General features: G+C 71.2%; 205 protein-coding genes and 10 pseudogenes (1 of these 215 running past the window's edge). 106 read left to right on the forward strand and 109 right to left on the reverse strand.

Annotation, left to right across the window (positions count from 1 at the left end; translation table 11 throughout):
* Positions 1-1103 (reverse strand): DUF4139 domain-containing protein (locus ACGFMM_RS23765; protein WP_393648429.1); only part of this gene is annotated, 1103 nt, incomplete at its 3' end.
* Positions 1104-1202: 99 nt separating this feature from the next.
* Between ACGFMM_RS23765 and ACGFMM_RS23770 the strand changes: the two genes are divergently transcribed.
* The 5 genes from ACGFMM_RS23770 to ACGFMM_RS23790 all read left to right on the forward strand — a co-directional run bounded on the left by ACGFMM_RS23770 (position 1203) and on the right by ACGFMM_RS23790 (position 10065).
* A complete protein-coding gene (locus ACGFMM_RS23770) occupies positions 1203-1568 on the forward strand; it encodes an MmcQ/YjbR family DNA-binding protein (protein ID WP_393648430.1) in 366 nt (121 codons plus the stop codon).
* A gap of 124 nt (positions 1569-1692) precedes the next feature.
* A complete protein-coding gene (locus ACGFMM_RS23775) occupies positions 1693-4719 on the forward strand; it encodes a type 2 lanthipeptide synthetase LanM family protein (RefSeq protein ID WP_393648431.1) in 3027 nt (1008 codons plus the stop codon).
* A 69-nt stretch (positions 4720-4788) separates the two neighbouring features.
* Positions 4789-4986 carry a hypothetical protein gene (locus tag ACGFMM_RS23780; RefSeq protein WP_393648432.1) on the forward strand — a complete coding sequence of 66 codons (198 nt, stop codon included), beginning with the start codon at positions 4789-4791 and terminating at the stop codon, positions 4984-4986.
* 118 nt (positions 4987-5104) lie between these two features.
* On the forward strand, positions 5105-8113 hold the full coding sequence (locus tag ACGFMM_RS23785) for a helix-turn-helix transcriptional regulator (RefSeq protein ID WP_393648433.1): 3009 nt from the start codon (positions 5105-5107) through the stop codon (positions 8111-8113).
* Between the two features lie 215 nt (positions 8114-8328).
* Complete coding sequence (locus ACGFMM_RS23790; protein WP_393648434.1) at positions 8329-10065, forward strand: BTAD domain-containing putative transcriptional regulator; 1737 nt, start codon at positions 8329-8331, stop codon at positions 10063-10065.
* Here the strand turns inward: ACGFMM_RS23790 and ACGFMM_RS23795 are convergent.
* The 8 genes from ACGFMM_RS23795 to ACGFMM_RS23830 form a co-directional block, all read right to left on the reverse strand.
* The gene (locus ACGFMM_RS23795) at positions 10052-12193 is read right to left on the reverse strand and encodes a prolyl oligopeptidase family protein (RefSeq protein ID WP_393648435.1); all 2142 of its coding nucleotides are present in this window, start codon (positions 12191-12193) and stop codon (positions 10052-10054) included. The two genes, ACGFMM_RS23790 and ACGFMM_RS23795, sit on opposite strands and share 14 nt — an antisense overlap.
* A gap of 123 nt (positions 12194-12316) precedes the next feature.
* A complete protein-coding gene (locus ACGFMM_RS23800; protein WP_393648436.1) occupies positions 12317-12439 on the reverse strand; it encodes a hypothetical protein in 123 nt (40 codons plus the stop codon).
* Positions 12440-12543: 104 nt separating this feature from the next.
* Positions 12544-13881, reverse strand: a complete 1338-nt coding sequence (locus ACGFMM_RS23805; RefSeq protein ID WP_393648437.1) for an MFS transporter — start codon at positions 13879-13881, stop codon at positions 12544-12546.
* Positions 13878-14801, reverse strand: coding sequence for a DUF6895 family protein (locus ACGFMM_RS23810; RefSeq protein WP_393648438.1), 924 nt, complete (start codon positions 14799-14801; stop codon positions 13878-13880). Before ACGFMM_RS23810 ends, ACGFMM_RS23805 begins: the two co-directional genes overlap by 4 nt.
* Positions 14802-14803: 2 nt before the next feature.
* A complete protein-coding gene (locus ACGFMM_RS23815) occupies positions 14804-16009 on the reverse strand; it encodes a radical SAM protein (RefSeq protein ID WP_393648439.1) in 1206 nt (401 codons plus the stop codon).
* Entirely contained in the window at positions 16006-16983 is a 978-nt protein-coding gene (locus tag ACGFMM_RS23820; RefSeq protein ID WP_393648440.1) for a DUF6895 family protein, read from the reverse strand. Before ACGFMM_RS23820 ends, ACGFMM_RS23815 begins: the two co-directional genes overlap by 4 nt.
* Positions 16952-18292, reverse strand: coding sequence for a glycosyltransferase (locus ACGFMM_RS23825; protein WP_393648441.1), 1341 nt, complete (start codon positions 18290-18292; stop codon positions 16952-16954). Before ACGFMM_RS23825 ends, ACGFMM_RS23820 begins: the two co-directional genes overlap by 32 nt.
* Positions 18293-18517: 225 nt before the next feature.
* The gene (locus ACGFMM_RS23830) at positions 18518-18640 is read right to left on the reverse strand and encodes a hypothetical protein (RefSeq protein WP_393648442.1); all 123 of its coding nucleotides are present in this window, start codon (positions 18638-18640) and stop codon (positions 18518-18520) included.
* 292 nt (positions 18641-18932) lie between these two features.
* Here ACGFMM_RS23830 and ACGFMM_RS23835 point away from each other — a divergent pair, with 292 nt between their 5' ends.
* From ACGFMM_RS23835 to ACGFMM_RS23860, 6 genes are all read left to right on the forward strand, one after another.
* Positions 18933-20045, forward strand: a complete 1113-nt coding sequence (locus ACGFMM_RS23835; protein WP_393648443.1) for a radical SAM protein — start codon at positions 18933-18935, stop codon at positions 20043-20045.
* Positions 20042-20710, forward strand: coding sequence for an iron-containing redox enzyme family protein (locus ACGFMM_RS23840; RefSeq protein ID WP_393648444.1), 669 nt, complete (start codon positions 20042-20044; stop codon positions 20708-20710). Before ACGFMM_RS23835 ends, ACGFMM_RS23840 begins: the two co-directional genes overlap by 4 nt.
* Complete coding sequence (locus ACGFMM_RS23845; RefSeq protein WP_393648445.1) at positions 20707-20925, forward strand: aroma-sacti cluster domain-containing protein; 219 nt, start codon at positions 20707-20709, stop codon at positions 20923-20925. The genes ACGFMM_RS23840 and ACGFMM_RS23845 overlap by 4 nt, the downstream gene beginning before the upstream one ends.
* A 75-nt stretch (positions 20926-21000) precedes the next feature.
* The gene (locus ACGFMM_RS23850; RefSeq protein ID WP_393648446.1) at positions 21001-24243 is read left to right on the forward strand and encodes an adenylate/guanylate cyclase domain-containing protein; all 3243 of its coding nucleotides are present in this window, start codon (positions 21001-21003) and stop codon (positions 24241-24243) included.
* Entirely contained in the window at positions 24240-25079 is an 840-nt protein-coding gene (locus tag ACGFMM_RS23855; protein WP_393648447.1) for a S8 family serine peptidase, read from the forward strand. Before ACGFMM_RS23850 ends, ACGFMM_RS23855 begins: the two co-directional genes overlap by 4 nt.
* A gap of 29 nt (positions 25080-25108) precedes the next feature.
* The gene (locus ACGFMM_RS23860) at positions 25109-25672 is read left to right on the forward strand and encodes a GAF domain-containing protein (RefSeq protein ID WP_393648448.1); all 564 of its coding nucleotides are present in this window, start codon (positions 25109-25111) and stop codon (positions 25670-25672) included.
* 75 nt (positions 25673-25747) lie between these two features.
* Here ACGFMM_RS23860 and ACGFMM_RS23865 read toward each other — a convergent pair whose 3' ends face one another.
* The 3 genes from ACGFMM_RS23865 to rox form a co-directional block, all read right to left on the reverse strand.
* Positions 25748-26995 (reverse strand): MFS transporter, encoded by a 1248-nt coding sequence (locus tag ACGFMM_RS23865; protein ID WP_393648449.1) that lies wholly within the window; start codon positions 26993-26995, stop codon positions 25748-25750.
* Positions 26992-28329, reverse strand: a complete 1338-nt coding sequence (locus tag ACGFMM_RS23870; RefSeq protein ID WP_393648699.1) for a GH1 family beta-glucosidase — start codon at positions 28327-28329, stop codon at positions 26992-26994. Before ACGFMM_RS23870 ends, ACGFMM_RS23865 begins: the two co-directional genes overlap by 4 nt.
* A gap of 116 nt (positions 28330-28445) precedes the next feature.
* Complete coding sequence (gene rox, locus ACGFMM_RS23875) at positions 28446-29888, reverse strand: rifampin monooxygenase (RefSeq protein ID WP_393648450.1); 1443 nt, start codon at positions 29886-29888, stop codon at positions 28446-28448.
* Positions 29889-30131: 243 nt separating this feature from the next.
* Between rox and ACGFMM_RS23880 the strand changes: the two genes are divergently transcribed.
* Positions 30132-30764, forward strand: coding sequence for a glyoxalase (locus ACGFMM_RS23880; RefSeq protein WP_393648451.1), 633 nt, complete (start codon positions 30132-30134; stop codon positions 30762-30764).
* A gap of 236 nt (positions 30765-31000) precedes the next feature.
* On the opposite strand, the gene ACGFMM_RS23885 is transcribed toward ACGFMM_RS23880, so the two are convergent.
* Complete coding sequence (locus ACGFMM_RS23885) at positions 31001-31531, reverse strand: hypothetical protein (protein WP_393648452.1); 531 nt, start codon at positions 31529-31531, stop codon at positions 31001-31003.
* A gap of 195 nt (positions 31532-31726) precedes the next feature.
* Positions 31727-32549: pseudogene (locus tag ACGFMM_RS23890) on the reverse strand (IS5 family transposase).
* Between the two features lie 88 nt (positions 32550-32637).
* On the opposite strand from ACGFMM_RS23890, the gene ACGFMM_RS23895 reads away from it, so the two are divergent.
* From ACGFMM_RS23895 to ACGFMM_RS23910, 4 genes are all read left to right on the forward strand, one after another.
* On the forward strand, positions 32638-33282 hold the full coding sequence (locus tag ACGFMM_RS23895) for a TetR/AcrR family transcriptional regulator (RefSeq protein ID WP_393648453.1): 645 nt from the start codon (positions 32638-32640) through the stop codon (positions 33280-33282).
* 103 nt (positions 33283-33385) lie between these two features.
* Positions 33386-34594 (forward strand): aromatic ring-hydroxylating dioxygenase subunit alpha, encoded by a 1209-nt coding sequence (locus ACGFMM_RS23900; protein ID WP_393648454.1) that lies wholly within the window; start codon positions 33386-33388, stop codon positions 34592-34594.
* Positions 34591-35022 (forward strand): PaaI family thioesterase, encoded by a 432-nt coding sequence (locus ACGFMM_RS23905; RefSeq protein ID WP_393648455.1) that lies wholly within the window; start codon positions 34591-34593, stop codon positions 35020-35022. Before ACGFMM_RS23900 ends, ACGFMM_RS23905 begins: the two co-directional genes overlap by 4 nt.
* A gap of 73 nt (positions 35023-35095) precedes the next feature.
* Positions 35096-36532: a serine/threonine-protein kinase gene (locus ACGFMM_RS23910; protein WP_393648456.1), complete on the forward strand. Its 1437-nt coding sequence runs from the start codon at positions 35096-35098 to the stop codon at positions 36530-36532.
* A 63-nt stretch (positions 36533-36595) separates the two neighbouring features.
* Here ACGFMM_RS23910 and ACGFMM_RS23915 read toward each other — a convergent pair whose 3' ends face one another.
* On the reverse strand, positions 36596-37195 hold the full coding sequence (locus ACGFMM_RS23915; RefSeq protein WP_393648457.1) for a dihydrofolate reductase family protein: 600 nt from the start codon (positions 37193-37195) through the stop codon (positions 36596-36598).
* A gap of 93 nt (positions 37196-37288) precedes the next feature.
* On the opposite strand from ACGFMM_RS23915, the gene ACGFMM_RS23920 reads away from it, so the two are divergent.
* The gene (locus ACGFMM_RS23920) at positions 37289-37840 is read left to right on the forward strand and encodes a GNAT family N-acetyltransferase (RefSeq protein WP_393648458.1); all 552 of its coding nucleotides are present in this window, start codon (positions 37289-37291) and stop codon (positions 37838-37840) included.
* Entirely contained in the window at positions 37837-38229 is a 393-nt protein-coding gene (locus ACGFMM_RS23925; protein ID WP_393648459.1) for a hypothetical protein, read from the forward strand. Before ACGFMM_RS23920 ends, ACGFMM_RS23925 begins: the two co-directional genes overlap by 4 nt.
* On the opposite strand, the pseudogene ACGFMM_RS23930 reads toward ACGFMM_RS23925, so the two are convergent.
* The 4 genes and pseudogenes from ACGFMM_RS23930 to ACGFMM_RS23945 all read right to left on the reverse strand — a co-directional run.
* Positions 38223-38429: pseudogene (locus ACGFMM_RS23930) on the reverse strand (hypothetical protein); the annotation flags it as partial. The gene ACGFMM_RS23925 and the pseudogene ACGFMM_RS23930 sit on opposite strands and share 7 nt — an antisense overlap.
* Positions 38360-38923, reverse strand: coding sequence for a hypothetical protein (locus tag ACGFMM_RS23935; RefSeq protein WP_393648460.1), 564 nt, complete (start codon positions 38921-38923; stop codon positions 38360-38362). The gene ACGFMM_RS23935 and the pseudogene ACGFMM_RS23930, both read right to left, overlap by 70 nt.
* 200 nt (positions 38924-39123) lie before the next feature.
* Entirely contained in the window at positions 39124-39270 is a 147-nt protein-coding gene (locus ACGFMM_RS23940; RefSeq protein WP_393648461.1) for a hypothetical protein, read from the reverse strand.
* A gap of 100 nt (positions 39271-39370) precedes the next feature.
* Positions 39371-39499 (reverse strand): hypothetical protein, encoded by a 129-nt coding sequence (locus tag ACGFMM_RS23945; RefSeq protein WP_393648462.1) that lies wholly within the window; start codon positions 39497-39499, stop codon positions 39371-39373.
* Between the two features lie 153 nt (positions 39500-39652).
* Between ACGFMM_RS23945 and ACGFMM_RS23950 the strand changes: the two genes are divergently transcribed.
* Both ACGFMM_RS23950 and ACGFMM_RS23955 read left to right on the forward strand, forming a co-directional pair.
* The gene (locus ACGFMM_RS23950) at positions 39653-39940 is read left to right on the forward strand and encodes a hypothetical protein (protein WP_393648463.1); all 288 of its coding nucleotides are present in this window, start codon (positions 39653-39655) and stop codon (positions 39938-39940) included.
* Between the two features lie 419 nt (positions 39941-40359).
* On the forward strand, positions 40360-41124 hold the full coding sequence (locus ACGFMM_RS23955; RefSeq protein ID WP_393648464.1) for a maleylpyruvate isomerase family mycothiol-dependent enzyme: 765 nt from the start codon (positions 40360-40362) through the stop codon (positions 41122-41124).
* On the opposite strand, the pseudogene ACGFMM_RS23960 reads toward ACGFMM_RS23955, so the two are convergent.
* A pseudogene (locus ACGFMM_RS23960) lies at positions 41124-41292 on the reverse strand (IS630 family transposase); the annotation flags it as partial. The gene ACGFMM_RS23955 and the pseudogene ACGFMM_RS23960 sit on opposite strands and share 1 nt — an antisense overlap.
* Before the next feature lie 180 nt (positions 41293-41472).
* Positions 41473-42210 carry a transporter substrate-binding domain-containing protein gene (locus ACGFMM_RS23965; RefSeq protein ID WP_393648465.1) on the reverse strand — a complete coding sequence of 246 codons (738 nt, stop codon included), beginning with the start codon at positions 42208-42210 and terminating at the stop codon, positions 41473-41475.
* Between the two features lie 239 nt (positions 42211-42449).
* On the opposite strand from ACGFMM_RS23965, the gene ACGFMM_RS23970 reads away from it, so the two are divergent.
* Both ACGFMM_RS23970 and ACGFMM_RS23975 read left to right on the forward strand, forming a co-directional pair.
* The gene (locus ACGFMM_RS23970) at positions 42450-42875 is read left to right on the forward strand and encodes a hypothetical protein (RefSeq protein ID WP_393648466.1); all 426 of its coding nucleotides are present in this window, start codon (positions 42450-42452) and stop codon (positions 42873-42875) included.
* A 35-nt stretch (positions 42876-42910) separates the two neighbouring features.
* Positions 42911-43249, forward strand: a complete 339-nt coding sequence (locus ACGFMM_RS23975; RefSeq protein WP_393648467.1) for a hypothetical protein — start codon at positions 42911-42913, stop codon at positions 43247-43249.
* Here the strand turns inward: ACGFMM_RS23975 and ACGFMM_RS23980 are convergent.
* Positions 43231-44025, reverse strand: a complete 795-nt coding sequence (locus tag ACGFMM_RS23980) for a hypothetical protein (RefSeq protein ID WP_393648468.1) — start codon at positions 44023-44025, stop codon at positions 43231-43233. The genes ACGFMM_RS23975 and ACGFMM_RS23980 overlap by 19 nt on opposite strands.
* Before the next feature lie 135 nt (positions 44026-44160).
* On the opposite strand from ACGFMM_RS23980, the gene ACGFMM_RS23985 reads away from it, so the two are divergent.
* The 5 genes from ACGFMM_RS23985 to ACGFMM_RS24005 all read left to right on the forward strand — a co-directional run bounded on the left by ACGFMM_RS23985 (position 44161) and on the right by ACGFMM_RS24005 (position 48172).
* On the forward strand, positions 44161-44772 hold the full coding sequence (locus tag ACGFMM_RS23985) for a TetR/AcrR family transcriptional regulator (protein WP_393648469.1): 612 nt from the start codon (positions 44161-44163) through the stop codon (positions 44770-44772).
* Positions 44769-45179 carry a DUF6069 family protein gene (locus tag ACGFMM_RS23990; RefSeq protein WP_393648470.1) on the forward strand — a complete coding sequence of 137 codons (411 nt, stop codon included), beginning with the start codon at positions 44769-44771 and terminating at the stop codon, positions 45177-45179. Before ACGFMM_RS23985 ends, ACGFMM_RS23990 begins: the two co-directional genes overlap by 4 nt.
* Before the next feature lie 61 nt (positions 45180-45240).
* Entirely contained in the window at positions 45241-45651 is a 411-nt protein-coding gene (locus ACGFMM_RS23995) for a PPOX class F420-dependent oxidoreductase (RefSeq protein WP_393648471.1), read from the forward strand.
* 138 nt (positions 45652-45789) lie between these two features.
* Positions 45790-46467, forward strand: coding sequence for a macro domain-containing protein (locus tag ACGFMM_RS24000; protein WP_393648472.1), 678 nt, complete (start codon positions 45790-45792; stop codon positions 46465-46467).
* Between the two features lie 73 nt (positions 46468-46540).
* Positions 46541-48172, forward strand: coding sequence for an ADP-ribosyltransferase domain-containing protein (locus tag ACGFMM_RS24005; RefSeq protein ID WP_393648473.1), 1632 nt, complete (start codon positions 46541-46543; stop codon positions 48170-48172).
* A gap of 34 nt (positions 48173-48206) precedes the next feature.
* On the opposite strand, the gene ACGFMM_RS24010 is transcribed toward ACGFMM_RS24005, so the two are convergent.
* The 3 genes from ACGFMM_RS24010 to ACGFMM_RS24020 are packed head-to-tail and all read right to left on the reverse strand — an operon-like array spanning position 48207 to position 51789.
* Positions 48207-49247, reverse strand: coding sequence for a ComEC/Rec2 family competence protein (locus tag ACGFMM_RS24010; protein WP_393648474.1), 1041 nt, complete (start codon positions 49245-49247; stop codon positions 48207-48209).
* Positions 49247-50578, reverse strand: a complete 1332-nt coding sequence (locus ACGFMM_RS24015) for a hypothetical protein (RefSeq protein ID WP_393648475.1) — start codon at positions 50576-50578, stop codon at positions 49247-49249. The genes ACGFMM_RS24010 and ACGFMM_RS24015 overlap by 1 nt, the downstream gene beginning before the upstream one ends.
* Positions 50575-51789, reverse strand: coding sequence for a caspase family protein (locus ACGFMM_RS24020; protein WP_393648476.1), 1215 nt, complete (start codon positions 51787-51789; stop codon positions 50575-50577). Before ACGFMM_RS24020 ends, ACGFMM_RS24015 begins: the two co-directional genes overlap by 4 nt.
* Positions 51790-51942: 153 nt before the next feature.
* Between ACGFMM_RS24020 and ACGFMM_RS24025 the strand changes: the two genes are divergently transcribed.
* Positions 51943-53010 (forward strand): DUF2235 domain-containing protein, encoded by a 1068-nt coding sequence (locus ACGFMM_RS24025; RefSeq protein ID WP_393648477.1) that lies wholly within the window; start codon positions 51943-51945, stop codon positions 53008-53010.
* 2 nt (positions 53011-53012) lie between these two features.
* Here the strand turns inward: ACGFMM_RS24025 and ACGFMM_RS24030 are convergent, their stop codons facing one another.
* The 3 genes from ACGFMM_RS24030 to ACGFMM_RS24040 form a co-directional block, all read right to left on the reverse strand.
* Positions 53013-53696, reverse strand: coding sequence for a carbonic anhydrase (locus ACGFMM_RS24030; RefSeq protein ID WP_393648700.1), 684 nt, complete (start codon positions 53694-53696; stop codon positions 53013-53015).
* A 273-nt stretch (positions 53697-53969) separates the two neighbouring features.
* Positions 53970-54497, reverse strand: coding sequence for an NUDIX hydrolase family protein (locus tag ACGFMM_RS24035; RefSeq protein ID WP_393648701.1), 528 nt, complete (start codon positions 54495-54497; stop codon positions 53970-53972).
* Between the two features lie 81 nt (positions 54498-54578).
* Positions 54579-55508 carry an NAD(P)H-binding protein gene (locus ACGFMM_RS24040; RefSeq protein WP_393648478.1) on the reverse strand — a complete coding sequence of 310 codons (930 nt, stop codon included), beginning with the start codon at positions 55506-55508 and terminating at the stop codon, positions 54579-54581.
* Between the two features lie 115 nt (positions 55509-55623).
* Between ACGFMM_RS24040 and ACGFMM_RS24045 the strand changes: the two genes are divergently transcribed.
* From ACGFMM_RS24045 to merB, 3 genes are all read left to right on the forward strand, one after another.
* Positions 55624-56184: a TetR/AcrR family transcriptional regulator gene (locus ACGFMM_RS24045; protein ID WP_393648479.1), complete on the forward strand. Its 561-nt coding sequence runs from the start codon at positions 55624-55626 to the stop codon at positions 56182-56184.
* 122 nt (positions 56185-56306) lie between these two features.
* Positions 56307-56813, forward strand: a complete 507-nt coding sequence (locus ACGFMM_RS24050) for a hypothetical protein (protein WP_393648480.1) — start codon at positions 56307-56309, stop codon at positions 56811-56813.
* Between the two features lie 74 nt (positions 56814-56887).
* A complete protein-coding gene (gene merB, locus ACGFMM_RS24055; RefSeq protein ID WP_393648481.1) occupies positions 56888-57454 on the forward strand; it encodes an organomercurial lyase in 567 nt (188 codons plus the stop codon).
* Between the two features lie 63 nt (positions 57455-57517).
* On the opposite strand, the gene tnpA (ACGFMM_RS24060) is transcribed toward merB, so the two are convergent.
* Positions 57518-57934 carry an IS200/IS605 family transposase gene (gene tnpA / locus ACGFMM_RS24060; RefSeq protein ID WP_393648482.1) on the reverse strand — a complete coding sequence of 139 codons (417 nt, stop codon included), beginning with the start codon at positions 57932-57934 and terminating at the stop codon, positions 57518-57520.
* Between the two features lie 26 nt (positions 57935-57960).
* Between tnpA (ACGFMM_RS24060) and ACGFMM_RS24065 the strand changes: the two genes are divergently transcribed.
* From ACGFMM_RS24065 to ACGFMM_RS24075, 3 genes are all read left to right on the forward strand, one after another.
* Positions 57961-59187, forward strand: coding sequence for an RNA-guided endonuclease InsQ/TnpB family protein (locus ACGFMM_RS24065; RefSeq protein ID WP_393648483.1), 1227 nt, complete (start codon positions 57961-57963; stop codon positions 59185-59187).
* 324 nt (positions 59188-59511) lie between these two features.
* Positions 59512-59700 (forward strand): hypothetical protein, encoded by a 189-nt coding sequence (locus ACGFMM_RS24070; protein WP_393648484.1) that lies wholly within the window; start codon positions 59512-59514, stop codon positions 59698-59700.
* Between the two features lie 137 nt (positions 59701-59837).
* The gene (locus ACGFMM_RS24075) at positions 59838-60251 is read left to right on the forward strand and encodes a hypothetical protein (RefSeq protein ID WP_393648485.1); all 414 of its coding nucleotides are present in this window, start codon (positions 59838-59840) and stop codon (positions 60249-60251) included.
* Between the two features lie 47 nt (positions 60252-60298).
* Here the strand turns inward: ACGFMM_RS24075 and ACGFMM_RS24080 are convergent, their stop codons facing one another.
* The 5 genes and pseudogenes from ACGFMM_RS24080 to ACGFMM_RS24100 form a co-directional block, all read right to left on the reverse strand.
* Positions 60299-60658 carry a zinc ribbon domain-containing protein YjdM gene (locus ACGFMM_RS24080; protein WP_393648486.1) on the reverse strand — a complete coding sequence of 120 codons (360 nt, stop codon included), beginning with the start codon at positions 60656-60658 and terminating at the stop codon, positions 60299-60301.
* Positions 60659-60733: 75 nt separating this feature from the next.
* Positions 60734-61501 (reverse strand): class I SAM-dependent DNA methyltransferase, encoded by a 768-nt coding sequence (locus ACGFMM_RS24085; protein ID WP_393648487.1) that lies wholly within the window; start codon positions 61499-61501, stop codon positions 60734-60736.
* 763 nt (positions 61502-62264) lie between these two features.
* Positions 62265-62723 (reverse strand): isochorismatase family protein, encoded by a 459-nt coding sequence (locus ACGFMM_RS24090; RefSeq protein WP_393648702.1) that lies wholly within the window; start codon positions 62721-62723, stop codon positions 62265-62267.
* 106 nt (positions 62724-62829) lie between these two features.
* Entirely contained in the window at positions 62830-64050 is a 1221-nt protein-coding gene (locus ACGFMM_RS24095) for an RNA-guided endonuclease InsQ/TnpB family protein (RefSeq protein WP_393648488.1), read from the reverse strand.
* Between the two features lie 48 nt (positions 64051-64098).
* Positions 64099-64248: pseudogene (locus ACGFMM_RS24100) on the reverse strand (IS5/IS1182 family transposase); the annotation flags it as partial.
* Positions 64249-64382: 134 nt separating this feature from the next.
* On the opposite strand from ACGFMM_RS24100, the gene ACGFMM_RS24105 reads away from it, so the two are divergent.
* The 3 genes from ACGFMM_RS24105 to tnpA (ACGFMM_RS24115) all read left to right on the forward strand — a co-directional run bounded on the left by ACGFMM_RS24105 (position 64383) and on the right by tnpA (ACGFMM_RS24115) (position 66672).
* Entirely contained in the window at positions 64383-65261 is an 879-nt protein-coding gene (locus tag ACGFMM_RS24105; protein ID WP_393648489.1) for a hypothetical protein, read from the forward strand.
* Positions 65262-65506: 245 nt separating this feature from the next.
* Complete coding sequence (locus tag ACGFMM_RS24110) at positions 65507-66256, forward strand: transposase family protein (protein WP_393648490.1); 750 nt, start codon at positions 65507-65509, stop codon at positions 66254-66256.
* Positions 66253-66672 (forward strand): IS200/IS605 family transposase, encoded by a 420-nt coding sequence (gene tnpA, locus ACGFMM_RS24115; protein WP_393648703.1) that lies wholly within the window; start codon positions 66253-66255, stop codon positions 66670-66672. The genes ACGFMM_RS24110 and tnpA (ACGFMM_RS24115) overlap by 4 nt, the downstream gene beginning before the upstream one ends.
* A gap of 8 nt (positions 66673-66680) precedes the next feature.
* Here tnpA (ACGFMM_RS24115) and ACGFMM_RS24120 read toward each other — a convergent pair whose 3' ends face one another.
* On the reverse strand, positions 66681-66995 hold the full coding sequence (locus ACGFMM_RS24120) for a hypothetical protein (RefSeq protein WP_393648491.1): 315 nt from the start codon (positions 66993-66995) through the stop codon (positions 66681-66683).
* A 736-nt stretch (positions 66996-67731) separates the two neighbouring features.
* Between ACGFMM_RS24120 and ACGFMM_RS24125 the strand changes: the two genes are divergently transcribed.
* The 6 genes from ACGFMM_RS24125 (at position 67732) to ACGFMM_RS24150 (ending at position 72517) form a co-directional block, all read left to right on the forward strand.
* Positions 67732-68649 carry a S1 family peptidase gene (locus ACGFMM_RS24125; protein ID WP_393648492.1) on the forward strand — a complete coding sequence of 306 codons (918 nt, stop codon included), beginning with the start codon at positions 67732-67734 and terminating at the stop codon, positions 68647-68649.
* Between the two features lie 166 nt (positions 68650-68815).
* Positions 68816-69436: an L-threonylcarbamoyladenylate synthase gene (locus ACGFMM_RS24130; protein ID WP_393648493.1), complete on the forward strand. Its 621-nt coding sequence runs from the start codon at positions 68816-68818 to the stop codon at positions 69434-69436.
* A gap of 146 nt (positions 69437-69582) precedes the next feature.
* Positions 69583-70152, forward strand: a complete 570-nt coding sequence (locus ACGFMM_RS24135; RefSeq protein ID WP_393648494.1) for a GNAT family N-acetyltransferase — start codon at positions 69583-69585, stop codon at positions 70150-70152.
* Positions 70153-70173: 21 nt separating this feature from the next.
* Positions 70174-70479: a transposase family protein gene (locus tag ACGFMM_RS24140; protein ID WP_393648495.1), complete on the forward strand. Its 306-nt coding sequence runs from the start codon at positions 70174-70176 to the stop codon at positions 70477-70479.
* A gap of 33 nt (positions 70480-70512) precedes the next feature.
* Positions 70513-71163 carry a transposase family protein gene (locus ACGFMM_RS24145; RefSeq protein ID WP_393648496.1) on the forward strand — a complete coding sequence of 217 codons (651 nt, stop codon included), beginning with the start codon at positions 70513-70515 and terminating at the stop codon, positions 71161-71163.
* Between the two features lie 232 nt (positions 71164-71395).
* Positions 71396-72517 carry a serine hydrolase domain-containing protein gene (locus ACGFMM_RS24150; RefSeq protein WP_393648497.1) on the forward strand — a complete coding sequence of 374 codons (1122 nt, stop codon included), beginning with the start codon at positions 71396-71398 and terminating at the stop codon, positions 72515-72517.
* Between the two features lie 27 nt (positions 72518-72544).
* Here the strand turns inward: ACGFMM_RS24150 and ACGFMM_RS24155 are convergent, their stop codons facing one another.
* A complete protein-coding gene (locus tag ACGFMM_RS24155) occupies positions 72545-73486 on the reverse strand; it encodes an oxidoreductase (RefSeq protein WP_393648498.1) in 942 nt (313 codons plus the stop codon).
* A 189-nt stretch (positions 73487-73675) separates the two neighbouring features.
* Here ACGFMM_RS24155 and ACGFMM_RS24160 point away from each other — a divergent pair, with 189 nt between their 5' ends.
* Positions 73676-74290 carry a TetR/AcrR family transcriptional regulator gene (locus ACGFMM_RS24160; protein WP_393648499.1) on the forward strand — a complete coding sequence of 205 codons (615 nt, stop codon included), beginning with the start codon at positions 73676-73678 and terminating at the stop codon, positions 74288-74290.
* Positions 74291-74417: 127 nt separating this feature from the next.
* Here ACGFMM_RS24160 and ACGFMM_RS24165 read toward each other — a convergent pair whose 3' ends face one another.
* From ACGFMM_RS24165 to ACGFMM_RS24205, 9 genes are all read right to left on the reverse strand, one after another.
* Positions 74418-75767, reverse strand: coding sequence for a hypothetical protein (locus tag ACGFMM_RS24165; protein ID WP_393648500.1), 1350 nt, complete (start codon positions 75765-75767; stop codon positions 74418-74420).
* Positions 75764-77974 (reverse strand): hypothetical protein, encoded by a 2211-nt coding sequence (locus ACGFMM_RS24170; protein WP_393648501.1) that lies wholly within the window; start codon positions 77972-77974, stop codon positions 75764-75766. The genes ACGFMM_RS24165 and ACGFMM_RS24170 overlap by 4 nt, the downstream gene beginning before the upstream one ends.
* 227 nt (positions 77975-78201) lie before the next feature.
* Positions 78202-78876, reverse strand: coding sequence for a hypothetical protein (locus ACGFMM_RS24175; protein ID WP_393648502.1), 675 nt, complete (start codon positions 78874-78876; stop codon positions 78202-78204).
* Positions 78869-79396 carry a SigE family RNA polymerase sigma factor gene (locus tag ACGFMM_RS24180; protein WP_393648503.1) on the reverse strand — a complete coding sequence of 176 codons (528 nt, stop codon included), beginning with the start codon at positions 79394-79396 and terminating at the stop codon, positions 78869-78871. Before ACGFMM_RS24180 ends, ACGFMM_RS24175 begins: the two co-directional genes overlap by 8 nt.
* Positions 79397-79557: 161 nt before the next feature.
* Positions 79558-80517, reverse strand: coding sequence for a DUF4331 family protein (locus ACGFMM_RS24185; RefSeq protein ID WP_393648504.1), 960 nt, complete (start codon positions 80515-80517; stop codon positions 79558-79560).
* Between the two features lie 157 nt (positions 80518-80674).
* The gene (locus ACGFMM_RS24190) at positions 80675-81175 is read right to left on the reverse strand and encodes a DUF1269 domain-containing protein (RefSeq protein ID WP_393648505.1); all 501 of its coding nucleotides are present in this window, start codon (positions 81173-81175) and stop codon (positions 80675-80677) included.
* Between the two features lie 41 nt (positions 81176-81216).
* Complete coding sequence (locus ACGFMM_RS24195) at positions 81217-81864, reverse strand: FxLYD domain-containing protein (protein ID WP_393648506.1); 648 nt, start codon at positions 81862-81864, stop codon at positions 81217-81219.
* Positions 81865-81966: 102 nt separating this feature from the next.
* Complete coding sequence (locus ACGFMM_RS24200) at positions 81967-82458, reverse strand: DUF1269 domain-containing protein (RefSeq protein WP_393648507.1); 492 nt, start codon at positions 82456-82458, stop codon at positions 81967-81969.
* 280 nt (positions 82459-82738) lie between these two features.
* A complete protein-coding gene (locus ACGFMM_RS24205; protein ID WP_393648508.1) occupies positions 82739-85120 on the reverse strand; it encodes a hypothetical protein in 2382 nt (793 codons plus the stop codon).
* A 192-nt stretch (positions 85121-85312) separates the two neighbouring features.
* On the opposite strand from ACGFMM_RS24205, the gene ACGFMM_RS24210 reads away from it, so the two are divergent.
* The gene (locus ACGFMM_RS24210) at positions 85313-85864 is read left to right on the forward strand and encodes a hypothetical protein (RefSeq protein WP_393648509.1); all 552 of its coding nucleotides are present in this window, start codon (positions 85313-85315) and stop codon (positions 85862-85864) included.
* A 106-nt stretch (positions 85865-85970) separates the two neighbouring features.
* Here the strand turns inward: ACGFMM_RS24210 and ACGFMM_RS24215 are convergent, their stop codons facing one another.
* The 3 genes from ACGFMM_RS24215 to ACGFMM_RS24225 all read right to left on the reverse strand — a co-directional run bounded on the left by ACGFMM_RS24215 (position 85971) and on the right by ACGFMM_RS24225 (position 88542).
* Positions 85971-87011: a vWA domain-containing protein gene (locus ACGFMM_RS24215; RefSeq protein WP_393648510.1), complete on the reverse strand. Its 1041-nt coding sequence runs from the start codon at positions 87009-87011 to the stop codon at positions 85971-85973.
* 143 nt (positions 87012-87154) lie between these two features.
* Positions 87155-87937 carry a hypothetical protein gene (locus ACGFMM_RS24220; protein ID WP_393648511.1) on the reverse strand — a complete coding sequence of 261 codons (783 nt, stop codon included), beginning with the start codon at positions 87935-87937 and terminating at the stop codon, positions 87155-87157.
* A 35-nt stretch (positions 87938-87972) separates the two neighbouring features.
* Entirely contained in the window at positions 87973-88542 is a 570-nt protein-coding gene (locus ACGFMM_RS24225) for a hypothetical protein (protein WP_393648512.1), read from the reverse strand.
* Between the two features lie 166 nt (positions 88543-88708).
* Between ACGFMM_RS24225 and ACGFMM_RS24230 the strand changes: the two genes are divergently transcribed.
* Positions 88709-89080, forward strand: a complete 372-nt coding sequence (locus ACGFMM_RS24230) for a CU044_2847 family protein (RefSeq protein WP_393648513.1) — start codon at positions 88709-88711, stop codon at positions 89078-89080.
* Between the two features lie 55 nt (positions 89081-89135).
* Complete coding sequence (locus ACGFMM_RS24235; protein WP_393648514.1) at positions 89136-93398, forward strand: trypsin-like peptidase domain-containing protein; 4263 nt, start codon at positions 89136-89138, stop codon at positions 93396-93398.
* A 38-nt stretch (positions 93399-93436) separates the two neighbouring features.
* On the opposite strand, the gene ACGFMM_RS24240 is transcribed toward ACGFMM_RS24235, so the two are convergent.
* Positions 93437-94015: a GNAT family N-acetyltransferase gene (locus ACGFMM_RS24240; RefSeq protein WP_393648515.1), complete on the reverse strand. Its 579-nt coding sequence runs from the start codon at positions 94013-94015 to the stop codon at positions 93437-93439.
* Between the two features lie 125 nt (positions 94016-94140).
* Between ACGFMM_RS24240 and ACGFMM_RS24245 the strand changes: the two genes are divergently transcribed.
* The 5 genes from ACGFMM_RS24245 (at position 94141) to ACGFMM_RS24265 (ending at position 99271) form a co-directional block, all read left to right on the forward strand.
* On the forward strand, positions 94141-94629 hold the full coding sequence (locus tag ACGFMM_RS24245; protein ID WP_393648516.1) for a GNAT family N-acetyltransferase: 489 nt from the start codon (positions 94141-94143) through the stop codon (positions 94627-94629).
* A gap of 219 nt (positions 94630-94848) precedes the next feature.
* Positions 94849-96141 carry a PQQ-binding-like beta-propeller repeat protein gene (locus ACGFMM_RS24250; RefSeq protein ID WP_393648517.1) on the forward strand — a complete coding sequence of 431 codons (1293 nt, stop codon included), beginning with the start codon at positions 94849-94851 and terminating at the stop codon, positions 96139-96141.
* A 57-nt stretch (positions 96142-96198) separates the two neighbouring features.
* On the forward strand, positions 96199-97464 hold the full coding sequence (locus ACGFMM_RS24255) for a hypothetical protein (RefSeq protein ID WP_393648518.1): 1266 nt from the start codon (positions 96199-96201) through the stop codon (positions 97462-97464).
* A gap of 124 nt (positions 97465-97588) precedes the next feature.
* Positions 97589-97855, forward strand: a complete 267-nt coding sequence (locus ACGFMM_RS24260) for a hypothetical protein (RefSeq protein WP_393648519.1) — start codon at positions 97589-97591, stop codon at positions 97853-97855.
* Positions 97856-98584: 729 nt separating this feature from the next.
* Complete coding sequence (locus ACGFMM_RS24265) at positions 98585-99271, forward strand: hypothetical protein (RefSeq protein ID WP_393648520.1); 687 nt, start codon at positions 98585-98587, stop codon at positions 99269-99271.
* Here ACGFMM_RS24265 and ACGFMM_RS24270 read toward each other — a convergent pair.
* Positions 99205-99837 (reverse strand): TetR/AcrR family transcriptional regulator, encoded by a 633-nt coding sequence (locus ACGFMM_RS24270; protein WP_393648521.1) that lies wholly within the window; start codon positions 99835-99837, stop codon positions 99205-99207. The genes ACGFMM_RS24265 and ACGFMM_RS24270 overlap by 67 nt on opposite strands.
* A 119-nt stretch (positions 99838-99956) precedes the next feature.
* On the opposite strand from ACGFMM_RS24270, the gene ACGFMM_RS24275 reads away from it, so the two are divergent.
* The 3 genes from ACGFMM_RS24275 to ACGFMM_RS24285 all read left to right on the forward strand — a co-directional run bounded on the left by ACGFMM_RS24275 (position 99957) and on the right by ACGFMM_RS24285 (position 102707).
* Positions 99957-100385 carry a VOC family protein gene (locus tag ACGFMM_RS24275; protein ID WP_393648704.1) on the forward strand — a complete coding sequence of 143 codons (429 nt, stop codon included), beginning with the start codon at positions 99957-99959 and terminating at the stop codon, positions 100383-100385.
* 134 nt (positions 100386-100519) lie between these two features.
* Positions 100520-101743: an NAD(P)/FAD-dependent oxidoreductase gene (locus ACGFMM_RS24280; RefSeq protein WP_393648522.1), complete on the forward strand. Its 1224-nt coding sequence runs from the start codon at positions 100520-100522 to the stop codon at positions 101741-101743.
* Positions 101744-101753: 10 nt separating this feature from the next.
* A complete protein-coding gene (locus ACGFMM_RS24285; RefSeq protein WP_393648523.1) occupies positions 101754-102707 on the forward strand; it encodes a sigma-70 family RNA polymerase sigma factor in 954 nt (317 codons plus the stop codon).
* Positions 102708-102728: 21 nt separating this feature from the next.
* Here the strand turns inward: ACGFMM_RS24285 and ACGFMM_RS24290 are convergent, their stop codons facing one another.
* From ACGFMM_RS24290 to ACGFMM_RS24300, 3 genes are all read right to left on the reverse strand, one after another.
* On the reverse strand, positions 102729-103019 hold the full coding sequence (locus tag ACGFMM_RS24290; protein ID WP_393648524.1) for a hypothetical protein: 291 nt from the start codon (positions 103017-103019) through the stop codon (positions 102729-102731).
* A gap of 56 nt (positions 103020-103075) precedes the next feature.
* Positions 103076-103558 carry a DedA family protein gene (locus tag ACGFMM_RS24295; RefSeq protein ID WP_393648525.1) on the reverse strand — a complete coding sequence of 161 codons (483 nt, stop codon included), beginning with the start codon at positions 103556-103558 and terminating at the stop codon, positions 103076-103078.
* Between the two features lie 327 nt (positions 103559-103885).
* Positions 103886-105718 (reverse strand): HEAT repeat domain-containing protein, encoded by a 1833-nt coding sequence (locus ACGFMM_RS24300; protein WP_393648526.1) that lies wholly within the window; start codon positions 105716-105718, stop codon positions 103886-103888.
* A 270-nt stretch (positions 105719-105988) separates the two neighbouring features.
* Here ACGFMM_RS24300 and ACGFMM_RS24305 point away from each other — a divergent pair, with 270 nt between their 5' ends.
* Entirely contained in the window at positions 105989-107245 is a 1257-nt protein-coding gene (locus ACGFMM_RS24305) for a serine hydrolase domain-containing protein (RefSeq protein WP_393648527.1), read from the forward strand.
* Between the two features lie 192 nt (positions 107246-107437).
* Complete coding sequence (locus tag ACGFMM_RS24310) at positions 107438-107662, forward strand: hypothetical protein (protein ID WP_393648528.1); 225 nt, start codon at positions 107438-107440, stop codon at positions 107660-107662.
* A gap of 136 nt (positions 107663-107798) precedes the next feature.
* Here ACGFMM_RS24310 and ACGFMM_RS24315 read toward each other — a convergent pair whose 3' ends face one another.
* The 4 genes from ACGFMM_RS24315 to ACGFMM_RS24330 all read right to left on the reverse strand — a co-directional run bounded on the left by ACGFMM_RS24315 (position 107799) and on the right by ACGFMM_RS24330 (position 110444).
* Positions 107799-108266 (reverse strand): hypothetical protein, encoded by a 468-nt coding sequence (locus tag ACGFMM_RS24315; RefSeq protein WP_393648529.1) that lies wholly within the window; start codon positions 108264-108266, stop codon positions 107799-107801.
* Between the two features lie 170 nt (positions 108267-108436).
* Entirely contained in the window at positions 108437-109309 is an 873-nt protein-coding gene (locus ACGFMM_RS24320) for a hypothetical protein (protein ID WP_393648530.1), read from the reverse strand.
* Positions 109306-110217, reverse strand: a complete 912-nt coding sequence (locus ACGFMM_RS24325; RefSeq protein WP_393648531.1) for a sigma-70 family RNA polymerase sigma factor — start codon at positions 110215-110217, stop codon at positions 109306-109308. The genes ACGFMM_RS24320 and ACGFMM_RS24325 overlap by 4 nt, the downstream gene beginning before the upstream one ends.
* Positions 110214-110444 carry a hypothetical protein gene (locus tag ACGFMM_RS24330; protein ID WP_393648532.1) on the reverse strand — a complete coding sequence of 77 codons (231 nt, stop codon included), beginning with the start codon at positions 110442-110444 and terminating at the stop codon, positions 110214-110216. The genes ACGFMM_RS24325 and ACGFMM_RS24330 overlap by 4 nt, the downstream gene beginning before the upstream one ends.
* 911 nt (positions 110445-111355) lie before the next feature.
* On the opposite strand from ACGFMM_RS24330, the gene ACGFMM_RS24335 reads away from it, so the two are divergent.
* Genes ACGFMM_RS24335 through ACGFMM_RS24365 form a run of 7 tightly spaced genes read left to right on the forward strand, consistent with a single transcriptional unit; the run spans position 111356 to position 131309 of the window.
* Complete coding sequence (locus ACGFMM_RS24335) at positions 111356-113494, forward strand: hypothetical protein (protein ID WP_393648533.1); 2139 nt, start codon at positions 111356-111358, stop codon at positions 113492-113494.
* Positions 113495-113496: 2 nt separating this feature from the next.
* A complete protein-coding gene (locus ACGFMM_RS24340) occupies positions 113497-115221 on the forward strand; it encodes a hypothetical protein (protein ID WP_393648534.1) in 1725 nt (574 codons plus the stop codon).
* Positions 115218-119813: a DUF6603 domain-containing protein gene (locus ACGFMM_RS24345; protein ID WP_393648535.1), complete on the forward strand. Its 4596-nt coding sequence runs from the start codon at positions 115218-115220 to the stop codon at positions 119811-119813. Before ACGFMM_RS24340 ends, ACGFMM_RS24345 begins: the two co-directional genes overlap by 4 nt.
* Before the next feature lie 28 nt (positions 119814-119841).
* Positions 119842-121017 (forward strand): Kelch repeat-containing protein, encoded by a 1176-nt coding sequence (locus ACGFMM_RS24350; RefSeq protein ID WP_393648536.1) that lies wholly within the window; start codon positions 119842-119844, stop codon positions 121015-121017.
* On the forward strand, positions 121014-124217 hold the full coding sequence (locus ACGFMM_RS24355; RefSeq protein WP_393648537.1) for a hypothetical protein: 3204 nt from the start codon (positions 121014-121016) through the stop codon (positions 124215-124217). The genes ACGFMM_RS24350 and ACGFMM_RS24355 overlap by 4 nt, the downstream gene beginning before the upstream one ends.
* The gene (locus tag ACGFMM_RS24360) at positions 124214-129466 is read left to right on the forward strand and encodes a hypothetical protein (RefSeq protein WP_393648538.1); all 5253 of its coding nucleotides are present in this window, start codon (positions 124214-124216) and stop codon (positions 129464-129466) included. The genes ACGFMM_RS24355 and ACGFMM_RS24360 overlap by 4 nt, the downstream gene beginning before the upstream one ends.
* Entirely contained in the window at positions 129459-131309 is a 1851-nt protein-coding gene (locus tag ACGFMM_RS24365) for a hypothetical protein (protein WP_393648539.1), read from the forward strand. The genes ACGFMM_RS24360 and ACGFMM_RS24365 overlap by 8 nt, the downstream gene beginning before the upstream one ends.
* A gap of 20 nt (positions 131310-131329) precedes the next feature.
* Here ACGFMM_RS24365 and ACGFMM_RS24370 read toward each other — a convergent pair whose 3' ends face one another.
* Together ACGFMM_RS24370 and ACGFMM_RS24375 are read right to left on the reverse strand one after the other, a co-directional pair.
* A complete protein-coding gene (locus ACGFMM_RS24370) occupies positions 131330-132163 on the reverse strand; it encodes a class I SAM-dependent methyltransferase (RefSeq protein WP_393648540.1) in 834 nt (277 codons plus the stop codon).
* Between the two features lie 159 nt (positions 132164-132322).
* Positions 132323-133585, reverse strand: coding sequence for a nucleotide sugar dehydrogenase (locus ACGFMM_RS24375; protein WP_393648541.1), 1263 nt, complete (start codon positions 133583-133585; stop codon positions 132323-132325).
* A gap of 180 nt (positions 133586-133765) precedes the next feature.
* On the opposite strand from ACGFMM_RS24375, the gene ACGFMM_RS24380 reads away from it, so the two are divergent.
* The 8 genes and pseudogenes from ACGFMM_RS24380 to ACGFMM_RS24415 form a co-directional block, all read left to right on the forward strand.
* Complete coding sequence (locus ACGFMM_RS24380) at positions 133766-134884, forward strand: NAD-dependent epimerase/dehydratase family protein (protein ID WP_393648542.1); 1119 nt, start codon at positions 133766-133768, stop codon at positions 134882-134884.
* Positions 134885-134907: 23 nt separating this feature from the next.
* On the forward strand, positions 134908-135942 hold the full coding sequence (locus ACGFMM_RS24385; protein ID WP_393648543.1) for an MraY family glycosyltransferase: 1035 nt from the start codon (positions 134908-134910) through the stop codon (positions 135940-135942).
* Between the two features lie 2 nt (positions 135943-135944).
* Positions 135945-136712: a WecB/TagA/CpsF family glycosyltransferase gene (locus tag ACGFMM_RS24390; RefSeq protein ID WP_393648544.1), complete on the forward strand. Its 768-nt coding sequence runs from the start codon at positions 135945-135947 to the stop codon at positions 136710-136712.
* The gene (locus ACGFMM_RS24395) at positions 136709-137854 is read left to right on the forward strand and encodes a glycosyltransferase family 4 protein (RefSeq protein ID WP_393648545.1); all 1146 of its coding nucleotides are present in this window, start codon (positions 136709-136711) and stop codon (positions 137852-137854) included. The genes ACGFMM_RS24390 and ACGFMM_RS24395 overlap by 4 nt, the downstream gene beginning before the upstream one ends.
* Positions 137851-139005 carry a glycosyltransferase family 4 protein gene (locus ACGFMM_RS24400; RefSeq protein WP_393648546.1) on the forward strand — a complete coding sequence of 385 codons (1155 nt, stop codon included), beginning with the start codon at positions 137851-137853 and terminating at the stop codon, positions 139003-139005. The genes ACGFMM_RS24395 and ACGFMM_RS24400 overlap by 4 nt, the downstream gene beginning before the upstream one ends.
* Before the next feature lie 97 nt (positions 139006-139102).
* Positions 139103-140032 carry an LCP family protein gene (locus tag ACGFMM_RS24405; protein ID WP_393648547.1) on the forward strand — a complete coding sequence of 310 codons (930 nt, stop codon included), beginning with the start codon at positions 139103-139105 and terminating at the stop codon, positions 140030-140032.
* A 135-nt stretch (positions 140033-140167) separates the two neighbouring features.
* Positions 140168-140716: an RICIN domain-containing protein gene (locus ACGFMM_RS24410; protein ID WP_393648548.1), complete on the forward strand. Its 549-nt coding sequence runs from the start codon at positions 140168-140170 to the stop codon at positions 140714-140716.
* Between the two features lie 355 nt (positions 140717-141071).
* Positions 141072-141380 (forward strand): annotated as a pseudogene (locus ACGFMM_RS24415) (transposase family protein); the annotation flags it as partial.
* Between the two features lie 66 nt (positions 141381-141446).
* Here the strand turns inward: ACGFMM_RS24415 and ACGFMM_RS24420 are convergent.
* From ACGFMM_RS24420 to ACGFMM_RS24465, 10 genes and pseudogenes are all read right to left on the reverse strand, one after another.
* Positions 141447-142016, reverse strand: a complete 570-nt coding sequence (locus ACGFMM_RS24420; RefSeq protein WP_393648549.1) for an SMI1/KNR4 family protein — start codon at positions 142014-142016, stop codon at positions 141447-141449.
* 174 nt (positions 142017-142190) lie between these two features.
* Positions 142191-143060: a hypothetical protein gene (locus tag ACGFMM_RS24425; RefSeq protein WP_393648550.1), complete on the reverse strand. Its 870-nt coding sequence runs from the start codon at positions 143058-143060 to the stop codon at positions 142191-142193.
* Positions 143061-143428: 368 nt separating this feature from the next.
* Positions 143429-143572, reverse strand: coding sequence for a hypothetical protein (locus tag ACGFMM_RS24430; protein WP_393648551.1), 144 nt, complete (start codon positions 143570-143572; stop codon positions 143429-143431).
* Positions 143573-144371: 799 nt separating this feature from the next.
* Positions 144372-144635, reverse strand: a pseudogene (locus ACGFMM_RS24435) (transposase); the annotation flags it as partial.
* Positions 144636-144703: 68 nt separating this feature from the next.
* Positions 144704-145324 carry a hypothetical protein gene (locus tag ACGFMM_RS24440; protein WP_393648552.1) on the reverse strand — a complete coding sequence of 207 codons (621 nt, stop codon included), beginning with the start codon at positions 145322-145324 and terminating at the stop codon, positions 144704-144706.
* 100 nt (positions 145325-145424) lie between these two features.
* Positions 145425-146474 (reverse strand): hypothetical protein, encoded by a 1050-nt coding sequence (locus ACGFMM_RS24445; RefSeq protein ID WP_393648553.1) that lies wholly within the window; start codon positions 146472-146474, stop codon positions 145425-145427.
* The gene (locus ACGFMM_RS24450) at positions 146437-147966 is read right to left on the reverse strand and encodes an oligosaccharide flippase family protein (RefSeq protein ID WP_393648554.1); all 1530 of its coding nucleotides are present in this window, start codon (positions 147964-147966) and stop codon (positions 146437-146439) included. The genes ACGFMM_RS24445 and ACGFMM_RS24450 overlap by 38 nt, the downstream gene beginning before the upstream one ends.
* A 31-nt stretch (positions 147967-147997) precedes the next feature.
* On the reverse strand, positions 147998-149026 hold the full coding sequence (gene gmd / locus ACGFMM_RS24455; protein WP_393648705.1) for a GDP-mannose 4,6-dehydratase: 1029 nt from the start codon (positions 149024-149026) through the stop codon (positions 147998-148000).
* Between the two features lie 12 nt (positions 149027-149038).
* Entirely contained in the window at positions 149039-150370 is a 1332-nt protein-coding gene (locus ACGFMM_RS24460; RefSeq protein ID WP_393648555.1) for an O-antigen ligase family protein, read from the reverse strand.
* Entirely contained in the window at positions 150367-151200 is an 834-nt protein-coding gene (locus ACGFMM_RS24465; RefSeq protein ID WP_393648556.1) for a glycosyltransferase family 2 protein, read from the reverse strand. Before ACGFMM_RS24465 ends, ACGFMM_RS24460 begins: the two co-directional genes overlap by 4 nt.
* A gap of 291 nt (positions 151201-151491) precedes the next feature.
* On the opposite strand from ACGFMM_RS24465, the gene ACGFMM_RS24470 reads away from it, so the two are divergent.
* The gene (locus ACGFMM_RS24470) at positions 151492-152919 is read left to right on the forward strand and encodes a polysaccharide biosynthesis tyrosine autokinase (protein ID WP_393648557.1); all 1428 of its coding nucleotides are present in this window, start codon (positions 151492-151494) and stop codon (positions 152917-152919) included.
* Positions 152916-153578, forward strand: coding sequence for a low molecular weight phosphatase family protein (locus tag ACGFMM_RS24475; protein WP_393648558.1), 663 nt, complete (start codon positions 152916-152918; stop codon positions 153576-153578). Before ACGFMM_RS24470 ends, ACGFMM_RS24475 begins: the two co-directional genes overlap by 4 nt.
* On the opposite strand, the gene ACGFMM_RS24480 is transcribed toward ACGFMM_RS24475, so the two are convergent.
* From ACGFMM_RS24480 to ACGFMM_RS24490, 3 genes are all read right to left on the reverse strand, one after another.
* On the reverse strand, positions 153544-154542 hold the full coding sequence (locus tag ACGFMM_RS24480; RefSeq protein ID WP_393648559.1) for a polysaccharide deacetylase family protein: 999 nt from the start codon (positions 154540-154542) through the stop codon (positions 153544-153546). The genes ACGFMM_RS24475 and ACGFMM_RS24480 overlap by 35 nt on opposite strands.
* Entirely contained in the window at positions 154539-155417 is an 879-nt protein-coding gene (locus tag ACGFMM_RS24485; protein WP_393648560.1) for a class I SAM-dependent methyltransferase, read from the reverse strand. The genes ACGFMM_RS24480 and ACGFMM_RS24485 overlap by 4 nt, the downstream gene beginning before the upstream one ends.
* A 123-nt stretch (positions 155418-155540) precedes the next feature.
* On the reverse strand, positions 155541-156638 hold the full coding sequence (locus ACGFMM_RS24490; RefSeq protein ID WP_393648561.1) for a MerR family DNA-binding transcriptional regulator: 1098 nt from the start codon (positions 156636-156638) through the stop codon (positions 155541-155543).
* 286 nt (positions 156639-156924) lie between these two features.
* On the opposite strand from ACGFMM_RS24490, the gene ACGFMM_RS24495 reads away from it, so the two are divergent.
* Positions 156925-157182, forward strand: coding sequence for a hypothetical protein (locus ACGFMM_RS24495; protein WP_393648562.1), 258 nt, complete (start codon positions 156925-156927; stop codon positions 157180-157182).
* Positions 157183-157281: 99 nt separating this feature from the next.
* Here ACGFMM_RS24495 and ACGFMM_RS24500 read toward each other — a convergent pair whose 3' ends face one another.
* A complete protein-coding gene (locus ACGFMM_RS24500) occupies positions 157282-158193 on the reverse strand; it encodes an alpha/beta hydrolase family esterase (RefSeq protein ID WP_393648563.1) in 912 nt (303 codons plus the stop codon).
* 104 nt (positions 158194-158297) lie between these two features.
* Positions 158298-159293, reverse strand: coding sequence for a DUF5937 family protein (locus ACGFMM_RS24505; protein WP_393648564.1), 996 nt, complete (start codon positions 159291-159293; stop codon positions 158298-158300).
* 154 nt (positions 159294-159447) lie between these two features.
* On the opposite strand from ACGFMM_RS24505, the gene ACGFMM_RS24510 reads away from it, so the two are divergent.
* Both ACGFMM_RS24510 and ACGFMM_RS24515 read left to right on the forward strand, forming a co-directional pair.
* Positions 159448-159924: a DUF2690 domain-containing protein gene (locus tag ACGFMM_RS24510; protein WP_393648565.1), complete on the forward strand. Its 477-nt coding sequence runs from the start codon at positions 159448-159450 to the stop codon at positions 159922-159924.
* Between the two features lie 180 nt (positions 159925-160104).
* Positions 160105-160929, forward strand: coding sequence for a dienelactone hydrolase family protein (locus ACGFMM_RS24515; protein ID WP_393648566.1), 825 nt, complete (start codon positions 160105-160107; stop codon positions 160927-160929).
* Positions 160930-160965: 36 nt separating this feature from the next.
* On the opposite strand, the gene ACGFMM_RS24520 is transcribed toward ACGFMM_RS24515, so the two are convergent.
* From ACGFMM_RS24520 to ACGFMM_RS24530, 3 genes are read right to left on the reverse strand one after another with little or no spacing between them, the layout of a single operon-like run.
* A complete protein-coding gene (locus ACGFMM_RS24520; protein ID WP_393648567.1) occupies positions 160966-162069 on the reverse strand; it encodes a hypothetical protein in 1104 nt (367 codons plus the stop codon).
* Between the two features lie 32 nt (positions 162070-162101).
* A complete protein-coding gene (locus tag ACGFMM_RS24525) occupies positions 162102-162683 on the reverse strand; it encodes a hypothetical protein (RefSeq protein ID WP_393648568.1) in 582 nt (193 codons plus the stop codon).
* Positions 162683-168313, reverse strand: coding sequence for an RHS repeat-associated core domain-containing protein (locus ACGFMM_RS24530; protein WP_393648569.1), 5631 nt, complete (start codon positions 168311-168313; stop codon positions 162683-162685). The genes ACGFMM_RS24525 and ACGFMM_RS24530 overlap by 1 nt, the downstream gene beginning before the upstream one ends.
* A 397-nt stretch (positions 168314-168710) precedes the next feature.
* Between ACGFMM_RS24530 and ACGFMM_RS24535 the strand changes: the two genes are divergently transcribed.
* The 3 genes from ACGFMM_RS24535 to ACGFMM_RS24545 all read left to right on the forward strand — a co-directional run bounded on the left by ACGFMM_RS24535 (position 168711) and on the right by ACGFMM_RS24545 (position 171264).
* Complete coding sequence (locus tag ACGFMM_RS24535; RefSeq protein ID WP_393648570.1) at positions 168711-169223, forward strand: hypothetical protein; 513 nt, start codon at positions 168711-168713, stop codon at positions 169221-169223.
* Positions 169224-169318: 95 nt separating this feature from the next.
* Positions 169319-170032: a class F sortase gene (locus ACGFMM_RS24540; protein WP_393648571.1), complete on the forward strand. Its 714-nt coding sequence runs from the start codon at positions 169319-169321 to the stop codon at positions 170030-170032.
* Positions 170033-170556: 524 nt separating this feature from the next.
* Complete coding sequence (locus ACGFMM_RS24545; protein WP_393648572.1) at positions 170557-171264, forward strand: SMI1/KNR4 family protein; 708 nt, start codon at positions 170557-170559, stop codon at positions 171262-171264.
* A gap of 1303 nt (positions 171265-172567) precedes the next feature.
* On the opposite strand, the gene ACGFMM_RS24550 is transcribed toward ACGFMM_RS24545, so the two are convergent.
* Positions 172568-173062: a hypothetical protein gene (locus ACGFMM_RS24550; RefSeq protein WP_393648573.1), complete on the reverse strand. Its 495-nt coding sequence runs from the start codon at positions 173060-173062 to the stop codon at positions 172568-172570.
* A gap of 194 nt (positions 173063-173256) precedes the next feature.
* Positions 173257-173991 (reverse strand): MarR family transcriptional regulator, encoded by a 735-nt coding sequence (locus ACGFMM_RS24555; protein WP_393648574.1) that lies wholly within the window; start codon positions 173989-173991, stop codon positions 173257-173259.
* Between the two features lie 279 nt (positions 173992-174270).
* On the opposite strand from ACGFMM_RS24555, the gene ACGFMM_RS24560 reads away from it, so the two are divergent.
* Both ACGFMM_RS24560 and ACGFMM_RS24565 read left to right on the forward strand, forming a co-directional pair.
* Positions 174271-175263, forward strand: coding sequence for a hypothetical protein (locus ACGFMM_RS24560; RefSeq protein ID WP_393648575.1), 993 nt, complete (start codon positions 174271-174273; stop codon positions 175261-175263).
* Positions 175264-175405: 142 nt separating this feature from the next.
* A pseudogene (locus tag ACGFMM_RS24565) lies at positions 175406-176268 on the forward strand (IS5 family transposase).
* A gap of 14 nt (positions 176269-176282) precedes the next feature.
* Here the strand turns inward: ACGFMM_RS24565 and ACGFMM_RS24570 are convergent.
* Both ACGFMM_RS24570 and aac(3) read right to left on the reverse strand, forming a co-directional pair.
* Positions 176283-176840 carry a hypothetical protein gene (locus tag ACGFMM_RS24570; RefSeq protein ID WP_393648576.1) on the reverse strand — a complete coding sequence of 186 codons (558 nt, stop codon included), beginning with the start codon at positions 176838-176840 and terminating at the stop codon, positions 176283-176285.
* A 91-nt stretch (positions 176841-176931) separates the two neighbouring features.
* Positions 176932-177777 (reverse strand): aminoglycoside 3-N-acetyltransferase, encoded by an 846-nt coding sequence (gene aac(3), locus ACGFMM_RS24575; RefSeq protein ID WP_393648577.1) that lies wholly within the window; start codon positions 177775-177777, stop codon positions 176932-176934.
* Between the two features lie 303 nt (positions 177778-178080).
* Between aac(3) and ACGFMM_RS24580 the strand changes: the two genes are divergently transcribed.
* Positions 178081-178362: a hypothetical protein gene (locus ACGFMM_RS24580; RefSeq protein ID WP_393648578.1), complete on the forward strand. Its 282-nt coding sequence runs from the start codon at positions 178081-178083 to the stop codon at positions 178360-178362.
* Between the two features lie 234 nt (positions 178363-178596).
* Here ACGFMM_RS24580 and ACGFMM_RS24585 read toward each other — a convergent pair whose 3' ends face one another.
* Entirely contained in the window at positions 178597-178815 is a 219-nt protein-coding gene (locus ACGFMM_RS24585) for a hypothetical protein (RefSeq protein ID WP_393648579.1), read from the reverse strand.
* Between the two features lie 149 nt (positions 178816-178964).
* Here ACGFMM_RS24585 and ACGFMM_RS24590 point away from each other — a divergent pair.
* Positions 178965-179184: pseudogene (locus tag ACGFMM_RS24590) on the forward strand (site-specific integrase); the annotation flags it as partial.
* Between the two features lie 370 nt (positions 179185-179554).
* Positions 179555-181279, forward strand: coding sequence for a lamin tail domain-containing protein (locus ACGFMM_RS24595; protein ID WP_393648580.1), 1725 nt, complete (start codon positions 179555-179557; stop codon positions 181277-181279).
* A gap of 437 nt (positions 181280-181716) precedes the next feature.
* Here the strand turns inward: ACGFMM_RS24595 and ACGFMM_RS24600 are convergent, their stop codons facing one another.
* Together ACGFMM_RS24600 and ACGFMM_RS24605 are read right to left on the reverse strand one after the other, a co-directional pair.
* On the reverse strand, positions 181717-182133 hold the full coding sequence (locus ACGFMM_RS24600) for an RNHCP domain-containing protein (RefSeq protein ID WP_393648581.1): 417 nt from the start codon (positions 182131-182133) through the stop codon (positions 181717-181719).
* Positions 182134-182159: 26 nt separating this feature from the next.
* Positions 182160-182537 carry an RNHCP domain-containing protein gene (locus ACGFMM_RS24605; RefSeq protein WP_393648582.1) on the reverse strand — a complete coding sequence of 126 codons (378 nt, stop codon included), beginning with the start codon at positions 182535-182537 and terminating at the stop codon, positions 182160-182162.
* 792 nt (positions 182538-183329) lie between these two features.
* On the opposite strand from ACGFMM_RS24605, the gene ACGFMM_RS24610 reads away from it, so the two are divergent.
* From ACGFMM_RS24610 to ACGFMM_RS24625, 4 genes are all read left to right on the forward strand, one after another.
* Positions 183330-183851 carry a hypothetical protein gene (locus ACGFMM_RS24610; protein ID WP_393648583.1) on the forward strand — a complete coding sequence of 174 codons (522 nt, stop codon included), beginning with the start codon at positions 183330-183332 and terminating at the stop codon, positions 183849-183851.
* Positions 183782-184312 (forward strand): transposase, encoded by a 531-nt coding sequence (locus tag ACGFMM_RS24615; RefSeq protein ID WP_393648584.1) that lies wholly within the window; start codon positions 183782-183784, stop codon positions 184310-184312. Before ACGFMM_RS24610 ends, ACGFMM_RS24615 begins: the two co-directional genes overlap by 70 nt.
* Entirely contained in the window at positions 184309-184923 is a 615-nt protein-coding gene (locus ACGFMM_RS24620) for an AAA family ATPase (RefSeq protein ID WP_393648585.1), read from the forward strand. The genes ACGFMM_RS24615 and ACGFMM_RS24620 overlap by 4 nt, the downstream gene beginning before the upstream one ends.
* Positions 184924-185203: 280 nt before the next feature.
* A complete protein-coding gene (locus ACGFMM_RS24625; protein ID WP_393648586.1) occupies positions 185204-186394 on the forward strand; it encodes an MFS transporter in 1191 nt (396 codons plus the stop codon).
* 266 nt (positions 186395-186660) lie between these two features.
* Here ACGFMM_RS24625 and ACGFMM_RS24630 read toward each other — a convergent pair whose 3' ends face one another.
* Both ACGFMM_RS24630 and ACGFMM_RS24635 read right to left on the reverse strand, forming a co-directional pair.
* Positions 186661-186885, reverse strand: coding sequence for a helix-turn-helix domain-containing protein (locus ACGFMM_RS24630; RefSeq protein WP_393648587.1), 225 nt, complete (start codon positions 186883-186885; stop codon positions 186661-186663).
* A 23-nt stretch (positions 186886-186908) separates the two neighbouring features.
* Positions 186909-187343, reverse strand: coding sequence for a DUF2975 domain-containing protein (locus ACGFMM_RS24635; RefSeq protein ID WP_393648588.1), 435 nt, complete (start codon positions 187341-187343; stop codon positions 186909-186911).
* 24 nt (positions 187344-187367) lie between these two features.
* Here ACGFMM_RS24635 and ACGFMM_RS24640 point away from each other — a divergent pair, with 24 nt between their 5' ends.
* Entirely contained in the window at positions 187368-188300 is a 933-nt protein-coding gene (locus ACGFMM_RS24640; protein WP_393648589.1) for a hypothetical protein, read from the forward strand.
* Positions 188301-188320: 20 nt separating this feature from the next.
* Positions 188321-188458 carry a hypothetical protein gene (locus ACGFMM_RS24645; protein ID WP_393648590.1) on the forward strand — a complete coding sequence of 46 codons (138 nt, stop codon included), beginning with the start codon at positions 188321-188323 and terminating at the stop codon, positions 188456-188458.
* Between the two features lie 216 nt (positions 188459-188674).
* Here the strand turns inward: ACGFMM_RS24645 and ACGFMM_RS24650 are convergent, their stop codons facing one another.
* The gene (locus tag ACGFMM_RS24650) at positions 188675-189256 is read right to left on the reverse strand and encodes a dihydrofolate reductase family protein (RefSeq protein ID WP_393648706.1); all 582 of its coding nucleotides are present in this window, start codon (positions 189254-189256) and stop codon (positions 188675-188677) included.
* A gap of 434 nt (positions 189257-189690) precedes the next feature.
* Here ACGFMM_RS24650 and ACGFMM_RS24655 point away from each other — a divergent pair, with 434 nt between their 5' ends.
* Positions 189691-189876 carry a hypothetical protein gene (locus ACGFMM_RS24655; protein WP_393648591.1) on the forward strand — a complete coding sequence of 62 codons (186 nt, stop codon included), beginning with the start codon at positions 189691-189693 and terminating at the stop codon, positions 189874-189876.
* 240 nt (positions 189877-190116) lie between these two features.
* On the opposite strand, the gene ACGFMM_RS24660 is transcribed toward ACGFMM_RS24655, so the two are convergent.
* Together ACGFMM_RS24660 and ACGFMM_RS24665 are read right to left on the reverse strand one after the other, a co-directional pair.
* Complete coding sequence (locus tag ACGFMM_RS24660) at positions 190117-190422, reverse strand: hypothetical protein (RefSeq protein WP_393648592.1); 306 nt, start codon at positions 190420-190422, stop codon at positions 190117-190119.
* Positions 190423-190467: 45 nt separating this feature from the next.
* A complete protein-coding gene (locus ACGFMM_RS24665; RefSeq protein WP_393648593.1) occupies positions 190468-190644 on the reverse strand; it encodes a hypothetical protein in 177 nt (58 codons plus the stop codon).
* A gap of 558 nt (positions 190645-191202) precedes the next feature.
* On the opposite strand from ACGFMM_RS24665, the gene ACGFMM_RS24670 reads away from it, so the two are divergent.
* Positions 191203-191823: a molecular chaperone gene (locus ACGFMM_RS24670; RefSeq protein ID WP_393648594.1), complete on the forward strand. Its 621-nt coding sequence runs from the start codon at positions 191203-191205 to the stop codon at positions 191821-191823.
* 5 nt (positions 191824-191828) lie between these two features.
* Here ACGFMM_RS24670 and ACGFMM_RS24675 read toward each other — a convergent pair whose 3' ends face one another.
* The 4 genes from ACGFMM_RS24675 to ACGFMM_RS24690 all read right to left on the reverse strand — a co-directional run bounded on the left by ACGFMM_RS24675 (position 191829) and on the right by ACGFMM_RS24690 (position 195385).
* On the reverse strand, positions 191829-192047 hold the full coding sequence (locus ACGFMM_RS24675; RefSeq protein ID WP_393648595.1) for a hypothetical protein: 219 nt from the start codon (positions 192045-192047) through the stop codon (positions 191829-191831).
* The gene (locus ACGFMM_RS24680; protein WP_393648596.1) at positions 192047-192817 is read right to left on the reverse strand and encodes a glycosyltransferase family 2 protein; all 771 of its coding nucleotides are present in this window, start codon (positions 192815-192817) and stop codon (positions 192047-192049) included. Before ACGFMM_RS24680 ends, ACGFMM_RS24675 begins: the two co-directional genes overlap by 1 nt.
* Positions 192818-193333: 516 nt before the next feature.
* The gene (locus ACGFMM_RS24685) at positions 193334-194116 is read right to left on the reverse strand and encodes a class I SAM-dependent methyltransferase (protein ID WP_393648597.1); all 783 of its coding nucleotides are present in this window, start codon (positions 194114-194116) and stop codon (positions 193334-193336) included.
* Between the two features lie 93 nt (positions 194117-194209).
* Positions 194210-195385, reverse strand: coding sequence for a hypothetical protein (locus ACGFMM_RS24690; RefSeq protein ID WP_393648598.1), 1176 nt, complete (start codon positions 195383-195385; stop codon positions 194210-194212).
* A 353-nt stretch (positions 195386-195738) separates the two neighbouring features.
* On the opposite strand from ACGFMM_RS24690, the gene ACGFMM_RS24695 reads away from it, so the two are divergent.
* Both ACGFMM_RS24695 and ACGFMM_RS24700 read left to right on the forward strand, forming a co-directional pair.
* Positions 195739-196617 (forward strand): UbiA family prenyltransferase, encoded by an 879-nt coding sequence (locus ACGFMM_RS24695; protein ID WP_393648599.1) that lies wholly within the window; start codon positions 195739-195741, stop codon positions 196615-196617.
* 30 nt (positions 196618-196647) lie between these two features.
* A pseudogene (locus ACGFMM_RS24700) lies at positions 196648-197385 on the forward strand (transposase); the annotation flags it as partial.
* A 39-nt stretch (positions 197386-197424) separates the two neighbouring features.
* On the opposite strand, the gene ACGFMM_RS24705 reads toward ACGFMM_RS24700, so the two are convergent.
* Both ACGFMM_RS24705 and ACGFMM_RS24710 read right to left on the reverse strand, forming a co-directional pair.
* Positions 197425-197976: a hypothetical protein gene (locus ACGFMM_RS24705; protein ID WP_393648600.1), complete on the reverse strand. Its 552-nt coding sequence runs from the start codon at positions 197974-197976 to the stop codon at positions 197425-197427.
* 377 nt (positions 197977-198353) lie between these two features.
* The gene (locus tag ACGFMM_RS24710) at positions 198354-198845 is read right to left on the reverse strand and encodes a MarR family winged helix-turn-helix transcriptional regulator (RefSeq protein ID WP_393648601.1); all 492 of its coding nucleotides are present in this window, start codon (positions 198843-198845) and stop codon (positions 198354-198356) included.
* 142 nt (positions 198846-198987) lie between these two features.
* On the opposite strand from ACGFMM_RS24710, the gene ACGFMM_RS24715 reads away from it, so the two are divergent.
* Positions 198988-200241 carry an NAD(P)/FAD-dependent oxidoreductase gene (locus tag ACGFMM_RS24715; protein ID WP_393648602.1) on the forward strand — a complete coding sequence of 418 codons (1254 nt, stop codon included), beginning with the start codon at positions 198988-198990 and terminating at the stop codon, positions 200239-200241.
* 187 nt (positions 200242-200428) lie between these two features.
* Here the strand turns inward: ACGFMM_RS24715 and ACGFMM_RS24720 are convergent, their stop codons facing one another.
* A complete protein-coding gene (locus ACGFMM_RS24720; RefSeq protein ID WP_393648603.1) occupies positions 200429-200839 on the reverse strand; it encodes a UBP-type zinc finger domain-containing protein in 411 nt (136 codons plus the stop codon).
* Between the two features lie 220 nt (positions 200840-201059).
* Here ACGFMM_RS24720 and ACGFMM_RS24725 point away from each other — a divergent pair, with 220 nt between their 5' ends.
* Entirely contained in the window at positions 201060-203132 is a 2073-nt protein-coding gene (locus ACGFMM_RS24725; protein ID WP_393648604.1) for an MMPL family transporter, read from the forward strand.
* Positions 203133-203938: 806 nt separating this feature from the next.
* Here ACGFMM_RS24725 and ACGFMM_RS24730 read toward each other — a convergent pair.
* The 6 genes from ACGFMM_RS24730 to ACGFMM_RS24755 form a co-directional block, all read right to left on the reverse strand.
* A complete protein-coding gene (locus ACGFMM_RS24730; protein ID WP_393648605.1) occupies positions 203939-205588 on the reverse strand; it encodes an FG-GAP-like repeat-containing protein in 1650 nt (549 codons plus the stop codon).
* Positions 205589-205721: 133 nt separating this feature from the next.
* Positions 205722-206879 carry a transglycosylase family protein gene (locus tag ACGFMM_RS24735; protein WP_393648606.1) on the reverse strand — a complete coding sequence of 386 codons (1158 nt, stop codon included), beginning with the start codon at positions 206877-206879 and terminating at the stop codon, positions 205722-205724.
* 113 nt (positions 206880-206992) lie between these two features.
* The gene (locus ACGFMM_RS24740) at positions 206993-208327 is read right to left on the reverse strand and encodes an FG-GAP repeat domain-containing protein (RefSeq protein ID WP_393648607.1); all 1335 of its coding nucleotides are present in this window, start codon (positions 208325-208327) and stop codon (positions 206993-206995) included.
* A 175-nt stretch (positions 208328-208502) separates the two neighbouring features.
* Positions 208503-208733 carry a hypothetical protein gene (locus ACGFMM_RS24745; protein WP_393648608.1) on the reverse strand — a complete coding sequence of 77 codons (231 nt, stop codon included), beginning with the start codon at positions 208731-208733 and terminating at the stop codon, positions 208503-208505.
* A 77-nt stretch (positions 208734-208810) separates the two neighbouring features.
* Positions 208811-209080 carry a hypothetical protein gene (locus ACGFMM_RS24750; protein WP_393648609.1) on the reverse strand — a complete coding sequence of 90 codons (270 nt, stop codon included), beginning with the start codon at positions 209078-209080 and terminating at the stop codon, positions 208811-208813.
* Between the two features lie 215 nt (positions 209081-209295).
* Positions 209296-210288 carry a GlxA family transcriptional regulator gene (locus ACGFMM_RS24755; RefSeq protein ID WP_393648610.1) on the reverse strand — a complete coding sequence of 331 codons (993 nt, stop codon included), beginning with the start codon at positions 210286-210288 and terminating at the stop codon, positions 209296-209298.
* Positions 210289-210537: 249 nt separating this feature from the next.
* Here ACGFMM_RS24755 and ACGFMM_RS24760 point away from each other — a divergent pair, with 249 nt between their 5' ends.
* On the forward strand, positions 210538-211542 hold the full coding sequence (locus ACGFMM_RS24760) for a helix-turn-helix domain-containing protein (RefSeq protein WP_393648611.1): 1005 nt from the start codon (positions 210538-210540) through the stop codon (positions 211540-211542).
* Between the two features lie 438 nt (positions 211543-211980).
* On the opposite strand, the gene ACGFMM_RS24765 is transcribed toward ACGFMM_RS24760, so the two are convergent.
* Both ACGFMM_RS24765 and ACGFMM_RS24770 read right to left on the reverse strand, forming a co-directional pair.
* Positions 211981-212370 (reverse strand): ricin-type beta-trefoil lectin domain protein, encoded by a 390-nt coding sequence (locus ACGFMM_RS24765; RefSeq protein WP_393648612.1) that lies wholly within the window; start codon positions 212368-212370, stop codon positions 211981-211983.
* Positions 212371-212532: 162 nt separating this feature from the next.
* Positions 212533-212667: a hypothetical protein gene (locus ACGFMM_RS24770; protein ID WP_393648613.1), complete on the reverse strand. Its 135-nt coding sequence runs from the start codon at positions 212665-212667 to the stop codon at positions 212533-212535.
* A 236-nt stretch (positions 212668-212903) separates the two neighbouring features.
* Between ACGFMM_RS24770 and ACGFMM_RS24775 the strand changes: the two genes are divergently transcribed.
* Positions 212904-213773 (forward strand): DUF4394 domain-containing protein, encoded by an 870-nt coding sequence (locus ACGFMM_RS24775; RefSeq protein ID WP_393648614.1) that lies wholly within the window; start codon positions 212904-212906, stop codon positions 213771-213773.
* A gap of 158 nt (positions 213774-213931) precedes the next feature.
* Here the strand turns inward: ACGFMM_RS24775 and ACGFMM_RS24780 are convergent, their stop codons facing one another.
* From ACGFMM_RS24780 to ACGFMM_RS24790, 3 genes are all read right to left on the reverse strand, one after another.
* Entirely contained in the window at positions 213932-214582 is a 651-nt protein-coding gene (locus ACGFMM_RS24780) for a fasciclin domain-containing protein (RefSeq protein ID WP_393648615.1), read from the reverse strand.
* An 88-nt stretch (positions 214583-214670) separates the two neighbouring features.
* Complete coding sequence (locus ACGFMM_RS24785; RefSeq protein WP_393648616.1) at positions 214671-216257, reverse strand: molybdopterin-dependent oxidoreductase; 1587 nt, start codon at positions 216255-216257, stop codon at positions 214671-214673.
* Positions 216258-216541: 284 nt separating this feature from the next.
* Entirely contained in the window at positions 216542-216748 is a 207-nt protein-coding gene (locus tag ACGFMM_RS24790; protein WP_393648707.1) for a chaplin, read from the reverse strand.
* A gap of 402 nt (positions 216749-217150) precedes the next feature.
* On the opposite strand from ACGFMM_RS24790, the gene sigK reads away from it, so the two are divergent.
* The 5 genes from sigK (at position 217151) to ACGFMM_RS24815 (ending at position 220150) form a co-directional block, all read left to right on the forward strand.
* The gene (gene sigK / locus ACGFMM_RS24795; RefSeq protein WP_393648617.1) at positions 217151-217738 is read left to right on the forward strand and encodes an ECF RNA polymerase sigma factor SigK; all 588 of its coding nucleotides are present in this window, start codon (positions 217151-217153) and stop codon (positions 217736-217738) included.
* Complete coding sequence (locus ACGFMM_RS24800) at positions 217735-218484, forward strand: anti-sigma factor (RefSeq protein ID WP_393648618.1); 750 nt, start codon at positions 217735-217737, stop codon at positions 218482-218484. Before sigK ends, ACGFMM_RS24800 begins: the two co-directional genes overlap by 4 nt.
* Before the next feature lie 140 nt (positions 218485-218624).
* Positions 218625-218879: a hypothetical protein gene (locus ACGFMM_RS24805; protein WP_393648619.1), complete on the forward strand. Its 255-nt coding sequence runs from the start codon at positions 218625-218627 to the stop codon at positions 218877-218879.
* 153 nt (positions 218880-219032) lie between these two features.
* Positions 219033-220025 carry a hypothetical protein gene (locus ACGFMM_RS24810; protein WP_393648620.1) on the forward strand — a complete coding sequence of 331 codons (993 nt, stop codon included), beginning with the start codon at positions 219033-219035 and terminating at the stop codon, positions 220023-220025.
* Positions 220022-220150 (forward strand): hypothetical protein, encoded by a 129-nt coding sequence (locus ACGFMM_RS24815; protein ID WP_393648621.1) that lies wholly within the window; start codon positions 220022-220024, stop codon positions 220148-220150. Before ACGFMM_RS24810 ends, ACGFMM_RS24815 begins: the two co-directional genes overlap by 4 nt.
* Before the next feature lie 191 nt (positions 220151-220341).
* On the opposite strand, the gene ACGFMM_RS24820 is transcribed toward ACGFMM_RS24815, so the two are convergent.
* On the reverse strand, positions 220342-220782 hold the full coding sequence (locus tag ACGFMM_RS24820; protein ID WP_393648622.1) for a hypothetical protein: 441 nt from the start codon (positions 220780-220782) through the stop codon (positions 220342-220344).
* A 292-nt stretch (positions 220783-221074) separates the two neighbouring features.
* On the opposite strand from ACGFMM_RS24820, the gene ACGFMM_RS24825 reads away from it, so the two are divergent.
* The gene (locus ACGFMM_RS24825) at positions 221075-222085 is read left to right on the forward strand and encodes an ArsR/SmtB family transcription factor (protein ID WP_393648623.1); all 1011 of its coding nucleotides are present in this window, start codon (positions 221075-221077) and stop codon (positions 222083-222085) included.
* 395 nt (positions 222086-222480) lie between these two features.
* A pseudogene (locus ACGFMM_RS24830) lies at positions 222481-223320 on the forward strand (transposase family protein).
* Between the two features lie 128 nt (positions 223321-223448).
* Here the strand turns inward: ACGFMM_RS24830 and ACGFMM_RS24835 are convergent.
* A protein-coding gene (locus ACGFMM_RS24835; RefSeq protein ID WP_393648624.1) for a GNAT family N-acetyltransferase crosses the window boundary here: on the reverse strand, positions 223449-224357 show its 3' portion. It continues 24 nt past the right edge of the window; only the last 909 of its 933 coding nucleotides appear in the window; its start codon lies off the right edge, out of view — the gene reads right to left on this strand; its stop codon occupies positions 223449-223451.

Here is a 224357-nt window from a genome sequence, read left to right on the forward strand (position 1 = left end):
CTGCGGGGGGCGGGGGCCCGGGGCGGCGCCGCCGGGCCGCGCCCGGGGGGGGGGGGGGGGGCCGGGGGGGGGGGGGGGGGGGGGGGGGGCGGCGGAGCGGAGCCTTCCGCGGCATCGGCCGTGAACTCCGCAGTGGCCGCGGCCACCGCCCAGCCCCCGACCCGGCCGGGCCCCGCGGGCCGGGGGCCCGCCGCCTCGTACCCGGAGAACAGACCCGTGAGCCCCGCGGGCGGCTCCCGCCACCCGGACGGCGCGGGCGCCGGCTGACGCCGCCCGATGCGGACCGAGCGCAGCCGCGGCAGATCGGTGCGGCGGCGCAGATCGGCGGTGGCCAGGGCCAGTTGCACGCCCGTCCAGTCCTCACCGGTCCGCTGGGCGACCGAGGCGCGCAGCACCAGCCGCCCTGCACCGTCGCCCTGACGGTACGTGAGGCGGTACGCCGGGACCCAGACCGCGCCCGGCACCCCGTACTCCAGCTCGAGCCCGACCTCCGCGCCGGCCGGGCCGTCGAGGGACACGACCGCGCACACCGTGGTCGCCACGTGCGCGGACGGCGCGTCGGTGGACGCCCGTGCGTGACGGTCCCCGACGACCTCCAGCGCGTGCTCCAGCTCGCCCAGCTCCGACTCCAGTTCGGCGAGCCGGGCGTGCAGAACGGTCAACCGCTCGTCGACGAAGTCGGCCAGCTCCAGCCAGGCCTCGACCGGAGTGACCCGGGGTGGATCATCGCGCTTGCGGCCCGGCGGCACCGGCTGCAGCGCGGCGACCTCCTTGATCAGGGCCAGCTGCCGGTCCCGGCGGGCCTCCGCCGCCGCACGCTCGTCGAGCAGCCGCTTCGCCTCGCGCCGCAGCTCGTCGGCGTCCTCGGCGCCGAGCGGCTCCGCCTCGACCTCCACCCGCGCCTCGGTGACGCGTACTCCGGCGCCGTCCAGGACCCGGGCGCGCAGCGAACCGGCGTCCAGTGAACGGGGCAGCCCGGCCACCCGGATCCGGCCGTCCTGCGGCACGGCGCCCCGCGCCACGCGGCGGCAGACCGCGCCCTGCGCGTACACCACCACCGCGTCGAGAGTCGATTCCCACCTGTGCACTGCCCCAGCAACCATGCGCTCCCGCCCCCTTGTCCGTGCTGCGCGAAGCCTAGCCGCGGCGGCTTCCGGCCCGCCATCGAGCCCGCTGTCGGTGCGGCGGCGTACGGTCGGATCATGAGCACTTCCGACGAAGTCCGCGCACTCGCCCTCTCCCTGCCGGGGACGACGGAGAAGGAGGCATGGTCCATGCCCACCTTCCGGGTCGCCGGGAAGATGTTCCTGACCCTGCCCGAGAACGAGACGTCGATGGCCGTGCGCTGCCCGAAGCTTGAGCGCGACGAACTGGTCCTCGCCGAGCCCGGGAAGTTCTGGATCGCCGACCACGAGGCCGCGTTCGCCTGGGTTCGGGTGCGCCTGGCCGCCCTCGACGACGCGGACGAGCTGCGCGCCATCGTCGTCGACTCGTGGAGACAGGCGGCCCCGCCCAAGCTCCTCGGCGCGCACCCCGAACTGGCCGCCCCCGCCGACGGACCGCAATAGCGGCGGCCGGGCCGAACATCGGGCAGAACATGGGGGGATCTTCCCCATGTACGGCGGCGGCCGGCGTACCAGGATGGGCGTCGCGGCCGAGGGGCGGTCGCCGCGAGGCCGTGGGGGTGGGGCGATGGCGGAAGCGACGCGGTACGCCGGCGCCCCGCTGGAGCGCGGCCCGGCGGCCACGGAGGGGAAGCCGTGGCTGCCCGCGCGCTGGTGGGAGCCGGGGCTCCTGGGCGCGCGGAGCGGGGACGAACCGTGCCCGGACTGGGCGCAGTTCGCGGAGCGGGCGGTGCTCGCCGCACCGGAGGACGCCGCGGCGCCGGACGGGGAGCACCCCGGTCTGACGGGTTTCGAGCGGGTGCTCGCGCCGTTCACGGGCGGCGCGGGGGACCGCCTGGAACGGTCCCTGCCGGAGCGCGTCCGCGCGCTCGTCGACCTCGCCGCCGTCCGGGCGGGCCTGGAGCGCTGCCTCAGCGGCAGACTCGCCCGGACGGCCGCCCGCACCCTCGTCCTCGAACTGCACGAAGCCCGGACCGCCGGCCTGCTCGAAGGCGACGATCCGCAGGCCCGGTTCAACGACTTCCTGCGGCGCACCGCCTCCCGGCGCGGCCTCGCGGCCCTGCTCACCGAACGCCCGGTGCTGGCGCGGCTCCTGGGCCGCGCGGCGCTCGACGCGGCCGACGCCGTCGCCGAGGCGCTGCACCGGCTGGCCGACGACCACGCCCTGCTGACGAGCGGCCTGTTCGGGGCCCGGGACGGAGGCCCGGGGCTCCTCGTGGAGCTGCAGCCCGGCGCGGGGGACGCGCACGACGGCGGCCGGAGCGTGATGCTGCTGCGCTTCGCCGACGACACCCGCCTGGTCTACAAGCCCCGCCCGCCGGCCGCGCACCGCCACTTCAACGACTTCGTCGCCTGGCACAACGCCCTGCCCGGCACCGTCGCCCTGCGCACCCTGCGGCTGTTCGACCGGGGAGCGTACGGCTGGGTGGAGTTCGTGGAGCCCGGGCCCTGCGCCACGTCCGCCGAGGTCGGCACGTTCTACCGCCGCCAGGGCGCCCTGCTCGCGCTGCTCCACGTGCTCGACGGCACCGACCTGCACCACGAGAACCTGATCGCCGTCGGCGCCGATCCCGTACTGGTCGACGTGGAGACGCTGTTCCACCCTCCGCTGCCGGGCACCGAGGACGATCCGGCGGCCCGCGCCCTGCACGACTCGGTGTACCGCGTCGGACTTCTGCCCCAACTGCTCGTCGGCGACGACAGCGCCCTGGACGTGTCGGCCGTCGGCGGCGGGCGCGAGGCCGTCTCACCCGTGGAACGCGCGGACTGGGCCGACGCCGGCACGGACCGGATGCGCCTGGTGCGCGCGCCGGGCCGGTTCGCCGAGGCCGCGAACCGGCCGCGCCTCGCGGGCGGCGAACCCGTCGAGCCGGCCGCCCATGTCGACGCGCTGTGCGCCGGGTTCCGCGCCGCGTACACGGCGATCAGCGCGGCACGGAGGGAACTGTGCGGCGCCGGCGGCCTGTTGAGCGCCTTCGCCGACGACGAGGTACGCGTCGTCGCCCGCCCCACCTGGGTGTACAGCACGCTTCTGGACGAGTCGACGCACCCCGACCTGCTGAAGGACGCCGCCGAACGCCAGCGCGTCCTGGACGCCCTGGGCGCCGGCCTGCTCGGAACCCCCGCCGTCGCCGGGCTCGAGGACGAGGAGCTGGCCCAGCTCTGGGCCGGCGACGTGCCGCTGTTCACCGCCCGCCCCGGGCGTACGGAGGTGTGGGGCGCGGCGGTCCGGCCGCCGGCCGCACGGACCGACCGGCCCGGGCTCGCCCGCGTCACCGCGAAGCTCGCCGGACTGGACACCGTGGACCGGCAGGACCAGGAATGGATCGTCCGCGCCGCCCTCGCGACCTCCGCCCGCACCCCCGCGCACCGCCCCACCCGAGGCACGCGCACCCGTACGGCGGACCGGGCACCCGAACCGGAGCGGCTGCTGTCGGCGGCCCGTTCGGTCGGCGACCAGCTGCTCTCGCTCGGATACCGCGGCGGCGGACGCACCAACTGGATCGGCCTGGAACTCCTCGACGACCGCTACTGGCGGCTCGGCCCCATGGCCGCCGACCTGGCAGGCGGGTACACCGGACCGGCCCTGTTCCTGGCCCAGCTGGCCGTGCTCACCGGCGCCGGGCACTACGCGGACGCCGCCCGCACGGCCCTCGCGCCGCTGCCCGCCCTGCTCGACGCCCTGGCCGAACGCCCCGACGACCTGGGGGCGGTGGGCTCGGGGGCGTACGCCGGGTTCGGCGGCATCGCGTACGCGTCGGCCGAGGCGGCGCGGCTGCTGGACGACCCCGTGCTCGGCGGCCGGGTGGAGCCCGCGCTGCGCCTGGCGGGTGCCGCGGCCCGTGTGGAGCGCGAGCACGGCCTCGGCGCCGGGACCGCAGGAGGGCTCGCCGCGCTGCTCGCGGCGCACGAGTCAGGACGGGGCGGACCGGAGGCCTGGCGGGACGCGCGGCGCTGCGCGGACCGGCTGCTGACCGCGGATCCCCTGGCCGGCGGCCGGGGCTTCGCGAACGGAGCGGCCGGCATCGGCTGGGCCCTGCTGCGGTACGCGGCGGCCGGCGGCGGCGCCGAGCACCGGACCGCGGGCCTCGCGGCGCTGCGCGCGGCCGTGGCGGAGCCGCCGGCCGGGGGCCACGGGGGAGCCCCCGACGGCGGCACCGGCCGGGAACCCGCCGCACGGGCCTCGGCCTGGTGCCGCGGCCGCGCGGGCATCGCGCTGGCCGTCCTCGACGGCCCCGGCGCCCTGGACGACCCGGACCTCGCGGCCTGGGCGCGCGGCACCGCCGAGCAGCTGGGCCGAGGCGGTCCGCCCGCCGACGACAGCCTCTGCCACGGAGAGGCGGGACTCCTGGAACTCCTCGGCCACGGCGCCGTCCCGGAAGCCCGCCCGCACCGGATCCGCCGGACCGGCGCCCTCCTCGCCGCCGTCGAGGACTCCTCGGCGCGCTGCGGCGCCCCCGACGGCGCACCGCACCCCGGCATGCTCACCGGACTGGCGGGGATCGGCCACGGACTGCTCCGGGCCGGGTTCCCCGACCGCGTACCGCCGCTGCTCCTCATGCGGCCCCCCGCACGGCAGGGCGCGGCCCCGTAGGGCGCACCCCGCACGACCCACACCGGCACCACCGACCACATCTGCGATGCGAAGGGCGAGGCGAGGACCATGCAGATCAGTGACTCGATGACGCACGTCGACGGCGGCTCCGCGGAAGCGGCCGCCACGGAGCACCCGGTGGGCGAGGTGAGACTCGGGGGCGGCGGGGCGCTCGGACTGCGCAGCCGGCTCCTGCGGAGCTCGGACCACGACGCCGGCTACTCCTACGACGCGCCCTGGCCCACCGGAACGATCACGCTCGGATAGCGCCCCCGGCCGCTCGACGGCAAGGCGATATCCAGGCGTTGACAAGGCGAACGGCAGAGGGCCGGGGTGTCTCCCGGCCCTCTGCCGTGCGGGAAAAGGATCAAGTAGCCTGCCGCCCATGCGAGCGACGTCGTCGGTCATCGTGGGGCGGGACACCGAGGTCGGGCTGCTGGGCGACGCCCTGGAGGGCGTCGCGAAAGGCGCCGGACGCGCGGTCTTCCTCGTAGGGGAAGCGGGCATCGGCAAGACCCGCCTCGCGGGCGAGTGCGCCTACCGCGCCTACGCCAAGGACATGCCCGTGCTGCGCGGCCGCGCGACCTCCACCGGTCTCGTCGTGCCACTGCGGCCGCTGGCCGAGGCCCTGTCCTCGCGGTTCCGCGCCGCGGGCGCGCCGGACGACCCCGAGCTGGCGCCCTACCGGCCCGCCCTCGCCGGCCTCGTACCGGAGTGGCGCGCCGCCGCGTCCGCCCCCGCCTACCCCAACTCCCTGGTGGAGCTGGCCGAGGCGCTGCTCCGCCTGCTCGCGGTGCTCGGCCGGGAACGCGGCTGCGTGATCCTCCTGGAGGACCTGCACGACGCCGACATCGAGACGATCGCGGTCGTCGAGTACGTGGTCGACAACGTGGCCGACCTGCCGGTCCTTCTCGTGGGCACGCTCCGCCCGGACCCCGGCCCGGCCCTCGACCTGGCGCTCGCCGCCGAGCTGCGCAACACCGCCGCCGTGCGGGAGCTGCGCCCGCTGGGGGAGGACGCCGTACGCGCCATGGTGGACGCCTGTCTGGACGCCGGCCCGGGCGAGGTCCCCCCGGCCGCGCACCGCAGGCTCTCGGAGCGGGCGGGCGGGAACCCGTACCTCGTCGAGGTGCTGCTGGCGGATCTGCTCGACTCCGGCCGGCTGCGCCGCTCCCCGGAGGGCTGGGAACTGGCCGAACACAGTGACGCCGCCGTGCCGACGGGGGCCGTGCGCAGCTGGGCCCGCCGGCTCGACCGGCTCGACGAGCCGGTACGGGAACTGCTCCTCGTCGCCGCCACGCTCGGCGGCCAGTTCTCGGTCACCGCGCTGAAGGCGGTGACCGGATTCGACGACCGGGCACTCTTCGCGCACCTCAGATCGGCCTCCGAGGCGGGGATCATCGCCCCGGACGGCGCCGCCCCCGACCGGTACACGTTCTGCCACGTCCTGACGGCGGACGCCCTCAGGGCCTCGCTGCCGCCCGCCGAACAGGCCGCACTGGCGCGCCGCGCGGCCGAGGCAGTCGAAGCCGTCGCCGAGGCAGGCGGGGAACTCTCGGGCGAACAACGTCAGTTGGTTGCTGCGCTCCGTGTGGCGGCGGGCGACGGGGCGGCCGCCGCCCGCCAGTACGCCCTGGCCGGACGGCAGTTGCTGGCGTCCGGCGCCGCGGGCTCGGCGGCCGTCCTGCTGCAGAAGGCCCGGGAGCTGGCGGCGGACGAGGAACGGGACGCGGTCACCGCCGAACTGGCCGTCGCCCGGGCCGAGTCCGGGCGGCTGGACGAGGCGACCGCCCTGCTCGACGAGCTGCCGCCGGTACCCGCCGGGACCCGTACGGCCGAGGAGCGGGCCGAGGCGCACACCCAGGTCGCCTGGGTGGCGACCATGGCGGAACAGGGCGAACCGGCCCGGCGGTTGATCCGGGCGGCCCGCGCCCTGGTGGGCTCGGCGCCCCGCCCCGAGCAGGAGGCGGCGCTCGCCGTCGTGGAGGGCCATCTGACGCTGCTCCCCGACGAGACGCGCGGGGTGGACGGGACGGGCGAGGCGGGCCGGTCGGGCCGGGCGGACGGGACAGGCCGCCGGGCGGACGACGCAGGACGGGACGGCCGCGAACGGCTGCTGGAGGCGGAACGTTCCGCCAGACGGGCCGCGCTCACCGCCGAGGAGCGGGGAAGACCCGAAGTCGCCTGCCGTGCCTGGCAGCTGCTGGCCCTGCTGGCCAGGGGCCGAGGCTTCGACGAGGCCGACGCCTGCCTGGAACGCATGCTCGCCGTCGCCGAGCGGCACCGGCTCGCCGTGTGCCGCGCGGACGCCCTGGTCCGCCTCGGCACCAACGCGTTCATGCGCACCGGCGAGGCCACCCGCCTCGAGACCGCCCGCACCGCCGCCCACGAACTCGGCTCGCTCGCCCTGCTGCAGACCGTCGACGGACTCCTCGCCATGCACGCCGTCCTCGGCGGCGACTGGGACCGGGCACGGGAACGCGTAGACGCCACCCTGGAAGCCAGCGCCCGCCTCCAGAATCTCTCCGCCCACCGCTATCTGCTCCTCGTCGACGCCACGCTCGCCGCCCACCGGGGCCGCCCCCGCGAGCGGGAGCGGGCCCTCGTCCGGTTCCGCCGGGCCGGCGGCGAGGAGTCGATGCTCGTCCCCCTGCAGCGGGGCCTGTGCCGGGCCGTGGGCGCGCTTATGGAGGAGGACCGCGCGCGGGCCCTGGCCGAGCTCGACGCGGCGCTCGCCTGGGAGCGCGAGCACCCCAGCTTCTTCTACCTGAGCGGCCGGTACGGCCTGCGCCCCCTGCTGCGCGTCCTGAACGGCGACGACGGCCGGGAGTCGTACCAGGAGGCGCTGGCCTCGCCGGGCGCCCAACTGGCCTGGAACCGGATGTTCCTCGGCCTGGCCGACGCCGTGCTGCGCGGCCGGTCCGGCGACCCGGAGGGCGCCCTGCGCGCCGTACGCGCCGCCGGCCGCGCCGCCGGGCTGTTCCCACAGGGCTGGCACCTGGCACTACGGCTGACCGCCGAGGCCGCCCTCGCCGACGGCTGGGGCGAGCCGGTGACCTGGCTGCGCACCGCCGAGGAGTACTTCCACGGGGCCGGCGTCCAGCCGGTCGCCGGCGCCTGCCGCGCCGCCCTGCGCCGGGCGGGGGCCAGCGTCCCGCAGCGCCGCGGCGGGCGCGAACGCATCCCTGCGGCGCTGCGCACGGCGGGCGTCACCCCGCGCGAGTTCGAGGTGTTCGTCCTGCTCGCCGAACGCCCCGGCAACCAGCAGATCGCCCAACGCCTGTGCATCTCGCCCCGCACGGTCGAGAAGCACCTGGCCAGCCTCCTCGCCAAGACCGGCTGCACGGACCGCACCGCCCTGTGCACCCTGTCCGCGGAGCAGGCCCAGGACTGAGTGCCCGGCCGGACGGACGGTCGGGACCGCCGCGGCGACATGGGGGCTCGGCGCCGCCGGCGGTGGGGCGGCGCGCACGGGTATGGGGGACCGGCCCCGCTACGTGGGGGTTCGGCGGACGACTCTGCGGGCGCGGCCCCGATGCGGGACGGGGCACGGGCGACGGAGCATCGACGGTGCGACCGACTCCACCACCCCACACGGAGGTTCGCCCCATGCCGAGTCCCTCAGCACCGCCGTCGGGAGCGCTCCGGTTCTCCCTGCTCGGACCGCTCGCGGTCCACCGGGGCGACCGGGCGGTGCCCCTCGGCCCGCTCAAGCAGCGGATCGTGCTGGCGACCCTGCTCGGCTCACCCGGCCGGCCGGTCACCGTCGACGCGCTCACGGACGCGGTCTGGCCCGACGAGCCCCCGCGCACGGCCCGCAAGAACCTCCAGGTGTACGTCAGCGCCCTGCGCACCCTGCTGGCCGAGGACGGCGGCAGACCGCGGATCGGCCACAGCTGCGGCGGCTACGTGCTCCGCGTCGCCGAGGACGAGCTGGACGTCCTGCGTTTCCGGGCCCTGGTGCGCGCCGCCGAGGGGCAGCCGCCCCGTGAGGCCGCCCGGCTGCTGCGCGAGGCGCTCGACCTGTGGCAGGGCCCGCCGTTCGGCGACCTGCGGCAGTCGCCGCGCCTCGCCGACGAGGCCGAACGGCTCGAGCTGCGCCGCCTGACGGCGTACGAGAACTGGGCGGAGGCCGCGCTGGAGCTCGGCGGCGCACCGGCCGTCGTCGAGGAACTGCGCGACCTGGTGGAGGAGCACCCGCTGCGCGAACGCCTCAGGTCCTGCTGGATGCAGGCGCTGAGCCGGTCCGGCCGGCTGGCCGAGGCGCTGGCCGAGTACGACGACTACCGGCAGCTCCTGGCCCGCGAACTGGGCCTGGAACCCGGCGGGGCCATGACCGCCCGCTACCGGTCGATCCTCACCGGCACGGAGCCCCCCGCGCGCGGGCTGCCGGCACCGGCCGGGGCTCCGGGGCCCGCGCCGCTGCCCTCCGGCGTCGTCGACTTCGCCGGACGCTGCGAGGAACTGCGGGAGCTGCTCGACCTGTTGGAGGACGAGACCGCCGCCGGAGTCATCCTGCTGTCCGGCCCCGCCGGGGAGGGAAAGACCGCCCTCGCGGTGCGGGCCGCCCACCTGCTGGCCGACCGGTTCCCCGACGGCCGGTACTTCCTCTCCCTGCGCCGGGCGGCGCCCTCCGCTCCCGAGGCGTGGCGGCAGTGGCTGGCCGGACACCGCGCGCTGGTCGTCCTGGACGACGTGCCCGACGAGAGCGCCGTCCGCCCCCTGTTGCCCGGCACCGGCCGCAGCCGCGTCCTGCTCACCGCACGCGGTCAGCTCGGGGGCCTCGCGCCCGTGCACCGCATCGCCGTCCCGCCGCTCGGCGGCCGGGAGGCCCTGGAGCTGCTCGGCGGGCTCATCGGGCACGGCCGCGTCCGGGCCGACCAGGAGGCCGCGCGGCGGATCGTCCGGGCCTGCGGCGGCTCGCCGCTGGCCGTCCGGGTGAGCGGGATGCGGCTCGCGGTGCTGCGGCACGTGCCGCTGCGGGAGTTCGCGGACCGGCTCGCCGACCCCGCCGGAGCGCTGGACGAACTCACCGCCGGCGACGTCTCCGTACGGCGCCGGCTGGCCCGCGGCTGGGCGGCGCTGCCCGCGTCCTGCGGCCGGGACGCGGCCCTGCTGGCCGCGGGCACCGGGGACGGCCCGTTCGGACTGTCCGAGGCGGCCCTGGCGCTCGGCTGCGACGAGCGGCACGCCGTACGGGTCGTGGAGAGCCTCATCGGCGCGGGCGTGGTCGTCCTGCCCGGCGGCGAGGTCACCGCGCACGCCGCACAGTACGAACTCCCGCCCCTGGTCCGCCTGTACGCGCGCGAGGCGAGCCGCACCGAACCCGTGCTCATCCCCGGCTGACCGGGCCGCTCCCCGGCGCGGCGAGCCCCACATGACCCGCGAGAAACGCCAGGCACTCCGCCTGCAGCGCCACCGCCCGCGAGACGGCCCGGTCCCCGTGCCCCACGCCGCGCTCCAGCCTCAGCAGCACCGGAGCCGAGCCGGCGGACGCGTGCTGGAGCGCGGCGCACATCTTCCGCGCGTGCAGCGGATCGGTCCGGGTGTCGCCGTCCGCCGCGGTCAGCAGCACCGGCGGGTACACGACGCCCGGCGTGACGCGGTGGTACGGCGAGTAGCCGAACAGGACACGCAGCCCCTGCGGATCCTGCGCGCTCCCGTACTCGGGCGTCCAGCTCGGGCCGAGCCCGGACAGCTCGTACCGGACCATGTCGAGCAGCGGCGACATGCAGACCACCGCGGCGTACCGCCCGGGCCGCTGCGTGAGGGCCGCGCCCACCAGCAGACCGCCGTTGGAGCCGCCCATCACCGCGATCCGGCCCTCACGAGCCCAGCCGTCCGCGACCAGACGGTCGGCGGCGGCCGCGAAGTCGTCGAAGGTGTTCTGCTTGCACGCCCCGCTGCCGGCCCGGTGCCACTCCTCGCCCTCCTCGCCGCCGCCGCGCAGCCCCGCCCACGCGAACACCCCGCCCGCCCGCACCCAGGCCAGCACCTGGGCCCGGTAGCGGGGCGACATGGTCCGGCCGAAGCCGCCGTACCCGGTGAGCAGCGCCGGACGCGGCACGTCCGGTCGGCCGGCGGGGGAGAGGACGAACATCCGCACCGTCGTCCCGTCCGCGGACGCGAACGCCACCTGCCGGGTCACCGCGCCGCCCGCTGCCACGGCCTCCCGGGCGTCGCGCTCCCACCGCGCCAGGCCCAGCGTCCGCGCGTCGAAGCGGAGCACCCGCGGCGGCGTGCCGAAGTCGGTGTACGTGAACCAGGCCTCGCCGCTTCCGTGCGGCCCCGCCGAGAACTCGCCGACCGCGCCGGTCCCGGGCAGCGGCAGCAGCGCCAGCTCCCGGCCGTCGAGCAGGTCGTGCAAGGTCACCTCGGCGACCGTGTTCCGCGTCCACGCGGCCAGCCCCAGAGGGCGCGCCCGCTCGGGGCAGGACACCACGACGAGGTGCGTCAGCACCGCTCCGGGACGCTCGGGAACCACCTCCCGCCACGCCTGTGGACCGCGCTCCAGCTCCGCCGGGCGGCAGGCGACGACACGGCCGCGCGGCGCGCCGTGGTCGGTGCGCAGCCACACCAGGTCCTCCGCCCCCGCGGCCGGTACGGCGTGAAGCCGGGTGACCGCGCCCCGGCCCTCCTGGACCGGCCGCAGCACCGGGCGGTCGAGCGGGCCCTCGGCCAGATCGGCCAGGTACACATCGGTGCCCCGGCCGGCGCCGAGCGTCGCCGTCACACCGAGCCGGCGGCCGTCCTCGGTCACGGACACGCTGTAGAACTGCGTCTTGTCACGCCCCTCGCCGAACACCACCGCGTCCGCGTCCGCTCCGGTCCCCACCCGGTGCAGACAGACCCGCCGGTGGTACCGCTCCTCGCCGGGATGCAGCCGCGGATCCAGCTGCCGCACGTAGTAGAACGCCGCCCCGCCCGGAAGCCAGCCGACCGACGACCGGCGCACCCGGTCCACCGGCCCGTCGACCACCTTCCCGGTGGCCACGTCGACGACCCACAGCAGCGAGTCCTCCGTACCGCCCCGCGACACCTGATAAGCCATCAGCTCACCCTCCACGGAGGGTTCCCAGGCGTCGAGCACGGTACGGCCCGACGGATCGAGCACGGCCGGGTCGACCAGCACCCGCTCCCGCTCGCCGTCCGCCGTCATCAGCACCGGATGGTCCCGGCCGGCCTCCTGGCGCAGCCAGAACACCCGGCCGCCGCGGACCTTGGGCGGCATCACGCGGTCCACCGCCGTCAGCGCCGCGACCTCCGCCCGCCAGCGCTCGAGATCCGGCCAGGAGGCCCGCTCCGCCTCGTACAGGCTCTCCTGCCCGGCGGTCCAGCGTCGCGTCTGCGGGGACTCGCCGTCCTCCAGCCAGCGGTACGGGTCGGGAACGCGCAGCCCGTGGAGTTCGTCCACGAGGTCCTGGCGGACCGCTTCGGGGTATCGGCGCCCGGCAGGGCGGTCGGTGGAGGTCACGGTGCGCTCCCTGGTCGCGGGGCGGATGGGTCGGTCGGCGACGGGCCGCCCGGCCCCGCGCGGAGGCGCGGAGAGCCGGACGGCCCGGTGGTGCTCAGGAGGTGCGTGTCGCGGCGGGCGGAGTCAGAGGATGTCGCCGCCGGTCACGGTGCAGACGATCCGCTCCTCCTCGTCGAGGCCGTGGGCGACGACCTCGATCTCCTCGGCGTCGACATCGGCCGGCTCCGGGGTCCTGTCCTGGGGCATGCTGTCCTCCTCGTTGCGCGGCGCGGGCTGCGCCGCCTGCGGCGAACGTAGGGTCCGGGGGTATGGCCGCGGTCGGCCGCCGGTTCGGCACCGGTATGCGCCCGTCACACGCGTACGCCCGCCATCTCGGGAGCATCGGCGGACTCCGGGGCGGGCAGGGCGAGCCAGGCGTACACGCCGGACAGCACCACGAACAGTCCGGAGACGGCGAGGATCGTGTCGACCGGGCCCAGCCGCAGGGGGCCGAGCGGCACGTCGAGGCCGCGCAGCACGGTGCCGGCGAGCCAGCCGGCCAGGACGGCCGCGAGCATCGACGCGAGCTGCGTCACCGGGTAGAACACCGCGACCACCCGCCCCCGGTACGCGGCCGGGGCCGCGGCGACCAGCAACGGCGCCATCGCCGTGTTCAGGACGGTCAGCGGGATCGCGAAGGCGAAGAGGAAGGCGACACCGCCGAGGAAGCCCGTCTGCCGCGAGTACAGGACCAGCAGCGCCCCGCTCACCAGCAACCCGATCCAGGTGGCCCGCCGCGCCCCGATCCACTGCACCACCCGGCCCGCGCACAGCGCGCCGACGATCCCGCCGACGCCCATCGCCATGCCCAGATAGCCGAACAGACGGGCGGAGGCATGGAGGTTGTCGGTGGTGAAGAAGACGTTCAGGGTGTTCAGCGCGCCGACCCCGAACTGCCCGATCACCGCGAGCACCAGCAGCGCGACCAGGAACCGGCTGCGCGCGAAGAACCGCAGACCGGCGACGAACTCCCCGAACAGGCCGCCGGACGCGGGCTGCTGTCCCTCGCTCCCCCCGGCCGGACCACCGCCGGACGCCGGTACCCGGACCGAGCGCACGGCCACGAACGACACCGCGTACGACAGCGCGTTGAACAGCAACGCCCACTGCAGCCCCACCGTGAACAGCAGCGGCGCCGCGAGCGGCGGCCCGACGATCCAGGCCGTCTGACTGGTCGCCTGCGCCAGCCCGGCCGCCCGCGCCCGGTCCGCCTCCCCGGTCACCAGATCCGCGACCAGCGCGAAACGCGCCGGCGTGAAGAAGCGCGCGGCGGCGTTGAGCGCGAACACCGTCACGTACACCAGCGCCAGCCACACCTCCACCGCCAGCGCGCTCGTCGGCAGACAGGCGACGGCCGTCAGCAGCGCCACCATGACACCACGCAGCACCTCCGTGCGGAGCATGGTGGCGCGCTTGTCCCAGCGGTCGACGAACACCCCGGCGACCGGCCCGACCAGGAGCACGGCCGCACCCGTCGCCAGCAGCACGCCGCTGACCGCGACCGGCGCCCAGGGCCGTCCCTCCACCAGGATCGTGGCCACCCACAGCACGAGCGTGGTGCTGAAGACGGCGTCCCCGACGGACGAGACCGCCTGCCCGAACCACAGCCGGGTGTACTCCGGGCTGATCAGCGTCGGCCGCAGTCTCACGACGGCCTCGCCGACGACACGATCAGCGCCATGAGCGCCGTCACCAGGGTCGTGTGGTACGCCTTCCGGAAGTACTCCGCGGGCGGGTCACCGTCCTGCGCCCGGAGCGCGGCCGACCGCCCCGGCACCGAACCGTCCGCTTCCTGGGCCCGCAGCAGGCAGTCCACGGCCGCCGCGCCCGAGCGGCAGCGCAGCGGCTCGACGCCCAGGATGTACTGGGTCAGCACCAGCTCCGCCACCAGGTCCCACCAGTACCGCTCCACGCAGTGGTCCAGCATCCGCGCGACCAGGTCCCGTGCCCCCGGCAGCCGGCCGGGGCCGAGCACCGGGGCCGTGCGCCCGAAGTCGCCGAGGTAGAAGGCGGCGTGCGTCACCGCGTACGCCTCCGCGGCGGACAGCGGCGCCCCGTCGTCCCGGGCCGCGCGGGCCCCGGCGGGCAGCACGGCGAGCGGGCTGAGCGGGCCGAGTTCGGCGTACGGCTCCATGCCGTGCGCGACGCCCGCCCGGTCCGCGTAGTAGCGGATCTCCAGCCGCTGGTACGGCGTCTTCCCGCCGGGCTGGAGGAAACCGGGCGCGAGCCCGGCGACGGCCGCGCGCCGCGGCGCGTCGTCGATCCCGGGCGGCGCGAGCGCCGCGTAGATCAGCGCGTACGGCGACGCCCACTCCGCGTCGGCCGCGAACAGGCCCGGGAACTCAGGGTCCTGCCACAGCGTCCGGACCAGTGCCTCCGCCTCGCCCAGCCGGCCCCGGACGGAGTCCGGACGCGCCGCGCAGGCGCACAGCACCGCCAGTTCCAGCGCCGCCTTCGCCCGCCCCTGCGGCGCGGGCCCGGCGCCCGCCGCGAACGGATCGAAGTGCTCCAGGTTCTTGCCCAGCCAGTCCAGGGCGCCGGCGGACAGGGCGTCGAGTGCCGCGGGCATGGCTACAGGCGTCCCGTCTCGCTCAGTCCGTCGAGCAGCGCGGCGTCCACGGTGTCCCGGAACCCGGCGAGCGCCCGCGCGTCCTCGTCGTAGCGGTACAGGTCCTCGCAGGCGATCCACCGGTCCCGGTTCGCGACGGCCGGCCGGTACCCGTCGGTGACCGTGCCGACCTCCCAGTCGGGCTTGCCTGCGGTCTCCCAGCAGCTGGACAGTGTCCCGTCCGCGCTGACCACCGCCCCGTACCGGCCGTTGACATGACCGCAGGTGGCGCAGGGGCGGTGCGGACCCGGCCGGGGCACCGAGAAGCCGAGGTCGAGCGCCTGGCGGTGCCAGCGGGCGAACGCCGTGGCCAGCTCGCCCGTCTGCAGCCCGTTGGCGTAGCCGATGCCCACGTCGCCGACCCGGGCGTAGTACAGCGTGCAGCGGGACGGGTCGAGTTCGGCCGCCAGCCGGCCGGCCAGCGCGTCGATCCGGCGGACGTTCTCCTCCGACACGTTCACCCGCAGCGTCCAGCGCAGCGGGGACGCCTCGGAGGCCCGGACCAGGTTGCGGACGATCGTGTCGAAGGTCCCGCCGCCGTCCGCCCGGCCGACACGGATCCGGTCGTGGTCGTCCCGGTCGCCGTCGAAGGTGACCTGGACCGAGCCCAGCTTCAGCTCGGAGAGCTGCCGGGCGAGCCGGGGGGTGAGCAGGGTGGCGTTGGAGATCATCCAGGCGGACACGAGACCGAAGTCCGCGGCCCGTTCGAGGAGTTCCAGACAGCCGCGCGGGTTAAGGAGCGGCTCGCCGCCGAACAGCAGAATCCTCAGCCGGTCCAGCTCCACGGCGGCCATCTGCCGCTGGGTGAACGACAGGACCGAGTCGATCACCGGCGAGGTGAGCCGCGTGCGGGCGATCCGGGGCGGGCGGCTGCCGCGGTCCGGATCCTGGGCGGTGTTCTGGAAGCAGTAGCCGCAGCCCAGGTTGCAGTGGGTGCTGGTGAGCACGGTCAACGCGTACGACCGGGGCGTCGTCGTCGTGAACATCCCCTGCTCGCGCAGCCGGAGCTCCGCCTCGGGGCGCAGCCCGCCGTCGTCCGCCACGTGCCGGTCGCCGAGCCGGGCCACCCCGCCGGGACCGAGGAACCACCAGGTCCGCTCGCCCCGGAGCAGGCGCGCCCCGTCGGGGAGCGCCGCCCGCGCCGGCCGTACCGCCTGATCCTGGCTCATCGTGCATCCTCCGTGCTGTTCGGGGCTCCCGCCGCCGCCATCGCGCCCGGCCGGCCGGCCGAGACGATCAGGGTGGTCAGGGCCGTGACGACGGTCGACTGGTAGGAGATGCGGAAGGACTCCACGGGCGTGGCGTCCGGCGCCGCCCGGTCGGCGGCCGACCGGCCGGGGATCGCGCCGTCGGGGGACTGGACCCCGGCGAGCAGCCGGACGGCGGACGCTCCGGACGCGGTGCGCAGCGGATCCGCGCCCAGGCAGTGCTGGGCGAGCACGAGCTTCGCCGTGAGGTCCCACTCGCCGCGCCGCACACAGTGCTCGGTGAGCCGCCCCACCACACGCAGGGCGCTGCGCCGCTGCGGCTCGGTCAGACCGGGGTCCCGCAGGCCGAAGTCGCAGAGGTAGAAGACGGTGTGCGTGACGTTGCAGACGTCGAGTTCCGCGACCGGAAGCCGCTCCGCCCCGGCCAGCGCGCCGGCCGCGTACAGCTCCGGGTACGGCGCCAACCGGTGCGGGAAACGCGCGAGTTCGGCGTAGAAGCGGGTCTCCAGGTGCAGGTACGGCGACTTCCGCCGCGAGGTGAGGAAGCCGTCGGCCGTCAGCCGGTCGAGCGCGGCCAGACGCTCCTCTGCCGCGGTACCGGCCGGCGCGAGCGCCGCGTGCATGAGCAGGAACTGGGGGGCGTAGCGCGGGTCGAGGGTGAGCAGCCGCGGGAATCCGGGGCGCTCCCAGGCGGTGTGCACCACGGCGGTCGCGGCGGTCGGCAGGAAGCCCTCCGGTTCGGTGCGCGCCGCGTAGTGGCAGAGCAGCGCGAGCTGCAGCAGGGCCTTCACCCGCGGGGTCACCGGCAGTTCGGCGCGGCCGGCAGGGGAGTCCAGGTACCCGGCGTGGACGCCGAGCCAGCGCAGCGTGCCCGCGGACAGCCTCGCCACGGCCTCGTCGAGGTCAGGGCCGGGGCCGGCCGATCGCGAATCCATGGTCCTCCTCCTTGGGAAGAGCGGAAGCCGGCGGCCGGGGGTCCGGCCGACGGGTGGGGGCTTGCGAGTCCGGCCGAGGGGCGAGGACTTGAGGGTCGAGCCGGCGGGCGGGGGCTTGAACGTTTGGCCGACGGGTGGCGACGTGTGCGTCGGGCCGGCCCGTGCGGGCGACCTGCTCCACGACGTCGGCCGCGCGGGCCGCGCTGTCCGAGGCGGTCAGCCGGCGGCCCAGCACGCGGGCACGCGCCCGAAGCCCCTCGTCCCGCCACGCTGCTTCGAGGAGCCGCTGCGGATCCTCCGACCCGGAGTTGGGTACGTGCAGCGCCACGCCGGCCCGCAGACACGCCCCGGCCAGCAGCGGCTGCTCCGCCCCGTTGGGCGAGACGACCAGCGGCCGGTCGTGCAGCAGCGCTTTGAGCACCGGCGCGGAGGTGCCGTTGGTCAGCACCACATCGGCCCGGTCCACGAACGGCCCCATCCAGGGCCGGCGCACCAGCACGATGTCCGCGCCCGCCGCGGGCCGCGGCTCCGTCGACCGCCCCTGCTCGACCACGGCCTGGAACCGGCCTCCCGTGAAGGCCCTGTTGAGCAGCGGCCACAGGCTGGCACCGCCGAAGAACCGCCCCAGATGCACGTACACGACGGGCTTGCCGCACCGCGCGAGCCGCTCCCTGACCGCCTCGACGTCGCCGCGGTCGGGCGTCGGCTCCCACGCCAGCGGGCCCACATGGCGTACGCGGTCCGGCAGTTCGGCGCCCAGGTACTCCAGCGCCGGATCGCCGCGCAGCAGCAGCGCGTCGCCGAGCAGCGGGCCGTCCGCCCAACGGGCCGCCCGCGCGCCGAGACCGGCCTGCTCCCGCACGTCCGCGTACAGGGCCAGGGACTCCCGGGTCCGGTTCTCCCGGCTCCGGCCCAGCTGCGGCTCGCCGGCGCCGCCCGCCGCGTAGTCCCACAGGTGCACCGAGAGCCCGACCACCACGACGGGGAGGTCCAGGGCCTCGGCCGCGAGCAGGGCGCCGTTGCAGAGCACCGACGTGACCAGCAGCTCGGCCCGCGCCTCGCGCGCCGCGCGCCGGACCGCCCGGAACTGCGCGGCGCCGCCCGGGCCCCAGCGGGCGACGGAGAAGGCGCCCCGTCCGCCGAAGTCCTCGGCCGCCGCGAACGGCATCCCGGCCTCGGCCGCGAAGGGCGCGGCGGCGGCCCGGCCCAGCACGTCGACATGATGGCCGCGGCGCCGCAGCTCCCGTCCGGCCGCGAGGGTCGGGTAGAGGTAGCCGCCGTCGCTGAGCGGACAGAGCAGGATCCTCATGACGCCGCCCTCCGGTGGCCGGGGCCGGGTGGGCGAGGGGGCCGGGGCGGTACGGCTCGGGCGGTGGAGGTCACTCGGCGCTCCCTGACGGCGTGGCGTGCTGTGGCGGGTGGCGTGACGTGCGTCGTCGGTCGGTTCGGGAGGGCGGCGCGGGCCGCCCTGCTCTCGGCGCTGCATGCCGAGGGCCGGGCGGCCCGTTCCGTGCTCAGGACGCGGTCGGAGGCGTCAGAGCTGGCTGGTGCCGTTGATGATGCAGCCGGCCTCCAGCTCCTCGTCCTCGCTGTGCGCGACGACCTCGATGTCCTCGGACTCGGTCTCGGCCGGCTCGGGGTTCGTGATCTCGGACATGTGTCCTCCTCGTTTGACGGCGTCCGTTGCGCCGACTGACGAGGAACGTACGGATCTTCGGTATGGGAAGGCCTGACCGCCGGTTCGACCCCGGTATGCGACCGGCCGCACCCCCGCCGACCAGCGCGGACACGGCACCACGCAGCCCCGCATGGTCCCGCGGCGCCTCGCGCACCCGCTCCGACCAGGTCCTTAACCGATCCGAAGGCGTTCGTGAACCGGAAATGCGGCGCGGGTCCGCAGACTTCGGCCCGATGCCGCGCGCGCGGCACGCGAGCGCGGAGGAGGACAGGTGGAGCTGGCGGAGCTGATCGGCCTGCGACCGGTGCCGTGCGGCGGCCTGATGGTGACCCTCACCCGCCGCTGCCCCCTGAGCTGCGCGCACTGCTCCACGAACTCCTCGATGCAGGCGGCGGAATGCCCCGACCCGGAGCAACTACGGCGCTTCGTCGCCTCGTTCGATGCGCGGAACCGCCCCGAGGTCGTCCTGCTCACCGGCGGAGAACCCCTGCTGCTGCCCGAACTGGCCGCCCGGCTCGCCGCCGAGGCCCGTACGGCCGGGACCCGGACGGCTCTCCTCAGCGGCATGTTCTTCGCCCGCGACGGCCGGGTGCCGGCGAGGATCTTGCGCGCGATCACGGCACTCGACCACTTCTCGGCCAGCCTGGACGTCCACCACGAGCGCGAGGTCCCGCGCGCGGCGGTGCTGCGGGCCCTGCGGACCGTGCTCGACACGGGGATCCCCGTCAGCGTCCACCTCACGGGCGCCGGCCCGGACGACCCGTATCTGGCGTCCGCCGTCACGGACATCCGCCGCACGTTCGCCGACCGCGTGCCCATGCTGGTCAACGAACTCCGCCCGCTGGGCCGCGGAGCGGGCCTGATGCGGCAGAAGCCCGTCTCCGCGGCCGCCGGCGCCGCCTCCGGTGCCGTCTCCTCCTCCGACTCCGCCGCCGCACCGTGCGCCCTCGCGGCATGGCCGGTCGTCGCCTTCGACGGCACAGTGGTCGCCTGCTGCAACCAGGCGACCGTGGACCGCCGCCCCGTCCCGGCGCACCTGAGGCTCGGCCACATCGCCGACGACGACTGGCCGACCGTCCGCGCCCGCTCCCTCGCCTCACCGGTACTCCGCCTGGTCCGCGCCGCCGGCCCCCAACGCCTCCGCGCCCGCCACACCCCGGCCGCCGCGCCCACGGGCTACTGCACCGACTGCCGCGCCCTCGCCGACAGCCCGGAGGTCCTCACGGCCGCGGCCCGGGAGGCGGGCGGCCCGGTCGGCGCCCTCCTGGACGGGCTCGCGGCGCAGCAGCAGCGCGCCGAGGGACCGGTCGCCCTGGTCCGTCGCCTCGGCTGTGCCCGGTACGCGGAACTCGTCGCGCTGGAAGCGCCGGGGAGCGGGCGATGAGCGCCGCGCTCTCCGCGTCCGACACGCTGGGCATCAAGCTCGCGCTGGCCGCGCCCGCGCTCGACGCCGCCACGGCCGCGCTCTGGCGGCCCACCGGACTGAGACGGCGCTACGTGCGCTACCTGGTGGCTATGCACGCCCTGGTGCGGGCTTCGGTGCCGCTGCTCGAACGTGCCGCCGCGCGGTGTGCCGCGCTCGACGAACCGGCCGCGCCGCGGCTCGCCACGTACTGCCTGAGACACGCCGAGGAGGAGCGCGGCCACGACGCCTGGCTGCTCGACGACCTCGCGGCCGCGGGCGCGGGTCCGGCGGCGGTACCGCCCGCCGAGGTCGTCGAACTCGCCGGCTCGCAGTACTACCGGATCGAGCACGAGCACCCGGTCGCCCTGCTCGGCTACATGGCCGTCCTGGAGGGCCACGCCCCGTCCCCCACGCTCGCCGGCCGCCTCGCCGCGGCCACCGGACTCCCGGACGCCGCGTTCCGCACGGTCCGGGAGCACGCCGAGCTCGACGGCGGCCACGCCGACGAGATCCACCGCGTACTCGACGAACTGCCGCTGTCTTCCGGCGAGCGGACCGTCGTGTGCGTCAGCGCGCTGCACACGGCGGACCTGCTCGCCCGCCTCTTCCTCTCCCTCGCCGCCGAACCCGGAGGACACCCGTGAACGACCACGACGACGCCGGGGCCGCTGCGTCCCCGCTGGACGCGCTCTCCGCCGCAGGGTTCAGCGTCGAGGCGCTGAGCGACGAGCAGTTGGAGGTGCTGCGCGCACTGACCCCCGAGGAGCTGGCCCTGCTCGTCGACATCCGCGGCCGGCTGGACGAGGCGGCCCCGGAGGTGCAGGCGCACGCCGACGTGGCCGGCGGGGCGCTGTTCTGACGGCGGCCGAGCCGCCGCCTCGCCCCGGCCGCCACCGCGCCCCAGCCCGCGTTTCCGCGCCCACCGGAGGAACCCATGCCCTGCGCTTCGTGCCGGTGCGAACTGCCGCCCGCCGCACGGTTCTGCCCGTCCTGCGGCGCACCGTGCACGGCCGCGCCGGTCGCCGGCAAGGCGACCGGACGGAAGGTCGTCACCGTCCTCTTCTGCGACCTCGTCGGTTCCACCGCGCTCTCCGGAGCCCTCGACGCGGAGACGCTGCGCTCGGTGACCCTCCGCTGGTTCGACCTCATGCGACGGCAGATCGAGGAACAGGGCGGCACGGTCGAGAAGTTCATCGGCGACGCCGTCATGGCGGTCTTCGGGGTGCCGGCCGTCCAGGAGGACGACGCCCGCCGGGCCGTCGCCGCGGCCCTGGCCATGCGGGACGCGCTCGCCGGGCTCAACGCCCGCCTGGAGGAGGCCGTCGGCGTCCGACTCGACATGCGCATCGGCATCAACACCGGTCAGGTGGTGACGGGTTCGGCGACGGTCCGGCAGGCGATGGTGTCCGGGGAAGTGGTCAACGTCGCCGCGCGCCTGGAGCAGCACGCCGCCGCCGGCGAGATCCTGATCGGCCCGGACACCTTCCACGCCGCAGGCCCCGGCGTCAGGACGTCGCGGACCGGACCGCTGCTGCTGAAGGGGAAGAGCGACCGCGTCGTCGCCCACCGCCTCCTCGGCCTGGACGAGTCGGACGGCCCGGCGGCCCTGCGCCGCTTCGACCTCGCCTTCGTCGGCCGCGACCACGAACTGGCCCTGCTGAACGAGACGTTGCGGCAGGTGACCCTGACCCGCCGGCCCGCCCGACTGCTCGTCGCGGGGGAAGCGGGCCAGGGCAAGAGCAGGCTGCTGCACGAGTGGCTGACCGGGGCGGCGGCCCGCGGCCTGCGCCACGGGACGGGCCGCCACCGCTCCCGGGGCGAGCAGTCCAGCCTGGGCCCCCTGGCCGACGCCGTCTCCGCGCTCCTGGCCGCAGGCACCGCAACCCCGCCGTCGCCCGAACGGGAGCTGCTCGACCGGGGTCTCCTGCGGAACGGGACCCCGCACCCGTCGGTCGCCGACACCTGCGCCGCGCTCGCCAAGGTCCTCACGGACCTTTCCGCGACGGGGCCCGTCGTGCTCATGATCGACGACTGCCACCGGGCGGCCCAGCCGCTGTTCGACGCCCTGGACCGTACTCTCCGGGCCCTCGACGACGCCGCGGTGCTCACTGTCCTGCTCACTCGCCCCCAACTCCTCGGCACCCGCCCCGAACTGGCCCCCGGGGCCCTCCTGCTCGGCGGCCTCGCCGACGACGAGGCGCGACTCCTCGCGGCCGAGCTGACCGGGACGGCTCCGAACGGCGTCCCCGCGCCCGTACTGCGACGCGCCGGCGGAAACCCCCTGCACCTGGAGCAGTTGCTGCTGACCGGCGACGCGACCGGCCCGGACGGCGTCCCGCTCCCGCTGCAGGCCCTCATCGGCGCACGGATCGACGCGCTCGACCTGCCGGAGCAGCACGTGCTGGGCCTGGCGTCGGTCCTGGGCGGCGACTTCACCCCGCACGAACTGACGGCGCTCGCCGCCGTCCCGGCCGACGACCAGGAGCTCACGACGACGCTCCACCGACTCGTACGGCACCGGCTGATCCGGTCGGACGGCGAGGCGTTCCATTTCGCCGGGGGGCTGATCCAGGAGGTCGTCTACGCCTGCCAGTCCAAGCAGGACCGCGCCGACCTGCACGAACGCGCGGCCCGGCTCGATTCGGTCGGTGACCGGGGGAGCGCCGTGGTCGGCGGTCACTTGGAACGCGCCCACCGCTACCGCGTCGAACTGGGCGCGCAGGACGCCCACACCGACGGCCTGCGCCGCCGCGCCGCCGACGCGCTGGCCGAGGCCGGCCGCCTGGCCCTGGCGCAGGCGGACCCCGTCTGGGCCGCGGACCTGCTCGCCCGGGCGGCGCACGCGTACCGGCCCGGCGAGCCCGACGAGCGCACGACCCGCCGCCGGCTCGGCCAGACCCTCCTCGACCTGGGGCGCGCGGCGGAAGGCGTGGCCCTTCTCGAAGCCGTGCTGGCCGAGGGCGGGAACGCCGGAGAATCGGACACGGCGGATCCCGCGCCCGCTGCGGTCGCGACCCGCGCTGCCAAATCTGCGGTGCCCGCTGCGTCCGCGTCCCACGCCGCCGAAACCCCGCCGCTGGCCGCGGCCGCGTCCCACGCCGCCGAAACCGCGCACGCCCGCCTCGCCCTCGCCTCCGCCGGCGGATCCGGGCGCCGGACGGAAGCGCCCGCCGAGGCCGCCCGCGCCACCCTCCCCGTCTTCGCCGCCGTCGGCGACGACCTGGGCCAGGCCAGGGCCTGCCTGCGTCTCGCGCAGGAACACCAGGAAGAGGGACGGCACCGGGCGGCGGAGCGGCTGCTCGCCCGCGCGCTCGCGCATGCCGCCCGCAGCGGCGCCGAGCCCGAGCGGGCCGCCGCGCTCGGCGCGACCGGCGTATCGCTCTGGCGAGGGCCCCGCCCCGTCGAGGAGGCCGTCGCCCACTGCCGTGCGCTGCTCGCCGGACAGGGCGCGGGCGGCCGCGCCGTACGCCTCACGCTCAACTGCCCGCTCGCCGTCCTGCTCGCACTGCACGACGACCACGACGGGGCCCAGCAGTGCCTTGCGGAGGCCGAACAGCTGGCGCGACGGCTCGGGTACGCGGAGGCCGACGCCTTCCTGCCGATCTTCACCGCGACCGTGGCCGACCTCGCCGGCCGCCCGGACGCCGCGCTGGCCGACCTGGAGCGCTCGGCCGCCGCGTCCCGCGCCCAGGGCGCCACGCCGCTCCTGCGCAGCGCGCTCCTCGACGCCGCCCGCATCCGCCTCGACCACGGCGACCCGTCCGCCGCCGAGCGCACCCTCGCCGACCTCGCCGCCACCCGCCCGCCGGCCGAACCCGCCGCGGACCGCTTCCGCGCGGACGACGCGGACCTCGACGGCCTGCACGCCCGCATCGCGGCGGCCCGGGGTGACCACGAGACCGCCGCCCGCCTCGCCGCCCGCGCCCTCGCGGCCGCCGCCCGCACCGACTCGCCGATCGTCCAGGGCGTCGCGGCCCTCGACTTCGCGCGCACCGCCGACGCCCTCGGCCGGCCGGCCGACGCCGCGGACGCCGCCGCACAGGCGCGGCGGCGCTTCGCGGCGAAGGGGCACCTCCCGGCCGTCCGCCAGGCCGACGCCCTGGCCGCCCGCTGCCGCAGCGGCCCGCCGCCCCAGGCACCGTCCACCCCCGCGCCCGAGAGCGAGACCGCACGATGACCGCGCCCCCCGGACCCGCACCCGCCCTCACCTGGGGCCTGCGCGGCCGCGGCCCCGACGACGTCCCCGTGGACGCCGACGGGGCGCCGGACGTCCCCCCGCTCGGCCTCGTCGGCGGCACCGGCCGCGGCGTCCGCGTCTGCGTCGTCGACTCGGGCGTCGAACGCGACCACCCCATGGTCGGCCCGCTGGCCCACGCCTGGCGGGTGTCCAAGGAGGACGGCGAGATCGTCGTGGCGGAGACCGACGAGGGCGATTCCTGCGGCCACGGCACCGCCTGCGCGGGGATCATCCGGCGCACCGCGCCCGACTGCGAACTGTCCAGCGTCCGGGTGCTCGGCGAACGCTTCTCCGGCAGCGGGGACGTCCTGCTCGCGGGCATCCGGTGGGCCGTGCGCCAGCGGTTCGACGTGGTCAACCTGAGCCTGTCCACCACCCGCGACCGCTTCGCCGAGGAGCTGCGCAAGCTGGCTGACGAGGCGTACTTCCAGCGCACTGTGATCGTCGCCTCGGCGCACAACACGCAGGTGGAGAGCTTCCCCTGGAGGTTCTCCTCGGTGATCTCGGTCGGCAGCCACCAAGAGGACGACCCCGACCTCCACCTCTACAACCCCGAGCCGCCGGTGGAGTTCTTCGCACCTGGGCAGAAGGTCCGGGTGGCGTGGCTCGGCGGCGACTCGATCCTCAGCTCCGGCAACAGCTTCGCCACCCCGTTCGTCGCGGGCCTGTGCGCCCGCATCCTGTCGAGCAGACCCCGCCTCACGCCGTTCCAGGTGAAGAACGCCCTGTACCTGTCCGCAGCCAACGTCCGCGTCCGCGACGGCGGACGCCGGTGACGACCCGCCCGGAGCCGGAAGGGAACCCCATGGCCCACACGATCGATCCCGCCGTGTCCACGCCCGCCCGGCCGGACCCGGCCCTGGCGGAACTCCTGCAGTCCGTGGTGGACACCGCCCGCGCCATCTTCGGCGCGCAGGCGAGCTCCATCCTGCTCCTCGACGACGCGGCGGACGAACTGCGGTTCGAGGCCGTGTCCGGGCAGGGCCAGGAGTTCCTGGTCGGCCGCCGCTTCCCGGCCGCACGGGGCATAGCGGGCTGGGTGGCCGCCTCCGGCGAGCCCATGATCGTCGACGATCTGCGCGACAGCACCTCGTTCGACCGGGACATCGCGAAGTCCACGGGCTTCGTCCCCGGCGCGCTGATGGCGGCCCCGCTCGTCCGCGGGGAGCGCACGCTCGGCGTCCTGGAGGTGCTCGACCCGTCCCCGCAGGCCCGCTCCGGCCTCCCCGAGCTGGACCTGCTCTTCCTGTTCGCCCGTCAGGCCGCGGTGGCCCTGCACGTCCTCACGCGCGCCCCGGCCTCCGCGACGCCGCCACGCACGGAACTCCTCCGCCTCCTCTCCGAGGCCCGCGAGCTGCTCGAGGAGTAGACGTCCCGGCGGGAGCCGGCCTCAACCTCGACTTCAGGGTGAGACCCATGCTCACGCTCAGGCTCATGCTCAGGTTCACTCCACCCCGCGGATCCGCCGTACCAGCAGCGAGCCCGCCAGGCCCACTCCAGCCGCCGTCAGGAACAGCACCGGGTAGCCGCCCAGATCGTTCACCAGGGGTGCGGCCAGGGCGGGCGCCGCGACCTGCGGCAGGGCGTTGGCGACGTTGATGACTCCGAGGTCCTTGCCCCGGTCCTTCGCCTCCGGCAGCACGTCCGTCATCAGCGCGAAGTCGACGGACGTGAAGACGCCGAACCCGATGCCGAGGACCGCCGCCGCCACCACCGCGCCCGGCCACGTCTGCCAGACCGCGAGCAGCCCCGTGGCGACGGCCATCAGCACTCCCGACCACAGCACGAACGGCTTGCGCCGGCCCACCCGGTCCGACCAGAAGCCGCCCACGACGACCGTGGCGAGCAGCGTCGCGCCGTTGACGGCGGTCAGGATCAGCACGCCGAATTCCGGATCCTCGTACCGCAGTCCGTCCCGCAGGTAGTAGTACAGGTACAGCAGGACGAGCGCGTTCCCGAGATTGACCAGGAACCGGGTCAGCCAGGCCCACCCGAAGTCCGGGTACCGTCGTGGGCTCAGCCAGAACCCCGCCAGGAACCGTCGCCACGACCACGCCGCCCGGTCCGCCGCCGTGAGCCGCAGGTCGGGATAGCGCAGGACGTACGGTGCGACGCCCACCAGCGTGAACACCGCGCAGGCCGCGTACCCGCCGCCGACGCCGCCCACCGCCGTCGCGAGCCCCGTCCCGACGACCACGCCCAGGAGCTGGGCCGCCCCCAGCCAGCCGCCCACCGCCCCGCGCTGCACGCGCGGCACCCGGTCCGGCACGGCCGCCGTGACGGCCGCGAACGCCGCGTTGAGCGTCAGCTGGACCAGTCCCCAGCCGACGAACAGCATCGCCGGGCCGTCCGCGCCCGCGAGCAGCAGCAGCGACAGCGCCCCGCCGGCCGAGCCGGCGACGATCCACGGCGTACGGCGGCCGTGCCGTGACACCGTCCGGTCCGACACCGCGCCGAACAGCGGATTGGCCACCAGCGACACCACCGCCCCCACCCCGGTCACCCAGGCGAGCAGGGACTCCTTCGACATCCCGGCGGCCGGCGCGAACAGCTCCGCCTGCCTGGCCAGCAGGATCTGCAGCGGCCCGTACCAGCCGACCCAGATCGCCCCGTTGGCCAGGGACAGCGCGGCCGTCCACCCCCGCCCGACCCGCTCCGCCGGTTCCGCGAACGACGCGGCGGCGACGGTCACGGGCGGTTCGCCCGCAGTGCGTCGCGCAGCCAGTGGTACGAGGCCTTCGGGGTGCGCGCCTGCGTGTCGTAGTCGACGTGCACGAGGCCGAACCGCTTCGTGTACCCCTCCGCCCACTCGAAGTTGTCCATCAGCGACCACACGAAGTAGCCGCGCACGTCCACGCCCGCCTCCATCGCCTTGTGCAGCGCCCGCAGATGCCCGTCCAGGTACGCGATCCGCTCCTGGTCGTCCACGCCCTCGTACGCGCAGCCGTTCTCCGTGATCATCACCGGCGGCAGCCGGTCGCCGTAGCGCTCGCGGAAGCCGACGAGCAGCTCGGTCAGCGCCTCCGGGACGACCGGCCAGCCGAAGTCGGTGACGGGGTAGCCCTCGATCTCCTGGACGGAGAAGGGCAGACCGGGCGGCAGCGAGATCCCGGAGAACTCGGTGGCGTCCTCCTCCGGACCGCCGGGCGCGCCGACCTTGGTGGGCTGGTAGTAGTTGATCCCGTACCAGTCGAGCGTGTCCCGCGAGATGATCTCGAGGTCGGCCGCCACATCCCCCGGCATCAGCTCGGCCAGCCCCTCCGGGTACGTGCCGAGGATCAGCGGGTCGGAGAACAGCCGGTTGAGGATCACGTCGTAGAACTCGGCGGCCTCCGCGTCGGCCGGATCCGCCGACGCCTGCCAGGTCGGGCCGTGCGAGTTGGCGATGCCGATGTCCCGTACGCCGGCCGCCCGCAGCGCCCGCGCCGCCAGACCGTGCGCCAGGAGCTGGTGATGCGCCACGGGCAGGGCGTCGAACAGCAGCTTCTTCCCGGGCGCGTGCGTGCCCAGCGCATGGCCGAGGAGCGTGTGCTCGGCGGGCTCGTTGAGCGTGATCCACTTCGTCACCCGGTCGCCCAGCCGGTCGGCGACGACGGCCACGTGGTCGGCGAAGCGCGACGCGGTGTCCCGCTCCAGCCAGTCCAGGTCCGCCGGCAGGTCCCAGTGGAACAGGGTCGGCACCGGCCGGATCCCCTGCGCGCACAGCTCGTCCACGAGCCGGTCGTAGAAGTCGAGCCCGCCCGGCGACTGGACGCGCGGCCAGGATATGGAGAAGCGGTACGCCCCCACGCCCAGCTCGCGCATCAGCGCCACGTCCTCGCGGTACCGCGCGACGTGGTCGCAGGCCACCTCGGCCGTCGACCCGTCCCTGACGTTGCCCCGCTCGGCGGTGAACAGGTCCCACACGGAGGGCTTGCGCACGTCGACGGCGCCCTCGATCTGGTGGGCGGCCGTCGAGACGCCCCACAGGAAGTCGCGCGGAAAATCGGGAAGACGGTCTGTGGTGTCAGCCATGCCCGCGATCATCATTACCGGCCAGTAAGAAGTCAATGGCCCGATACGAAACGTTAGTTGATCTTCCCTGGCCCCTTCTCCCGGCGGCGGCTCCCGGCCCATGCCGGGAGCCCTCCGGCGGCGCGGGCTCAGTGCGCGGTGGAGGCCCCGAACCACCTCGGCAGCGCGTCCACCAGCCCCTGCTGGTCCTCGCCCACCCAGACCACGTGCCCGTCCGGCCGCAGCAGCACCGCGGGCGCGTCCAGCTCCTCGCTGACGTCGACGACGTGGTCCACCCGGTCCACCCAGCCCGCCACCGACAGCCGGCCCGTCTGGTCGAGCAGCACCCCGCGGCCGCCGTGCATCAGCCCGTACAGCCGGCCCTGCTTCAACCGCACGTCCCGCAGCCGCCGCCCGAGCAGCTCGTGCCCCTCGCCGACGTCGTAGCGCACCGAGATCGCGGTGAGCTTCTCGATCAGGTACGTGTTCACCTCCTCGAACTCCACCAGCTCCGCCAGCAGCCGGCGTACCGCCTGCGCGCCGGGCTCCAGGGACATCAGCTCCATCTGCGCCAGGGTGTTGTCGAGGACGGCCGCGGCCACCGGATGCCGCTCGCTCTCGTACGTGTCCAACAGCCCTTCCGGCGCCCAGCCGTTCACCGCCGCCGCCAGCTTCCAGCCCAGGTTGAACGCGTCCTGGACGCCCAGGTTGAGCCCCTGCCCGCCGGTCGGCGGGTGGATGTGCGCGGCGTCGCCGGCCAGCAGCACCCGGCCCACCCGGTAGCGCTCGGCCTGCCGCGTGGCATCGCCGAACCGCGACAGCGCACGCGGCGAGTGCACCCCGAAGTCGGTGCCCGCGACCGCCCGCAGCCGCTCCTTGAACTCCTCGAAGCCCGGCGCCACGGTACGGTCCTCCGCCAGGCCGCCGGCCGGCACCACGAAGCGGTACACCCCGTCCCCGAGCGGCACGGCGCCGAAGCGGATCACGGTCCTTCGGACCTCGGCGATCCTCGCCATCAGCGTCTCCGGCGACACGTCCACCCGCATCGCCCCGATCAGCGTCTCCACGCGCGCCGGCTCGCCGGGGAAACCGACGCCGAGCTGCCTGCGCACCGTGCTGCGGCCGCCGTCGCAGCCGACGAGGTAGCGCGAGCGCAGCCGCGTGCCGTCGGCGAGCTCTGCGGTGACCCCGTCCTCGTCCTGGCTCAGCCCGACCAGCTCGCTGCCGCGCCGGAACTCCACGCCGACCTCGGTGGCGTGCTCGGTCAGCAGCCGCTCGGTCACGTCCTGATGGACGCCGAGGACGTACGAATGGGCCGTGTCCAGCCGCGCCGGCCACGAGGTGCCGAGGCCCGCGAAGAACCCGCCCACCTTGTACTGCTGTCCCTCGGCGAGGAACCGGTCCAGGAGACCGCGCTGGTCCATGATCTCCACGCTGCGCGCGTGCAGCCCCAGCGCGCGGACCTCCCCGGTCGGCTGCGCCGCCTTCTCCAGCACCACCGCGTTCACGGCCTGCAGCCGCAGCTCGGCGGCCAGCATCAGTCCGGTCGGCCCGCCGCCGACCACGATCACGTCGTACGTGACTTCGCTCATGGCATCCCCCTGCACTTTCGCTCAGGTCGGCGATTCTGCAGCACCACCGGGGCCTTGCCGCAAGGCCCCCCGTGCGCTATAAGTTGAGAGTGGCGAGGAGCGCATGACTCCTTGCCTTTTCTGTTTTCTCCGCACGTTCTGTTTTCTCCGCACGGTCGCAGCAATCGGGCGGGCAGGGGGCACGATCGAAGCGATCAGGATCGGAGAAGCGCCGGAACCCCTGCCGTCCCTAGCGTGGAGGGCATGGCAAACATCGCATCCGTCCTCCTCGAGGTGGCCGACGTCACGGCCGCCGACCGCTTCTACACGACCGCGTTCGGTCTCGGCGAGCAGCTCGCTCTGCGCGCCTCCGACGAGCCGACGACCGGCTTCCGCGGGTTCATCATGGCCCTCACCGTCTCCCAGCCCGCCGACGTCGACCACCTGATCGCCGCCGCCCGCGACGCGGGCGCGACGACCCTGAAGCCGGCGGCGAAGTCGCTCTGGGGCTACGGCGGCGTCGTCCAGGCGCCCGACGGGACGATCTGGAAGATCGCGACCTCGGCGAAGAAGAACACCGGACCGGCCACCGGACGCGTCGACGAGACGGTCCTGCTGCTCGGCGTCGCCGACGTGGTCGCGAGCAAGCGCTTCTACGCCGAGCACGGCCTCACCGTGGGCAAGAGCTTCGGCCGCGTGTACGCCGAGTTCGCGTCCGGTCCGGGCGAGGTGAAGCTTGCGCTGTACCGCCGCCGCGCCCTCGCGAAGGACGTCGGCGTCGACCCGGATGGCAGCGGGTCACGCCGCCTCGCGATCACCGGCACGGGACCGCGGGCCGCCTTCACCGATCCGGACGGCTTCGCCTGGGAGAGCGCGGTGCCGGCCGTGGGTCGCTAGGTCCTGTCGCCAAGGTGGCGCCTCGGCCGCGGCGCCCGGCATCACACCTCGTCTCGTTGTCGGAGTCATCCCAGTACGTCCAGTACGAAGGCGATCCTGCGCCTCGCGATGCACGGCACCGGACGCCGCGGGCCTGACTGGCGCCAGGACCCGGTGGTGGCGTCGTCAGCGGGACCAATCGAGTCGGTGGGCTGTGCCGAGGGCGGGCCGGCCTTCTCACCGGCGGGCAGGGTCAGTCACTTCAGGTAGATCGTGAATGTCCTCGCGCCATTGACGATCGGCCCGACGTGGACCGAGCCACGAGCCCGGTCGAATTCCCCTGTGCCGCCGGTGATCGCGTTGTCGAACGAAGCGGGAGGGCCCGGGACGACGCCGAAGACCATCCCCTGCACGGAGAGCTGGCCGCCCGGGAGGACGTAGGTCACGAAGCACGCCTCCGCTCCGCCGTCGGCGACCCGGGTGGTGGTGCAGGAGCCGCCGGTTTCGCCGACCTGGTTGCCGGTCGCGTCGTGGAGGGTCGAGCGGAAGACGGTCCGATCACCCTGGGAGGGGCCGCTGGAGTTGACGGGGAAGCGCGTCTGCTGCGCGAGCCGGCCGGTGAGTGTGATGACCCGGGAGTTTTTGGGCTTGGCGTGGGCGGAATGGGAGTCCGTCGCGTTTGCGGGCGCGACAGGGGCCCAGGCGAGAAGGGCAACCAGCGCAGTGGCCGTGCCGAGACAGGCTGCTCTGATGGGGCGCATCGGGTGGCTCCTGAGGTTGATGCTCATGGATGGTCACATGACAAAACCGCCATGCGATTTCAGTCATAACCTCGGCTTTCCCGCCGTCCAGAACACCCCGGCGCGACCCACCGACAGATCCGACCAGTCGGACCAACTGACGAGAGACAGCCCGCCCGGCAGTGCGCCTGGGCCGCGGAGCCGGTGCCGCGGCTAAAGCACTACTGAATCGTCGTCAGAGTGTCAGGCCCACATCAGGATCGATGGTGGGTGACGGCGGTCTTGTAGGGCTGGGCGGTCTCGTCGTAGCGGGTGGCGATGCCCCGCCACTGCTTGAGGCGGTTGAAGCACCGTTCCACGAGGGTGCGGTGCTTGCAGACCTCCTTGTCGCAGGCCGGAGGGCGGCCGCCCAGGTTGCCCTTCCGGGCCCGGTTGCGTACCTGGTCGGCCCGCTCGGGGATGGTGTGCAGGATGCCGCGGCGCCGCAGCCAGGTGTGGATCGCCTTCGAGCTGTAGCCCTTGTTGCCGATGACGTGATCGGGCCTGGTCCGAGGCCGGCCCGGTCCGGTCCGGGGTACGCGGTTGGCGTCCATCACCGTGGTGAACTGAGTGCAGTCGTTGGTGTTCCCGCACGTCAGGACGAATGCGAGCGGGCGGCCGACCGCGTCGAAGGCGAGGTGGATCTTGCTGGTCAGGCCGCCTTTGGACTGGCCGAGGGCCGGGCTTTGGTGCCCCCCTTTCGGGCCCCGGCGGGGTGCTGGTGGGCGCGGAAAACGGTGGGGTCGACAGACACCAGCCAATCGATGCCACCCGCCGCGTCCGCCTTCGCCTGCGCGGCCTGCAGCATCCGGTCGAACGTACCGTCCGCCGCCCAGCGGCGGAAGCGGGTGTGGAGGCTGGCCTACTGGCCGTATCGCTTGGGCACGTCCCGCCGGAGGACACCGGTGCGGAACTTCCACACGATCCCGTTGAGGACCATCCGGTCGTCCAGCCGGGGCCGCCCCAGCGCAGGCCGGGGCAGCAACGGCGATGACGAGCCCTCTCCGCAACCACACTGACGGGACAACCCTTAGGCTCTGTGCTCGGATTTCCGGGCTCCGGTTCGCTCCGCGGCCCCTTGTTCGACGGTGCGGCACGGAAGGGCTCTGGCGGCGATGGCATATCGGCAGACGGAACGGACGAGACGGCACGCCCAGGAGAAGCAGATCGCGTTCCTGGAAGCGGCGCACGACCTCGTGGCCCGGGAGGGCTTCGCCGGGGCCAAGGTCAGCTCGATCGCCCGTGCCTGCGGGGCGAGCACGGGCTCGCTGTACTCGTACTTCGGCAGCCGGGACGAACTGCTCGCCGCGGTGTTCCGGCGCGCCGCCGACCGCGAGCTGACCGTGGTGCGCGCGGCGGTCGAGGCGGCGCCCCCGACGGGCCCCGCCCGCCTGGACGCCCTGATCGACACCTTCACCCAACGCGCCCTGCAGGGCCGCCGCATGGCCTGGTCGCTGCTCTTCGAGCCGGTGTCCCCGGCGGTGGAGGGGGAGCGGCTGGTGTACCGCCGGGCGTACGCGGAGCTGGGGGAGCGCGTCGTCCGCGACGGCATCGAGCAGTCGCTCTTCGCCCGGCAGAACGCGCCGATCGTCGCATCCGCCGTGATCGGCGCGATCTCCGAGGCGCTGGTCGGCCGGCTCGCCCCGACGGCCGACGGCTCGGAGGCGGCCGACGCCCAACTGGTCGCGGAAATCCGCGCGTTCTGCTTCCGCGCGCTCGGCGGCGTCGGTGACGGCGGCACGATATCTCGATCTGACTGACTGTCATCCGACTGCACTCGAACATCATTGCGCCGCACTGTCCTCGTTCCGTACCATGAATTGAACACGGATTCAGTTCTTTGCTCGGCACCGGGGGGACACCATGAAGCAGAGCGAGCAAGTGGCCATGCTCAAGCGCCTGCTCGCCTTACGCGAGACGCGCCGCGACGAGGAGATGCTCGACCGGGTCGTCACGATCCCGACCTCCACCTACACGGACGAGACGCTCCTCGACCGCGAGCTCGCCTCCGCCTTCACCCGCTTCCCGCTCGTCGCGGGCCACTCCTCGGCCCTGCGGGAGCCCGGGGCGTACCTGACCAGCGACTGGGACCAGTTCCCGTACTTCGTCGTACGCGGCGAGGACGGCCGGGTCCGGGCCTTCTACAACCAGTGCCGCCACCGCGGCGCCCGCCTCACACGCGAGCAGGCCGGCACCGTCCAGAACTTCGTCTGCCCCTTCCACGGCTGGGTCTACGGCCTCGACGGCGCACTCAAGGGCATCACCCGGAAGCACGACTTCCCCGGCGTGAACCCCTGCGACTACGGCCTCGTCGAACTGCCGGCCACCGAGGCGGGCGGCATGATCTGGGTGGCCCGCAGCGCGGACGCGCCGCTCGACATCCCCGGCTTCCTCGGCGCCTTCCACGACGACCTGGTGAACTTCGACGTGGCCTCCCTGGTCCCGTACAAGAAGACCAAGGTCGTGAAGGAGGCCAACTGGAAGCTCCTGATCAAGACCTACCTCGAGGGCTACCACGTTCCGTACCTGCACCGGGACACCCTTGCCTTCGCCTTCAAGCGCGGCGTCATCGCCCACGACGAGGACGGACCCCACATCCGGCTCTCCGCGGCCCGCACCAACGTCGAGGAGTGCGGTCTGAAGCCGGAGGACGAGTGGCGCATCCTCGACTACGCGTCGGTGTACTACACGCTCTTCCCGAACACCTTCTTCATCCTCCACCCGGACTACGTGTCCATCAACACGTTCTGGCCGCTGAGCGCCGAGCGCACCGTCTGGACCCACGAGATGCTCTACCGGGCCGACGACTTCCCCGGGTCGAAGGGGCAGAGCGCGCTGGAGAAGCGGTTCAGGTTCACCAACGACGACGTGTTCGACCAGGAGGACTTCGCCATCGCCGAGGACGTGCAGCGCACGCTGCGCCACGGCGGCAGCGACCACCACGTCCTGGGGCTCGCCGAGGGCCTGCTCGCCATGTTCCAGGAGAGCATCGACGCACGGCTCGCCGTACCGGACGGCGTACCGGACGACGTCGCGGACGAGACGGGCACAACGATGGGAGAGCACGCATGACCACCGAACTCAGCGCCTTCGCACAAGGCATCTTCGACGCCCAGCCGTTCAGCAAGTTCCTGGGCGCGGAACTGACGGAAGTGGGCCCGGACTCGGCCGAGATCCGCGTCCGCATCCGCCCCGAACTCCTGCAGCAGCACGGCTTCGTGCACGGCGGCGTGCTGAGCTACCTGGCGGACAACGCCCTGACCTTCGCGGGCGGCCTCGCCCTCGGCGGGGACGCGCTGACGGCCGAATACAAGGTCAACTACGCCAAGCCGGCCACCGGCGAAACGGTCGTCGCCCGCGCCAAAGCGCTGGTCACCACCCGTCGGCAGTCGGTCTGCCAGTGCACCATCCACACGGTGTCGGCCGACGGCGAGGAGCGCCTGGTGGCCGTCGCCCAGGGCACGATCGTCGCCGCGGGCGACCGCGGCCGGCAGAGCTGACGGACGCCGCGAACCCGCCCTGTGAACCTGCGTCATACTGATGCGCCGGAACACAGGGGGAGGCGGACAGTTCATGGTGCACGGGCCGGTCGACGGGGACGGTGCCGGCGGTACGGGAGGTGCGGACCGGGCGCCCGGCCTGCCCACGCGCATCGGCGGGTACGCCGTCGAGCGGGAACTGGGGGCCGGCGGCATGGGCACCGTTTACCTCGCGCGCTCGCGCGGCGGACGCCCGGTGGCCGTGAAGGTGGCCCGCCCCGAGCTCGCGGGCGACGCGCACTTCCGCGAGCGGTTCCGGGCCGAGGTCGCCGCCGCCCGCAGCGTGGGCGGCTTCCACACCGCCCCCGTCGTGGACGCCGACCCCGAGGCCGCGGCGCCGTGGCTGGCCACGGCGTACATCCCCGGGCCCACGCTCGCCCGCCTGCTGGAGTCCGAGGGGCCGAGGGACGAGGCTGCGCTGCGGCAGCTCGGCGCCGCGCTCGCCGAGGCGCTGGCGGCGATCCACCGCTGCGGGCTGGTCCACCGCGACCTCAAGCCCGGCAACATCATCATGGCCGCGGACGGTCCGCGGGTCCTGGACTTCGGCATCGCACGCGCGCTGGAGTCGACGCGCCTCACGGCCACCGGCACGGCCTTCGGCACACCCGGTTTCCTCGCACCGGAGCAGGCGCTCGGCCAGGAAGTCGACGGCGCGGCCGACGTCTTCGCCCTCGGCGCCGTCCTCGTCGCGGCGGCCGGCGGCAGCGCGTTCGGCGGCGGTACGCCGATGGGCCTGATGTACCGATCGGTCCACGAGGCGCCGGACCTCACGGCCGTACCGGACGGCCTCCGGCCGGTCCTGGCGGCGTGCCTGGCGAAGAACCCGGCCGAACGGCCCACGCCGGCCCGGCTGCTGGACCTGTTCGTCCCGGACACAGCACTGCCGCAGGCCCCCACGGTCGCGGTCACGCTCGTCACACCTGTTGCACCTGTCGTTCCCGCCGCACCTGTGGCCCACGTGCCACCGGTGTCCCCGGTGCCACCCGTAGCCCCCGTCACGCCCGCGCACCCCACCACGCCTGCGACGCCAGCGCACCCCACCACGCCTGCGCACGCCGCCATGCCCCCGGCCCCCGCCGCACCCGTCTTCCCCGCCGCCTCCTACGCCCCCGCGGTCATGGCGCCCCCGCCGCCTCCGTACGCGCCCTCCCAGGGCTTCCCGCCGTACCAGGCGCCGACCGCGTTCGCCGGCGCTCACGTCGAGGAGGTGTCCTTCACGGCGGTCACCGCGCAGCGCTCCGTCCTGATCGACGCCGCGGGCGTCGCGTTCGGCTCGGACGCCGGGGACCTGGAGTTCCCCTGGCCGGCGATCGCGGCCGTGGAGCACACGGTCCTGGGCCCCCGGGAGATGACCGTCACCGTCCGCCTCCACGACGGATCCGTCCACCAGTGCTTCCTGGCGGCGCGCCGCCGCTCCCGCCTCCGGGAGTGGCTGGCGGACCTGCCGCTGGTCCTGGAGTACTACGCGTAGGAGTCGCCGAGCCCGCCCGCCGGCCCGAAGGGACCGGGGGCGGTACCCGCAGGTGGCGCGGCACTACTTCCGCACCCGGTAACGCAGATGCGTGACGCCGGTGCCCTGCACCACGGCGACGGGCCCCTCGAACTGCACCGGCGTGCCGGCGAGCTCCCCGAACAGCGTCTTCCCGCCGCCCAGCACCACCGGCACCAGCTCGACGCCGACCTCGTCCAGCAGCCCGGCCTCCAGGCACTGCCGGGCCATCTGCCCGCCGTTGACCACCACGTTCCGCTCCCCGGCCAGCTCCTGCGCCCGGGCGACGGCGGCCTCGATGCCGTCCGTGACGAAGACGAAGTCCTCGTCGTCCTCCGGCCGGTCGTCCGGGCGGCGATGGGTGAGGACGACGGTGGTCACGTCCAGCGGATGCCGCCCGCCCCAGGCGTTCGTGAGGTCGTACAGGTGCCGGCCGACGACCAGCGCCCCGATGTCCGCCCACTCGTGTCTCACCAGCTCGGCGCTCGCCGCCGAGATCCGGAACGGAGGCACGTCGGGGCTCGCCGAAGGGATCTCCACGTCCCCGTTCCCGTACCACTGGAACAGCAGGTCGAAGCCGGTCTCCTCGGGCCCGGCGATGAATCCGTCGAGGGACATCGTCGCGCCGGTGATGACCTTGCCCATCGTGCTCTCCTCGTTGCCGTGCGGGTCCCCCCGGACAGTCTGCCCACAGCAAACCGCTGGCGGCGGGACCGCCGCGAGGGCGACACTCCCGGCATGCGTGATCATTGCGAGACGTCGGCGGGCCTGGCCCTGCGTCGGTGGACTCCCGGAGACGTCCAGGCCGTGCTGACGGCGTTCGAGGATCCGGTGATGAGCCGGCAGACGGTCGAGCCGATCACCTCCCGGAGCGCCGCCGAACGATGGCTGACGGATCGAACCGACCAATGGGCGTCGGGCGCGGCCTACGCCTTCGCCGTGGTGGACGCCGCGGATCTCGTGCTGGGCAACGTGTCGGTCGGCGCCGTGAACCACCGCCACGGGACCGGTTGGGTGTCGTACTGGACGACGCCGGCCGCCCGAGGCCGTGGCGTCGCGTCACGGGCCTGCCGGACGCTCGCCCGGTGGTCGTTCGACGACCTCGGCCTGTTCCGGCTGGAACTGGGCCACCGGCTCGACAATCCCGCGTCCTGCAAGGTGGCCCTGGCGGCGGGCTTCGCGGCGGAGGGCATCGAGCGCCGGAAGCTGGAGTACGACGGCGCCCGCTACGACGTGGAACGCCACGCGAGACTCGCCTCGGACGACGAACCGGCAGGGACGGAAGCATGACGCCTCCGACCCCGCCCACCCGAGCCGACGTCGCCGCGCACTGGAGCGCCCTGGGGAGGGGCAACGAGACGCGTGAGGCCGTGCACGTGTGGACGCTCCACTGGGTCGAGGGCGACGGCGCGTTCAGCGACCTCGAACCCCCCTGGGAGACGGGCCTGCAGTATTTGCACGGCTTCGACCTGTGCACGGACCCGACCAGTCCCTCTCTCCTTCGGCACGGCAGAGCGGGCGCTGTCGACTGGTACCCCTCGCACGACGCCATCGGCGGCGGCCTGGCCCGCTGGCAGGAGATGTGCGACCGCTACGACGCGGACCCGGAGGGCTGGACCCGGGGGATCCGGGAACAGATCAGGGCCCGCGCCGAAGGCTGGGACGCGGGGGGCAGGTGATCGGCGAGCCTGCGGATCGACCAGCGGGTGAAGGGCATGCCAAGTGAGGTGGGGCGGGTGGTGGCCGTCGCCACGACGAAGTCTGCGTCGTCACGGCTGCGCAGGCCGGCAGAGGTTCGCGGCCACAGCACTAGGGACCGTCCTGAGTCACACCGATGCTCAGACGCATGGTGCGGCGTATCGCCGTGAGCTGCTCCCAGAGCCCCATGATCTGATGGTGCGCTTCGTCCAGGGACACATCGTCCTCCAAGCGCACCGTGACCCCGCCGTCCAGACGCTTGAGAACCCCATAGAGGTGGTTGAGCTTGCGATGGACGCCGTCGACCACGGTGAGCACGTCGTCCGGAACCCGCATCTGCGCCTCGGAGTACCGCGCCCGGTGCTCCCGCCTTGCGTCGTCCAGACGAGATCTCACGTCATCCGTGACACGGCTGACCCGAAGCGCATGCCAGAAATGGTTGAGCTCTGACTGGTAGTCGAGTGACGCCGTGTTCAACCTGACGTAGCAGGTCCGAACGGCCTCTGCCATCGCGCGTCTGGTTTCGTGCTGCCGCTCCTCGACACGCTGCCGTGCTGAGTGATCCAGTTCTTTGGCCTTGGCCTTCTCGGCGAGCCGCTGTGTCATGAGTGCCGATGCGAGCGTCCCGACGATCCCCAGGAATGCGATCACCAGTGGCACCACCGTGCTGCTCATCCGGTACCGCCTCTCTGGCCAGCTTCCCTCAGAGTGTGGCGGTGTGACGCCGACTTGTCCTGGAGCCACTGCACAGGCTCACCCTGATTGCCGAGGTTGTCGCGCGTCCGAGACGGGGCAGCCCCCTTGCCAAGCGGAACGTGCGTTCAAGTGCCTTACCTTCCGCACCAGGGAGCCACGCCCACCGGCCAGACACCCATCTAGGCCGGGTCCTCCGGAGCCCCCACCACGATCCTCCGGCCTAGAGCCGGCTTGTCGATGCCGAGGAGGCCCCTCGGCTTGCAGATGTCGCACATCTCCAGCTCGGGGAACTCCCGCGCCGCGGTGATCACCTCATCGCGCGACACGGACCCGATTGTCCTGCGGGTAGACGCGCCCGGTCCGCCGCCGGGGCCTGTGGGCACGGCTCCTGGCCGGCGGCGCGCGCGGCGGCGGACCGTCCGGCGGTCATCGGCCGACCTCCCGCCACCAGCGCAGCCCATCCGGCTCGCCACGCTGCTCGTCGCCGTTGACGGCGGCCAGGTAGCCGCTGTTCGCGGCGCGGTCCGCGGCGTACTCGCGCTGCTCCGTCGTCATCTGCGACGTCAGGTACCGCCAGTTCCCCTCCAACCAGACCGTGAACCGGTCCGGGGCAGGTACAGGCCCGGACGGGCCTGTGAGGTTGCCGACCCTGGGCGAATGCCCAACGGTAAGGAACGACGAAAGGAGTCCCACATGAGAGTCATGTTGATGGCCCACCTCGACACGCCTACGGGCAACCAGGCCCTCAAGAGCGGTGCCCTTCAGGGGACCATGAAGAACCTGATGGAAACCCTCAAGCCGGAGGCCGCCTACTTCGGCCTGAACGAAGGCGTACGAACTTGCTGGATGGTCTTCGACCTTGAGAATCCCTCACGGATGCCGGCGCTGATGGAGGACCTCTTCATGCAGCTCAACGCGGAGGTGTCGGTAGTGCCGGTCATGAACGCCGAGGACCTCACCAAGGGCCTGTCCGAGATGAAGGCGACCAGAGGCTGACCGCCCAGCACTGGCGCACGCCGCGGATCCCGCACACGAGGAGCGGCCACCAGCGTCGGCAGCAGCCGGTCAGGGCCGAGGATGTGCACGCCCGCCCACTGCGGTGCCCCCGCCTCGCGCCGGCGTCGGATCGGGGGGCGGTGCACCACCAGCAGCGGCTACACCGCCCGCGCGCCCATCCCGAGCCCAGCGCGGTCCCGCACGGCGGCACGAGCACGTCGTCGACGACCAGGTCCGCAACCGCGAGCGCCGAGGTCCTGCCGGTGAGCGCCAACTCGCCTGATCCGTCGTTGATCAATGCATGGGACGTCCCGGGCCGAAGCCGGCCGAGCTGGTGCTGTCGGATCAAGGACTCAGGACACCAGGGGCGCGACTTAATCAGGTGCGTGAGCATCCGGCCGGGTGATACAAGATCCCGCGTGACTGAGAATCTCGACTTCCCCACACTGCTGCAGATGATCGACGAGCGGTCCGCCGCGTTCCGCGCCGCGATCACCGCCGCCCCGAGCCTCGACGCCGACGTCCCGTCCTGCCCGGGGTGGAAGCTGTACGACCTGGCGAACCACCTCAGCGAGGGGGACCGCTTCTGGGCCCACATCGTGCTGAACACCGCGCCGGGCGACGAGCGGCCGAGCAAGGACGGGCTGGCGGCGCCCAGGGAGCGCGAGGCCCTCATAACCTGGCTGGCCGACTCGACGGAGCAGCTGCTGGCCGCCCTGCGCGAGGCCGGCCCGGACCGGGCCTGCTGGGCCTGGTGGGAGCCGCTGGCCTCGCCGCACACGGTGGCCGCGGTGGCCCGCCGCCGCGTCCCGGAGTCGATGATTCACACCTACGACGCCCAGCTGGCCTCCGGCGCCCCGCAGGAGTTGCCGACGACCGAGGCGCTCGACGCTGCCGAGGAGTTCCTCGCCACCGTCTGCACCGTCACGACTCCGTGGCCGGGGGAGCCCGCCACCATGGACTACCACACGGCCGAGGGCCGCTCCTGGCGCCAGACGCTGAATGCCGCCGGCTCCCGCTTCACCCGCCTCACCCCGGCGGAGGCCGCCGACAGCAAGCCCACCGCCGCCCTCCACGGCACGGCGAGCGAGCTGGCCCTGCTGATGTACATGCGCGTCCCGGCCGACGCGGTGCGGATGGAGGGCGACGCCGGGCTCCTCCAGCAGCTGCAGGACTGGGACTGATGTCCTGAGTCCTTGATCCGTCGGCAGTATGTGGCGAGGGACTCGAGGATCTGGTCGGCGGTCTTGGTCCAGATGTAGGGGGCGGGGGTCGTCGTTCCAGTCGGCGACCCAGGCTCGGATGTCGCGTTCCAGGGCCTGGACGGAGCGGTGGACGCCGCGGCGGAGCTTGGCTCGACCCCGGCGCAGGCCAGCACGATCCGTGCTCTCAATGCGAGGGCCTGCGACGTCGATTGGCCTCGCACCCACGCACCAAACACCTGCAGCTCGGAATCCGACAGCACCAGCTCGGCCGGCTTCGGCCCAGGACGTCCCATGCATTGATCAACGACGGATCAAGGACTCAGGACGCTAGAGCGCCGCCGGCGGTGCGAGCAGGCCCTCGTCCTGTCCGGCGCGCCGGAGGGACTCGGCGACGAAGCCGCTCGTCTTGAGCTCTTCCACGGTCGACCGCAGGAAGGCGATCGTCGCGGCGGACCGGGTCACGGGTGTGCCGACGGCCTGCCGGATCTGCATGAACCGCTCTTCGATGAGCCGTACTTCGGGATGAGCGGCGGCGTACGCGGTCATCGGCTGGCGGATCCCCGCGCCCGCCTCCAGCCCCTGGTCGGCGAAGGTGTCGACGCCCTCCTCGCCCCGTACGAGCGTCGCGTGGCGCAGGGTCCGGGTGAGGAACAGGTCGTACGCGGAGCCTGCCTTGACGCCGACCCGGACGCCGGGCGCGTCCACGTCGTCCGGCGTGCGGAGCGCGGATGTGCGAGGCACGGCGTACACCCCCTCGATCACGACGTACGGCTCTGTGAACGCCACTTCAGCCTCCCGCGCCGGGTCGACGGCCAGGAAGCAGACGTCGGCCAGCCCGGTCGCCATCGCCTCGTACGACTTCCGCGCCGCGTCGAAGCACAGTAGCTCCACCGGCACTCCGAGTCGCGCACCGAACTCGCGCGCCAGGTCGACGGTGATGCCGGAGGGCGCGTCCGGGGCGCCCTGGGCTAGGACCGGGTTGCCGAGGTTGATGGAGGCGCGCAGGACGCCGGTCGGGGCCAGGTCGGAGACGAGGTCGGGGGCGGGGGAGGGTTCGTCGGTCATGCACGGCAGTCTAGGGAGGGAGACCGGACCGATCCCGAATCTCACCTCCGCGGCGGCGCTGATCGGACGCTTCAGGCCACCTCGCATCGTCACGCCGCGGAACCATCCCTTCCGGCCTAAGGTGCGCGCATGACCTCAACGGAGAACCGGTGACGGGGGAGCCGCCGCTGGAGCGAACCCCGCCGAGCCGCACACGACTCCTCCGGGGAGGCCTCTGGGGCGGCTACGTTCTGGGGCTCGTGCTGTTGGCGGCGGCCGGGGAGTGGGTCCTCGTATTCCTCTGGGCGCCGGCTCCCGCCCCGATCGCCTGCGGCGGGCTGGGCGCGCACGCCTCATGGGAACTGCTCCGGGAGGCCTGGGCGCTGCGCACCCGGGGGATCACCGTGGAGGGACGGCTGCAGGGGTCCGACGTCTACAACGGCACCCGGCAGTACACGTACGCGTACGTCGACGCCGACGGCGTCACGCGCGTGCGCACCGGCGCGGACGGGGGTGCGGAGCGGGCCGACATCACGTACGACCCCGAGGACCCCGAGAACACGTCCGTCGGCGGGCGCGCCACGGGCCAACTCGTGCTCGGCGCCGTGATCTTCCTGCTGTCGGGCGCCGTGCTGCTGGCCGGCGCCGGAGTGGTGGTGGCGGGACTGGTGGCTCTGGTCGCCTGATCACGTCGCCGGAGCGCTCCGCATACGCTCCTGCCATGAGCGTTTCCCTCTACTACAGCGCGACGCGCGCCGAACCGCTGACCGGGGCCGAGAGCGCCGAGGTCGCACGCGTCGTCACCGCGCACATGGACGCCTTCCCCTATGACGACGAAGAGTCCCTCTACCTCTACGACCGCACGACGCCTCCGGACGAGGTCCTCGCCGGGTCCACGAAGCTCCCGCTCGAATGGGAACGCGTGGAGCCCGTCCTCGACCACGTGCTCGCCTCGCTGACGGAACTGCGCCGGGCGATCCCCGGAGCGCAGTGGCGCGTTCATGTGGACGACCATGACGTGCCGTGGGACGAGACGGACGGCTACGTACTGTCGGAGTAGCCCGCGGCGGCCGACCGCAGCGCCTCCTCCCAGGCGTCGGGGCTGCGGTAGTGGTTCTTGTGGCCGCAGGCGAGCACGTGGCGCAGTTCCGCGAGGTGCCGGGTGTCCGGCGGGAGTTCCAGCCGGTCGAGAAGGGCCAGCGCGGCGAAGGGTTCCAGGTCGCCGTGGACGTCGTGGTAGCTCGCCCGCAGGCCGTGGAAGAGTGCTGCGCGAAGGGCGGGTTCGCGTGCGGCGACGAGGTAGACCGGCGCCTTCACCTGCCAGGGCACCGGTCCCGAGCACTCCAGTACCCGCCGGGCCCGGCGGAGCAGGGGTTCCGATCGCTCGGCCACCACCCGGTCGATGTCGTTGCCGAGCACTTCGGCGAAGGCCGTCGCGGCAGTACCGCGGTCCTCGAACCAGTCCACCCATAACGAGTAGGTGAGCGGCTCGGCGTTCCCGTCCGCCTCCAGCCGCCGACGGTAGCCGTCCCACAACACGTCGGCGGGTAGGGGACCCTCGGGGCCCTGGTCCGCGAACCGGATCTCGCACGTGACCCAGTACTCGCCAAGGAGGTCGAGCAGCCCGAACGCCAGCCGTACCTGGTCGGCTGCCTCCAGGTCCTCGGCGAACACGTCGCCGGCCTCGGCGAACACGTCGCCGGCCCAGGACTGCGCGACTTGACCGGCCGTGAGCAGCGTGCCGGGCGCCTCGGCGCTCACCCACCCGTCGGGCACCCGGCTCACACCCTGGTCGGCCAGCCAACGCCGCGCCGCCTCCATGTCCTGCGTCTCCATCCGGCGAGTATGGCAAGTCCCGCAGGTCCGAATGGGGTTGTCCCTCTGCCGGTATCGCGGGCCCCGGACGAAAAGTGACCGGAGTGAGTGCTCACTCATTGACGGAGTGAGCACTCACTCCGTACTCTCGGAGTCATGACAGCACCCAAGGAGAACCAGACCACCCGCCGTCGCGCGCCCGGCATGTCGCCGGAGCGGCGCCGCGAAATGATCATCCAGACCGCGATCCCGCTGATCGCCGAGTACGGTGCCGCGGTGACGACCGCGAAGATCGCCCGTGCCGCGGGCATCGGCGAGGGCACGATCTTCCGGGTCTTCGCCGACAAGGACGAACTGCTGCAGGCCTGCGTGGCCGAGGCGCTCTCTCCCGAGCACGCGGTCCGCGAGCTCGACGCGATCGATCTGTCCCAACCGCTGTCCGACCGGCTCGCAGAGGCGGCCGAGGCGCTGCAGGCGCACCTGTCCAGGATGGGCGCGATCCTCGGCTCGCTGGGGCATCGAGGCGGCAAGCACCCCGGCACGGTGCGCGGCGCGGGCCGCGACGAGTCGACTGCCCGTATCCGCGCGGCCCTCGTGGAGCTGCTGGAGCCCGACAAGGCCGCCCTGCGCCGGCCGCCGGAGCAGATCGCGGCCCTCTTCTTCGGGCTGCTCTTCACCCAGCCGCGCACGGACGACGAGCCCGACCTGACGCCGCAGGAGCTGGCGGAGGTCTTCCTGCACGGGGCACTCGCAGAGGGTGCCAAGTGAGTGCGCGGACGAGGCGATTCGGGATTACGACCCTGGCCGTGCTGGCGCCCGTCCTGGTGTGGCTGGTAGCGGATCCGCTGCTGGGGCACCCGCTGCGGATCTCCGACGGCGACCGGACGCTCGACATCGGCGCCGTGCCCGCGGCGGTCGTCGCACTGCTCGCGTCGCTCTCCGGCTGGGGACTGCTGGCCGCCCTGGAACGGTTCGGCGTGGGGAACGCCCACGCCATCTGGACCGTACTGGCCGGCGCCGTACTGGTCGTGTCCTTCCTGCCGTTGCTCGGCGGCGGCATGAGCGGCGGCACCCGGGTCTCCCTCGCTCTGATGCACCTGGCAGTGGCGGCGGTGCTGATCCCGGGGCTGCGTGGCAGGCCCTCGGGGGCGGGGGCCGGTGCCGCCCGGGGGTGACCGAAGGCGCCGGGCACAGCCCGCGTCATCCACACGAATGCACAGGTCGTAGCGTGATCGCGTGACGATACGACTCAACGACGCGGTCCGTGCCCTGCTCGACGATGTGAACCCGGCCGTGCTGGCCACGACGCAGCCCGACGGCTCGCCGCAGACATCCGTGGTGTGGGTGGGGCGGGAGGGCGACGAGCTGCTCATCTCCAGCCAGGACGGCCGCCGCAAGATCAAGAACATGCAGGCCGACCCCCGCGTCAGCCTCACCGTCTACGACCGCACCGACCCGCTCCACTACGCGGAGATACGCGGGTTGGCGACGGTCGCCGAGGATCACGGCCGGGCGGTCGCCGTCGCGCTCGCGGAGAGCTACGAAGGCGAGGGCGCGGGGCAGGAGTACCTCGAACTGCCCCCGGAAGTGGTTCGGGTGGCCGTGCGGATCAAGCCGACCAAGGTGTTGGGCACGGCCGCGCGATAGGCGGCGTGCGGCGCGGGCGGTCCGGCCGTCCGGCGCCGCGTGACGGCAGGTCATCGTCCCTCTCCTCGACCGGCGTTGTCAGTGGTGGCCGATAGCGTCGGGGGTGTTGGAAGGGCCGATTCCCGACAGGAGTGGACGATGACCGAGGGCCGTGCGCACAACGCGCTCAGGGTAGTGCTGACCGATGTCAACGAGGGCGTCGTGGAGGCGTGGCGGGCGGCGTTCGCCGACACGCCGGGGATCGAGATCCGGCGGGGCTCGATCCTCGACGAGGACGTCGACGCCTGGGTCACCCCCACCAACTCCCGGGGCCGGATGGACGGTGGCGTCGACGCCGTCATCAAGCGGTACCTCGGCGCGGGCATCCAGCTCCGCGTGCAGCGGGCGATCCGCGACCGGTTCGGCGGGAGCCTCCCCGTGGGCAGTGCGGTCTGCGTGCCGTCCGGGGCGAGGATCCCGCGGTACCTGATATCGACGCCGACGATGGTGCAGTCCTCGCAGAACGTGAGCGCCACGCTCAACGTGGCCCTGGCCTGCGCGGCCGCGTTCCAGGCCATCCACCGGCAGAACCGGAAGACGCCGGGCGGCATCCGCTCCGTCGCGCTCGTCGGCATGGGCGCGCAGACCGGCCAGGTGCCCGCCCGCGTCTGCGCCAACCTGATGTGGACCGGTTACACGCTCTTCCACGACCACTGGTTCGAGGACGACGACGGGCTGCGCACCACGATCACCGCCCAGCTCGCCGGCATCGAGCACGAGCCGGTCGAGAAGCGGGTGCGCATCATGCCGCCGAAAGGGCATTCCTTTCGTCCCTGACGCTGCCCCCACGCCCATCGCCTCAGCCGCCGACGCCCACTCCACCGGTACGACCCCCGGGAGCCCTTCCCCCATGAGCGACGCCACCACCACGGCCCCGCAGCCCGACCCGAACGACCCGCTGGCCCTCACCGAACTGTTCAAGGGCGGCGGGGAACCCTGGCTGCCGCTGCTCAAGCCGGCCATCGAGGCGCAGCCCGACGCCGCGCAGTTCATCGGTCAGGGCCGCAGCCCGGAGGTCGTGCCGGTCCGGGAGCTCACCTTCCAGGCGCTCAAGCCCCACCCGCCGCACAAGTGGAAGGTCGTGGTCTTCGGCCAGAACCCGTACCCGCGGCCGGAGAGCGCCACCGGCATCGCCATGTTCGACAACACCTTCAACGACTGGAAGGACAGCCAGTTCGGCAGGGTCGTCAGCATCCGCTGCATCATCAAGGCGGCGGCGATGTGGAAGTACGGCATCATCAAGAAGACGCCCATAGCCGACGTCCGGGCCCTGCTGAAGGAGCGGGAGACGGTCCAGCCGCCGGAGTGGTTCCAGGCGATGCTCACTCAGGGCGTCCTGCTCCTCAACGCCTCGCTCACCGCCAGCGGCGACGGCGCGATGGGCACCGACCGGCACACCCAGTTCTGGCGGCCCGTCGCCGAGCGGATCGTCGAGGAGATCCTGAAGGCGAAGCAGAACGCGGACGACGAGGAGGACCGCGGCGTCGTCTTCGCCTGGTGGGGCGCCCACGCCCGCAGCCTGAAGAAGATCGTCCAGCGGCTGGAGCAGAAGTACCCGGGCGTCGAGGTCCGGCACATCGACCACGTCAACCCGGCCGCCCAGGGCGACGTCTTCTGCGAGGGCGACCACTTCGCCACAGTGAACGCGGCCCTTGCGTCGCTCGGCGCGGACGAGATCGACTGGCTGCCGAGCAAGGGCTGGAACGACGGGCCGGCCGGCGAGGGTTCAGGCGGCGAGGACGGGGACGTCGCGGCACGCATGGGCGCCTTCATCGCCTCGACGATGGAACTGCACCAGCTGTATCTGGAGCGACTGACCAGCGTCAAGGACGAAGGTCGGATCCTGCCCGCGATCACCGGGGTGTTCGACACCCCGCTGATGGGCTTCGACGACGCGGTCGCCCCGGTCACCCAGGTGCTGTCGGGGCTCGCCCGGCACATCGACCGCTCGCGCGAGTTCGGCAAGCGGCGGGCGGACGAGGCGGCAGGCGGCCTGTCCGCCGACGCGATCGCTGCGCTCTACCTCTACACCTGCGAGTCCGGCTTCTACCGCGACATCAACGCCGTACTGCGCTCCCCGGACCGCAGCAAGGTCGTGCCCTACATCCCGTACCTGCGCCTGCTGTTCTCGGCGGTCTCGGGACTCCCCGCGCGCACCGAGCCGCTGTGGCGCGGTGTGGCGCTGGACCTGCGCAGGCAGTACCCGCTGGGGGAGACGGTCACCTGGTGGGGCGTGTCCTCGTGCACTTCCGAACTGAACGTCGCCCGGGCCTTCCTGGGCAGCCGCGGCAAGCGCACCCTCTTCGAGGTCACCCCCGCGCGGGCGGTCGGGATCCGCAGCTTCTCCGCGTTCACCGGGGAGGAGGAGTACATCCTCGCGCCGGGCACCCAGCTCAAGGTGACCGACGTGACGACCGAACGCGGCGGTCTGTGCACGGTCAAGCTGTCCGAGGTGGAGACGGCCGAGCCCGTCGTCTCCTGACCCCGGCGCCGGCCCCAGGGGGTGGGGTCCCCGCTCAGAACTCCACCGTGACGAACCCGTCCTCGGCGTCCCCGGCGGGTGCCGAGACGCGGTAGCCGAACTGTTCCTGCAAGCCCTCCACGTCCCAGTTCGCGGCCCGCTCACGGTAGTTGAAGACCAGCTCCTTGCTCTCTCCGCCGTGTTTGAGGATCCGGGCGATGGCGATGTCGTCCGGATGGCCGTGGACCTTCCCGTTGGTGGAGATCAGATAGCGGCCGCAGTCGAGGAGGCCGAGGAGGTCGTTCGACAGGTTCTTGGCGCTGCCGTGGTGGGCGACCTTCAGCGCGTCCACGTGCAGCCGCCCGCCCTCGGCCTCGGCCCGCGGCCTGAGCGAGGCGACGAGCCGCGGATCGTCCGCGTCTCCGGTCAGGACGATCCGTGTGCCGTCGAACTCGAAGAGCAGACCGATGCTGGTCGGATTGGTGGGGGAGCCGTCCCGTTTGAACGGAGCGGCGGCCAGCTCGTCCACGTCGATCGCGCCGAAACGCTCGATCCCGGGCACGGCTTCCCGCTCCACCGGGTCCACGCCGGGGATCAGCCCGGACTGTTCGCACTTGGCCTTCCACTCGCCGATCAGGGATTCAAGGAGTCGGCGGTCGGGCGCCAGCACCTCCATCGTGGAACCGTCGTCGAACCAGGTCAGGTCATGACCGATCTCGACGCTGCGGCCGTCGAACGCCGCGTTCCACGGGAGTTGCTGATCGATCAGCGCGGAGGTGAGCAGTTCTCCGTCCACCGCCCCGAAGATCTCACGGTCGTGGAGATGGTCGAAGCCGTTGAACCACACGTCCCCGATGTCCACCGGCCGGTCGGGGTCGTCGAGCAGCGCCAGCACCCCGAGGATGTGGTCCTGGTCGACGTGGGTCACCACCAGGACGTCGATCGGACCGTCCAGTTCGGCGAGCAGCGGTTTGATCCGCCGGTAGGTGCCGCGCCGGCCGCCGTCGACGAGGACGCGCCGGGTGAACCCGTCGTTGCCGTATTCGAGGAGCAGGCAGTCGCCGTCCTCCGCGGGCAGCATCGTGAGCCGGAGCATCACGCACTCCTTTGCCGCAGGTCGAGGATCAGGAACGGTTCGCGCATGTCCGCCAGCCAGGACAGCCGGCGTACCTGGTCGAGCCGGAGCGCGCACTCGGCGTCGTCGGGGAAGGCGGACAGCCCTTCCACGAGCCAGGCGAGTCCGAGCGTGTAGTACGGGATGCCGCGGTCGACGGCCTTGATCAGCCCCGCCCGGGCCTGTTCGCGGGCCTGGTCCCGGGCGAATTCCCGAGCCCCGGCCCCCGGCCGTCCGGCCGCCGCGACCCGCCGCAGCAGTCGTACGGAGCGCAGGATCGCTCCGTCGGCGAGCCACGGGAAGTCCTCGGCCAGCCGCTCCAGCCAGGGATCCCAGTACGTCTCCGCCGCGGAGTGGTCCGTGCCGATGAGGACGTACGCCCCGGCCGCCGCCGCGAGCGGGTTCTGGACCTTCGAGTACAGCATCGCCTCGACGTCCGTGAACAGCCGTGCCGCCGTGTCCAGCGCGCCCTGCGCCATGTATGCGAGCCCCGCACCGCGCACCGGGTCGCGGACCGTCACGGCGACCGCGCTCCCCGTCGGGCTCTGCCGCAGGTTGACCAGCACCTCGACCTCGTGCGGGCCCCACGGCAGCGGCAGGGTGACGAGGCGTACCGCCCCGGCGGCCTCCACCACCAGGAACTGCCGCCGGCCGGACGGCGAGCCCGGGGCCCCGACCGGACCGCCCGGGCCGAACCGGTACAGCGGCGTCACCGACTCCCCGGCCACGTCCGGCGCGGGCAGCACCAGCGGCCCGCCCTCCGCGACGAACCGCCCCAGCGCGCCCACATCGTTGTCCAGGCCCAGCACCGAGGCGAAGGACCAGCTTTCCGGCGGGGCGTCGCCGATCCACGTGGCGTGCGGCCCCGGGTCGGCGAACGGCGTCTCGGCCAGGGCCCCGTCCGGCCCGACGGCGGGCGCGACCATGGAGCGGGAGGCGACGGACTCCGCGAGCGGGACCGTGGTGGAGCTCCGGTACACGCTCTCCGGCTCGATGTTGCCCATGAGGTACTGCCAGGAGTGCGTCTCGTACGGCGAGTCCGTCATGACGAAGTCCACGGCGGTCTCCCGGCCCTCCTCCGCCACGGCGTCCTCCGTCAGCACCATTCCGGACGGCAGGGTCGCCGACACGACGTAGCGCCCCGGCGTCACCGGGTACGACGCGGGCTGCGGGGCCGTACCGCAGGGGATCAGGATGCTGCGCAGTGTGTCGCCGGTGAGGTCTGCCGGGTGGATGTCGCCGACGATCACGGCGTCGTTGGACTCCCCGGCGGAGGAGAGGAAGAGCCTGACGGCGAGTGCGGCGCTGGTCATGGCCGGGCCAATCCCACGCGGAACAGCGGCGGCCGGGCGTCGAGTTCCTGACGGCGTACGTCCGCGGGGCCGAGGACGGCCTCCACCTCGTACCGCCCGAAGGGCAGGAAGAGCGCCCATTCGCCCAGATCGGGTTCGTCCCCCGGCCCGGCAGCGAGCGGCGCACGCCGCTGCTCCGCGTGCCCGTCCGGCACGGGTCCGTTCTCCGCCGGTCGGGAAGGCCGGCAGACGAACTCGGCGAGCGCGTTGTCCTCCCGCGGCCGACAGCCGATGTACACCGGGACGACCGGGTCGCCCCGCAGCTCGTGGAAGTCGAAGTCGAACGACTCCGGGCTCACCGGCACCGCGCCTCCCGCGAGCACGCCCGCGAAGGGCGGCTCCCGCATGAAGCGGCTGATCGCGTGCATCAGCGTGCCGGTGGTCACCCGCCACACGCGGCCCTCGGTGTTCTCGCTGCCCGCGCCGTCGAAGCTGTGCAGCATCGCGTCGGTGAACAGGCTGACACCGCCCGCGCGGGCGAAGGCCTCCTCGCCGTGCAACGTCGCGAAGTAGACGGCGTGTTCACGCGCCACGAACCCGTCGGGCCGCAGGTTCCCGGCGAGCGGCACCCGTCCGAGGGTGTCCTGCCCCACCTGCCTGACGAGCGCGTCGGAGCCGGCCCGGCAGGCGTCCACGAAGAACACCTGCTGTCCGGCGCGGCAGCTGTTGAGCCCCCGGGCCAGGGCCTCGAAGTGGAGCGCGCCGTTCAGGGGGCTGTTGCGGTCGGCGAACATGTCCGCGGCGAGGAGGGAGGTGTCGAAGCCCAGCGAGACGCCGTGACCGCAGAAGTAGAACACCAGCCGCGCCTCGTCGTGGTCGCCGCGTTCCTTCCACTCCGTCACGGCGGCCACGATGTTGTCGATCGTCGCGGCCTCCACATCGTGCTGCGCGCCCGTGCCGGGGTGGGCGAAGGGCGCGGGCTCGGTCTCGCTCAGGAGCAGTGCGAGGCTGCCCAACGGGCGGCTGGCGTCGTGGTACCGCTCGATCATCCAGCGGGCGAACGCGCGCGCCGAGAGCGGCGGCGAGGACAGCTGCCGCATCCCGGTGGCGCCGGGGTGGTCGGTGGGAGCGACCCCGCCGCCCAGGTGCGCGTACGCGCCGACGCCGATGACCAGGGCGTGGGTGGACGAGGGCCCAGCGTCCTCATCCAGGTGCACGGTGAAACGGTCCATGGAACCGGATACCTCCGCGTGACAGAAGGGGCGGGCCGAGAGGAGGCTGCCGAGGGGAGACCGGGAGGATTCACCACTATTATAGGAATTGCTCTGGTATGTGCCCCTCGGAAGATATGTGTCCGCCGGAAGTCCGGAGACCCGGAGGCCCTGATGGGGAAGAACATCGTGATGTGCCTGGACGGGACGGGCAATCAGCTCAAGGCCCGCGGCAACACGAACGTCGTCAGGCTGTACGAGATGCTCGACCTTCACGACCCGACCGCGCAGATCGCCTACTACGACCCCGGCGTCGGCACCTTCTCCGCGGCCGGAGCGTGGACGGCACCCTCGCGCAAGCTCTCCAAGCTCCTCGGCCTCGCCTTCGGCGCCGGCCTCAAACAGAACCTCGCCGAGGCGTACACGTACCTGATGCAGCATTACGAACCCGGCGACCGCATCCACATCTACGGCTTCAGCCGCGGCGCGTACACGGCGAGGGCGCTCGCCGGGCTGCTGAAGTCCGTCGGGCTGCTCCGCCCGGGCTCGGAGAACCTCGTCCCGTACGCCATCGCCGTCTACGCCAAGAACCGGACATGGACGGACGACGACTGGAAGCAACTCCACCAGTTCGCCGACGCGTTCAGCCGCAAGGTCGACGAACGCACCGGGATTCCCGTCGCGTTCATGGGCCTGTGGGACTCGGTGAAGGCCGCAGGCCTACTGCGCTGGAACCTGCGCTGGCTCTTCACCCGCCGGATCCCCAACGTGGCGCGCGTCCGCCACGCCGTCTCCATCGACGAGAAGCGGCGACCGTACGAGGAGTACCTCGTACTGCCGCCGAAGGAGCCTGGCCCCTCGGTCCGTGGCCCGCTGATCGACGAGGCGTGGTTCGCCGGGGTCCACTCCGACGTGGGCGGCACCTTCGACGACGACCCGCGACTCCCCGCCGTGGCGCTCAAGTGGATCGTCGACGGCGCCCTGGAATCCGGGCTCCTCCTGAAACCCGGCGCCTACGTCAAGCACCTCACGCTGGCCCCCGACCACGCACTGGGCAAGGTCCACCGCATGGGCCGCGTCTGGGCCCTGCTCACCTACCGCCGGCGACGCGTCCCGGCGAAAGCCCGCGTCCACGAGAGCGTCCGCCTCCGCACCGAATCCGACCCGTCCTACGCCGAACGCCTCCCGGCCGACGTGACCTGGACGGACCGGACATGGCTCAGCCCGAGCCCCCACGCGTAGCGTCAGTCGACGCGGTGCACGAGCTGGCTGGTCAGTTCGTACCGGGCGCCGACGATCGCCAGCCGGCCCGCCGCGATCCTGGCGGCGAGATCGGCGTCCGCGGCGAGCCGTGAGCGTACGAGCCGCACCTGCGCGGAAACGGTCGCGTCGATGCGCGCGGCCCCCTCGACCGAGTGGTCTATGGCGGGCTTGATCTGGTCGGCGATGTACCGGATGTGCGCGGGCAGTTCCTCGCCCGACTCCTCCGCGTGGACCGCCGCCGCCACGGCGCCGCACGACTGGTGCCCGAGCACCATGACGAGCGGTATGCCGAGCTCCAGGACCCCGTACGCCACGCTTCCCAGTACCGCCTCGTCCAGGACCTCGCCCGCGGAGCGTACGGTCATCAGGTCGCCGAGACCCTGGTCGAAGACCAGCTCGGGCGGCACGCGGGAGTCGATGCAGCCGAGGACGACGGCGAACGGATGCTGGCCGGAGACCAGCTCGCGCCGGACGGCGCGCGTCTCGTGCGGGTGCCGCTCGCGGAAGGTGCGCCAGCGCCGGTTGCCGGATTCCAGCGCCCGCAGCGCGGCCTCCGGAGTGGCGGGCCGGCGCCGGTCGGCCGTCGCGGGCACGGCGGCCGCGCCGGGGACGTCGAGCACCCACGCGCCGGCGGTGACGGCGGTGCCGGTGACCGCGGCGCGCAGGACGTTGCGGCGCGAGGTCGAGGCGCCCTGCCGAGCCGGGGCGGGACCGCGGTCGTCGGATAAGAACGGTGTGGAAGTGTCGGAAGTGAGAGTCACGCGAGGAAGGTAGGCGCCGAACGGGCACGCCATCGACCGGGATTACCGAACACGCAGCTCATTTTTGACCACTCTTGAACGAATACGACGTCCCCGTCCCGCGCCGACTCCCGCGGCACCCGCAGCCGACGAGCTGTCAGGTGCCGTGAGAGGTCATGCGTGCGGGGGCGGCGCCCGTCAGTAGGTGAGCCCGACATGAGCCAGCGCCTGCTTCAGCAGCAGCCCCTGCCCGCCCGGCATCTCGTTCTGCACGGTCGGCGAGGCCGCTTCCTGCGGGCTGAACCACACCAGGTCCAGGGCGTCCTGCCGCGGACGGCAGTCCCCGGCCACCGGCACGATGTACGCCAGCGACACCGCGTGCTGGCGAGGGTCGTGGAACGGCGTGATCCCGGCCGTGGGGAAGTACTCGGCGACCGTGAAGGGCTGCAGCGACGCCGGCACACGGGGCAGCGCCACCGGCCCGAGGTCCTTCTCCAGGTGCCGCAGCAACGCGTCACGCACCCGCTCGTGGTGCATGACCCGTCCGGACACCAGAGTCCGGCTGATCGCCCCGTCCGAGTCGATCCGCAGGAGCAAGCCGATACTGGTGACTTCGCCGCTCTCGTCCACGCGCACGGGCACGGCCTCGACGTACAGGATCGGCATCCGGGCCCTGGCCGCGTCGAGCTCGTCCGTGGTCAGCCACCCGGGCGTGGTCTCAGTCATGTCAGACATCACTTGATGATACTTTCCGCGCCGCCCCCGCAGAGCGGCTCCCGTGTCTGCCACCCGGGTGGGAGTGCGCTGCTAGGTGGTCGTGGTGCGCCGGTGATCGGCGATGGTCCGGGCCACCGCTTCGGGATGGGGCGTCAGGGCGAGCTGTCCGATGTGGCTCTCGAACGCGCCGGCGTCGATCAGGAACGGCCGGTCGAACTGCCAGAAGATCTCCATGACCTCCCGCGCCTGGACGTCGAACAGACCTGCGGCCCGCAGGGCGAGCTTGGGGACGGCGCTCACCCGGGCGGGGCCGCCGAGAGCCGCCGCGGCGGCGTACTGCCGGCCCGTCAGCGGCTCGGGAGAGGGAAGGTTCCACGCCCGCCCCCACGACGCCTGGCTGTCGCCCAGCATCACCAGCGCCCGCGCGAGATCCGGCAGGTAGTGCAGGGCGTGCGGTACGTCGAGCTTGCCCGGCCAGAGCATGCGACTGCCGGCCACGGCCCGCGCGAACATGGTGTTCCCGGGGACCGAGTTCAACCCGCGTGGCCCTGGGCCGTAGTAGTCGGCGCCCCGGCCGAAGGTGACACGGAGGTCGTCACGCGCCAGCAGCTCGTCCCGCATGGCCGTGCGGGTGCGCGACTTGGGACCGTGGACGACGGGCGCGTCCGTCTCACTGATGGGCCGGCCGTCGCCCGGTGCCGCGTACAGGTTGTCGGCCACGACGAGACCGGCCCCGACGCGCGCTGTCGCGTCGGCGACGGCGCGGGTCAGGGGAGGGAACTCCTGGGGCCAGCGGTGGTACGACGGCATCGCGCAGTGGTACACCACGGCCGCTCCGTCGAGGGCGGCGGCGGTGGCCTCGCTGTCACCGAGATCCACCTGCCGCTGCTCGACACCCGCGGGCAGGTCGAGCGGCCGGCGGGCCAGAGCGCGCACCGGCCGGCCCGCGTCGGCCAGCGTGCGGACGATCGTCCCGCCGATACCGCCGCCCGCGCCCAGGACCACGTGCAGTTCTGTCATGGGACCGTTCACTCCGTTCCTCGGGTGGATCAGTTGGTGATGACGACCGTGACCCGGCGCACGAGGCGTCAGAGTTATGCAGACCAGTCTAGCGTGTCACGGTAGAATCGATGGCGTGGCAACGAACACCCGCGACCGCATCATCAGCGCCGCCGCCCGCCTGTTCCGGGAGCGCGGAGTGACCGGCACGGGCGTCCTCACCGTGCTCGCCGCGGCATCGGCGCCGCGCGGATCGCTGTACCACCACTTCCCGCGGGGCAAGGACCAGCTCGTCGTGGAGGCGCTGCGCTTCGAGTCCGACCGGGTGACCGAGCAACTGCGCGCCCTGCTCGCCGAGGACCTCGATGAGGCGACGGCGCTGACCCTGTTCGCCGAGGCCCTCGCCACGGACCTGGAAGGCAGCGGCTTCCGCCTCGGCTGCCCGGTGAGCACGGCCACGCTGGAGCTGGCCGCCGACAACGACGAGATCAGCGCCGTGTGCTCGGCCACCTACCGAGCCTGGACCCAGCTGCTCGCCGACCACATGGTCCGCCGCGGCCGCCCCGCCTCCGCCGCCGAGTCCCGCGCCGAACTGGCGGTCACCGCCTTCGAAGGCGCCCTCCTGCTCGCCCGCGCCGCCAGGAACGCCGACGTTCTGCGCCGCGTCGCCACGACCTTGTCGGAGTACACCGAGTAGGCCTCCGCCGGCGGGTGGTCGCGCCCGTGGGCGAGTGCGGCCGCGCGCGACAGGCCGGCGTCCAGCCTTCATCGATATCTCCTGACACTCGTTGTCAGGAGACCCCTCATAGCGTCGGCGGCATGACGACCCATGACTTCACGTTCCTCACCGGCACCTACGACGTGGCAAACCGCTGGCGCAAGGACTTCCTCGACCCGACCGAGGGCGACGACCGCTGGGAGGAATTCCCCGCTGTCACTCGCGGCTCCTGCCACTTCGACGGTGCCGCCAGCTTCGACGAGATCGAGTTCCCGACGAAGGGCTTCTCCGGGCTGACGCTGCGCCTGTTCAACCCGGCCACCGCACAGTGGTCGCTGTACTGGGCCAGCCGGCGCACCGGCACACTCTTCCCACCCGTCACCGGCGCCTTCGGCCCGGACGGCACCGGGGTCTTCGTAGGCGACGACGAGCACGACGGCCGCAAGGTCAAGGTGCGCTTCATCTGGTCCGGCATCACCGCCGACCGTGCTCACTGGGAGCAGGCGTTCTCCCTCGACGACGGGCAGACCTGGATCACCAACTGGCACATGGACTTCACCCGGCGCTCGACGGCGGTGCGTCACGCCATGCGGTACGCGGCGGGTTGACGCCGTAGGCGCGGGTGAACCATCGGGTGAAGGGACGAACCGAACGAAACGAACGGACCGAAGGAAGTGCAGGAATGACCGAGAACGCCTCGACCACACCGATGAACCTAGACGACACGGAGAGGGTCCGCCTGGCCGTCTACCACGGATTCGCGCGTACGGGACGTGCTCCCGGCGTGGCGGAACTCGCCGCGCTCACCGTACTCGCCCCCGACCAGGTGCGTCAGGAACTGCGCGCCCTCCACGCAAGCCACGACGTGGTCCTGGACCCACAGGACCACGACCGCGTCGTGATGGCCCATCCCTTCGCCGCCGTCCCGCTCGGCTTCTCCCTCATGGGTGCACACACCCTGTGGTGGGGCGGCTGCGCCTGGGACTCGTTCGCGCTGCCCCACCTGCTCCGCGACGAGCCCGACGTCCTGGTCGCCACCCGCTGCCCGGCCTGCGACACCCCGCACGCCTGCGTGGTCGGCCGGGAGGAACCGCCGAAGGGCGACCAAGTGGCCCACTTCCTCACCCCCATGAGCCGGGCCTGGGACGACGTCGTGCGCACCTGCGGCAACCAGCGCCTGTTCTGCTCCACCGACTGTGTCGACACCTGGCTGCGACAGACAGGCCAGGAACGCGGCTACCGGGACTAATCGCAGTGCTTCCCCGTTTATGGGGGAGGTGAAGCGATTCTCAGTGCTGCTCTGACCCGCAGGTCAGAGCGGACGGTTCTGCTGCTCGATGTACTGACGGACGATCGACAGTGGAGCCCCGCCGACCGATCCGGCGAAGTACGAGCCGGACCAGAGCCGTTGCGCCCGCCAGTAGTGCCGGACCAGCTCTGGGTACTCCTGACGGAGCCTGCGCGAGCTGACGCCCTTCAGGCTGTTGACCAGCTTGGACACGGCGACCTTGGGCGGGAAGTTCACCAGCGGATGCACATGGTTGGTTTCGCCCTTGAACTCGACCAGCTCTGTCTCGAAGTCCTCGCAGACGCTGCGCATGATCTCCTCCATGCGCTTCAAGTGGGCGTCGGTGAAGACGTTGTGCCGGTACTTCGTCACGAAAACCAAGTGCGCGTGCATGACGAATGCGCAGTGCCTGCCCGTACGGATGTTCTGATACTCAGCCATAAACCAACTGTCGTACGATCATGAACATGCGGCTCAGGTACTCCTTCCGGATGTACCCGAACGGTCCGCAGCGCTCGGCGCTGGCCAGGGCCTTCGGGTGCGCTCGGGTCGTCTTCAACGACGCGCTTCGCGTCCGCGAGACCGCCCGTGCCGCCGGGCTGCCGTTCGTCTCTTCCGCCACCCTGGGAAAGCAGCTCACCGAAGCGAAGAAGACCCCCGAGCGCGAATGGCTCGGCGAGGTATCCGCAGTGATCCTCCAGCAGTCGTTGCGGGACCTGGACACCGCCTACCGGAACTTCTTCGACGGGCTCAAGGGCAAGCGCCCCCGCATGGGAGCGCCCCGGTTCAAGAGCCGGAAGGACAACCGGCAGGCTATCCGCTTCACGACGAACGCCCGGTGGAAGATCACGCCGGGCGGGGACCTGTCGCTCCCGAAGATCGGGGACGTGCGGGTGAAGTGGTCCCGCACCCTGCCGTCCGTGCCGTCCACGGTGACCGTGGTCAAGGACGCCGCAGGAAGGTGCTTCGCTGCCTTCATCGTGGAGAGCGACCTGGCCACCGACCTTGCCCGGATGCCGGAGACGGAGGCTGCCGTGGGCATCGACCTGGGGCTGTCGCACTTCGCGATCCTTTCGGACGGCACGAAGATCGGCAGCCCCCGCTTCCTGCGTCGCGCTGAGAAGCGGCTCAAGAAGGCGCAGCAGAACCTGAGCCGGAAGGCGAAGGGCAGCAAGAATCGGGACACGGCCCGTATCAAGGTCGCCCGCGCCCACGGCCGGGTGGCTGATGCGCGGCGCGAGTTCCACCACCAGCTCTCAACGAAGATCATCCGTGAGAACCAAGCGGTTGCCGTTGAGGGCCTGGCGGTCAAGGGGCTTGCCCGTACGCGCATGGCCAAGTCCGTGCACGACGCCGGGTGGTCGGCGTTCGTGTCGATGCTGGAGTACAAGGCCGCCCGGTACGGACGCACCTTCCACCGCATCGGCCGCTTCGAGCCCACATCTCAGGTGTGCTCCCAGTGCGGCGTCAAGGACGGCCCCAAGCCCCTGAACATCCGCACGTGGGAGTGCGGGGCGTGCGGGGCCGTCCTCGACCGGGACATCAACGCGGCGGTCAACGTCGCCAAGGCGGCCGGACTGGCCGTGTCAGCCTGTCGAGCGCGGGTAAGACCGGGAGCGATTCCGGCGCAGCGCGAAGAAGCAGGAACCCACCGAGACGGTCAGGCGACCGTGGTAGGAATCCCCTCCCTTTAGGGAGAGGAGCGGAAGTCAAACCCGTCGCGACCCTGCCTCAGCCGGTGCCTACTTCGCCGAGGTCGGCCTGCACGGCGCGTTCTGGGGCCTGCCGGACTGAGCCTGTTCGCCGGGGAGAGGATCGAGGACCGGGCTCACGGGACCGGCGTTCACGCGTAGCCGCCGGCGCTGTCCCCGAGCCGGCTGCGGCAGGGCGGGCAGGGCGGTACAGTGCGCGCCGTGGTCATACCCGACTGGTGTCTCTGGACCGCTGTTGGCCTGGCCGTTCTGCAGGCTCTCTCCCTCGTCCCCCTGATCCGCAGGCTGGGCGCTCCAGACCCCGTAGTGCGTTCCAAAGCGCGTCTCGACCTGCTGGAGACCCAGGGCGCACTGCTGTTGTTCGGCGCCCTGCCGCTGAGTCTCGTGCTGACGGAATCCTGGTTCTGGCTCTCTCTCGCCGGCGTCGCGCTCATGGCGGCCGTCTACACCACGAAGGGGGTCCGGCTACTCCGCGCCCACCGCCCCATGGCCTGATCCGACTTGAACGTGTTCAAATTCTGTGCCAGGCTGCGGAACACGTCCTTGATCTTCCAGGTCGCGCACGCGACCCGGAGAAACCGCTGGAGGTGGAGCGCGTGCGTTCCTGCCGGACCCCGCTGGTCCTCCTCGCCATGGCTCTCGCACTCACTACGGCGGCCTGCGGCAGGATCTGGAACCGGCCGCCGCCCGAGGGCGAATCCGTCGTGCTGAAGCCGGCCGAACTCACGACCACGTGGACCGACGCCGACGGCGGCACCCTGGCAATGAAGCCGGACGGAACCTTCACCGCCGACAACGTATGCGGCGACTGGATGGGCGTCTCGGCCTGGGAGTGGACGGAACCCCGATCAGGATCAGGCACCTGGAAAGGCGCATTCGGCAAGACAGGGACCGACGTCCAGTTGACGTTCGCCACCAAAGGCTCCGAGGGGGAAGACGTGGAAGGCGTCTTCAGTGCTCTGCGGCATGGACGGACTCTGATGCTCTGGACCCGCGTGGGCGACGAAGACAACGACGATCCCCACTGCATTCTGACCGGAGATTAGACGGTCAGCCGGAGTCGGGCGGCGATCAGGAGGCGGTCAGGCCGCGATCAGGCCTTCTTCACCACGCTGGACTTGAGCTGCATCGGTCCGAAGCCGTCGACCTTGCAGTCGATGTCATGGCCGTCGACACCGTCCACGAGCCGGATGTTGCGCACCTTGGTGCCGGCCTTGATTCCGGTGGGGCTGCCCTTCACCTTCAGGGTCTTCACCACGGTGACCGTGTCCCCGTCGGCCAGGACGTTGCCGACGGAGTCCTTGATCACCTTCTCGCCGCTCCCGCTCTCCGAGGCGGCGGCTGCAGGGGCCGCGGACCACTCGTGCCCGCACTCGGGACACACCAGCAGCGCACCCATCTCGTACGTGTAGGCGCTGGAACACTCGGGACAAGGGGGAAGATTCTCGTTCACGCCGCGAGTCTACGTCGCTGCCCGCAGCCCCGCTCAGCCGCAGAAGGCCTGCTCAGCCGTAGTCGAGGCCGGGCCCTACTCGGGCTTGCGCCACACCGAGATGTGTTTCCTGGAGTCCTGGGCGAACGGGGCCCCGTGCCAGTCCGCGACACGACGTTCCGGCTCGAGCCCGGCGAGCCGCGCCATCAGGTCGAGTTCGGCCGGCCAGGCGTACCGGTGCCGGGAGCTGCTGCGGCGGTAGCGGCCGTCCTCACCGTGTCCGTCGCTGTCGCCTTCGCCGTCGTCGCGGGTGAGGTGGTGCGAGACGAGGATCTGCTCGACCAGGTCGAACGTGTCGAAGCCGAGATGCCGCTCGGAGACGTCGAACGGCACCGCGACCTGCCCGGGCGGCAGGAACCGCAGCGGTGGCACACCCAGCTCGATGACGAACCGGCCGCCGGGCCGCAGGTGACGCGCGGCGTTGCGGAAGCACGCGACCTGCTCGTCCTGCGTGAGCAGGTTCGTGATGGTGTTGTAGACGAGGTAGACCAGGGTGAACTCTCCGGGGACGACGGTCGTGGCCATGTCCCCGATGGCCACCGGGAGCGTGTTCCCGTCGACCTTGCGCCGCAGTACGGCTGCCATGTGCTCGGACAGTTCGATGCCCACGACCGGCACGCCCCGCTCCCGGAGCGGGACGCCCACTCGTCCCGTACCGATGGCGAACTCCAACGCCCGCCCGTCGCAGGCGAGTTCGGCGAGGAAGTCGAGAGTCGGCCCGAGGACGGCGGCCGAGGACATCGTGGTCTCCTCGGCGTCGTAGCGCTCGGCGGTGTCACGGGTCCACAGTTCGCTGCTCGTCACGGGCGGCCACTCTGCCGGGCGTGGAGGGGTGCTGTCGACGCGTTTCTCTCCTGCGCCTCCTGGAGGGGCAAGTCCCAAGTTCGGCCCCGCAAAAGGAGCGAGGGTCTCAATGATCCGTTTGTGACGACAGACCTTGAGACCCTCTTGACCGCACGCTACGTGAAGATCGACGACGAGATCGGAGGAACGCGGTGGACGGGACGACCTCCCCTTCTCAGCGACTCCGTACCGCAGCAATCGGCGTACAGCAAGCGCCTGCGTGCGGCGTTTCCGCTGGTCAAGTGCCTGATCCGGAAGCTGGCCACGGACAGCGACTTCTGGACCGACACCGTGTGGATGACCGACTCCACGCCGGTGCCGTGCGGCATGCCGCGCCCCATCGTCCAGCGTTCGAGATATGGCGGGCTGGGCCGGCTACGGCTACTGCGCCGCCCACTCCCGGTTCTTCTGGGGCCTGCGGCTGTACCTGGTGTGCACGCCGACCGGCATGCCGATCCTGTGGGCGCTGGCCAACCCGAAGATCGGCGAGCGCGAGGCCCCGGCCGCGATGCTCGAAGTCGACGCCGACCTGGTCGCCAGGCGCGAGGGCGTCCTGCTCATCTCCGACAAGGGCTTCGCCTCGAAGGCCGTAGAGAAGGACCTTGCCGAGTTCGGCACCGAGGTCCTGCGGCCCTCGCGCAAGCGCGAGAAGAAGCGCTACGGCGAGCCGATGCCCAAGAAGGTCCGGCAGCTGATCGAGTCGGTCAACGACACCACCACTGATTCAGGTGTAGGCCGCCGTGTTACGCACTTCACCGAACCGGGGAAAGGTCTTCTCCACGGTGAAGTCGTGCTCGTCGGCAGCGAAACCGGACATCGCGTCGGCGACGAACTCCATCTCGTAGCCGTGGTCGCTCGCGGCCCGCGCGGTGGATTCGACCCCCATCGTGGTAACCAGCCCGGCGAGCACCAGCGTGTCCACGCCCAGGTTGCGCAACTGGTCGTGCAGGTCGGTGCCATGGAATGCCCCGACGGTGCGCTTGACGACCACAACATCGCTGGGCTGGACCAGACCGTCGGCGAAGCCGCTGCCTGGCGGCTGCTCGGTCGTGTTCGGCCTCTCCACTCGAACCAGCACCACCGGGCGATCGCTCGCCCTGAACGCCTCAGCCAACCGACGGCAGCGCGTCAGTACCTCTTCGCCGGAGTGCGGAGCAAGGGGCAGGGCGATGATGCGCGGCATCAGGTCTATGAGGATCAGCGCGGAGGTCACGGAGGCGATAGTAGGCCAGGACCCGAGCCTGCCCTCCCCTCCTCCAACTGCACCAACAGTTGACGTACTCCCCGCCCTAAAGGACGGGGATTCCGGACGGGGTCGTCTGACCCTTCCGGTGGCTTCCTGCTTCAACGCGCTGTGCCGGGACTTTCGCCCTGGTCTTACCTGCGCTCTGCGAGGCGTTTAGCCTGTCGGCGCGTCCCGCCGCCAGGATGTTGCGTGCGGCGTTGACGTCGCGGTCGTGGACGGTCCCGCACTCCTGACAGGCCCACTCACGGACCGACAGGGGCTTGGGGCCGTCCTTGACCCCGCAGGCCGAGCAGACCTGAGAGGTCGGCTCGAACCGGCCGATCTTGCCGAAGTGCCGGCCGTGCTTGGCGGCCTTGTAGTCCAGCATCGCAACGAACATCGACCAGCCCGCGTCGTGCACGGACTTGGCCAGTCGGGTGCGGGCCAGGCCCTTGACTGCGAGGTCTTCCACGTAGACCGCTTGGTTGTCGCGGATCAGGTCCGTGGAGAGCTTGTGCAGCCAATCGCGTCGCCGGTCCGCCACACGGGCGTGCTGGCGTGCGACCTTGGCCCGCGCTTTGGCGCGGTTGTTGCTGCCCTTTGCCTTGCGGCTCAAGGTCTTCTGCATTCTCTTGAGCTTCTTCTCAGCCCTCCGCAGGAAGCGGGGGCTGTCGACCTTGGTTCCGTCGGCTAGCACCGCGAAGTGCCCGAGACCCAGGTCGATGCCTGTCTCGGCGTCCAGCTCGGGCAGCACGTCGGGATCGGTGTCCACGACGAAGCTCATGAAGTACCGGCCCGAGGAGTCCTTGACCAGGGTCATGGAGGTCGGGGCGGCCGGGAGTGTGCGGGACCACTTCACGCGGACGTTGCCGACCTTGGCGACATACACCGTTCCGTTGTCCTGGAGGGAGAACGCGTTGGTGTTGAAGCGGATGGCCTGCCGGGTGTCCTTCTTCGATTTGAACCGGGGTGCACCCATCCTGGGGCGCTTGCCCTTGAGGCCGTCGAAGAAGTTCTTGTAGGCGGTGTCCAGGTCCCGAAGGGACTGCTGGAGGATCACCGACGAGACGTCGGAGAGCCAGGACCGTTCCTCGGTGCGCTTGGCCTGGGTGATGTGCAGCTTCGACAGATCCGTCGACTTCACGAACGGCAGACCGGCCGCGTATGCCTGCTTGCGGGCGCGCAGACAGTCGTTCCACACCACACGAGCACACCCGAACGCCTGGGCCAGCGCACGGCGCTGAGGAGCGTCCGGGTAGACCCGGTAGGAGTAGCGAAGCTGCATGATCGTGATCATAGTTACGGTTGGTCTCATGCCTACAACTGAGCGTTTTCAGCGCTGCCTTTCCAGGGTGAGGACGGTTGCGGCGATTGACGTCATGCGGTTGGGGCTTACACGGGACCGACGGGAGATGCGCCAGGGCTTCACCCGCGCCATCCCGCTTTCGACGGGTGCTCGGACCTGGGCCAGTGCTCGGTTGACCGCGCAGATGCGAGCCGACCTCCACCTCGACCTGCTCCAACTCGCCTGCAGCGTCATCCGCTTGCGACGCCCGCGAACCTCATTCTAAAATGATCAAGTAGAGACAAGAACGTCCAGCGCCTACGATCACGCCCATGTCCCTCACCTCACCCATACCCGTCCTGCGTGGTTCCGGCGGAGCCGTCCTCCGATCCGAAGGCGACGACCTGGTACTGAGCCGGACGGATGTGGAGACGCGGATCCCGCTCCAGGCCGTTCGGCGGATCCGCGCCGAGGGGAGCGCGGTCGCCGTGGAGCTCACCGCCCCGGCCGGGACGACCCCGGCCGTTCACCGCGTCGACGGCGTGAGCGAGGCGGCGGCCACGGCCTTCGCCGACGCGGTCAACGCGACCCTGCCCGAGCGCGCCGACGAGGCCGGGGAGACCGCCGACGGTTCGGCCCTCGTCACCGTCCGTGCCGTGAGCGAGTCCCAGCAGGACATCGAGTCCCAGCAGGACAGGGGAACGCGCGTGCTCAGGCGCTGGGTCGGGGCCGTCGCCCTCCTGACCGTCGTGCTCACCGTGGCCGTCTGGATCGCGGCGCCGGCGATCATCGCGCTCCCGATCCTGGTCACCCTCCCCTTGGGCGCGACCGCCACCACGCTCGGCATCATGGGGCTGAAGATTGCCCGCGACGAGTGGTACCTGCCCCGGAAGGGCATCACCGTCGAGGCGGTACGGCACGAGAACATGACCGACCTGTTCGGCAAGACGGGGAACTACGTGTACACGGACATGCACGGCCAGAGCCGTGCCGTGTACGCCCAGAAGCGCGCCGAGGTCATCCAGGTCGCCTACCACCCGCAGAACCCCGGCAACGTGGTCGTCTGCCAGTCGTTGCTGCACAGGTCCGTCTGGACCGTCGTCTGCGCGGGCATTTTCCTCTTTGGCCTCGCCGTCGACCTCCTCGTCGTCGGCCTGGCCATCGGTGCCTTCCTGGGCTTGTACGACAATTACGGGGCCACGGCGAGCTGACCCGCGCGACCCGCGCCCCCACCCGGTCTGGTGATCCGCTCCGAGCGGCACGGTACGGTCGCCTGAGCGGGCGGCGCACCCGCACCCAGCCCCAGCGCCGTGACCACCGTGACCAGGCGCTTCAGCAGTGAGCTCTTTCGGCCTGGCCACTGATCGGGTGACAGTGGCAGGGCATGTAACGCACGAGGCTCGCGTGCCGTTGGGGGAGGTGTTCGAAGTCTCAACCCATCGGCACAGGAGCCTCGTTGGTTTCCTATCCTGCCGCACTCGACCTTCCGCATGCTTTGGCCGAGTGGGTCACCATGCTCATCGTCACCCGTGAGGGTGACCGGCGCTGCAAGCTGCCGCCGCACCAGCGTGCGCTGGTCGCCTTGGTGTACCTGCGCAAGCACGACTGCCTCGCCCAGATAGCCGCTGGTTTCGGGATCTCCGTCGGCACCGCCCACGCCTACGTATCCGCCGTGATCGCTCTCCTCGCCGACCGGGCTCCTGGCCTGCTCAAGGTCCTGCGCGAGAGTGATCCGGACTACGTGCTGCTCGACGGCACGCTCGCGGAGTGCGACCGGACCGGAGACGGACGGGCCGACTACTCCCACAAGCACCGCCGGCACGGCGTGAACGTGCAGGTCGTGACCGACCCGACGGGCCACATGCTGTGGATCTCGCCCGCGCTGCCGGGCCGTGCCCACGACCTCACCGCGGTCCGCGCGCACCGGATCATCCGAATCTGCGAACGCCAGGGCGTCCCCGTCCTTGCCGACCGCGCCTACCAGGGAGCCGGACCGTGGGTGACCACCGGGCGCAAACGGCCTCCCGGCGGCGAACTCTCCCCGACCCAGCGCGCGGTCAACCGAGCACTGGCCCAGGCCCGGGCACCCGTCGAACGCGGGATGGCGCGGCTGAAGTCCTGGCGCATCTTCCGTCGGACCCGTGTAAGCCCCAACCGCATGACGTCAATCGCCGCAGCCGTCCTCACCCTGGAGAGGCAACGCTGAAAACGCTCACTGACGAGTTCCGCCGTGGCAGACATGTGGTTTCCACGATGCACGTGCATTTGGTCTTTGTGACGAAGTACCGTCGCGGCGTGTTCAACGACGAGATGCTGACGCGGGTCGAAGAGATCATGCGGAAGGTGTGCGAGGACTTCGAGTCCGAGCTGAAGGAGTTCAATGGCGAGCGCGATCACGTGCACCTCCTGGTGCACTTCCCGCCGAAGATCGCCGTCTCCAAGCTGGTCAACAGCCCCAAGGGAGTCTCGGCCCGGTTGATCCGCCAGGAGTTCACCGGCCGCATCAACCGGGCCATCATGCACGGCCACCTGTGGTCGCCGTCCTACTTCGCAGCCTCGTGCGGCGGCGCACCGCTGGCGATCATCCGGCAGTACTTCGAGCAGCAGAAACGCCCGCTGTGACCTGCGGGTCAGAGCAGTCCTGAGGTGCATTCATCCCCGGCCTGAAGGCCGGGGCTTTCTGCAAGAGTCTCGGTTAGGCACTTCAGACTCATTGTCGTGGGGGGACTGGGGGAGACGGGCGGGTGCGCGTCGGCGGCGGAGAGCGACAGGCGCCAGGAGTGACCCTTGGTCGCGTGGTACTCGACATCAGCGGGCTCGTGCGGCCAGGGACTGCTCTGCACGTCGAGGTCGGGAGCGGATGCGATCGCGGTGCGGAAAACGGTCGACCGTGCGTCGATCAGCCGCAGCAGGATCAGGATGGAGAGCTCAAGTGGCGTAGTCACACCGGCTCTCTATTACCGCTTTCCGAACATCCGGAACCGATTTTCTGCGCCCGACGCCTCGGCTCTGCGGACGCGTCAGACGGCAGGCGGGCAGTAGGTGAGGCCGCCGTTCCTGATCCGGCCAGACAGCGAACCATGTCGAGTTGGGGCGATTGCGATGTTCGGCGGCTCGGGATGACTTCGTCCTGGACGGGAGAGGACGGGAGCGCGGGCCCGGCAGGGGTGACTCCGGACGGCGCGTGGGCGGGCATGGGGCGGCAGTGGCGTTGCGGATGCACGCCGCGAACGGTTGAGTACGCAGGCCGGTACGGCTTCGTGATCACGCACCGTCGCGTGGGAGCGGTCCCCCTCCGATCCCGCCCCCGCATGGCCGCCGAACAAGGGGAACGACCCCTTCCGGGTGCTGGATTCGAGGTGCGTCGCCAACCGGGCGGGCAGCCGCACCGCCGCCGCGGCCTCCGTCATCGGATTCCGTCCGCAATCGCTTCCCGAAACTTGCTGACTCTCTTTCAGATGCCGGTGGAGTCGCCCCGACGGCGCGCCCACGCCAGGGGTCGGATGAAGCGGGAGCTTGACGCGCGTAGAGCGACCGAAAGACAACCTTGCCGCGCACCGAGTGCGGAGTCGAGGATTCCTCTCGCAACCCGTTGACAGGTCCATGGCATCAATCGCCATCGGGCCGACCGCATTCGAGGGCCGCCCACCCAGCGGCCCGCGACCCCCACCGGAGGATGCAGTGAACGTGAAGCGCCCGCTTCGTCAGGCCAAGCTCGCCAAGGCCACCCGCGCCATGGCCGTCGTCGGAGCCCTCGTGGCCGCCTCGGCGCTGGCCGCGCCCACCTCGTCCGCGGTCTCGGCCGACTCCGCGCGGGCCATGTCCGCCGAACTGGCCGCCGCGAGCGACGCCGTGCTCGACGCCGACGTCGCCGGCACGGCCTGGTACACCGACCAGGCCACCGGCAAGGTCGTCGTCACCGTCGACTCCACCGTCTCGGAGGCGGAGGTCGGGGCGCTGCGCAAGGCCGCGGGCGACCGCGCCGGCAAGCTGAAGATCGAGCGGACCCAGGGGAAGATCAACAAGCTGATCGCGGGCGGCCAGGCCATCTACGCCGGCGGCGGCCGCTGCTCGCTCGGCTTCAACGTCCGCAGCGGCAGCACGTACTACGCTCTCACCGCGGGGCACTGCACCAACATCGCCGGCACTTGGTACACCAACTCCGCCAACACCACGCTGCTCGGCACCCGTGCCGGAACCAGCTTCCCGACCAACGACTACGGCATCATCCGCCACTCCAACGCCTCCGCCGCCGACGGGCGCGTCTACCTCTACAACGGCACCTACCGTGACATCACGGGTGCGGCGAACGCCTACGTCGGCCAGTCCGTGCAGCGCAGCGGCAGCACCACCGGTCTGCGCAGCGGCACCGTGACCGGCCTCAACGCCACGGTCAACTACGGCAACGGCGACATCGTGTACGGCCTCATCCAGACCAACGTCTGCGCCGAGCCCGGCGACAGCGGCGGCTCCCTCTTCTCGGGCACCACGGCGCTGGGCCTCACCTCGGGCGGCAGCGGCAACTGCACCTCGGGCGGCACCACGTTCTTCCAGCCCGTCACGGAGGCGCTGAGCGCGTACGGCGTGAGCGTCTTCTGATCCTGTCCTGCTCTCCACGCACATGGGGCGGCTCCGCGACCGGGGCCGCCCCACCCTTGCCATCAACGACCGTTCCTGTGGGCGAAGACGGCGGCAAAGCATTCGTTCGGGTACCGCGATCGCGGTCGGCCCCCGCGGCGGCCGGGGCATCCCTTAGGGTCGCCGGATGGCGAAGTACTTCGATGTGCACCCGCAGACCCCCCAGTCGCGCATCATCGGCACCGTGGCAGACAGCCTCCGGGCCGGTGCGCTGATCGCGTATCCGACGGACTCCTGCTTCGCGCTGGGCTGCCGGCTCGGCAATCACGACGCCCTCGAACGAATCAGGTCGATCCGGAGCCTCGACGACCGCCACCACTTCACCCTGGTCTGCAAGGACTTCGCGCAGCTGGGCCAGTTCGTCCACGTCGACAACGACGTCTTCCGCGCCGTGAAGGCGTCGACGCCGGGGAGCTACACCTTTATCCTCCCGGCCACCAAGGAGGTCCCGCGCCGCCTCATGCACCCGAAGAAGAAGACGGTGGGGGTCCGGATCCCCGACCACGTCGTCACCCAGGCGCTGCTCGCCGAACTCGGCGAGCCCCTGGTGTCGAGCACCCTGCTCCTGCCTGGCGAGCCCGAGCCCCTGACGCAGGGCTGGGAGATCAAGGACCGGCTCGACCACGTGCTGGACGCGGTGGTGGACTCGGGCGACTGCGGCACCGAGCCGACCACGGTCGTCGATTTCTCCGGCGGCGAGCCGGAGATCGTGCGGCACGGCGCGGGCGACGCGACCCGCTTCGAGTAAAGACTTGGGGAGCGATACAGGCGGGTCCTCGGCCGTGATGTTAGGGCGGCCGTGCCATGTTGCTGCTCCTCCAGCACCCCACCCGGTGACAGCCGCGGCCCGAAATCTCCCTGGATCGTCCGACCCGTCTCGGTCATGATCCTCACGTGACCACCTACCTCGAGTCCGAGCGCCTGACCCTCCGCCCCTTCGCCGCTGCCGACGCGGACCTGCTGATCGAGCTGGACAGCGACCCGGCGGTGATGCGCTACCTGACCGGCGGCGCTCCGACCCCGCCGGAGGAGGTCCGCGACCTCGCCATCCCCAGCATCCTCGCAGGCTACGAGCGCTGGGATCACGACCTCGGCCTGTTCGCCGCGCACGAGAAGGACGGCGGCGCGTTCGTCGGCTGGTTCTGCCTGCGTCCGCTGCGCAGCGGCCCGCGTGAGGAGGCCGAACTCGGCTACCGCCTGCGCCAGGCGGCCTGGGGCCGGGGCTACGCCACCGAGGTCTCGCAGGCGCTGCTGGCGAAGGGGTTCGCCGAGCTCGGCGTCCGCATGGTCTGGGCCGAGACGATGACCGTGAACCGCCCTTCGCGCAACGTCATGGAGAAGCTCGGGATGACGCTCGCGGAGAGCATCCCCACCCCGGACGACATGATGACGGTCGAGGGTTCCGAGCATGGGGGTGTGCGGTACGAGATCACGAAGAAGCAGTGGGAGCTGCGGCAGGCGTAGGCGGTGCGAGGTCCGGCGCCCGTGGATGTGAAGTCATCAGCCCGCGCGGCCTTGTCTCATCAAGCCCTATCGGGTACATCCCGGCAGCATCTTGCCGAGCTCGTCGCTGAGCTCGCCCCGGAGTGGGAGGCGCAGCGGGAGTCTGCGCTGCGGGAGCGGCGCGGCGGCGACCGCCGTCGCGAGGCCGGTGCCGGCTCGAAGCATCGTCTGATGTTCGTCGACCGGGTGCTGGTCACGCTCGCGCACCTGCGACGCGATCTTCCGTACTTGGCCCTGGCTGTGCTGTTAGGAGTGGACCGCTCCACGGTGTCCGTCGCGATCCGGTAGGTCCGGCCGCTGCTGACGGCGCGTGGGTCCGCCGTGCCCGACCAGCCCGGCATCCGGCTGCGCACCATCGAGGACGGGTTCGCCTACGCCGAGGCCAAGGACGTCGAGCGACGTATCGACGGCACCGACGTGCAGGCGAGACGCACGAAGGCCGGGCGTCCCGGCCGCGATGCGTTCGTGTCCGGCAAGCGCAAGCAGAACACCATCAAGACCACCACGTTCAGCGACGGCCAGGGCCGCACCCTGTTCTCCGGGGTCGCGCGGCCAGGACGGATGCACGACCAGACCGCGGTGCGCACCGAGGGCATCGCCGAGCAGCTGTGCTGCCGCCCCGGCGTCAAGGTGCATGTCGACGAGGGTTACCGGGGCCTGGCCACCCAGTTCCCACACCAGGTCACCGCCCCACCCCGCAAGCCGAAGAAGGACGCGACCCTCGGCGAACAGCAGGCCTGGCGGCACGAACGCCGAGCACAGTCCTCCAACCGGATCCGCGTGGAGCACGCCAACGCCGAGTACAAGCAGTGGCAGCCTCTGCAGCGCTACACCGGCCGCCGCGAAGACTTCGCCGAAACCCAAGCCGCGATAGCCGGCCTAGTCTCCGACCGGTCAGCCCGCCGGGCCACCCGCCGCAAGACGAGCAAAGAACTCGTCCTCGCCGCCGACGCCCGCCCGACGTCCTGCTGATCAATCCCAGGCGGATGGCTCAGCCGATCCTGCCCAGATTCTTAACACTCCCCAGGCCGTAAGAGGAGGCGACGAGGGCTGAGCCAGATCGCGGCACCCTGAGCCAAAGGTGGCATCACGCATGGCTCGCGGTGGCACCACTCGTGTGCCATGATGGTGCACACGTCGAAGCGGGGTGCGTTTCCCCTCTGCTCAATCGACGTCACACCATCGATGACGAGGAGCAGCCACCATGTCCCACACGCCGAACACCGCCGCCGCGCAGGCCCGTCCGGAGTTGCAGAAGGCCCTTCGGGAACTCGTCGAGGCCGGCTGGGCCGGGGTGCAGTTACGGGTGAACGACGAGGCCGGTGAATGGGTCGGCAGCGCCGGGGTGAGCAAGCTCGGCGGGCACGCCGCACCCCCGACCGACGGGCATTTCCGGATCGGCAGCAACACCAAGACCTTCGTCGCGACTCTGGTGCTGCAGCTGGTGGCGGACGGCGCGATCGGGCTGGACAGCCCGGTTGACGACCACCTGCCCGAGTTCGGGCTGGACCGGCGGATCACGGTGCGGATGCTGCTGCAGCACACCAGCGGGCTGTTCAACTACACGGGCGAGTACTACGAGGACGGGACGATCGTGCCGGGGATCCCCTGGCAGGGTCAGGAGTGGGTGGACAACCTGTTCCACACCTACCCGCCGGAGGAGTTGGTGCGGCTCGCGCTGTCCAAGCCGGCGCGGTTCGAGCCGGGCACGGACTGGAACTACTCCAACACCAACTACGTCCTGGCCAGGCTGCTGGTCGAGAAGGTGAGTGGCCGCCCCTTCGCGGAGGAGGTGCGGAGGCGGATCCTGAGCCCGCTCGGCCTCTCGGGCACCGTCGTGCCGGACGCCTCGCCGGAGATCCCCGAGCCGCACGCCCACGGCTACTACACCTACGAGGCCGACGGCGAGTGGAAGACGGTCGACGTCACACGCGCCAACCCGTCCTGGATATCCGCTGCCGGTGACATGATCTCGACGACCCAGGACCTGCACACCTTCTTCTCGGCCCTGATGAGCGGCAAGATCCTGGCGGAGCCCCTGCTGGCCGAGATGCGCAGCCCGCATCCCAAGCTCGACTACGGACTGGGACTCTTCGTCCAGAAGACGGAGCGCGGAGACACCGTCTACACCCACAACGGAGGTTTCTGGGGCTGGGCGGCACTGATGTACAGCTCGCCCGACGGCCGTACGACACTGACCGCCTCCCTGACCACCGGAGACGCCGGGATCGACATGGCGAAGGCTGCCGAACTGTTCGGAGCGGCACAGCAGAGGCTCGTCAGCGAGGTGTTCTGCGGCGGCGATCCGGCCCGCCCGGAGGCCTGAGCGGAGGCGCGTGGTCTCTCGGAACGGTCAGTCCCGCGCGGACGGTTCGGCGGGCCACACGTACCGGACGCCGGTGAGCTGTTCCGAGAGCAGCCACAGTTGGTGGGCCGTGGCGGCGTCCTGGAGGGCGCGTTCCCGGCCGCGGAGGACGGGCTCGCCGCGGAGCTGGAACGGTCCGTCGGGCACGACGTAACTCCCGCCCGAAAGCTCGGGGACGGTCGCGGCGTACAGGGAGGTCTTGGCGCCCTCCGGAGTGGGACGGAAAGCCAGGCGCAGGAGCAGGCGCGTGAGGATCCCGTACGCGCGGCCCCGGGCGCTGTTGGCACCGCCGGTGAGCACGTTGGAACGGGTGAGTCCGGGCGCGACGGCCATGCTGCGCAGCGCCAGCCCGGCGGCGTCGGCGCGGCGTTGCAGTTCCGCGGCGAAATAGAGGTTCGCCCGCTTGGACTGCACATAGGCGAACGCGGTGCGATAGCGGTGCTCGGCATTGAGGTTGGTCAGGTCGAACGGGGCGAAGCGCTGGCCCTCGCTGCTCACCGTGACCACGCGCGGGTCTGCGGAGGCCAGCAGGTGGGGCATGAGGAGCCCGGTGAGCGCGAACGTGCCGAGGTGGTTGATGCCGAACTGCGACTCGAACCCGTCGGCGGTCCGCGAGAACGGCACCATGGCCACGCCGGCGTTGTTGACGAGGAGGTCGAGCCGCTCGTGGCTCCACTCCTCGGCGAAACCGCGGATGGAACTCAGGTCGGCGAGGTCGAGCAGGCGCAGTTCCGTCCGGGCGCCGGGGACTTCGGCGCGCAGCCGGGCCTCCGCGTTCCGTCCGCGCTCGTGGCTGCGGCAGGCCAGGACCACATGGGCGCCGCGGCGGGCGAGTTCACGCGCCGTGACGTATCCGATGCCGCTGTTGGCACCGGTGACGACGGCCAGTCGCCCCGACTGGTCGGGGATGGAATCCGGCGTCCAGGGCATGCGCGCATCCGTGTGCGGCAGGTGTGCCGGTAAGGCTCGGGCGGCTGTCCGGGAGTCATGGGTCATGGAAACCTCGGTTCGTGGGTGGAGAGTTCCTGCGGTCGCAAGAAGCCGAGTCGTATTGCGACTCGGAGTTGCGATAGCGTGATCCTGCCGTACGTACCACCATCAACGCAACAGGGAGTTGCAATGGAGTCTGCTGGGTCGTCCGCCAGGCGTGCCCCCGCCGTCGGGCGAGGCAACAAGATGCGCGCCGCGGTGCTGGAGGCGACCGTCACCGAACTCGCGGAGACCGGATACGCGGCCCTGACCGTGGAGGGCGTCGCCCGACGGGCCGGCGTGCACAAGACGACGATCTACCGGAACTGGACGAACCCCGACGGGCTCGTCGTCGACGCGCTCGTCAGCCACTTCGCCGCGGACATCCCGATCCCCCACACCGGGACGGCGGAGGGCGACCTGCGCGCGCTGGCCCGTTCCCTCGTCGCGACCATGACCACGCAAGCGGGCCGGGCCCTGCTCGTCACCGTCCTCTCGGACGCCGTACGCATCCCCCAGCTCGCCGAGGTCAAGCGCGCGCTGTTCGACGACCGCTTCCGGCGGGCCGAGCCCGTTGTCACCCGAGCCGTCGAGCGCGGGGAACTGCCCGCGGACACCGACCCTGCCGAACTCCTCAAGGCCCTTGCCGCGCCCGTCTACTTCCGGCTCGTGTTCACCGGCGAACCGGTCGACGAGGCGACCGCGGACCGTGCCGTGAACGTGGCGCTGGCGGCCGCGCACGCCGGCGCGCTGCAGGCGGTCTGACCAGGCGTACGAACACGGGCACGCGCACGGCCGCGTGGTACGGCTAAGGGCACCCCCACGGCCACAGGCACCCGCACGGCCACGCGACGCCGGGTCGTCGTCGGACGACGTTTCCGGAGCCCGTCGGTCACCACCCCGCCGCGTCGGCGTGGGCCGTCAAGGTCTCCGTCAGTGCCGCGGAGTCCGAGGGGCCCGAGACGTTTCCGTAGTGGAGATCCTCCGACGTGCGCCACATGACTAGCGTCCCGTCCGCCGCGGCCTCCTTGAGCACGGCTCCGATCTCCGTGCTGCTGACCCGGCACGTTCTGGACGCGCGCCCGCCGGGAGGCAGGATCGGCAGCTGTACCACGCAGCGGCCCACCAGGCGCTCGCGGCCGAACGGGCGGGAACTGCCGTACAGCTCGAGCCGGGCCGACGCCGAGCCGGTCAGCCGGGGCGACGTGTTGCGGACGGACAGCGAGAGGTCGGCGGCACCAGGGCACGCCCCGCCGCACCCCACCGCACGCTCGATGTCGTACAACAGGAAGCCGGGGCCCTCGTAGTCGATGCGCAGTCGGGCGGGCAGGGCCCGGAGCCGGGCGATCATCTCCGCGTAGGTCCGCTTCGCCTCGCGGGCGCCGGCCGGACTCATCGTCAGGGAGACGTTGCTCGGGCCGGCTTCCGGGTCGCCGGGAATGTCCTGTCCGGTGTAGGCGAGGAGCCGGTGCGGCGGCCGGGCCGCCACCCAGAACCGGCCGAGTCCGCGGCCGGACGGCAGCTCGTAGCGCACCGCGTCCTGCTCGACCCCCTCGGGCGGGCGCAGGCCGTACGCCTCGTTCGTGGCGGGAGCCCACGGGCTCGGCGTCGAACCTGCGGCACCCGTCGACATGGCCTCGCCAGAACCCGCTGCCGCGGCACCACCGCCCGGGACCGGAGGGCCTGGCGACGCCGGGGTGTCAGCGCTCCCGCCCGAGGAAACCGCCCCTTCCCCTCCTTGGGTCTCCGACGCCTGGCCCGGAAAGCCGTCCCGCAGCCGCGGGCCGAGCGTGCCCGGCGCCAGATCCTCCAGGTCGACGCCCCACAGACGTCCGCCGCCCAGCTCCACCCACGCGCCCGCGAACTGCCGGGACTCCGTGTCCGAGCCGGTGCCCAGGGCGCTGCGCCAGTAGTCCACGTTCCCCCGGAGCAGCGTCGGCCCACCCCCGACGTGCAGCACCTCGGCGGTGTGCCCCTCGACCGTCACCTTGCCGAGGATGTCTCCCGTGCCCATCGCCCGCAGGTCGACGGAGACGTTCCGCCAGGTGACCCATTTCCCCCGCCATCGCAGCAGCGGTTCGGCGGCGACCCGCGCACCGACCGACTCCATCGCCGGAGGCTTGGCGTCCGTGTCGTCTCCTGTCGAACAGCCGGCCAGCGCGCCCGCCGTCAGCGTGCCTGCCACAAGGACGGACAGCACGCCGCCCGCCCGCCGCCACCGGCGCGTGAATCCGCTCGTCACGTCGGCTCCTCCAAGGTTTCCGGCTCGCTGCCGCGGCGCGATGACCGTCGGCGGTGGACGACGACGAAGAGGGCGGCCGCGGCCACGGCCGCCGCTCCGGCCGCGACGAGGCCGACGGTCACACCGAGACCACCGGCGGCGGGCGCCGACCGGGTGGCCCGTTCGAGCGGTGTCGGTGCGCCGAGCCACACGGTGTCGGACGTCGTGTCCGCTTTCGGATCGGTGAGCGAGCCCGCGACCCGCGCCGCCAGTTCGGGATGCTCGGCCGCGAAGCGCTCGCCGGACACCGGCCGGACCGGCGCCTCGCCGAAGTCCACGCCGCCGTAGACCACTTCCTGCGGGTCGAGCCCCGGGACGACCTCGAGGCCGGCGCGGTACTCGCCCTTGCGGTACGACGCCACGTACTTCCTGAACGTGTCCTGCGGCCGCCACCCCGAGCGGATCCGCCAGGGCTCCACGGAACCGCTGCCGATGACCTTCCGGTACGCGGTGTCCTTGCGCAGGCTCAGGCCGCGGTACCACTCGGCGGCGACCCGGGCGAAGTGGATCCGGCGCAGCTCCGCGTACTGGGGTGCGGTGTTGACCAGATGCTCGACGCGGGGGAGCACGATCCTGCGGCCGAGCCGTTCGTTGTGCGCCCGTTCCTCCGCGTCCAGGTCGCAGGCGGTGCGCCCGGGCCCGGCCAGCTCGGGGCCGGTCTGTTCGGGCTCGGACTGTGCGGGCCCGGTCTCGTCGACGGGGTCTTCGAGCCGGACGGTCAGGGGCGCGTCGAGGATGTACAGCGCGTCGCCGTCCTCGTACACCTGCGCCGCGCCCGGCACGATCCACACCCGGATCCCGGCACAGTCGCCCTTCAGCTCGGCCCAGTACGCGCGACCGGTCGAGGTGCGCGGATGGACGACCGCGCCGACGTCGCGCTTCAGCCTCAAGTCGGCCTCCAGCATGACGCGTCCGGCCTCGGTCCGGCCCAACCGCTCGTCCACGATGCGATCCGGCTGCTCCGGATGGAGATTGACCCACAGGTCCGAGCGGTCCAGAGCCAGCCAGACGAAGAACGCGTCCGACGTCTGTCTCGCCGCCGCGAGGCCCGTGGCCGTACGGGAGTCACCCGTGAGCGGCGCCCGGTCCATGGCGAACGCGTACCGCAGCCCGCTGCCGTCGCCCGGATCTGCCAGATAGCGCAACTCCAGACTGGAGAAGTCGATGCCGCCGGGCAGCGCTCCGGGCTCGGTGAGGGCGCGCGACAGGCCCGTGGGCGCGGCACGCGAAGGACAGGCCTGACGGCCGGCGACCGGCAGGACGAACGCGGCCCCCAGCCCGGAGCCGCCCGGCTTCCAGGGCGCCGACGGCAGCTCGCAGTCGTTCGGAGCGATCCGCAGGATGGTGCTTGACGCCTTGAACATGTCCGCGTCGGCGGCGCGGAAGGCGGAGACGCTCTTGTGGTAGAGCGCCTCGATGCGCGCGGCGGACATCCGGTTCCGCTCCGCGCCGACGGCGCTCCACTTCTTGACGACCTTGTCGCGCGCGAGTCTGCGTGCCCGGGCCCCCTGGTCCGCGACCGCCTGCTCGGCAGCTGCCGCCTCCCGGCGCATCCGGGCGACCTCTTCGCTGCTGAGGTCGTACTCCACGCCGTAGAAGAGGGGGATGTCTGCGGGGTACAGGCCCGTGCAGGACCAGCACTGGCGCCGGTCGGAGGCGCCGAGCAGCACGGGCACCGCGCCGAACGGCTTGAGGAAGTTCTTCAGAACGACTTCCGAGTGGGCGCCTTCGTCGTCGTAGGAGCCGAAGGCTCCGGAGTTCTTGGGCCGAGGGGCGTTGAGCGCGCTGACCGCCAGGAGCTTCTCGATCTTGCGCCCCCTCAGATCGGCCAGCGCGCCGGCCTTCAGATACGGAGCGACCACGTCCAGGTCGACCGGCTCGGTGCGGATGCCGCGGTCCCGGCGGGGGTCCCTGTTCGCCAGCATCGAGCGGTACCTGTCATTGGTGACGAGCTTCTCGCGTTGGTCGTACGGCAGGCCGTTGTGGTCCACCAGCACGGTCGCGGCGTTCCGCGTGGCGTCGATGCCGATCCGGTCGTGCACCTCCCAGCGGAGCCGCAGGTTGAACAGCAGGGGCGGCGCCGTGAAGTCGAGCGCGACCCCGTCGGCCGCCCCGTCCGGCCGGGGCCCGGCCCCCGCGGGCGGCGGACCAGCCAGTGGCACCGCCACGGCCAGCAGTAGAACCGCCGCGGACAGGACGCGCCGACGCAGCCCGGACCACAGTCGAACAAGCCCCACCATTGGCAACGCCCCCCGCCAACCCGACGAACCCTCCGCAGAAGCTCCAACGTCCCCGCGTTCGCCGCCGGTGCCGCCCGGGCCACCGAATACCCCGAAAGAGGGACGGACACGGGGACCGGGCAAGGGGCATCACGGGCCCCTTCCCTGCCTTCCCGTCACCCGGCGGAGGCCGGCCCGTTCACCGCGGAGCGCAGGCGTTCCAGGTCCACAGCGCCTGCCCGGCCCTCCCCGCACGAGAGCTCCACGCTGCCGTCGGCGGTGAGCGGCAGCACGCGATCGGGGACGAACTCGTAGAGCCGCTCGCCGCCGTCCGACGGGCGCTCCGCCTCCTGCAACACCAGCACGTACCGCCCCGGCCGAGGCAGTTGCGTCTCGGAGACCGGATACCAGACGAGGGCACGGCCCGAGGAGGGGGCACCCGCGCCGTCGGCCAGGGCGCCCTCGATGTCGAAGCGGAAGGCCGAGCCTTCGGTGATGCCGTCGCGCATCGCGACGGCTTCCGGCCGCAGGACCCCGAACACCGCTCGGAATCCCCGCTGTTGTTCGCCCTTCAGCTGCTGCGCCGCACGCTGTACGCACGGCCCGTCGGCGGCCGCGAGCGCACGCTCGGGGTCCGACATGCCCTGGATCACGGCGGGCACGGCCACCGCGGCCGCGATACACACCGCGAGCGCGCCCACGGCCGCCCCCAGCCGTCGGCGCACCAGGCTGCGGCGGGCCCGGGCGACGAAGTCGGCACCGGGTGTGGCGGCGGGATGTCCCGGCAGATCCGCGGCGGCGGTCAGGAGCTGCCGCACGTGCTCGTCGTCGAAAGGCCGCTGCTCAGTCACGGTCGGAACTCCAGTCGTGTTCGCTCGTGACGGCGGTCAGTGCGCCGCCGTCACGAAGGGCTGCCAGGGCGCGGGCGGCGCGGCTCTTCACGGTGCCGGGCGAGCAGCCCAGTACACCGGCGATCTCCTGTTCGCCGAGCTGGTGGTAGTAGCGCAGCACCAGGACGGCCCGCTGTTTCGGCGGAAGGGTCCGCAGGACCGTGCGTACGGCCATGGCGGTGGCCGTGACGTCCTCGTGCCCGGGCAGGGCGACCTCGGGCAGTTGCGGGGCCGGGACTTCGGCGTGCCACCGCCGCCGGCGGTCCTTGATCAGCAGCCGGACCATGGTGGTGCGCGTGTACGCCTCCGCCGCCTCGACCTGCCCGATCCGGTGCCACGCGCGGTAGGTGCGCAGCAGCGCCTCCTGGGTGAGGTCCTCCGCCTGCTGCCCGCTGCCCGTCAGCAGCCTGGCTGTTCGGAGCAGTGAGAGATGGCGCGCGGTCATGAACGCCGAAAACGCCTGGTCTCTGCCGTCCCGCATCCGTTCCACTCCTCGCCGGCCCGCCACTCGGGCTCTTCACCCTGAAATGAGGACCTGGCCGACGCAGAAGGTTCCATGCCGGCACGACACGGCACGACACGGCACGGCACGACACGGCCCGGGGACGGGCCCCGGGCCGTGGAGCGTGGGCGTGCGGGCGGCTACGGGACGGGGTGCGGGTGACCGAGGTACGGGAACTGGCTCAGCAGGTCGGTGTGGGGACCGATGTGGTCGTCGGTGATCTTGCCGCCGGAGACCATGGCGAGCCGGGCGGAGGTGACGTCGCCGGTGAGCGTGCGGCCGTTCGGGTAGGCCGTCGGCCGGGTTCGGTCGAAGCGGAGTACGTCGGGAAGCACGGTGCGCAGCGCCTTCTCGGCGTCCTCGGCGCCGTACCCGCCGGTGTGGGCGAGCACGGCGGCCCACGGCTCCCGGTAGGTGTCCCAGTCGTCGGCGGGCTCGCCCGCGTTGTACTTCTCCTTTACTTCCTCGGCGTTGAAGTACGCGGTCAGCGAGGGGTGGGCGCCGCGGTCCACGGAGACGAGCCCGCCGTTCTGGCGCAGGCTGACACGGGCCCAGACACCGATCGGACCGTCGCCCAGCTCACTGTCGGGGACCTCCAGGACGATGCCGAAGACGTTCTTGTCCGCGCCGAAGTCGTTGCCCGTCCACTTGAACTCGTTGACGATCCCGTCGAGGTCGGCGAAGAACGGGTCGCTGCGCAGGCCGGCGGAGAAGCGGTAGTCGCCGGCCGTGACGACGTTCGGCTCCGCGCCGAAGGCGACTGGGGCGTCGGAGATGACGGCCGGCCCGCCGGCGTCGTGGTCGCGCGCCTCGCTCCCGGTGGCGCGGTGGACGGTGACGGTCTGAGCGCCGTCCGCAGGCGCGGAGAAGACGAAGCTGTAGGCGAGGTCGGCGACGTCGTCACCGTCGGTGTCCACGTTGATCCGGTACACGGCGTCCGGGTGGAACTCCTTGCCCTGGGTGGGCGCGAACGGGTTGACGTTCATGATCAGGACGGTGCGTCCGCTCTCCGCGGCGGGGAACACGAACAGGTCCGTGAGGCCCAGGCGGGCGTCGTCCTTCGGTGACCGCAGGTTGGGGCCGCTGAGGTGGTGCGACATGGTGGCCTTTCCGCCTGCGTACGTGCCCCCCTCATGTCGCACAAGCACGACCAGCGAACCACAGCGGCGGCACCGGCACCCGCCCGGAGCGTGTCGTCCCCCTCCCCGCGGCGGCGGCCGAGCTGCGCGCGTCGACCGGAAGGCCCGTCGTCGTGTGTCAGGCCGCCGCCTCGGGACCGGCGAGCTGTTCCGCGAGTTCGCGCTCGCTCTCCTCCGAGAGCGAGGTCTTGAGCACCGTTCCGCCGAAGGGGGCCATCGCCGCGCCGAACCGGTCCTCGGTGACCTTGGACGCCATGATGACGACGGCCGCCGCACCCGGCCGGAGCAGTTCCTGCACCTTGCCCCGGAACTTGTTGTCGACGCCCATCTGGTTCAGCTTGCCGATGAGGCCGCCGACGGCGGCGCCCACCACGCCGATCCCCGGCGTGAGGACGAGAATGCCGAGCACCATGCCCCACAGGGCGCCCGCGGTGGCCGACAGGGCGACCTCCTCGAGCTTGGACGGCGTGTCCACGTGGGTCTTGCCGTCCTCGTCCACCGAGACGACGGCAAGCCCGGTCAGCTCGACGACGTGATCGTTCTTGAGCTTCTGCACCTCGGCGAACGCCTTGTCGGCGACGGCCTTGTTCTCGTAGCCGATGACGATGAGCTCGGACATGCGGATCTTCTCCTTCGGGGACCCTGCGGGGCGGGGTGCGGTCAGTACCGCTGCGCCTTGGCGAGCGACGCCGTGAGGGAGGCGTCGGCCGGCTGCCGGCTGATGACCCGGGACTGCTGCCGCTCGCCGGGAGCCAGGTCCTCGGCGCCGGTGAACTGGGTCTCGACGACCTTGCCCGCGGAGTCGACGAAGTCGACCTGGACGGCGTAGGAGGCGGTGGCGTCCGTCTCGTTGGTGATGGTCACGAGGGCGGTCAGCAGTCCGCCCGTCTCGGCCCGGGGCTTGCCGGTCAGGGAGACCTCGCTCAAGGCGTTGCCCCGACCCTGTACGCCCTTCAGCGCGGCCTCGGCTGCCTTGCGCGAACGTTCGAGCTCGGCGCCGATCGACGCCTTGCGCGAGGCCTCCCGGGCGGACGCCGAGGCGGCGGCGGACGAGGCGGAGGCGCGGGCGGACTCGATCGCCGCGGAGGCGGAGGAGGCGATGGCCGACGGGGGAGCCCCCGAGAAAGAGCCGGTCGCGGGCGGCGTGGGGCGTGGGCTGAAGGCCGGGCTGGTCGGACTGCTCGAATCGCCGTCGGACCCGCACGACACGAGGGCCGCCGCTCCGAGGCCTGCGAGGGCCACCGCGACGGCCGCTCTGGCGGCCCGCGCGCGGACCGGGCGTTCGGATCGCGCGGGTGAAGGTTTCACGACTTCGTCTCCTCTGAAGGGCGGGGCCGGTGCCGGCCGCAACGGGCACAGGCGGGCAGACAGACGCGCCCCGGTGGTGCTCTCGGGGCCGGGCCGCAGTGGCTACATGGGCGGCCCGGCGAGCTGGTCGGCCAGCTCCTTCTCGTCCGCGCCGCTGAGCGAGGTCTTGAGCACCGTTCCGCCGTGCTGCTGCATGGCCGCCGCGAACTTGTCGTCGGTGACCTTCGTGGCCATCACCACGACCGCTGCGGAACCGGGCCTGAGCAGCTCTCCCACCTGCCGCCGGAACTGCTCGTCGACGCCGGACTTGCTGAGCTTGCCCACGAGGCCCCCGAGTGCCGCTCCGGTCAGCAGACCGAGGCCGGGTACCAGGAACAGCACACCGAAGATCGCACCCCACAGGGCCCCGGAAGCGGCCGAGACGCCGACGATGCGGCTGGCTGAGTCGACGTGGGTGCCGCCGTCCTCGTCGACGGAGACGACGGCGAGGCCGGTCAGGTGGACGACGTAGTCCCGCTGCAGTTCCTGCACCGTGTCGAACGCCTTGCCGGCCACGTCCGGATCGTCGTACCCGATGATGATGAGCTCAGCCACTTCCGACCTCCGGTCGAGCGGCCTCGCCAGGACGACCGCAGCCAGCATCAGGCGGACCCGTCCGAGGCCCGCCGAGGCCCATCCTGTCCCGAACCACCCCATACCGCGACTCAATGGTCGTCCGGTTGTGCGTCGCCGGTCAGCCGGAGGAGCCGCCGGTGCGGGTGCACGCAGCAGAGGCGGGGCGCCGAACGTCCCGGGCAGCGCATCCGCAACAGCGCCGCGGCCCCCGCACCCGTGGCTCGGGTGCGGGGGCCGCTGTCGCTACTGCTCCAGGGGTCTACGCGGCTTGGCCGCCGTCGCCGCCGGTCCTGCGTCGCCGCATCCACCACATCAGCACGCCGCCTGCCGCCGCCAGGGTGGTGGCGATGGCGACGATCAGACCGATGGGGGAGTCGGAGCCGGTGTCGGCGAGGTCACCGTTCGGGTCCTTGGCGGCCGGGGGCGTGTTGCCGCCGGTCGGGGTGGGCGCCGGCGTCGGCTTGCCGGTGTCCGTCGGGTTCGGCGTCGGGGTCGGGGTGGGCGTGGGCGTCGGGGTGGGCGTCGGCTTGCCGTCGTCCGTCCTGGCCGCGCCGTTGCCTCCGAGGTAGGAGATGTCGGCGTCACGCGCGGAGGTCTGCGCGCGCACCGAGTCCTTCGTGGTGTGCGGCAGCTCCCGGTGCTGCGTCTGGAACTCGACCCGGGAGACGTTCCGCTTGGGAGCCTTGGAGAAGTCGACGCCGCCCACGATGTACGTGTACTTCAGGCCGCCGTACTCCATCTCCCACTTGAACTCGCCCTCCTTGAAGACCTTCACGTACTTCTTGTAGACGGTCTCCTTCTTCCAGTCCTTGTTCTCGCCCCGCAGCGGCCAGCGGCTCACGTTGTCGCTGTTGATGACCGGGCGGAAGTCGGTCGCCTTCTTCGCGTCCTGCTGCCGGATCCACTCGGCGGCGACGCGGGAGGAGTAGACGCGGCGCAGGTCGGCGTACGCGGCATCGTTGTTGATCTTCTTGTTGACCTCGGGCTCGATCAGCGTGTCGTACATGCGCTGGTTCTGCTGGATCTCGGCCTTGGTCAGGTCACAGCCCTTGCCGCCGGGGCCGGGAGTGTTGGTCTCCTGCGGAACGCTGGTGACCTTCAGCGGAGCGTCCAGGATGTAGATGCCGCCGTCCTGCTCGCGGACCTTGGCGGGCTCGGGCTCGATCCAGGAGCGCATGCCGTGCAGGCAGGGCGCGCCGTTGCGACGGGCGAGGGAGTCCCAGAACTGCTTGCCCCGGCTGGTGCCCGGGTCCATGACCACGAACGCGTCGTGCTTGAGCTGGAGGTCGGCCTCCAGCAGGACCCGGCCGGCGTCGGTCTTCGCGAACTCCTTGTCCATGATGCGCTCGGGTTCGTCCGGGTTGAGGTTCACCCAGAACTTGTCCGGCGTCAGCGCGAGCCACGTGAACAGCGCGTCCGAGGCGAGCGTGAGCTTGGCCTCGCCGCCCCAGCCCGGGTTGGCGTCCGGGTCGGCCACGAAGTCGGCCTTCATCGAGTAGTCCAGGCCCTTGCCCTTGACGGGGTTGCCGACGTACTGGAGCTCCAGCGTCGAGAAGTCCACCCCGCCCGGTCCGCGGCCGAGCGCGCTGCGCGTGTTGACCTTGTTGTGGTCGGCCTGGATCTGCTTCGCCTGGGCGGCGTTCTTGCCCGAGTCGTAGGCGATGGAGTTCACCGGACCCTGGGTTCCGGTGTTGGGCTTGGGATTGAACACCGGGTAGGTCTTGGTGTACTTGGTCTGCGGCCACAGGCCCTTGGCGGTGGCGCGGCGCTCGGCGATGCGGATCGGGTTGTTCCCGGTGCCGCGCTCGGCGCGCAGCGCCCGGTTCAGCGCCCCGTAGTCCTTGACGGTGACGTTGGTGGCCCGCTCACTGCTGAACATGGTCAGGCGCGCCCGGGTGAAGTCGTACCGGGCGTCCTTGTGCCGCAGGATGATCTTGTCGGCCTTGAGCTGAGCCGGCTTGCGGTGGCCGTTGGACTTGAACTCTCCCAGCTCGCCGGTGCGCTGGTTGTAGGCGTCGTAGCGACGCGAGGCGATCTTGTTGCCGTCCTTGTCGTAGATCTCGATCGTCACCTCGCACAGCCAGTCCGGGCCGACGAGGTTGAAGTCCTGGACGGCCTTGACCTCGTACACGCCGCCCTTCTGCCCGTTGGCCTGACTGTTGATCAGGTAGCGGGGCACCCAGGTGCGGAACGGCTTGGGGTTGTTCGAGTCCTTCCGGTGCCGGTGGTAACGCGCATAGATCGCGTTCTTCATGTCCTCGGGATTGCGGGACTTGGCGTACTTCGCGTCCCAGCGGTCGATGTCCGCCCGGCTGGAACCGGCGGCGTCCAGGTCGGCCTGGCTGGGGGTGGGGACGTTCTCGAAGCCCTTGAAATCGTTGTTGTAGTAGTACTCCCCGTCCGGCCCGGACTTCACCCAGTGGTGCTGTCCCGTGGGGGCGCCGGAGTTGTTGGGAGTGCGGGGGAAGGTCTTCTTCAGGTGCATCTGGTCGCACCGCTTGCCCGTGGTGATCTTGGCGTAGTCGCCGGGCGCGGCCTGGGCGGCGGCCGGCAGCCCTACCAGTAACAGCCCCGCGGAAGCGGCAGCGGCCACGAGGGCGGCCAGACGCTGCCGGAGGCGCGTTCGTATGGGTGTGCTCATGTGTGTGGTGTCCCTGGTCGTGGGGGCCACGGGACGGTTGATCCCCGTACGGTGGGCAGACGTGTGGTGGGCCCCCGTGTTGTCATGGCTCCGTCCACCCGGCTGTCCACCCTAGGTGCAGTCAACGCCCGGTGTGCAATGGGTTGTTGGGGATGTCCTGTGTCAACTTTGAGGTCCGCTACCGTTACGGTCGTGAGTGGATCTGCTGAGAGCACGTACGACCCGACCCGTCACCCCGACCTCCTGGCGTGGCTCGCCGAGCGCCAGGCCGGCTTCACGCCCTGGGCCGAAGCGACCGGCGTCGCGGGCCGATTCGACTTCACCCCCGAGTCCCTGGAAGTACTGGACGCGCTGGTCCGCGAGACCGCGGACGACATGGACCAGATCACGGACCAGCGCCTGAGCCCGTTCGTACAGGGCGCCGTCTGGTACGTCGGCGAGGTGTTCTGCCGCCACAAGCAGATGGTGTGGAAGTACACCCCGGACGTCGACAGCGGCGAGCTTCCCCCCTTCCTAGACCCCTCGGGAAGCGGCGGAGCCCTGGACCATCCCTGCGTCGCCCCGAAGGACGCGGGCTGGGAGGGCGACCTGTACCCCCTGAACATGCTTCGCCGGATCCTGATCGACGAGGACGAGCTGGGAACGCCGATCGAGGAGACGCTGACCTCGATCTTCGAAAACCCGTATGCCGAGGACGAGATGTACCCGGACGACGACCACGTCGACCCGTCGGGCGGCTGGTAGGTCACGCGCGTATCGGGGTCCCCGGGTCGCTGGGGCCCGCGGCCGGGGCCGCGGGGCAGATCGGGGCGGCGGGGCAGCGGTGGCAGCGAGCCAGCGGGGGGTCGTGTCAGATCATGACGAGCAGTCGGGTCTGGGGTACGAGCTTGCGGTTGACGCTGGTGCTCTGCACGAAGATGGTGAAGTCGTCGTTGTGATCGGGCTTCACGCGGACCTCCGCGTCAGGCAGACCGAGGAGCGCCCGCGCCTCAGGCCCGGTGTATATGCGGTCCGACTTCTTCTCCAGCACCGCGATCTGCTTGCGAGCCTGGATCTTCTCCGACTTGCTCAGCTGGTAGTAGGCGCCGCCGGTGCGGTAGGTGTGGCCGCTCTCCACGACCCAGTCACGGATGGCGGCGTCGCGGGTGACCGGAACGAGCCGGTACTGGGACGGGTCGGCCGGGGTCAGGCCGGCGGCCTTGATGGTCTCCTTGTTGACGGCCTTGCCGCCGGTCGAGAACACCGCACGTGATCCGCGGATTCCCTTGGTGCGGCCGACCATGAACTTCTCCGTGGCCTCCTGGATGACCTGCCCGGCCTCCTCCAGACCCTGCGTGCTGGTGGCGTCCCAGATGGCGATGTTGTCGTTTGGGAAGCCGCACTGCATGGCCTCGCGCTTGCCCATCTGGTCGGGCACGAGGACAGCGAGCGTCCAGTTGTCGTCCTGGGTCTCGATCATGTCGGCCACGCCCTGGACCAGTTCACGCGGAGTACGGGCCGGGGCGCCGGGGCAGCGGTGGCTCGCGTTCTCCTGACCGTCGGTCAGAATGAACGTCAGGAAGCTGTGGTCGCCGTAAAGCTGCGCGGTCTGCGCGAGCTCACGCTGCGACTTCAGCGCGGCGGCGAGAAGGGCGGTCATCCCTCCCACCCGGTACAGCTGCTTCAGCGACGGCATCCGCAGCACGTCCTTGTCGTAGATGACGCACTCCACCTTGTCCGCGAACACGTACACGGTGACGCGCGTCTCCTGGTCCAACTCCCGCGACCGGCGGGCCAGGTACTCGATCTGCTGGTCGGCGACCTCGACGACCTTGCGGCTCAGGTGCGACATGGACGAGCTGGCGTCCAGGACGAGAGCGACGTGATTGATGTAGTTCTGGCTTCCGGACATGAGAACTCCCCCTCGTTTCCGACTGGATGCTCCTACCGTCTCACCCACCACTGACAACCGACCGGAACGCCCAAACGGGCTGAAACGGATGCCGGAGAGCGTCGTCGAGTGTCAGGGCGAAGTCCGCGGCGGAGTCGGGCTGGTCAGGAGCCGGGCGGCCACGTGCCGAGTGCACGTGCCAGGGCGCGGGTCTGTTCTTCGGTGATGCCCTGGGCCAGGCGCACGCCGAAACGCGGGCTGTACGACTCGTCGCACAGCAGGATGCCGTCGAAGGCCTCGTCGTCGCTCGACGAGGCTCCGGAGAGCGGAGACGAGGAGGGGAGAACCCACCCGGCCGGCTCCCAGAACGGATGGTCCACGAGGAGGGCCTCGCTCACCCTCGGGGCCTCGCACGCCGGAACTCCGACCCGGACGAGCGCGTCACGCACGATGCCGCCGGCATCAGGCGGCAGCTGATCGTCGCCCAGAACAGGCAGGAGTAGCAGCAGACGGGCGTCCGGATCGTGGAGGCCAGGAGCCTGCAGGTCCGGGGTACGGGCGATGTGAAGCAGCTCGTTCCATGCCAGGCCCGGCCCGGCGTAGTGCCCGTCGAGCGTGGCGAGATGCCCGCGGCGACGCCCCCAGGCGGGGTGCGTGACGAAGTACTCGGTTCCGGAGTCGTCGGGCAGATTGCACGCACTGACGATCACCGTGTGCCCGCCGCCGAACGGAACACGGAAGACGGGCCAGCGCTCCGGATCGGACAACGCCTCGTACGCCGCGTCCACGTCGGCCCCGTCGACGCCGAACCACGCGGGCTCGGGCTCGTCCTCCTCCGTCTGGCACAGCCACATGAGACACGCCGCCCAGAACCCCGGCAGCGCGAGCAGGTCGTCTCCCGGCACCATGAGGTCGGCTTCGGATCCGTCTATTCCGTCGATCAGCACCCGTACAGAGTGCCAGGCCCCTGACGCTCCGGAGATCACGAGGTGTCATCGCCCGCAGCCAGCACCTCGCGGGCACGGACGACAAAGGCTTCGCAAGCGTGCTCGGCACGTGCGCCGCGGGCGAGCATGTCGGGCTTGTCGCGGGCGAAGAAGATCTCCCGAGTCATCACCTGGATCTCCGCAGCCAGCTCGGCGAGGCGCTGCCCGGGGGAGTCGAGCGCCACGAGGCGGAGGCGGAAGACGCTGCCGCGCACCTCGACGTACAGACGAAACGACTCGGCCCGCGCGGCAAGGCCGGCCTCGGTCTCCGCACCCGACCCGGACGTCGCTTGTGCGCTCGTCCACCGGTCGTACTGCGCCCGCCGGTAGTCCTCCGCCAGCGCGATGAAGTCGGCGCAGGCGTCGAGCAGACGCTGAGCCTTCCGCTCGCGATCGGCACGGGCCGCCGACCGGGCCGCCGTCCTCTCCTGGTACAGGTGCGTGACGACAACGCCGAGCAGCGTACCCAGCACGGCGATGGCCGCCGCGATGATCCCCGACACGAGACCCAGCCCATCATCCACACCGAGCACCCGCCAGAGCGCGAACCGGCCACGCGCCGCCATGCCACTCGCAGGTCACAGCGTCGAACGCCGACGTCCGGCACTGGTTCCCGGGGTCCGCGGCACCTTATGACTTTTCGTCAGAAAGAGCAACGACGGCTCCCGAGCGGAGAGATGGTGCCTAGGCTCGTCGTGCACCCACCGCTACCAAAGCTGAGACGAGGATTCCATGGCCCTGACCGAACGCCGCCCCTTCCATGTGGTCGAAGTGCCCCTCGGCGACGGGCAGGACGTTGTGCGGGTCCAGGTCGATGAGACGGACGAGGCTGTGGTCCGGGTCGGTCGAGGCGGTCGGGCGGCGGCCCGTGCGGAGGAATCCCTGGACCGGATGCTGGACGTGGTCCGCCCGGTGGCCGACGCGTTCGTCGGGCGCTGCCGGGGCATGTCGCGACAGCCCGACGAGGCCACCTTGGAGTTCGGCATGTCGCTGTCGGCGGACGCGAAGATCCTTATCGCAGGGTCGTCGGCCACCGCGAACTTCTCGGTCAGCCTCACCTGGCGCAACGACACCGCGAACGACGCGCCGGTTCCGGCGCCTTGAGGCGGTTATGACCGGGCGAGGGACCACGGTGGGCAACCAGGCACGCGAAGCTGCCATGGCCTTGTCGGTCGTGCGCATCAGGAGCGGGGACGGCGCGATCGTGGGCGCGGGCTTCCTCGTCGCAGGGGACACGGTACTGACCTGCGCTCATGTGGTGTCTGACGCCCTGGAGCGGCCCCGGGACTCAGCGGTCAAAGCAGGGGCTGTGGTCGGACTCGACCTGCCGTTCGCCGCCGGCCGCCCAAGCGGGACGGCGAAGGTCGTGCACTGGGTACCGGTCCGGGAGGACCAGGGCGGTGACGTCGCCGTGCTGTGCCTGCAAGCCCCCCTGCCCGGTGCCCGCCCTCTCCCGATGGCCGAAGTCGGGGATGTCTGGGACCACGGGACCCGGGCAGTCGGCTTCACCGACGACGCACCCGACGGCACCTGGCAACAAGGACGCTTCCGCGGTCCGGTCGGGAGTTCGCTGGTACAGCTCTCGCGGGCGGACGGTCAAGCCGTTTACGTGAGACCGGGGTTCAGCGGGAGCCCGGTGTGGGACGACGCCCTGGGCGTCGCAGTGGGAATGGTCGTCGCCTCGCAGCCGGTGCGCGAGGCGCAGCAGGCATTCGTGATGCGCACCGCGGCACTGACGGACGAGGTGCCCAGTCTCGCGAAGTCACTTCTGCCGCCCAAGCCCTTCCTCGGTCTGCAGCGGTTAGGGGAGGACGCCAAGCACCTGTTCTTCGGCCGGGACGATGACATCGACCGGGTGGTGACCGCGCTGCGGGGCGCTCAGCCGGTCATCACGGTGTGCGGCCCCTCGGGCAGCGGCAAGTCCTCACTCGTCCTGGCGGGCGTTGTGCCCGAGCTGCGCCGGCTCGGATGGGACATCCTGATCGTCGACTGCGGCAGAGCGGGGACGCCGCGTGCGGCCCTGGCCACCGAGCTCTTCGAGCGCGCGGCGGGCGGTGCCGGTCCTGCGCGGGCGGAGCACGCCGACCAGGTGGAGACGTGGCTGCGGGAGTTAGGGCTCGTCGACGCCTTCCACCGGGCCACCGGCCGGAGCGCGGACCGTCTGCTCGTCGTCCTCGACCAGGCGGAGGCCCTGCTCTACCTGTCCGAACCAGAGCTCGCGGAGACATTGGCCCTGCTGTTCCCGCCCCGCCGCGCCGGACTGAAGGTACTCGCCACGCTGCGCGCCGATGTCGTCGACACGGTACTGGGACACCCCCGACTGGCTACCGCGCTGACAACCGGAGTGATGCTGCCCCTGACGCCCATGACCCGGGAGCAGCTCCACGCCGTCGTCACCCGCCCCCTCGAAAGCGCGCCCGGAGTGACCTACGACCCGGGCCTGGACCTGCGGATCCTGGACGACACCGGCACGGACCCGGGCGTTCTGCCGCTTCTGGGGTTCCTGCTGGAACAACTGTGGGAGCGGCAGCGCGGCGGACGGCTGAGCGCCGCGGTGTACCAAGAGATCGGGGGAGTCCGTGGTGCTCTGCGCGACCACGCCGAACGTGTGTGGAACAGCTGTGTCCCCGCCGACGCAGAGCCGGAGGCGCGACGTCTGTTGGCTGGGCTGGTCCGCGCGGTCCCCGGTGGCGGATCCGTACTGCGGCGGGCTCTGACGCGAGAGGAGTCCAGTAAGGAGCGCTGGAGCCTGGCCGAAGCCATGGCCGGCGAGGACGCGCGTCTGCTCGTCCTGCACGGCGGAAACGGCAGGGCCGAGAGCGCAGAACTGGCACACGAAGCACTGATCACCCAGTGGCCCCAGCTCGTCGAAGTGGTCCGTGACGACGCCGACTTCCTCGACGCACGGGCCGAGATCCAGCATGACCTGGACCGCTGGAAGCGGAGTGAACACCGTAGGGATCTGCTGCCGGGAGGCGTCCAGCTCGACGCCCTCACCGAACGGCTCGGCGCACGCGAGAAGGAACTGAGCGCGGAGGAGCGTGAGTTCCTCACAAAGGCACACAGCCGCCGGAACGTCGTCCGCCGGTGGACCCGGGCCGGCTGGGTGGCCGGAGCTCTGGTGCTCGCACTGATCGCGACCTTGATCGGCGCCAATGTCCTGGAGTCCCGGCTCAGTGCCCAGCGCGCCAAGGAGGCGCACTCCCGGGTACTGGCGGTCCAGTCGGACGAACTGGTGAGCACCAACCCCAGCCACGCGGCCCTGGCCGCGGTCGCCGCGTACGAGACGCAGCCGACGCAGGAGGCCCGCAACGCGCTGCTGCGGCGCTACTCCGAGGTCCGGCACCTGGAATGGAGCCTGTCGGGAGCCGAGGGGACGTTCCGGGACGCCGCGATGAGCGCGGACGGCACGGTGACCCTCGTGACGACCGACGGCGGGCGTGCGCTGCTGTTCGTCCGCACGGCTCAGGGCTCGGTGCGGCAGGAGACCATTCGTGTGCGTTCGCGCGTCAGGTCTCCCAAGGTGAGTTTCGACGGACGGCGCATCTCCTACCTGCACGCCGACGGCGGCCAGATCGTCTGGCACGACGTCAGCCCTTCGGGGAAACGCCTGGCCGGACCGGCCCGCCCGCTCGGGACCCATGGTCAGGACGGCGTCGGTGACGACCTCGCAGCGGGCTACAAGGTCACAGCCTTCTCCCGCGACGCCCGCTTCCTGGTCGAATCGTCGGATGACACCTGGACGTTCGGCGTGATCGGCCAGCCGAAGCTCCCTGTGCGGGTGTGGGACCTGGAGACCGGGCGACCGCGTGTGCTGCCGGAGAAGTACTCCATCGCCACGGCGGCATGGTTCGGGCCCGACAACCACACACTGGTACTAGAGTCGGCAGACAGGTCGCTGATCGCTGTCGACATCCGGACCGGCACCATGCGGCAGCTCACCGATACCTCCGACGTCACGTCCGAGCGGTCGGACGGCGGCAGCTGGGTGTCGGCCGACGGAACCGTGGCGCTCTCCTGCCGGAAGGGCGACGACGATGTCACATCCCCGCGGAGCGGTGCCCTCTACCGGGTGGTGCGCGTCGCGGACGGACGCGTCCTGCGCAAACACCGGTGGGACGACTCCGGTTCGTGCGGCCGCAGCACGCTCCTCGACCCATCGGGGAAGCGGTTCGTCCGGGACGACATGAGCAACTGGCACCTTCTGGAGACCACCGGCGACAACCGCTCTCGGACGTTCGTCGGCCCATCACTCTCCGTCGGCGACAGCACGCCGTTCCCCCTGCTCGGCACCGCCGACAAGCCGGTCGTGCCCGCTCTGACAGACACCACGGTCAGCGGGGAGAAGCTGACCACGGCCGAGGGCGACACCGCCTACGGGGAACCGCGGTTGCTGGGAGACGGGAGCACAATGCTGGTCCGTACAGGGAAGGGCGGCAGCCGGCTGGCCCTGGTGGAGACCGAAGGAGTCAACCGTGTGGTGTCCGAGGTGTCCGACAAGGTCAGGACGCCTCCCTCCAAGGACCAGATCCTCGCCGTCAACGACTCGGAGACCCTCATGGCGGATGTGTCCGACGGGTCCCGGGTGACGGTCCGCCGACTTCCGTCGCTGGAGAAGGTCTCCACCTTCACCGCGGCGCGCCCCACCACGACGCGCGGCCATCGAGAGAGTGAGCCCGTCGCGCTCGACTTCCAGGCTGATGGCCGGCTCGTGACGCTCTCCGGCACCGTGGTCGAGCACTGGGACACCGGCAGCGGGCGCCGGCTGAACCCTCCGATCGACCTCAGGAATCTCCGGTTGACGTCCCGCGGCGAGCCGGAATATGCAGTCGGGGAGCATCGCGTCCCGGGAGTGATCGCGGTCCACGTGCGCGGGGAACCGCATCTGCATGCCGTCGACCTGCGGACAGGCCGTGAGCGCAAGGACCTGCTCATCACGCTCGGCGATGACCTGCTTGCGGTGGTATTCCTCAAGGACAGGCGGTACCTGTCCGTTCTCACCACGGGCCGCATCGTGGAACTGTGGTCCGCCGAGCCGGGACAACCGCCACGACGGGTGCTCGGCCCGTTCGGGCCGCTGGAACCAGGGGAGTTCACCGTCGGCAACCCGGCGGGCGCCGACTTCATCGTGGCCTACGGCAGCACCGCCGTCTTCCTCGCCGCGGACGATCCCTCCTACCGGGACACCTACAAGTTCGGCGCGAAACAGGGCTTCGCCGCCACCATCGCCACGGACGGAACAGCCTTCCTCGGCACTCCCGAACGCACAGGGCTCGGGTTCACCAGGAACGCCCTGACGCTCACCCGGCTCGACCCAGCGCTGTGGAAGCGGCACATCTGCAAGGTCCTCGGCCGCGGTCTCACCCACGACGAAGCCAGCGCCCTGCCGGGACCGCTGCCGGAGACCGTCTGCCACCCCTGAGCCCGCGGGCCTGGGCACGGCAGGGTGGTAGCCGGTGATCAACCGTGCCCGGGATCCACTCTCGCATCAGCCCCACAACGCGTCGTGGACAGTCCGTCCGCGCCGGCCCTCTCAGCCCACTCGTCTTCCAGGATGCTGAAGACGTCAGAGTCTCGCCAACCGTCGCGGATCAGCGTCGTGTGACGGTGACGTCCTTCCCGCGTCATGCCGAGCTTGCCCAGCACCCGCGCCGACCCGAGGTTTCGCGGGTCGCAGGTGGCATAGATGCGGTGAAGCTCGAGATCCTCGAACCCTCGTGCAAGCAGTTCCCGCCCGATCGCCGTTCCGACGCCCTGTCCCCAGACGCGGGGATGCACGGAGTAGGTGATCTCGCCTTGGCGCTGTCGCCGGCTGCGGATGTGGAGCTCGCCCATGCCGAAGACCTCGCCCTCGATGCGCGCTGCGTAGGCGAACCGCTGCTGAGGTGAGTCGGCCCAGGCGTCGACCGCCATCGCCACGAACACACGCGTCTGCTCTTCGGTGTTCGGTCCCCAGGCCTGGAAGCGGCAGACCTCGGCCAGGGAAGCCCAGGAGTGGACCGCGGGCCAGTCGGCGAGTTCGATTCCGTCGAGGGTCACTGCATGTCCAGCCACAAGCTGATCTTGCCAGATGCGTTGGGGCGAGCCGGCGGTGGAAACCGGAAACCGCATTGCACGGTGTGTGATCGGCGTGGATGCTGGCTCGCCGGAGGAAGGAACTGAAGGTGATCGACGTTGTGTTGAAGCTGTCGGCCCGAGACTTGACCCATGCCGACCTGGCGTCGTGTGGGTGGGCCGGGTCCGACCACCACCTGGCCCGCGTCGCGGAGCAGTTGGACCGTTCGCGGCGCGGTGAGGTCGATTACCTCGCCATCTGCACCGCCACGGACATCCCTGTGGCGAAGGGCGGCGTCGACTACCAGGTCAAGGAGGGCGTCGGTACGTTGTGGCAGCTGGCAGTCCACCCCGCACTGCAGTCGTGTGGGATCGGCACATTCCTTGTCGAGGCCGCTGAAGCGCGGATCAGAAGCCGCGGTCTGAGGCTGGCCGAACTGGGTGTGGAGGAAAGGAATCCTCGGGCACGTGCCCTGTACGAGCGACTGGGATACATCGCCTACGACCGTCAGCCGGACTCCTGGGACGAGCAGCGCCCCGATGGATCGTTGCGCCGCTACGAAACGATGTGCACGTTGATGCGGAAGGAACTTGCGTAGGCGCAGTCACCTTCAAGCGAGCTGCCACGGTCGCGTCACCGCAGGTCACCTCGCCACGGTTCAGTCGATCGTCATCGCCGGGCGACTCGTGTGATCACGAATCCCCTAGCCTGACGAGGACTCGACTGTTTCGAACCAGGGGTGGGGATCCGCATGGCGACGCGTTCGACCGACGACACGGAACCGAGACCGGGGCGGTGGCCGTCGGTCCGTCGGAGAATGCGGCAGTCGCGCGGTCGACAGCTCGCCGCCGCCGTTGCCGCGGTGCTCGTCGTCGGCCTCGTCGCGGGCTGCTCCTCCTCGGAGGGTTCGCTGCGGGTCGCCTGGGAGGCTCCGGTCGACAGCAACGCCAGGGACTACGGCAACGGCGCCTGGCTGGTCGACGACACGCTCGTGCGCAGTCGGTACGACGCGGTCACCGCCTTCGACGCGAGGACGGGGAAGGAGCGCTGGGAGTACGCCCCACCCGGACAGGAGCACGTCTGCGCCGTCAGCCGCCGCGCGGACGGCTTCGTCGCGCTGATCGCCCGGGGGAACAGGGACACGGGCCCAGGTTGTACGACAGTTGCGGCGCTCGATCTCACGACCGGCCGCGAACTCTGGCACACGCCGCGCGCGCCGGCGGACCAGACCGAATCGCTCACCGACCTGGTCGCCGTCGGGGGCGGCATCGCCGTGCTGCGCGACGCCGACGACAAGTGGATCCTGGAGACGTACCGGCCTGCCGTCCCCGGGACGGAGGCCCTGCGCGCCTTCGACCTACGGACCGGCGCTCCGCGCTGGAAGGCTGCCGTCCCGAAGGGCTGTGTGCCCGAACGGGTCGCCGCCGGGCAGCGGCACGTCGTCGCCGTGCTCACCTGCGACCGCACCGAACTGCGGCTCGCCGCGTTCGCCCCGGCCGACGGAACGCAGAAATGGACCGTACCGCTTGGCACTCGACCGACACCCGGCACGGACGCGCAGGTGACGGTGCTGGCGACCGAGCCGCTGGTCGTCCAGGTCGGCGGGACGGCGGAAGGCACGCCGGGCGCGTACCTCGCGTTCGGCGAGGACGGGAAGGCCCGCGGCCGGATCGGGACCACCGGCGCTCACGGCCGGATCCCGTCGCACGACCCGGCACGTGTGGCCATTGCGGACGGGCGGCTCTTCGCCGCCGCACGAGGCAAGAGCGGCAAGACGTACATCGACCGCGTGGTCGCCTTCGACCTTGAGGACGGTACGGAGGTGTGGCGCCATGACGAGGCCGTCAGCAGCCCCGTCCTCGCGCTCGACGTTACCGGAGGCCGGGTCACGGCCCTGGCCGCCCGCGGCCGCAAGTACGACGGCATCGACCAGCTGCTCATCCTGAACGCCGCCACCGGCGACGAGCAGGAGAACGGCGACTCCGGCGTCGACATGGACCACAAGATCGGCAAGCTGGCGGGCCTGCTTGTGTACGACGACCTGGTCGTCACCGCGCGGTGGGGCTGGGGGGTACGGCCCTTCTCGGCGTACGAGCACGAGCGCGGATGACTTCCGTCGGTACCGCTGTCCCTACCCTGTCAGTGCGTCCGGCTAGGGTTCTGACGTATGAAGATCGACTCTCTGCTCGAAGACATGGCCGGCGACGACGCCGCGCGCGTCGAGGCCGCCGTCCGGCAGTTGGCAGAACAGCCCGGCCGTTCGGTCCCGGCGTTGCTGCGCGCTGCGGCGGCCGTGGAGGAGAGAGCCGGGCTGCGTCCGTTTCTGGAGGCGTTGCGGCACATCGGGCCGCCGGCCTTCGACGAGGTGCTGGCGGCTTGGCAGCGCAAGGAGCTGCAAGGCTGGCTGGCGCACAAGCTGTTGGACGGTTTCGACGAGCGCTGCGCCGACCAGTACGCGGAGTTGGCTTCGGAAGGCGACTACGGGCGGTCCGGCATTGGCTTCCGCGGGCTTGTCCGGCTGCAGTGGGACTCTGAGACCGGAGTGCGGGCCCTGGCGAAGGCGTTCGCCCGAGGCCGGGCGCCCGTACCGCACGAGGCGTCCCGCTACGCCCGTCTGCTGCACGAGCCCTTCCGGCCGCGGCTGCGAGCGCTTCGTCGCGATCCTGCCGTGCCGCAGCAGTTCCGGCGGGGCGCGCTGGCCGCGCTCGTCGCAGGAGGCGGCGCCGACGCGCTCGACGAGCGGGACCGTGCGGCGGTCGCGCGGCTGATTCAGGTGAAGATCGCGGACGAGACGCCGCAGTTGCCCGAGACGACCTTGAGCGCCTGGTGGATGGCGGTACCCGGAGCGTCGTACGAGGGAGTGTTCCCGGCGCTCGGCCTGCACGACCCCCAGCCCATCACGGTCACCGGCGGTATCCAGGCATCCGAAGGCCGGGAGCTCACCGTCCCCGGGCCAGGGGCGAGTGACCGTGTGGTCGGGCGGGTCTTCGTCACACCGGAACTCGACGGCTGGCGGCTCGTCTTCGGCTCGTCCGACCTGCTCATCGGCTACGACCTGTGGGACGGGATGGTCGAAGCCGTGGAGCGGGTCAGCGCGCACTGCGGGCACGCCCAGCTCTTCTTCCTCGACGACGCCGGCGGCTCCGACGTGTGGTTCGTCGCGGAGAACGGCCGGGTGATCCGGCGGTACGCGGCCGACAGCGAGCCCGAGTGGGAAGGCGACCCCCTCCCTTGGGAGACCCTGGAGTCCGACGAACCCGACGACGACGTGCCGCCCAACACGGGTACCGCGGGCGCCCGCGAAGCCTGCGTGCACCTGTCCGTGGACCCGGGCGAGGTCGGCCCGGAGACCCGGGTCGTCGGCCACGGATGGCTCGCGGTCACCGCACCGGACGTGGGCCACGGCGCGTTCCCCGGAGCACTCCGCCTCTGAGGCCCGCCGCACGCCCGGCCGGCGGCCCCCGGCGGACGGGGCCAAGAGAGGAGCCCATCACTATGATCACGCCGCGAGTAGCGGACAGGGAGACAGGGGCCGAGTCATGAGTTTCTTCGGTGGAGTGGACGACTTCGAGCTCTTCCTTTCCCGCTGCCGGGCGCTGACTGTTGCGTCGGTGCCGGCGTGCCTGGGCGTGATGGTCTTCTTCTTCAAGGAGGAAGGCTGGCACTTCAGTCTGCTTCTCGGGTGTGTGCTTCCGCCGATTGCCGCCTATCTGGGGATACGCGGCAAGCGGGATATCCGCGGCGGCCTGGCAGCCGCGGGTCTCGCACTCGCCGTCGTCGCACTGCCGCTGACCCTCGTCCTGGCACGGTTCGAGGGCGCGTAGAAGAGCCGACAGAGACCTGCCGCTGAGGCGGTCCGGCCACCGACGTGATGGCCCCTCGTACGGCAGTCTCTGTCGACCTCGGCTCACAGCAAGCGCTCGGCGATCAGGCGATCAGGCAGTCAGTCGCACTGGCCGCGTCGGAGCCGCAGCGTGGAACGAGACCTGGCCAGTACCGGCACAGGCGCCCACCGGCCGCGGTGCGCCCGGTGCGGGGGCGGACCGTACGGTGACTGCCATGCCGGCCTCATGAGGCGACCTGAGCCGCCCGTAACGCGGGACCGCACGTCGAGGCTTGCATGGACACGGCGGAGAAGGATCGGCAGATGGGTGGGCAAGGCCACCCGGTTCTTGGACACGGAGATGTACCGCTTTCAGTGAGAAGACCGCAGCGAGAGGGAGCGCGGGGCACATGTGCGGCGCGCGAAGGGCGATCGTGAGACTCACTGGGTGTACAACGGCACGTCTTTCACAGTGGGATCGTGGGGCGGACCCACGGTAAGTGCGTACGGCAGCGGCGTTCCACCGAATTTGCGGGGAGCCGACGACACGGCCGGCCACCAGGGGGCGCTGCTGGAGTCCCGGCGCCGGTTCGTCGCCCATTGGGGGTGGGCTGCTGCGTGGCTCCGGAGAGCCGGGGCGAGGCTGCGCTTCGCTGGGCACTTGATCAGCGCCTCCGAAAGCAAGGACGGCGACAGTCGCTCCCGCACTCGACCGTAAGGGCCTGCCACCGTGACCGGACGCATCCCCGAGCCAACCGCGAGCCCGCGTCGGCAGGAGCCGGTCGGTGAGGCCCGCTGGCCGATGGCCACGGCCGTCGTCGCCGCCATGGTGCTGACCCTCCTGCTCCCCGACGACCTCCACCTCGCGCCTCGCTGGGTGCTCCCGACCGTCGAGGGGTTGCTCCTCCTGGCGCTCATCGCCGGCGACCCGGGCCGGATCGACCGGCGCTCGACGGTACTGCGCGCCTTGTCGATCGCCCTGGTGGGCGTTCTCGCGCTCAGCGCCGTCTGGGCCACCGTCCAGCTGGTCGACGACATCCTCCACAGCGGTGAGGCGACCGGCTCCGCCACCAGCCTGCTGCAGACCGGCGGCACGGTGTGGGCCTGCACGGTTCTGACCTTCGCCCTGCTGTACTTCGAGCTCGACTGCGGCGGGGCCGCGGCACGTCTCCACCGCATGCCCGCAACGCCCGCGCTCGCTTTCCCCCAGCAGCTGAACCCGGAACTGGCCGATGCCGACTGGCGGCCCCGCTTCGTCGACTACTTCTACCTCGCGCTGACCAACGCCACCGCGTTCAGTCCCACCGACGTGATGCCCCTGGCTCCCTGGGCGAAGATCGCCATGGGCATTCAGTCCCTTGTCTCCCTGCTCATCCTCGGGTTGGTGGTCGCCCGTGCCGTCAACGTCCTCACCTGAAGCCCCGCCAGGAGTCGGTCGAGCGCCCGTTCCGCGGCCTGCGGGTCCCCGCCCTGCGCGATCCAGAGTGCGGCCTCGTTCATCGCTCCGGAGAGTAGCCGGGCCAGGGCGTCCACGGGTTCGTCGGCGATGACGCCGGCTGCGGCCAGCGCTGCCAGGACTTCTGTGAGGTGTCGGGCGGAGGACTCCTCGTCCAGGGTCCGCCATTCGTCCCAGCCGAGCACGGTCGGCGCGTCGACGAGCAGGATCTGCCGTACGGCGGGGTCGGTGCCCGCGGCGAGGAAGGCCCGGCAGCCGGCCCGGAGTTGCTCCCAGAGGTCCTCGTGCTGCTCGGCCGCGGCCGCGACCCGCTCGCCCAGGTCGTGCTGGACCTCGCGGACGACGGCCCGGAAGAGCCCGGCCTTGCTGTCGAAGTGGTGATAGGCCGCGCCTTTGGTGACTCCGGCGGCCTGCGCCACCTCGGCCAGCACGACGTGGTGGTAGCCGTCGGCGGCGAAGCGCCGCTGTCCTTCGGCCAGCAGCGCCTGCCGCGTGGCCGCCCGCTGCTGTGCCCGGTTGACCGGCATCGAACGTACCGCCCTTCCATTTCGCGTACCCGGGGTATGCTAACGCCGTACTTCACATACCGGGGGTATGTGAAACGGATCTGGAGGAGACCTCTGCGATGACGAACGAACCCACCACCATGCCCACGACCAGGCTCGGCGGCTTCTACCCGGTCCTCGCCACCCGCGACGTGGCGGCCTCCCGCGCCTTCTACACCCGACACCTCGGGTTCGAGGTGACCTTCGAAGCGGACTGGTACGTCAGCCTGCGCCGCCCCGATGCCCCGCAGTACGAACTCGCTCTCCTCGACCATGACCACCCGACGGTTCCCGAGGGGCACCGGAACGCGATCAACGGCGGTCTGTTGCTGAACTTCGAGGTGGACGACGTGGACGCGGAGTACCAGCGGCTGGTGGTCGGGGCCGGCCTGCGTGAGGTGCTGCCGCTGCGTACCGAGGAGTTCGGCCAGCGCCACTTCATCGTCGCCGCGCCGGACGGAGTGCTGATCGACGTCATCACCGTCGTTCCGCCCAGCGAGGAGTACGCGGCCCAGTACGCCAACGCCTGATTCCCTGGCCGGGCCGGGCTGCCCCAGCGCTCTTGCCCCATGGTGACCCACATCACCTTCCTCGGCTGTCAGGAATTGACGTGCTGCTCCGCTCAAGTCACCGGGAACACGAAAACGAACGACAGGAGCAGCACATGAAGCACCGCATCGTCGTCCTCGGCGCCGGTTATGCCGGGGCGTACGTGGCCGGAACCCTGGCCCGTCGGCTGTCCCCGGCGGACATCGAGATCACCGTGGTCAACGCCGAGCCGGACTTCGTCCAGCGGCTGCGGCTGCACCAGCTCGTGGCCGGACAGGAGGTCGAGGCTCCCCGGCTCGCGGACGTCTTCGCGGGCACGGGGGTGCGGCTTCGTCAGGCCCGCGTGACTGCGGTCGAACCCGAGCGGCAGGTCGTGGCGGTGGCCGACGCCGCGGGCGGCGGCGAGGTCGGCTATGACACGCTGCTCTACGCGCTGGGCAGCCACGGCGCCGACCAGGGCGTCCCCGGGGTGGCCGAGCACGCCTTCGACGTCGCCTCCCGGCCCTCCGCGCTGCGCCTGCGCGAGCGCCTGGACGGCCTGGGCGGCCTGGGCGGGCGAGACGGGAGCGGGCCGGCCGGGGGCCGGAACGTGCTGGTCGTCGGTGACGGGCTGACCGGTATCGAGACCGCCACGGAGATCGCAGAGTCCCGGCCCGCCCTGTCGGTGACGCTGATCGCCCGCGGCGAACTGGGCGCCCGGCTGTCCGACGGAGCCCGCGGCCACCTGCGCCGCGCCTGCGCCCGGTTGGGCATCACGGTCCTGGAGCACACGTGCGTCGAAGCCGTCGAAGCGGCGCGGGTGCTGTGCGCCGACGGCACCGTCCTGGCGTCCGACGCGACCGTGTGGACGGCCGGGTTCGCCGTCAGTCCCATCGCCGCCGAGAGCGGGCTGGAGGTCACCGAGGACGGTCGGATCGTCGTCGACCGCACCATGCGGTCGGTCTCGCACTCGAACGTCTACGCCGCCGGCGACAGCGTCCATGCCGTCGGCGACAACGGCCGGCCGCTGCCGATGTCCTGCGCCTCGGCCGGCTACACCGGCATGCAGGCCACGGCCGCGATCGTGGGACGCCTGACCGGTCGCACGGTCGCACACAACAAGCTGGTCTACGTGGGCAATCACATCAGTCTCGGGAGGCAGGACGGGATCTTCCAGACGGTCGACGGCGAAGGGCGGGCGAAGCCGAAGTACGTGGGCGGCCGGAAGGCCGCACGCTTCAAGGCGGGCATCCTGAGGATGTCGCTGTGGGCCAGCGCGCACCCGACGTTCGGCCTGCCCAAGCGCAAGCACCGCCTGGCTCCCGCGCAGTACGCCTCCGCAGAGAAGGCTGCCGCGTAGGGTGATCGGCGTGGACAGCACCGCCGCAGACCGCTTCGACATCACCCGGTTCGAGGCCAGCCGCAGCCGGCTGGCCTCCCTGGCCTACCGGCTGCTGGGCTCCGCCACCGACTCCGAAGACGCCGTGCAGGACGCGTTCTTGCACTGGCAGGCCGCCGACCGGCAGCGGATCAGGGTGCCGGAAGCGTGGCTGACCAAGGTCGTCACCAACCTGTGCCTCGACCGGCTCCGCTCGGCACAGGTCCGCCGCGAACGCACCGCCGGCGCCTGGCTGCCCGAACCGCTCCTCGACGGCGACCCGATGCTCGGCCCGGCCGACACCTTCGAGCAACGCGAATCCGTCTCCTTGGCCGTGCTGACGCTCATGGAACGCCTGTCACCGCTGGAGCGGGCGGTGTACGTCCTACGGGAAGCGTTCTCCTACCACCACGCCGAGATCGCCGAAATCCTCGACATCACCGAGTCCGCGAGCCAGCAGCACCTCCACCGGGCCCGTCGCCGCATCACCGCCGTGCGCCGCGGCGGGGGCGAAGCCGACCCGGCAGCCGCCCGCAGAATCGTCGAGGAATTCCTCGCCGCCGCCTCCTCCGGCCGCACCGAACGGCTGGTGGCGCTGCTCACCGACGACGCGACCGCGATCTCCGACGGCGCCGGCCTGGCCGCGAAGCTGCTGCGGTTCGACACTCCGCAGCGCATCGCCGCCGTTGCACGGGCCGGTTTCAAGCCGACCCCGGCGAAGCGTCGACTGGCCGGTGGCACGCCCGCCGTCCACTACGCGGTCGTCAACGGCGCCCCCGCCATCCTCTTCGTACTCGGCGACCAGGTCATCGGCGCCGTGACGTTCGACATCGCAGGCGACAAGATCGCAACCGTACGCGGCATCGCCGCGCCCGCCCGCCTCACCCACCTCACCGAAGCCTGGCGGCACCACGAACGGGACACGCCGCTCATCGCCGAGTGGTGACCGCGCGCACTGTGGGAGTGGCTACACGCTGCCGGTGTCATGGGCGCTGCCGGCAGCCGTCCACCAGGAGACCACTCGGGCGGCTGCCGCCTCCGTCGCCGACGGCAGAGGGGTGAGACCGAAGTGATCCTCGACGTGGTGCCTCAGGAACTCACCGAGCTCCGCCTCGTCGGCGCCGGCGCGGAGCCGCTTCAGCACAGGGGCGAGCATGCAGTCGTACTCGTCCGGCACTTCGTCGGCGACGCCGATCGGGTCCCACTCGTTGAGCAGAAGCCGCAGGCCCTTCAGGGTGACGTTGGTTCCAGGTCGCATCGCTCCAGCGTGCCACCCGGGAACTCCCGCCCATCACCCGCCCTCGTGGGACGGGCTCACGATTCTTCGGCGGCGGTGTCACCGGAGGGCATGGCCGACCTTCTTCTGCGGTACGCCACCACCCCGCACACCGCGAGGAGGAGACCGACCACGCCGGACACCCCGAGGGCCGGCTGCTCGTCGAAGAGCCTTCCCAGCACTTCGAGCAGGCCGAGGCCCGCGGTCGCGTAGATCATCGCCCAGGCCGCTCCGCCCAGGAACAGGGCGGGGAGGTAGCGCGGCAATGGCATGCGCATGCTGCCCGCGAGGAAGTTCGCGGCGGTCTGGAAGCCGACGGTCAGGAACGAGACGGCCACCACCGGCGCTCCCCACCGCTGGATCGCCCGCTCGGCGCGCAGGAACTTCGCCGAGGAGATCCGCCCGGCGAACCTGCTGCGCCGGGCGCCGGCGCCGGCGAGCCACCCGACCGCGAACGTCCCTCCGGCACGGAGCAGGACGATGACGTACAGGGCGCCTGCCGTGAGGGCGATCTCATCCACGGCGCCTCGTCCCGAGCTCCGGGCCGGAACCGGGGAATCCCGTCACCGGCATGGGCGGCCCGCCCCAGCGGACGTACGACGCGCACAAGCCCGGTCACCGTCTCTCACGTACACCCTGCCTCTGCCCGTTCCGTCTCATGGCTGCCACCTGCGACACGGGAACCCGAACCGGCACGCCCGCACGCCAGGCAAGGTAACCCTAACCGAAGGCGGATGCCAGGGTGCAGGGTGCCCGGCCACCGGCGGAACGACAGGCGCGATCGGTGAATCCGGTCGGCGCACCAACAGGCCGTTTCGGGCACCCTCGCGGGTACGGCCCTCGGCACGTCAGCCGCTCCCTCGGATGCGGGTGACGGCTGCGCTCGCGACGGCGCGGATGGCTTCGTCCGACCTCACACCGCCGCCGTGCCGCCACGGCGAGGCGAGCAGTGCGTCCAGGGCGGGCAGCGCGGGTGCGGCCGGGGCTCCGATCTCCCCCAGCAGTTCCACCGAGCGCTCCGCGACCCACGGGTCGCGGAGCCCGTCAGGGCACAACGCCGGCAGCAGCGCGGGGACCGCCTCGGCGGGATCGCCGGTCAGCCGCCACCATGCTTCGGCCGCGTGCGTCCGGGCCCGTGGTCCGACGGAGGCCGGCGCCGTCTGGGACTGCCGCAGGACGTCCCGTACGGCTTCCGCGTGGGCGTGGGCCATCGGCCCGAGCTCGGCGAGGAGGTGGAACGGGCTTCCCGTCCCCCGCCGCATCGCCGCGCCGATCACGGAGAGGGCCGGTTCCGGGTCGCCGGTGATGCGCCAGTGGGCCCACGCCGCGGTCGGGGCCCCCGCCCACGGCATCCCGGGCTCGGGCGCGCCGCCCGCACGGCGGGCCGGGCGGCCGTCCCCGAGTGCGTACGCGCGAAGCGCCGGCCCGGCGGCCCTGGCCGGGGGCCCGATCCGCCCGAGGGCGGTGGTCACCTCCCAGGCCCAGGGCCCGGACAGCAGCGGCAGCAATTCCGGGAGTGCCGGCGCCGCGACTGGCCCCCACGCGGCCAGGGCACGGAGCAGGGAGGACACTTCCGGGTCGTCGGCGCGAGCCTTGCGGAGCTGCGCGATGGCACCGGGCAACATCTCAGGCGCCCACTCGACGGGCACGGTGATCGGGACCGGCCAGTGCGAGAACCACCGATCCGGAACCCACCGCAACGCCCGCCGGTCACCGATGCCGATCAGGGCCGCGACCGCCCCGCGGACACCGGTCGCATCGGGCGACGGCCCGTCACGCAGCCATTCCACCAGGCGGTCGGCGTACGAGACGGCAGCGGAACCGGCGTCGTGGAGGGCCCGTGCGGCGGCGTCGGTCGTCGCACCGCCCGCCCACAGGCCCTCGACGACGGTCCCCCAGAGGCGCGCGGGTGCGTCTCGGCGCGTCGCCAGCCAGGTGCGGGCCGCGAGCACGGCGCCGGTCGAGACGGGCTTGGGCGGCGGCGGGGTCAGGGTCGCGGCCATCGAGGCGAGTTCGACCGGCTGGTCGACCAGACGTCGCACCCACGCCTGCGTCTCGTCCCATCGAGCCGCGCCCCATGGACGCCTCGGCCAGGGCTGCTCGACGACCTCCGCGAGCGCGCGACCGACGACGTGGCCGAAGCCGGCCGGCCAGGGAAGCTGCGACTGCGACGCGGCGCGGTGTCGATGGACGCGTTCTGCGGCGGCGAGCCGAACCAGGGCGACCGGGTGGCGCAACTCCTCGTGGTCGGGGTCGTCGGAGAGGTCGCCGGGCGCGAGGGCGGCGAGGGCGCGGAGCCGGGATGCGCGCGCGCTCGGATCGGCGTCGTCGGCGAGTCGGGACCGCAGGGCCGCCACGGTGCGGGCCGTCTCGGCGGGATCGTCGCCGGGGCCGAGCCCCCCGAGGAGCCAGGCCGTCATGGTGCGCACGCCCGGACGCGGATCCTCGACGAGACGCAGGAGCGTCGGCCGGAGTGCGAGGAAGGCGGCGTGGGCGGCCGGGCGGGGCGGGGAGTCCTCGATGCGGGAGGCGAGGACGGCGAGCAGGTTGACGGTCTCGCCGCGGTCCGCCCCGTCGAGCACGTCCCGAATCCGCTCCGCGGCCCGCTCGGCCCTTGCGCCCGCGCCGGCGTACGTCGCCTCGTCGACGAGGTGTGCGACCTCGATCTCCCGGACACCCACGGCTTCCCCCTCCGCCCGAACCTCCATCAGGTCCAGATCATCGCACCGTGCGAGCAGAGGAGAGCGGCCGGCGAGGGCCGGCGGCGGGGCCGTGGTGGTGCCCCCGCCGGGCCGACCGCGTCAGGCAAGACTCGGGGTCGTCGTCCGGGGCGGATCAGGGACGGATTCGGGGTGATCACCGATCGCCGACGCCCGTCGGAGACAGCAGAGTTGGGGTCGTTCGGCGAACGACCCACCTGACCTCACAGCGACCGAATCCGGAGCACTCCCATGCGACACCGCACCACCCCACTGCACCGCCTCGTCGTGGCCGGCACGGCCACGGTCGCCCTCACGCTCGGTGCGGGCGTCCCCGTCGCCACCGCCACCGACGCCGCGCCCTCCGCGGCCACGGCAGCCTCCCGCGCCCGCTCCGCCGGCTTCGACGCCGAACCGCTGCGGAAGCTGATCACCCCACTGCCCGGGTATCAGGCCGGTGCGCTTATCAGGGTCGACGGCCCGGGTCGCGGGCCGCTGTGGACCGGCACCGCCGGACCGGTGTCGGCCGACGCCCACTTCCGCATCGGAAGCGTGACCAAGGCCTTCACCCACACGGTCGCGCTGCAGCTCGTGGCCGAGCACCGCATCGGGATCGACGACCCGGTGCGGTCCCACCTGCCGGAGCTGATCCCCGCCGAGTACAGTGAGGTGACTGTACGTCAGATTCTTGATCACACCAGCGGGTTTCCGGCGCCCGCTCCGACCCCCACCCCGAAGAGCGGTCCGGGTTGGTGGCTCATGAGCGTCGCACCGGTCGACGGGGTACGGGATGCGTTCGCGCTCGCCGCCGCCGACGAGGCATGGCGGAAGTACCGGCCCGCGCCGGGCACTGTCCAGCAGTACAACGGGCTCAACACGCTGGTCGTCGGGCTGCTGGTCGAGAAGGTCACCGGCAACTCCTTCCGGGACGAGCTCGACCACAGGATCCTGCGCCCCCTCCAGCTGCGGCACACCAGCCTCCCGGCCGCCGACGACATCACCATCCCCAGCCCGCACGCGCGGGTGTACGCCGGATTGGACGAGGTCACCGAGCAGAGTCCCTACCCGTGGGCCGAGGGCGGGATGATTTCCACCGCGGCCGACCTCGACCGATTCCTGACCGCTCTCCTCGGCGGCCGGCTCCTGCCGCCGGCGGTGCAGAAACTGGCCTTCTCCGTCCCCGAGGTCCCCAACGCGCCCCAGAACAAGCACTGCGGCGGCGCCGGCGGCAACGCCTGCTTCGCCCCCGTCGGCCTGATGCGCCTCACGCTCGACAACGGCGTGACCGTCTGGGGCAAGACCGGTTCGCGCCCCGGATGGGAGAATGGCTTCTTTGCCACGCCCGACCTCAAGCGCCGTGTGGTGTACTCCCTGAACCCGAACGGGACGGGCACGGGCAAGGAGTACACCGACTACGTGCTGGCCATCGCCGGCGCCGCGTTCACGGGAGTCCCGCCGACCGCACCGACGCCGACCGCGCCGGTCGGCCCGGGCCACCGCGAGCCGTAGGCGGGGCAGTTCGAGCCTGTCGATGCATGCCTCAGGCACCGGTCGCGCGGGATACCCTGCGGGAGCGGCTCGACGGCACGACCGGCGACGGGAACCGGCGAGGCTGGATTAACGTCGACGTCAGGGTTGGGCAATGGCTGTCAGGCGGCAGCAGCCGGGTCGCTCCGAAGTCGCTGATGAGGAGGGGGACCCGTGTACTCCAGAAGCGAGAGCTACTACGACGGCAAGGGTTTCAGCAGGATGCCCGGGGAGAGTTTCACCGACTACGCGGGCTTCAGGAGGAGTCCGGGGGACGCCTTCACCGACAGCAAGGGTTTCAGCAGGCGGCCGGGTGAGGCGTTCTACGACGGCAAGGGTTTCAGCAGGAGGCCCGGCGAGAGCTTCTACGACGGCAAGGGCTTCAGCAGACGCCCGTAGCTCTGGCTGCGCCTGAGGTGACGCCGGGTGGGGGCAGCCGAGGCCGGGCCGGTGGCGGAGTAGGCGATCCCGCCGCCCGCCCCGTGAGGTGCTCCGGGGCGGGCGGTGAGACTTCGCGTGCGTGGGCCGGCCGTGGCTACGCGTGGCCGCTGTACGCGGCGCTGCACACCTTCCGATCGCCGGCGACGGCGCAGAGCTGGATGGAGACCTGGGTGTCCTCCCTCAGATCACCGGTGTTCCAGGGGCTGTAGTAGACGGCTGCGTGGCCGCGTGTGGTGGCGACGCGCCCCGTCACCGGGATGATCATGGTGGCTTCCATGCCCCAGCCGTCGGAGAGCCGGTCGACCACCTGAAACGCGTCGCCGGGGATGCCGGTCGACGTGATGGGGTCGGCGTTCCACACCATGGCGCCGGCGTAGGTGCCGTTGTTGTAGGCACCGATGGAGAAGCTTCCGTTGGAGGACACCGCGCTCTTCTTGAACGTCCAGTCCGCTGCCGCCGCGCCATCCGCTCCGAGCGTGAGGGAGCTTCCGGCGAGAACGGCGGTCGCCGCGACGAGTGTGAGGACGCGGTACTTCAGGTTCTGCCTCAGGTTCAGTCTCAACGTGTTCCTCCGAGTGATTCGACTGTTGCGCCCGGCTGTTCGGCAGGGCTGCTCCGTATAGACACCGCCGCGCGCGAGAATGTGACAGCGCCGCGGAAGGATTCCTCGTGCGGGCCGGTCAGGGTGCTATGACGGGATCGCCGGGTGCCCCGGGCCGCGGGCGTGCCGCTTCAGCGGGTCGTGGCCTTGGCGGTCTCGCGGGAGACCAACGCGGGGTGGTGGGTGTCACGCCGCTGGGCCGGGCGGTCGTCGGGGCTGTCCGGCCGGTCGGAGGCAGCGTCCAGCACTGTCTGGATCTTTCGGGCGAAGGCAGGGCCGGGCAGGGGCAGTTCGCTGTCGGGTTCGCGGAGGTAGCCGATGGCGACGGCGGTGGGCATGTACTCCATCAGCTCGGAGACCACGGCGGAGCGGGGCCGGTTGGCCTGTTGAGCGAGATTGCTCAGGACACGCACGATCGTGGCGGTGGAGGCCTTGTCCTCGTGGCACAGGACGACCGGGTCGTCGTCCCAGCGGATCGTGGTGCGTACGCGAGGGGCCGGCGGCCCGTCCTCGTCGGTCTGGGTGTGCCACCATCGGGCGGCGTGCGTCTCGCCCAGAGCGAGGTGGTGCAGGTAGAGGCAGTACGCGGCGCCCGGCTGGCCGGCACCGGCGGCGTACTGCCACCAGAAGCGGGCGGCGTCGTCGGTGTCCGTCAGTTGCAGGACGCACGCCAGGACCAGGGCACTGTGGGGTTCGGGTACCTGGTCGGTGACGAAGGCGGAGACGGCGGTGGCGGGGGTGTGGCGGATCAGGGTCTCGCACAGGGCGCGCAGGTCCTCGGCAGCGCTCGCCGAGGAGGCCGGCGGACGGCCGGACTGGGCATGGCCCGGTGTGCCCGGGCCTGCGCCGAACGGGCCCGGGGCGAACGGGGAATGGCCGGTGCGATACCGATCGGTGGGGGACTGTCCGGTCGATGCGGTCTCGCGGGGTGCGACGGTGTCGCGGGGAACGGCGCGATCGTGGACGAGCAGCGCCCTGGCGAGGATGTCGTCGAGCATGGTCATGGCGTGGCTCCTCCGGTGTCGGGCAGCTCGATGGTGTCTTCCAGAAATCGTTCGGCGTGGCGTTCGTTGGACCGGACGGCGGCCAGGGGGATGCCGAGGAGGTCGGAGACCTTCTCGGCGGTGAACCCGCACAGGCGCCGCAGCACCATGACGTCGAGCTGGCCGTCGGGCAGGCGGCTGATCGCCGTGAACAGTTCCAGGGTCTCGGCCAGCTGCGCCATCTCGCCTTCGGGGGAGGGCTGTTCGCGGAGGGCTACGGTGTCGAAGGCGGCCCCGGTCAGCTGGGGCCGGTGGTCGCGGTGGTCGGCCTTGGCCTGGACGGTGGCCCGAAGGATGTCCCAGGCGTAGCGGCGGGTGTCGGGGCTGGCGAGGGCGTCGCCGAAGGACAGCCACAGGATGGCGAAGGTGTCCTCGATCGCGGCGTCACGGGTCGCCGGGTCGGGCAGGAAGGCCCCGGCGTAGCGGCGGTAGCCCGCCGTGACCATGGAGCGCAGGGCACCGTGCTCCAGCGGAGGCCCGGACGGGGCGGTGGTGACGGTGCCGGCGGTGTTCTCGGTGGACCGTTCGATCCAGTCCCGGGTCTTGCCGGCGTCCAGGGCGGCCTGCTTCCACAGGCGGTGCAGCGGCCAGCCGGGGATGTCCAGTTCCTCGGCCAGACGGTGGATCACTTCCCAGCGGGGGTAGTGACCGATGCCGCGCAACAGCTCGGACAGTTTGGACTTGGCCAGCGGGATGCGCAGGCTGAGGTCGTTGAGGGTGCGTCCGCTGGTCAGGTAATGCTCGCGGGTCGGATCCAGCCAGGCGCGGTGGGCGCTGCCGACCGTGGCCGCGATGGGCCCCAGCTTGCGGCCCGGGCGCAGCGGGACGGGTTCGGGGGCCGGTCCCGGTGTGGTGAACGACGTCGTCACGGGGCGTCGTCCTCCTTGTCGTTCGCGGCCGCGGCGCGCTGACCGACGGTCGGTGGGGTCTGCGGGCGGGCGCCGTGCAGGACCTGGGTCACTGTCAGGCCCAGGACCGGGGCAGCCACGGCGATGAGGGCCGCGTGGCCCGTCACCGCCATCACCACGCTCCAGCCGAACACGACCGACGTCACCAGCGTCAGCGCCGTTGCTGCCGCCATCCTCTTCCTGTCCATCACCATTCCTTGGTGTAATGCCGCAGCCATCCGGAAGGCCACGCCGAGTAGGCCCCTTCAACAGGCGGGTGCCGATCCGCCGGTGAGGGAGCATCAGCATGGACCGGCACGGGCTGATCACGCGACGTGATCAAGGAATCACGGAACATTAGGAGTCGTGGACGGTCAGCCGAAAGGCCGGAACGACCGTTTCCGTGCACGTAGAAGCACACAGGGTAGGCCGTGCGGGCGAAGTTCCCGGTTTTCCTTGCATTCCTCTCGGGGACCCCCTCATATGGAGGCGGTACACCTCGGTGTCGCCCTTCCATCCGGAAGAGGCCCGGCCCCCGTGCCGAAGTAGGGGGACGGCCAACTCGTTGCCGCCCGGCCTGAGATAGAGGCCGGGCGACAACGGGCACCCCGCGCAGGGGATGACGACCGTAGCGCAGACAACTGACAGCGCCCCCACCCCGGCCCGTTCCGCCCACCACGCCGTAGGTCGCGGCCTGACGTGGCGACACCATTCCTCGCCGGAATCGGTCCCGTCGGTGAGCCCCAAGCCCTGTCCTGACGGCGGCGGACCGGATTCACTCCAGCTGTCACGAGGTCGACCTCGGCAGCGGAACCTGTTCCCGCGCCGGCGGACGAGCCGTTGCCGGCCGGACGCCCGTACGCGGTGACTCACCCCATCGGGTACTTGCGCTCGCATTCAGTCACGTGTGCAATGAAGATCGTAACGCACTGTAGCGAGACGGTTGGTCGTCCAGGCCGAACGAGGTGGTCCGCACGTGGTCTCCAGAGGGCTCAGCCGCGCTCGTCAGGGCGCATGGGCAGGCTGGCAGGTGACGGTGAGTAATGTTGGCGGCGAAGGGAAGCCGTCACTCCTGGAGCTTCTGAAGCCCCGTGCCGTCCCGCATTCCAGCAAACCCAGCGTGCACGCGGGCAAGGGGGTGACGCGGGGCAAGCACGGCAACTTCGACCAGGGCACGGCCGGGCTGATCGTCCGGAAGATCGGAGGGCAGGGGCGGTACATGCTGACCTGCGCGCACGTCCTCGGAGTGGCGCCGCTCGGTCAGGAGGTGGCGGATTCCAGGCTGGTGTACTCGCCGAAGCTGAGCGAATGCTGTGAGCTCGAGTGGAACAACCCCATCGGGAACGTGGTCCGCGAGACCCTTCAGCCGCTGAAGGACGAGGCCATCCAGGCCAGAGTGAAGATCGGCCAGGTCCACTTCGCCGTGGACGCCGCACTCGTCGAGTTGGACGCCCGGACGAACACGTCGAACGAGGTCCCGAAGATTGGGAAGATCACCGAGGCGCGTGACCTGATCGCGGAATGGCGGCTCTCCGAGTCCGAGCCGACGAGCTCGTCCGAGGGAGTCTCGCCGCTGCCCGCCGAGCGCCAGATCCCCGTGCAGAAGTACGGCGCGAAGACCCAGCATTCGCGCGGGAAGATGGTGGCGCTGAGGCGGGTGACGACCAAGGAGCTCAGCGGCGGTCAGGTCGTCGTGGGACAGGCATGGGTCTTCGAGATCGAGGCCGTGCCTCCCCCCGGGCAGGAGCCGGTCTCCGAGTACCGGCTGGACATGCTGCGGTACGAGACCGCGGATCCGACGATGACCCCGCAGAAGATCAAAGCGCAGTTCGACAATTCCGGGCTGAACGTGTCGGTCGGCGGCACCGCCTCCGAACCGACGCTGATCGTCAGAGGCAGGCATTTCTCGCTGCCCGGGGACTCGGGCGCACCCATCGTCGACGACAGCCGCAGGGTGGTGGGCATCCTTGCGCAAGGGGTCAAGCAGCTCGTCCTCGTCAAAGGCAAGAGCGAGCCGGTCGAGATCCTCACCGCGCGGTCTCAGGGCATCTTCGTGGGAGCGGCCTTCAAGCTCCTGAACACCGAACTGCTTCCGCCCGGCCTCACCACGGGCGGCGGCGCGGTCGCCGCCCCGGGCATTGCGATCAGCCGCGGCGGGGAGCCCGTGGACCCGTCGGCGCTCCATGCCGCCTGGACCACCCTGGAGGCCGGCGAACCGGGTCGCCGGCTGGGCGGACTGGTCCGCCGCCACATGGCCGAGGTACGCGATCTGGTGCATCACAATCGTCGCGTCATGGTCACGTGGCACCGCCACAAAGGCCCGGCGTTCGTCAACACCGTCCTCCGCAACGCCGCACAGCCGGCCTGGTCGCTGCCCACGGAGATCGACGGGGTGCGGCCGGTGGACACCCTGCGTGCGATGCGCGATGTGCTGATGGCCGAAGGCAGCGCGACCCTGCGCGCCGACATTGCGGCCCATCAGGAGCACGTACTGGATCTGGCGCACCGTGCCACCTCACTCCGTGGCCTGCTGAGCCTGTCGGATTCCCCGCGGCCGCCGATGGTCCGGATCGTCAACTCCCGCGGTGTGCCGGGTGTCGCCGGCGTGCTGGTACGCGATGCGGCCGGTGCCCACCATTTGCTGGCCAACCACCATGTGGTCCTGGGGGCCGGAGCTCAGGAGGGCGACACCGTCCGGGCGCTACCGCCGTCCACCGACGGCGAGGGCCCGGCCAGGCCCGTCCGGCTGGGGCGTGCGCGGCGCGGCCGTCTCGGCACCGTGCATCACGACGACGAGGAGTACTTCGTCGACGCGGCGCTCATCGAACTCGACCGGTTCCAGGACCTGCCGGACTGGTTGCGGCAGGCGCTCGCCGGTCCCTGGCCGACGGCCGTCGCCCGCCCTGAGCCGGGCGCCCTGGTGTGCAAGGACGGACCGGCCACCGGTCTTACGGAAGGCACTCTCCTGGACGTGGCCTACCCCGACCGGCCGTTCATCGACGACCGCGAGTTCGCGGCACCGGGGCAGCTTCTGGTCGGGCCCCGGGATCCGGGGCGGAACTTCTCCGCGCCCGGCGACTCGGGAGCGGCACTGCTGGATGAGCGGCAGCGCCTCGTCGGACTGATCTGGGGAGCCACCGCCGCCGGCGACGGTGTCGCCTGCCCCATCGCACCGGTGCTGGACTGCCTCGGCGTCACACCGGTCGCGTCGGCCGAGTACGCCGGAGCCGCCCGCGTGGACCCGGGCCGGGAGGAGTGATCATGAACTCGGTGGAACACCTCAGGCGGCGGCTGCCACGTGTGCGCCGGATGCTCCGGACCCTGCCCGGATTCCTGGGTGTGGGGCTCGGTGTCGCCGACGACAGTGCCACGCCGGTGTGGCGCGTGTACGTCGACGGCGCTGACGATCCTTCGGGTCGGGTGCGGGGCCGCGGCGTGCGACCACGGCGGCTGCCGGCCGACGTGCCGGCGAGCCTGCTGGGGCTGCCCACCCGGGTGGTGGTCGCCCGCACGACCGTCCCGTGCGCCGGGCCCCCGTTCGTCACGGCCGGGGCGAGCATCGAGACCAATCACAACAAGGGCCCCGGCTCGCTCGGATGCTTCGCCCGCGACAGCAGCGGCCACCCCGTGCTCCTGAGCTGTGCCCACGTCCTCTTCCCGGGCTTCAAAGTCATCGGCGATCTCGCCGTCTACTCGCCCGACTACAGCTCATGCTGCTCGAGCGGCGTCCAGATCGGCCGCCCCCACTACGACCCGAAGCTGAAGGCGCAGCCCACCGAGGGCAACGAATGGGTCGGGGGCTACCGCGAGGGACAGTGGACGGGCGGCTTCAACTGGATCCCCGCGCGGGTCCGCGGGCCGGGAGGGACCAACCTGCCCGGCCACGCCAGCGAGACCGACTGTGCGATGGCCCGGCTCGATCCCGGAGTCACGTTCCACAACGCCTGGCAGGTCGACGTCGGCGGCACGGTGACCACGATCCCGATCAAGGGCGCCGTCACCGAGGGTCTCGGGATCGGCAAGGGCCCGCCCGTGGGCACGCTGCCGAGCCACGAGCAGTACGTGCGCGTGTACAACGCCGTCAACGGGCGGCTGAGGTTCGGCACCATGCTGAGCAACACGATCTCCGAGCCCGATGTCGCGGATCCCGACCGCATCGTCTTCAGGCTGGGGATCTCTGACCCCAGGGACCACGGGGGCGGGTCCAAGACGAACGTCAACCAGTTCCTGATCCTGCCGAGACCCAGCCCGATCCCAGGGCAGTCGCTGAGCGACAGTTACCACAACGGCGAGGAACTGACCTTCGAGGGCGGCGATTCGGGCAGCGTGGTGATCAATCACGAGAACCGCGTCGTCGCGATGATCATCCGAGCGGGCCCGATCGACGAGTACTTCAAACTCGACCGGACCGCGCCGGAGTTCGCTCACATCGGCAACCTCGGTATCGCCACGCCGATCGGCGCGGTCCTCGAACGGCTCCAAGTGGAGATCCCGGCCGCCGAGGAAGGCTGGTCCGGCACCGCGCCCAGCGCGGGAGACCGGGTCCAGATCTTCCTGGGCGGGGCCCCGTCCGCCGTCGAGCTCGCCCAGCGGCGCGGTGCGGAACAACTGCGTGAGCAGCTCCGCACCAGCGTCCTCGGGCGGTTGCTGCTGGGCAAGATCGGCCAACACCGCAAGGAGGTGAGAGAGTTGATCACATCGGCGCGTCCCGTCGCCGCCGGCTGGCGAGCTGTGCAGGGACCGGCCTTCTACCACCACTGTGTGCAAGGCGTCCGCACTCCGGGGCACATCGTCCCCACGGTGATCAACGGTGTGAGCCGATCCCAACTGGTCGACACCATGCTTCCGCTGCTGATCCGGTACGCCGGGCCCGCTCTCCGCCGTGACCTGGAACGCTACGGTTGCGTCCTGACGGGCGCCCTGTCGCCGGCCGAGTCGATCCAGGACGTTCCCGCAGCCCTCGCCCGTCCGAGAGCAGGGTCATGACCGGCGAACGGGGCACCCTCGACGGGCTGGTCGCGCAACTGACCGCGCTTCTCTCCCCGCTGACCGGCCTCTCCCAGGCCGGGGCACGGGACTTCGTGGCCGAGCTGGGGCTGCCGCTGACGGATGCGCAGGCCACCGCCATCGCGCCGACTCTCAGCACCACCACCGGATCCGTCGGCTTTCTCGTCGACCTGCTGCGCACTCTTCAGCAAGCGGTCGAAGCCGAGCAGTGGGATCAAGTCCTGCGCCAGGTCGTCCAGGCCGGAAGCCAGATCAACGCGGTCATCTCCGGGTTCGACGGGCTGAAGACCGCACTCACGGGTCTGAACCTGCCCGGCGCGGGGCCGATCCTGGCGAACTTCCCGCAGCGTGTGTTCAACCTTCTGCTCGCCAAGTTCCTGGGACGGCAGCAGGGCGCCAACGAACTCCTGGAGTTCCTGGGCGTGCTGGTGCGCACGGACCGCAACGTCGGCCTGATCGACCCGCAGAAGCCGTTCTTCACCGAGAACGAGTTCCACCTCGACCGCATCGGCGGCTGGCTGAGCGAGCCGAACGTCCAGCTCGCCGCCCTGTACGACTGGGGCGCCCCGGGGTTCGACGGTGCCAAGATCCTCTCCGTGCTCGACCGGATCGCCGCCTACGCCGGACTGCCGTCGCTCTTCGACCAGGCGGCAACGCCCCCGACACTGGATCTGGTCTTCGCCTCCTTGGCCCCGAGGACCGACCTCGACCCGCCCGGCATCGCGGTGGAGTTGCCGCAAGGGCTGAGCAGGGGAACGGTCGAACGCAGCGGTGAGACCTGGACTCTCACGCTGCGCCTCGACGGCGAGGTGCCGGCGGAGACGAAGCTGGTGTTCCAGCCCGGCGGAGCCAGGGTCGAACCGCCGCCCGGCGCGACCGTCTCGGGCACGGCCGAGATGGTCCACAGCTACCGCCGCGACCCCTCCGATCCGGTGATCCTGCTGTCCCTCCCCGGTGGAAGCCGGATCTCGGTCGAGCAAGTGGACGTGACCCTGCGGCTGCGTGCCCAGCCGGACGGCCGTCTCGACATCCAGCTCGGTGCGCTCCTGCAGCGCGGCAAGGTGCTCATCACCCTCGCCGGCGGTGACGGTTTCATCGCCCAACTGCTCGGCGACGTCCGGATCGAGAGCGGCTTCGAGCTGGGCGCCCGGCTCAGCGCGGCCGACGGCCTGCGGTTCGAAGGCAGCGGGGGCCTGGAGGTGCGGCTCGCCTCCCACATCGGCCTCGGCGCGGTCGACCTCTCCGCTCTGACGCTGCTGCTGGGAGTCGAGGACAGCGCGTTCACCCTCGCCCTGACCGCGGACCTGAAGGCGAGTCTCGGGCCGATCACGGGCGCGGTCCAGGGCCTCGGGATCGAGATCCCCCTCGCCCTCACGCCCGACGGCAACGGCAACCTCGGCCCCGTCGACGTACAGCCCCGCCCCAAACCGCCCACCGGGGTCGGGCTCTCCATGGACCTCGACATCGTCAGCGGCGGCGGCTTCCTCTCCTTCGATCCCGACCGCGGTGAGTACGCGGGAGCGTTGGCCTTCCGGCTGGCCGGGTTCATCGACGTGAAGGCGATCGGGCTGATCTCCACCCGGATGCCGGACGGCACACAGGGCTTCTCCCTGCTGATCATCCTGACGGCCGAGTTCGGCGGGATCGGCCTGCAACTGGGCTACGGATTCACCCTGCTCGCCGTCGGCGGACTGCTGGGTCTGAACCGGTCCATGAACCTGGGCGCGCTGGCCGAAGGCGTGCGCACCGGCGCCGTCGAGTCCGTCATGTTCCCCAAGGACGTGGTCGCCAACGCCCCGCGCATCCTCAGCGACCTGCGGGCCTTCTTCCCTCCGGAACAGGGCACCTTCCTGTTCGGCCCCATGGCGAAGATCGGCTGGGGCACCCCGACTCTGATCAGCGTCTCTCTCGGCGTCATCGTCGAGATCCCGGGCAACATCGCGGTCATCGGCGTCCTGCGGTGCATCCTGCCCTCCAGGGAACTGCCCCTGCTGGTACTCCAGGTCAACTTCATCGGCGCGATCGAGTTCGACAAACAGCGGCTCTGGTTCTACGCCCAACTCTTCGAGTCCCGCATCCTGTTCATGACGATCGAGGGCGGCATGGGTCTGCTCGTCGGCTGGGGCGAAGGAGACCTCGTCCTGTCGGTGGGCGGTTTCCACCCCTCGTTCAAGCCGCCGCCGCTGCCGTTCCCCGTACCGCCGCGCATCTCGGTCGACATCATCAACCAGCCGTTCGCACGCATCCGCGTGTCCGGCTACTTCGCCGTCACCAGCAACACCGCGCAGTTCGGCGCGAGCGCCGAACTGACCCTGGGGTTCGAGGACTTCGGCCTCCATGGCCACCTCGCCTTCGACGCCCTGTTCCGCTTCTCCCCGTTCGCGTTCCTCATCGACGTCGCGGCCCACCTCTCCCTCAAGGCCTTCGGCGTCGGCCTGTTCAGCATCCACCTCAGATTCCAGCTGGAGGGCCCGGCCCCGTGGCGGGCCCGCGGGCGAGGCTCGATCTCGCTGCTGTTCTTCGAGATCTCCGCGGACTTCGACCTGACCTGGGGCGAGAGCAACAACCCGACCCTGCCGCCCGTCGACGTCCTGCCCCTGCTCAGCGACGAGATCGGCAAAGTGGAGGGCTGGCAAACCAGGCTGCCGACCGGCGCCGCCGAAGCACTCGTCAACCTGCGGACCCTGCCGGAGGCCGACCGCCTCGTCCTCCACCCGCTCGGCACGCTCTTCGTGCACCAGCGGCTGATCCCGCTCAACGTGCGCATCGACCGCGTCGGCGCCCAGCGCCCACGCGACGGCAAGCGGTTCAGCATCGCCCCGGCGCCCGACAGCGGACTGCTGCAGGTGTCGGTCCCCGACGACAAGTTCGCCATGGCCCAGTTCCAGGACATGGACGACGCCGCGAAGCTGACCGCGGCCCCCTACGAGGACCAGGACGCCGGTCTGGAACTCACCGCCGCGCAGGGAACCCTCGCGTCGGCGCGCGCCGTCCGCCGCAGCGCTCGGTACGAACTCATCGTGATCGACAGCAAGGCCCGCGGGGCGACACGGCTCCGATCCGACGGCGCGGCAACGATGCCGGACACCGCCCCCGCCCGCAAGAAGAAGCTCTGCAGTGTCAGCCCCGCGGTGTTCCAGCCCCTCCTCGACGGCAGCAGCACCAGTCGCTCCTCCCTGTCACAGCAGGAAGCCGCCCTCCGGCAGCCCTACGCCGCCGCCAACACGCTCCAGGTGACCGGTCAGCGGTTCGTCGTCGCCCACAAACGGAACAACCAGCAGGCGTTCCCGCCCGGCAGCGGCGGGTCCGCGGTCGCCGCCGGTCCGGCGAGCTTCCGCAGCCGGACCACGGCGGCCGAGGCGCTCGCCGAATGGGTGGACGCCGAGCCGGGTCTCGCCGGCACGCTGCACGTCCTGCCCTCGTCGGAAGCGCTCGGAACCGGCGTCGTCCCGGGTGGCTGGAGTGACGCCGCGACGTTGCCGACGCCAGTGGCCACGGACTCCTCCACCGACGCCGCCGTACTGCTCTCCGACGGCCGGGTGCTGCTCGCGGGCGGCACGGACGGAGCCGGAGTACCCCTCCCCAACAGCACGCTGTTCGACCCCGTGGCGGGGAAGTGGACCCCGACGGACCAGCTCAAGACCGCACGCCGTCTCCACTCGCTGACCAGACTCGCCGACGGCAAGGTTCTGGCCTTCGGTGGAGCGGCGGCGGACGGAGCCGCGCTGGCCGCCGCCGAACTGTACGACCCGGTCGCCGAGCGCTGGACGGCCGTCGCGCCGGGAGCCCTCGCCCCGGCCGTCCGCCACGGGCATACCGCCACCCTCCTGTCCTCCCGGAAGGTCCTGGTCACCGGAGGCACCGGACCCCGTGCCGGCGTACCGGTCGCCCTGGCCTCCGCCCAGCTGTTCGACCCCCTCACCGGGAAGTGGGAGGACGCCAAGCCGATGACGGACGCCCGCACCGGGCATCAGGCCGTCCGGCTCCGCGACGGCCGGGTCCTCGTCATCGGCGGTGCACTGCTCACGGGCCAGGGCCGGGCCGCGCTCGCCCACTGCGAGCTCCACGACCCGCGCACCGGCCTGTGGTCACCGGCCGGCAGCCTCACCACCGCGCGCGTCGGGCACCAGGCGACCCTCCTGCCGAACGGCACGGTCCTCGTCACCGGCGGGGACGCCCCTACCGGGCGGCCCGGCAGGCGGTACCGCGCCGGCAGCCTGGACACCGCGGAGATCTACGACCCCGACACCGACCGGTGGACGCCGGTCGCGCCCATGCCCGGCGGACGCAGCCGCCACCGAACGGTTCTGCTGGCGACCGGCAAGGTGCTCGTCCTCGGTGGCACGAGCGGGCCCCGGTACGACGCAGGATTCCGCAGCGCCGCCGCCTACGACCCGCGTACCGACACCTGGACGAGCACCGGCGCTCTGGCCTCCGGCCGGTGGGACTTCACCGCTGTGCTCCTCGCCGACGGCCGGGTCCTCGCTGCCGGCGGCCGCGTCCTGACCGGCGTGGCGGCGCCCGACGGACAGGACGTCCTGACGGCCGCGGCCGAGATCTTCACTCCATGAACGCACCGACGATGAAGGGTTTGCGGCCATGACCAGCACCATCCTGGCGGCCACCGGGAAATGGACCAGCACCGGTGCACTGCCGACAGCCGCGGGCTGGTCCGGCCAGCACGACAACGCGGTCGTCCTCGACAACGACAAGGTCCTCGTGGTGGGAGGCGCGGACGGCTCCTCGGCAGCACTCGGCAAGGCCGCCCTCTACGACCCGGAGGCCGAGACCTGGTCGGCCACCGGCGCCCTGCGGACGCCCCGCCGCCTGCACACGACGACTCTGCTGCCCGACGGCAAGGTCCTGGTGACCGGCGGCATCAGCGGATCCGCGCAGTTCCCGGCGCCCGGTCTGGCCGCGGCGGAGCTCTACGACCCCGAGTCCAGGGAGTGGACCAGCACAGGGTCCATGAAGGGCGCCCGGTGGGGTCACAGCGCCGTCCTGGTGGGCGGCAAGGTCCTGGTCGCCGGTGGCACGACCATCCGCTCCGCGCAATCGGTGAAGGCGCTGCGCACCGCCGAACTGTACGACCCCGAATTCGGAACGTGGACCGAGACGGACGCCATGGCCGACGCCCGCAGCGGACACGCCGCCGTCGTCCTCGCCAACGGACAGGTCCTGGTGGTCGGAGGCACGGTGCCGACCGCCCCTGACGAGGACGCCGCCCTGGCCTACTGCGAGCTGTACCTCCCCACCGAGAAGAAGTGGGCTCCGACCGGCGCGCTGCTGGCCCCCCGCGCCTGGCACCAGGCCACGGCGCTGTCCGGGGGCGCCAGTGTGCTGGTCACCGGCGGCCGCGCTCCGGGCGGACCGGGCGACGGGACGTTCGACCCGTTCAGCCGGGCGACCGCGGAGCTGTACGTCCAGGACACCGGGAAATGGACCGCCGTGCAGGACATGCCCGGCGGGCGGGGGCTTCACCGCGCCGTTCCGCTCGGCTCGGACAAGGTCCTGGTCATCGGCGGCAGCGACAACGCCCAGAGCGACGTGGGCTACGCCAGCGTCGCCGTCTACCACGCGGGCACCCGCAGCTGGGCCCCGGCGGGGGGACTGGCCACGGGCAGACACTCGTTCGCGGCAGCCCCGCTCTCCGACAAGCTCGTGCTGGTCGCCGGCGGCGTCGTGCGCTCGGGAAGCGCCGCCGCGCAGCCGGGCGTTCAGGATCTGACGACGACTGCGGAGATCTTCGACCTCGAAGCGACGGTCACCCCGTGACCGCCAACGCCTACTCCTTCCTGCCGTGGCTCAGGTCCGGCATCGCCACCGGCATCACCGCCGACCCCGGCGAAGCGTCCCGAGCCAGCATCCCGGTGAACCTGCGGGTGACCGGCGAAGCCATCGGTTCGGCGAGCCCGATCAGCCGCGATGTCGCGCGCACCGTGCAGATCTACGGTCCCGGAGACGTCGTCGGCGTGGACCCCCGGGCGATCTCACGCACCGAGCCGCGACCGTGGATCACCAACGTTGAGCCCAACTACCTCGCCCACGTCGAGTTCTACGACGAGGACTTCCCCTGGCGCTACAGCCCGGCCGCCCCCGACGCCACTGCCAAACGGCTGCGGCCCTGGCTCGCGCTGATCGTGCTCGCCGGCGGAGAGGACTCGCGTACCGCCGCCGGCGCCGAGTTCAGGGACGGCACCGCCGTGGGCCGGCCACTGCCCTGCATCACGGTGACCGAGTCGGACGCCCTGCAGGAGCCCGCGCAGCTCGGGGCCTGGGCGCACGTCCACGTCGACGGCTCACTCGACTCGACCGTGGCCTCCGACGACATGAGCAGGGTGCTGCCCGCGCTGCGGCACATCCTGGGCACCAACGCCGACCGCGCCTGCGCACGGCTGATCTGTCCCCGCCGGCTCGAACCGCACACCGGCTATCACGCCTTCCTCGTGCCCGCGTTCGAGACGGGACGGTTGGCAGGACTAGGGCTCGACCCGGCGCGATCGCCCGGCGCGCTGCACCCCGCATGGAAGGAGACCTACCCTGGCCAGGAGGCGCCGGGAGAGCTTCCGTACTACCACCGGTGGTTCTTCTCCACCGGAAGCGCCGGCGACTTCGAGTACCTCGTACGACTGCTGGTGCCCAAGGAGCCGCTGGACGAGAGCATCGGCCGCCGCGACCTCGACGTGCACCGGCCGCCCGGCGCCGGACTGCCGGGAATCACTCGGCCCACCGAACTCGGCGGGGTGCTCAAGCTGGGTGGCGCCCTGCAACTGCCCGAGCGACAGCAGGACCAGTGGGACGACTGGGACGATCTCCAGGATCTCGGCTTCACCTATCCCCACCCCTTCCAACAGGCCCTGGCCGGGTTGATCAACCTGGCCGACGACTACCTGACCAAAGACCCGCTCACGGCACACCGCGCCCTGGCCGCCGCGAGCACCGCCGCATCGCCCGGCGCGGCCGACCCGGTCATCACGCCCCCGCTCTACGGGCGTTGGCATGCGCCGGCGTCACGGCTGCTGACCGAACGGGACGGCTCCCCGATCGCGGACAACCGCAACTGGGTGCATCGACTCAACCTCGACCCCCGGTATCGGGTCGCGGCCAACCTGGGCGCACAGGTCGTACAGAAACGCCAGGAAGAGTTCATGGCGGCGGCCTGGGCCCAGATCGGGGACGTTCTCGCAGCCAACGCCAGGATCCGGGCGGCCCAACTGGCCCGCGAAGTAGGCGACATGCTGCACGGCAAGCACCTGGCGCCGCCTCCCGCCGCCACGCGTGAACCGGCGGCACCGTCCGGGCGGTCGCTCACCTTGACCGCCCCGGCCCACTCCCGGGTCGTCACGCGCCTACCGGCCGCTGACCCCGCGGCCGCCGCCGAGTCCCCTGTGGAACAGGACGAGCGCCTCGCCGTCGGATTCCGGGTGGCAGAGAGCCGGGTCACTGCCGCACCGCTGTCGGCGGGGATGCGCCGTATCACCCGGCCCGGATCACGGTTGATGCGTACGCTGCCGTTCAGCCAGGAGCAGCCGCCGCAGGCGCTCGTGCCGAAGATGGACGAGGACACCGGCGGCGTCACCGCCGCTCCGCCCAAGACGAGGCCCGCCGCCGTCGTCACGCCGACCCGGCTCGACCTGCAACTCCATCCGCCGGGCCCCGGGGTGTCGGAGGCCGCCCCCCATCCGGTCGACGGACTCCCCACGAGCAGCGACTTCGTCCTCACCATGCCCGGCGACACCTTCGTGCCCACCCAGGGCGGTACGGACAGCGCAGAAGCCGTGGAGTTCAAGAAGGCGTTGAAAGAACTGCACGACAGCTGGGACGACGCCGCCCTGGGCGGTCAGTCCGGCAAACGCCTCAAGCTCGGTGTGCCCGACGCCACGGACACGATGCTGACCGGCCTGCGCGCCGACGACACCGTGCCCCGGCAGTTCCTCAGCTCCGTGCAACTGCCCGACCGGCTGGCGCCGTTCGCCGAGAAGTTCCTGGAGGCGATGGCCTACCCCGTCCTGGACATGCCCATGTACCAGGCGCTGATCGACCAGTCGGTGGACCTGTTCGTGCCGAACCTCAACAAGGTGCCGCCCAACTCGATCAGCCTGCTGAAGACCGACCAGAGGTTCATCGAGTCCTACCTGGTGGGGCTCAATCATGAGATGGCCCGGGAACTCCTGTGGCGCGAGTACCCCACCGACCAGCGAGGCACCCCCTTCCGTCAGTTCTGGGACGTTCGCGCGGTGCGGTCCCTCCAGGGAGAGACTCCCGAGGAGCGGCGCGAGAGGCTGTACGACATCCCGCCGATCGCCGGCTGGACCAAGGAGTCCGAGCTCGGCGCCCACGACCACAGGGACGCAGGCTCCCAGGAGAACGAACTCGTGCTGGTCATCCGCGGCGAGCTTCTGAAGAAGTACCCGAACGCCGCGATCTACGCCCACCGGGCCCGCTGGGATCCCAGCGACGCCGACCCCGATCCGACGAAGGAGCGCGTACCCGTCGAGCTCGTGGACGAGGCCAACCCCTCGCACGACGAGATCCGGTTGCCGCTGTACGAGGCCAAGATCGAGCCCGACATCTATCTGCTCGGTTTCGACCTCACGTCCCCGGAGGCGAAGGGCGAGGAGCCCGAAGGAAGCGCGGGCTGGTTCTTCGTCATCAAGGAGCGCCCCGGCGAACCCCGCTTCGGCCTGGACGTCGCCCCCGCCGCCGAGCCGTCCCGCGTCGAGGTCTGGAACGACCTGTCCTGGCCGGACGTCGACCCCGTCGGGACCGGGTTCATCACGCTCGACGAAACCACCGCCCCCGTCGTGCTCCAGGAGTTCGACGACCCCACGGCGGACGAGGAGAAACGCCTCCAGCACGTCGAGGACCTGTCCCTTCCCCTCTGGCACGCCGGTCTGAGCTCGGCGGACGTCGCCTACATGCTCTTCCAGGCGCCGGTGCTGATGGCCGTACACGCACAGGAGATGCTGCCGTGACCGCTTACGACGTGCGCGCGGCGCTGGCGCTGAGCGACGACTTCCCGGTCCTCCTCGGACCGGTCCGGATCGAGACGCGCTTCACGGCGGACGAACTGCTCGTCCGGGTGTTCCCCGACGAGTGGTCGATCGACGCGTTCGAGCCCCTCCCGACCGCTGCCGAGGTCGCCGCGGTCGACGCGTACTGGATCGCCTTGTGGCGCGCCGGGGGCGATCCGGCGGCCGAGGGCGCCGCGTGGCAGGAGCTCACCGGGAGGATCCCGGCGGGACGCGCGAACTGGCTGACGCAGACCCGCAAGCCCGCCAATCCGACCGAGCAGCCCACCGGGGTGCCGGGCGACACGACCGTGCTCGTCGTCGTGACCGCCGCGCCGGTGGCCTCGGGTGACCGACAGCCGACGATCACGTACTGGACCGCGGTCTGGCGGGCCCGCGGGGACCGTCAGAAGCTGCGCGCCGCCGATGCCGCGCTGCTGGCGGCCGTCGGCGCCACGCGCGCCGACACGATCCGGCGCCGGCGTCCCATCGGGGTCGACGACCCGCCTGGAGGCGCCGGGGACGCGGTCCTGGTCGCCTTCCTCGTGCTGCCTGCCGTTCCCGCGGACCAGCTCGCCTCCAGGTCGTGGACCCAGGCGGCGAAGGCACGACTGCTCCCGGACCGGTTCACGTTCGTCGGCCGTGTCGGCGGCGAACAGGTCTTCTCCGTGCCCGGCGAGCCGGTCCCGGCCACGCTGGCCGTGAGCCCCGACCCGTCGTCCGCCGACAAGCCGCAGATCAACGAGACGTCCGGCGCCCTCCACGTACCCGCGGACCTGACCTGGCTGACCGACTTCAAAGTCGCGGTCGACAAGGGCATGGGTGTGCGCATCCCCCTCCAGGACAGCTTCCGGGGCGGCCTCGACCAACTCGTCGTCATCGGCGTACGGCAGAACGGCACCGCCCAGCAGACCGCCGCCGACCTGGCCGATCTGTTCACCAGGCAGCTCCGCAGCCCCGCCGGGTTCAGCCTGCTGCCCCAGGGCACCCCCACCAACAACAGCGAGCAGGCTCCTGCCGGCCAGGACGCGCAGCAGGAGGCGGACGCCGTGCGGCGCGCGGCCGCCGGGGCGACGACATCGGCGACCCCCGACGACTGGACTGCCAAGACCGACGGGCAGTGGCTCGCCGAACTCCTGGGCATCGATCCCGCGGCGCTCGGCGGAGCGGCGAACGCCGACGGGACCGACCAGCGCGAAGCACGCGCCGCGAACATCGCCCTGTGGCCCGCGACCTGGGGTTCGTACCTCCGGACGATGATGCATCCGATCATCCCGGCACAGACCGTGACCGACACCCGCGACTTCTTCGTCCGGCATGTGTCCGGGCGCGGCCCGGTTCCCGCGGTCAAGATCGGGCGCCAGCCGTACGGCATTCTGCCCACCACCGCGTTCTCCCGGATGGCCTGGCCCCCGGCGGCGACACACCGGCGCGCCCTCGACGCCCTGCTGAAAGCCGCGGGCCGGGACTGGGAGGCCGCCGTCGAGGACGTTCCGCATCTCGGCAAGTTCACCGAGACGCATGGGCCCGCGTTCGACCCCCATCAGGCACTGCTGGACATCTTGGCCCTGCACCCCACGTCCGCCGAGTACTACCAGCGCTACGCCCAGAGCGTCGAAGACATCTTCAACCGCGAGAACTTCAGCAGCAACGGCCCCAAGGTCCTCCCCGCCCTGGACGTCCTGGACATGCCCCGGCCGATTCGCGCCCTGCTGCGAGAGCTCGGACACACGGGCGCACAGGACCCCGACCTGATCCGCCGTCTGTTCGTCGAAGAACAGCACCCGCTGCTCGGGCCGCTCATCGACGACCGGCCCCTGTCGGAGACCCACCCGGTCCGCGGCTACCTCCAAGACGGTCGCAACTACCTGCGATGGCTCGCCGACAACGCGGGCACCAGCCTGGAGACCATCCGCCTGGAGCAGGGCTTCACCGACGACCGCCGGCCTGCCGCCCTGCTCTACCTCCTGCTGCGTCACGCCGTCCTGCTCGGCTGGGAGGACACCGCGCGCAAGCTGGCCGCCGCGCTCGGCCAGACCGTGTCCGCCGCCGACCCGCTGTTCATCCACATCAAGAAGTCCGCTCCGCAGAGCGAGAGCCGCTTCCGGAAGCTGTACTCACCGGACCAGGCGATCACCGGCAATCCGGAGAAGCTGGTCGTCGACTTCATCCCCGGCGCCCTCACCGCCGCAGACCCCGCGACCAGGGAACTGGCGGAGCAGATCAAGGCGCTCGACGTACTGGCCGACGTCCCCACCGCACGGCTCGAACGGGTCGTGGCCGAGCACCTGGACTGCGCCACCTACCGCCTTGACGCCTGGCGGCTCGGGCTCGTCAACGAACGGCTCTCCGAGCTGCGCTACGGCCCCGACGGCAGCTCCCCGCCACGAGCCGGGGTGCACCTCGGCGCGTACGGATGGCTGGAGGACGTAAGGCCCCGGACCAAGCCGCTCACCCCCGTGCAACTGACCGGCAGTCTCGCAGCCCTGTTCCAGCCCGCGGGCTCCGAACCGCTGATGCACGACACGGCCAACGGCGGCTACATCCATGCCCCGTCACCCGCCCAGGCCACCACCGGCGCCGTGCTCCGGGCCGGCTACCTCGCCAACGGCTCGCCCGAGAACCCGGGCTGCTTCGCCGTCAACCTCAGCTCCGAACGGGTACGGGTGGCGCTCGACCTCCTGGACGGGATGCGGCAGGGGCAGTCGCTGGGCGCACTGCTCGGGCAGCGCTTCGAACGAGCCCTGCACGACCGCCACCCCCAAGCCGAACTGGACGTTTTCCTGGAGGCGTTGCGCGGGGAGTTCCCGCTGCGCTCCGGCAAGCTGTCCGACGCCGAACCAGGAACCCCGCTGGAATTGATCGAGGCCCGCTCCGTCGTCGACGGACTCGCCCTGGTCCGCCGCGCGACGCGGGACGGCTTCCCCGAGTACCCCTTCGGCGCCAGCGGAATGCCGGACGCGTCGGAAGCCCAACAGAAGGCGATGAACGACGAGGTACAGCGGCTCCTCGACATCCACGACGGGCTGGCCGACCTCGCCGTCGCCGAAGCCGCCCACCAGACCCTGACCGGCAATACAGAACGGGCCGGTGCCACCCTCGACGCCTACGCCAAGGAAGGGTTCCCACCCGACCCCGCTGTGGTCCGCACACCGCGTGGCGGCGTCACACTGACCCACCGGCTGGGCCTCAAGCTGACGTCCGGGCTGGGACCCGAACACGCCTCCGGACTCTTCCGCGGCAACGGTCCCCGCGCTCAGGCCGAGCCGGCGGTCAACGCCTGGCTGCCCAACCTGCTGCCGCCCCAGGGGAGCGTGGCCGCCGTGGTCCGCTGGAAGGACCCGCTCGACCAGCAGCCTCGCAGCCGTACGGTCACCCAGGCCGACATCGAGCTCCAGCCCATCGACATGCTGTGGGGGGTGAAGCCGAAGAACGACGCCGTCATGACCGATCTGGACGACCGGATCGTCGCCTTCGTCGTGGCGAAGGACCGGCCGCGCCCCGACGTCGAACTGACCATCTGCCACACCGAAAGGCTGGACGGAAAGTTCACCTTCTTCGAGGTGTCGCCCCTCATCACCGCACTGCGCTCCCTGCTGACCACCTCCCGCCCCCTGCGGCCGACGGATCTGATGCCCGTCGCGGGCGCCGAGCCCGTCGACCGCGCCGTCGACACCGCCGTCTCCATCCCGAGGAACCGGCCCGCCGCGGTCCGCACGTCCCTGGAACGACTGCTCCAGGACACCGCCGCCTACCGTGACTCCCTGGCCCCGCTGTACCCGCCCTTGCCCGCCGAACCGAATCGCACGGCCGTCGTCAACGGAATCGACACCTTCCTGACGGGGTACGCCAACCTGATCTCCACAGCCGGCGGATTCGGCATGGTACGCAGCGGCTGGGGTGAGATGACCCTCTGGCGGCGCACGGTGTTCCGCGACGTCCTCGAGGCGGTCGACGCCACCGCGGACCGCATGGGCCAGGCGCTCGCCGAGGCCGACGCGCTGATCGCGGCGTACGACCGGCTGCCGTCGACGGCGCCCGCGGACGAGCGGTTCCGTCTCCTGCAGCGGGCCGAGTGGCTGCTGACCACCAGACCGACCACCCCGCGCCCCGCCACCCCTGCCCAGCTGCGCAGCGCCGTCGGCAGCAGACGCACCGCCTTCAACAACCGCTTGCAGGGACTGCGGAACATCGCCAGGACGACGAAGAAGACGCTCAGCGGACTGCTCGCCGACGTCGCCGCCTTGTTGCCGCTGAGCGACTTCGACCGGACCGGCCTCGACCTGACGCCCTTCCACGACCGGGCTGTCGCCTTCGGAGCGGACCTCCTGGCCCGGGCGCAGACCCTGCACGGAGAGGTCACCGACCGGCACGCCGCCGCAGGCAAAGCCCTGGCCGCGTACGACGAGGCCCTGACCGGCCCCGACCGGGTGCTCGCCGCGACCGACGCGTTGCGCGCGATGATCGGCGAAGACGTCCTCGTCGTACCCGAGTTCACCGCTCCCGACCAGCTCCACACGGACTGGAAGAAGGCCCGCCAGGACAGCTCGAAGCTCCTGAGCCACCTGATCCAGGACGCCAAGCGCGACTTTCCCATGGACGACTGGGTGCACGGAATCGCCCGCGTGCGGGAGAAGCCCCGGCTGTGGGAGCAGGCCGTCCTCATTGCCGACGCCCTGCGTGGTACCGGGGGGTTGCTCGGCCAACTGCCCGGTTGGGACGAGCCCGAACTTGCCCCGATCCAGCTGCCCTACCGCCCCAATGACACATGGCTGGGCATGACATTCGCGCCTGGCGTCGCCGAGATCGACGAGGACCGCCTGCTGTTCACCGCCCACTATGCCGCGGAACCGGTCCTCGGCCGGAACCTCCACAGCGGTCTCCTGCTCGACGAATGGACCGAGGTGATCCCGGCGGAGAAGGAGACCACGGGGATCGCGGTCCACTACGACAACCCCGACTCGGAGCCCCCGCAGGCGATGCTGCTCGTCGTGCCGCCGGCCAGGACGGGCGCCTGGAGCGGCGACGACCTGATCACGGCCGTCGAGGAGACGCTCGGCCTGGCCAAGACACGTGCCGTCGAGCCGGGCCATCTGGACAACACCGCCTACGCGCATCTGCTGCCGGCGACGGTGATGTCGGCGACCCGGCAGCCCATCACCATCAGCACCGATCTCGCGACCTCCAATCTGCGAGGAAAGACCCATGGCTGAGCCATCCCGCATCCAGGACCTGCGCACCGCACTGGCCGAGCGCAGCTTCCCCGCCGTCGGCCTGTGGAACCGCATCGAGGGCAGGCCTCGCACGCTCGAGTTCGACCGCGCCCTGCGCGCCGAGATCCGCGACCCGCTCTGGCTGCTCACCCGGCAGTGGCAGCTCGGGGAGTTCCAGGGCTCGGACGCGGGGACCGCCGTCACCGCGACCTACTCCGTCGCCACCGCGACGCCCTCCCGCTTCCGCGCCGGATCGGGCGCGTCCCAGAACCTGCCCGGGGACCGGCCCCTGGAGGCGCTGGCCGAACGGCGCACACTGCCGTTCGCGGCCGGCTCGGACCCGGTCTCATTCGACCTGCGCCTGGCCATCGGCCGGCGCTGGCTCAAGCTCCTCGGCAAGCAAGGGGGACTGAAGCACCTGCGCCAGAACTACGTCGACAAGTACCGGATCAAGGAGCCCGACCCCTGCGCGGACGTCGACACACCGCGAGCCGCCCACGCGGAAGTCTGGTCGGTCCTCCAGGCCGTCGCGGACCGCAGGATGGACGGATACGAGCTCTACCGGCACCTCAAGAACAACGGCCAGGCCTGGGACGGCATTTCCGGCACTGCTCTGCTGCGTCCGCAACTGGCCGGCCTCGGTGCACAGCTCGTCAGCTGGTTCGACGGGTTGTTCGACCAGCCGGGCCAGGACGCCGCCTGGGACGCAAGCCGCCTCGAACACCGCTTCTCCATCGCGGCCGCCGCACCCGCCGGTGGCGAGAAGGTGCTGACGGCGCAGGAGTATCCCGGCGGGCACCTGGACTGGCACGCGTTCTCCGTCGACCCGCGCGGCCCGCTGGGCGGCACGGCCCCCGCGCACGCTCCGCTCAATCGGACCGTCTTTCCAGCCCCCGTTCGCTACTCCGGGATGCCGCTGCCGCGCTGGTGGGCCGTGGAGGACGGACGGACCAACTTCGCCGGCGTACGGCCGGACAGCACGGATCTGGCCCGGCTGGTCTTCCTCGAGTTCGCCCTCGTCTACAGCAACGACTGGCTCCAACTGCCGTGCGACCTGCCGGCCGGCACCCTTGCCACGATCCGTGGACTCGCGGTCACGGACGTCTTCGGCCAGCGGCTGTGGATCACGCCGGCCGGCTCCGGCCAGGACGAGGACTGGCAACGGTGGTCGATGTTCACCCTCGACACGATCGGCACGGAGGACGTCGCAGCCGACACCACCATGTTCCTGCCGCCGACCGTTCCCAAGGTCGCCGAGGGGCCGACCCTCGAGGAGGTCTCACTCATCCGCGACGAGAACGCGAACATGGTCTGGGGTCTGGAGAAGGTCATCCGCCTGCCCACCGGGGAAGGCCGCCGCGGCAGCGAAGTCGTCGCGGAGATCCTCGCCCACCGGCAACGGTTCCGCCCTGCCCCTGCGGAGGACACCGCCCTGGCTCCGATCGCCTATCAGGCGATGAACAGCGTCCCCGAGAACTGGATTCCGTTCATCCCCGTGCACGTGCCCGGCAGCAACCGCGCCATCCGACTGCAACGCGCCGCCATCCCGAACCCCGTGGACGGGCAACTGGTACGGCCCCGCACCAGCCTGCTGCGCGAGGGATTCGACGCGGGAAACCCCTACTTCCTCCACGAGGAGGAAGTGACACCGGCCGGCACACGAGTCGGTCTCGCCTTCAACCGCACCCGCTGGCGCAACGGAAGAGTGTCGGTCTGGCTCAGCGCTCACCGCGGCCTCGGCCGCGGTGAGGGCTCAAGCGGTCTCGCCTTCGACACGCTCGTCACCACGGCCCCGACGCCTGCTTCCGACGTGCGCAACCCGTGTCAGGACGGGACCCTCTGACCGACCGGCGTGTCTCGTGGCTAGCCCTGAGAAGGGAAGGACACGCCGAAGCCGTTCCCCGGGTGCCAGTGATCGCGGGGGCGGTCGTCGAAGTGGAGGAAGCGGCGTTGCCGTTCCTCGGACCAGTGGGCCAGGCAGGGCCAGGCGTGGCTTCTGCTGGACAGGACGAGGGCCCGTTCCGACAGCGCGGGTGCCACGGCCGCGAGTTCGGCGCGCTCGTGGGCCGGGCTCACGGACGTGTCCAGCAGGACCATGTCGACGCCGCGCTTCTGTACATGGTCGCTGCTCAGGATTTCCACGGAGTCGCCGACGAGTTGGTCCACCACGGCGCTGTACGGCCCGCGGATCAGTTCGCCCGCCCGGGGGTCCACGTCCACGGTGGTGAGCCGTCCCCCGCCGTTCCGTAGCAGCGCCGCGGCGATCAGGGTGCTCGTGATGCCCCGATGGGGCCCGGCCTCGACGACGTGGGCGGGGGCGAGCGCGCGGACGAGCGCGTAGTACGCGATGCGCCGTCCGTACCGCACCTCGTGGTCGCACGTGCCGGAACGGACGCTGGTGGCGAGGCCCTGATCCAGGGTACGCCGCAGTCGGGTGTCCTGCTCCGCCTCCTCCACGTGCGCCCGGACCGCCTGTACCGGTGTGCCGGTCACCGAGCTGACGAACCAGCACAGGTGCTCGCGGTTCGACGGCTCCAGGTCGTAGGTGAAGCAGGAGTGCTCGCGCGAGCGGACGAGCCAGGTCCCCGACTGCTTGAGGACCTTGGCGTTGTGCCGCGCGACGGTGGCCAGTCGCAGGGGCAGAGCGGCGGCGCGCGCCATCGGCGTCGCGGCGATCTGCCGGGTCAGGTTCTGCATGGCGACACGGTAGGGCGAAGTGGACGCGAGGCCGCCCGCGCGGCACCAGGTGCCACGCGGGCGTCGTCAGAGTGGCCCAAGGAGATCAGCCGGTCGGCCCCTGCACCTCACGGCTTCGTACGTCCCGCTCACCGCCCGCACACCGCCCGTCACCCCCGTTCACAACTGCTCGACCACCTCGCCACGGCAGCGGTTGCGGGTGTCGAACACGTAACGGGCGTGCCGCTCCACCAGCGGATAGTCGAAGGCGTCGTGATCCGTGGTCACGACGACCGCGTCCGCGCTCCGCAACTCCTCCTCGGTCAGCTCCACGCACAGCATCTCCGGCGGCAGGTGGGCCGGGTTCGCGTGCGGTTCCACGGCCCGTACACGAGCTCCCGCCTCGGTCAGCAGCCGCGCCACCTCGACGGCGGGTGACTCGCGGACGTCGCCCGTGTTGCGTTTGTAGGCGAGGCCGAGCAGGAGGATCTGCGCGCCGCGCAGTTCCCGTCCCAGCCCGCCGGCCACCCGCGCCACGACGTGGCGCGGCATGTGCGCGTTGATCTCGTTGGCCAGCGAGATGAACCGGACGTCATGGCTGAGTTGCCGACGCACCTGCCACGCCAGGTAGGTCGGGTCGACGGGCAGGCAGTGCCCGCCGACGCCCGGGCCGGGCAGGAACGGCATGAACCCGAAGGGCTTCGTGGCCGCTGCCGCGACCGCCTCCCAGATGTCCACGCCGAGGGGGCGCGCACACATGGCCAGTTCGTTCACGAGCGCGATGTTGACCTGCCGGAAGGTGTTCTCCAGCAGCTTGGTGAGTTCGGCCGTGCGGGGCGACGAGACGCGCACGGTCTGGTCGACGATCTCGCGGTAGAAGCCGTCGATCGCGTCCAGCGATGCGGTGTCGATGCCGGAGACGACCTTCGGGGTGTTCTCCAGCCGCCAGCGCGGGTTGCCCGGATCGATGCGCTCGGGGCTGTAGCCGAGGTGGAAGTCCCCGCCGGCCCGCAGTCCACTGCCGTGCTCCAGGAGCGGCCGCAGGACGTCTTCGGTGGTTCCCGGATACGAGGTCGACTCCAGCACCACCGCCGCGCCGGCCCGCAGCCGGGGCGCGATCGACCGGGCGGCGCTCTCGATGTACGACAGGTCCGGTGCGCCGTCGCGCAACGGGGTCGGCACCGTGATGACGCACACGTCGAAGCCCTCGGCCTCGGCGTAGTCGTGACTGACCCGCAGGCCGCCGTCGAGTGCGGCCAGGAGTCGCTCCGGGGCGATGTCCTCGACGTACGAGCACCCCGTCGCCAGCTGCTTGATCCGTTGCTCGTCCGTGTCGAGCCCGGTCACCCGGAACCCGGCTTCCGACGCCGCCACCGCCAGCGGCAGTCCGACGTAGCCGAGTCCGATCACGGTGACGCGGCGAGGACCCTCGATTGGTCCCATGGGGGCATTCTCCGATCGCGAAGCGAAAGAAACAGATCGTGTTTACCACCCTCAATCGGGATGAAAGTGGCTAATCTGCCCACGATGGCCGGGCGTCATCTTGCTATCACCCCGACATCGCAACCCCGATGTCGCAACGTGACCCGCGTCGGCCGGAGAAACCTACGGAACGGGCTGTGCATGGAACCCCTCGCGTACTTGGTCACCGGCGGCGCCGGCTTCATCGGCTCGCATCTGACCGAGGCCCTGCTCGATCTGGGCCACTCCGTCGTCGTCCTCGACGACCTGTCCACCGGGGACGCCGCGAACCTCGCGGGCGTCCGGCCCCACCCCCGCTTCCGCTTCGAGCACGGCTCGGTCCTCGACGAGGCCCTCGTCGACAGGCTCACCGCCGGCTGCGACGCGGTGATCCACCTGGCCGCCGCCGTCGGCGTGCGCCAGATCGTCGAACAGCCGCTGAAGTCGTTCACCACCAACGTGCGCGGTACCGAGCACGTCGTCCATGCCGCGCACCGCCACGGACGTCCGCTGCTGCTGGCCTCCACGTCCGAGATCTACGGGAAGAACGCCTCCGGTCCGCTGTCCGAGACGGCCGACCGGGTGCTCGGCGCGACGACCGTCGCGCGCTGGTCGTACTCCACCGCGAAGGCGGTCGACGAGATCCTCGCCCTCGCGCACCACCGGGAGCACGGCCTCCCCGTCACCGTGGTGCGGCTCTTCAACACCGTCGGGCCCCGCCAGTCCCCGGCCTACGGCATGGTCGTTCCGCGCCTGGTCCGCCAGGCCGTCCTCGGCGAGCCGCTCACCGTGTACGGGGACGGTCGGCAGCGGCGCTGCTTCGCGCATGTGGCCGACGTCGTGGAAGCACTGCTGCTGCTCCTGGAGCACCCGGGCGCGAACGGACAGGTCTTCAACGTCGGTACCGCCGAGGAGACTTCGATCGCCGAGCTCGCCACCCGGATCGTGCGGCGGGTCGGCAGTGCGTCGCCCGTGCGGTTCGTGCCGTACGAGGAGGCGTTCGGTACGGGCTACGGGTTCGAGGACATGGAGCGCCGGGTGCCGGACGCCACCCGGCTGCGCGAGCTGACCGGCTGGCGCCCGCGCCGCACCCTGGACGACATCCTGGACGCGGCGATCGCGGACGCCCGCCACGCCGTCGCGCGCTCGGCGGTGGGGGCCCCGGCGCCCGAAGCGGCATCGGCCCCGGAAGCGGCACCGGCCCCCGAAGCATCTGCGGCCGTGCCGGTTCCCCTGCCGACGCCGAGCACCCCGTCCGTCCCGGCCCGCACGATTCGTTGACGGTGCCTCATATGGCGTATGCAATGGCATCCCTGGCCGCTCTGCTCGTCACCGTCGTGCTCACCGGCCTGCTGCGCAACTGGGCGCTGCGCCTCGGCCTCGTCGATCGGCCCGACGGACGAAAGCGGCACACCCGGCCCACCCCGCACCTGGGCGGGGTGGCCGTCGCCGCCGGCACGGTCACCGTCACCCTGGTCGCCTGGCAGGCCTCCGCCCCGCCCACTCCAGGACTGGGCACGCTGATGCTCGCGGCCGGCGCCGTCGCGATCCTCGGGCTCGTCGACGACCTGCGGCCGATGGGACCGAAGTCAAGGCTCGTCGTGGAGGTGGCTGCCGCCACCACGGTCGCGCACAGTGCCGGCCTGGGCCTCCTCGGCGGAGCCCTCGCGGTGCTCTGGATCGTCTTCGTCACCAATGCCTTCAACCTGCTCGACAACTCCGACGGCGCGATGGGCACGGTCGCGGCGGTCACCGCGCTCGGGCTCTGCGTCTGCGCCGCGGCCCGAGGCATGCACGGACTGGCCCTGGTGCTGTGCTCCCTGACCGCCGCCCTCAGCGGCTTCCTGGTGCACAACTGGCACCCCGCCCGCATCTTCCTCGGGGACTGCGGCTCGCTCTTCACCGGCTTCGTCCTGTCCTCGGCCACGGTCCTGGTGCATGCCGGCCACGCACCGCTGACGGCCGCGGGCTCCGTCTTCGCGCTCTCGGCGGTGGTCGTCGCCGACACCGCCCTGGTCGCGATCTCCCGCCGCCGAGCGGGCCGTTCGTTCCTGACCGGCGGTACCGACCACATCGCCCACCGGCTGCGCAGGCTCGGTCTCACCACACCGGGTGCGGCCACGGTCCTCGGCGCCGCGGCCGGCGTCTGCGCGACCGTGGGCCTGCTCGTCCACGGGCGAGCCGTCGCCCCCTCGGCGGCCCTGTGGCTCGCGGCAGGCGTCCTCGCGGCCGTCCTGGGGCTGCTGCGCGTCCCGATCTACGCCATCGGGCAGGGCACCCGGACCCGGGCAGACCGACGTTCCGCTTCTCGTACGACCGCCGACCTGGCAAGGGGATGACGATGACCATCGCCGCAGACGGCCTGCCGACCGTCCAATGCGCCGGAGTGCCGGTGGCGGCCGTGACCCCGGCGGCCGCCACCGCGCACCTCGTGCAGCTCGCCCTCGCCCGCGAGGCCGCCGACGTCCACCTGTGCAACGCGTACACCCTCGCTCTGGCCGACGTCGATCCCGGACTGCGCCAGGTGCTGCGTCATGCCCGGCTCAACCTTCCGGACGGGCAGGGAGTGGTGTGGGCCAACCGTCTGGCCCACCGCGACCGGAACGTGCCGCCCCGGCGTGTCTACGGCCCCGACCTCCTCCTCGACGTCGTCCGCACCGGTCAGGAAGCGGAGCTGACGCACTATCTCCTGGGCTCGACCCCGAGCGTCCTCGACCGCCTCGCCGACCGGCTCGTCGCCCGCTTCCCCCGCGCCCGCATCGTCGGCGCCGAGGCCCCGCCGTTCCGCGACCTCACCGACGCCGAACGGCTCGCGCAGGCGGAGCGGATCGCCTCGAGCGGCGCCCACATCGTCTGGGTGGGCCTCGGCACCCCGAAACAGGACCACGAGGCCGCCCACCTCGCCGCCCTCCACCCCGCCGTCTACGTGGCCGTCGGCGCCGCCTTCGACTTCATCTCCGGCAACAAACCGCAGGCCCCGCTCTGGATGCAGCGAAACGGACTGGAATGGCTGTTCCGGCTCGGCAGCGAACCCCGCCGCCTCGCCCGCCGAGTGCTGTGGGGGCACCCCCGCTTCATCTGGGCGGCGTGGAAGGGAGCACGCCCGTGACCGCCGACCGCCCGCTGCGCATCGCACTCGTCCACAGCTTCTACGGGACCTCCGTCCCCGGCGGCGAGAACACCGTCGTCGCCGACCAGGCGGCAGCCCTCGGCCGGGCCGGCCATGAGGTCCACGTCGTCGCCGCCCGCACGGACGACCTCGCCGCCCGACCCCTGCACGCCCTGCGCTGCGCCGCCACGGTCGCCACCGGACAAGGCCGTTCACCAAGCGCCGCACTCCAGGCGATCGGCCCCGACGTGGTCCACGTGCACAACCTGTTCCCGAACTTCGGCCGGGCCTGGGCGACCGAGTGGACGGGCCCGCTCGTCGCCACCCTGCACAACTACCGTCCCCTGTGCGCCTCCGCCGTCCTCTACCGCGACGGCGCCCCCTGCACCCGCTGCCCGGACGGCGACCGCTGGGCCGGGCTGCGCAACGGCTGCTACCGCGGCTCGCGGCTCGCCACCCTCCCACTGGCCCTCGCCACCCGGCACGGCGCGGCCCACGACCCGCTGCTGCGGCGCGCCGACCGGCTGATCGTCCTGTCGGCGCTGAGCCGCGCGACGTACGAACGCGCGGGGATCCCGTCGGCGCGCATGGCGCTGGTGCCGAACTTCGTGCCCGCGCCCGCCGCCGACACCGCCGCGCCGACGCAGGCCTGGGTCTACGTCGGCCGCCTCACCGAGGAGAAGGGCATCCTCGACCTGCTGCGCCGCTGGCCGCGGAGGGCACGTCTCGACGTCATCGGAACGGGGCCGCTGGAGCGCGACTGCAAGGCCGTCGCTCCCGCGTCCGTACGGTTCCTCGGAGCCCTGGAACGCGGCGCCCTGCGCACGCTGCTGCCCGGGTACCGCGGGGCCGTCTTCACGAGCCGCTGCTACGAGGGCGCCGTGCCCCTCGTCTACCTGGAAGCCATCGCCGCCGGACTGCCCGTACTCGCCTTCGAGGGGTCCTCGGTGCCGCACGCGATCAGGGCCGAGGGGACCGGCACGGTCACGGCCTGGGACGCCCCGTTCGAGGACGCCCTGCACGCCGCGGAACGCGTCTTCCCCAAACTGCGCGAGCACTGCCGCGCGGTGTACGCCCGCCAGTACGGCGAGCAGGTGTGGGCGGACCGCGTGACCGGGCTCTACCGGCAGCTGACGGCATGAGGACGGCCCGGGTCGGCCTCGTCGTGCCCTACCTGACCGGCTACCGGCTGCCGTTCTTCGCAAGGCTCCGCGACGAACTGGACCGCCGCGCCATCGGACTCGTCGTCGCCCACGGACGCCCCGTCGGCATGTCCGCGGCCCGCCGGGACACCGTCGGACTGCCCGGATCCGTCGCGCTGTCCCAGCGTTCCTGGCGGATCGCCGGACGCGACCTGATCTGGCACCGGATCGACGACCTCGCCCGCACCACCGACGCCCTGGTGCTCCCGCAGTCCATGCACCACCTGCGGACCCTCGCTCTGCTGGCCGGACCGCGCCGCCGCCCGGTCGGGCTGTGGGGGCACGGCAGGACGCACGTCTCCGCCCACGGGCCGGCGGAACGCCGGGCCAAGGCGGCGCTGACCCGGCGCGCCGACTGGTTCTTCGCCTACACCGCGTCCGGCGGCGACTACGCCGTACGTGCCGGGCTGCCCCGTGACCGCGTCACCGTCGTCCACAACACCCTCGACACCACCGCCCTGGTCGCGGCCCGCGCCGCGGTCACCGACTCCGAGGTGGCCGGGCTGCGCGAGCGGCACGGCCTCGTCCCGGGGCGCACGGCGCTGTACGTCGGCGGGCTCGACCACCTCAAGCGCATTCCCTTCCTGCTCGACGCAGCCTCCCGGATCGCCGGACTGCTGCCCGGATTCCGGCTGCTGCTCGCCGGCGACGGCGAACTGCGGCCGGCGATCAGGTCCGCCGAGGCGGCCGGAGCGCCGATCGTGTACCGGGGCCCCGCGGACGCGCACGACAAGGCGCTACTCGCGGCCGTCTCCGACGTCCTGCTCGTGCCCGGTGCCGTCGGGCTGTGCGCCGTCGACTCTTTCGCCCTCGCCACCCCGCTCGTCACCTGCCCCTGGCCGTACCACGGGCCCGAGTTCGAGTACCTGGAGGACGGACGCAACGCGCTCCTGGCGCCCGACGACCCCCAGGCGTACGCGGACGCCGTGGCGGGCCTCCTGGTGCGGCCGGACGTGCTCGCCCGGCTGAGCCGTGCCTGCCAGGCGGACGCGGCGCGCTACACGGTCGAGGGAATGGCGGCCAGGTTCGCCGGTGGTGTGGAAGGCCTCATCCATGGGACGACCCACGGCGGCAACATCAGAACGACCTGACAGCCCGACAGCCCCGAGCCGCGCGAGGCGCATCCTGTTCCGGGCCGGGCTGGGTCTGGCGGCACTCACGACGGTCACCGCTGTCGCGGCCGTCACGATGTACGCCAGCCTCGACGGCAACATCCGCACCGACGAGGCCGCCGCCCGGGCGCTGGCCAGAGACCATGCCTTCCGCCCCAAGGCCCTGGCGCCGAAGGCGCAGAACATCCTCCTGCTCGGCTCCGACCTGGAGACCGTCAAGGACAGCGAACGCAGCGACACCGCGATCCTGCTCCACCTGTCCGCGGACCGGAAGCGCGCCGCGGCCGTGAGCATCCCGCGCGATCTCATGGTCGACATCCCCGCCTGCCTCAAGCCGGACGGCACGCGCAGCCGCGCCCAGTACGCGCAGTTCAACTGGGCCTTCCAGTTTGGCGGCGCGGCCTGTGCGATCCGGACCTTCGAGGGCCTCTCCGGCATCCGCGTCGACCATCATCTGGTCGTCAGCTTCACCGGCTTCGAAGAGGTCATCGACGCGGTCGGCGGCGTCGAGGTCGACGTCACGGAGCCGGTGCGCGAACCGGAGTTCGGGGTGACCCTGCAACCGGGGCATCAACTGGTGAAGGGCAAGGAGGCGCTGACCTTCGTGCGGACCAGAGTCGGCGTCAGCGACGGCAGCGACCTGCAGCGCATCGAACGGCAGAAGCAGTTCGTCCGCAATCTGTACGACAAACTGCGCGCAGCGGGCACGCTCGGCAACCCGGCCCGGCTCTGGCCGGTCCTCGACGCCGTCACCTCCGCGCTGACGGCCGACCCCGGCCTGGAGTCACCGGGCGAACTGTTCGCTCTGGCGAGCAGCGCCCGCTCCATCCCCGCGGACCGGGTCACCATCGTCACCCTCCCGTGCGTGGAGGACCCCGACCGCCCGAGCAACTACCAGATGGTCGAGCACCAAGGGGAGGCGGTGTTCAAGGCACTGCGCGAGGACAAGCCCCTGCCCCGACAGCTCTACAACGCCTACCGCCCGGACGGCCGCCCCAAGAGCTGACGGCGACGCACCGGCGCCGCACCAGCCGACTGCGGCTCTAGGACCAGTCCGGGCCATCATGACGCGATCACCGTGGCCGACTACAGGCACCGCAAGCCAGGTCGGCAAGCAGCCGTGTGACATGATCACCAACCGATGTCTTTCCGTTGGACTCCGCGTATCTCGGCCCGAGCTGCAGCGGCCGCCGCAGGAGCCCTGGCTCTGCTGGCAGCTCAGGCCGCCACGGCCAGCACCGCGTCCGCAGCATCGGGCCTGGTCTACAAGAACGTGGCGAGCGGCAAGTGCCTGGACGTTGCCGGCACCGCCGCCGGGTCGTGCGTCATGCAGTTCCCCTGCCACGGCGGAACCCACCAGCAGTGGCTGCCCGACAACGGGAGGCTGAAGAACGTCGAGACCGGCCAGTGCCTCGCCATCGATGCCGGCAGCGGAGAGTGGGGAGCCAAGCTCATCATCTGGCCCTGCAACGACCACTGGGCGCAGAAGTGGGCGGATCAGCACACCGGGAAGTGGTTCGGCGGTAGGTCCACCTTCAAGATCGAGAACCCCAACTCCGACCCCCAGCACCAGGTTATGCGGGTCGTGGACGTGCCTGGCGGCACCACCAACAACGTTCAGATGATCGCCTGGGGTTGGTACGGCGGTACCAACCAGCAGTGGACCATCCACAACCCCTCGGAGTTCTAACCGCGCCGCCCTGCCCCGGCCACACGGCCGGGGCAGCCCGCACCACAAGTGGAACGCCGATTTCAACCCTGACGGAACCCGGACACGCGCCTGGATTTGCCCCGATTCGAGGTGGGGGCGCGAGAGCCTGAGGCCCGGACGCTGAGGGTCGCGACCCGGAACGGCGCGTCCGGGTCACACGGTGAAACGTCCGAGTCGCCTGGCGCTGCGAACTGCGGAACTGTGGACCTGCTCGGGGTTTGTCCGAGTCTCCACACGAACGAGCTCGTGCACGGTTGGCCGTGAGACGCCGAGGGCTTCGGTGTGGCGCGTGTTCAGGTTTGCCGTGTCAGGTTCAGGTTCGTGGTCTGCTGCTCACGACCTGACCGCGGCCCGCGCCCACCGCATCATCCGGATCTGCGAACGCCAGGGCGTCCCCGTGCTCGCCGACCGCGCCTACATCGGGGCCGGCCCCTGGGTGACCACACCTATCAGACGGCTTCCCGGCCGGGACCTCACCACAACCCAGCGGACGATCAACGGAGCCCTGTCAGCGGCACGAGCACCGGTCGAACGAAGCATTGCGCGACTCAAGTCCTGGCAGATCCTCCGCCGGGCCCGCTGCAGCCCCAACCGGATGACCGTCATCGCCGCAGCCATCCTCACCCTGGAACGTCAACGCTGACGAGGCTCATTGCCGTTCGAGGGCGAAAACGGCTTGGCAATGGCCGTCATGCAGTTGAGAACCGTCTCACGACCAGACAAGTCGACCTTCGGTGAACCGACAGACCGGGGAGCTTCCATCGGCGATCCTCATCAGCGTCTCCGCCACGGAGTCGAAATACTGGGCCATCGACTCGTACTCGCCCGCGACCGTGATCTCACCCACGAACCAGCTGCCGACGCGCCCGTCCCGCACATCGATGAACTTTCCCCTCCAGCCGTCCTGGTCCGACAGGAACGGGATCCACTCGTTCCGCCAGAACGGGTAGTCCGGTTGGTCCGGAGGGTCGAATCCGAAGGACGTGGAGCGGTTCGCGTAAAGCCCCTCCATCGCCCGGATACCCAGAAAGAAGCTTCCCTCGTCGGGGAACCCGTCGTTCCCGCAGCACATCACGTCGTCTTCGAAATCTTCCTCCGGCAGATCCAGGTTGTTCTGCAACAGCCACGTCCGCAGGTCCCCATGCAGGGAGATCCCCATCCGCTCTTCGGCTGCCGCGAGCATCTGCTCCGTAGCGGGCCCCGGCAGATCCGCGTGATCGGCCGGCGCGTGCTCCCGAAGAAGACTCATCACACGCGACCAACTCTCAGCCGCACTCATCGCCCTCTGCCCTCTCTGCAGGGATGTCTCCGTCCGACTACGCCACTGCGGAGGTTGAGAAGTACCAGCCGGAGAGCCTTGCAGGGATGGTACTTCGAGCGCGTGTTCCATCCCTCCCCGTGATCGGCCCCTCAGCGAAGTGCCCGCCCGCGACCGCACGCCCCAGGCCCTCGGCTATTGGTTCAGTAGGTCGGTGCGATGTTGTTCGAGGTCGGTGACGTTGTTGAGGTTCACCGTGACCGTGTACCGGGTGTACGCCCCGTTGGGATCCGGCTCGTGGGTCAGATTCATGTAGTTCGCGAAGCCCCAGCTGCCGCCTGTGTAGACGCCCTTGATCCTGCCGTCCACCGTCCCGACGGCGTCGAAGGGGCCGTTCTGCCAGCGGAAGGTCCAGTGGGTCTGGTACCAGGCGTCCAACTGCTCCGGGGTGGCGAGGAAGTGCTCACCACCCGGGGCCCGGTGATCGGCGACGAGGTCCTCAGGCCGGTCATGGCCGGTGGCCAGGGCTATGAGGCCCGCGGCGTCGGCCTCGGCAGCAGCTGGATACGCCCGGCCGCGGTAAACCGCGTAGGCCCTGGGACGGAAGTGGCCGACTTCGGGCAGACGCCGCACCAGGGCGTGCAGAGACTGCAGCAGATCCTCATGGTGCTCCTCCAGCTCGGTGACCTCGTCGCGCGGGAACACGCCGCGGTAGCGGATGCCGCGGCGCTTGAGGTGTTCCTTGGCGAAGTGTTCGTCGGAGCCGAGATAGTCGCCCGAGAGCGTGGTGGGCGTGGCGGCGGTGCACTCGAAGAGCTCGCCGCGCCAGCGGAACGTCCACGTCACGGAGTACCAGGCTGCCAGGCGCTCCGGCGCAACCGGGTATCCCACCGATCCGTCGGCGGCCTCGCGCGGCGCGAGCCCTTCGGGCGCGGGACGGCCCGGCTCAGGCAGCAGATCTATGCACGGCCACAGGCCCACGGCGCCACGGGCCGGGTAGCGGTCACCATGGAAAACGGCGACCTCGCCCTTGACCGGGAAGGGGTGGCTCGCAGGGTCAGTCACAGTCGTTCCACAGTCCTTAGTTCTTGTCGAAGAAGCCAGCGGCCTCTTCGGCGCCGTCGGAGTACGAACATCAGATCTCAGCATGATGGGGGAAGCCAATGGGCTTGGCGTCCCACCCCGGGCCGCGGAGAGCGCGCGGTTGACCGTGCGCCGGGTCGGCGACATCTCGTCGCCCTTGCCGGGCGTTTCCGAAATCCGCCGACAACCGTTCCTGCTGCCGTTCTCGCGTACAAAGCCACAGCGGCTGCTCACCACGGCGCTTGCCAAAGGACGCAAGCCCCGAGCCCGGGCATGCGGAAGGCCCGCACCGTTCGGTACGTGCCTTCCGATCGTCAGGGCCGCGTGAGGTCACGCGCGGGAGGCCGAGTTCATCCCGCCCCCATCCAGCCCGCGACCGCAGGCGACTGCTTCAGCGCCACCAGTCGGCGCCAGGTGAACACCCAGACGTCCAGACTGGCGTCGTCGATGCCACCCGCCCGCAGGAACGCGATGAAGCGGTCGTCGTCCGGCACCGACGGCTACCCACGCAGCATGTCGCTGATCGTGTTACGACGCAGGACACCGTTGCTGCGCCGCTCCAACTCCCGCAGCGACGGGGAACTGCCTCAGACGTGCACGGCGAGCAGGGCCTACTGGAGATCCGCCGGGACTGATCAGAGGCTCGGACAAGGACGAGAGCAAAACGAAGCGTGGCACTCGTGCCAGGCGAATTACGATGGCTGCTGCGGATCTGGAGGGGGACGCGTGGACCAGTCGAACGGCCCGCAACTGGAGCCAGTCTGGTTGGTGGCTGCAAACGTCGTGGCATGGCGCCGATGCGGAGTTGGAGGCCAGGAGCTGCGCCCCGGGACGAAGTGTTTCAAGGGCGGGGCGAAGGTGTACGTAGCCGACGCGTACTGGGGTCCGGGGGGTGATCGGATCACGTCCGTGGGACGCGAGCGGCACACCGGGCGGTGGGTGGTCATCGACATGGCGACGCGCCACCTCCACAGCTTCCGGCCGAAGCTCGTTCACACGCCGCGGGTCTTGCAGCGACTGCAAGAGGCCCGACGCGCTCGTGGGTTCAGCTCAGCGGATTACGCAGCGGACATCTCCGCGACGCTGGAGCAGTACGCATGCCGGTTCCGAGCCGAGACGGCGCCGTACGCTCCTCACCCGGACCAATGCCTATGTCACGCCTGCCTCACCGGTGAGTCTGGGTGACGCGTGCTACTTCGCTCCGGCTGCGTTCCGTCTCTGTGGTCAGCGTCGTGCCCGGATGAGGATGCTCGCCAGATGTAGTGCAGCTTGGTAGGCAGTCGATCTCGCCCGCGCGGCGTCGGCCTCGGCCGGGAGCTGCTGGAGCCGGCGTTCCCAGGTGCCGTCGGCCAACCACAATCGGTGCCGTTCGTAGACCGTCTTCCAGGGGCCCGAAGCGTTCGGGCAAGTCTCGCCACTGCACGCCGGTCCGTACTCGGTGCAGAATCCCGTTGATCACCTGCCGGTGGTCCCGCCACCGGCCACAACGCTTGTTGCTCACCGGCAGGAACGGCCGCAGCCGTTCCATGCGGCGTCACTCGGGTCACCCCGTCCCATGCCGGTCCCAACGACCCGGGGATGGGGCAGTCACATGATCGACCTGGCACGGCCGGCCCGAATGGGGACTACTCCTGTCGTGGGCCGATGACGGACTGGCCGATCCGCTCTGCCAACCAGGAGGCGTGTCGTTCCTCAGCCTCCTTGTCGTTACTCCTGCGGAGCACGTGGACCAGCACAGTGTGGTCATCGGCGCGCTCGTCGAGATCTGCCGAGCGGCAGTTGAACAGCAGTGAAACCCGGGCATGGTTGGCTTCGCCGTGGATGCCACTCGCTGGCACGTCAGGCCAGACCAGACCGGACCACCAGATCTCACCGATGTTCGAACCCACCAAGGCAGCGAACTCTTCCTCGACGCTGCCCACGGGCCAATCGTCCATGGATGCCCAGAGCGGCAGGTGTGAGTGCAGGAAGTCCTGATCACAAGAGAGCTCGGATGCGTGGATACCGCCGTGCAGACCTGTCGGGTCGGAAGGATCCCGTGCCCAGTCCTCGATGTCCTCCTTCCTGAACCAGGAATCGGGCAGCGCTCGACGTATCCGCAGCACTTCCCAGACTGTCCGCAGTTCGACATCCACCGACACCTGCGCGTACTGCTGGTCACTGACTGCCGCAAGCTGTCGCGCGACGTGTAGGGCCAGGACAGGGTCGCGGGTACGGAAGACCGGGTACGCGATGGGGTTGGACATACGAGCACCTGCCACAGCCCAGAGGGACGAAGATCGAATTTCCTGGCACCCTTCGGGGCCTCGGTCTCGGCGGAATGCCGCATGATCGGCCGGACAAGTCCTAGCCGGCACCGAGGCGCGCGATCGCCGGCCACGGGCCGGACCGCGGCGCGGACACCGGAAGGTGTGCGGAGAGCATGTACCGCAAGGCGTGCAGCTCGGTCAGGTGCGCCCGAGCCCACGCGTGGCCTCGCGCGCCGTCGGCGAGCAGCCGTCCGGGGTCGGCGCGCAGCAGGTCACGTACCCGGTCCGCGGCCTCGCGCGGCGTGTCGGCGAGGTGCAGCCCGCTCTCCGCGCCCGGCAGCCAGTCCAGGTCCGGCTGGCGGGACGTGACGTGGACACGGGCCGCGCACAGCGCGATGGGCAACCGGTCGGAGAAGTAGCCGGGGTAGCGGCGGAACCGGTCCCAGCCGACGGTGACCAGCGCTCTGCGCATCACCACGACCTGGTCGTCGTACGGCACGGCACCGCGCGCGTGCGGACCGCGCCAGCCCCGGCCGTAGACCGAGAACTCCCCCTCCGGCCCGCCCACCCGTCGCCGGACCAGCTCCCGCGCCAGCAGGGCCCGTTCGCCGTCGTCCGCGATCAGCTCCACACCGCAGAACGTGAGCAGGGAGCCCAGCATCGCGACCCCCCGGGGCGCCGGCCCCTCGTCCGCGGACCCGGCGAAGCAGAGCGGAGCCACGTGCGGCACGTACCGCACCGGCCGCCGCGACGCCCGGTGCAGCAGCTCGGCCTGCGGGCCGGCCGCCACCGTGTACACCGTTTCGGCGTGCCGGAGCCACGCCAGGTTCCGCGTGCGCAGCCGCTTGCGCCCGCCCCAGGCGTCGCCCTCCCAGACCACCACCGGCGGCGAGCCCAGTCTGCGCAGCAGCGCGCCCACGGCCCGTCGCGTCCAGCGGTGCGGCTGCGGCGACTGGACGAAGACGAGGTCCGGCCGGACACCGGCGGCGACTTCGGCGATGCGTCCCGGAGCGGCGGCCGGGGCGAACCAGACGTGCCGCAGGACGCCCTCGGCGCTCAGTTCACGGAAGGCACGGAGGAAGCCGTAGTCGGGGCTGACGGGAGGAAGCTCATTGCTGACGTGCAGGACGAGCGGCGGACCGGACACGGGCACTCCAGGAGGGACGGGGAAGCAGGCCGTGGCGCACCGCCACGGAGTGGAGCGGCAGACGCCTGCGCAGCGGCAGCGCACAGGCCAGTACGAGGAACGCGGCTGCCCCGCCGAGCAGCAGTCCGCGCAGCGGACCGCCCCCGGCCACCGCGCCCCAGTGACCGGCCAGCGCGAGCGTGGCCCCGGCCGCGAGGTGTACGGCGTGGACGCGCAGTACCGGGCGCACGGCGACGACGCCCTGGACGCGCCAGCGCACGAGCTGGGCCACGTGGCAGGCCAATGGGCCGATGACGGCGGCTGCGGCCAGCAGCGTGAGCGACTGGCGCGCCACGACCACGGTCAGGGCGAGGGCGACGGCGGCGGTCGCCCAGGCCTGCGTGACCACCAGGGATCGCCGGTCGTCCCGAGCCTGGTTGACACTGTCGCCCACGGAGGACAGGAGCGTCAGGGCGGCACCCGCGGCCAGCAGCGGCACCAGGGCGGCCGCCGTCTCCCAGCCCGGTCCCAGCAGCAGGTTCAGCGCGGCCGGCCCCACTCCGGCGAGGGCGCCGAACCCGATGAAGGCGATCGCCGAGCCCAGGCACAGAACGTCGGCGACCGCCTGGCGGGACCGGCCCCGGTCGGCGGCGAGCACGGGGGTCGTGGTGAGCCCGATGCCCTGCGCGAGCACCGTCACCGGCACACCGGTGAACATGCTCGCGCGTGAGTAGTGTCCGGCGGCGCTCGCCCCCAAGCGGCCCGCCAGCCACAGCGGGGCGCTGATCACGGCGTACTGCGCGAGGCTGAACCCGCTGAAGAAGCCGGAGGCGTTGACCAGCCCGCGCACCGGCGGGCGGGAGCCGTCGGGAAGGTTCTCCCGGCGCAGTAGCCACAGCGCTCCCAGCAGCAGCACGGCCGAACTCGTCGGGGCGCAGGCCGCCAGAGCCAGGGGAGAGCGGCCTGCCACGAGCAGGACGAGCGAGACGACGGCCGCCGTGACGTGGCCGGCGAGCTGGAGCCGTGCGACCTGCGGGGTGCGTCCGCAGTGGTGCAGCGCGGCGACCGCGGCGAGGCCCGCGGGGAGGGACAGGAACTGAAAGCCGATCAGCCGGACCATTGGCTCGAGCTCGGGCATGTCCCACAGGAAACCCACCCCGAAGGCCACGCCCTGCGCCCCGAGAAAGCACAGGACGCCGCAGACCCCGGCGACCCGCAGGGCGAGCGCCACGAGCTGCCGGCTGAGCCGCTCGGCGGTCAGCAGACAGGTGGCGATGCCGCTGTTGGAGAAGTACCCGACGACCGCGGTGACCGCCGACGCCGTCGCGAACGCGCCGAACGCGGCGGGTGACACCATCCGGGAGGTGCACGCGCTGTAGCCGAGTTGCAGGACGACCGTCGCCAGCGAACTCCCGTAGTTCCACAGCAGCCCGTGCAGGGCGCGCCGTGCACGACTGTCCGGCGCGCCCTGCGGAGCCGTGGGCGCGAGCCCCGGCCCGGCGGCTTCGCTCATGCGGCGACGCGGTCGAGGTACGGCGGGGGAGTCATCGCGGATCCGGCGCCGCCACCGGGGGAGTCGTCGGGCGTGGCAGGGCGCCCGCGTCCCTGCCGAGTTCCGCGTCGACCATGATCCGCGCCAGCTCGGGCGTGCGGACCGACGCCCGCCATCCGAGGAGGCGCTCCGCCTTCGACGCGTCGCCGATCAGGTCCGGGACCTCCGAAGGGCGCAGGTACCGCTCGTCGAAACGGACGTGCCGCTCCCAGTCGAGGCCGGCGTGCTCGAAGCACAGGGTGAGGAAGTCGAGCACGCTGTAGCTCGTGCCGGTGGCCACCACATAGTCGTCGGGCTCGTCGCGCTGGAGCATCCGCCACATCGCCTCCACGTACTCCGGCGCGAAGCCCCAGTCGCGGCGGGCCTCCAGGTTCCCGAGGTGCAGCTCCTTCTGCTCGCCGCGGGCGATGCGGGCCGCGGCGATCGCGATCTTGCGGGTGACGAAGGTCTCGCCGCGGCGTGGGGACTCGTGGTTGAACAGGATCCCGTTGACGGCGTGGATGCCGTACGCCTCACGGTAGTTGCGGGTGATCCAGTACGCGTACACCTTGGCGCAGGCGTACGGCGACCGGGGATGGAAGGGCGTGCTCTCGGACTGCGGCGCGGGCGTGATGCCGTACATCTCGGAGCTGGACGCCTGGTAGAAGCGGCAGGGCAGGCCCGTCATCCGGATCGCCTCCAGCAGCCGGGTGGTGCCGAGCCCCGTGGTGGAACCGGTGAACTCGGGCTCGTCGAACGAGACCCGGACATGCGACTGAGCGGCCAGGTGATAGACCTCGTCGGGCCGGATCTGCTCCAGCAGCGCGCTGATGCGCGAGCCGTCGGCGAGATCGCCGTAGTGCAGCCGCAGCCGGGCGTCGGGCTCGTGCGGATCCTGGTAGAGGTGGTCGATCCGCCCGGTGGAGAACGAGGACGAACGGCGGATCAGGCCGTGCACCAGATAGCCCTTGGACAGGAGCAGTTCGGCGAGATACGAGCCGTCCTGCCCGGTGATTCCCGTGATCAGAGCGGTCTTGGGCAGCATTGGGTCACCTCAGCTGTGCGTCGTGGCGGCGCGCGGGCGCGTCCGTTCGGGGGTGGCCGGACGAGCCGGCCCGGTTTCACGGCGGAGCGGCACGCCTGCGGTGAGAGCGCACAGCGCACCGAGGACGAGGCCCTGTTCGGGGCAGAGCTGGTAGGTCAGCGCGAAGACGAGCTGGCTGCACGCCAGCGCTCCCACCGCGCGGCCGACCGGACGACGGCGGTGGCGCAGCGCGCCGGCCAGCGTCGACGCGTACAGGGCAAGGAAGGACAGCAGGCCCGCCAGGCCGATCCGCAGCAGGATATGGAGGAAGTAGTTGTGGGGGGACACGACGACGATCCGGCCGTCGACGAGCCGGTCGAACCCCGCGCCGAACGGCCGCCCGGTCAGCCAGTCGCCGAACCCGTCGAGGGTGCCGAGCAGCGCGGACCAGCCCGAGGCACGCCACGCGAGCGTGCCGCTGTCCGACGCGGAGACGGTCAGCCCGGCGCCCAGCCGGCCGAGCAGACCGGAGGACACGGCGAACACCCCGACACCGACCGCCGTGACCGCCAATCCGATCCGCAGTCCACGGCGTTGCCTGTCCGCCTTCCGTCCCGTGCCGTCGGTTCCGGGCCCGGCAAGCAGCCACACGCCGACCATCACCGCCGTCGCGAGCCATACGGTGCGGTGCTGCAACAGGACCACCGCGACCAGCAGAGGGGCGGCGAGCAGGTACCGACGGGCTCCGAACGAGGACGCGAAGAGCACGAGCACCGCCGCCTGCGCGATGATCAGAGCCTCGGGGGCCGACAGGGCACGGGACTCGCTCGCGACACCTCCGACCAGCACCTGCCCGACGGCCGAGCCGATGCCGTTCTCCGTCCACCACAGCCCGGCGAGCAGCACCTCGACGCACGCCGCTGCCACCCAGACGGCCGCGAGGCGCCGCACCAGCGTGGCGTCGTACGTCAGCGTCAAGCCGTACAGGGCCAGCCCGAACACGTACAGGAAAGGCGCACGCATGTCGTTCCCGGCGGCCTGCAGCCCGAACGAGGAGACCCCGACGGCGAAAGAGCCCGCGGTCAGCAGCAGGATCACCATCAGGAGCAGCAGCGCACGCCGCGCGGCGGGCGTGCGGCGCACCACGTTCACCGCGGCCGCGGCGAGGGCGCAGCACACCAGCAGGTCCTGCACGGTGAGATCGACGCCGGCGTGCACCACGGTCTCCCTGTGGGCAGCCGGCCACAGTCCGGCGGCCAGCAGCAGTGACACGCCGACAGCGGGCGCACGCACGAACACGACGGTCAGCGCGCCCCCGGTGAGCAGGCCCACCCCGGCGAGCAGCAGGAGCGAAGGGCTCACCGGGCAGCCGCCGCCCGCACGGCGGTCCGGACGTACGGCGAGACCAACAGCAGCGGGGCCCAGGGCCAGTTGTGCCGCAGACAGTAGAGCCACCACTGGCGGGGCGGCAGTTCACGCTGCGAGGTGACCCGGCGCAGCGCGGCGCGCACCCCGATGCCCGGCTCGCGGGAGCCGGCGAGCGGCGGATTGGCGTCGCACACCCCGACGTGACGCGGCGCGACGAAGGAGCGGAAACCCGCCCGCCGGACCCGGAAACCGTGGTCGTAGTCGCCCATGCCGTGCTTGAAGCGGCGGTCGATGTCGCCCACGCGCTCCAGCACGACACGCGGCAGCAGAACGACGTTGCCGTTGTACGTGTCGCACGGCTCGGGCCGGCCGCAGGGCTCGACCAGGTCCAGTACGCGGCCGCGCCTGCTGCGCCCCGAGTACGTGGTGCGCCCGGGATCGGCGGTCACGGACGGCCGGGCGCGCACCGCTCCGACGACGACGGCGTCTCCGCCGACGTCGCGGGCCGTTGCCAGGAGCGTCGCCACGGCGTCGTCGTCGAGTTCGACGTCGTCGTTGAGCCACAGTTGGTGTGTCCATCCGGAGGCGTCCGCCGAGCGGCTGTCCCGGCTGGCGATGCGCATGCCCTCGCCCCAGAACACCTCGGACCCGACGCTGCGGAGCCGCACGCTCGGGTACTGGCGGCGCACCGCGTCCACCGTTCCGTCCGTGCTGTCGGCGTCGACGAGATGCGTGCGCAGCACCGTCCCGGTCGGCATGCTGCGTTGCCGGCCGACGGCGGCGAGCGCCGAAAGGGTGCTGTCCCGGCGGTTGTGACTGGTCATCAGTACGGCGACCTGGGGTGCGGACGGCAAGCGGCCCCCTCGGATTGCGATGTGCGCTGCTGTGTGCCGCCTCAGTGTCGAGCACGATCACGGCCGTGCGGCCGGAGCACACCCGCGCACACGCCGCCGACCGCCCGCTTGGGCGTACGCGCCGCGCTCTTCCCGACGCACAGGGCTGAACGCTCGGCTCCGCTGCGTGTCATGCCTGGTGGCGCATGCATATGCTCTGCCCCGGAATCTGGGCAAAACGGATTGCGGGGCCGTGGCCCCGACCTGGTTGAGGGGTGCTCCTTGGATCTCCGTGGTTTCCTGGCCGTCGTCGTCAGGCGCTGGCCGTCCTGTGTGGTGTGCCTGCTGCTCGGCGCCATCGCGGCCTGGACGGCGAACGCGACGACCACCCCCGTCTACGAAGCCCGTACCCAGCTGTTCGTGGCGGCGCACGCCGGCGCCGACACCATGCAGCTCAACCAGGGCCAGAGCTTCTCGCAGGCCCGAGTCCAGTCCTACGCCAACATCGTGAACACACGTCAGGTGACCGAGCGGGTCGTGAAGCAACTCCGGCTGCCCACGACCCCCGACGAGCTCGCCGAACGCATCCGCGCCGAGGCGCCCGTCAACACCGTTCTCATCGACATCACCGTCTCCGACACCGATCCGCGCCGTGCCGCCCGCACCGCTGATGCCGTCGCCGTCCACTTCAGCAAGGTCGTGGAGCGGCTGGAGACCCCGCGGCGCGTTGTTGACGTCGCCGAGGACGGCGTCACACCACCGGCTCCGGTCTCTCCGGTCACGCTCGGAGTGACGCAGCGTGCCGTCCCGCCGACCGAACCCGTCTCCCCGCGAACGGTTCTCAACCTCGCCGTCGGACTGTTCGGCGGCCTGCTGCTCGGCGTCGCACTGGCCGCACTGCGCGAGGCCCTCGACACCACCTTCAAGACCGGCGAGACGCTGAGCGAGGCCACCGCCCTGCCGCTGCTGGCCGGCATCCCGTACGACTCGGACGCCCCGGATCACCCGGTCGCCCTCGACGAGGCGGGGAACTCGGCGCGCGCCGAGGCCTTCCGCAGACTGCGCACCAACCTGCAGTTCGCCCAAGTGGGCCAGGATCGTCCGCGGATCATCGCCGTGACCAGCTCGCTGCCCGGCGAGGGCAAGACCAACACCGCGGCGAACCTCGCCGTGTCGCTGGCCCGGGCCGGCATCTCCACCTGCCTCGTCGACGCGGACCTGCGCCGCCCCTGCATCGCGAGCACCCTCGGGCTCGTCCGTGACGCGGGTCTGACGACCGTGCTGATCGGACACGCGTCCGTCCGCGAGATGATGCAGCAGGGACCCGCCGGGCTCGCCGTGCTCACCAGCGGCCCCATCCCGCCCAATCCGACGGAACTGCTCGCGTCGGCGCAGATGAGGGAGGTTCTGCAGGAGCTCGCCGGCGCTTTCGAGGTCGTCATCGTCGACACCGCGCCCCTTCTGCCCGTGGCGGACACCGTGGGCCTCGCCCCGCTCACCCAGGGCACCCTCCTCGTCGTACGGGCCTCGAAGACCACACGGGAACAGGTGCGCAACGCCGTGGACTCGCTGCGCAAGGTCGGCGCCCGTCCCCTGGGCGCGGTCTTCAACATGGCCGAGCTCCCCAGGGGCGGCTACGGCGGCTACGGCACGTACGGCGAGCTGCCCGTGCCCCGGTCCGCGGTCCGGCAGGCAGGAGCACGAGGATGACGGGACACCTCGGCGGCCCGCGCCCGGCGGCAGCGGACCCTGCCCCGCCCCGTCTCCCGGCACACCGACCCGCGTCCGCGTCCGCCGCGCCGGGCGCCTCCTACTCCGTCCTGTTCGTGTGCACCGGCAACCTCTATCGGTCACCATTGGCCGAACGACTGCTCGTGGCCCGCCTCGGCCCCGACACTCCGGTACGCGTCGCCAGCGCCGGGACCCAGGCCGTACGGACCGATCACATGGACCGGGAGACCCGGTCGGTGCTCACCGAACTGGGGGGCGACGGCGAGGACTTCCGGCCCCAGCCCCTCACGGCACGACTCGTCGCGGAAGCGGACCTGGTGCTGGGCATGGAGCACCGGCACCGGGAGGCCGCGGTGCGCCTGGCCCCGACGGCAATGCGCCGTTGCTTCACCCTGAAGGAGTTCATCCGGCTGTCGGAGGGCGACCACGTCGGTACGGAGCCAGGGCGCGACCTCGCGGCGCACGCAGCCGGGCGCCGCGGATCCGTGATCGCGCCCCTCCCCGTCGAGGACGGCATCGCCGACCCGATGGGCGCACCGCACGAGGTCCTGCGCCGCTGCGCCGGCGACATCGACGCGCTCGTCGCCCGCCTTGCCGCGCTGCTCACGGCCGCCCTCGGACCTGCCGCACGGACCTGACCACCCTGAGACCCGTCCGGTACACCGCCGGTTGCAGACCGGACAGCACGGTCGCGAAGCGCGCCGGCGTCGTACGGGTCGACACCCGAAGTCTGCTGAGCCGCAACGGGTGCTGGCCGGCAGGGTCGCTCAGGGCGTGGTCGTAGAGGAAGCCGGACCGATAGCCCAACGACTGCAGCAGGGCGTCGGCGCGGGAGTCGAAGTCGCCGTTCGGATAGGCGAAGGCGGTCGGCGGATGTCCGAGATGGTGCGTCAGGAGCCGGTGGGCGTCCTCGATCTCGTGCCGCAGTGTCCCGTCGTCGCAGCGGTCGAGGCAGGGGTGCGTCAAGGTGTGGTTGCCGATCGCGATCCCGCCGGCCTCAAGGGCGCGCAGGTCGGTGCCGGTGAGCTGTCGGGCGCGGGGCGGGGGCGTGGTCGCGGTGGCCCGCAGTTCCGCGAGGGCGTCCCGGCGCTGCCGGTCGGGGAGTTGCTTGAGCGCGTACGCGGCGGCGGGGGCGGGAAGGCCGGACGGAATCGCGCGACAGACGCCGCCATGGCTGAGCAGATGCGTCAGCTCGTCCCACCAGAAGGGCTCGTCCGTGCCGACGAGCCCGGCGATCACGAAGCACACGGCCGGGATGCCCCGCTCGGCCAGCAGCGGCAGCGCGTGATCGAGCACGCTCGGGTCGCCGTCGTCGAACGTGATCAGAACGCTGCGGGACGGCAGGGGCGACCCGTCGCGCAGAGCCGCCTCGACCCGGTCCACAGAGAGGGGCGTCGCGGTCTCGGTCAGCCGGTCCAGGTGAGCGGCGAAGGTCGTGGGGTCCTCCACACCGTGGTAGCCGAGTACCGCGAGGAGCCCCGCAGCACGGTGGCGGAACCAGGTCTGCGCGGGGGACCGGAGCAGGGCGCGGTCCAGCCCGTGCCACCGCTCGTACCGCTCGTACCAGGCCGTGCGGCGGGCCGCGGCGTCGGTGAGGCTCATGCGGGGCCGCCCGACCAGGCAGCAGGGGAGCCCGCGTCGTGCCGGGGGAACGACGCGCCGTAGCCCTCGCCGGGATGCCAGTGCTCGGCGGGATCCTCCCGGAAATGCAGGAACGCGCGGCCCTGGGACTCGGACCACTCGGCCAAGGACCCCAGGAAGTGACTGGTCGTCGACAGCACGACAGCACGGTCCGTGAGCGCGGGTAGCACCGCGGCCAGTTCCGCGGCCTCGTGCCGGTCGTCGACGTACGTGTCCAGAACCACCAGATCGACCCCGCGCTCGCGGATCCGGGGATCCGCCAGCGCGGCGACGGAGTCACCCACCACGCGATCGACGACGCTCGCGTAGGGCTCGTCCCGGATCAACTCCCCGGACTGGGGATCGATGTCCACAGCCGTCAGCCGTCCGTGCCCGTTGCGCAGCAGGGCGGCTGCGATCAGGCAACTGGTGATCCCACGGTGCACCCCCGCCTCGACGACGTGCGTGGGCCTCATCGCCCGCACGACGGCGTAGACGGCCGCCCGCCGGGCGTAGCGCACCAGATGGTCGCAGGTGCGCCGACGGGGGCCGGAGGCGAGGACCGAGCGCATGTGTTCCCGCAAGGCCGTGTCCGCCTCGACCTCGTCGAGATGGTCCCGCAGCTCTCCCGCCGGCCGCCCGGTGACGGCTGCGGAAAACCAGGCCAGGTGGTCCCGGTTGACCGTCTTGAGGTCGTAGGTGAAGCACGCGTTCTCCCGCGAACGCCACAGCCAGCTTCCCGAGCGGCGCAGGACGGAGGCGTTGTACCGCGCGACGGTCGCGAAGCGGATGGGAAAGCCCGCGACGATGGCGAGCGGGCCGGCGGCGATGCGGCGGCTGAGGGGGGTAGGTTGCACGCGCTCAGCGTACGAACGCCCTGCTGCCGAGCCCGGCGAACGAGGCTGTCCCGCACCCGGACATCACCCGACTGGACACCAGCGTGGGTACCGCCCCCTCGTGCAGCCGCTCGTCGGTGCGTTTCACGCCGTGAGCAGGCGGAGGCCTAGATCTGCGGCGTCGAGGTCGGCGAGCTCGCTGTTGCGCTCGGCCCACCGGCCGGAGCGGAGGTCGTCGCCGAGGCTGCGCACCGCGCGCCGCTCGGCCTCCGGCCCCACTCTCGTCCACACCGACATCGCACGACGCACGTGCTCCTCCAGATACGCCGCCGGCCGGCGCCAGTACGCCTCGAACAGACCGTCGGCGCAATCCCACGGAACGGGCACCGGCTCGGCGCGGGCGCCGATCGCGTCGGCCATCCCGGCGAGCGAGGGAAACTTCGCGAGGACGGCGGCGAACTCGGGCAGGTAGTCGCGGGTGAGCCAGAACCGGTCCTGCCATCCGGGCTCGTCCGTGTCGAACGTGAGCACCACCACGCGGCGGGCCACGCGCCGCATCTCGCGGAGCCCCGCAATCGGGTCACCCCAGTGATGAACGGTGGAGACGGCCATCGCGACGTCGAACGACCGGTCCGCGAACGGCAGGCGCTCCGCGGCGGCCGCCACACACGGCGCCGAGCCGGCAGGCCGCTGCCCCCGCATGACCGCCGAGGGCTCCACCGCGGTCACGTCGCGGTCGACAGGCTCGTAGGACCCGGTGCCGGCCCCGACGTTCAGCACCGTACGCGCGTCCCCGAGCGCGTCCCGGATCTGTGCGGCGATCCGCGGCTCGGTACGACGCGTCGCCGGGTAGGCACCACCGATCGCGTCGTACAGCCGTGCACCGAGCATCTCCAGCTGCTTCTCCGGCGTCACCTTCAGCCCCTTCGCCCGTGCCGCGAGTTCCCTGTCGATAGCCGCCACCATGGCGTCGGCGCGATCACGCCGCTCCAACAGCAGACCGCGCAGCCGGCGCAGGTGCGCGACCGCGTCGGCGGACGGATCGCCGACCAGTTCGGCGACCTCCCGTAGCCCGAAGCCCAATCGCCGATAGGCCAGCACCTCCCGCAGCCGCTCCACGTCGCCCGCCGAATAGGCCCGGTACCCCGCAGGGGTCCGCGCCGACGGCCGGACGAGCCCGATCTCGTCATAGTGATGCAGCGTGCGGACGCTCACCCCGGCCAACTCGGCCACACGTCCCACAGTCCAGTGATGATCTTCCACAGTCCCGACTATTCAGCCTGACGCCACGTGAGGGTCAAGCCCGGTCGTGGACATCGGTGTCCCCTTCATCGGTCGCTCCCTGCAGCGGAGACCGCGGAGACCCGCCGGATGTGACAGCCCCGGGCTGTACGGACGTCGTTGATTCTTCTTCGTTTACCGGGGAAATAGTTGACCGCGATCGAATATTGTCCCGGATGCCCGCCCACCCCGCCCGGATGACAATGGGATTGGACAGAGAAATCCTCTTGCGAAGGGAGGCAGGACAGTGGGTTTCACCACCGACCTGACCGAAGCTCAGAAGCAGGCGCTGAAGGAGAACGCGGACGACCTGGAGCCGCTTCAGCGTCAATTGGATGAGGTGCACAAAAGGGCCCGGTCCCGCCTGGAGAACGCGGGGCTGGTGACCGGCCTGGACACCATCAACTGCCTGATCTGCGTCGCATGCGAGGGGTGGAAGAGCGGCGGCGATGACGGTAAGTGTGCCAACTGCCCCCACACATTCTTCTCGCACAACGTCATCTAGTGATCTGAGTCGGAGATTCGTCGCCAGTTGGGCATGATTGTGCTGGAGTGCGCCGAGGGCCACTCCATCATGGAAGTGCCGCGCCGGCTGCTCCTGCGGTCAGGGTGACGCCTTCGGGTGTGCCTCGAAGAACTCCCAGATGAGGTCGGTCGCGTCGAGGCCCGTCGTCGTTTCGCCCATCGTCAGGTCCTTGCTGCCCGGCCAGTTGTGGCCCATGTCCGGGAGGCGGTAGGTCGTGACCACAGATTTGTCGCGGCACTCGGCCCGCGTTCGGGTGGTCTTGCCCTTGACGTTCTCGGGTCGCCTCGCTTTGCAGCCCAGGCGTTCCGACCAGGACTTGATTCCCTGCTCGAAGTCGGGTCGGTACTTGTCCGCGCCACCGACGAAGGTGATCACGGACACCGGGGTCTTCGGCAGGTATGTGGGATCCTGCGCGGGCGCACCGATGTAGCCGCCGCTCACCGGTGCGATCGCGGCCAGAGTGCCGGGGAGTTCGACGGCGAGCTTGAAGGACATGTCCCCGCCGTTGGAGATGCCGGTGGCGTAGATGCGCCGGGGGTCGGCCTTCCACGTGTCGACGAGGCGCTTCGTCAACGAGCCGATGAAGCCGACGTCGTCCTCGTTGCCGCAGCAGACGAGGGCGTTGTAGCCCTGATCCACTCCGTCCGGATAGGCCACGAGGAAGCCTTCCTCGTCGGCCTTGGCGTTGAAGCCGGTCAGCTGTGCCGCGTACGCGCCGTCGGCCGGGTACGGGTGCATGACCACGACCAGGGGCAGGCGCTTGGCCGGCGAGTAGCCGGGCGGCGCGTGCACCGTGTAGACGCGTTGCTCGCCCTTCCACGTCATGGTGACCTTCTGATCGCCCGGGCGTGGCGTTTCCTTCGCCGGCTGCGTCGCCGAAGGCTTCCGGGGCTTCTCTCCGCCGTTGCCGCCGTCGTCGGTGTTCGCGCCGCAGCCGGCCGCTGTGAGGAGCAGGGCCAGTGCGGAGATCTGTAAGGGGCGTATCCGCATCGCAGCATGGTGGCAGCGGTGCGAGGGGTGGTCCAGAGGAATGGATGGTTCTGCGATGAGTACGCCGCGGCTTGCGCGGCCAGGAGTCGCCTTGCGTCCGAGTCTCAGGCCCCGTCGGGACCCGAGGCCGCCAGTAGTTCGGACGCCAGCGGGGTGCGCTGGTGCAGTACCCAGCGGCCGGTGCGGCGCGAGGTGACCAGGCGGGCGCGTCGCAGTACCGCCATGTGCTGGCTGACGGCGGCCGGGCTCACGCCCAGGTAGGCCGCCAACTGAGTGGTGGACGTCGGCAGGTCCAGGTGTGCCAGCAGGGCTGCCCGGTTTCGGCCGAGCAGTTCGCCCAGGGGCTCGCGCTCGGATTGCGGGGTGTTCTCCCACAGCGTGCCGATGCCGCGCGGCGAGTAGGTGAGTGTGGGCTGGTACGGCTCGTTGTACAGCACCAGCAGCTTCGGCCAGGCGAACGAGCACGGCACCAGTACCAGCCCCGTCCCGGACGCGTCGCGCACCGCCGTGAGCTGCGGCTTGTCGATGCGCAGCAGTCCGTTCTCGAACTCGGCCCCCGGGTGCAGGTTGGCGAAGACCGCGGCCAGCCCGCCGGTGGTGAGCTGCTGGGCCCGATGCTCCAGATCGGCGTCGTGCAGGGCGCGCAGCCGGGGCCAGACGGGCTCGATCGCGGCCGCCCAGTAGGCCCGCATGGCGGTCGTCAGCCGTCCGAGTTCGCGTGCGGGACGCTCGTACAAGGGCCGCAGTTCGGCGGGGAGCAGGCCGTCCGGCCAGTCCGGCCGCATCTCCTCAAGCGACCGGACCACCTCCTCCGGCGCGGTCGCCTCGATCGCGTCGAGTTCGTCGGCCAGTGTCCCGGTGAGCCGGTCCGGTTCCGGTGCGAGGAAGTCGGGCAGAATGCGCGGCCCACGGGTCAGGGCGAGAAGTACGCCCAGGTCCAGTCCGGCCACCCGCGGCCGGGTCATGGACACCCACGGCCGGTGCAATGCCGAGCCGCGGGTTCCTGCCAGCACCGGGATGCTGTGGATCAGCTCCTCGAGTGGCGACCGGGCGAAGCGTACGCGCGTCAGGTCGTCGGCGCCCAGCCGTATATCGATCATGCGCGGAGCATAACTCCCTGGCGGTACGGGCGAATTGTCCGTCGAGCTCGTCGCGAACATTTCGGCTGAGCCTTAATCGTGGTGGCGCTCGCCGGCGTCCGCGCATCCTCGGAGAGCGCAGGGGGACCCGCCCCCTCCGAACGGGAGAACGCCCATGAACGCACGTGACACGATCCGCCGGAGCCTCGCCGTCACCGCGGTGGCCTCCGCCCTCCTCGTCGCCCTTCCTCCGTCCGCGCAGGCGGCGCCCGCCGGGGCGACGGGAGGCTGCTGGCACACCGGGTGCGACGGCAAGGACCCGGCGGCCTACTGCCAGGGCGACGCCCGCACCGTGGGCAGCTTCTCGTTGCCGTCGGGCAGCGGGTACCGGGTCGTGGAGCTGCGGTACTCGCCGTCGTGCGAGGCGATCTGGGCACGCATGTCGAAGGGGTACTACGACGTGAACAACGCGGCGGCCCCGCACACGAAGATCATCCGCAACAGCGACGGCCGGTCGTACCAGTGCACCGTGCCGTACAACGGGGGCTCCTGCTACACGGCGATGGTCGGCGACCATAACGTCACCAGCTACGCGTACGGCCTGTACGACGGCAGCACGTACGTCTACACGGGCCGGACCGGCAACTACTGACCGGCCCTCACCAGGGCGCCCGCACCCGGCCACCACGGGGGAGTGGCCGGGTCGGGTTCACCCTCGGTGCCGACATCGCCTGCAGCCCTGCGTCGCGAACACCCTCATGGCGACCCTACCGACCGGTAGGCTCGGCTCGTTCTCAGGATTCGGTACCGGGCTGGAGATCAAGGGGGGCACGTGAGCGACGACGCGCTGACGGATTTCGACAGGGAACGGTTCACCCACGAAGGCCGCTCGCACGACGTCCTGCGGTCCGGCACCGGGCCGGCCGTGATCGTCATGGCCGAAATCCCGGGCATCACGCCGAAGGTGGCCGGGTTCGCGAGGAAGGTGCGGGACATCGGATGCACCGCCGTGCTGCCCGACCTGTTCGGCGTCGCCGGACGCGACCCCCATCCCGCGGCGCACGGGAAGGCCGGCGCCGTGATGACCGGGCTGCGTGCGCTCGGCCAGGTCTGTGTCAGCCGGGAGTTCACCATCCTCGCGGCCGGCCGGACCTCTCCCGTCGTGACCTGGCTGCGCGCACTGGCGGTCCGCGAGCACGAGCGCTGCGGCGGTCCGGGCGTGGGCGCGGTCGGCATGTGCTTCACCGGCGGATACGCCCTCGCCATGGCCACGGACGAACGCCTGCTCGCCCCGGTGCTGAGCCAGCCGTCGCTTCCGTTCGCCGTCACCGCCCGCAACCGCCGCTCCCTGGACATCTCACCCGCCGACATGCGCATCGTCCAACAGCGTTGCGAGGCCGGCCTGACCGTGCTCGGCCTGCGCTTTCGCGGCGACAAGCTCGCCCCCGGCGGGCGCTTCGCGCTGCTGAGGGAGAAGCTCGGCGAGGCGTTCATCGGGATCGAACTGGACGCCGGCGCGGCGAACGGCGACAGCCCGCTGCCGCCGCACTCGGTGCTCACGGAGCACCTGATCGACGAGCCCGGCGAGCCCACCCGTGAGGCTCTCGATCAGGTGCTCGAGCACTTCCGCTCCCGACTCCTTGTCACCGACTCCTGACCGGGACACAGACCGGGACTCGGACCGGCGCAACCCTCAGCCCCCGGCCGCCTCGCCGCGTGGCGGCTCGACGACCTGGACGGCGGTCCGGTGCGCCGCGTCGTACGAGACGATCGCCAGCGCCGTCCCGTCCGCCGACCAGGAGAGCCCCCGGTCGGCGAGCCGGTGGTCGCGTGGGACCCGGTAGCGGATCTCCCGCGCGCCGTTGACCAGCGGGTGGAGGACGACGGAGGCGCCGTTGCCCCGGGACGTGTGCGTGCCGCTCGCCAGGTGGTGGCCGTCCGGGGAGGCGGCCACCGCCGTGGGCGACTGCCCGGTGTGCCACACGCCCTTACCGGACAGGTCCGCGGTCGCGAAGCCGTCGACGCGGTCCTGCGACCCGGCGGCCGTGTACAGCGTCGACCCACCGGGGCTGACCGCGAGGTCGGTGAGGTTGCTGCCGCCCCGGTCCTCGCGTACACCCGGGACGAGCGCGCCGTCCTTCACCTCGTAGACCCGGACGTTCACCGGGCTGATGTGGGGCTGGCTCGCCACCAGGATCGGCGCTGTGGACGACCCGGGCGCGGGCCGGCTCGTCGCGAGGAGCGGGGCCCGTTCGAATCGCCGCGGGTCCGTGGCGAGTTCCTCGGGCGGAACCTGCTGGTCGAGCGTCACCTTGGCCGGCTGGCTCGCGTCGTCCAGCCGGCCGATCGCGCCCGTCCAGGCGTCGCATCCGTAGCCGAACCAGACGTCGGTCCCGGTACGGGTGAGCCGGGTCGGACAGGTGTGGGCTCCGGTCGGGTGGCGGTCCTTCTCGGTGAGGGTCGCGGTGTCGAGCGCCACGATGGCGTCCGCAGCGGCGAGCGCCACGTAGAGCGTCGTGCCGTCCTCGCTCAGGACCAGCCCGGAGGCCCCGGGCAGATGCTCGACTGTCTGCTGCAGCCGGCCGTCGTAGCCGTAGACGTCGATCGCCGAGGCGGACGGGCCCGTGCTGACGTAGACCTTCCGCTGTGCCTGATCGACGACGGAGGCGAAACGGGCCGTTCCGTGGGCCGCGTGGGGCGGTTCGCCGGCGGTCGCCGCACCGGCCCCCTGCACCGCACCGGCCGCGGCCGCCACGACGCCCATCAGCACCGCCGCTCTCACGGTCTGTCTTCTCATGCTCCACCTCTGTCCTCGGGTCGGTGATCTCTTCACGGCAGCTCCGGCCTCAACGCGAGCCAGGCGCCGACCTCCTCGCCGAGCGGACCGGGCTCCAGCCGCGGACGGAGGTCGGCGACCGGACCGAGGAGGTTCTTCAGCCGCCGCAGCGCACGGATTTCCGGGAGCGTGCGGGAACGCCAGTCCCGGGCCGATGCACGCGCCTCGGACAGGGGCATCCCCGCCTCCTCCAGAAACGTCCGGGCGGCGTCCTCGGGATCGAGCAGCCGGACGCCGGGTGTCCGGTCCGTCGGGCGCAGCCGCAGCAGCAGCGACGTGAGGTTCAGCCGGCGCACGAGACATTCGTCGTGCGACACGGCACCCGACGCCTCGGCCCGGTCCAGGAGGACGTCGACCGCGACCGCGTAGTCGCGTACCTCCGATCCGTCGTCCGTCCTGGCGTGCGCGACCGCACGCTGCGTCAGCATCGTGATCAGCGCCAGCCACTGGTTCGTGGCGGAACTCGGATCATGCGGCGATCCGGCGACGGCGATCCGTTCCCCCGATCCGAGCCGTTCGGTCAGTTCCCAGGGGGCGAGGTCGTTCAGTTCGCGCATGCCGAGGGCCATGGTCATCAGAATCCCACCACCCCGAACTTCCGGAACGCTTCCTTGCCGATCTCCAGGCTTTCCAACGACGGCTGGAAGTGGCCGCTGTGGTTGTCGATGTGGGTGCCCCAGTACTGGCCCTGCGAGCCGACGATCTGAGCCTCTCCCGCCGCGCGTACGGGATCGCCTCCGCTGAGGACCGCGTGCGAGATCTCTTCGCCCTTGACGAACTTCGGCACGACGACCAGGCGTCCGTCCTCCAACACCGCCCACTTGAGCTGCTCCCCGGTGTCGAGGAGGTCGTCGAAATCCTTGGTTCCCGGTGTCAGTGGCTGTACGCCGAGCCGATTGGCGGTGGCGAGTTCCTCGTCGCGAGTCTTGGGCATCCGATTGCGGAAGGGTTCGTCCTTGGCGCCTCCGCCCGGTCCCCGCGACTCCGACATCATGCGGTTCAGGTCGGAGCCGAACTCGGACCCGCCGTGCATGATCATGCCGAACCCGATGCCCGCCACTCCCACCCCGGCGGCCGCGGCGCCCGCGCCCGCGGCGCACGACCCGGCCGTCGCAAGCGCGCCGACGCCGGTGGCGAGCAGGGGCGCGGTGAGCCCGCAGGCGGCCGCGCCGGTCGCGATCATCAGCCCGCCGCCCACCACGGCGGCGCCGCCCACCACGCCTTCCAGGACGTCGGCGGCGAGTTCGAGGGTGTCCATGGCGACCTCGCCGACATCCGAGAGGAAGTCGAAGAAGTCGTGGCCGTCGATCTCCACGTTGCTGACGGGGTTGCCGCCCGCGAAGGCGTAGCGGTTCGCTGTCCACGGATCGGTGGTCAGACGGAGGTCGGACAGGGCCCCGTTGTACATGTCCCGGGAGAGGAACTGGTTCAGCTCCGGCCGGTAGTCGCGGAACCCCATGTCGTACGTGCCGGTGCGGGCGTCCCACCGTTTGGCGTTGTACCGGTGGACGTTGTACGGCTTCTTGTCGGGCTGTGCCGGGTCGGGCCGGTCGACGCCCGTGAAGGCCTTCGCGTCGTTCTGCCCGTAGGCCGTGTAGCCGTAGGTCGCCTTGGTGTCGCCGGACTCGTCGGTGAGCGTCTCGACGTCACCGCGGGATCCGTAGCCGAAGTAGGTCGTCTCCTGTTCGGCTCCGCCCTCCGTCCTCGGCTTCGTCTGGGAGAGGCGCTCGCCGCCGGGCCCGTACTCGTAGCGGGCCCGCTTCTTGCCGTCGACCTCCTCGGAGAGCAGCCGGTCGGTCAGGCCGACGTAGTGGGAGACGGTCGTCTCGCCCTTGGCCTCGGTGGTGACCCGGCGGTCCAGCGGGTCGTAGGTGTACTCGGTCAGGGAGGTCTGCGGGCCGGCGCCGGTGGGGGCGTGGTGCCGTACGAGCCGGTCGAAGCCGTCGTAGGCGTACTTCTCGGTCTCGCGACCGGCCTGGGTCACCCGGCCGAGGCGGCCGAACGGGTCGTAGTGGTACGAGGCGGTGGCGCCGGACGCGCTCGCCGAGATCAGCCGGTCGCGGTCGTAGCGGAAGCTGGTGGTCCGGCCGTCGACCGTCTGGTGCACGACGTTGCTGCCCGAGTCGTGGTGGTACTCCTCGGTGCGCTCGCCGCCGTGCCCGGTCTTGACGACCTTCTCGATCCGGCTGCGCGGATCGTAGTCGAACGTCGAGGTGACGTCGCGATGGGCGCCGTGGTCGTCGGCGTCCATGGTGCGCGCCGCGTCGCGGCGTCGGTGGCCGTCGGGGGTGTACTCCAGCTCGTGCCGGGCGACGAGCGTGCCGTCGGACTTCTTCTCCTCGATCTGCCGGGGCAGGCCGTCGAGGTGGTAGGTGTGGTGCAGGACGTTGCCGTTGTCCTTGACCTGCTGGTCGAGACGTCCCAGGAGATCCCGGGTGAACGTCGTGGTGGTCGTCTTTCCCCCGCCGGCCTCGGGCCTGGTGACGGCGGATCGGAGCAGCTCCCGCTCGTCGTACTCGAACGTCGACTCCTCCGCGTCGTACGTCCGCCGGGTCGGGTTGCCGTTGGGGTCGTAGCGGTACGTCGTGGTGTGCCGGGGCTCCGGATCGCCAGGGGCGGCGTACTCGCCGATGGTCGTGGGGCGCCCCAGTTCGTCGTGGGCGACGGTGTACTTCGCGATCTGGCGGCGGAGCCCGGCGTCGTGCATGGCGACGAGGTTGCCGTCGGGGTCGTAGTCGTACCGGAAGGCCTTCCGGTCCTTCTCGACCCCGGGATTGTCCCGGACGAGCCGGACGGCGTCGGCCAGCACGGCTTCGCCGGACGCGCCCGTGAGGGTGACACGGCGGACCTTCTCGTCGTCGAACGACCAGCGCCCCAGCGACGCCCATCCGCCGGCGGCCTCCTTCTGGTCCACCGTCACCGTCGCCGTGCCGTCGTCGTGTTCGACGGTGTAGGCGGCGCGTTCCGCCGTCGCGCCGGCGGGCACGTGGGCGAGGACCTCGTACGTGCCGCCGGTCGGCACGAGGGCGTTCCAGGTGAAGGCGGCCGTACCGACGCCCGGTTCGTGGCGGACGAAGCGGTTGCCCCAGCCCCCGGTGGACTGCGGGGCCCAGGAGCCGATGACGGTCGTGCGGCCGAGGTCGGAGTCGTCGACGAGGATCGTGTCCGAGCCGACCGGGGCGCCCTGGTCCCGGCGGCTCAGAATGCGTCCGTCGGCCGTGTACTGCCAGTGCATCTCCCGGAAGGAGCCGCCGTCCCCGGTCAGCGTGCGGCTCGTCTGGTGGCCCATGGGGTCGTAGTCGTACTCCGTGCGGACCTGCCACGGGTCGGTGCTCGTCCGCACCCAGCCGTTGTCGAAATGGGTGACGACCGTCGCGCCGGGGGAGGGACTGCCCTGCGGCGCCGGCGCCCCCGCCCGGACGAGACGGCCGACCGCGTCGTACGCGTAGGTGAGGACGTCCGGCCGGTCGACCCGGGGGTGCGACGGGTCGTAGGGAAGGCGGCGCTCCACCAGCCGGCCGACGGCGTCGAACACGGAGACCTCGGCGAGGCTCTCCTTGTCCTCCGTGACGGCACGGGGCGAGTACACCTTCGTCCGATTGCCGGCCTCGTCGTAGACGTATCGAGTCGTGCGGTACTCGACGGAGCCGTCGGCGGTGCGCCGGTGCGGAACCCTGACCTCGACGGGAGCCCCGAGGGCGTCGAGCGTCAGGTGGGTCTCGTTGCCGAGTGCGTCGACGGTGCGCACGACATGACCGTCCCGGTCGTGGACCTGCCGCTGCACGGCTCCCGCCGCGTCGGTGACGGCGACGGCGCGGCGGGCGAGGTCGTAGACGGTGCGGGTGGTCGGCGCGTGCGGCTCCTTCAGCGTGTTGGTGCGCGCGTCCCACTGGGCGACGGTGTTCCCGACCGCGTCGTAGCGGAAGGTGGTCCGGCCGCCCAGCGCGTCGCGCTGCTCGACGACCTGGTGGAGCTCGTCGTAGGCGATCCGGGTGGTGAAGTCGTCCGGGGCAGGTGTCAGCGTGCCCTTCGGCGAGGTGCTGCGGACCAGGTTGCCGACCGGGTCGTACACGTAGGTGGTGAGTCGTTCGGGGTCCTCCGCCCGGTCCTTGGGCTCCCGGGCGGACACCATGAGGTCTCCCGCGTCGTAGCCCAGGGTGGTGACGGCACCGCTCGGGGAGGTGGAACGGAGCACGTTGTCGTTGCGGTCGTAGACAGGAGGAGGAGTCACGGCGTAGCGGCCGGCGGCCCGGTCGACGGGCTGACGGGACTCCAGCGGACGGCCGCGGACGTCGTAGCCGTAGGTGCTGGTGGCGCCGGACGCGTCGGTGACGGCCAGGACGTTGCCGACTGCGTCGTACCGGAAGGCGGTGGTGTGACCGAGGGCGTCGATGATGCGCCGGGGAGAGCCGGTCGGGTCGTGGTCGGCGAACTTCGTGCTGCTGTGGCGGGCGTCCACGGACTCCAGCAGCCGGCCGGCGGAGTCGTACACGTGCCGGGCGGTGCAGCGGTCCGGCTTCCCGCCCTCCGCGTTGCAGCGCGGGTCGGCGAGCCGTACGAGATTTCCCGCGGCGTCGTGGCCGAACGTCCACCGCCGGCCCTCCGGAGTCACCTTCTCGACGAGATCGGCGACATGACCGCCGAGCGCCGTGCGGTAGCTGAGGCCGGTGGACGCTCCGTCGCGGGTGTTCGCGACGGGATCGGTGATGGTGAGCGGGTAGCCGGTGGCGTGGTCGTACGTCCAGGTGGTGCGGGCGCCGTTGGCCTCCCGCTGCTCGACGACGTTGTGGTCGGCGTCCCAGCGGAGCCGGGTGATGCCGCCCTTGGCGTCGCGGGAGCGCAGCGCCCGGCCGAACCCGTCCACGGTGTACGCGGTCGGGTGCCCGGCGGCGTCGGTGACCGTCATGGTGTCGGCGGTGCGCGCGGGGGAGTCCGCCGTGCGGTTCCGCTTCGCCGCCGCCCACGCGAAACGGGTGGTGTGGCCGCGTCGGTCGGTGACGCCGCGCACCCGTGCGGGGCCGACGGACGGGTCCGTGTAGTCCAGCTGCGTGGCGTGGCCCAACGGGTCCGACACCCGGTGCAGAAGGGCCGGGGCGCCGTTCTGAGGGGTGAGGTGTGCGAGGCTCAGGGAGCGTTCCGCGGCGGTGCCCGCGGCGTCGGTGATGCGGGCAAGGCGCCCCTGCGCGTCGTAGCGGAACTCCACACGGCGCCCGGAGACGTCGACGACCGCGCGGAGCCGTCCGACGTGCGGACTCCCGGCCGCCACGCGGCCCGTGCGCACGGAGTCCGCGCCGACGGGGAGATACTCGTACGCGTCGCCCGCCCGCAGGTGATCGAGGGTCAGGACGACGCGCCCCGAGGCGTCCAGGACCTGATCCGGCCCGTGATCCCGGCCGGTGCCGTACCTGAACCGCAGGGTGTTGCCGTTGCGGTCGACGATCGCGGTCGGCCGGCCGTCGACTGCGTAGAAGAACTGGGTACGGTCGGGGCGGGTGAACGACCAGGCCCGGTCCCTGCCGCCGGTGCGCTGCAGGTGCAGGTGGACGCCCGGCGGGTGCGCGTAGTCCCAGGCGGCCGGGTCGTCGCTGCCGTGGCGGTCGAGCCGGAAGACATGGCCGGTCCCGTCTCCGTCGACGAGCCGGACCGTCGCGGGCAGACCCGCCCCGCCCCGTGCTGTCGGACCGAAGGCCAGCGGCGTGCCGAGCCGACTCAGCCCCGCGGCCGCGACCGACCAGCCCGGACCCGCCGCCGAACTGCCCCGCGTGTCATGACTGTTGTACGTCACCCGCAGAAACGCTGCCGGTCCGAGAGACGGGTTGGCGAAGAGGTTCCAGCCGAGCACGGCGTTCCCGGTGGCTGCCTCGACCATGAGCGCGGCACCCGCTCCGACCGGCACCTGGGTGTACTGGCGGAACTTCTCCAGCCCGAGAGCATCCGACGCGGGGGACGAGGCGGAGCGCGGGCGCCCGTCCGCCGTCGCGGATGTCCCCGCGGGCGGGCGGTAGGCGGGCTCGCGGTGCGGAACGGGAACGTCCGACGGAACGAGCCGTCCGCGGTGCCGCCCCGGCTCCGGCTTCCAACGAACCGACCACGCCGACCGCTCCGGGGCGACGGAAACGCCGGTGCGACCGGCAGCGGCCTCCGCGGCGGGCGCGAGCAGGCACAGCGCGACCGCGACGACGCAGGCGATCCGGAACCGGGGCATGGAGGCTCGCTCCCTCGACGCACGCACAGGGATTGGCATATGACTCGATCAGTCACACTAGGTGACTGATCGTAGCGATGGGTGACGACGCGCTGGGTGATCGCTATGTGGGCCCGGACGCCGCTCCGTCTGCCGGATTCGACATCTGCGACAGGACCTCTCCGTGGCCTCGAACCCCGCCCCTTGCCGGCGCTGACGGCCGGGCGGCGTGGTGCCCGCAACCCGCAGTCCTGGAGGCCGTCCTGACGGTCTCGCGGGGTGGATGCAGCACCCGGTTTTCACGGATGCACTATCTCAAGTGGTGCACGACGTGGCGGGACCTGACGGTGGAACATGTCGCCGCGGTCGAGAAGCCGACGTTCAGTCAGCCGTCGCAGGCGACGGAAGGAAGACACCGATGCGCTCTGCCCGCATTCTGTACGCAACGATCGCCGCAGCCGGCACGCTGGCCCTCGCCGCACCCGGGGCCTACGCCGCCACCGCAGATGACCACGGCAAGGACAGCTCCTCCCACAGCCAGAAGGACTGGGAGAAGGGCAAGGACAAGAAGGACTGGGGCAAGGACAAGCCGAAGGGCGGTGTGCACACCGGTTCGGGTGCGCTGTCGCTGGTCGGTGAGGGCGACTGGGAGAAGGACAAGGACAAGAAGCACTGGGACAAGGACAAGCCGAAGGGCGGCGTGCACACCGGCTCCGGCGCGCTGTCGCTGGTCGGTGAGGGCGACTGGGAGAAGGACAAGGACAAGAAGGACTGGGGCAAGGACCACGAGAAGCCCAAGGGCGGCATGCACACCGGCGGCGGCAGTCTCGCGGGCACCGGTACGAACGTGACCGGCGGCGTGGTGGTCGCCGGCGCTCTCGCCGCATTCGTCATGTACCGCCGGAAGCAGGCGGCCGGCACCGGGGCGTGAGTCATCCCGGACGCGGGGGCACCAGCCCTGGTGCCCCCGCGTCCGGTTCCGTCTCTCCGACCGGCCTGCTGCCCCGCCTTCGAAAGGTGCCTCTGGTGTCGAATCGACCGGACGTCTCACCCGGCGCGCCTCTCTCCCGGCGCATCCGGCGGTGGGGCGTCGCCACCGCGTTCTGGACGTTGCTCCTGGTCACGTTGTTCCTCGTCTTCGGACCCGGCCTGCCGGGAGAGGACCCGGCGGAACCGTCGAAGCCCCCCGCTGCCGGGGCGGAGCGCGCTCCCGCATCCACGCCTGCCCCGACGGACCGGAACCGGGACCGGGATCCTGCCCGGCTCAACGGTCCGGCGATGCCGCGCTCGGCTCCCACGCGCCTGAAGATCGGCAAGATCGGTGTGGACGCTCCGTTCACAGGGCTGTCGATCGGGCCGTCCGGCGCCTTGGACGCGCCTCCCGCGGACGACACGAACCTTGTCGGCTGGCAGACTTCCGGGATCACTCCGGGCGAGCGGGGCACGGCACTCATCGCGGGGCATCTCGACACCGCGACCTCTCCGGCCGTGTTCGCGCGGCTCACAGAACTCGCTCCCAAGGACCGCTTCGAGGTCAAGCGCGCCGACGGCACCACCGCTGTCTTCGTCGTCGACTCGGTCGAAAGCTTCCGCAAGGACGACTTCCCCGACGAGCGCGTCTACGCGGACACGCCCGCGGCCCTCGTCCGGCTGATCACCTGCGCCGGCGCCTATGACCGTACGGCGAAGGACTACACCGAGAACCTCGTGGTCTTCGCCCACCTCGAGCGACAAGCCTGACGCGGCGCCGGCGATCCATCACGCCGTTGGCAACGCCGACGCGGCCGACGCGGCTGCCACGGCGGCCGCGTCGGGTGCGCCGCGGGCCGGCGACCTGGCCGAGGGCTTTGCACCGGACCCCGCCAATCGCCAGGACACCAACCGTGTCACAGAGATGATCTCCGCTTACGAACTTCTTGCCAGAGCCCCGAATGTGCTCAGACAGGTACGGATGAACGGGCTCTGTCACTGATCTTGTGATGTACCGGAGTGGCGCCGCGCCCTGTTCTACTCGTAGCGAGTGGCTGCGTGAAGGGCGCGGGCCATGACGGTCCAGTCACCGTCAGGCGGGATTGTCTCTCCTGCGTTGTCGTACGCACCCGGGGAGTCGTGCACCCATGCGGCGAGCGCTTGTCCAGGACGGTCTTCCTTGGCCCCGCTGTGACGGCTTCGTCTGGCCCCGGGTAGGAACGGTTTGAACTGGCCCCACCGGGCTTCCAGGCCCCGTCGACGTCAATGTCGGTGGCGGCACCTACCTTTTGCTCATGACTGATCAGCAGTGGGCGGGCATCCGTCAACGGGTCGAGGCTTTGGGGGCATCCCCCGCGAGCAATGACGTGTTCGGGGCCTTGGGGCACAAATGGGTTCTGGAGCAGCCACTCAGCCACGCCGAGCTCGCAGAGCTCGAGGCACAGATGAAGGTGACGCTGCCGGAGGAGTTCCGAACCTTCCTCCTATGTGTCGGCGCGGGCGGTGCTGGTCCCGCCCATGGCGTGTTCCCGGTGCGGAGAGTGCAAGGCCGCTGGCGGTGGGAGGGCGACGGCGCCGAGCTGGCAGATCCGTCCCGGCTTGCCGAGCCGTTTCCCGAGGAGGGCCCGGACCCCGAGATCGTCGACGCGCTCCTTGCTGAACGTCCCGACGAAGAGGAATTCGACGAGATCGAGGAGTTCGACGACGCCTTCGAAGCATGGGACGAGCGGTGGGAAGCCGTCATGTTCGCCCCCGAGCGCACAGTCGGTGCGATCGTGATCTGCCACCTGGGGTGCGCCCAGCGGGAGTGGCTGATCATCAGCGGCAGCCACCGCGGCACGATCTGGTCGGACTGCCGTGTGGACGACGCCGACCTCGAACCGCTCCTTGGCCGCGACGGAAAGCCGGTGACCTTCGCGTATTGGTACATCGACTGGCTGCGCCGTGCTGAGCGCACTGCCCTGGGAGCAACGCCCTCGTTCCCCGCAGAGGTCGACTCCTAGCCGGTGACGCGACGCCGGCGTCCAGGACGGTGAGCAAAGAGCCGGAGAGCGGACCAGGTCATCTCGACAAGGAGAGAGGCTGGGCGCACCCGGCATCGTGACCTGGGAGGACGGCGGGTTCGGGAGTCGCCGGAGCTCGCGAAGGATCACGTCCTGGCTCGTCCGCTCCGGCAGGTACCCGGCGAGCCGGGCACCTGACCGGCCTCCGACTGCCGGCTCGAGCGTCTGCACCGTCCGGGTGTGGGACTGCCTCGGCGCAGGTACCACGTCGTCAGACGCGGCACCTGCAGTGCCACGGTCGGGCGGGAGCACAGGCTGTTGTTGCAGTAGAACCGGCGCTTCCGCAGCCGCACACTGCCTGCCCGGATGGCGGTCGGCCAGGCGCCGCATGGAGTGAAGCGCTTCGTGTTGCGGGGAGCCGTGGCCACCGCCTGGGCTCGTCGCCGGCGACGCGCGTGCAGGACGGCGACGAGGCTCCGATGCCGGCGACGGCGGCCCTCGGGTCAGGCGCGCGCAGGCGACTGACGAGGTTCAGGTATCCGAAGGGGCGAGGTGGCCAGCTCTGGCACGTTGGGTTGCTGAACCCGCGTCTGCCCCGGTTACCCGTCCTCTGGCAGGCCTACCGGTACTCAGGCTCGGCAGTGCTCAGCCGAATGCCGCCGCGGCCGGCACAGTAGGCGTACGACCATGAGCCGTTCATGGGCCTCCACCTGCCCCAGGCGGGCTGACCGTCGTTGCAGTGGACGGTTGCGCGGGTCTCTCCCGGGTATCCCCAGCACATCCAGCCCCAGGTGTTGGAGTCGTACCAGTGGTCGCACCCGGAGCTCGCGAGGGTGGGGGAGTGCGAGGGCTCGACCGCCTGCGTGGGAGCGGCACTGGTGGCGGTTGCGAGTGCCGTGCTCAGGGCAGCAACGGTCAGGACATTCCGTAATCGCAAGGTCGTCTCCTGGACTGAGTGGCCTCGAAGGACCGGAGCCGGGTTGGCGTGGCCCTCACTTCGCCATCACTCTGTTGGCATCCGCGCACCCACGGCCAGGGCAACCCGCTGTCCGGGACACCTCACAACGCTGACCTCGCCCGTTCTGCTGTCCCGGACAACGAAGCGTTCATTGTTCTCAGCGCAGTGAGTCCGCGTCAGATCTGAAAGGACACCTCGGAGCCTGTCGGCCGTCATCGTGACGTGGCTTCGGCGCCGCGGCGAGTGCGGTGAGGCCGTCACCCGCATCGAAGGAACCCGCCGGCACCTCGGGGCCGAGCCGCACGAGCACACGTACGCCAGGGCCTGCCATACCTCTGCCGCAGGTCAGCGCATCGACGTTGACTGGACCTTGTGAGGATGCCGCGTGCCCCACAGCCAGGGGTGGTGGTGCGTGTGTCCCAGGATGTCTCCGCTGTGGGCTGCCGCTACGCCGCCGGCGACCGGTGTGGCAAGGAGTGTGAGGAGTATCGGCCCGTAGCCTCCGTCGGTCGCGAACGCCACGACCGCGGCTTGGCCCAGGAACATCGTGCTGGCGACGGCTCCGGCGAGTAGCCCCCGCAACGCCGCCCGGGCGGCGAGCCATTGCGGTGCCAGCGCAAGTGCGCCACCGGTCACGGCGCCGAGCAGGACGCCGACGCCCATGATTCCGCTCATGGCGGCGATGCCCCGTGCGAGGTCTGCCAGGGTGCCTTCATGCGTCCCCGTGGAGAAGCGCATCGCGGTACCGACTAGCCACACTGAGCCGAACACGATCGCTGTCGCCAGCCCGATGCGCACCCCGAGCCGAACACCTCGACGGATCACCTGACCGACCACCATGCGCTCCTGAGACTGGGTCCCTACGTGCCTTGACGATCGCATCGGGTGTCAAGGTACGTCACGCCGGGGGCGTCCCGCACGATAGGCGTGGCCACGTCCGAGCGAAGGGAGGCGGTCGTCTGGGTCGTCGTCCCGGGCGCTGACGCTGGGGCACAGCGCACCGGCTGGGCATCCGGTCCCAGTCACGCTTGAGGTCAGGGAAGTCGGAGCTCCTCGGCGGTGCGGGGCGCGGTGCGGTCCTGCCGCCACTGCTCGGCCGCCTGCAGCATGGCCTGTCCGACGTGCTGGAAGAAGTCGCCGATGTCGTTGAGCCGGGCGCCGGCCGGTGAGGCGGCGCCGAGGGTGTCGGCTCCGGCGTGGGCGAAGTCGGCCAGCGCGGCGTTCTGGCGGGCGCTGGCCGTCCAGCCGCGGAACCAGGCGTCCGCGTCGATGACGTAGCGTTCACGACGATGGCGGGAGTCGCGTTCGCGGCGGAGGAGTTCCTGCTGTTCGAGCTGGGCGATGGCCTTGGAGACCGAGGCGGGGCTGACGTTCAGACGCTCGACGAGTTCGGCGGCGGAGAGGCTGCCGCTGTCGGTGAGATAGAGAGTCGCGAGGACGCGGGCGGTCATCCGGGACAGTCCGGTGCCGATCATGACGGCGGTGAAGCGCTCCTCCAGTTGCTGGACGGCGTCCGGGTCGCGTCCTTGGGCCTGGCCGCTGTCCGGAGACGTCCGGCGTTCCGGGCGGCGGCGCCGGGCTCGGTCCTGGGTGGCCTGTTGTGCCTGTTCGGCCCGATAGCCGTCGGGGCCGCCGTTGCGGCTCACCTCGCGCGTGACGGTCGACAGCGGGCGGTCCAGCCGGAGGGCGATCTCCGTGTACGTGAGCCCTTCGGCCAAGCCCTCGGCGATCCCTTCCCGGTCCTGTTGCGTCAGCCGGCCTCCAGGCATGGGTTACCTCCACAGCGTCTCCCCGCTCGGTCGGCGGGTTGTCGGACAGTCTTGCGTTCGCCGACATGTCATTGCAAGTCTCGGGCACTCCGAATCTTGCGTTCACCTTCAATCTCATTGCAAGTACAACTCAAAATCGTTGTGAATGCGCGTTTCTGACGCACTTTCGAGTTGCCAATTCAGTAAACGCAAGTTACGTTCGCCATCAAGTAAACATTGATCGCTGCGGTCACGGTTCCGTCGAGGGGCCGTTGTCCGCTGCCTGGGATGGGATCTCCGATGACGTCCACGCTCGCCCCCGTACGTATCTCCACCTGGCACCGGCCGCTGCTGGTCTCCTCGGGACTCATGGCCGCTCTCGCACTCGTCTGCGGCGTCGGCCTGGCCGTCGACGACCGGCTGCTGCTGGGGGAGCCGGTCTGGTACAAGCCGCTGAAGTTCGCTTTCGCCTTCGGCCTCTACGCCGCCACGCTGGCATGGCTGCTCGCCCGCCTGAACAAGGGAAGGCGCCTCGCCTGGTGGCTGGGCACCGTCTTCGCGGTGACCACGGTCGCCGAGGTGGGCGCGATCACCGTGCAGGCGGCCCGCGGCACCGTCAGCCACTTCAACGCCGACCAGACCGACCCCATTACCCTGGCCCTCACCCCGGTCCTCACTCTCGGCGTGATGGTCATCGTGATCGCCCAGCTGATCATCGGGGTGATCGTCCTGATCCAGCGCACCGGCAGTCCGGCCCTCAACCAGGCCATACGCGCCGGGATCGGCCTCGCCGTCGCCGGCATGCTCATACCCGTCTACTGGATGGTCACTGAGATCAACGAACGCACCGTCACCGACGCCAACGGTCACGCCGTCCCCATGTACCAGGGTCACGGCATCGGCGACCCCGACGGCAACGGCATGCCCCTGACCCACTGGAGCGTCACCGGCGGCGACTTCCGCGTCCCGCACTTCTTCGCCCTGCACGGCATCCAGATCCTGCTCATCCTTGCCGCCGTACTGGCCGCCCTCGCCACCCGCAAGGCCTGGCTGCGCAGCGAGCAGGCACAGGCCCGCCTCGTACGCTGCACCGCCTACGGGTACACCGGGCTCGTCGCCGTCGTGACCTGGCAGGCCGGCCGCGGCCAGTCCTTCGCCCACCCCGACACCACGACCCTCGCCGCCCTGGCCGCCGTCCTGCTCCTCACGGCCGCCGCCGTCGTCACGACCGTCACCACGGCCAAGCGGGCAGCGCGAGCGCCGAAGTCCCTGATCACCCCCTCATCACACTGAGCACGGGACTCAGGAAGGGGTGAGAATCCGGGGCCGAAGAAGCGTGCTCTGCCATGAGGCGGTGCAATGGCGTCACTGTGCCATTGGGCGATCGGGCAGCCGCTGAGCGTGGCTCCTTGGTCTGCTCGTCGGTTGATCGGATGTGTCTGTCCGATGGGTGATCACTGATGCGATGTGGGACCGGATCGAGCCGTTGATGCCGACTGATCCGGTCCGTGGGTCGGCGATGGGCCGACCATCGTCGGACCCTGGAAGCCATCGTGTGGAAGTACCGCACCGGCTCGCCCTGGCGGGATCTGCCGGGCGAGCTGGGCTCGTTCCAGACTGCTCGCAAACGGCTGCTCAGTTGGGCCGTGGACAGCACCTGGGAGCGGATCCTTGCCGCGCTCCCGGCAGCGGCCGACGGTGCTGACGGCATCGGCTGGACCGTGTCGGTGGACTCCACCATCTGCCGGGCTCACCAGCACGCCGCCGGAGCCAGGAAAAAGGGGCGCCAGATCGGGTCGAGCCCGATGATCATGCGCTCGGACGTTCCCGCGGCGGCCTGAGTACGAAGGTCCATCTCGTCAGCGACAGCCATGCACGGCCCTTGGCCCTCCGTGTCTCCGCGGGCCAGGCGGGCGACGCGCCGGCCTTCGAGGTGGTCATGACGGGCATCCGCGTTCCGCGAAGCGGGCTGGGAAGACCGCGGACCCGACCGGACGCCGTGCTGGCGGACCGCGCGTACTCATCCCGCGCGATCCGTGAACATCTCCGCCGGCGAGGGATTCGTGCCGTGATCCCACAGGCCCTGGCGACCAGGTCGGTCACCGACCGCGGCGAGGTCGCGCCGGTGGTCGCTCGCCTGGCTTCGACGCCGAGGCACACAAGCAGCGCAACGCCGTCGAGCGGTGCATCAATCGCCTCAAGCAGTGGCGGGGTCTGGCCATGCGAACGGACAAGCTCGCCGTCGCCTACCAGGCCGCACTGCACCTCGCCGCGATTCTCATGTGGACACGGCGCTGACGGAGGGCCAGAGCCTAGGTCTGTGGCCGGCCGCCAAGGCCAGTCCGGTTGATGCCGCGAGGTGAGAACGTCATCGGTCCTATCCATCCCTGGCGGACGAGGGCTATCTGGGAGGGCAGCGGTGCCACCGGGTCGAGTGCTCTCCCGCGGGCCCAGTTCTCGAACAGCCCTTCGGTCGCCTTGACCGCGGACACCACCATGGTCACCTTCAGGTCCCCGCCGCGCCAGGCGTTCCACAGGGCCCAGCCCTCTGGCCTGGGGTCGACGCCGATCCGTGCGCATACCACCTCGTACGCCTCCTCCACCCCGGCCGGCATGGCCCCGGGCTTCAACACCGAGGCTCCGACGAGGCGGACCAGAGGCCGGTCCTCGTCGAGGCAGCCGTCACCCTCGAAGTGGTAGTGGCGCAGAGCCCGGGCAAGCGCGTTCACGCTGCGCTGGAGCGGTGTCGCCTCATCCGGGTCTGCCTGGAACGAGAGCCATCCTTCATTGGATGCCTCCACAGTGACGCGGTTGGCGAGGCGCTCGATCTCCCGGAGATAGTCCAGGTCACTGAGCTCGGGTGAGGTCATGGCCCGAAGTTTCGCACCATGCCACCGACGCCGACACAGGTTATCGACCCGGCATGCAGCCCCTGCGCACCGCACTTCCAAGAGACAGGCCCTAACCGAGTCTGCTTTCGATCCAGCAGGTGGCGAAGTCGATGACGTCCCCGGCCTCGAACAAGTAGCTCTCGGCAGCGCCGACCCTGCTCTGCCGCCCGATTCCCGCGGCGAGCATGTCCTGGGCGATGGCTTCGAACGGCTCTTGTCCCTCGGGCACCACAGCCGCGTAGTCGAAAGCACCCTCTTCGGAGTCGATGTCGTGGAAGCGACGCCAGACCCGCTGGCCCTGTACGAGGATGGGCTGTTCGTAGTCCACGAACCGCTTGCCCGGCGCTTCGGCGAGCGCCTCGGCGTGGTGCAGCAGCGTCATGGTGTCCAAGGGGGCGCCAAGCAGAAGGACCCGGCCGTTGCGGGCGACCAGCCGTGCAAGGGGGCTGTCGGGGCCATGCGGATCGTCCCAGGGGTGTTCGGCCATCAGCTCGTCCGCTGCCGCTCCCAGAGCCGCGAAGCTGGCATCCGGATGCCGGCTGCGAACCGCTCCGGGCCAGCGACGCAGCGCTTCTGGGAGACGGCCGTTGTTGTGGTCGGCCTCGCTGAGGTCGGGGTCGTACGCGGGATGCTCCGTGCGCAATGCGTCCTGCCAGTCCTGCGGCCAGGTGACGAAGTCGTACGGGGGCGCGTCGTTCCAGCCGCAGGTCACCATGAGAGTTCCCTCCCTTCCGACCACGTCGCGGAGGGCGCCGATGACGGCCTGCGGTCCGCCGGCCACGTAGCCGATGGCCGACATGCGGGTGTGGAACATGACGTCGTCGCCGTCGCGAAGGCCGAGCGTGACCAGATCACGGCTGATTCGGCTGCGGGTCACGGGGCCGCCGGAGCGCTTCAGTAAGTCCATCTCATCCATGATCGCGAACCTATCCCTCGGCCACGGACTCGCGGCAACTGATTTGTCGTCCTCCGTCCGGCGGTCCCCGATACGCCCGGAGCGGACGCGAAGACGTCGCGGGGTAGGAGGTAGGGGACGGGTGTGTGGGGGTACTGGTGCCAGGGGCCGGTGCGGGAATCGGTCGGACGGAGGGCTGCAGGCGATGGCGACCCGCATGATGTGCCGGTCCCACGCCGGCGGCCTGCCGGACGGGGCGAGGAGCAGCGCGGCAGAGACGACAGCAAGATCTTGGTTCGAAATCGATTCAGGAAGGTGGTCGACGTGACCGCACGTGATGCTTCCGGCTCCTCGGGTACGGCGGGAGGCGAGGAACAGGCGGCGGAGGATGCCATCCAGGAGCTGGTGGACTGGTACGACGGCCGGCTCGTCGCCGAACGGCGCGCACCGGTTCCCGACGAGGAATGGATCGGGAAGCTGAAGGCCGGCAGGCAGGCCGCGCTCGCCGACGCGGCGCAGCTGGCCACCGCCGATCCGGAGGAGAGCTCCCGGGTTGCGGCCGTCTACGCGGCTCGGCTGAAGGGACTGACCGGATCGGAGTCGTAGGCCGACCGTCCCGCCCACCGCGATCTCAGGCGCGAACGCGGGCCGTCACTTGCCTGAGCGATGCCGGCGACGCCTCTGCCCGGCCTGCCGGCCGCCCCGGCTACGGAGGCTGTCCGGCCGCGGCCTCAGGGGGGCGAGGGGCGGCGAGGCGAGGGGCGGCGACGCGTTTCCTCGGTGCGCTCGGGAAGCAGCAGGACGGCACCGATCAGGAAGCAGATCGCACCGATCAATGCTTCAGAACCCGGCCATGGACTTGTCCAGCACTCCCCCCAGCGCACCGTAGACGCTGCAGCGAACCGAGTGCCTTGCCCTGCGGCGGAGCTCGAACCCCACGATGAACGACAACGCGAAGAGCCCACCGAGGACCATCGCCACGAGCGGGATGTAGACGAAGTACGCGAAGCATGCGATGCCAGTCCAGACGAGAATTGGCAGGAGCGAGCCGCGCAGCACCGTCCGGAGCCTGATCCGTTCTGGCCCCGCCGGCAGCAACGTTCATGCCACACCTCGATGTGGTTCCTGGTCACACAATGCTCGGCTCGCATGAAGCCATCCCATCACCGACAGCCCGGAGCTTGTGCGGTGATCCGTAAGAAGCTGCCCAGCACACCGCCGTGCGCGGGCCGGGAATCGGCTGGGCCCTGCACGAGAACCGCCATTCCGCCGTGACCCACCTCGGTGAACAGGGTGCCTCCTTGCTGCTGCTGATGGCGAAGTCCCGGCACAAGAAGCCGGAGAACGTCCGCCGCTGCTTCAAGCCCGTCCCCGGAAGCGATCTCGGAGCTGACGAGCATGTTCGCGCCTGGCGGCGCGCGCCGCTGAACCCTGCTGTCACCGGGGTGACGTGGGTCAAGCCGCGGCCGGGCGCGAAACACCGGCTGCGGGCCGCGGGGGCGTAGTAGCCGCTACATCAAGCAGAGTGTTCCAGGGATCGCCTCGCGTTCGAGGTGGCACGGGGGACGTCACGGGCAGCGCCGCTCAACAGATGGGCCCTGTACGAGGTATGGCGCACGCCCGGCACCCGGTGCACACTGCGCAACGCGCGTAGAGGCGACATGCGGAGGAAACCTTCCGGTTCCCCGCATGCAACCCGGCCTGCCTAGAACTGCTCTGCCGCCACGGTGTGTCCCCTCCCACTCACCAGGTGCGGTGTTCCGCGAACCGTCCGCAACCGATCGCGAAAGGCACCCTCATGTCACCTCGTCACATACCTGCCAGACGCCCCCGCCGCACCGCCGTGCTCGGCGCCGCCTGCCTGGCCGCCGCCGTGACGCTGGCAACGCTCACCACCACCTCCGCGGCCAGTGCCGCCGCTTCGGTTCCGTCGCAGGGATCGCCGACACAGCTCGACGTCGGCAACTGGAACGTCGAGTGGCTCGGTGCGCCGGACTTCGGCCCGACCGACGAGGCACTTCAGCAGCAGAACGTACGCGACGTCATGGCCGGCGCCGACATGGACGTATGGGGCCTGTCCGAGGTCGTCAGCACCTCGGCGTTCGACACACTCGTGGCCGGCATGCCCGGGTACACCGGGGTCGTGGCCAACGACCCGATCGTGACGAACGGTGCGCAGTACTACTCGGACTTCGGCGACACCGAGCAGAAGGTCGCCCTCGTCTGGCGCTCCAGCATGGCCACCCTGGTGAGCGCGAAGGTCATCCTGACCGGCCAGAACAGCAACTTCGCCGGCCGCCCGCCGGTGGAGTTCACGCTGCGCGGCACGTTCGACGGCGTCACCCGTGACCTGGTCTTCATCGTCCTGCACGCGAAGGCCGGGTCCACCCAGGACGCGTGGAACCTGCGCAACCCCGCGTCGCAGGCCCTCAAGTCGTACCTCGACACGACCTACCCCACACAGAACGTCTTCGTCATCGGTGACTGGAACGACGACGTCGACACCTCCATCGCGCCCGGGAAGGCTTCGCCCTACGCCAACTTCGTCAACGACACGGCCCGCTACACGTTCCCGACGCGCGCCCTGTCGCTCGCCGGTGTGGCGTCGACGACCGGCTACCCGGACTTCATCGACCACCAGCTCACCACCAACGAGGTGCAGGCGAAGTACGTCACCGGCTCGGCGACCGCCTTCCAGCCCCAGGCCTACGTCCCGAACTACGCGACGACGACCAGCGACCACTACCCGGTGCTGGCCCGCTACAACTTCGTCCTCGGCGGTGGCGGCGGCGCGAACCAGCAGCCCACGGCGTCGTACACGCACTCCTGCACCGCTCTCACCTGCACCTTCACCGACGGCAGCACCGACTCCGACGGCACGATCGTGAGCCGCAGCTGGGACTTCGGCAACGGCCAGACCTCGACGGCGACGAACCCGACCGTGACCTACGCATCGGCCGGAACCTACGCGGTCTCGCTGACGGTGACGGACAACGGCGGGGCCACCCACACCACGACGCGGAACGTCACCGTCACCGCCGGAGGTGGCGGCGGACCCGCCAACGTCATCATCAACGAGGTCCTGGCCAACGAACCGGGCAGCAGCACCGCAGGCGAGGCCATCGAGATCGTGAACACCGGCGGCACGGCAACCAGCATCGCCGGCTGGACCGTCTCGGACGGGTCGGCGGTGCGGCACACGTTCGCGGCCGGTACGACGCTGCAGCCCGGCAAGGCGATCACCGTGTTCGGCGCCAGTTCCGCGATCCCCGGCGGCATCGCGGCGGTGGCAGCCGGCACCGGCGGCCTCAACCTGTCCAACAGCGGCGACCAGGTGATCCTGCGGGACTCGGCCGGAGCGACGGTCCAGTCCATGACCTACACCTCGAGCCAGGCGAACTCCGACGGGGTGTCCGTCAACCGAAGCCCTGACGGCTCGGCAACCGGCGGCTGGGTCAAGCACAACACCCTCAGCTCGCTGTCCAGCTCTCCCGGCAAGCGCGCCGACGGAACGGCGTACTGAGCCTCGATCCACCGGCTTCACTTCGAAGTGATCCCCTCGTCCCGAAGCGATCAGTACTGACATTGCCGCAGTTCAGGAGCCTGATCACTGTCCTCATGACGAAGCCCCAGGTTAGGGACCTGGGGCTTCGCTGCTTCGGTTACTCCGGCTGGTAGGCGCTGATCGCGTCGGCCGTGGGCTTGCCGAAGGTCATGTCACCAGGCGGGACTGGGCGGTCGTTGAGGGAGAGGACCGTCCTGGCCTCGTCTTGGTCGGCGCTGAGGGGGCAGGTGACCCGTGGGCGTCGGTGCGTTCGAAGCCGAGCCGCGGGTAGTAGGCGGGGTGTCCGAGGACAGCTGGGGTGTTCCTCTTCTGTGGTCGTGGCTGTCGTGGTCAGAGTGCGGCCAGAGGCGGGGCGCGGCTGCCGGTGCGCCCCGCTCGCGGCCGGTTCGGCCGGGTCACAGGGTGAGCAGGGCGCGGCCGGCGAGCCGGGGGTCGGCGAGGGGTCTGAGGGCGAGGCGGACCAGGGCGAGGGGGTTGTCGTCGCCGGCGATGCGGTTGGCGCTGAGTTCGCCGCAGGAGACGCACTGGTGGATGATCATCCACTCGCCTTCGGTGCGGACGGACATGCTCAGCGCCTCCATCCGGCCGCGGCAGTCCGCGTCGCGGTCGCCCGGGATCTTCCGGTCGACGTGCAGGCTGGCCAGGCAGTTGGGGCAGTGGTTGCGGTGCGCGGTGCCGGGTGCGTCCAGGGAGACGTCGAGCCGGCAGGAGACGCACCGGAAGTCTTTGGAACGGTGTCCGCCCTGGGCGTGCAGGACGTCCTTGTGCCGCTGCGGACGGTGCCGACGGCGACTGCTCTTGTTGCGTGGCATGGTGGTGCTCCTTTCCTGTGGGGCGGTCAGAGGGTTCCGAACGCTTCGAGCGGGAAGGGAGGCTGGGCCAGCGGGCGGACGGCCATGCGCATCAGGATGAGCTGGTTGTCATCCACACATACCGAGTTCGATGTGAGCTCGTCGCAGCGCACGCAGCGGTGGATCACCATCCAGTCACCGGTGCCGAGCACGGCAATGGCGATCGGGGACATCCGGCCCTCGCAGGCGCTCGGACCGCCCTCGATGTGGTCGAGGACGTGCCGGGAGTGCAGGCAGGACGGGCAGTGGTTGCGCGGCGCTCCGTCGGCGGCGTACGCGGACACGGTCAGCCCGCACCACGCGCAGGCGAAGGTGCTGAGGCCGAGAGTGTTGGTGGTACTGGTGTTGTCGGTGTGGCTGGACACCCGGGTGCTCCTTGCTGGAAATGTGTCAAGACAGCAAGAGCAGGCCGAGGGGCCTCGTCAGAAGGCAGCCCGATGACTCCGTTGGGAACGGCGAACAGGCGGGTCAGAGCACCGGAGGACACGTCCGGCAGCCACCCGGAGAAGCGGGCAGCAAAGGCAGTGGACGGTTACGCGGTACGGCGAGGCGCACTCGGCGCGGGCCGGGACATCAAACACCCTTTTCCAGGGCGCACAGGCCCAGAACGAATCAGAACGACCCCTGAACGCTAACAGGAGGCCTTCCCGGGGTGTCAACGCATTATTCGACGCGCCCGGGGGCGTTGCCCCGGTCGCGCCTGTCTCGTAGGGCGCGCGGCGGCCTGCGGAAGGGCGTGCCAGTGCGAGCGGGCACAAGTAGGCCCACGAAGCAGCCGGAAGACGGCCACCGTCGGGCGTTGCCGCATCGGTGTGGGCGGCGGCTGACTTCGCGGCACGAGAGCGCTACGCCGTCTGGCTCGGCGTCAAGAGGGTCCTTCCCCGGCCGACCTGACAAGGCGCCTGTGCCATCGGGCTCGTGAGGAGTGCAAAGCTCGTTCTCTTCGGCGTCGACGGCACCCTTGGCTTTATCGAGCAGTAGCGGGTTCTGGCACAGATCTTGGGGATCCGTCGCGGAGCGTCACTGACGTGTGGGGAGACTGCATGGCCGTTGACACGTCACCGGGGCAACGGCAGTCAGGTCGGCCCGCAGGCGGTTTGCCGGGGCAGTCCAAAATTTCAGGCGCTCTCGCGAGCCGTGCCGGCATTGTATGAACCATGGCGATGGACGACACATCCGAACCTGACAGCCCTGTACGCAGCGCCTATCCACCCCTGCTGGAGGCAGCGTGGCTGTATCAGGCGGATCAGGTGTGTCCGGAAGACCTGCCGATGACCGCCGCTCAGGCGCTCGCAGTGGGAATGGACACGCCGACCCTGTGCGAGCTCGCCTGCCTGCCGCGTCATGCGGACCCCCGGGACATCCGCGACACATTCGAGCAGGCTCTCGAAGAATTGGGGATCATTCTGCCCGATCACCACATGGCCCGGCGATACGCGCTGCGCAGGCTGGCCACGCGATTCACCGCCAGGGAGGTGGATCTCGCCGAGTTGGCATCGGACGAGTGGTCGGATGTGGAGGTCGAGACAGCTGAGGAGCAAGCATTCGTGGCGCTCCTCCCACCGTGCTCGTGCTGCATCGAGTACACGCTGGGGCTCGACGAAGCGGCATGGAAAGCGCAACTACAGGTCGCAGCCTGTGCCTTGGTCTCGCAGTCCACTGTTGGGCCGCCTTTCTGACGCATAGGTCAGAAGGCGTCACGAACTGCCTGCCGAAGTTCGCACAGCCGGGCGCGACGAAGGCGATGCAGGAGATCTGCAACCCCGAGGACCGCGCCCACGCCGAGAAGGCGATCGAGGCGTTCGCCCGCGTCTACGGCACCAAATGGCGCAAGGCCGTCGCGGAGATCAGCGACGACCGGGAGGAACTGCTGGCGTTCCGCGACTTCCCGGCCGAGCACTGGGTCCACCTGCGGCGACGAACCCCATCGAGTCGACGCTCTCCAAGGATGAGCTGCGCACCAAGGTCACCTGCGGGGCGGGGCAGCCCTGCCGCGGCACTCGCGATGGTCTTCAAGCTCGTCGAGTCCGCCCAGGCCCGCTGGCGCGCGATCACCGGCGCCCACCTGGTGCCCCTTGTTCGCGAGGGAGCCAAATTCGAAAGCGGTGTGCTGGTCGAACGTGGCACGGTGGCGGCATGAACACGCCGCCCCTGTCTCGGACGTCCCCTCGCCGCGGTCAGGTGATCGTCCTGACCGGGCCGCCCGGAGCCGGCAAGAGCACCGTGGCGCACCTGCTGGCAGATCACCTGACTCCCAGCGTCCACCTGCACAGCGACGATTTTTGGCGCTACATCAAACGGGGCTGGATCGCGCCTTACCTGCCCGAAGCGCACGAGCAGAACCAGGTGGTTCTGCAGGTACTGGTCTCAGCGGCGTTCGGCTACGCCGAGGGCGGATACCACGTGATCTGCGACGGCGTCGTCGGGCCCTGGTTCATCGACTTCTTCCGCGTGACGGCACGGGAGCGGGCCTTGCCGCTGAGCTACGTCATCCTTCGGCCGGATCAACACACCACACTGGAACGGGCAACGAGCCGGGCCGGCGACGCTTTGACCGACCCCGAGCCGATTCGCTCACTGCACGGCCAGTTCAGCAGCCTGGGTGCCTATGAGGCCCATGCCCTGGATTCCACCACCCTGACCGCTGAGGCAACCGCCGACAGCATCCTGCAAGGCGTCGAGAGGGGCTCCTACCTCCTCAACCCGCGCGACAGCATCACCGATGAGAACGACTCGACCCACAACTCTTGACAATGGCTCGTACGAACGACCTGGACGCCAGGGCCCGTGTCTGATCGGCTCTGCCTGGGTCGACGGCAGACGGGATGACAGCCCCCTCGTGGCTTTGTACGCGAGAACGAGTTCTGGCTCAACTTCTGTGGAGTTGCTCCGAGCGACGGGTCACCATCTGGTGTTGCTGCCATTCAAATGTTCGCGTGCTGCGGCGACGTACGCGGCGTGGAGAGGACGTCTCGGCCGTGGGCGTCGTGCTGCCGTGGCGCGGCCGGTCGCCCGCGCTACGGTCGCGGGTATGGCGGGTGATCGACAAGGGTGGCTGAGGTGTCTGCTCGGCGGAGCGGTGTTCGTGGTCTGCATGGCAGGCACCACGCTGCCGACACCGCTCTATCCCCTGTACCAGGAGAAGTTCGGGTTCTCCGAACTCACGGTCACGGTCGTGTACGCCGTCTACGCCTTCGGCGTCATCGGCGTGCTCCTGCTGGCGGGCAACGCCTCCGACACGATCGGCAGACGGCCGACGCTGCTGTGGGGCCTGGGATTCGCGGCGGCGAGCGCCGTCTGCTTCCTGTCCGCCGACGCCCTGGGCTGGCTGTACGCGGGCCGGCTGCTGTCAGGCTTCTCGGCCGGCCTGTTCACAGGAGCCGCCACCGCGTACGTCATGGAGCTGGCCCCGCCCGGCGGCGCCTCCCGGGCGACACTCGTGGCGACGGCCGCCAACATGGGCGGGCTGGGCTGCGGCCCTCTCCTGGCGGGTCTGCTCGCCCAGTACGCTCCCGCGCCACTGCTGCTGCCGTTCGCCGTGCACCTCGCCCTGGTCGCGGTCTCGGCCGTCGTCCTGCTGTGGCTGCCCGAGACGGTCGAGGAGCGGCAGGCCCTGACGTCCGTTCGGCCGCAGCGACCGGCGCTGCCGGCCCAGGTGAGGGCGGTGTTCGTGCCGGCGGCAATCGCCTCCTTCGTGGGGTTCGCCCTGTTCGGCGTGTTCACCTCGGTCAGTCCCGCGTTCCTCGCCCGCTACCTGCACGTGGACAATCACGCCGTCAGCGGCCTGGTCGTCGCGCTGGCCTTCTTCGCCTCCACCGCAGGACAACTGGCCGCAGGCCACTTCGGGGCGGCGCGCTCGCTGCCCCTGGGCTGCGCCGTGCTGTTCGTCGGCCTGCTTCTCCTCGCCGGCGCGATGTACGCGGAGCTTTTGGTGCTCGTCGTCCTGTCCGCCGTCGTGGGCGGCACCGGGCAGGGACTCGCCTTCCGCGCGGCGCTGTCCGCCGTCGCCGCCGCCGCGCCGCCCGACCGGCGCGCGGCGGTCATCTCGGCCCTGTTCGTGGTCGCGTACACGGGAATCTCGATTCCGGTGATCGGCGTGGGCCTGCTGGCCGATCCGCTGGGTCTGGAGGGTGCGGGGCTCGTGTTCATCGCCTGCATGCTGCTTCTGGTCGCCTGCGCCGGCGTCTACCTGCTCCGACGGATGCGGCCCGAAAGGCATTGACCGACGTTGGCGGCCCAGGCCTGGTTCACGTGAGACGACCTCGGGGCGGGAAGCCTGAGGGCGGCGGAGGTCAGGGGATGCCACGTGATGGCGGCTTCTTGATCGCACGTGGCAGTCCCGGCTACGGCGGGTCCGCAGAAGGCGGCTGTGTGCCTCCCGACCGGCGTCGGCGAAGCACCGCGTCGGTGATCCACACACCTGCCGCCGGCAGGGGACGCCGCTCCGCCCTCAACGGCGTACGCGATCGGCGCGAGCACGGCGACCGTTCATTCGTCCGCGTCGTCCTCCGTCTCCTCCCATCGCAGCAGATCGCCCGGCTGGCACTCGAGCACCTGGCAGAGCGCGGCGAGCGTTGCGAAGCGGACAGCTTTGGCGCGGCCGTTCTTGAGTACCGCCAGGTTGGCGGGCGTGATCCCCACCCGGTCCGCGAGTTCGCCCACGGACATCTTCCGCCTGGCCAGCATGACGTCGATGTCGACGGCGATCGGCATCAGATCACCTCGTCCAGTTCGGCCTACATCTGCGCCGCTTCGACGTCGCGGGCGACGGCCTGGGCGAGCAGCATCCGCAATACGAGCACGATGAGCGCGACTCCCAGGATGCCCAAGCCGACGCCGCCCATGATGACGGTGACGCCCGGGTCGTCCCGCTGGCCCGGCGCATTCAGGGCCGTGACCGTGAACCACAGCAAGGCAGCTGCCACGATCGCGCCGATCACGCCGTCCACGTACCGGAACGCGGCGTGGGAGAACACGGTTCCGCGACGCACCATGGTCACGAGCCGCCAGACGCAGACGAGGGCGACCTGGGCCGCCACCATGCCCAGGACCACGATCACGCGCAACGGGGACGACACCGACCTTCTGACGTGCTGCTCGCCGCCCGGGCGAGCGAGGCCGCCCGGCTGCTGCACGTGCCTCGTGTCGGACGGGCGCCATCGGGGGTTCATGGGGCAGCGGTCTACGCTCGCGTCATGCAGCGCAGCGATGTCACGGTGGACGACGGCACGTGGGTGGGCCTGTCTCTGGACGTACAGGACCGCCACCAGCCGGGGCTGTGCGTATTCAGTGCCGGACCACAACTGCTGGTCTCCCAACTGTCGCGGCCTGTGATGCTCGCCGTTGTCGACGAGCAACTCCAGGGCGTGGACTTCTGGCGCACCGACGAGTACCGCTCCTTCGTCCCGCCGCTGCGCGCCGATGCCGGGCGCGCCCTGGCAGGCAGCCCGCAACGGTGGGCCCACCGCTTTGCGCAGTACCTCGCCGACTCGCCAGACAGCCCGTTGCATGAGGGCAGGTGGCTGCTCTCATGCGACAGTCCGCTCCGGCGCTGGCGCCACGCCGACACCTCGCATGCCGAGTACTGGGGCTCGATGCTCGTCGAAGGGCACCCGGACGGATACGTCGACTGGTTCATTCATGCTGGTTCGTGGGAGGTCCTTCCGCTGCGGCCGATGCCTGATGCCGACGACAGCCGGGTCAAGGCGTACCGCAAGCAGGCACGTGAAGGGACGCTCCCACCCATCCTGTTGTGGTGGGTGAGCGGCCTTGACTGCCATCTGATCCTGGACGGTCACGCGCGGCTCGCCGCCGCGATCGCCGAATCCGTCGAACCTCCACTGCTGCAGTTGCACCGCACGGTGCCGCGCGACGACCTGGCCATCCGCATCAATGAGGCCGTGGGCTTCTACGAGGACGAACTGGCACGCTTCGCCGAACTCCGCACCGTTCACGGCCCCACCGTCCCGGACGGTGCCGCCACCGCCGGCCCACAGCTCGTCCGCCTCCTGCACGACCTGAACACCGTGGAACAGCCGACCTGGGCCTGGCCGCTGCCGGGGGGAGAGGACCAGTGGCGTCGCATCGCACGCAAGGTGACAGCCGGCCAGGTCTGGCCCCATGACTGATCCCTGCTGAATCTCGCCCAATGACCCTTACGAGCGGGCGCACCGCCGTACGGGCGGTGGGCTCGCAGGTGACGCAGGGGGGTCGCCGCCGCCGCCCCCGCGCCGCACGGATCGGCCAGGCACTGCTGCCCGACGAGCACGAACAGTGCGCGCGCTGACCGTTCGGCGTTGGCGCTGCCGGAGAACCGACGGCAGATCGCGGACCTCCACGAGCCGGTGACGCTGGGTGGGGTCGGGGCGCAGGAGGGAGCATCGGACGCAGGCTTCTCTGAACTGGGCCATGCTGCTGCGGTCCGGCGCTCGGCGTCCCTGCAAGCGCCCACTCGGGCAGTCACCGTTCGCAGTGGACTTCTTCCCGTACCCTCTCGGATCGGTCAACGGCGCACCCGAAAGCGCAGGTGAAGCACCCGGTTGCCCTGAATCACCACGTCAGGATCCTCCAACAGGTGCTGCGCCTGGACCGACCCGAAGTAGCGCTTGCCGGACCCGAACACGACGGGTACGACGTCCATGCGCACCTCGTCGATCAGGCCCGCGGCAAGCACCTGGCCACCGACGTCGCCGGCGGCGACCTCGACGATGCGGTCACCCGCGAGCGCCTGTGCCTTGGCCACGGCTGCCTCGACGCCGTCGACGAAGTGAAACGGCGCCTCGGGGTCCCAGCCCTCGGGCTCCGGCCGGTGTGTCACGACGACCACGTGGTCGATCCCGCTCGGAGGCTTCCCGTCCCAGCCGTCGGTCATGTCGAAGACGTGGCGGCCGGCGATTGTCGCCCCGATCTGGTCCCAGTACGGCCGGGTGTAGTCGTAGGACCTCTGCGACACCTTCAGCTCGCCGCTCTCGTCCAACGGGACATCACCGCTGGTCAACCACTCGAACAGTGCTCCGGGCTGGTCATTCTCGTCCGCGATGAAGCCGTCCACCGACACAGAGCCGTACATGACCACCTTGCCCACGGGGCTCTCCTCTGCTTTGGGGTGCCCCCAAATTAGCGTCTCGTGAGCTGTGGCTCTTGGAAGAAACCAATCGGCCGGCACCGGCCAGTCGTCCAGCGCGTGGCCGGGATGTTCGCGCAGGAACCGCCGCCGACCTTCGACGTACCGGGTCTGCGTGGGCCCGGTGAACGCCCAGAACTGGTGGCCGACGATCACGCATGTCCGACGATCGAAGAATGAACCCTCAACGGCCCGTGACACCAACGCTGACCTGGCGTCCGGTTAGTCGATGCCTTACGCGTAGCGCAGCGCAAGCCCGTCGAGCTTGAGGGCGTGGGCGGGGTTTGACCCGACGGGTCCGGCCCCGCCGGCGCGCGGCCACCGTCCGCGTGCTGACGCGGTTGCCGCTCACGCATTCGGGGTATTCCTGTGCCGCACTCATCCGAGGGGGGACCGTGAGCAGCGACGACGGCGACGATCACGCGAAGCACGAACACGACGAGAACGCGCGCAAGCGCACCGAATTGCTGTGGCGCATCGGCACATGGGTCGCCTTGGTGGCCTGGGTCATCTTCCTGATCTCCATCTACGAGGACCCCGGCCCGGTATGCGGCACGGGCCAGGACAAGAGCCCCTGCTGATACTTGGCCGGGACGTCGGCGAGCCGAGAATGCCGACGTCGTTGAGGACCGAGCCGTGCTGTCCTCAGAGGAACTTGCCGCTGGGGGAGCGCTGATTGGGCACGGCCGGCCCCCACCTGCCAGGTCCGAGAACCGGTCACTGCCGTTTCCGGGTCAGCTCCGGGTCTGTGTTGTAGATCGTCCACGGGGTGGTTCTGCCGATGAGTTCACCGTCTTCTCGTCGTCTTCGTCGACGGCCGTCTAGGTCGCCCACCACCGTGCCAGGAGGTCGGCAGGGTCGTGGCCCGCCGGGGTGGACATCCGCTCGGGGAAGACCTCCCCGGATCCCCACGGGCGGAATTCACCCTCGTTCGGATCCAGCGCGTCGAGAAGCAGCGGCCACAGCCCTGTACGGGGATGCTCGTCGCGGATGCGCGTCCACAGATCCGCGGATCCGGTCTCGTCACTCAGCCACAGAGCTTGTACGTCTCCGTCGCCTTCATCGGACGTAACCAGCCGTCCGGGCGGGAGGGGAACAGCAATGTTCGACAGCAGCTCAGGGTTCACGGGCGGATGGTAGCTGTGGGCTCTGACATGCTTGCGATCGCCCACTCAGCCGCGGCGGTTTGCGTCTAGCAATGCATCGCTGTTCCACGTGACGGGCATTGCGCCGACGGGGTCGAAAAGAATGCGGCCGTCCGGTGTGATCTGCCACAACTCTTTCGCGGCGTGGGTGGATTTCTGCGTGAGAGGCCAGAAGACCACCTGTGCGCCGGGGAAGCGGCGCACGTCCGGGTGATCCGTCGGCCGGGGACCCGTGTCCGCGATTGGGCGAAGGGGTTGTGCGGATCACGCGACTGCTCCCGCTCGCCCTTGTCGGAGCCCTGGTGATCGTCGGTTCGGGCGTCGTCGCCGGCACCGCGCAGGCCGCGGGAGGCTGCTACGCCACGGGGTCCTCCGCCACGATCCGGTCCAGGCCGGCCGCCGATTCCGCGGCGCTCGGCGCGTCGCCTACCGGGGTGCTCGTAGCGCGGAGAAGGACCGGCAAGGCGGTTGGACCAAGCTGGTCGTGACGAGCGGAGGGGCGAAGGGGAAGGCCGGCTGGGTCCGGGACGACGTGGTGCACAACGAGGCGGAGGACGTCCGCACTTGTGCCCCGGAGGACGTCGCCTGCCATGATTGGAACCCGCTTCAAGCCCTTCGGCCCGCGGGTCAGCGGGGTGACCGGCGGATGCGGCCGAATCGCCGAGAGCGAAATGGGGACATGTACGCGCTCCGCCCCTGCTTTCTTGATCATGTCAAGCCGGCGGTCGGAGACCCGCTCCGCCCTGGAGTCAGGAGGCACACATGGCCATCGCGTTCGATCGCACCAGGGTGATCTTCGACGGCGGCACCAGGTCCCTGGTGATGGACCTCGAGAACAAGAGCACGGAGCTTCCCTACATGGTCCAGGCGTGGATGGAGGACCGCAGCGGCAAGAAGATCGAGGGCCCGCTGGTGGTAGCGCCGGCCACTCAGGTGATTGAGGCGGGCAGCAAGGGCCGGCTCACGATCCTTGTCCTGGGCAGCACGGATGCCCAGGACCGGGAGACCCTCTTCTACCTCAACTTCCGGGAGCTTCCGCCGCCGAGGAGGACCGCGTCCGACAGTCAGATCGCCCTCCGGCACCGGCTCGAGCTGTTCTACCGCCCCAAGGGGCTTGCCGTCGTCCCGGAGGCTGGGAGTGGCAGCAAGGCCGCACAGGACCTTCAGGTGTCGCGGTCCGGTCAGGAGCTGACGCTGGCCAACTCCTCCGGGTACTTCGTGACCCTCGCGAGCCTCACGGTGGACGGCTTGGACCTGGGCCATGAGTCGCGCCGCGTGATCGGACCGTTCAGCTCCGCCACCTGGACCGTGCAGTCCGAAGAAGGGAAGGTCCGGTGGACCTACATCGACGACTCCGGGGAGCGGGTCACGGTCGGCCAGTGACCGTCTCAGGCCGGCGGAGGCGCGCCACCCACGGCTTCGACGTACGCCTTCATGGCGTCGATGTGCTCCTGGATTCCACGGGTCGGCGGCTGGCCGCTCTGGACCACCAGAACATCGTCGGTGTGGTGGCGGGCGAAGACACCGTCCCAGTCGGCCCTGTTCCATCCGGTGAATTCGAGATCGTCCATGCCCTTGAGATTGCGGCTGACCTGGTCCTCTGCCATCAGATCCTCCATACCCCGACCAATTCGCAGGCCCCCACGCTGGTCGCCACCTGCGGCGCCCAGTACTCCAAACCTATGAACGGCTCGTGCGTTGCGCACCCGCGGCGCGGGTCAGCTGGGTGTGCTGCGCTCGTACAGCTGCCACCACAAATGCTCTGAGTAGTTGCCCGGACATTCTGTGGCTGCCCTTGCCTCGACCGCCGCTTGCGGGCCGGTGTCCGGCCGGCTGCAGGGCGAGGACGAAGTCCCAGTCCTCGCAGTGGTGCAGCGCCTTGTCGCGACAGAGAGGAAGGCCGCTCGGTCCAAGTGGCGCTGACGAGGGCCTGGCCGTAGACAGTGTCGGCCCAGCGGGAGCGCAGGGCGTCGACGGCGGCATGAAGGTGGTGTGGCCAGAAGACGTCATCGTCGTCCAGGAGAGCGATGTAGCCGCCCTGCGTGACACCGATGGTGCGGTTTCGGGCGCAGGAGACGTCGCGTGGGTTGTCGGATTCGAGGAGCCTGACGGGCATCGCGCGCTGCCAGAGGGCGATGACCGGCTCGACGGCGTGCCCGCCGTCGCGGACGGCGATGATCTCGAAGTGCTGGTAGGTCTGGCGGGCGACACTGCGCAGGGCGCGTAGGTGGCCGCATTCGATGATGTTGAGGTCTCCGGCCACGACGAGGGGGATTTCCGGGGCGGTTGAGTGCGGCTTCGGCAGCGCCTCGGTGACTGCGTCCTGCACGGTGCGCTTGGCTTCGTTGCGCTGATCTACTGGTCTGCGGGAGGGCACGTGCGGGCCGAGGGTCCCGATGTCGTGGCCGCCGATGGTGACGCGGGAAGCCGGCGCGCGGTGCGGCGTGACGGTGACCGGGCTCGGCGCCGGCTGGGCGTTGACGGTGCGTCAGGCGATGACCGTCCGGAAGTCGGGCGTCTCCGGCTGTGGGGCGATCACGGTGGCATACCCGCAGCCCGTGAGCCCGGCGGCCCGGACCCGTCCCGGTTAGCCAGCCACGCCCCTGCCACGGCGATCGCGTCCTGCCACTGCACTGCCTGGAGGGCCAAAGACTCCGGGAGACGTACCAACGCTCGTCCCTCGTCAACCCGTTGGGGATACGGTCGTACTCGGGCGCGACCGGGTTGTCCTCGCCGGCGGCGAGCCGCCGGGCCGCACGACAGGTCATAGCCTGCAGTGCCCGCGCTCCCGACAGGCTGGTGTCGCAGCGCCGGATCCACAGGGCGGCCGGCGACTCGTTGCAGCGCAGAGCCGTCATAGGCTGCCCGCCCGGGTTGATGGCCGTGCGCGTAGTCAGGCGGTGACCTCGCGGCGGGCCACGGCGTGCACCAGACGGCCGAGCTCGCGGTACGGGCTGCGGCTGGAGGCCGCCCACTCCACATCGAGCGCCGCCTGGTACTCCCGCTCGGCGGGCACCCAGTCGTTGCGGTGATCGTGGAAGATTCGCACGCCCTGCCACGGCAGCGGCGTGAGCCCGTTGGCCAGGGCGAGGTCGTCCAGGTGGTCGGGGGTGTCACCGCGCGTGGTGATGCCGAGGTTGCCGACGCTCGCGGCCTGCCCGCTCTCGATCTGCGCCCGGGCCGACTCGTAGTCGCCGGACAGGGCCTCGCGTACGCCCACGGCGAGCTGGTTCTTCGTCAGGACGCTGAGGATGCCGCCGTCGGCGACGAGTCGGGCAAGGTGGGCGACGGCGGCGACGGAGTCGGGCAGGTACATCACGACGCCATGGCAGAGCACCGCTTCGAACGAGGCGTCATCGAACGGCAGGTTGTAGATGTCGCCCTCGGCCAGCGTCACCCGCTCGGCGATCTCGGGAACGGCGGCGACCCGCTCGGCCGCAGAGCCGAGCATGCCGAGGGACTTCTCCACGCCGGTCACCTGGTGTCCGGCGGCCGCCAGGCGCAGCACCATCTCGCCGTCGCCGCAGCCGACGTCCAGGATCCGAGCCGGGCTGTCGCCGAGCTCGGCCAGGACACGGCGCGCGGTGATGTCGTGCCGCAGCCGGCCGCGGCCGCCGCTGGAGTAGGCGGCGTAGCCGGCGCCGACGGAGGCGAAGTCGGAGGATGCAGTGGTCATGGGGTGAACTCCTTCTCAGGGTGGGCCCGGCAGGTTGATCGTTCCGGTGGCGCACGGGCCAGATGTGCTGATCGGGTAGCTACCGGACGGCCACTATGCGTGACTGTGTGGTCTAGGAGCCGCGGCTGGAACTGACGAGCGTTCCGTCGGCCGGGCGTACGGGTGCGTGCGTAGTGCGTTCATCGCGAAGACGGTGGTGAGGTAGGGCGAGCCGAAATAGACGGGGAAGCGGCCCATCCGGTAGTAGGCGGCCGGCGGCCAGGAGCCGTCCAGGCGCTGGGTGTCGGTGAGCAAGGCTTGACGTTGCTCCTGGCCGGTGGTGATGCCGAGGTGGTCGGCCGCCAAGGTCCGCAGGGCGGTCTCCAGCGCGTTGGCGGGGGTGCGGGCCACGGTGACCATCGTGCTGGCGTCGCGTTCGGCCAGGGCCTTGCGCGCGGGTGCCGCCAGGGCTGCGGCGATGGCCGGGAAGCGTGCGCACAGGCGGGAGAGGGCGTACAGGAAGGCGTCAGGGGAGGGGTAATAGCGGGTGCCGGCGAGGTAGCGGCCCGAGTCGAGATGGTCGGCGAGGTGGCGCGTCGTCGCCTCGACGACCGCACACGTCTGTGCGGTGTCCGGCTCGGCCAGAAGGAGGGTGTAGAGGGCGTTCGCGGCGGCGACTTCGTCCTGCTTGTGCCCCCGGCGCAGTGCCGCCGGTTCCTCGCCGTCCTCCCAGTACACCGTGAAGACACCCCTGCTCAGGCGGTCCTCGTCTCGGGGGTCCGGTGAGCGCCGGGTGTCGCGGGGTAGGGCTGCGGAGCGCAGGAGTTCAAGTGCTCCCCGCTCGAGTCCTTCCTGGGTGAGCAGGCCATGCTCGAAGAGGGCGGCAGTGGCCAGCGCGGTGCAGTCGGTGTCCGCCGGGAAGCCGCCGCTGCCGGGGAAGAACCGGTAACGGGCCCGCCACCGGCAGGCCTTCACGTGGGTGGCGAGGCGGAGGATCAGGTGCGGGTCCGCCTCGTGGGCGGTCAGGGGGAGGAGCGTCAGCGACACCATCGCCGAGAACGCCTCCCCGGCGAGATCGAAGCCGGGGTCCACGCCGAAGTGCTCGCGCAGGATCCCACGGGCCCGCGCCCCGGTGAAGCACTGCTCGAACCCGGGGTCGAGGGACAGCAGTGCGGAGGGCGCACCGGTCGAGCTGACCGAGCGGCTCACGAAGTCCAGCGCCCGCGCAGCCGCCTGCCGGCGCGTGCGCGTCGCCGCCTGGGCCGGCGATCCGGGTAGGGAGATCGTCACCTTGGCCCGTCCTCATCGTCAACTCGTAGTGGAATGCCCGAACTGTCGGATGACCACCCTATGGCCGCACGGACCTTCGGGAGTGCGATGGGAGTCTCCGTCACCGGCCGTCCGCAGGGCCCGCCCGCACTGAGCAAAGATCAGAGGCTTCCCGCAGCACAGGGCATGTACCAGGTCCCTCGCACGGGACCAGTTGCCGCATCGCCATCCCCGGACCCCTCGCCGCGGTGGGCGATTGGTCGCAGAGTGATGATGATCCCCACCCCGGCCGGCACTGCAACGGTCCTCGCTGTGACGGCTGGTGGCGTGGACGTTCGCCTGTCACCCGGGCGCGTCCACGTCGTTGGACGCACGTGCACTCTTCTCTCCCGCAGCAGTCGGTCACCGCGCCCGGCTCCAGCCCCGAGTCCATTCCCGGCCCCGGCCCCCGCCCCGGCCCGTTCACCTTCCTCGCCTGGACCAACATCACCCTCGGCGTCAGCGCCGCGGCCTTCACCTGGGTCACCAGCCTGATCCTGGACCGCCCCGGCGACCCGCTGATCGCCGCCTTCGCCTTCCTCCTCATGGCCGCCTCGTACACCCGTGACCGCCTTCAGCCGGCGGAGAGCGACGGCAGTGCGCGCGCGGCCTGGGTGGCGCGGAACGGCCGCCCGCTGACTTGGTGGATGTACGGCTGCACGGCGGCCCTGCTGCCGCTGGTCGTGCTGCGGCCGTGGTGCGCCGCGATGCTCGCGATCACCGCGGTCACGGCCTGGCTCTACACGGCCCCGCTGATCCCCTGGCGTGGCGCACGGCTCGCCGCCCGCCAGATCCCACACCTCAAACTCCCGTACGTGATGGTCGTCTGGACGCTGCTCGGCGTGCTGCTGCCGGCCGTGCAGCAGCATGGCCTGGTCGATCCGCGCGCCTGGCTGCTGGCGCTCGCGGGCCCGCTCATCGGCAGCGTGATGACACTCCTGAACGACCTGCGCGACATCGAGGCCGACCGGCGCGACGGCACCCACACCCTGCCGGCAGTGCTCGGCGAGCGCCGCACCCGGCTGACCGCGTACACGCTGGCCGGCCTCGGCGCGGTCATCGGCCTGTTCCTCCAGCCGCTTCCGATGCTGGTGTGGGCCGCGTACAACTGCGTCCTCCTGGCCCGCTATCGCCCCGTACCGGGCGAACACCCCAGGCCCTGGGGCGATGCCCAGGGCCTGGTGGTGCTGGCCGCCGTCCTGCTGCTGAGCTGACGGCGGCCGCTCAGTCCAGCCACGCGCCCGGCACGCAAGAAATCCGACCCCGGCGACGCCCTGGTGCTGGCGAACATCCTCCGCACCGACATGCATGCGCACCGGCCGCTTCCCCAGGACAGCGACCTGGCCCGGGCCGCCGCAGTCCTCGCACGCGCTCAGCAGGACGCCACCTGGAACCGCCAGCAGATCTCCAACCAGCTCCGATCCCTGCTGCGCGAGTACTACCCGGCCGCCCTCGCCGCCTTCGAACCCTGGAAGAACGGCCTCTGCCGACCCGAGGCCCACCAGCTTCTCAAACTTGCCCCGACGCCAGCCATGGCCGCTCGGCTTACCCGCACGCAGCGACAGGCCGTGCTCAAGCGGCCGGCCGTCAGCGGGGCATCGCAACCGACGCCGAGCGGCTCCGCGAGGTGTTCCGAGCCGACTGGGCCCACCAGCCGCAGCTGGTCGAGGACGCGCTCGGCAAGCAGATGCTCGCCCTGCTGCAGCTGGAGGCCGCGTGCACCGCCGGCCGACAACCTCGCCGAGGCGGTCGAACACGCCGGATGCCTCTGGGCGTTCTCCGCAATCACCGCCTCGCCCGGCGCCAAAGCCCACTACCGGCGACGCCGCGATAACCACGCAGACTGGCACGCCGCCGCCCAGCGGAACCTCTTCAACCAACTGATCGGCCAGCTCTACCACTGCCTCCAACAAAGTCATCGATATGACGAGGCACTGGCTTTCCCAGCGCCACCCGACGACGTGGGCGCAGCAGCCGCCTAACCAGAGGTTGTCTCTCACCGGCAGCGGTCAGGAGCATGCCTATCGGGGCAGGCGGCCCACCACAGCACGAAATCTCTCCCGCCCTGCTGTGATGCTCGCGTCCCACAGGCCCGAGGCGTCACCGCTCAGCGAGAGGGACTGGAGCCGTTGTTCCTCGGCCAGGAAGCCGGCACCTGCCACGTTCTGGTCGAGCATTCCCATCGAGGTGAGCGCCGCATGGCCGCAGGACACCGCGTCATCAGCGTTTCCCGAGCCGTGGGCCAGCAGGGCATACCGCAGGCAGAGAGCAGCGAAGAAGGCGTAGGTGTCGGCGACATCGGTGATCCCCTCCTCGTTCGGCTGAAGCTCCGGGAACCGCTCCAGCTGCCGCACGCCCTCGGCTACATCGGCGAGCGGCCGGTCGGCATGCCAGAGGTCGCGAACGGACTCCGCGTAGAAGTCCAGGTCGGCTTCGCGCCCCTGCGCGCCCGCCCGTAGACCGATGAACAGTGGCGCCATGCGTTCGGCACAGGCGGCGGCATATAGGCGGATCGCCTCGCCACCCCGGTCGCGAAGCGCCTCCGCGACGGCCCCCTCCACCAGCGTCTCCACGTCCCACCCTCATCCCGTTCGAACAGATCGACAGGCTACACAGCGGGCTGCAGGCCGCAGCTTGACGAGTTGGGACCCTGAGGTGTCTGACACGTGCGCTGTGGAGGGCCCTCCTCGTGTCCGGCCCCGTGATGGTGCGCCTTGCCTGGACCAGCCGCAGCAGCCGCTCACTTGCAGACCCTGGCAAGGCGTGGTCGGACCTTTCCGTGGACAAGGAGGTCGCGGCGGCACCCGGTACCGGCAGCGCCCTTCCTCCAGCCGCGCCTGCCTCGCCGGCCGGCTCTACTGGTGGACGCGTCGCGCCCATTCAAGCCATCGTGCTTCGGCTGTATGGAGCGCCGAATACCACGGAGTCGGACGCGTGACGGGTGACTCGTTCAGCGTTCGGGCGTCCGGAGGGCTGCCAGTTCCTCGTTGAGCGCGGTCAGGAACCTCATCGCGGTGGCCAGTTCCTGGTCGTCGAACTGCTCCCGCGCCCGGCCGGTCGCCTCGGCCAGCGGCAGGAAGTACTGCCGGGCGACGGCGCGTGCGCTCTCCACGTAGTGCACGTGCACCACACGGCGGTCCTTGCTCTCCCTGGATCTGCGGATGTGGCCCGCCTTCTCCAGGCGGTCGAGACAGGCGGTGACTGCCCCCGAGCTCAGCCCCAGCTGCTCGCGCAGCCGCCCGGGTGTCAGCGGCTGCGGGTTGTCGAGGATGATGCCGAGAGCTTGTACGTCGGTCGGGTGCAGGCCGTGGGCCAGCGCGAAGCCGTGGACCAGCCGGCTCATTTCCCCGTGCGTACGGCGCAGCGCGACCGCGAAGCCCCGAAGATCGCCCGTCACCCGCCTGGGGGGCGACGTCGTCTCCTCTTCATTGGTACCGGCCACACGATCAGCCTACGCGCCACGGGGACGGGTGGATCACCGACATGCACCTGCCCCGTCGCGTCTCCCGTAACGAGCGGGTCGCGCGGCGTAGCGTGGCCGCCGTGGAGCGGTGGGACGGTTGGACCGAGGAGCGGTGACGGCGATGCGCGGGACCGTCGGCGAAGGCGTGGACGTGGTGGTCGTCGGTGCGGGAGCGTCGGGCCTCGCGTGCACGGCCGACCTCCTCGCTGCGGGACTGAGGGTGCGTCTGCTGGAGGCCGATATCGCCGTGGGCGGGCGTATGCGGACCGACCGGATCGCCGGCTTCACCCTCGATCGTGGCTTCCAGGTGTTCAACACCTCGTATCCACAGGTCAAGCGGCGCCTGGACCTCAGGGGGCTCAGGCTGCGGCCGTTCACCGCGGGCGTCTTGGTGCACACAGCCGACGGGCCCCGCCGCTTCACCGACCCAACCCGTCGCCCCCGTGGGAACGGAGGGCTGCTCCCGGTCGAGGGCGTGTCGGTCCGCGACCTGAGCGCCCTGAGCCTGTTGTCCGCACGCGACATGCTCTCGCCCGCCTCGTGGCTGCGAGGCCGCCCGGACGCGACCACCGCGACTGCGCTCGTCGACGCCGGGCTCTCCGTCGAACTCGTCGAGGGCTTTCTCCGGCCCTTCCTTTCCGGGGTGTTCCTCGAAGACGACCTGGAGACCTCGGCACGCTTCTTCCATCTCGTCTGGCGGAGCATGCTGCGGGGAACCCTGTGTCTGCCGGCCGACGGCATCGGAGCCGTCCCGGCCCAGCTTGCCGCGCGGCTTCCCGACGGCGTGCTGCTCACCGGAGTCCCGGTCGCCTCGCTGACCCCCGACGGGGTGGCCCTCGCCGAGGGCGGCGAACTGCGCGCCCGTATCGTCGTCGTCGCCACCGGGCAGAGCGCAGCGGTCGAGCTGCTCCCCGGCCTTGACGTACCGGGCGGCCGTACGGTGACCACCCTCTACCACGCGGCCGCGCGGTCTCCCCTGACCGAGCCCACCCTTGTCGTCGACGCACGGCGCCGGTTCCTGAACTCCTGCGTCCTCACTGAGGTCCACCCCGGGTACTCCGACGACGGCCGGGCGCTCGTCTCGACCTCCGTCCTCGGCTGCCCGGAGCCCGCGGAAGTGGCAGACGTCGAAGCGGCTCTCGGCGAGGTGTACGGAACGGACATGGCCAGCTGGGAAGCCGTGCACCGCGTCACGGTGCACGGTGCCCTTCCCGCGATGCCTCCACCGCTTACCCTGTCGCGCACCACGCGCTTCGGGCCGGACCGCTACGTCTGCGGCGATCACAGGGCGACGGGCTCGCTCCAGGGCTCCCTCGCCTCCGGGGCGCGAGCCGCCCGGGAGGTCCTCGCCGACCTGGGGGGCGACACCAGGTGAACACGCCCGACACGCCGCCGCCGTCCGGGCCCCTGACCTGGTAGGGAGCGGCCGCCGCTGCGTCGGAACTGGCCAGCATCGGCTTGGCCGAAGCGGAGTTCGGCGTGGACCACACGTCCGGTCTCATCGTCTCGCCGCGCCGTGATGATGGGCCTCGCCATGGCTACGAGCGACGGGTGCTCGATCTTCATGTGGAGTCGCCCTCGGGCGACGGGGCCTCGACCAGTTCGACCAGGAAGAGGTCGTCCGCGTAGCACCAGCCCCACTTCTCCTCGGGGTCCAGGGAGAGTGCGACCGGGTGCCCGGTCGCTGCGTAGTGGGCGTGGGCGTGGCGCCCCTGGGAGCTGTCGCAGCAGCCGACGTGACCGCACGTCGTGCACCATCGCAGCCTTGACCAGGCCCAGCCGAGGGCGAGGCACTGCTCGCAGCCGTCGCCGGGGGGTTCAGCCGGTCGTGCCACGTCCGTGAGGTGGGCACAGACACGGCTGTCAGGACGCCCGCCGTCGGGCGCCACCGTCCACGACCCGTCGATGTTGGTGGCGGGGCCGGGGCCCGTGGCGGTTCTCCCGCGCTCCCCGCCCACCGGACCTGTGGTCATCGTTCTGCCACCTCGCCTCTCAGACCTTCCTCGTCCGCCTTCTCTTCCTATGAACAGGTGCCGATGGATGCGTGGTGCCCCTGCATCCGTTCGGTGCCTGCGCATGGAAGTCACCGTGACTGACGCAGGCGTCCCAGCTGTCCAGGTTCAAATACGGCGTGCTTCAATGTATCTCGACAATTGAGATTGTTGATGACCGAGAGATATTCGGGAGTTCCACATGTCCGCACCCCCGCGGTGGGCGAGCAGACTGCTGCCGCTGTTGATGCTCGTCGTCTGGCTCGCCGTCGGGGGAGGGCTCGGCCCCTACGCCGGCAAGCTCGGCGAAGTGGCGACCAACGACCAGGCTGCATTTCTGCCCCGCAGCGCCGAGTCGACCCAGGTCCTGCAGGCCCAGGAGGCATTCCGCCAGGAAGAGACGCTTCCCGCCCTGATCGTCTGGACCGCTGTGAACGAGGGGCAGGTCGACCCGTCGGCGCAGGCGGCCGCCACACAGGCCATGACCTCCCTCAAGGGCGTCGAAGGCGTGATCGGTGCGCCTTCCCCGGCGATTCCCTCCGCGGACGGTGAGGCCCTGCGGGGAATCGTCCAGCTGCGCCCGGACCTCGGTGACGAACTGCCCGCGACGCTGGAGAAGGTCGACGTCGCGGTCTCCGCCGTACCGGGAACCGAAGTGTGGCTCGCTGGACCCGCTGCCACCCAGGCTGACCTCGGTGACGCGTTCGCCGGTATCGACGGCCTGCTCCTCGTCGTCGCCCTGGTGACGGTCCTGGTAATCCTTCTCCTGGTGTACCGGAGTGTCCTGCTCCCACTGATGATCATCATCGGTGCGGTGTTCGCTCTCGGTCTGGCCTGTGCCATCGTCTACGTTCTGGCCGACAACGACATCGTGCGGGTCGACGGCCAGGTACAGGGAATCCTGTCCATCCTCGTCATCGGAGCCGCCACGGACTACGCCCTGCTGCTCGCCGCCCGGTACCGGGAGGAACTCGGCGCGCGGGACGGCGACCGGATTCCGGCCATGCGCGCCGCTCTGCGGCAGTCCTTCGGGCCGATCGTGGCCAGCGCCGCCACGGTCGCGCTCGGTCTGCTCGCCCTCCTCCTCAGCGATCTCACCAACAACCGTGCCCTCGGGCCGGTCGGAGCCATCGGTATCGCCTGCGCCGTCCTGAGCGCGGTGACGTTCCTCCCGGCGGTCCTGGTCCTGCTCGGCCGCGCCGCCTACTGGCCCGCCCGGCCCAGGGCGGCAACGGGGGACGACGCGCACCCCGTTTGGCGCAAGGTCGCGGCGATCGTCGACCGCGCGCCACGCAAGGTCTGGTCCGCTTCGCTCGTCGCGCTTCTGGCCTGCGCGGCTTTCTCGTTCAGTCTCGACTCGAAGGGCGTTCCCCTTGACGAGATCTTCGTCAAGGACGTCCCGTCCGTCACCGCCCAGGCACGCCTCGGCGAACACTTCCCGGGCGGCGCCGGCAACCCCGTCGTCGTCATCGCCGACGCGGAATCCGCGGAGAAGGTGCGCACCACCGCCGAGGAGGTCGACGGCGCCGACTCCGCGACCGTCTACGCCGCCCCGGGCGCCTCACAGCCGCTCGTCGCGGACGGGCGAGTCAGGATCGACGTCACCCTCGCGGACGCGGCGGACTCCGATGCCGCCAAGGACACCGTCGCCGGCCTGCGGACCGCGCTACACGCCGTACCCGGGGCCGACGCCCTGGTCGGCGGCTATACCGCCCAGCAGTACGACACCCAGCTCACCGCCGAGCGCGACAGGGAGCTCATCGTCCCGGTCGTGCTCGTGATCATCCTGGTGATCCTCGTCGGCCTGCTGCGATCCCTGCTGCTGCCCTTGCTCCTGGTGGCCACGGTCGCGCTCAACTTCGTGGCCACGCTGGGTGTCTCCGCCCTCGTGTTCGAGCACGTCTTCGGGTTCACCGGGACCGACTCCGCCGTGCCCCTGTACGGTTTCGTCTTCCTGGTCGCCCTCGGCGTCGACTACAACATCTTCCTCATGTCGCGGGTGCGCGAGGAAACGGCGCTGCACGGTACGCGAGAGGGCGTGCGCCGGGGGCTGATCGCCACCGGCGGCGTCATCACCTCCGCCGGTGCCGTCCTCGCCGCCACCTTCGCAGCGCTGGGCGTCATCCCGCTCGCGTTCCTGGTGCAGATCGCGTTCATCGTGGCCTTCGGCGTCCTGCTCGACACGCTCGTGGTGCGATCTCTCCTCGTGCCGGCCCTCGTCCGGGACATCGGGCCGTCGGTCTGGTGGCCGGGCGCTCTCCGATACCGGGCCTGACCTGTGAACCGCATGCGATGTGCCCCCCGCCCTTGTCCACGCGGTGTCCATGGCCTTGATCTGCCGTGGAGTGAATTCCTTACCGGCGAGGCGCACATTGAGGCCCGCTGGCCGGGCGCAGCACCGAACACACCCGGCCCCAGGCCGTACGCCCCGCCGCGAGAGAGAACGCCGACACCGTCGCCGAACGCGCCGCCGCCGACCCGCACCATCCCGACGTCCTGCTCCTGGCCGCACACCTGCTCACCCGCCCCGCCCCTGCCACGCCGCCCGGCGTTCGCCGGCACGCCCGTATCCGGTCCGAGGCCGTCACCGCTCCCGCGACGGAGCAACTGCGCCGCGCGCTGGTGAAAGCCGGCGAGGCGGACATCGCCCGGATGCGCGCGGCAGCCGGCTGACAGGCCGGGCCTGCGCACAGACAGTCCGGGCGTGCTGGGAGGGATCGTGCCGACAGCCCAGGCCGCCTGAATCCGCGTCCAGGCCGAGCCGAGTCGAGCCGAGCCGATCCGGGCCGGCGGCCTGGCCGGGCAGAAGCCGATCCTTCCCCGGCCCGAGCCGACCCGGCCGCGGTCGGCCCCGGCCCGAGCAGTCCAGGCGGTCCAGCACCGCGCCGGGCCGGCGGGGGGCGGGAGGGGGGGCCCGGGCCGGGGGCGGGGGGGGGGTTGGGGGGGGGGGGAAGGGCCGTTAGGGGGGGCGGGTGGCGGCCCCCCCCCCCCCCCGCGCGCGGGCCCCCCCCCCCCGCCCCCGCCGGGGGCGCCCGGGCGGCCCCCCCCCCCCCCCGGCGCCGTAGGGTGATTCGTCCGGGGTCAGAAGAGCAGTTCGGCGTCCGGGTAGCCGTAGCCGATCTGGGTGCGCGGGCTGTAGTAGCCGGCTCCGTCGCCCTGGTAGAACCAGAGGCCGCCCGACGCGTCACGGCCCGTCAGGTCCGCCCGGCCGTTGCCGTCCAGGTCGCCGGGCGAGGTGAGGGCGGTGTAGGTCTGCCAGCCTGTGCCGATCTGGGTGCGTGCGGCGTAGGAGCCGGTGCCGGTGCCCTTGTGCAGCCACAGCGCGCCGGTCGTGTCACGGCTGATCAGGTCGGTCTTGCCGTCGCCCGAGAAGTCGCCGGGTGCCACCAGCGCGTCGTACGTCTGCCAGCCCGTGCCGATCTGGGTGCGTGCGGCGTAGGAGCCGGTGCCGGCACCCCTGTGCAGCCACAGCGCGCCGGTCGTGTCACGGCTGATCAGGTCGGCCTTGCCGTCGCCCGAGAAGTCGCCGGGCGCGACGACCATGTCGTACTCCTGCCAACCGGTCGCGGCCTGGACGCGGGTGCTGCCCGAGTAGGCGCCGGTGGCCTGGTCCGCGGGGTAGCGCCACAGCACGCCCGCCGCGTCCACGGCGACGAGGGCGGAGCCGTCACGGGCGATGTGCTTCATGCCGCTCCACCCCGTGCCGACCTTGCACGCGCCGGCGACGGTCGCGTCGGCGCGGCCCGCGTAGCGGAAGAGGGCGCCCTTGGAGTCCCGCCGGATGACGGCGCCGGCGCCGGCGGCGGACGGCCCGCAGTCCGACCAGAAGGCGGCTCCACGCAGCGGCTTGTGGTCCGAGACCTTGGCGTCCAGGGGCTGGACGTCGGCCTTGGCGCCCTTGAAGTGGGCAGCGCTCAGGAACAGGTAGTCGATCTTCCTGGAGTCGAACGTCGGCTCCCCGCTGCGGCACCGGGTGCGTCCGTCACCGCACGGATCCGCCACGAAGTGGTCGGAGTCCGTCTCGTCCGCCTCGATGAACGTCCCCCAGCCGCCGTCGCCGACCGCCGGGGAGTAGAAGTACGAGGCCATCTTGGTGCGTGGCGAACCGTTGAAGTCGCCGCCGAGGACCACGGGAAGGCCCGCGTCCTGCCACTGCTTGGCCTGCGCGGCGAGCTTCGCGGCCTCCTGCTCCCGCAGCGTGTTCTCGTTCCAGTAGAGGTGCACGGAGCAGGCCCAGTTGGCCCGGCTCTGCGTGTACGTCTTCACGCACGGCACCGTGATCGGCTCGCTCTCCCCGCCCACGGTCAGGTCGAGGACCTTCGTCTCGGAGAGCGGGCCCTTGACGATCACCGCGTTGCCGTAGTCCGCGCCGCCGCAGATCGCCGGGTTGCCGCCGGGCAGCGCGGTGGCGAAGAAGCCCTGGAAGCCGTACGACTGCAGTCGGGCCTTGATCGCGTCGAACTGCGGTCGGCAGACCTCCTGGAGATGGATCTGGTCGGCGCTCCACGTCGAACCCGTCGCCTCCGCGACGACGGTGTCGATGCGGCGCTCGTTGTCGTAGCCCTTGGCGTCGGAACAGTGATTGCCGCAGATGTTGTAGCTGAGGAATCGCAGGGGCGGCGCGTCCGCGCCGGACACGCTGTCCGCCTGCGCGGTGGGCGCGAATGTCAGGGTGGCGAGGACGCTGCCGAGCAGAGCTCCAGCGGTCCCGAATGCCTGGCGCAGTCTCATGAGGTGCTCCGGGTGGGGAGGTCGAGGAAGCAGGGGAGGAGTAGGAGTAGGGACGGGGACGCGGGTCGAGGCAGGGGCAGGGGCAGGGGCAGAGGCGATGGCGGGGACAGAGGCGACGGCGGGAGGTGCCGCGTCACCAGCCGGTGCCGATCTGGACGCGGGCCGAGCCGCCCGCGAACGCGGGGCCCGAGTAGCGGTAGAGCTTGCCCGTGGCGATCTCCGAGGCCACCACGTCCGGAACCACGTCGCCCGTGACGTCTCCGACGCCGGTGATGTTGGTCATGGTGTCCCAGTTGGTGCCGATCTGGACCTTGGTGCCGCCGTTGTAGTTCGGGCCCGAGTAGCGGTACAGGTTTCCGTTGGACGCGTCGACGGCGAGGACGTCGGCGACGCCGTCGCCGGTCAGGTCGCCGGTGCCGACGATGTCGCGCATGCTGTTCCAGCCGTTGCCGATCTTCACGCGGGAGCCGCCGTTGTAGGTCGGGCCGGAGTAGCGGTAGAGGTCGCCGGTGGCCTTCTCGACCGCGATGAGGTCGGGCTTCCCGTCCCCGGTGAGGTCGCCGACGCCCACGAGGTTGGTCATGGAGTCCCAGTTCGTGCCGACCTGGACCTTGCTCCCGCCCTTGTACGTCGGGCCCGAGTAGCGGTACAGGTCTCCGTTGGACGCGTCGACGGCCAGGATGTCGGCGACGCCGTCCCCGGTCAGGTCGCCGGCGTTCACGATGCCGCTCATTGTGTTCCAGCCGTAGCCGAGCTTCACCCGCGCCGTTCCGCCCGCGTAGCCCGGACCCGAGTACCGGTACAGATCGCCGGTCTTGACCTCGACGGCGATCATGTCGGGCACGCCGTCGCCGGTCTGGTCGCCGACCTGGGTCAGGTGCGCCATCTTCGACGGCGGAGCCGGCGGCTCGTCCGGGTACGGTTCCGCGGGGTCGCTGCCGAGACCGGCGGCCGGCCCACAGTGCGGCCACGCGCCCTGCCCTTGTGTGGCCAGGACTTTCTCCGCGATGCGTATCTGCTGTTCCTTGGTGGCCTGGTGCGGGTACTCCGCGTACTGCCGGCCGCCGAACGCGTCCCACGTCGACTTCAGGAACTGCAGTCCGCCGTAGTAGGGGTGTCCCGCCCTGTAGTAGCTCCAGATGCCGCTGGACTCGCACTGGGCGACCTTGTCCCAGGTGGCGACCGATGCGGCGGTGGCGGAGGGGGCGGCGGACGAGAAGAGCGTCAGAGCGGCGAGCGGGGCGGCGACGAGTCCGGTGCGGGAGCGGGTCCTGCGGGCACGAGAAGGCATGTGATTCCTCGGTCGGCTGGGGTGGACGGCGGGAGACGGTGAGACGGCGCGGGAGGGACGGACCGTTCGCGGCCCGGCGTACGACGCGCGGGCCGCGAACGGTCGCTCGTGGACTACCAGTTGGTGCCGATCTCGACCGCGCTGCCGCCGTTGAAGGACGGGCCGGAGTAGCGGTAGAGCTTCTGCGTCGAGGCGTTGACCGCGAGCAGGTCCGGAACCCCGTCGCCGGTAAGGTCGCCGACACCGGTGATGTTGATCATCGAGTCCCAGTTGGTGCCGATCTGGACCTTGGTGCCGCCGTTGTAGTTGGGGCCCGAGTAGCGGTACAGGTTTCCGGTCTCGGTCTCGACGGCGATGATCTCGGCGACGCCGTCGCCGGTGAGGTCGCCGACCCCCACGAGGGAGGAGTAGATGTTCCAGCCGTTGCCGATCTTCACGCGGGAGCCGCCGTTGTAGGTCGGGCCGGAGTAGCGGTAGAGGTCGCCGGTGGCCTTCTCGACCGCGATGAGGTCGGGCTTCCCGTCCCCGGTGAGGTCGCCGACGCCCACGAGATTGGTCATGGAGTCCCAGTTGGTGCCGATCTGGACCTTGGTGCCGCCGTTGTAGTTCGGGCCCGAGTAGCGGTACAGGTTTCCGTTCGACGCGTCGACGGCGAGGATGTCCGCCACGCCGTCACCGGTCAGGTCGCCGACGCCGACGATGTCGCTGATGGCGCTCCAGCCGTAGCCGATCTTCGTGCGGGCCGTGCCGCCGGTGTAGTTGGGGCCGGCGTACCGGTAGAGGTCACCCGTCGCGGTCTCGACGGCGATGATGTCGTTCACGCCGTCGCCGGTCAGGTCGCCGACCGCGGTGATGTTGGTCATGCCCTTGTCCGGCACGGTCACCGGGCTGTCCACGACCTTGTTGTAGCGGTAGGACTTGAAGCCGTTGGCCGTGATGTAGCTGCGGGTGTAGGTGCTGCGGCGGGCGTCGGTGCCCGGCCGGGCGTGCTCGATGATGTTGGCGACGGTGTGGCCGGCGTCGGCCCATCCGGCGAAGAGGACCACGTGGGCGTTGATGTTGTTCAGCGCGTCGCCGGGCTGAAGGTCGTCCAGGTCGGCGAGCTTGGTGGAGTAGTTCGGCAGGGTCCACGTGGTGGCGCTGGTCGGCAGATGCCACGCCATGGACACCAGGCCGGAGCAGTCCGTGCGGTACAGGCGGCCCTGCTGGTCGCGGTACGAGGCGCGCTGGTTGTACGGAACCCCCTGGTCCACCCAGTACTGGGCGCGCTCGATCATCTCGGTGCGGGTGATGGAGCCGCCGACGGTGGAGGTGGCCGTGGTCGCAGCCGCCGCCGCGGGGCCCTTGGCGGGTGCGGGGGAGGGGGCGGCCTGGCTGGGGGCGGTGACGCCGAGGACGACCGAGGCGAGGGCGGCGGCGACGGTGGCCGCGCGGACGGATGCGCGCATGGTGATGACTCCCGTAAGGGTGGATGGATGAAAGCGAGCAGGCTGCGGTAGGGCCTCGGCGGCCCGGGTGGAGCCTGATGGACCTTCTTGGGTCGGTGGGGAAGTACGAGCCGCGGAGACGGGCGGCCAAAGAGGCGGGGGAGCCGACTTGGGAAGGCGGCCGCCCTGGGGACGCCTACGCGGGCGGCGAGGCGGTGTAACCGTGAGCGGCGATCGGCTCACGTGCCCGCAGCATCAGTTCCCGAGTGCGGGCGAGCGCCGCCTCGTCGGAGGCGGCCGTGACGAAGAGGATCGCTTCCAACCCGTGCGGGACGGGCCGGATGACGATGTGCTGGACTCCGTCGGCCGGGGCGGCGTGCGCCCACAGCAGATCCTGGATCAGATGGGAGCCCTGAACGGTCGTCACGGCTCCTGGGGCGCCCTTCAGCAGAGCGTGGACGATGCGCATGGCGCGTACGGCGTGATGGTCCCGGCGGGTGCGTGTCAGTCCCACCCGATGCCGGCGGTCGGCGCCGAGTCCCACCCGATCCGGTCGGCCGGTACCGAGTCCCACCCGATCCGGTCCGCCGGAACCGAGTCCCACCCGATCCGGTCGGCCGGCGCCGAGTCCCACCCGACGGCCCCGCCCTGCCCCTGGGCGACGAAGGCGCCGGCGGGGTGGGCGTCCCAGCCGATGACCGGCTCGGAGGCGAGCGCCGTGACCGCCAGGGCAAGCGCGGCGACGACGGGCAGAGGGCGGACGGACGGGCTCATGACGGGTTCCTCTCGGCGCGGTTGACGCGCAGGTCAGGACAGGATCAGACGGGTTCTCCTACCGAGCCGGCCGGCTCCTTTCCGGAGCTGGTGTCCGTCTCGGTGTGATCACCATCCTGTGTCGCGGGAAGCCCGGGGAGAAGAGTTCCCGGCCGTCACGAAGGTGACTGGCACCAAGGTGACAGCTACCGCGGCGACGCAGCCTGGAGCCCTGCTCATCCCACGGGCGCCTCCGCCGACGGCGACGGGACGGCCGCGTCCGGACGGCGGAAGGCGCGGCGGTACGCGGCGGGCGTGGTGTGCACGTGGGCGTGGAAGCGCCGGCGGAGGTTGGCGGCCGAGGAGAGTCCGGTGCGGGCGGCGATCGTCTCGACGGGCAGGTCCGTCTCCTCCAGGAGGGCGCGGGCGGCGGCGACGCGCTGCTGGAGCAGCCAGTGGCCGGGGCTGGTGCCGAGCTGCTCGGCGAAGCGGCGGGCGAGGGTCCGGGGAGAGAGGGTCGCGTGGGCGGCGAGGTCGTCGACGGTCAGGGGTTCGTGCAGGCGCTCCAGGGCCCAGTCGAGCACGGGGGAGAGGGAGTCGGGGGCGCGGTCGGCGAGCGGGGGAGTGGCGTACTGGAGCTGTCCGCCCTCGCGGTGCGGCGGCAGGACCATGTGCCGGGCGATCTGGGCCGCGTAGGCGGCGCCGTGGTCCCGGCGGACCAGGTGCAGGCACAGGTCGATGCCGGCGGCCGTGCCCGCGCTGGTGGCGACGTCGCCGTGGTCGATGTACAGGACGTCCGGATCCACCTCGACCGCCGGCCGCCGGGCGGCGAGTGCGTCCGCCATCCGCCAGTGGGTCGTCGCGCGACGACCGTCCAGCAGCCCTGTCTCGGCGAGGAGGAAGGCGGCGGAACAGAAGCCGACGATGCGGGCGCCGCGCCGGTGCGCCCGGAGAATCGCCTCGATGACGGCGCGCGAGGGCGTGCCGGCACGGTCCTGCCAGCCCGGGATGAGCACCGTGTCCGCGCGCTCCAGAGCCTCCATGCCGTGGCCGAGCGTCATGTCGTAGCCGGCGAGAGTGGCGACGGCGCCGGGGGTCTCGGCGCAGACCTCGAACGCGTACCGGGAGGGGAGACCGGGGCGGCTCACGCCGAACACCTCGGCTGCGCAGGCCAGCTCGAAGGTGGACTGCGGAGGAATCACGAGGCAGGCGACTCGGTGAAGGCTCATGGCAGAAAAGTACCCCTCCGCGTCAGACTTGACTCTGGGTCGGCGCGGAATCGGCGGTGATCATGGCCTTGTGACCGTCGGAACCGGTGACATCGTGCACGTCTTGAGGAGGGTGACGCCGAACAGCCGGCAGCTGCGTGCACGCGGCCGAGCGGCATCGCATCACTGAGAAGACGTCATCCGCGTGGTGACGGGGGTTTCTTGATGTGCGCGGACCTGGGGGCATGCGCACGGTGGGGGGTGGGGTTCATGGGCGAGACTTCGGGTCTGGAAGCCCTGGGGCTGAGCGTGTTCCAGGAAGCGGTCTACCGGAGTCTGCTGACGGGATCGGCCGAAGGCGTGGACGAGTTGAGCACCCGCCTCTCGATCTCACCGTGCGAAGTGGGCGACTGTCTGGACCAGTTGCTGGACATGGGGCTGCTGCAGCCCTCGCGGGACAGGACCGGCATGCTGCGTGCGGTCAGCCCGGAGATCGGCTTCGAGGTCATCCTGCGCAGACATGAGACCGAACTCCTGTGCCGCCAGCAGCAGATCGCTCAGGGCAAGGAGGCGATGGCCCGCATGCTGGCCGCCTACGCCCATGATCGCGGCGGCACCGACCCCGGCCGCGGCGAGGAACTGCTCGGCCTCGACGCGATCCAGCGCCGGCTGGAGCGACTCACCCAGGAGCTCCAGGAGGAGTGTCTGGCCATCGAGCCGGGCGGGGCGCAGTCGCAGGCCAGCCTGGACGCCGCCCGTCCGCTCGACGAGAGGGCACTGCACCGAGGCGTCCGGCTCATGACGATCTACCAGGACAGCGCCCGCAACGACCCCGCCACGCACGCCAACGCCCGCTGGCTCAGCGACCGGGGCGGCCAGGTGCGCACGGCGCCCGAGACTCCGCCGCGGCTCCTCATCTTCGACCGGCGCGTCGCCGTGGTCCCTATCGACCCGGCCGACACCCGTCGAGGCGCGCTGTTGACGACCGCCCCGGGCATCGTCGCGTCGCTCGTCACGTTGTTCGAGCAGACGTGGGAGAGCGCCGTGTCGCTGGGCGCGGACCCGCGCAGCGGCGCCGGGGAGACCGGTCTCTCGCCCGCCGAGCGCGGCCTGCTGAAGCTCCTCGCCTCGGGCCTGACGGACGAGGCCGCCGGCAAGCGCCTCGGCGTCTCAGTGCGTACGGTACGCCGCCAGATGGCGGTCCTGATGGATCGACTCGACGCCACCAGCCGCTTCGAGGCCGGCCTGAAGGCGGCCCGGCGCGGCTGGCTCTGACCCCCGACCGCGCGTCCTGCGACGCCGCGCGGTCGGTGCGACCGGCGCCGTTCCCTCAACGGCACCTGCCGGGCCGCCGGGTGACCCCACGAACCACGCGTTCGTGGGGTCTTCCGCTGCGACCCCGCGCGTGCGTGGGAACAGGGATTTCCGGGCGGTGCGGTGCACGCCCGGGGACGCAGACAGGTGGTGGGGCCGTGGCGGGCGGCGAAGCGGAGGGTGGGCCGGGACATCCTTTAAGCGCCCTGCCGCCGTGATCGCACGCCTCGTCTGCCGGCAGCCGGGCCGTGCGCGGCTACTCGCCGGGCTTGAAGCCGGCGACACCGGTCGGCTGCGCGAGGCCGCCGGCTTCCCGGTCAATACCGAACGGCCTTCGGTGGCCCTGACGTCTTCGTGCGCCGGGCCACCGGCCAATCGGGACGATCGCTCAACGCGGGTTCATTGCACGACGAGCTTGCTGCCCGACCAGGTCCAGTCCTGGTTGGTGTTGCCGGCCGCGCACGGCTGCAGCATGACGATGTCGCCGTTCCTGCGTCCACTGCCGGCGTCCATGCACATGCCTGTGTCGTCGTGCACGAACTGCAGGCCCTGGCGGGTCCAGTCCACGCGGGTGTCGCCCACGCCGCAGTCCCACATCTGGACCTGGCCCGCCTGGGTGGGCCAGTTGTACGCGCACTTGACGATGGCGGGAGAGGTGCCGTCGGTCGACTCCAGGTGGCCGCCCGCAGATTGCCAGTCCGAGACGTACTGGGAGTTGTCGATCTCGCTGCACTTCCAGATCCGCACCGGATCGTGCAACGTGGCGTTCCTCGGGGCGATGAGGCACATGACAGGGACCGGAACGTTGACGTTCAGGGTGCCCTTGGCGCTGTAGCGCGTGCCCTGCGCGTTGCGGAAGCTGAAGGTTCCGCTGCCTGCGGGGAGTTTGCCGAAGGGGGCGTCGGGGTCGACGGTGACCTTGGGGCGGAACTGGCGATAGGTGTTGATGTTCTAGCTGCTGTCGCCTCCGTTCTTGCTGTAGGTGTCGCAGGTCAGGGTGCGGTCGTTGTCGCTGCGCCGGCAGTTGCGCAGGCCCACGTTGGTGGAGCCCCAGCGCTGTCCGTTGGCGCTGTAGAGGTTTGCCACGGTGGCCTGCTCGGCGAACGTGGTGTGAAACCCGCCGACAGCCTCCGCTGGACGGGCATGGCTGGTCACGCTGCATCCGCCTCCCCGCGAGGGTGCCCAGCCTCTGGACCACCGTGGCGGCATCTCTTGGGCCACGCGGGTGGCATCCGCCGCCGGCACCGGTCCGCTGCGTCGATGGTGACGAAGCCTTCACAGTCCCTCGGTCACCCTGGCCGGGGCCTCGATGAAGGAGTGGAATGCGTAACCGCACCATGACCGCGGCCTCCGCGGTCGTCCTGGGCGTCCTGTGCGCGGCGCCCGCGCTGGCGGCGTCCGACACCGTGCCGCAGACCCTTCCCGCGATGGGACACAAGGCGCTGACCGCGGTCGGCCTGACCGGCGACCAGCAGCTGGTCGAGTTCAAGGTCCACAAGCCGTCGAAGACCTGGTCGCTGGGCAAGGTCACGGGGCTGTCCGGTGACACCAGGCTCGTCGGGATCGACTTCCGCGTCCAGAACGAGACGCTGTACGGAGTCGGCGACAAGGGCGGCATCTACACCCTGAACACCACCAACGCCGCGGCTGCCAAAGTCTCCCAGCTGACCGTGGCCCTGGCCGGCACCGCGTTCGGCGTGGACTTCAACCCTGCCGCCAACCGGCTCAGGGTCATCTCCGACACCGGGCAGAACCTGCGTCACAACATCGACGACGCGGCCGCCGAGCTGACCACCACCGTCGACGGCACTGTCACCAACCCGACGATGCCGCCGTCGACCGCCATGGGCGTCACCGGCGCTGCCTACACCAACAACGACCTCAACGCTGCCACCGCGACGACCCTGTTCGACCTCGACACGATGGCCGACCGGATCTCGCTGCAGTCCCCCGCCAACGCAGGCACCCTGGCTCCCACCGGCAGCCTCGGCGTGGACGCCGCCCTGGACGCGGGCTTCGACATCTACTACAACCCCGCCAGCGGCATGAACCACGGCTTCGCGGCCATCGGCACGGGCGGCACGTACCGCCTCTACTCGGTCGATGTGCTGACCGGCAAGGCCACCAGCAAGGGCGCCTTCCCGACCAGGTACCAGGTCACCGACCTGGCCCTGCCTATCAGCCAGAAGTAGACCCCGCCCGTTCGCCGCCCGGCCCACAACGCAGCATTCCGTTGCGCGCGGGCCGGACGGCGCGCCTCCCGGACCTGCGGTCAAGCCGGTGGCCCTGCACCCTTCCTCTTCGGAAGAGCGCAGGGCCACCGGGCCGTTGCCTGCGCAGCGGACGACCGCTACTTCGGCATCAGGACGGTGTCGATGATGTACACGTTGGCGTTGGCGGTCCTGACGTTGCCGCAGACGACGGTGGCGGTGTCGTTGACCTTGTAGGACTCGCCGGAGCCGGAGGTGGTGAGCGTGCCCTTCTGCAGGGTCTCGAAGCTGCCGTTCTCCAGCTGCGTCGGGGTGAGCTTCTGGCCGACGACGTGGTAGGTCAGGATCTTGGTGAGCGTGGCCTTGTCGGCGAGGACCTTGTCGAGGTCGGCCTTCGGGATCTTGGCGAAGGCGTCGTTGGTCGGGGCGAACACGGTGATGCCCTCGGCGTTGTTGAGGGTGTCCACGAGCCCGGCCTGCTTGACCGCGGTGACCAGGGTCGACAGGGCAGGGTTGTTGGAGGCGGCGGTGGCGACGGGGTCCTTGGCCATGCCGTCGAAGGAACCGGCGCCTTCCTTGGGCACGCCGGCGCAGGCGGGGCCGAACGGCTGGTCCCCGGTCATGGAGCCGTCCGCGGGTGTGCTCTGGCTGCTCTTGGGAGCGTCTTCCGCGGCCGCGGTGGAGCCGGCGTTGGTGTCGCTGCCGGAGTCGGAGCACGCGGCCAGGGAGAAGGGCAGCACGGCTGCTGTGGCGACGGCGATCGCGGTGCGGCGGATCTTCATACGGTTCATGATCTTTTACTCCTTGACGAGTTGTCTGAAGGGTTGGGAGAGGGGCTGCTTGTGCCGGCGGTCCTGATCTGCGGGCCGGCCGGGTGGTTCAGGGGACGGTGACGAAGACGCTGTGCCGGCCGCTCGCTCCGTCGGGGATCGTGCGGGTGCGTTGATCGGTCTGGACCTGACCGGTGCCGTCGGTGGCGCGGACGGTGATCGAGTGCCCGCCCGGGGTGGCCTGCCACCGGTACGACCACTGGCGCCAGGTGTCCACGGTGTCCTGGGCGGCGAGGTCCGCGTACTTCCACGGCCCGTCGTCGATACGGATCTCGACGCGGGCGATGCCGCGGCGTTGGGCCCAGGCGACGCCCGCGATGATGACGGTGCCGGCGGCCGGGCGGGCGAACGGCTTGGGGGTGTCGATGCGGGCCTGGGTCTTGATCGGCGCCTTGCGGGCCCACTTCCGCTTCACCCAGTACGGGTCGTAGGAGTCGAAGGTGGTGAGCTCGATGGAATCGATCCACTTACAGGCCGAGACATAGCCGTAGAGACCGGGGACGAGCATGCGGACCGGGAAACCGTGGTCGAAGGGCAGCGGTTCGCCGTTCATGCCGACGGCGAGCATTGCGTCGCGCCCGTCCATCACGTCCTCGACCGGTGAACCGAGGGTCATCCCGTCCACCGAGCGGGCCACCAGCTGGTCCGCTCGGCCGCCCTTGGACGGCGGCCGGACACCGGCCTCCTGGAGCAGATCGGCGAGGGGGACGCCGAGCCAGCGAGCGTTGCCGACGTAGGGGCCGCCGACCTCGTTCGAGACACAGGTGAGAGTGATGTCGCGTTCGATGAGCGGGCGGGCCAGGAGCTGGTCGAGGGTGTAGGTGCGTGGGCGGGTCACACCTCGGCCGTGAATCCGCAGCCGCCAGGTGCGGGCGTCGACCTTGGGAACGGTGAGAGCGGTGTCGACGCGGTAGAAGTTGCGGTTGGCAGTGGTGAAAGCAGTGACGCCGGGCACCTTCAACTGGGTACCGGCCGGGACAGTAGGGGCCGGTGAGGAGGGCTTGGGCAGGACAAGGCTCTCGCGGGAGGCAACGGCACCCTGTCCTTCCCGGCCGGACAGGAAGCGCCCGATTACGCCTGCCGACGTCGCCGCGGCGGCGGTGACACCCGCTGCGGTCAGGAAGCCACGCCTGCTCCAGCCCGCGGTTCCGCCCTCGCTGTTCTCTGCGACCGTCGAGGCGGTTGCCTCGGAAGCCAGAACGTAGAGGGCGAGAGAGCCGGCGAGCGCTCCGACGATCGAGGGGAGCACGTCACCGATGCCGGTGGAGTCGGGGCGGCTGAGGGCCGCAGCGGCACCGACGATCCCGAACAGCAGTACGCCGGCTGAGCCGGCCCGCCGATGACGCAGGCTGAGCATGCCCAGGCCGACGGCGATCAGGGCGAGGACGCCGAGGATGCCGAGTTGCAGGACGTTCTTGTCGTTCTCTCCGAACGTGCGGATCGCGAAGTCCTTCACCTCGGCCGGAGTCCGGTCGACGACCGTGCCGCCCACCACGGTCACCGGTCCCGCAGCGGGCCGCACCAGCCCGGCGACCAGCTCGGCCACGGCGAGCGCCGTGAAAGCGGCCAGAAGCCCGGACAGCGCGCCCAGGGCGGCGAGGGAGAGGGTGCTGCGGAAGCTGCTCACACCCGGCATTCGGCAGCCACCCGCCCTGCGGATTGGTCCGACCCCGAAACGGTGAACTCACGAGCCTTCGTGGCCTCGGGACGCAGGCCGGCCCCGGCCAGACCTACGGGGACCGGGGTGGCCGGAGAGGGGAGACCCGGTGCTGCGGGTGGCTGCCGACAGCCACCCGCAGCCGACCCACCCGGCTCGTGACGGGGAAGCGTGTGACGCGCCCCGCACTCTGGCCGGAGGGCCACCGGTCGCGCCGCCCCATCTTGTCGGCGGCGGACCGGGGTTCTTCGCTTGGTGCGGGGTCAGGCGTTGATGCAGGTGTTGCCGAATGCCGGGTTCAGCAGCCCGATGACGCTGACGGCGTTGCCGCAGGCATTGACCGGGATGTGGACGGGCACCTGGATCAGGTTGCCCGAGCCCACCCCCGGCGAATGGGCGGCCACACCCTGCGCACCGGCATCGGCCGAGGCCGCCGACGCGCCAACCACCACAACCGCGCTTGCCGCCATCGCCACCACAAGACCTCGTCGCACACGAACCATCTCAACTACCTCCCAGGGGTACCTGTCGCCGGGCGGCTGGTCCGCTCGGCCGGCGAGAGAGCGGTCCCGCTCCCTCCCCCTGCTTTCGCCGCCGCCCGCCCGTCGGCTGGGCCGGCGCCTCATGCATCCCTCGAAGGGAGTAGCTGCCGGATGCTGGTGACGAAGTACCCTCCCATCCGCATGCCCGTCCGCTACGAACAACTTGTGACACGCCCGCCTGCTCGGGCGGCCGGACCGACAGCCTGGGAGGGTCCGGCCACCGTGTGAGCCAGAAGAAGCCGAGGACCGGCAAATGCGATGCACACCCCACCCCCCGACCGCCGCACCCGGCGGCCCCTGCGCCCTCTCGCCACGGCCGGAGCGGCGCCCGTGAACCAACCACTCCCCTTCGGCGCCGGACCCGCCACGGGCCGTGCCGACCTGACCGAGGTCATGCAGAAGGTCGCGCACGGTGACAAGCAGGCCTTCTCGGTCCTCTACGACGCCCTTGCACCCCTGGTGTTCGGGATCGTGATCAAAGTCGTACGCGATCGGGCGCAGTCCGAGGAGGTCGCCCAGGAGGTGATGATCGACTTGTGGCGGCAGGCCGCGCGTTTCCGGCCCGACGCGGGTGCGGTCACCACGTGGGCCGCGACGATCGCCCACCGGCGGGCCGTGGACCGGGTCCGCTCCGCCCAGGCCGCCTCCGACCGCGAGCAGGCTCAGGCCGCCCGCGAACACACCGTCGCGTTCGACCAGGTCGCCGAGCACGTCGAGAGCCGGCTGGAGTCCGAGCAGGTCCGCCGCTGCATGCGCGGCCTGACCGAACTGCAGCGGCAGTCGGTGACCCTGGCCTACTACCAGGGGCTGACCTACCGTGAGGTCGCCGAAGCCCTGCGCACGCCTCTTCCCACCATCAAGACACGCATGCGCGACGGGCTCATCCGGCTCCGCGACTGCATGGGGGTGACCACATGAAATTCCAAGCGACCGACGCCCACACCCTTGCCGCCGCCTATGCCCTGGGTGCACTCGACCCCGGTGAACGCGGCGCCTTCGAAGACCACCTGCGGACGTGTGAGGCGTGCCGACAGGAAGCCGCAGAGTTCGAGGCGACCGCGGCCCGCCTGGCAGCGGCCGTCTCCCAGGCACCGCCTGCGGCGGCCAAAGCACAGGTCATGGCCGCCATAGATGGCGTGCGGCAGCTCCCTCCACGCATCCCCACCCCCGCGCCCGCGCCCGCCTTGGGTGGCGTCCTGCGCCGCAGGGCCCTGCCGCTGGCTCTGGCCGCCGGCGTGGCCGCGGCCGTACTCGGCGGCGTCGCGGTGTGGCAGCAACAGAACGCGCAGGACCTCGAGCGGCAAGCCCGTCAGGCCCAGCAGCAGCTCGACGCGGTCAGCGCCGTGCTGGCCGCGCCCGACGCCCGCACCGTCCACGGACGAGCCGCCAACGGAGCGTTGACCACCGTCGTCACCTCCGATCGGCAGAACGCGGCCGTCTTCACCGCAACCAACCTGCCCGCACCCGGAGCGGGGAAGACCTACCAGCTGTGGCTCGACCACGACGGCACGATGCGCCCGGCCGGACTGATCGACCACAACGGCACTGTCGTACTCACCGGCAACCCCGCCGAAGCAGGCGCCGTTGGACTCACCCTCGAACCCGCCGGAGGCTCCCCCCAGCCCACCACCACCCCACTGCTCCTCATGGCCCTTCCCGCCTGAACATTCACCCACCCCCATGGAGTGCCGGAGCCGGCCGTGGAAGGGGGCTGTTCCTGAGTAACCCGGAACAGCCCCTCGCGCGTTCAGCCGGCGCGCCTGTCACCGGTGGGGGCAGTCCCAGTGGGCGTTGACCGTCAGTGGTGGCGACGCCGACGACGGAGGTTGTAGCCGGAAGTGCCCGTCGCGGTGCCGCGTCCGCAGCATCGACGGCATCGTCGCCCTGGAGCAGCGGCTGCACCGTTCCGATCACCGGCGGGACCGAGACCGGCCACGGCACCAAGGGCACCCGTACGCACGGCAGCTACAAGATCGGCATCGGCCTTGCGGTCTGGGACGGCACCTGCATCAAGAACCACACCACCCACGCCTACGACCGCGGCGACGCCCGCGTGTAGGCGGTGGCCCAGTCACGGCACACGATCTCGACACCGGGGTGCTCGGTCAGCCGGCCTATCGCCACAGATCTGCGCCGTTGCGTCCACTCGTATCCATCGTCAGCAAGTACTCGTGAAGACCCGTGAGGGGGCGCCCGGCCCCGCCTGCCCTTGTTGCGCCGCCTCGCCGACGCGCTCGGCATCGACGACCTCGCCGCACTGTCCGGGGACGAGAGGCTGTCGGCCGCGTCGTACACGAAGGCCGCGCACCCGTCGCTGCTGCGGGTGAAGGAGGCGCTGACCGACTACCGGCTGGCAGGGCGAGACGAGGAGCCGCAGGCGGCGGACGCGCTGTCGGCCCGGGGGCGTCTGGCGTGCCAGCTCTGGCACGGCTTCGGCGACCACCGAAGCCGCGACGCGGGCGAGCGGCACGAGGCCCGGGTGGATCTGGCGATGCGCGCGGCCGAGTTGCTGGACGCCGAGCGCGGTCCGCAGGACATCGCGCGTATCGGGCTGCTGCACCTGGCGGCTGCGCTGTCGTACGCGAAGGTGGGGCAGCGTGGGAACGCGGAGCGGCACTGGGACCGGGCGGAGAAGGAAGCGCGCCGGCTCGGCGACGGCTACAGCCACCCGTGGCTGATCTTCGGACGGGGCATGGTCGACGCCTACGCCATCACCATGAACGCCGACCTGATCCGCGCCGGCGCGGCCGTGGACGTCGCGGCGAGCGTCGACCTCGGGCCGATGCCGTCGTCCACCCGCAGGAGCTTCCACATCATCGAGACGGCCCGCGCCTACATCCTCCAGGGCGAGAACGTCGCCGTGATCCACCTGCTCAGGCGCGGTACGAGACCTCGCCCGAGACCGCGCGATACAACATCTTCGCCAGGTCGACCGCCGTGGAGCTCGCGGAGCGCGGCGGGGCGGTCATCCGCGACGACGCCCGCAGTCTGGCCCGCCAACTCGGCGTCGCCGCCTGAGGGGTACGAGTCGTACCCGTCCGGGAGGGGGCAGCGGTTGTACCCGCTGCCCCCTCCCGTCGCCCCTACCGTCGGTGAATCGAACCGATCTCGTCGACCACCATCTCGAAGGCCGCCCGGTGGTCGCCCCCGACGGGCGTCCTGGCGGCGGTCGTCCTCGTCCGCGACCGGCAGAGCGGCCGGGTGATCTCCCGCACCGCACACATGCGCCCGGCCGACGCGGCGGGCTTCGAATGGACGACCGACAAGCCCGAGGCGCTACGGCCGGCCGGACCGGTCATCCCCGAGACCCACCCGAAGACGGCCCGCTGACCGCCGAGCCGATGCCCGGGGCGAGAGACGGCGCACATCTGGGCGGTTCACCGGCACGGGACCCTATCTGCGGATGAGCGCAGGGGTTGTGCGGATCACGCGCAGACTGCTTCCGCTCGCCATCGTCGGAGCCCTGAATGATGGCCGAGGGCCTACGCAGTTGGGGGAGGGCAGTCATGGCCGACCGTCGCTCAGCCGGAGATGAACTCGGTCTGGCGGTAGTTCTCCCTGCCTCCGTTGCGGCCATCCTGAATCCAGAGCTCGAGCGAAATACGATCCCCACGGCGAACCGGCGTGTCGAAGGCCTTCCACCCCATCCAGGATCCAGTACAGCCATTGGCCCCGTCCTTGTCCTCGACGTACGCGACGAAGTTGCGGGTCGTCTTGTTGTACGCGCGCGCGACCGCACGCCTGCCGTCGCGGCGCGTATCGCACACCGTCAGCACGTCGTTGTACCAGTTGAAGAGCGCCTTCGCCCCCGTGGTCGAAGGTTCCCCGGGGCTGGCGGCGTGCGCAGTGATGGGCTCGCCTGCCGCCGCGCTCGCTGAGCCACCTGCGACACCTACCACCAACGCGGTACCCGCGAGGACGGCGCCGACGGCACGCATAGCGCTCGTACGGATCTTGCTCATGGAACTCTCCTTCTCCCAGTGGATGTACGGCCGGTGACTCGCCGGCCGCTGGCTCTCTCTGCTGCCCGTCCCGAGCCCTTCTTGTGCGGATCCGACGGGGGAAGCGCAAACGACAGTCTGTTTGGGCATGAGACTGTGGTGCCTCCTCGACCGTGGATCCGCTGATCCGCTCAGGTCCGTGACGGGCCGGCTCGCACCGGCCCGCTCGTGGAAAGAATGGCTGTGCGGCTGATCGGGGATCGACGTGATTTGGCCTGGCACGAAGAACGACATCCCGGACACGCTCTACGCCATGCCGCTGCGTATCCACTTCACCGCCGAAGACCTGACCCGCGTCCGCTTAGCGGAGGGACCCCGTCCCATGCTGGAGTTGGACATCGCCCTGCGGCTGCTGCAGGAAGGCAGCCATCCGACCCGGTTCGGGGCCTGGCGCCGGGAATCGCTGCGGCATCTGTCGCCGAAGGTGCGACGACTGTTCGACCTGATCCCGCCAACAGGCTGGACAGCGGACTTCCTCAGTCACGCGACGGCCCACAGCATCGAAGAGGCACTGGACAAGGTCCGGGCCACGCCCGCCGAACGTATCCGCAAGGATATGGAGACCTGGGCCGGCCGCGGCATTCAGCGGCCGGTGCCTGCTTGGACGCGGTCGCTCGGCAGCGCCAAAGAGGTGCTGCTGGAGCTGGCCGACACCGCGGCCCACGCCCACGAGCAGGTGATCGCCCCTTATCAGCTGCGAATCGATGCCCTCAGCGGCGCGGACCAGGCACTGCGCAGACGTCAGGCCGCTCGTGGCGGACTGCAGGCATTGCTGTCAGGACTCAACCCCCGCTACATCAAGTGGAAGCAACCCGTCCTGGAACTGACCATGGCTTCCGGTCGCAGTGGCGACGTCCATCTCGCTGGGCGCGGCCTGCTCCTGATCCCGTCGGTCTTCGGGGCCGTGTACCCCGCGCTGGACGAGACAGCCGAACCCAGCCCGTGGCTGACCTACCCCGTCGACCACCACGACGCCAACCTCTTCCTGCCTCCCACAGACACTGCACGAACCCTCAGCACCATTCCCGACTCCCTGACCGCACTGCTCGGCCACACCCGAGCCGTAGTGCTGTGGACCATCGCCCACCACCCCGGCTGTAACACCACCGAACTCGCCCGCCACGCCGGTATCTCCCCAGCCAGCGCCAGCCAGCACGCGACCGTTCTCCGCACCGCCGGCCTGACCACGAACACCCGCCATCACAACACTGCCCTCCACGCCACTACGCCCCTGGGCACCAGCCTCCTCAACACCGCCACGTGAAAAGCTGTGACGGTCCGGGAAACGACCTCATGGACAACCAGGACACCTGGATCGCCCAGTCCGCCGTCCAGGCCCACTTCGCACTGTTCGACCGCTCCCGGAGCAAAGCCCCGGCTCGTGCCTGAGGAGTGAGCCAACGGCGTGTGCTCGGGTGCTCGGGTGCTCGTGCTGGTCGCGGGCGGCAGTCTGCCGTGTAGATCGTCGGGCAGCAGCTGGACCAGGTTCGGGCCGAGCGGGACGAACTCGCCGTCGCAGAGCGGGTCCTGGCACGGATGAGCGGGCAGATCGCTGCGGAGCGAGCCGCCGCCGCGCCGGCGTCCGCGCAGGTGGCGGGGCGTGCGGTGCTGCTGGTCCCGTACCGCGGGGACGGCATCGACGAGACCGCGCTTCCCGGTGTGAAGAAAAGCAACAGTCTCGTCGGAGGCCCCGACGGTCTTGGCTACACCGCCCGCCTGCCTCTGTCGAGCGCCACCTTGAACTGGCTCGCCGACCTGGTACGCGGCCACTGCAAGAAGATCGGATCGCGGTGGCGGGCACTGCCCGCAGGGAAGATCGCCGCCATCGTGCTGGCCGTGCTGCGCTGTGACCAGCGTGCCGGCGACCTGGCCAGCGGGAACGGGGTGCATCGCACCACCGTGACCCGGTGGGTGCGGGAAGTCGCCGGCCTGCCGGCCGCCCGCGCCCCGCGCCTGGACCGCGCGCTCAAGAAGATCGCCCGATCGGGTGGTGGAGTCGTACTGCTGGACGGCTCCCTGATCCGCACCCGCCGCCGCACCGGGACCGAGAACCGGAAGTACTACTCCGACAAGCACAAGTGCCACGGCCTGCTCGTGATCGCGCTCACCGACGACAAGGGCCGCCTGGTCTGGGTGAGCGCGGTGAGGCCCGGACGCACCTCGGAGATCACCGCCTGCCGCCACGACGGACTGACCGCCCACCTGCGCGCGGCGGGCCTCGGCGCGATCGCCGACCTGGGCTTCGTCGGCCTCGAGGACAGCGGCCCGGACGCCGATCCGGCGGTGATCACCGGCTACAAGGCCGCCCGCAACGACTCCTGACCAGGAGCCAGAAGCTGTCCAACAAGGCGCTGGCCGCGGTTGGGGCACCGGTCGAGCACGGCTTCGCGCGCCTGAAGAACTGGCGCGTCCTCGGCAAGGTCCGCACCGACCCGAACTTGGGCGACCGCGCTGGTGCGGGCCCTGCTGGTCCTGACGAACCGGGAAGTCGCCCGCTGACGGACGATCTCCACCGAAGTCACCAGCCCGTCACCAGCATGAGTACCCGGGAGCCGACGCACACCAGGCCCGTGACCTGTTACTTCACGATGCGCACCATTGGCACTGGTGGCCATGTTCGACCTGCCTTACGCAGGGCGGGAGCCGGGTTCAGGCTGGGTCCTGCGCCACTGGTCGGCCGCGCCGAGAAGGGTCATGCCGGCGGAGGTGTAGGCCTGCATGGCACCGGTGTTGTGGGTGTCCACGTCGACGCCGACCATGTGGTGGCCGCGGGCGTGGAGGAGGCTGAAGGCGGTGGTGAGGAGTTGGGCGCCGAGGCCGTGGCGGCGGTGGACAGGGTGGACGCCGAACCAGGCGATCCAGGCGCGGTCGACGGGGTCACGGGCGATGAGGGCGCCGGCGGGGACGCTGTCGAGTTCGGCGAGGAGCCACAGGTCGGGGTTGTAGCCCTCGCGTCGGCGCTGGGCGTGGTGGAAGTCCTCGAAGTCTGGGTGGGGGTGCTCCGGGTCGCCGGTGAAGGCCTCGTTCAGCACGGAGTGGACGGTGCGGAGGTCGGTCTCATTCCGGGCCGCTCTCACCGTGGGCGCCGTGGATGCCGGGTGTTCGGGGAGGCCGAGGGAGTCCAGGGCGACGGTGAGACGGCTGCTGCTGTGGACGACGGTCCAGCCGCGGCTGAGGAGTTGGTCGTGGGACTGGCAGCCCGGGAACTGATAGAGCGTCACTGATATGTCGTGGGTGGGGAGATCATGGGCGGCCCAGGCGTCGAGACGGTCCAGGAGCGCGGCGGTGACGGCAGGCGCGTCCGGGCACGGGGCTACGACCAGCTGGGCGCGCAGCTCGCCCGGCTGGGGCGCGGGGTGGAGGGCGGCGAAGCCGAGGAGACTGCCGTCGGGGGCCGACGCGGCCCACGTGCGGGTGGCCAGGTCGAGGCCGGGAACGGCCAGCATGCTGCGTACCTCCGCCGGCCCGCTCTCGCGGCGGCCGACCGTCGCCTCCTCGTCCCGGCCGAGCAACTCGGTGAGGGCGTCGACGTCCGC

The organism is Streptomyces sp. NPDC048604 (assembly GCF_043199435.1).
Classification (GTDB): domain Bacteria; phylum Actinomycetota; class Actinomycetes; order Streptomycetales; family Streptomycetaceae; genus Streptomyces.

What these genes read in the sequence shown, in the direction of transcription:
- ACGFMM_RS23770 (WP_393648430.1), top strand. Translation starts at nt 1,203, where the DNA reads ATGAGCACTTCCGACGAAGTCCGCGCACTCGCCCTCTCCCTGCCGGGG.
- ACGFMM_RS23775 (WP_393648431.1), top strand. Translation starts at nt 1,693, where the DNA reads ATGGCGGAAGCGACGCGGTACGCCGGCGCCCCGCTGGAGCGCGGCCCG.
- ACGFMM_RS23780 (WP_393648432.1), top strand. Translation starts at nt 4,789, where the DNA reads ATGCAGATCAGTGACTCGATGACGCACGTCGACGGCGGCTCCGCGGAA.
- ACGFMM_RS23785 (WP_393648433.1), top strand. Translation starts at nt 5,105, where the DNA reads ATGCGAGCGACGTCGTCGGTCATCGTGGGGCGGGACACCGAGGTCGGG.
- ACGFMM_RS23790 (WP_393648434.1), top strand. Translation starts at nt 8,329, where the DNA reads ATGCCGAGTCCCTCAGCACCGCCGTCGGGAGCGCTCCGGTTCTCCCTG.
- ACGFMM_RS23800 (WP_393648436.1), bottom strand. Translation starts at nt 12,439, where the DNA reads ATGCCCCAGGACAGGACCCCGGAGCCGGCCGATGTCGACGCCGAGGAG.
- ACGFMM_RS23810 (WP_393648438.1), bottom strand. Translation starts at nt 14,801, where the DNA reads ATGCCCGCGGCACTCGACGCCCTGTCCGCCGGCGCCCTGGACTGGCTG.
- ACGFMM_RS23815 (WP_393648439.1), bottom strand. Translation starts at nt 16,009, where the DNA reads ATGAGCCAGGATCAGGCGGTACGGCCGGCGCGGGCGGCGCTCCCCGAC.
- ACGFMM_RS23820 (WP_393648440.1), bottom strand. Translation starts at nt 16,983, where the DNA reads ATGGATTCGCGATCGGCCGGCCCCGGCCCTGACCTCGACGAGGCCGTG.
- ACGFMM_RS23825 (WP_393648441.1), bottom strand. Translation starts at nt 18,292, where the DNA reads ATGAGGATCCTGCTCTGTCCGCTCAGCGACGGCGGCTACCTCTACCCG.
- ACGFMM_RS23830 (WP_393648442.1), bottom strand. Translation starts at nt 18,640, where the DNA reads ATGTCCGAGATCACGAACCCCGAGCCGGCCGAGACCGAGTCCGAGGAC.
- ACGFMM_RS23840 (WP_393648444.1), top strand. Translation starts at nt 20,042, where the DNA reads ATGAGCGCCGCGCTCTCCGCGTCCGACACGCTGGGCATCAAGCTCGCG.
- ACGFMM_RS23850 (WP_393648446.1), top strand. Translation starts at nt 21,001, where the DNA reads ATGCCCTGCGCTTCGTGCCGGTGCGAACTGCCGCCCGCCGCACGGTTC.
- ACGFMM_RS23855 (WP_393648447.1), top strand. Translation starts at nt 24,240, where the DNA reads ATGACCGCGCCCCCCGGACCCGCACCCGCCCTCACCTGGGGCCTGCGC.
- ACGFMM_RS23860 (WP_393648448.1), top strand. Translation starts at nt 25,109, where the DNA reads ATGGCCCACACGATCGATCCCGCCGTGTCCACGCCCGCCCGGCCGGAC.
- ACGFMM_RS23870 (WP_393648699.1), bottom strand. Translation starts at nt 28,329, where the DNA reads ATGATCGCGGGCATGGCTGACACCACAGACCGTCTTCCCGATTTTCCG.
- rox (WP_393648450.1), bottom strand. Translation starts at nt 29,888, where the DNA reads ATGAGCGAAGTCACGTACGACGTGATCGTGGTCGGCGGCGGGCCGACC.
- ACGFMM_RS23880 (WP_393648451.1), top strand. Translation starts at nt 30,132, where the DNA reads ATGGCAAACATCGCATCCGTCCTCCTCGAGGTGGCCGACGTCACGGCC.
- ACGFMM_RS23885 (WP_393648452.1), bottom strand. Translation starts at nt 31,531, where the DNA reads ATGAGCATCAACCTCAGGAGCCACCCGATGCGCCCCATCAGAGCAGCC.
- ACGFMM_RS23895 (WP_393648453.1), top strand. Translation starts at nt 32,638, where the DNA reads ATGGCATATCGGCAGACGGAACGGACGAGACGGCACGCCCAGGAGAAG.
- ACGFMM_RS23900 (WP_393648454.1), top strand. Translation starts at nt 33,386, where the DNA reads ATGAAGCAGAGCGAGCAAGTGGCCATGCTCAAGCGCCTGCTCGCCTTA.
- ACGFMM_RS23905 (WP_393648455.1), top strand. Translation starts at nt 34,591, where the DNA reads ATGACCACCGAACTCAGCGCCTTCGCACAAGGCATCTTCGACGCCCAG.
- ACGFMM_RS23910 (WP_393648456.1), top strand. Translation starts at nt 35,096, where the DNA reads ATGGTGCACGGGCCGGTCGACGGGGACGGTGCCGGCGGTACGGGAGGT.
- ACGFMM_RS23915 (WP_393648457.1), bottom strand. Translation starts at nt 37,195, where the DNA reads ATGGGCAAGGTCATCACCGGCGCGACGATGTCCCTCGACGGATTCATC.
- ACGFMM_RS23920 (WP_393648458.1), top strand. Translation starts at nt 37,289, where the DNA reads ATGCGTGATCATTGCGAGACGTCGGCGGGCCTGGCCCTGCGTCGGTGG.
- ACGFMM_RS23925 (WP_393648459.1), top strand. Translation starts at nt 37,837, where the DNA reads ATGACGCCTCCGACCCCGCCCACCCGAGCCGACGTCGCCGCGCACTGG.
- ACGFMM_RS23935 (WP_393648460.1), bottom strand. Translation starts at nt 38,923, where the DNA reads ATGAGCAGCACGGTGGTGCCACTGGTGATCGCATTCCTGGGGATCGTC.
- ACGFMM_RS23945 (WP_393648462.1), bottom strand. Translation starts at nt 39,499, where the DNA reads ATGACGACGGAGCAGCGCGAGTACGCCGCGGACCGCGCCGCGAACAGC.
- ACGFMM_RS23950 (WP_393648463.1), top strand. Translation starts at nt 39,653, where the DNA reads ATGGCCCACCTCGACACGCCTACGGGCAACCAGGCCCTCAAGAGCGGT.
- ACGFMM_RS23965 (WP_393648465.1), bottom strand. Translation starts at nt 42,210, where the DNA reads ATGACCGACGAACCCTCCCCCGCCCCCGACCTCGTCTCCGACCTGGCC.
- ACGFMM_RS23975 (WP_393648467.1), top strand. Translation starts at nt 42,911, where the DNA reads ATGAGCGTTTCCCTCTACTACAGCGCGACGCGCGCCGAACCGCTGACC.
- ACGFMM_RS23980 (WP_393648468.1), bottom strand. Translation starts at nt 44,025, where the DNA reads ATGGAGACGCAGGACATGGAGGCGGCGCGGCGTTGGCTGGCCGACCAG.
- ACGFMM_RS23985 (WP_393648469.1), top strand. Translation starts at nt 44,161, where the DNA reads ATGACAGCACCCAAGGAGAACCAGACCACCCGCCGTCGCGCGCCCGGC.
- ACGFMM_RS24000 (WP_393648472.1), top strand. Translation starts at nt 45,790, where the DNA reads ATGACCGAGGGCCGTGCGCACAACGCGCTCAGGGTAGTGCTGACCGAT.
- ACGFMM_RS24005 (WP_393648473.1), top strand. Translation starts at nt 46,541, where the DNA reads ATGAGCGACGCCACCACCACGGCCCCGCAGCCCGACCCGAACGACCCG.
- ACGFMM_RS24010 (WP_393648474.1), bottom strand. Translation starts at nt 49,247, where the DNA reads ATGCTCCGGCTCACGATGCTGCCCGCGGAGGACGGCGACTGCCTGCTC.
- ACGFMM_RS24015 (WP_393648475.1), bottom strand. Translation starts at nt 50,578, where the DNA reads ATGACCAGCGCCGCACTCGCCGTCAGGCTCTTCCTCTCCTCCGCCGGG.
- ACGFMM_RS24020 (WP_393648476.1), bottom strand. Translation starts at nt 51,789, where the DNA reads ATGGACCGTTTCACCGTGCACCTGGATGAGGACGCTGGGCCCTCGTCC.
- ACGFMM_RS24025 (WP_393648477.1), top strand. Translation starts at nt 51,943, where the DNA reads ATGGGGAAGAACATCGTGATGTGCCTGGACGGGACGGGCAATCAGCTC.
- ACGFMM_RS24035 (WP_393648701.1), bottom strand. Translation starts at nt 54,497, where the DNA reads ATGACTGAGACCACGCCCGGGTGGCTGACCACGGACGAGCTCGACGCG.
- ACGFMM_RS24040 (WP_393648478.1), bottom strand. Translation starts at nt 55,508, where the DNA reads ATGACAGAACTGCACGTGGTCCTGGGCGCGGGCGGCGGTATCGGCGGG.
- ACGFMM_RS24050 (WP_393648480.1), top strand. Translation starts at nt 56,307, where the DNA reads ATGACGACCCATGACTTCACGTTCCTCACCGGCACCTACGACGTGGCA.
- merB (WP_393648481.1), top strand. Translation starts at nt 56,888, where the DNA reads ATGACCGAGAACGCCTCGACCACACCGATGAACCTAGACGACACGGAG.
- tnpA (WP_393648482.1), bottom strand. Translation starts at nt 57,934, where the DNA reads ATGGCTGAGTATCAGAACATCCGTACGGGCAGGCACTGCGCATTCGTC.
- ACGFMM_RS24065 (WP_393648483.1), top strand. Translation starts at nt 57,961, where the DNA reads ATGCGGCTCAGGTACTCCTTCCGGATGTACCCGAACGGTCCGCAGCGC.
- ACGFMM_RS24075 (WP_393648485.1), top strand. Translation starts at nt 59,838, where the DNA reads ATGGCTCTCGCACTCACTACGGCGGCCTGCGGCAGGATCTGGAACCGG.
- ACGFMM_RS24090 (WP_393648702.1), bottom strand. Translation starts at nt 62,723, where the DNA reads ATGCCGCGCATCATCGCCCTGCCCCTTGCTCCGCACTCCGGCGAAGAG.
- ACGFMM_RS24095 (WP_393648488.1), bottom strand. Translation starts at nt 64,050, where the DNA reads ATGCAGCTTCGCTACTCCTACCGGGTCTACCCGGACGCTCCTCAGCGC.
- ACGFMM_RS24105 (WP_393648489.1), top strand. Translation starts at nt 64,383, where the DNA reads ATGTCCCTCACCTCACCCATACCCGTCCTGCGTGGTTCCGGCGGAGCC.
- ACGFMM_RS24130 (WP_393648493.1), top strand. Translation starts at nt 68,816, where the DNA reads ATGGCGAAGTACTTCGATGTGCACCCGCAGACCCCCCAGTCGCGCATC.
- ACGFMM_RS24150 (WP_393648497.1), top strand. Translation starts at nt 71,396, where the DNA reads ATGTCCCACACGCCGAACACCGCCGCCGCGCAGGCCCGTCCGGAGTTG.
- ACGFMM_RS24155 (WP_393648498.1), bottom strand. Translation starts at nt 73,486, where the DNA reads ATGCCCTGGACGCCGGATTCCATCCCCGACCAGTCGGGGCGACTGGCC.
- ACGFMM_RS24160 (WP_393648499.1), top strand. Translation starts at nt 73,676, where the DNA reads ATGGAGTCTGCTGGGTCGTCCGCCAGGCGTGCCCCCGCCGTCGGGCGA.
- ACGFMM_RS24180 (WP_393648503.1), bottom strand. Translation starts at nt 79,396, where the DNA reads ATGCGGGACGGCAGAGACCAGGCGTTTTCGGCGTTCATGACCGCGCGC.
- ACGFMM_RS24185 (WP_393648504.1), bottom strand. Translation starts at nt 80,517, where the DNA reads ATGTCGCACCACCTCAGCGGCCCCAACCTGCGGTCACCGAAGGACGAC.
- ACGFMM_RS24190 (WP_393648505.1), bottom strand. Translation starts at nt 81,175, where the DNA reads ATGTCCGAGCTCATCGTCATCGGCTACGAGAACAAGGCCGTCGCCGAC.
- ACGFMM_RS24205 (WP_393648508.1), bottom strand. Translation starts at nt 85,120, where the DNA reads ATGAGCACACCCATACGAACGCGCCTCCGGCAGCGTCTGGCCGCCCTC.
- ACGFMM_RS24215 (WP_393648510.1), bottom strand. Translation starts at nt 87,011, where the DNA reads ATGTCCGGAAGCCAGAACTACATCAATCACGTCGCTCTCGTCCTGGAC.
- ACGFMM_RS24225 (WP_393648512.1), bottom strand. Translation starts at nt 88,542, where the DNA reads ATGGCGGCGCGTGGCCGGTTCGCGCTCTGGCGGGTGCTCGGTGTGGAT.
- ACGFMM_RS24230 (WP_393648513.1), top strand. Translation starts at nt 88,709, where the DNA reads ATGGCCCTGACCGAACGCCGCCCCTTCCATGTGGTCGAAGTGCCCCTC.
- ACGFMM_RS24235 (WP_393648514.1), top strand. Translation starts at nt 89,136, where the DNA reads ATGGCCTTGTCGGTCGTGCGCATCAGGAGCGGGGACGGCGCGATCGTG.
- ACGFMM_RS24250 (WP_393648517.1), top strand. Translation starts at nt 94,849, where the DNA reads ATGCGGCAGTCGCGCGGTCGACAGCTCGCCGCCGCCGTTGCCGCGGTG.
- ACGFMM_RS24255 (WP_393648518.1), top strand. Translation starts at nt 96,199, where the DNA reads ATGAAGATCGACTCTCTGCTCGAAGACATGGCCGGCGACGACGCCGCG.
- ACGFMM_RS24270 (WP_393648521.1), bottom strand. Translation starts at nt 99,837, where the DNA reads ATGCCGGTCAACCGGGCACAGCAGCGGGCGGCCACGCGGCAGGCGCTG.
- ACGFMM_RS24275 (WP_393648704.1), top strand. Translation starts at nt 99,957, where the DNA reads ATGCCCACGACCAGGCTCGGCGGCTTCTACCCGGTCCTCGCCACCCGC.
- ACGFMM_RS24280 (WP_393648522.1), top strand. Translation starts at nt 100,520, where the DNA reads ATGAAGCACCGCATCGTCGTCCTCGGCGCCGGTTATGCCGGGGCGTAC.
- ACGFMM_RS24290 (WP_393648524.1), bottom strand. Translation starts at nt 103,019, where the DNA reads ATGCGACCTGGAACCAACGTCACCCTGAAGGGCCTGCGGCTTCTGCTC.
- ACGFMM_RS24305 (WP_393648527.1), top strand. Translation starts at nt 105,989, where the DNA reads ATGCGACACCGCACCACCCCACTGCACCGCCTCGTCGTGGCCGGCACG.
- ACGFMM_RS24320 (WP_393648530.1), bottom strand. Translation starts at nt 109,309, where the DNA reads ATGACCATGCTCGACGACATCCTCGCCAGGGCGCTGCTCGTCCACGAT.
- ACGFMM_RS24330 (WP_393648532.1), bottom strand. Translation starts at nt 110,444, where the DNA reads ATGGACAGGAAGAGGATGGCGGCAGCAACGGCGCTGACGCTGGTGACG.
- ACGFMM_RS24340 (WP_393648534.1), top strand. Translation starts at nt 113,497, where the DNA reads ATGAACTCGGTGGAACACCTCAGGCGGCGGCTGCCACGTGTGCGCCGG.
- ACGFMM_RS24345 (WP_393648535.1), top strand. Translation starts at nt 115,218, where the DNA reads ATGACCGGCGAACGGGGCACCCTCGACGGGCTGGTCGCGCAACTGACC.
- ACGFMM_RS24350 (WP_393648536.1), top strand. Translation starts at nt 119,842, where the DNA reads ATGACCAGCACCATCCTGGCGGCCACCGGGAAATGGACCAGCACCGGT.
- ACGFMM_RS24365 (WP_393648539.1), top strand. Translation starts at nt 129,459, where the DNA reads ATGGCTGAGCCATCCCGCATCCAGGACCTGCGCACCGCACTGGCCGAG.
- ACGFMM_RS24370 (WP_393648540.1), bottom strand. Translation starts at nt 132,163, where the DNA reads ATGCAGAACCTGACCCGGCAGATCGCCGCGACGCCGATGGCGCGCGCC.
- ACGFMM_RS24375 (WP_393648541.1), bottom strand. Translation starts at nt 133,585, where the DNA reads ATGGGACCAATCGAGGGTCCTCGCCGCGTCACCGTGATCGGACTCGGC.
- ACGFMM_RS24380 (WP_393648542.1), top strand. Translation starts at nt 133,766, where the DNA reads ATGGAACCCCTCGCGTACTTGGTCACCGGCGGCGCCGGCTTCATCGGC.
- ACGFMM_RS24385 (WP_393648543.1), top strand. Translation starts at nt 134,908, where the DNA reads ATGGCATCCCTGGCCGCTCTGCTCGTCACCGTCGTGCTCACCGGCCTG.
- ACGFMM_RS24390 (WP_393648544.1), top strand. Translation starts at nt 135,945, where the DNA reads ATGACCATCGCCGCAGACGGCCTGCCGACCGTCCAATGCGCCGGAGTG.
- ACGFMM_RS24400 (WP_393648546.1), top strand. Translation starts at nt 137,851, where the DNA reads ATGAGGACGGCCCGGGTCGGCCTCGTCGTGCCCTACCTGACCGGCTAC.
- ACGFMM_RS24405 (WP_393648547.1), top strand. Translation starts at nt 139,103, where the DNA reads ATGTACGCCAGCCTCGACGGCAACATCCGCACCGACGAGGCCGCCGCC.
- ACGFMM_RS24410 (WP_393648548.1), top strand. Translation starts at nt 140,168, where the DNA reads ATGTCTTTCCGTTGGACTCCGCGTATCTCGGCCCGAGCTGCAGCGGCC.
- ACGFMM_RS24420 (WP_393648549.1), bottom strand. Translation starts at nt 142,016, where the DNA reads ATGAGTGCGGCTGAGAGTTGGTCGCGTGTGATGAGTCTTCTTCGGGAG.
- ACGFMM_RS24440 (WP_393648552.1), bottom strand. Translation starts at nt 145,324, where the DNA reads ATGTCCAACCCCATCGCGTACCCGGTCTTCCGTACCCGCGACCCTGTC.
- ACGFMM_RS24450 (WP_393648554.1), bottom strand. Translation starts at nt 147,966, where the DNA reads ATGAGCGAAGCCGCCGGGCCGGGGCTCGCGCCCACGGCTCCGCAGGGC.
- ACGFMM_RS24465 (WP_393648556.1), bottom strand. Translation starts at nt 151,200, where the DNA reads ATGACCAGTCACAACCGCCGGGACAGCACCCTTTCGGCGCTCGCCGCC.
- ACGFMM_RS24475 (WP_393648558.1), top strand. Translation starts at nt 152,916, where the DNA reads ATGACGGGACACCTCGGCGGCCCGCGCCCGGCGGCAGCGGACCCTGCC.
- ACGFMM_RS24480 (WP_393648559.1), bottom strand. Translation starts at nt 154,542, where the DNA reads ATGAGCCTCACCGACGCCGCGGCCCGCCGCACGGCCTGGTACGAGCGG.
- ACGFMM_RS24500 (WP_393648563.1), bottom strand. Translation starts at nt 158,193, where the DNA reads ATGCGGATACGCCCCTTACAGATCTCCGCACTGGCCCTGCTCCTCACA.
- ACGFMM_RS24505 (WP_393648564.1), bottom strand. Translation starts at nt 159,293, where the DNA reads ATGATCGATATACGGCTGGGCGCCGACGACCTGACGCGCGTACGCTTC.
- ACGFMM_RS24510 (WP_393648565.1), top strand. Translation starts at nt 159,448, where the DNA reads ATGAACGCACGTGACACGATCCGCCGGAGCCTCGCCGTCACCGCGGTG.
- ACGFMM_RS24520 (WP_393648567.1), bottom strand. Translation starts at nt 162,069, where the DNA reads ATGAGAAGACAGACCGTGAGAGCGGCGGTGCTGATGGGCGTCGTGGCG.
- ACGFMM_RS24525 (WP_393648568.1), bottom strand. Translation starts at nt 162,683, where the DNA reads ATGACCATGGCCCTCGGCATGCGCGAACTGAACGACCTCGCCCCCTGG.
- ACGFMM_RS24530 (WP_393648569.1), bottom strand. Translation starts at nt 168,313, where the DNA reads ATGCCCCGGTTCCGGATCGCCTGCGTCGTCGCGGTCGCGCTGTGCCTG.
- ACGFMM_RS24535 (WP_393648570.1), top strand. Translation starts at nt 168,711, where the DNA reads ATGCGCTCTGCCCGCATTCTGTACGCAACGATCGCCGCAGCCGGCACG.
- ACGFMM_RS24545 (WP_393648572.1), top strand. Translation starts at nt 170,557, where the DNA reads ATGACTGATCAGCAGTGGGCGGGCATCCGTCAACGGGTCGAGGCTTTG.
- ACGFMM_RS24550 (WP_393648573.1), bottom strand. Translation starts at nt 173,062, where the DNA reads ATGGTGGTCGGTCAGGTGATCCGTCGAGGTGTTCGGCTCGGGGTGCGC.
- ACGFMM_RS24555 (WP_393648574.1), bottom strand. Translation starts at nt 173,991, where the DNA reads ATGCCTGGAGGCCGGCTGACGCAACAGGACCGGGAAGGGATCGCCGAG.
- ACGFMM_RS24560 (WP_393648575.1), top strand. Translation starts at nt 174,271, where the DNA reads ATGACGTCCACGCTCGCCCCCGTACGTATCTCCACCTGGCACCGGCCG.
- ACGFMM_RS24570 (WP_393648576.1), bottom strand. Translation starts at nt 176,840, where the DNA reads ATGACCTCACCCGAGCTCAGTGACCTGGACTATCTCCGGGAGATCGAG.
- ACGFMM_RS24595 (WP_393648580.1), top strand. Translation starts at nt 179,555, where the DNA reads ATGTCACCTCGTCACATACCTGCCAGACGCCCCCGCCGCACCGCCGTG.
- ACGFMM_RS24600 (WP_393648581.1), bottom strand. Translation starts at nt 182,133, where the DNA reads ATGCCACGCAACAAGAGCAGTCGCCGTCGGCACCGTCCGCAGCGGCAC.
- ACGFMM_RS24610 (WP_393648583.1), top strand. Translation starts at nt 183,330, where the DNA reads ATGGCGATGGACGACACATCCGAACCTGACAGCCCTGTACGCAGCGCC.
- ACGFMM_RS24615 (WP_393648584.1), top strand. Translation starts at nt 183,782, where the DNA reads ATGGAAAGCGCAACTACAGGTCGCAGCCTGTGCCTTGGTCTCGCAGTC.
- ACGFMM_RS24620 (WP_393648585.1), top strand. Translation starts at nt 184,309, where the DNA reads ATGAACACGCCGCCCCTGTCTCGGACGTCCCCTCGCCGCGGTCAGGTG.
- ACGFMM_RS24625 (WP_393648586.1), top strand. Translation starts at nt 185,204, where the DNA reads ATGGCGGGTGATCGACAAGGGTGGCTGAGGTGTCTGCTCGGCGGAGCG.
- ACGFMM_RS24630 (WP_393648587.1), bottom strand. Translation starts at nt 186,885, where the DNA reads ATGCCGATCGCCGTCGACATCGACGTCATGCTGGCCAGGCGGAAGATG.
- ACGFMM_RS24635 (WP_393648588.1), bottom strand. Translation starts at nt 187,343, where the DNA reads ATGAACCCCCGATGGCGCCCGTCCGACACGAGGCACGTGCAGCAGCCG.
- ACGFMM_RS24640 (WP_393648589.1), top strand. Translation starts at nt 187,368, where the DNA reads ATGCAGCGCAGCGATGTCACGGTGGACGACGGCACGTGGGTGGGCCTG.
- ACGFMM_RS24645 (WP_393648590.1), top strand. Translation starts at nt 188,321, where the DNA reads ATGACCCTTACGAGCGGGCGCACCGCCGTACGGGCGGTGGGCTCGCAG.
- ACGFMM_RS24670 (WP_393648594.1), top strand. Translation starts at nt 191,203, where the DNA reads ATGGCCATCGCGTTCGATCGCACCAGGGTGATCTTCGACGGCGGCACC.
- ACGFMM_RS24675 (WP_393648595.1), bottom strand. Translation starts at nt 192,047, where the DNA reads ATGGCAGAGGACCAGGTCAGCCGCAATCTCAAGGGCATGGACGATCTC.
- ACGFMM_RS24685 (WP_393648597.1), bottom strand. Translation starts at nt 194,116, where the DNA reads ATGACCACTGCATCCTCCGACTTCGCCTCCGTCGGCGCCGGCTACGCC.
- ACGFMM_RS24715 (WP_393648602.1), top strand. Translation starts at nt 198,988, where the DNA reads ATGCGCGGGACCGTCGGCGAAGGCGTGGACGTGGTGGTCGTCGGTGCG.
- ACGFMM_RS24720 (WP_393648603.1), bottom strand. Translation starts at nt 200,839, where the DNA reads ATGACCACAGGTCCGGTGGGCGGGGAGCGCGGGAGAACCGCCACGGGC.
- ACGFMM_RS24725 (WP_393648604.1), top strand. Translation starts at nt 201,060, where the DNA reads ATGTCCGCACCCCCGCGGTGGGCGAGCAGACTGCTGCCGCTGTTGATG.
- ACGFMM_RS24730 (WP_393648605.1), bottom strand. Translation starts at nt 205,588, where the DNA reads ATGAGACTGCGCCAGGCATTCGGGACCGCTGGAGCTCTGCTCGGCAGC.
- ACGFMM_RS24735 (WP_393648606.1), bottom strand. Translation starts at nt 206,879, where the DNA reads ATGCCTTCTCGTGCCCGCAGGACCCGCTCCCGCACCGGACTCGTCGCC.
- ACGFMM_RS24740 (WP_393648607.1), bottom strand. Translation starts at nt 208,327, where the DNA reads ATGCGCGCATCCGTCCGCGCGGCCACCGTCGCCGCCGCCCTCGCCTCG.
- ACGFMM_RS24750 (WP_393648609.1), bottom strand. Translation starts at nt 209,080, where the DNA reads ATGAGCCCGTCCGTCCGCCCTCTGCCCGTCGTCGCCGCGCTTGCCCTG.
- ACGFMM_RS24755 (WP_393648610.1), bottom strand. Translation starts at nt 210,288, where the DNA reads ATGAGCCTTCACCGAGTCGCCTGCCTCGTGATTCCTCCGCAGTCCACC.
- ACGFMM_RS24760 (WP_393648611.1), top strand. Translation starts at nt 210,538, where the DNA reads ATGGGCGAGACTTCGGGTCTGGAAGCCCTGGGGCTGAGCGTGTTCCAG.
- ACGFMM_RS24765 (WP_393648612.1), bottom strand. Translation starts at nt 212,370, where the DNA reads ATGTGCCTCATCGCCCCGAGGAACGCCACGTTGCACGATCCGGTGCGG.
- ACGFMM_RS24775 (WP_393648614.1), top strand. Translation starts at nt 212,904, where the DNA reads ATGCGTAACCGCACCATGACCGCGGCCTCCGCGGTCGTCCTGGGCGTC.
- ACGFMM_RS24780 (WP_393648615.1), bottom strand. Translation starts at nt 214,582, where the DNA reads ATGAACCGTATGAAGATCCGCCGCACCGCGATCGCCGTCGCCACAGCA.
- ACGFMM_RS24785 (WP_393648616.1), bottom strand. Translation starts at nt 216,257, where the DNA reads ATGCCGGGTGTGAGCAGCTTCCGCAGCACCCTCTCCCTCGCCGCCCTG.
- ACGFMM_RS24790 (WP_393648707.1), bottom strand. Translation starts at nt 216,748, where the DNA reads ATGGCGGCAAGCGCGGTTGTGGTGGTTGGCGCGTCGGCGGCCTCGGCC.
- ACGFMM_RS24800 (WP_393648618.1), top strand. Translation starts at nt 217,735, where the DNA reads ATGAAATTCCAAGCGACCGACGCCCACACCCTTGCCGCCGCCTATGCC.
- ACGFMM_RS24820 (WP_393648622.1), bottom strand. Translation starts at nt 220,782, where the DNA reads ATGAGCAAGATCCGTACGAGCGCTATGCGTGCCGTCGGCGCCGTCCTC.
- ACGFMM_RS24825 (WP_393648623.1), top strand. Translation starts at nt 221,075, where the DNA reads ATGCCGCTGCGTATCCACTTCACCGCCGAAGACCTGACCCGCGTCCGC.